The organism is Bacillus sp. ABP14, assembly GCF_001831375.1.
In the GTDB taxonomy this organism is placed as follows: domain Bacteria; phylum Bacillota; class Bacilli; order Bacillales; family Bacillaceae_G; genus Bacillus_A; species Bacillus_A paranthracis.
Map to the genome: position 1 here is coordinate 2579775 of NZ_CP017016.1, position 230686 is coordinate 2810460.

Genomic DNA, 230686 nt, shown 5'->3' on the forward strand with positions numbered 1-230686 from the left:
CCTTTTGATACATGATCGCCTGCTTTAATATTCCAGCTCGTAATAATACCTTCTTTCATCGCCATACCTAACTTCGGCATTACAACTTCTACAGCCATGCTTCTCTCTCCCTTCTCATCGTTTTATTACACATGTAATAAAGATTGGTCTCCGATCATTTCTGATACAGTTTCAATTACTTTTTCCGGCGTTGGCAAATATAACTTTTCAAGTGGTGGCGAGAACGGAACTGGTGTATGTGGTGCTGTAATTCGTTTAATTGGTGCATCTAACAAATCGAATCCTTTATCCGCTACAATTGCCGCAATATCCGTTGCGATACTACATCTTGGATTTGCTTCATCAATAACAATAAGGCGATTTGTTTTTTCAACTGATGCTAAAATCGTATCTTCATCCAGTGGTGATAAAGAACGTGGATCAATTACTTCTACTTCAAGTCCTTTTTTCGATAATTGCTCAGCAGCTACAAGTGCTGTATGAACTTGTTTTCCAATGGCGACGATTGTTACATCAGAACCTTCACGTTTTATATCAGCTTTACCTAATGGAATTGTATAATACCCTTCCGGCACTTCACCTTTCATATTGTAAAGCGTTTTATCTTCAAAGAAGATTACTGGGTCATCATCTTCAATTGCCGCTAATAATAAGCCTTTTGCGTCATATGGAGTAGAAGGAACGACAACTTTTATACCTGGAATGCTCGTAAATAACGCATACAAACTTTGTGAATGTTGTGCAGCTGCGCTAAAACCTGCACCATGCATCGTACGTACTGTAACTGGCACTTTCGCTTTACCACCGAACATATAGCGGAACTTTGCACCTTGGTTTAATACTTGATCAAGACAACTACCGATAAAATCATTAAACATTAATTCAGCAATCGGACGTAGTCCTGTTGCCGCAGCTGCCATTGCTGCTCCCATGTAACCCGCTTCTGAAATTGGTGTATCTAAAATACGATTTCGGCCAAATTCTTGTACAAGGCCTTTCGTAACACCAAGAACACCGCCCCACGCTTCATCATCTTGCAAGTGATCAACTTGTGCACCACCTGCAACGTCTTCTCCTATTAAAATTACGTTTTCATCACGACGCATTGAGATTTTCATCGCTTCATTAATTGCAGTTGACATACTTACTGTTCTAGTCATTATTTTTCACCCTCCTCTTATTTGTAAGAAACGTATACATCTTTTAATAACTCTTCATCCTCTGGATATGGACTATTTTCACTAAATTCAATTGATTTTTGAACCGCTTCATCTACTGCCTTTTCCATATCTACAAGCTCAGATTCAGTTAATAAAGCTTCATGAATTAAATGCTTACGGAAATTCACAATCGCATCTTTTTCATTTAAATGTTCTTCTTTTTCTTCTGAAGTTTTATACGTTTGTGCTTCACCTTCGAAATGACCGTAATTACGATATGTCATACATTCAATTATTGTTGGACCACCGCCATTACGCGCACGTTCTACTGCTTCTTCAGCAACTTTATATACAGCTAGCAGATCTTTTCCATCCACTTGAACACCTGGAATGTTATAAGCTTTTGCACGATCCGCAATAGAATCACAACTTGAAGCATATTCAAATGTCGTTGCTTCACCGTAACCGTTATTTTCAGCGATAAAAATAACTGGTAACTTCCAAATCGCCGCTAAGTTAACCCCTTCATGAAACGTACCTTCATTATTTGCTCCATCACCGAAGAAACAAACACTTACATCTTTTGTTCCTTTATATTTAGCTGTTAATGCCGAGCCGCAAGCAAGCGGGAAACCACCGCCTACAATACCATTTGCACCAAGCATTCCTTTATCTAAATCAGCAATATGCATGGATCCGCCTTTACCTTTACATAATCCTGTCGCTTTCCCGAAAAGTTCAGCCATCATACCGTTTAAATCACAACCTTTTGCGATACAATGCCCATGGCCTCTATGCGTACTTGTAATACTGTCACTATCCGTTAAGTGAGCACATACACCAACTGCTACCGCTTCTTCACCTGCGTATAAATGAACGAAACCTGGCAGAACGCCTTGCGCGAATAATTCATGTACCTTATCTTCAAACTTACGAATCTCTAACATTTTTTCATACATCCAACGAGCTTGTTCTTTCGTAATTCCATTCCCTTTACTTTCAGTTGTTTTTAACATGTTCAGCCCTCCTATTTTCTTGTTCATCTTTTATATAGCAAGTACCGTGCCAATTTCCAATCCTTGATTTAATAGGTTTTCTCTCTATGTTGAAAATAAAAAAGTGGACAAAATGAGACATTAGTCTCGTTTTGTCCACTTTTGTTCACCTAATTTGAAAATTATTATCTTATTCACCATCAAAACTCTTCTGTAATTTTCGGATGTAAATAATTTGACCGATATGATATGCATTATGAGTAGTTACATTGGCTAGCACTTCCCACCACTTTGCAGAAACAGGAAATCCCACTACATCGCTTTCAACCTTTTCTTCATTTATGAGATTTTGCCATAGTAACAGTTTCTCTAGTAGTTTTTCTCGTAATTCATCGAAAGTTTGATTATTTGAAAGCATAAAACTTTTGTTATTATCTCCGATAGCAGGCACAGCATTCACATTTGATTCTTTGTATCTAGTTTGCCACGTTGAGTTCCAATACAGTAAGTGTTGTACAATTTCAGCTATACTGTTACTCTCGTCATTCGGTTTCCAGAAAGCTTCCCTCTCAGATAAACCCTTAACTGCTTCTGAAAACGGAATATACCAACTAGGATCGTTTGCATTCGCTAATAACTGATCTGCTAATACATCTTTCACATGGGCCATCTCTCTTCCCTCATTTCATAAACGTATTCATACTCACTTCTCTATATACGATAAGTCCGTATAATTCCCTCTTTAAAAACCATAGAATATAGAATTAACATGAATAGCTTTCAAAGAAATTGTAAGAATAATAGATTTTCTTATCATAACTCGTTATGATAAAAGAAAAAGAAAGCTGGCAGAAAATGAATAAACAAATCGCGGTTATTACAGGAGCTTCAAGTGGATTCGGACTATTAACTACACTCGAACTCGCAAAAAAAGATTATTTAGTTATCGCAACAATGAGAAACCTTGAAAAACAAGGAAACTTATTATCTCAAGTTACTCAACTCAACTTACAGCAAAACATAAAAGTTCAACAATTAGATGTAACCGATCAAAACTCTTTACATAACTTTCAATTATTTTTAAAAGAAATAAACAAAGTGGACCTCCTCATTAATAATGCAGGATATGCAAATGGTGGCTTTGTAGAAGAAATTCCAGTAGAGGAATACCGTAAACAATTTGAAACGAACTTTTTTGGAGCTATATCAATTACTCAGCTTGTTTTACCTTATATGAGAGAACAACAAAGCGGAAAAATTATTAATATAAGCAGCATTAGTGGTCAAGTTGGATTCCCTGGTCTATCTCCTTACGTTTCTTCCAAATATGCATTAGAAGGATGGAGTGAATCCCTTCGTTTAGAAGTGAAACCTTTTGGAATAGATGTTGCTTTAATAGAACCAGGTTCTTATAACACAAATATTTGGGAAGTTGGTAAACAACTAGCTACAAACCAATCTGATACATCTTCTCCTTACAAAGAATATATGGATAAAATACAAAAACATATTAATAGCGGCAGTGATACATTTGGTAATCCGATAGATGTTGCTAAAAAAATCGTTGATATTGCTGAAGCTAAGCGCACAACATTACGATACCCAATTGGAAAAGGTGTAAAATTTATGATCTTTGCGAAGAAGATCCTTCCTTGGAGATTGTGGGAGTACCTTGTATTGAGAACCTTTAAGAAAATGTAATAGACTTTTTGAAAATCATTTTGAAAGAGGTGCAAATTAAATGTTAGGTTTACCCTATGGTAAAGTGTTTTTAGTTCCGTGGACTGAAGAGTGGGCAATTGAATTTATAAAGGAGAAACAATTCATTGAGGAACAAATTGGCGAACATATTTTAGCGATACACCATATTGGTAGTACTTCTATTCCACATTTAAGTGCAAAGCCAATTATTGATATTGCAATCGAACTAGAAGATTATAAAGACGGTTTAAAATGTATTCAAAAGTTAGAACTATTAAATTATAAATATAGAAAGGATATATTACCCGAAAGATATTATTTTAATAAAGGTGAACCAAGAACTCATCAAATTCATATGTATGAACAAAGGAATAAACATTTAATAGAACAATTACAATTTCGAGATTACTTAATAGACAATAAAACTGCTCGTATACAGTATGAACAATTAAAGATTCAACTTTCACAAGCTAATCCTAATGATAAACATCAATATGCAGAGGATAAAACAAATTTCATTAAATCTGTATTAGCGAAATTAAATGTTTAAATTGAATAAGAAACCATTTAGCAGTAAATGGTTTCTTATTTATTAGTTATCTCATTATTTATAATCAAATTTTTAATTATACAGCAGGTGGAACGAAATAAAATAGTATCGAGAGCATCAATATAAAAGAAACCATTCCCGTTATCGAAAGTATATATTCTTTTGATTTTCTATCATATTTCCATTCCATCCATGCTCTTAAAGTCCATGATATCCCTAAATAAGTGAACATGACATAAGCCATTTTAGCGTTTTCAAATTTAAACATATAATAACAACTACTTATTACATAAATAATAATAAGACCTATTTCTAATTTTACATGTAAACTATTCACATGCTTATAACCAAAGAAGCCTCTTTTCTCCATATTTAATTTTCTTCTTAAAAACTGTTCTAAAAAGTAACCACCTATACCCAGTCCAATAATAATAATTAAAATTGTAGAGGTATCCATTGTTATCCCTCCAATTACTTTATATATTTTTAGAAACAAAGTGGACTATATTATGGTTATTCTCTTCTAAATAACTTACAATTCCTTCAGGATATGTTGGCTTCTCCTTTAATTCCTCTATGCTCTTCCATATTAATATAATATTCTCATGTTCTTTATGCCTTATTTCATTTGTAACCATCTCTTGAACAGTTCCCCAATGTATCAATGTACAATGATGTCCTTTTTCGTTGTTCCACTCGAAAATATGCTCATTTACAACAGCTAGCTCTTGGACATCAATTTTCAAATCGTATTCTTCCATTAATTCTCGTATTATCGCTTCTTTTGCTGGTTCACCAAATTCAATAGAGCCTCCTGGAAAACGATAAAATGTTTCACTTAAATCACATTGTACTAGTACTTTAGAATGATCTTTATTTACAATCATTGCTTCAGCACGTAATCTAGGCATTTTCATTTTGTCTCCCCATTCATTCCATATATAATTAAATCCAATATCTATAAAAGAAAAGATTAAGCATAATTCCTGTTATTATTAATAACGGAACCGTTCCGAAAGAAATGACATATTCCCTCGATTCTTTATCAAATTTCCATTCCATATATGATTGAAAGCAGTATAAGGTTATTAAAAATAAAATGGGTAAATTACTAATATAAATAGGATTTAAAGTAGCACATATCAGCGTAACAATTATATAAGAAACGATAAGAGCCCTAGTGCCCCATTTATGAGCGTTGTTTACATATTTACTATTCCAGTCTGTTTGTTTCGGTATATTTAATTTTTTTCTCACTACTTTTTCCAAAACAACTAAGAATATGATCCATACTATTAATAAAATTCCTTTAACTAAAAACAGTGATGTCTCCTCCTTTACTTTTTATCTGGCTGATCACTCGGATAAGTAGCCTTTCCTTTATTATCAATGTCCCAACTAATAATTGTCGCACTGTCGCGTCCGAATTGATGATGAACGTGCTCTAATACATGATGAACACTTTCTTCAAGTTTTATATTATTTCTATTCATATCACTATACAGATTTACAGGAGTTTCATACCGACGTTCCCCGCATTCTAATACTCCATCTGTCACCATTACAATTCGATTCTTTCCATTACGTAATTCACGAATCCCTGATGAATAGCACGGAACAGGTAAATCAAAAGTATTTACGTTACCAATCCATTCGTAAAAATGACGTTGATTTAGTGCGTATTGTCCTAATTTGTGTAATTCATCATGAAATACATACACTAAACAGTCTCCAATAGATAGCCACCATATATAATTTTCTTTTCTTACACATAGTAAGCAAGCTGTTTCACCTTTAATTCTTTGACACTTTTCCTTAAATGAAGAAGATTGAAAGATAGTAAGAATATGATTTTCAATAGATCGAAATACTATATCAATTGATTCATTCATCATTTCTTTTATATTTTCATATTCTTTTTGAATTGTATTTACTACTAAATCAACACTTTCTGCACTATTATGTCCATCTAATATAGCTGCAAATTCCCAATCACCATTTGACCAAACTAACGCACCATCTTCATTCTTTTTTGCTCCGGCACTTATATTCCCGCCGTATTTACCAATTACGATTTCACCATATTGCTTTATCGAAATTTCGTCTAAGCACATTTCTCTACTTCCAACCCATGAATATTGTCTATTATTTGTTGTATGCATATTCACTCACCATATACTTTCGCATATTTTTTTATTTCTACTGAATCTTCATATCGTACACCAGTCCAATATGCAATTTGGCCGATGATAGCAAGCATTTTGTAACCAATACACTTTTTCTGAATGTTTTTCGCAAACGATTGTTTATTAATATCTGCACCATCAACCTTTATATATATAATATCATAAAAAAAGGAAAAACAGGATTTATATTCCGAAAATTCATTCTTTTAATGCAACAATTTTGAATTGAATTTACACCTCATTTTTTCTTCAAAACCACAACTCCAATTACAATCCCAATCACAATTCCGATTACTAAATTATTTGTAAAATAACCTTGTACTACACCGATTACAACCCCTATACCGACGCCTATTGCCAAGGCATCATTGCTTTTTTTCTTTTTAGACAAAATAGCATCTCCTCTCATAATTTCTTCCAAAATAATATCTATTTACATGAAGTCACTGTCTCCTAATATATTCGCTATTCCACTTAATAATTTCCAAAAAATGTACTTTATTACTTATACTTTTCCACCACATAATCCTCTTCTTAAGAAGAGATTTTCAAGTCGCTATTAAACAAACATATCGTTATTCATCGAAGAATTAAATCAATGAAATAAAAAAACAAGTTTTTGCGTCAGCTGACGGTTCTGTTATCGTTCGAATATAATCTATTCAAACAAAAAACACACTTTGTATAATAAAGTGTGTTTTCTTGTTATCTTCTTTTTTGGTGAAATCCTTGTGTAATACGATCTAATATAATCGCAATGACAACAATGGCTAGTCCCGCTTCAAATCCCATCCCGATATTAACTTGTGTCACAGAGCGGTATACATCAACTCCAAGACCTGGAGCTCCTACAAGCGATGCTGTTACTACCATTGATAAAGAGAGCATAATACTTTGGTTCACACCAGCCATGATCGTTCCAGTTGCGAGTGGTAATTGTACTTTAAATAATTTTTGTGATGCGGTAGAGCCAAACGCATTCGCTGCTTCTATTAAATCTTCTGGAACTTGTCTAATTCCTAAGTCAGTAAAACGAATTGTCGGTGGCATTGCAAAGATTACCGATGCAATAATCCCAGGTACTACTCCTACTCCGAAAAATGTAATCGCGGGAATAAGATATACGAAAGCCGGCATTGTTTGCATAAAATCTAACGTTGGTTTTAAAAATTTTGAAAACCGTTCATTTTGCGAAGCTAAAATGCCAATTGGGATACCTACAATAATTGAAATAATAACAGATGTAAGTACAAGAGCTAATGTCTGCATCGTCTGTGCCCAGTAGTTAATATTCAAAATAAATAATAATCCGATGAGTGTAAAAATAACTAAAGATACTTTTCTCGTTGTGTACCAAATGAGGAAACACAAAATAATAATCATCAATATGGCCGGTATTATTGTTAAAAAATTAGTGAGTAAATCAACGAATCCGCCGATAATATAAGAGAATCCTCGGAATAAGCCTTCAAAGTGCTCATATAAACTTGCAACAAATGAGTCGACCCATTCCCCTAAAGGAATACGTGGTATACTATTCATCGTCTTTCACCTCTTCTTCAATATTACCTGCAAGAGCTTGAATGACACTTTCACGTTTAATAATTCCTCTTAGCCTTTTCTTCTCATCAATTACTGGTAACGGATATTTCATCTCCGCCATTTTCGCATAAGTTTCTTCCAGTAAAGTATCTAAATACACGTGCGGAATATCGGTAAGTAATAAATCAGCAATCGGCCATTGCTTTTGTACTGCTTTACTCGCATCATCTGCCGTTAATATTCCTAAAAACTCATATTTTTTGTTAACAACATACACTGTAGAAACGCCGGCATTTCTCATAATTTGAAGTGCTACACGTGGTCCACGGTCAATTAATAACGTCTCTGGTCGTTTTAATATAGATTCCGCCGTTATTACTTTTCCTAAATTCACATCCGCCACGAATTTCTCTACAAATTCATTCGCAGGACTCATCATAATTTCTTCTGGCGTTCCAATTTGGACAACTTCTCCATCTTTCATTAACGCAATTCGATCACCAATTCGAAGGGCTTCATCTAAATCATGCGTAATAAAAATAATTGTTTTTTCCATTTTATCTTGTAATTCTAACAGTTCATCTTGCATTTCTTTTCGAATCAGTGGATCTAATGCACTAAATGACTCATCCATAAGTAAAACATCCGGATTATTTGTAAGCGCTCTCGCAATGCCGACACGCTGTTGCATACCACCACTCAGTTGACTTGGATAATTATCTTTATGATGGTCTAATCCAACTAACTTCAAGGACTCTAACGCTTTTCTCTCTCGTTCCTCTACTGGAACTCCTTGTATTTCCAACCCATATGCAACATTTTGCAAAACGGTACGATGAGGGAATAGAGCGAATTTCTGAAACACCATGCTCATCTTCGTTCTTCTCACTCTTCGCAACTCTTCTTTTCCCATCGTTGCGATATCCTCTCCATCTATGTATATATGCCCCGCTGTTGGTCTAATCAGTTGGTTTAACATACGAACTAATGTTGATTTCCCGCTACCAGACAATCCCATAATAACGAAAATTTCTCCCGTATATACTTCGAACGTCGCCTTTTTTACGCCAACGTTCATTCCTGTCTCTTTCAAAATTTCCGATTTACTTTTTCCTTCTTTTAATAAGGTAAGCGCTCTTTGCGGGTGTTTCCCAAATACTTTTGTTACGTTTTCAACACGTACCTTTGTATTATCCATGTCACTACTCCTTTTCTACCCATCTATTCACATAGTGTTGCGATTTTGCAAAGAAATATTACATAAAAATAACATTTATAAGATTTCTTTAAAATTCTTTTTTCCGTTCATAATAAGAATGCTTACTTATACATTTATTTAAAAAGCAAACGTTTCTTAGGAGGTTTTTAATGAGAAAGAAAATATGGCTCATATGCCTTGCATTATTTATTACTATGATTTTCTCTTCATGTAATGCAACAAATGCAAATTCGAAAGGAAAAATTAAACTAGGTGTAACAAGTTGGAAAGAAAACATTGCAACTGCAAATATGTGGAAGGTACTACTAGAACAAAAAGGCTACAAAGTTGAACTCATGTATTTAGAAAAAGCGGCAATTTGGACTGGTGTTGCTCGCGGTGATGTTGATGCTAATTTAGAAGTATGGCTACCCGTTACGGATAAACCACTAAATGATCGTTATAAAGATGATATTGTCTTAAAATCAAAATGGTATGAAGGAACCGGACTAGGTTTAGTTGTCCCTTCTTATGTGAAAAACATAAACAGCATTGAAGATCTAAATGCACATAAAGATGAACTAGATAATAAAATTGTCGGAATTGAACCTGGCAGCAGTCTTATGAATTTAACGAATAAAGCGATGAAGGAATATGATATAAAGCTAAAACTTGTCCAGTCTTCTGAAGCTGCTTTGATGAGTGAACTAAAAAAAGCATATACGAAAAAGAAACCAATCGCTGTTACGCTTTGGAATCCACATTGGGGTTTTTCAGAATTTAACTTAAAATATTTAAAAGACCCTAAGAAAGTATATGGTGAAAAAGATGACATTTATTACTCCGTTCGTAAAGGTTTCGAAAAAGATCATCCGGATATCATAAAATACTTTGATAAATGGAAAATGAACGATGAACAGCTTGGTACATTAATGGTCGAGTTAAATAAAACGAAAGATCCCGAAGAAGCGGCGCGAAAATGGATTAAAAAGAATCAAGCGTTAGTCGATGAATGGATAAAAGATTAATAAAACAGGCTAGAGAATATACTTTATTCTCTAGCCTGCTTTCTGCTATTTTTTCGTAACAACATCATCTACAATCCCATATGCCTTCGCTTCTTCTGCAGTCATAAAATAATCTCTTTCTGTATCATGTGCTACTCTTTCAATCGGTTGCCCTGTTTTTTCTGCAATCATTTTATTAATATCATGTTTTAACTTTAAAATTCTTTTTGCTGTGATTTCAATTTCCGTTGCTTGCCCTTGTGCACCACCAAGCGGCTGATGAATCATAATTTCACTATTCGGGAGTGCAAACCGTTTTCCTTTTGCACCTGATAATAATAGCAATGCACCAAATGATGCTGCAAAGCCCATGCATAGCGTTTGCACGTCTGGTTTGATTAAATTCATCGTATCCAATATGGCAAAACCTGCTGTCGTTGATCCGCCTGGGCTATTAATGTATAAAAATATATCTTTCTCTGCATCTTCTGCTTCTAAAAATAATAATTGAGCTACGACACTACTCGCTACTTGATCATTTATTTCTGAACCGATAATAACAATACGGTCTTTTAATAACCTTGAGTATATATCATAGGAACGTTCTCCTAATTTCGTTTGTTCTACAACATATGGAATTGCATTCATTTTAAATCCCTCCAATAATTGTTATGCTGCTAAAAGCATACAACTGTAGGAAGAAGGTTGTTTCACATTAAATAATAAGACTGGCTGTTTAGATGGTAACTTAGTAAAATCTATTGTTGGAAGCAGTTTCGTTAATAATTCCGGTCTCTCTTCTCGAATAGACGTTACTACAACTTCCATATCGTCTGTGAATTCAACTATCTCTACCCCTTCTTCACTTACAGTTTTCAACCTATTTCTACTCCGAAACAAAGAAGCTTTTACTGCCCCTTCCGATACGGAACATACTTTAGCAATATCAGCGATACTATATTGAAAAACATCTTTTAATAATAAAATTGCGGATTGCTGTACAGTTAATGAAGATAATACTTTCCCTACCATTTCATGCAAATCTGCAATTTTTTCATGGGGTTCTTCAAAAGTAATTTGGTCTCTTATTTTTTCATGAACTGATTTTGACTTTATTTGATCTAACCAACGATTTCTAGCTATTTTATATACGAGCGTCATACAAATATCTTTATTACTATATTTTTGAAGTACTTTACAAACTGTTTCTTGGGCAAGATCTTCGCCATCCCATTTATTTTTCGTTAAAAATGTACAGTATCTTTTCAACTCTCCGTATTGCTCAATTAAAAAAGTTATATTTGAATGATTCATATCGATATGATTTTTCAAAATATGAGTTACTTTTGTGCACAAAATAACCACTCCTTTTCAGCGCTTACTTAATTAACGATTCAACAAATAAAAAAGTTACGGGGCATATAAAAAAATTATGTTTATGTTCAATAATTCGCGGTCATAAATATGTTATGTACAATTTTACGTGAGGAGGAACAAATTTGCCAAAATTAACAATTGAAGGTGCGGGAACTTTTGATGTAAAAGAAGGCACAAAATTAGTATTAGCAATTGAAGATAACGGTGTAAACATACTCCATCGTTGCGGCGGAAAAGCACGTTGCACAACTTGTAGAGTAGAAATTATAGCCGGTGATTTTTGTGAAGCGAGTGCGAATGAAAAAAATGCGATGACAGAAAAAGGAATTGAAGATCATTTACGATTATCTTGTCAAATGCGTGTACATAAGGATATAGTAGTTCGTCCAGTACTTACAGCTGAAAGTTCAGGTCTTGATGCTGGACCACGTCCGGCGGAGTAAAGCGATGGATTTAAAACAGATAGCTGGTGAATATGCTGCTAACTTTGTAAAAGATGGCATGAAAGTTGGACTTGGTACAGGATCAACCGCATACTGGACGATACAAAAATTAGGTCAACGTGTAAAAAAGGGATTATCAATTCAAGCTGTCCCGACATCAAAGGAAACGGAAGCGTTGGCACAGCAGCTAAATATTCCGTTGATTTCGTTAAACGACGTACAAAGTCTTGATCTTACAATTGATGGAGCTGATGAAATTGATTCTAATTTACAGCTTATTAAAGGAGGCGGTGGTGCATTACTTCGCGAGAAAATTGTAGCCTCCTCCTCGAAAGAACTTATCATTATCGTTGATGAATCAAAAGTTGTGACACGTTTAGGGACTTTTCCATTACCTATTGAAATCATACCTTTTGCATGGAAACAAACCGAAAGTAAAATTCAATCTTTAGGATGTCAAACAACGTTACGCTTAAAAAATAATGAAACGTTTATAACCGATAATAATAACATGATTATCGATTGTATATTCCCTAATCATATACCTACTCCTTCCGATTTACACAAAAGATTAAAAATGATTACTGGTGTAGTTGAAACCGGATTGTTTGTTAATATGACTAGTAAGGCGATTATTGGAACAAAAAACGGGATACAGGAATTATAATGAACGCTGACTCTTACAGTCAGCTTTTTTATATTTTCTCGTTATTACGTAACATTATGATATACTATGAAAACAAAAGCACATCACACTAGAAAGGATTGAACAATTTGCACTCCAAACTCATAACAGAACTTACAGATTTAGAAACTGCCTTTCATATTCGAAAAGAAGTATTTGTAAAAGAACAAAATGTTCCACTTGAAGATGAATTCGATATGTTTGATGAAATCGGGGAGAAATGTAAACATATTTTAGTTTATTATAACAATCTTCCTGTTGGTACAGGTCGCATACGATTTGTTGATGGAACTGGAAAATTAGAACGTATTTGTATTTTAAAAGACTATCGTAAATACGGTTTAGGAAAAGTAATTATTCAAACGTTAGAAGAAATTGCTCGTGAAAAAGAATCTACAAAAGTAAAACTACACGGTCAAACACAGGCTGAAGGATTTTATAAAAAACTAGGTTATCAAACCTCTTCTGATGTATTTATGGAAGATGGCATTCCGCATATACTTATGACGAAAATGTTATCATAATAAAAAAGGCAGTATATGAAACTACTTTATGTATTCATATACTGCCCTTTTTTATTTATAGAAAAATGAATTCTCAAGATGTCCTTTTGCATCAAAGCCCATTATCTCTTAGTTCATACCAAGGTAAATCTTACACTGTTTTCCATAATGATAAGGCATAAATCCAGTTTGGATCCCCATTTCCTTTATAACTTTGGACTGCTTCATATACTTTTCCCTCGTGTAGAACTTTATCTCCCTTTTCATATGCTTTCTTTGCATCCCATTCTTCATATGAAACGCTTTCAGTTTTTGTAGTAATTATGAATATATCACTCTGTACAGATTCATTTCCAGCTACATCAACAGCTTTCACTACATATTTATAAGTAGTATTAGAGAGTAAATATTTATCCATATAAGAAGTCGTATTGGATGTTGCAATTTTTTCCATTGATCCTTTTGTTTCTCTATAAATATCGTAATGGTCTACACCAATATTATCGTCAGAAGGACTCCACATTAAATCCACACTTGACGCTGTCGTTCCCATACTATGTAATCCTTTTGGTTGTGTTGGTGCTTCTGTATCAGGAGCCTCAACTGTTGTTTTCACTGTAAGCGTTGCACTTTCTTTCGATACATTTCCAGCTGTGTCAATTGCTTTTACAGTATAAGAGTATTCTGTACTTGGTTGTAATTTTTTATCAATAAAATGAGTTCCTGTTGCTGTATCAACCATCTCTCCGTTACGGAAAATTTGATATCCTTTTACCCCTATATTATCCGTAGAAGCGTTCCAAGCTAGTTCTATACTATTCGCTGTTATTTTTTGTGCCTGAATTCCATTTGGAATACTTGGAGCTTCTGTATCTGGTTTCACATCATTGATGAGATTAACATCAATTACATTATAAAATGCATTTGCAGTATCAGCTACATCCCATACTGCTAAAATTACATGATACCCACTTCTATCAGTAGGTACATTGATTTTGTGAGTTAAATGATTTGAGGCTGCAGAACCATCATGTTGCACAGTTCCAATTGGTTCAAAATCTGCTCTTGTGAGCGCTTTATTTGGATTCCATCCTTTTTTTGTAATATAGTAATGCCATTTGCTCGTTAAGTGAGGCGCTGTATATTTCCACGTAAATGTATTTTCCCCGCCTGTAATTGTATTTTTAAACCAACGATCGGCAGTTTGTTGATCTAAAATACCACCAAACTTACCACCTGCAGAAGCGATTTGACCATCAACTGGGCCAGTTTGCGGGAACCCTTTTGGAGCTTCCAAACTTTGTGGTTCATACATAACACTTCCGCAGTTTACATTTAGTGCACCATAAGTTGGACTACATAAAGCAGATCGGCTGCTCGGCTTTTCAACAAAACCGTGCGCGTATGCGTTTTGAGGAATAAGTGTCGTGCCAATAATTCCAGCTGTTAATGCAACAGCTCCTAGACTTTTTTTGTTCATTTTCATGTTTTGTAGTTGTTTTAAAAATTGATTCTTCATGTTCCTGTCCCCTTCTTGTTATAATTCGTAGTGTAATGTGGGCTTCGATGTAAAAGAATAACAAGAGACAATCTTGTAACGATGTATGTGTGTGTTATGCATACACCGCAGTGAAAATATATTTCATTTCTTGTGAAATATTTCACTTGATGAATATATCATGACATAGAAATCATCAAAGTATGTGCAGAAGTTGTGCAGAAATGATGAAAGCATTAGTAACACGTAAAACTATGGTCCGAATTTGCAAAACAGAATATTTAACATTTCAAAACAACGAATTCTCCGCTTCATATAAAAAAAGAGTGTCTATATCATTTCATATAGACACTCTTCTCATGTATAATTTTCTATTTATTATTGACCTATAAATGTAAAAATCTCATCAGCAGCTTCCTGATAGCCACCAGATTTCCGGAAAGATTCCTTCAAATTCCATGCAACTTCTTTATATGATGGACTATTTAATACAAGTTCTACACTTTCACGTAGTTGTTCTACAGTTAATTCTTTCATAGATAACTTAATCCCAGCTCCTAGATTCTCCACTTGCTTTGCGATTACTGGCTGATCTGCACTTTGCGGAATTACAATGAGTGGAATCCCGTTATATAGCCCTTCATGTGTACTGTTCATTCCACCATGTGTAATAAACAACTTTGTATATGCAAGTAGTTTCATTTGTGGTACATAGTTTTTTACAATGAAGTTTTTAGGAATAGCACCTAAATCACTTATGTTCGTTTTATTACCAATAGACATCACAATAGTATGCTCGCTATTCTCGAACGCCTTCATACAAAGTTTATAAAAATCAAGCGCTTCATTAAAAACAGTGCCTAGCGAAATGTAAATTGGGCTTTTTTCTTCAATTGAAGTAAAATCAAAGTCTTCATTTTTTACTTGTGCAGGGATGGATGGACCTACAAATTTAAATGTTTCATTAAACATATCTCCAAAAGGCTGGAACTCTTTTATTGTATATACAATAGTAAGTGACGCTGGATTACAGAAAACTTCATATGGTGAGTTTATTTCAACACTATACTTTTCCGCAACCTCCTTAGTTAATCTTTCAAAATCATTATGTATCCTCTCCTGAACTTTCACTGGGATACTTTTAGACAAGTGATCTAACATTTGTTGAAATGATTTTTCATCTTGTGCAAAAGATGTACAGGAATTTATTGCTGGAAGCTTTAAAATTTGAGCAATTATACGGCCACAGCCAAACATCGAATCATGAATCATATAATCAAAATGTTCTCCTTCAATTTGTTCAAGAACACTTGGTATAATAACATCTGCTGTATGTAGAAGGCCATTTATTCTTTCCTGCAAATAATTTCGGCCACCGGAAAGAAATGCTTTTATAAACCTTTGGTCGTCAATTGTTCTTACAATAGCCCCTGTTTTTTCAATACGTTCTCTGAAAGCTTCTATTGAAAAATAAACTACCTCTTCTCCACGCGAAACTAATTCTTCTACAACTTGCAACGTTGGATTTATATGTCCTTCTGATCCAGCATTAATGAATAAAACACGTGCCACTTAAAACACTCCTTACTTTAAATCTTATCTATATTATTTTGCTCTTATAATTTTTCTAAATGGACTTAGCGAGCCTAAATCCAAGGTCATCTATGTAAATTACAACTGGTTTGTTTTTATCTTTGGATAAATTTGATGTATGATTCGTAATCGCATCATATAATTCCATCGTTACAACATACTTTGCAAGAAGAAACGAATTAACTTGGACTTTCCATTCTTTCTTTATTCGATCATCTCTTAATTCTACTTTTCCTGCTGGAATTTTCACCATATTAGAATCAACTAGCCTAATAAATCTATCCAATTCTATACCCCCAGGTTATTTCTTTTTATAATCTAACCATTTATAGCATTGTACTTCTCTAAAAATAGTCTTACTTCATTTGTAGATTTTAAAATAATAACATCTTTATCCTTACTCAGTTGATTTAACTTCTTTAAAATTGTAGGTCGCTTCGTCTTAGGATATTCCCATATCCATTTGAAAAATTGCAAATCAAATCTTTCCTTACATCCCGCGCCCATATCCGGTCTTGTTTTATTCCGATATTGTATAACTCTTTTAAAAGCACGATAAGCACATATCGTTCTATGAATATCAAGAAAAATAATTGTATCAGCTGCGTTCATTCTTATATCCATTGTCCCACCATAATTCCCATCAATAATCCACTCATCTTCTTTAACTAATTCATTTTGAACCGTTCTTTGCTCCTCTTTCGGTACCCCTTCCCAATTCGGTTTCCAAAATAACGCATCAAGATGATGTACTTTAATATTTAATTTATTTCCTAACTGCCTTGCTAATGTAGATTTTCCTGAACCACCAGAACCTATTAATATAATTTTTTTCATTTTCGTGCGATCCTTTCTATTGACTCTTCAATAGCCTCTTTATTAGCAAAAATCCAGAAAAACATCTCTTCATTTAACTTTAATAAATCTTTTAACTGAACAAAATAAGTAATAAATATAACTTGAATAGAAAGCATAACATACCAAATGGATTGTAGTTCTTCTCTCGTTAAAATGTTTTGTTTATTATATCCTTCAAAGATTGTGCTGATAATATGTTGCCACTTCCCTCTTAATACTTCATCACTATATAACTCACTCAAAATACTCGTACAGCAATAGCATAAATCGAATACTCTTACATTACTTTCTAATAGTTCAAAATCTATAAAACCTTGAAATTCATTATCTTTAAAGATTACATTGGATAAGTGCATATCACGATGAATAATTTGCTCTCGTAATGGGTGAACTATTTCTTTGAAAGCTGTATGTATTTGATTCATTTTTCGAATTACATCCTGATGAACATACTCATTCTTTTCTAAAATAGGTAAAGCCCATCCGTATACTACTTTATACAAATCTCTTTTTACTAACTCATTATTATTCAGCGAATTAAGTGCTTGATGTAAATTAGCTATTTCTTCTCCAATTGTACTTCCTAGCTCCTTCAGATTTTCTGTATCTTTTATTTCAAGTCCACTTCCAGCAATATATTTGTACAAACAATAATACTTCTCTTTATAAAATACATACTTTTTACTATTACTCGTTTTCACTAATTTTTGTACTTTAACCCCTTTTTCCTCAAGCTGTTCTAATACATGTATTTCAACTAATAGTTGTTTTATCGATCCCTTTTCCTTCAAAATATAGGATTTATTATTACAATGAATCTTTGTTACGTTTGCTTTTATTTCAGTAGCTGTGACATCTTTATCTTCAAACCAAAAATTCACAATTTCTAATATATCCTCCATAATAAATACCTCCATTTAAAATCGCTTATTCGTCCTTAATATAAACTCAAAAAGAAATCCTACCCCAACACCAATTGTATAAGCCACCAAATCACTCCGCAAAAATCCATAACCTAATACAAGTCCACCTAAAGTCGTTGCACGAATACTATCTATCCATTCAGCATGATACAATTGGCTCACTTCAATCCCGTAGCAAAACATTAAACTAATAAAAGCCAATTTCTTCGTCGCTATTTTAGGAAATAAAAATCCAAATCCAATGAAAATCATTAACGCCCATAAAGCATCACCTAAATAATCATTTAATAGAGCCGGCAGCGCAAAAGCAAATTTTCTTGAACTAAGCCCTAAAATAATAACAAGGATTGTAAACATTGCGTATAGTAATCTATTTCGTTTCGTATTCATTTCAAAACTCCTAATTCATCATTTATAATTGCAAAATAGCTAGTAAAATATAATCATTTTACTAGCTATTTATTAACTGCTTTAACAATAAGAAAATGTGGATTTGTATTTAAATAGTAATAAGATTTTTCATTTACTTCTTTCATCTTTTCAACTGGCCTCGGTTCAACCATTTTTTCTAACACAAAATAATTTGTTGTTTCATTAATAATATCTTGAAGTGACCTTCTAAAAAATTTAACTTCAATTGTAATGTTTGGTTTAACCCAAGTATCTACTAATAATTGTTTTTCGAAATAATTTTTACAAGTAAACTTTGTAAAGTCCATAAAAGGATGATGAATGGAGTATATAAATTCTCCACCTGGCTTCAGTACTCGACGAAACTCCTTAAATACTTGATTCCAATTTTGTAAATAATGAAGAGTTAACGAACTTACAATTACATCAAAAGTATGATCTTCAAACGGTAATACTTCTTGCAAGTCATGACAAAGAAACGTTGCTTTATCCCCCATACTTTCCTTTGCAGCTTTTACCATTTCATAACTTACGTCAATTGCAGTAACATTTGCTCCTCTTTCTACAAATTGAGAAGTATACCATCCAGCTGCACATCCGGCATCTAGTATACTCTTCCCTTCTAATTTCTTTGGAACCATCTCCATCATCGCTGGTCTTTCATAATAGCTGTTATATGGATTTGCCACATCTAGATTTTCTTTATATGTACTCGCTAATTTATCATATGTATCTTTGATCGTGTCTTTCAATACATCCACCCCTTATACATATTAATCTAATAACTCTTGCTGCTTTTTCTTTGAAAATGACTGCAGAACTAAATCATACGACCAATCAATCATCTTATTAATTTGCACCTGTTCCACATCTTTATGTATATACACCGTATTCCAATGTTTTTTATTCATATGATAACCCGGAATGATTGTTTCTGGATACTCTTCTCTTAATCTTAGCGCAAGTTCTGGATCACATTTTAATGTTATTGCCGCTTTTTCGCCTTCTTCATGGTTCAATATCGCAAATATTTTATTATTAAGCCTCATACATGTTGCATTCCAACCATCAGGAGAATCTTCTGTCGCTTTTCTTTTCGATAAACAATACGCTCTTGTCGCAATCATTCTAATTGTCACCTCTTATTCTTTCACTATTTGATTACGGTGCATCACAATTTGTTGCGTCACTTGAAATTGCTGTTGACCATAAAACTTTATAAGTTTCTCTCCACAAAATAGGCTCACAATATTGATATGAGATATCTCTTCAAGCAACATTGTAAGCATCTTCTCACCAATACTTTTATTTCTTACACTCTCATGGACAACAACATCTTCTAAGTACGCTCGAAAAACACCATCTGAAACAACTCTAGCAAAACCAATTAACTCATTTTCTTTCCATACCCCAATTGCTATACTGTTTTTTAACATTTTTTGAATATCGATTTCTTTTCTTTCTGGCCACCAACCGACAGAATCGTAAAGCCTCTTTAATTTTTCTGAACAGATTGGTTTCTCATCTTGTAATTTATATGTATACATTTTCTTTCTCCCATTTAACATGATATAAATTATTATAAATGATTTTATAAATTTATAATATGGATTTTACAATTGCAATATAAACAATTTTCTAATACCTTTCCTATCTCCTCTATTAAGTTAGATTATTTCAAATTAACGAATTTATGGAAATACAAAACAACTAATAAAATATTTACCTATTAAACTTTGAATTACTTGTAAGAAATGGTAAAGTTAATAAGGTAAAAAATACATTAAGTGAGGCGGTTTTTTGAAAAAGTTTAGTTTATTACTAACAGCATTTGTCATGATTTTAACATTGTTCATTCCAAATCTTACAAGTGCTAAAGCTTTCCCAGATGTCCAATCTAATCATTGGGCAATTAAGGAAATTAACTATTTATCGGATAAAGGTATCATTAATGGTACGCCAGAAGGAACTTTTAAACCGGGTGATGATGTAACTCGTGGACAAATGGCCTTAATGCTAGATTTATCATTAAAATTAGAAAAACCATCTAGCTATAATCATATTTTTTCCGATGTAGCCAAAGGTATCTATTACTATGATTCTGTACATAAGTTAGCACATAATAACATTGTACAACGTGAAACAAACTATTTCCCTGACCGTTCATTAACTCGTGCAGAAATGGCAGTAGTTTTAGTTAAAACTTTTAATTTGCAACCTACAGGTGCAGACGTCAATTTCCCTGATGTTCCATCTACTCATTGGGGTTACAATTTTGTCAAAATTTTAGCTCAAAATAATATTACAGCTGGGTTTCCTGATGGTACATTTGGTCCAGACGTAAAAGTAACTCGTGAACAGTTCGCTGCATTTTTAGCTCGTGTATTAGAACCTAGTTTCCGTCCGGCTCTTCCTAAGCCTAAAGGAGAGTTAGAAGTTCATTATATAAATGTCGGACAAGGTGATGCGACGTTTATTAAATCTCCAAGTGGAGAAACGATTCTTATTGATGGCGGAAATAACGGGAAAGGTAAAGTAGTAGCAAACTATTTAAAAGGATTAGGATTCCAAACTATCGATTATATGATTGCCACTCATCCTGATGCTGATCATGTAGGTGGATTAGATGAAGTACTTTATGCTATGAACGTAAAAAACGTTTACGCACCTAAAGTAAGTCATACGACACAAACGTTTAAAGACTTTTTAACTGCAGTAGCTAACAAAGGGTTAACTATTAAAGAAGCGAAGTCTGGAGTAACTTTACCAATCAATGGTTTAAACTCACAATTTTTAGCTCCTGTTAAAGAATACGGTAACGATCTAAATGAGTGGAGTGCTGTATTAAAAGTAACACATGGCAGCAAATCTTTCTTATTTACTGGTGATGCTGAATCTAAAAGTGAAAAAGATATGGTTGCAACGTATGGTTCCGGCCTAAAATCCGATGTATTAAAACCTGGCCATCACGGAAGTAAGACATCTTCTTCTCAGCCATTTTTAGATGCAGTGAAACCAAGTATCGCTGTAATCAGTGCAGGTGCAGGTAACCGATATGGCCATCCTACTCAAGAAACTTTAGCAAAGTTAAATGCAATGTCTGTTAAGGTATATAGAACTGATTTAAATGGAACTGTAATTATTAATAGTGATGGTTCTAACATTTCTGTAAGAACGGAGAGATAATTATGAAGAGAGGTATTATTGACCGTTTTGAAGGCGAATTAGCAGTTATTGAAGTGAATAACGTAACAATTGATGTACCTAAATCCAAACTCCCTTCCACTGCAAAAGAGGGTGATGTTCTTATAATAGAGGATGATACGTATACAATTGATAAGGATGAAACAGATAAAAGAAGACGTGAAATACAAGATTTAATGAATAAGCTATTTGAATAGTAAAAAAAGAAAATCCTTGTAATACGAATCGAACTATTTCTTCGCATAATTGCATCAGATTGATTAGTTTCTATAAACTAAAAAAAGCATCGCCTTATTGGCGATGCTTTTAAAAAACACTTTTCTCGCAAAACACGAATACTATAACCTCTTCTCTAAAAAATGTTGGCTATGTCCTTTCGGATGATCTTCAACAACACCATATTCTCGGTAGCCATGCTTTTTATAAAACTCTGGCGCTTGAAAACTAAATGAATCTAATAATATTAATCTACAACCTTTTTCCTTCGCAATATCTTCAATTTTATGTAATAGTTGACTACCATAACCATCATGACGAACTGAATCATCAACCCATAAAAAATCTATATGAAGATGATAAAAATACATCGTTCCTGTTACCCCGCCAAAGATTTTCCCAGCCTCATCTTTCAGAACAAAACTTACTTGTTCCATCGGCTGTTTTGCTTCATCTGTTAAAATAGACATGTTATATTGAATGACTTTATTCTTTATATATTCTCCTTCTATGCGAGTACCATTCTCTATGCGTTTCATATATCTCTTCCTTTCAACTTAGTAAGCTACCTCTCATTTTTACTTTTCCTTTTTAACATACTAATAAATACGAAACCACCATAAATAACAAAGCATGAAAAGCCAATTATACCTGGTACAGAAACATAGCCTATTCTTATGTAACTTATAACTGCAAAACAAGCGATAGACAGTAAAATAGATGGCCAAAATAAAAGAGCTGTTTTTCTTCGTCTCTCTTTCTTCTCAGAAACACGTGTACCAAAAAGTAATACAATACAAATGAGGATCGCTGCAAAATAAATAGTATCTAATGACAAATTGTGATCGTATAGTGCGATACCCACTTCAAGAGCAATAATCGTTACAATTAACATAATGATTGTTGATGTCTTTAAGTTTCTTTTCAATTACTCATTCCTAGCATGCTTTCACTATATTCTTTGTATATGTACTTCAAAGCTACTGCAAAAGCTTCATCTACCTCTTTATTTTCACGTCGATTAGGTAAATCTTTTCCCCCAATAACATAAAGAAACGGGAATTTGTTAAATATTCCTATTATACCAATATTTATTGCAGCTGAAGATAGTCCACCTGTCATATGAGCTAAGTGATATGAATGTATTCCTTCATATTCACCTTGCTGTCTTACCATGCCGCTAATAATTGGTTCCCATAATTCTGCTTCTGATTTATAACCTTGAAAAATATGTACTAAAAGTGAAAGAACTTCATTTAATTCTCCAACATTTTTCTCATCTCTAGCGTCCTCTTGTATATGAATTTTTGAAAAATACGTTTGGACATACATTTTCACAGCATCCCATCCACCACAGTACATTACAACTGACTGTGCAACGTAACTATCATGACATGCTATCATCACTTCTACTGCTTTACTAAGTGTTAAAGTCCTTCTTCCTTGTAAATGTGGATACAACTGCGCACTATCTTCATTTGGATTAAATTTAACATGATGAAGTATATCATGCCAATTACGTTTATTTTCCTTCACCATTTGCGCTACTACAAATCCGATTACTACTTTTGCTGCCGATGCTAACGGAATATTTAATTCACTATTATATGAAGCAACTATACGATTACTTTTTGTAGAATAAATAGCTATCCCAACATGATCAGATTGTATCTCTTTCATTTTTTGAATGACAGTTTCCATTTTCATTCCTCATTTCATATCGTTTTATCACCTTTAATCATTCAATATAGAATGTAAAAACCCCTTTTTTGCAGATTAAATAGGCTTTTACAATAAGAAAAAGGTAGTATGAATAACTCCATGCTACCTAAGATACTAAATTTCTATTCTTCTAAAGGATTTTTAGGACCACAAAGCTCCAATTGATAAAAAGCTAAATCTAGCCACTTATTAAACTTATAACCAGCTTTTTTTATTGTCCCTGCATGAACAAATCCATAGTTTTCATGTAAGGCAATACTTTTCTCATTTTCTGCGTCAATTCCAGCAATTAAAGTCATATATTCTCTTTCTTTGGCAATTGTGATTAATGCTCTCATCAAAGAAGTTCCAATCCCACATTTTCTATATTCCTTATCAACATACACAGAATGCTCAATTGAATATTTGTAGGCAGGCCAAGCTCTAAACAGACCGAATGTCGCAAATCCTACTACTTTATTATCTATTTCGTATACAAAAATCGGATAACCATCAGCCTTTTTTTGTTCATACCAATCTATTCTATTTTCAAGGGTTACGGGTTTATACGTATATACAGCAGTTGTATTCAGTATCGCATCATTATAAATATCTAAAATGTATATTACATCTTTTTCCGTTGCTTCCCTTATCATCCTTTTCTTCCTTTCATATACGTTCTCTTTTTAACTACCTATTTGTTACACGAACACTAGCTTTTCGAAAGCCATCATAAATGTTTAATGCAGCAGATAAAACGTAAATGAGAATACCCCCACTAATTAGCCACTTTTTAAGTTCTTCCGGAGAAATAGTGAACACATTTGCCACAAACGTAATAAATCCATCGGTAAATATGTGCGGATTTACTACAATTATAATGAATACTATCGTTCCAGCTATTTGGAGAATAGTATTCCCGATTGCCAATCTTTTCGTCCATTGTCCCTGTACTAACTTATAAAGAGATATCGCTATTTCAAAAACAATTATCATCACAACGATTGGCCAATACTGAAGTAACACATCTTGATTAAACGTTGGCGCGACAAACTTCAATCCACTTCCCGTACCACTGTATACGCCAACGAGATGATTCGCATAAAAATAAAGTGTAGCCCATATTGCCGTCCACATTAAACCTCCAAAAACTTCAAACTTGGAGATTGCTTTTTTCTTCGGAATATGCGAAATGTTTTTCAAATCATCTGGCGTCCACTTTTTTAAACTTGTCGTCAACGGCTCGGTATCTTTGTTTTTATCCGTTCTTTCTAAAATAGCAAATACGAGTGTTAACCAGAAAAATACATGGAGGGCTACTTCAAAAATTTCTCCAATGCCTTTACCTATTACTTGTAAAATAACATTTAATACTGCTTGATCACCAGTATAACTTAAAAAATTTTCTGCAACCATTGCAATGAGGGCGATAACGGCTGCAATTGGAATGATCATTTTTAATAATGTCGTATATACATCAAAATAACGCGGTCCAATTAAATGCATCGGTCTATCCAAATATCCATTAGCTAATGAAACCGGACTCCCCAATTTTTCAAGAACTCTTTTTTCATCATCTTCATTATAATCATCAGGCAACATATCCTCAATTGTTGACCGTAGCTCAAGAATAATATCTTCACGATTTTTTTCAGGTAATCTCTTCGCTACTTCCTCGACATAAATATTAATCAAATTCATTCTTGTCCTCCTCCTTTAATAAGTTATAAAGTTCTTTCGAATCCTTTATCCATTCCTTTCTCAACTGCTGGAATATCTCTAATCCGTATTCAGTTAAAACATAATATTTACGAGGTCTACTCTCTGTTTTATCCCAACTACTCGTCACTAGCTCTTGCTTTTCTAACCGGCGAAGTAGTGGATATAAAGTACTTTGATCGATTACGATTCCTGATTTCTCTAATAATTGGACAAGTGAATATCCATACTGCGGCGTTCTTAATTGGCTTAAAACTGCTAATGTTAATGTACCTCTTCTTAGCTCAGTAATTAACGAATTTAATAAAGCATCCATGTATTCACCTCATTTTCATTACTATATGTCATACAGTATATGTTTTATACTATGTGTCGTACAGTATTAGTGTGACAAAAACAACAATATTTTACCAAAAAACGGATAATAAAAAGCACAAATTTGTAATTTGTGCTTTTCTAGCTTACTTATAACACGCTTAACTTTGTAACTCTGGTAATATAAATTCCCCTTTTTCCTTAAGCAATGGAACAACATCTATAATTGCATCTATATTAATTGCTCCGTAAACATGCGGATATTCTTGGCCGTTAGAAGCAAGTTCATATTTTATTTCTGCTTTTAACAGAGTTAGATCAATTGTTAGTAATAAAACTTCTTCTTCATGACTAAAATGTTTTTCTGCGACTTTTAAAGCTTGTTCAAAAAACGAACAATGAATAAATCCCTCTTCTATTAATGAGGCTTCATTAATTTCTCCATTTATCTTTGCGATTCCCCAATTTCTTTTCGTTATTACTTTTGTAATCATTGTTATTCTCTCCCCGAACCTTTATATGGAAAAACAAGAGGTCCTTCTTTTGGTTACTAGAAAAGCCTCTTGCGTTTCATTTTTATTTTAATCCGTTAATTAAAGGCGATGCTTCCCCACTATGGAAAATCCATAAATCATGAAGTGATCTCGTACATCCGACATATAGTAACTTTGCATCGTGTTTTGTATTTTCGTAATGTTCTTCATCAACATCAATGAGTAGAACAGCGTCAAATTCTAGCCCTTTTGCCAAGTATACAGGTACTACTGAAATACCACCTTCATATTTACTTTGATCTGCTTCAATGACGTTTACAGCTACTCCTGCCTTTTTTAATTTCTCATATATATCGCGACATTCATCGTCTGTTCTTCCTATTACCGCAATTGTTTTCACATCATCATTTTGTAAATGTTTTAACGTCTTCATAATCTCATTAAATTGATCTTCTGCTTGAATTACTTTGACCTCTTCACCACTACGAAAAACTGGTGTCGCAAGCCCTACTGGAATCTCGGCGTTTTTAATTATTTCGTTCGCAAATTCAATAATTTCTTTTGTAGAACGATAGCTCCTCGTCAGTTCATAATAGCCTGTTTCTTGGAATACTTCCTTAAAAGCACTCCAATCTTCAATCCCTTGGTAATCATAAATCGCTTGAGATAAATCACCTAATATAGTGAAAGAATTACCTAATGTAATTTCTTTTAATACATAAACTTGGAATGGTGAGAAATCTTGCGCTTCATCAATAACGACGTGATGAAATTTCTGCCCGATTTCAATACCTGTTATGCGATGATGTATGTAAATTAAAGCGGGTAAATCTTCTACATACACTTCTTTTTTACGACAACTCTTCTCAGTTTCTTTCACAAGTTCCTCGGGTAATACTTCGAGTATTTCTTTGCTTTTCAATATTGAACTATATATTGAAAGCGAGCTCATTTTCGGCCAAAACTTCATATAACTGTTCAATCTCTTTGTCGCTTCTTTTTTTAATAATTTCTTCTCGTTTGTTTCGCCATACTTTTTTAGTTCAATTTCAATCCAGCGCTTCATTCGGCCAACTAAACGTTCTCTTCTTTTCTTTAATGGATAATGTTTATACTCAACTTGCATCCATTTTTTTATATCTTCCACTGGAATAACAGCTTTATCCCATGCCTCAAAATTACTTGTTGGCACTAGTTCTTTTTCAAATTGAACCATTTGCTCTTCAATAAAGGACTTAAATTCTAGCGTACCTTTCAATTTACCAAGCATAACCTTTCTTTCATCACGATTAATAGAAAATGCTTCTTTCAACTTTTCTTCTGTCTGCTTCAGTTTCACCGAATCATCTAACGTACGTAATGCCCAGTCCGGAAATGTTGTTTGACTAATATTCCCGACACCTAATTCAGGAAGCACACTCGAAATATAGTCTAAAAACAAACTATTCGGAGCGAATACAATCATTCTTTCAGCTTCTAGCTGCTCACGATATTCATAAATTAAAAAAGCAAGGCGATGTAAAGCGATCGTTGTTTTACCGCTCCCTGCAACCCCTTGAATTAATAATGGCAAGTTTCTTTCCGCACGAATAATATCATTTTGCTCCGATTGTATCGTCGAAACAATATCCTTTAGTTTATTATCTTTATTCTCACCTAATCGATATAGAAGAAAATCATCGGCATGCGAGACATCTTCATTTCCTTTTACATATGTATCAACAACACGTTCTAATTCTCTTTTTCGAATAGAGATATTTCGCTTTAAATAAACATCACCTTCTACTAATCCATCTGGCGATTGATAAAATGCTAGTTCATCACCGCCGGTAAATGAATAAAACATACTTGCGACAGGTGCCCGCCAATCAATTACAATTGGCTTCATCGTATCTTTATGTGAAACACCAACTTTACCGATGTAAATCGGCATAACTTCTTCCTTGCCATCCTCTTGAAAATCTAATCTACCAAAGTACGGTTCTTGTACCCCAATACGTAAGTTTTGTCTATTAGACTCCCTCATACTTTCAAGAATTTGCTCTTTAAAATCATCGCCGTAATAAACTGGAATTTTTTCAAGCTGTTCTAATTGATCATCCATCGTACGTAATGTATCTTTCATTTTTTGTAACTCTTCTTCAAAAATGTTGTTCATTTGATGATTCCCTCCTGTCCGTTCTAATTTTTCAGTCGAAATATAATTGTATTAAAAATCCAATTATAAAGTCAAGGACTTAATTTGTTTTTTCTGAAAAAACTTACTTTTCACCTTTCTAATATTGAAATTCCAATGAGATTTTTACATGATAAGAATATATAACATCTAAATCATACAACTACACATATAATAAAGTGGTTTATACAAAAGCCGCTATTTTCTATTGATTAAAAGGACTTTATACTATCTAACTAAGTTTCCCTTACATACTCTCCAGCTTCTTTTCTAGTTATCTATTATTTCATTGATAAAACACCCAAGGTCACAAAAGTCAAAAATAAGAGTAAAGGAGTCTATTGAAAATGACTGCTACCAAAAGAAAAACCCTTAAGTTACATTTACTTATTTTTGTGTTCATTGTATTGGCAAGTGGCTGGATTGGCGTAATTCTAGATTCTTTTCTAACAGATCAGCCTGAAGGAAACTCTTTAGGCATGGGACTGTGGCTAATATTACCTTTCCTCTCATGTATTTTCCTTAGAGTTATTAGCCGAGATTGGAATGATTTTAGTATAAAACTAAATTTGAAGGCAAACTTTAAATGGTACTTCGTTGCGATACTAATTTATCCGTTCGTTACAGTAATAACGATAAGTTTAGCACTTATTTTTGGAGTAGCTAACAAAACTAGTTTTGAAATATATTCGTTATTGTCACTCATATTCATGTCTACTATTGGTAACTTTATTAAAAATATTTTTGAAGAGTTTTCATGGCGCGGTTATTTAACTCCTAAGCTCATTGAACTAAAGTTAAACGATTGGTTTATTTATATTATTTCTGGTTTAGTTTGGGCTCTTTGGCATGCCGCTTATTATTTAGTTTTTTTACCAAATGAATATTTCGAATCTATTTCAAGGTTAAATATGCTTTTATCAGGCTGTCTACTTATGGTTTCTTGGTCTATTATGTATGTTGAAATATATAGACTTACAAAGTCAGTATGGCCATGCGTTATCATGCATGCAATTGAAGATGCCGTTCCTACTGTTTTAGTTACAATAACAGGGATCATTACACTTACTAACAGCAGTGATTTTTGGTTAAACCCTATTAGCGGAGTCGTTGCTACTATTATATTTCTTGGAATTGGGATCGTACTAAGATCTATAAGAATTAAAAAAGAACGACAATTATATACGAAAAACAGTCAATGATTCACACTATAAAAGCACAAAAGAGTAAGGAATTAATCCCTACTCTTTTTTTATTTTTATTCGATATGATAAACATTCATTTAAAGACGCTTGCTCTTTATATTTCCTCTCTTCAAAGTCATACGCTCCTCCTGGGAAAATCCCAACTATACTGAAACCAGCCTCTGCACATAAATTACTAATCTCATCTATCGTATAGCAACGTAAAGATTGTGTCACGATATCATTTGAAGAATCCTTTTCCCACCAGTGGTCCAGCATCCTAGCATTTTCACTATCATATTCATATTTTCGCATTGCAGAATAAATCGGCATTTCTTGTCCATTTGCTTTTTCCCAATATAATGGTTGATAAATATCAATAAGTGCACACCCATCATCTTTCAACCAATTATGGATTCGTTTTAATAAAACCAATTGTTCTTCATCTGTCCCTACACCAAATCCATCTAAATAACTAACAACATCAAACTTTTCTTCAAAGTTAATTTTATAAAAATCAGCGCAATGAATCTCAATATCACTAGTAGAATGTTCTTTAGCAAACATAACTAACTCTGGTACAAGCTCAACAGTAGTCATTTTTACATCCAAATTAGACATCGCTCTTGCAAAACCACCATTTCCAGCTCCTAGTTCTAACATCGTTTGAAATGGATATCCAATTTGTTCTTGTACTTCTTTCCCAACTTCCTGCAAGCAATTTTCATTTTTTATATCATAGCTTAGTAATTCAAATTGTTTTTTATAAAATTCTTTTACATTTAATTCGTTCATTATTATTCTCCTCCTGTACGTTATTTTTCTACTACAGGTGAGAAATTAAATTTCTGATACCCATGAAAAATCCTCCTTTTGATTTCCCTATATTTACATTTTATCTAAATAATAAGAATTTTTAAAGTCCCAAAAATAAAAGAGCAGATAATGGACAATTCCAATATCTGCTCTATGGCTGCTATTATTTCCCTTGTTGATACTTCAACCAATCACCAGAAATGATAACTTTCTTTAGCATATTTTTATCTTGAGCGATATACACATATGCCTCTATTTCCCTATCACCATCAAATACTATTTGTGTGATTCGTTCATATAAATCCGTCTCTGCATTACCTGTATATTCTTCTAGTTCGTCTAACTTACGCAATATGTCATCATTTACTTCATAAACTTCTCCATACACCTTTTCTTCATTCGAATAAGTCATCGCCGGATACCCTTCGTTTGTATCAAATAATTCCCCATACGTCCATACTTCGTCTGCAATGCATATTGCACCTTGCATATAATGAGCATTCGTTTGCTCTTTTCTTAGCGTGCCATATACAAAAACGTGATGCATAAATCCCTATCCCCTTTACATGTCACTACTTTCTAATTTGTAAATAAGCACGAATCATAAAGTAACTCACTTCATTCGGAAGTTGTTCCTTGATCGATTTCAGACCACCATCAGCATTCTGCACAGCAGTTTCAATCAGTTGTTCGTATTCTGCAGGAACAAAACTGTTCCAGTCTACTTCCATTCCATCTTCAAAACAACGAATTAAATGATTTTCAATCGTTTGTCTTGATAATCCACGTTCTTTCGCAATTTCATCTAGATTAATACCTTGTTTATACATTTCATACGTTTCCAAATGAGAATTTGCTGAAGCTTTCCCTGATTTCTTCCGTTCTGTCACCACTTCTGTTTTAATAGTTTCAGCATAGTTTGGGTTTTCATCAATAAAGTGCTGAACTGCTTGTAAGAAGTGCGAACCATACTTCACAAGTTTGTGTTCACCAATCCCTTTCACAGTTAAAAGTTCAGAATCGCTTTGCGGCATTTTTGCGCACATATCTTTCAACGTTTGGTCAGAGAAAATAACGAATGGAGGTACCCCTTCTCCTTGCGCAATTTCTTTACGTACTTCGCGAAGTACTTCAAATAAAGGATGATCTTGAACGATTTGTCTTGTCTCTACTCGTTCTTTACGTAAAACATTCTCTTTACCAAGTAACACTTCTTTCCCTTTTTCCGTTACTTTTAGTGTCGGGTAAGTACCATGTTCAACTGCAATTAGCTCGTCTGAAATTAAAAACTCAATAAATTCACTCACTTCTTTTACACTACGATTTGATAAAAGTCCGTAAGTTGGCAAAGTATGAAAATTAAATTCAATGACTTTCTTATTTTTAGATCCAGTTAGTACTTGTGCAATCATTTGTTTACCAAATCGTTGGTTCGTCCTAATCATACAAGATAAAACCATTTGCGATTCTCTCGTCACATCGATACTTTCTCGGTCGTCTGTACAATTACCGCAGCGGCCACAATCTTCTTTTGGTTCTTCTCCAAAGTATTGCAAAATAAATGATTGTAAACATTGTTCTGTATGACAGTAGTCAGTCATATTTTGCAGTTTTTCAAGTTCATTTGAAAAACGAGACTCTCCTGTCGATTGATCAATTAAAAAGCGTTGTACTTGTACATCTTGAGAAGAATAAAGCAATATACATGCACTATCTAATCCGTCACGGCCAGCACGTCCTGCTTCTTGGTAATAACTTTCCATATTTTTTGGAAGTTGATAATGGATAACGTAACGAATATTCGATTTATCAATACCCATCCCAAACGCAGATGTGGCTACCATTACACTCACTTCATCACGTAAAAAGAGTTCTTGTTGCTCATTTCGATCGTTATCACTCATACCGGCATGATATTTTGATACAGAAACTCCCGCTTTCATTAAATCCTCATACAACTGATCAACTACTTTTCTAGTAGCTGCATATATAATCCCAGATTCCTTTTGATTTTGACGAATATAATCCGCTAAATATGCATTACGATCTTGTCCTTTAATAACAGAAAATGATAAGTTCTCGCGCTCAAACGTTGTCATAATCGTGTTTTCTTGATTAATCCCAAGCGTGTTGCAAATATCATCACGAACTTGTGGTGTTGCCGTAGCAGTTAATGCTAATACGAGCGGCTTTTCTGGAAGATAATCTAATATACGGTGTATATGTAAATAGCTCGGACGGAAATCATGTCCCCACTGTGAAATACAGTGCGCCTCATCAATGGCAATCATCGGGATTTTCATATCGATCAGTTGGTCAACAAACTCCATTGAATCAAGTCGCTCTGGCGCTACATAAAGTAACTTATAATGTCCCTGTTTCGCTAATTGAATTCGTTGATTCGCTTCTGTAATCGAAATAGAACTATTAATATATGTAGCTGAAATACCATTTTGTACTAATGTATCTACTTGGTCTTTCATAAGTGATATTAAAGGCGATATAACTAACGTTGTTCCTTCAAATACTAATGCGGGAATTTGATAACAAATTGACTTACCACCACCTGTAGGCATAATACAAACTGTATCTTTCCCATCTAATACATTTTTAATTGTTTCATCTTGTCCTCTTCGGAATGACGAATAACCGAAATAAGACGCTAAAAGTTCTTGTGCTTTTGTAAACAAAAAAGAGTCACCTGCTTTTCTTTATCTTTCATCTACTCCTATTATATCATCTCTTATGCGTCATGAAAGTGATGAATACATGACTAACGTCTTGCTTTTTCATTATTTTATGCTTCTTTACGTTTTAGAGATTGATTAACAACTATAACGAATTTCTAAATAAATACACATTTTATTAATTCTCCTTGAATACTACTAATCTTATACATATGAATTCAGGAGGTTACTATATGAAGCACCATAATATTAGTTTCATCAAACAGAAAGGCGTATCGAACCAACCCCAATTCTCAAATAATGAAGCGTGGAAATATGAATCATACTATAAGTACCAACCATTATTTTCTTATAGAAAGCTTTTTCATTTTCTTTCTCAACTTTTTAAACGTTAATACACGTGCGAAATAGATCGTTCATAATCATTTTCTCAATATGAACCTTATAGACTTAATACAATACAGTTGTTAACATATGAAATATTCTGTTTGATAACCCCCTTAAGTTGACCTGCTTATATAAGCGGGTCTTTTATTATTATTATATATTTCATAACACTATTAGATGTAATTATAAATCTTATCGCCATTTTATAATCTTAATCCACTCACTACAAATGGTGATAATCACAAAAGGTAAAATATAAATGCTTAACATTTAATTATCTAATTCTTTTTTCTCAATACACAAAACGAATTTCACTTGTTACTATAAAGGTACTCCAGATGAGTTTTTGCTCATCGACATTATCTAGTGAAAGGGATCTGCCGCGGGAAGCAGGTCCCTTTCACTTTATTAAAGACTCACTTTCAATTGGACGCATTTACCAGGTTTTTTTAATAGAATTTTATGATAATATTACGTAGTCGAGTCCGACATCTCGGCAATACCCTTTTGAGGCTCTGCAACTTCCCTTGCAGAGCCTCTTTTACTTTATATTCAATTTATTTATATATAACGCAATAAAATTCCTCATCTTTTTCCATATCAATTTCTGAAAATAAACGAGGACACGTAACTAATTATAAATTCCCATCATACTTTGAGTTATACATGTTCAAAGGAGTGTTACCGTTTATGTATTCTTATTGGCAATCGTATTACTCCCCCTATCATAACCATTATCTACACTTTGATACATCTGTACGTAATTACAGAATTAGTAAAAATGAGAACTTTTTAAAAGGTTATATGCGTTCCTTATGGGAACAACATGTCGCTTGGACGAGATTAGCTATTATAAGTATTGTCTTTCATTTACCAGACGTAAACGTTACAGTTAAACGGCTTCTTCAAAATGCAACACATATGGGACTATCTCTTGAACCATTCTATGGTGAAGATGCAGTAAAAAAATATAGTGCATTAATTAAAGACCACTTAGTAATTGCAGCAGATCTTGTTAAAGCCGCAAAAGCTGGTGACCAAAACGCAGCTGTCGCTATAGAGAAAAAATGGTACGCTAACGGTGATGAAATTGTAGCGTTTCTTACTAGCATCAACCCATATATACAAAAAGAAGAATTTACACAAATGTTTTATGAACATCTAGCATTAACAAAAGCAGAAGCACTGGCATTTCTAAATAAAGATTATGAAGCAGGAGTAAAATTGTACGATAAAATTGAAAAAGAAGCTTTAGAAATGTCCGACATGATAACAAACGCAATCGTACAGCAATTCCCGCAAGTATTTCAATAACAATAAGCCGATTTGAAAAACAAATCGGCTTATCGAACTTTCTAGCAATGATATTTCACCTGTCCTCTTTACATTTAACGTATATCGATATATTTTATTAATATCCGTTTTTTATAGGAGGAAATAGTTTGATTAACGCCATTGGTCTCGTATTTATACTTACAAATAAACATGAGAAAAAGAAGAAAGTTTATCTAAATGAAAAATTCGCATTAATAGACATTATTGATTCTAAAGAAGTAATTGATGATGAAGGAAACTCACTAGTAGAACTAACATGTAAATACAGTATATATTTAGATGAAAAATACTACTGTAAATCTCTTGATGATTATACTGGACAAGTCTTTCCTTTCTTAAGTGCTAAAATAGGAAAAGGAATTCTCAGAAACTTAAATTATTATTTTTCTTACGTTGATGTATACGATAAAAAACCACCGGTTAAAGAAATTAGACCACTTATGAAACAAGTAACGAACAGATAGCAAAAAATACAAAAAAGAAAGCATCTAACTCTGGATGTTTTCTTTTTTATTGAAAACTCATCAAATTTCATCCTCTTCTAAAAGTATGTATCCAAGCATATTTTAAATTAAAAACATTGGAGGATTAGACTGAATGAAATACTCAGAAACTATTGTAAGTAAACGACTACGAACGCTTAAAATGACGGGTATATTTTTCATGCTAGTATTAATAGCATGGATTGGATATACAAAATTACTTTATGAAAACGGATTTCTTCAAGAAAAAAAGAATTCAGTAGAAGTAATGAATACTAGCATTACAGGAGAAATAGAGCAGCTTTTTCATATCAACTTACAAGGCTATCGAAAAACGAACCTTGATGCTGTTATAGAAGCAAGTAAAACAGATCCAAGCGAACTATCCCTAATTGAACTAGTCAACAAATCCTGCTCGCGAGATTGCATAGGCGAACCAGTCACATATGTAAACTCAAACAATGGATATATCTTTTATAAGGAATCTAATGGAACTAATGTAGCTATAACGATTAAAAAGAAAGACACATGGTTAATTGTAAAGAAATCTGTTCAACATGGAATATAATCACCCCAAAAAAGAGTACGTATCGTACTCCTTTTTATTATTAATACCCTTCCTCTTCATGCCTACAATGGCATTTCGCTTTTGTTTTACAATGACATTTTTCACACTCACACTTCGGTTTCTCTTTGCAACAACACTCGTGAAAATCATTGCGTTTACATCTATATCTCCCAAACATCAAATCATCCCAAAATTTTTTACAATCTTGAAAATGTCCACAATGACAAGTATTTCTCATAAATATGCTTCCTCCTTGATAGAATGCATCATATTCTATGTTTGAAAGTATACAATGGCTTGTTTGTTAATCTATTTTCTCCATATTATAAGTAGAGTTAAAAGATTACATAAAAATAAAAAACCGTCACATGACGGCTTTTTATTTAGCAAACTATTCTTTTGTATAAAAATATTTAAGTCCTTTAGCATCTAACCACGCTGTCGCTCGATCTAATTCATTCCCTTGGCGATATGCTGTTTCAAATCTAACTAATCCTTGTTTATCTCCATATGAGATAATACGAGATTCATACCCAAGAGCATCCATCATTCCTAACATTTCTACTACTAATGCTGTACCAAATTCATACGTAACAACTTTACTAAATTTATTCACTATAATTCCAACTCCTTCTTGTTTTGTCGATTGTTCAATAGTTTGATTAGTAAACCAAACTAACGGTTTATTTCCCATTAACTTATTTAAATCACATTTTCCTATACCGGCTACATTCCCTGTTTCTGTGTATTGCCAAATATCACATGGGTAGGCTGGTTTGTTACCACCATAACGAGGAATCCATACAAAATCACAATTGACATTTGCCATTCCAAATGGATCATACATATGATGAGCAATATATAAACCAACCTTCTTAGCTCCTAATCTGCGTAATTCATCAATAAAAGCTTGTGCACCCGCTCTCATATCGTTCATTGTTTTTACTTCTACGTCAGCTACCCAAACTGTGGCATTTTTATCACCACGGTTCCAAAAGTCTCTCGCCTCTATCCGTGCATCCTCTACTGAAACGAAACGACAGAACGCATAATTACCAAACGGAATATTTTTTGCTTTCATTGCTTGTACATAATTTTTATATAAAGGATCTATATAATTTGAACCATCTTGCACACGTGCAATTACAAAATCTAATTGTGGTGCTGCAATATCCCAGTTAATGTCGCCATTCCATTTCGAAATATCTACAATATAACCCATTATTTAACATCTCCTTTTTCATTATTATATTCAAAGCTTGTTTTTTTGCTATTATCATCTAATAAATAGTATGAGAAGTATTGTATTATTTAGTAATAATTTAAAATTCGGCTTATGTATTGAGAAAATAAAATATTATTACGGGTTTAATAAGTAAAGACTTACAAAGCTCTAAACTATAATCAGTAGGAGGCCACAAGCAGTACAATTCCCAGCTAATTTCTTAGCTTCATCCGAATTTTGAGGTATGAATTTTACTGCCCATTAAAGCGGGATACACAAAACCACCTTTCTGACAGGTGGTTTTGTGTACTACTTTACATATACATTATCCATATTTATAGTTACATAATTATTAATTACTTAATATACTTGTTAGCTAAAAATAAGACAATTTTTAGTTTTTAATCAAACTAATTTTCGTTTTATCTCAAGTACTCATAGTACCATTTACGTGCATCTAACCAAGCTGTAAATTTATCGATATTTCCAGACGGATAGCCATTCGTTATAGCATAACCAATGCCATCTTTCTGAACGACAATTTGTCCATCAATACCCGCATCAACCATCGCCTGAGCCAAAGCTTGTAAATTGCTAAATGCTACACCACCAGTTTTTACTTTGAGCAAGTCCGTTGCACCTCCTCCAGTTTGTCCTGTAAGAGCAAATACAATAGAATTAGCGATTTTATCAACATTCCATTTTGCCATGTCGGATTCATTATCAATAAATCCTAATTCAATAAGAATAGCCGGTGCCTTCGTTCCATTTAATACCGCTAAATCTGTACGTTGTTTCGCACCTCGATCACGCCATCCAATATCTTTTGCTAGTTGAGCTGATATTTTAGCCGCCAAATCTTTCTGATCATAATACAAAACCTCAACACCCTGTCCATTTCCATCACTTGCATTAAGATGAAAAGAAATAACTAAATCCACAGCATGGGAATTGCTATTCCGAATGATATTATTTAAATTTTGTGATTGAGTTGTCCCTACCTCGTCCGTATCGTCATAAACCGTGTGTCCTAGGGATCTTAACTTAGCCGCCACAGCATCTTTAACTTGCCTATCTAGAACGTGTTCTTTCCGATTCCCAAAATTAGCCCCTTGAACAATACTATTGTGTCCTCCATGCAAACTATATCTGGCCATTATTTATCAACATCTCCTTTCTTAATATCATATTCAAAACTTGTCTTATTGCTATTCCCTCTTACAATCTTAACTGTCCCCATACATCCTACATTTTCTAAAGGTGAAGGCAAATCGTTTTCGATATAAAAAGTGGTGACACGAACAAAAAGCATCACCTTTTTGGCGATGCTTAAAAACTCTATTTTACGTTTTAATTCCCTAAAAACAGTTTAAGCTCATGGTGACCGAAACTATACTTATATTTCCTCCTCTTCCTTCACTGCCTCTTTCAACCTCTGCAACATATATCCAATTCCTTTACATCCTTCTAACGGATATGTAATCATTTCTTCTGGATATAGCTTTGTTACTACTTTTTTATGCTTTTTCCCTGCAAGTAAGACGATTTCGTCAAACTGTAGTAAACTTTTATCTACCATCTGTTTTTGTAATTGCTCTATACTTATTACCTTATCGCTCTTTGAATCAAACGCAAGATCATAGTTTTCTAGTACAATATCATTTGGCCTTAAAAATCCATGCTTCGCCGATAATATAACCCAACTCTCAAAAAACATTGTTGCATATGCCTGACATGCTTTTCCGAACGGGCTAATATATACATCTTTTGCCTCCATCGGTCCGTAATCAGGATACTTATCCCAAATTTTCTTCTTTCCGCATGGAATTATGCATAACCTTCCCATATATTTCTTACCTCTTCTCCTGCATAAGTAAAGTTAATTATTTTATACATTTTGACCTCAACATGCTATATAATGATATTAAATATAAAAATTACATATTTTACCATATGACCATCTTCTTTACTAATAATTCACTTTTTTAAGATTTGAACCCCCATTACCCTATTTAAACATAGTACCTTCTTGTAAATATTATAATACTATAAACAATAGTATATTTACTTTTCAAAGCCCTTAATAATAATTAAAGTATATAAATAATCAAATAGGATATCTTTAGAAGGAGGTGAACAAATGAAAAATATACTCCCTGCACTAGTACTCTATATTATAATTTGCATAATCGCTATGATCCCTCCATCATCCCAAGGCTATAATCATATTGGCTGGAAATTGTTTGTTGGGCAAGCGTATGCCCTACCTATTTTCCTAATTACAGCTATTATTACATTTTATATAAACAAGAAAAAATCTACGAATAAACAGTTATAAGGATAGCGAATGCTATCCTTATTTTAATTCATTGATCACATCCAAAATAACACTTGCAGTACTTTCTATCCTTTCTTCCGAAAAATCAAACGTGACACCTGTTTTTTCATATATTTCTTGTATAGATAAATTCCAATCTGCACTCGCACCTTCTTTAAAGAAAGCAATCGCTTTTTCTGGGTCTTCCCAGTAAATTTGAAACAATTGCATTGCTCCTATTTGTGCAATTGCATATTCAATTTTGTAAAAAGGAAACTGAACATAGTGAAAGGACTCTATCCAACTTGCACCGATTTCATCCTCTAATCCTGCAAGGTCGACTGTTGAATATTGATATCTTTTGCATAGTTCGGCGTATTTCTTATCACGTTCTTCTGGTGTATGGTTTGGATTCGCATAGATCCAGTGCTGGAATACATCTCCTGCAATTGACGACATTAATAAAGACAAAGCACGATATATTTGTACGCGTTGCACTTCTTTATATTCATCCTCTTGCTTATAAAAAACATTCAGCTTATCCATTACTAATAACTCAAGACTGAGGGAATAAAGTTCAGCCACCTCTTCGCGCAGATATCTTTCCTGCATACTACTATCGTTTTTAAATTGTTTATAAAAATGAAATGCATGCCCCACTTCATGTATAAGTGCATTAATTGCATAAAATGAAGGACTAAAATTAGAATACACAAAAACCTCTTTACTATGGGGCAAGGTAAAACAAATAGCTCCTGGTGCTTTATTTTCACGTTCTTCTACGTCAATGCATCCAGCTTTCCTTATATGAATAAATTTCTCATAAAAATATAAATCTGTCTTTCGAAATATTTCTTCCACACCATTTAATAAATCAATCACATTTTGGAATGGGACTTTTGGTAAATTACATGGAGAAAGATCCCAAGGGCGATACGTTTTTACACCGAGATTCTTTTTAGAAATACTTCCTAACTGTTTCCAAATTGGTACAACATACTTTTCTATAGATTCATGGAGCTTATAGCAATCATCAATACTGTAATCTCTGTTTTTTTGTTTAAAAGCATATTCACTATAATTATTAAACCCTGCATTTAAAGCTATCTCATTCCGCAATTGTATAAGTTCATTCATAATACGATCCACTTCTGGTTTCACTGCACTCCTTGCTTCACATAAAGCGTACCAAGCTTTTTCGCGAATAGCTCTATTTGGGTTATCTAGCTTTGCTTTAACGTGTGCATACGTCTTTTGCTCGCCTTCCCAATTAATTGTTATGTTAGACATTATTTCTCTATACTTCTTAATGCACTCTTGCTCTTTAATAGAAAGAGCAATGTTTTTTTCATTAAACATTTTACTCTTTACAAATCTTGCTTTTTTCATAAATCCGTATTTTCGCTCGTCTAATAAGTTAGAAAACGGACACTCTATAAATTTTTGGTCAAACTTTGCATTGTATCTTTTTAAAAGTGGTTGAATTGTATTTTGATTATACATATGTAAATCACGCATATTTCTGTTACCTGTATATCTATACATGGCGATTAAACTACTTGTTATCTTCTCTTCTATTTCAGCGTTTACACGCAATTCATCGAAAAGCCAATTTTCTAATTCTAAAACAGAAGTAATATTTCGCTCTAAAAGTGATTGTAATTTACTCTCCAAATCATTAAACATACACAACTCTCCTTTTAAAATTCTAATTTTCTGTTTTTTAGAGAAAGAAAAAGACAAGTAGCCAATCTGACTACTTGTCTTTTTGTTAAATCATACTCAATAATATTAAGCTTGGAATGCTTCTGTTAATACTGGTACGATTTGTTTTTTACGAGATACTACACCTTTTAATGTAGCAGTATTGTTTTCTAGAGATACATTGTATGCTTTCTCAACAACGTTTGCTGCTTTACCGATCGCAAGACCGACAGAATCGTTAGTTAAGATATCAGTTACAACGAATAAGAATAGGTCTAAACCTTTTTCTTCTACTACTGCAGAGATAACTTTTTCAAGTTCAGCTTGGTGTACAAGAACGTCATTTGTATCAACAGCGTTTACTTGTGCGATTTCAACTTTCGCATTACCCATTTGGAATTCTTTAGCGTCAAGAGAGATTAATTGCTCCATTGTTTTTCCGCTTAAGTCAGCACCAGCTTTTAACATTTCTAAGCCGTATTTGTCAGCATCTACACCAGCGATTTCCGCTAATTCACGAGCTGCTGCTACGTCTTGCTCTGTACAAGTTGGAGATTTGAATAGTAAAGAATCTGAAATGATTGCAGATAACATTAAACCTGCAACTTCTTTACGAATTGTAACGCCGTTTTCTTTGTACATTTTGTTTAAGATTGTAGCTGTACAACCAACTGGCTCACAACGGTAGTAAATAGGATCGCTTGTTTCAAAGTTAGCAATACGGTGATGATCAATAACTTCTAACACACGAACAGATTCGATATCGTTAGCACTTTGTTGACGCTCGTTATGGTCTACTAAAATAACGTTGTCCACTTCGTTTGCAACTGTCTCAACAAAACGCGGTCCTTCTACTTTAAAATAGTCTAACGCAAATTGAGTTTCACCGCTGATTTCGCCTAAACGTACAGGCTCAGCATTCATTCCTAATTCTTTTTTCAATTCTGCATAAGCAATTGCAGAACAAATTGCATCTGTATCTGGGTTTTTATGCCCGAAAACTAGTACTTTTTCCATGTTTTCCACCTCTTCATGAAAAGGATATCTTAAAGAAGCAAATATGACAATATTTAAAGCATAATTTTTTATAAATAATTGCACTTTCTTCTATATTTTTCATCGTTTTTCGTAAAAAAGATCATCTAAAATGAATTAGATGATCGAAATGTATACTTTATTTAAAATAAAGTAGGAACTTGCGCTACATGATTTAGCACGTTATTTGATGCTAAACCGTTATTTACAAGGTTAACATCTATAACTTGATAAAATGCATTTCCAGTATCTGCGATTTCCCACACAGCTAAAATAAGGTGATATCCATTTCTATCAGTTGGCACATTTGCTTCATGTGTTACGGAAGTTCCAGGTCTAGCTCCTCCATCATTTTTCACATAGAAAGGCACTAAATCTAAATCAGACCTCGTTAAAGGCTTGTTTGGATTCCAATCTTTTTTCGTAATATAATATTTCCACTCTTTCGTACTATGAGGTGCGGTTAGTTTCCACTTAAATGTATTCGTCCCGCCGTTTAACGTAACTTTTTTCCACCTATCAACTGTTTGAACGTCTAAAGCAGGGAAATGGCCAGCTCCTGCGATTTGTCCATCAGAAGGTCCTAATTGCGGGAATCCACCTATGCCTTCTACACTTTGCGGCTCATATTGAATCGGACCACAATTTACATTTACCCCTTGCTTACATAAATAAGAACGGCTGGCTGGTGATTCTACGTATCCATGAGCTGAAGCTTTTTCTGAAAAACCGAAAGTTAACAATCCTGTAAGTAATATCCCACCACTTAATATAACTTTCTTCACCTTCTGTAAACCTTTCGTTTTCATCTCGTCATCCCCTTTCCCATAATAAAGCGAAAATAACTATAGTTGCCTAGTCATCTTCTCTACATCCATTATAAGTCGAGGAACATTACGAAAAGAACCCTCTAAAAACTTTCTCAAATTCAATTAGCACATTAATTAAATTCAAATAACACCGCTAGAGAAATATAGACGGTGTTAAAAATCAAACTTTATTATTTTAAGCATGACAGCATTTTAATCATCACTTATAAAAATTTATAATAAATAACTGTGGCATCTAAATTACCATTTGGAGAAATTGCGTATTCTGGTATTTTTCCAGCTTCTTGATAATCTAATGATTTATACAATTTATTCGAAGGATCTCCTTCTCTCGTATCTAGCACTAAAAGATTCCTGTTTTCTTGCTTCGCTCGTTCCTCTGCTTTGCGCATAAGTGAACGTCCAATGCCATTACGTCTAAAGTTTGGATGAGTCATTAACTTACAAATTTCAGCTCTATGAATCCCATTAGGCTTTGTAACTAAATGTAATTGAATACTCCCTGCCACTTCATTATTTATTTTAGCAACATATAAGATCACTTCTGGTGCTAAAACAGTTTCCCAATATTTCGCTGATTCTTTTTGATTCAGTGGAGGTAAAAAACCAATTGACGCCCCATCATTTACAACCGTTTTCAAAAGTTCAGAAAGCTCTTCCATATCATCATTTATTTTCTTAATCTCTTCAATTACTAAATTTTGCATTACTAATCCCCCTTTTGTTTCATTGTACCAATTTTTAAAGCAGGAATAATGATATACTAAGATGAAATTCTTTAAAACATGATTTTTTAGGGAAAGGATAACGATATGAAATATATAGTAGATAGAACATATGCAAAAGAATTACTCGAATGGGCATATGAACAAAACCCCGGTCCTTGGTTTGAACATTCAATAAATGTTGCTCAGGCAACTGAAAACATAATTATAGAACTTATTAAAAATGGGTATAATCTAGATGCTGATATAGCATATAATGCTGCCCTTTTGCATGATATCGGAAGATACAAAGGTTTTACCAAATCGGTCATTCATTCCTATGATGGTTATATGTATATGAATGATTTAGGGTATACAGGAAACGCTGTTATTTGTGTTACACACTCATTCCCATGCAAAAATGAACATATAGATATCGCAGCGGAGTGGAGTCTCGTTCCTGATTATATGAGAATCCAGTTAGTTGAAATATTGATTGAACATTGTAACTACGATTTATACAATAAAGTAATTACTCTTTGTGATGCTCTTGCTGACGCGGATGGTTTTACTACGCTGGAAAGAAGATTGATTTCCGTTGGTTTACGTCACGGTACAACGTCTCATACATCATTACATTGGAAAGGGTTTTATGCAATTAAGAAAGAATTAGAAGCTTTAATCGGTAAAAGCATATACACAGTTCTTCCTGATGTAGAGAATTCGATTTATGAAGATATAAAATATTAAAATGAATACAAATGTAATTTCACATAAAAAACGTTTTAAACATAAAGTTTAAAACGTTTTTTTCTATTCAATGCTTATGATTTTTCAGTTCACTTAAACACTCTTGTACTAAAGTTACCGCTTGACTCATTGCAGCTCCACCAGCAAATGCTGCTGATACACCGCACGCTTCCAGAATTTCTTTATCTGAACACCCTTGATCCAGACAACCTTTTGTATGATAAACGGTACAATATTCATCTTGCGTTGCTAGACTAATTCCTAATGCAATAAGTTGTTTTTCCCTTTTTGTTAAAGAACCCTCTTGAAAACAAGCTTGCGTGAATGCATTATATGTTTCAGCAATTTCAGGAATTTGGTTTGTAAAACTACCGATTCCTTCTTTATAATGATGTAGAACGTCATTTACTGAACTATGATGTTGTTCGTGTTCCATCTTATTATTACCCCCATTCAAATTATCTGTACCTACTGTAGTATGTGATGAAAAGAAGGCAATATACCTCATTTAATAGAATGAATATTCAGTTTATTTAAACTACAGTTTCAGACTATCATCCACTACCGCTTGTTCTTTAGAGTTTTTTCTTGCAACCTCTTTACTTCTTTCTTCCCAAAATGTTAAACCTTCAATTCCTACATTTTTAGGATCAAATACTGGATCTTTCCCTTCTTTTTTCTGCGCTTCATAATCTTTTAACACTTTTAATGCGATTTTACTTAATAGTAGAATCGCAATTAAGTTTAACCATGCCATACTACCAATTCCTAAATCCCCAAGATTCCATAAAAGCGACGCTGATTCTATGCTACCGATGTAAACCATAATTAAAAATCCAATTTTCAAAACTGGTTTTAACCAGCTATATTTAAGCTCACGATCTAAATAAGTAAGTGTCGTTTCAGCGATATAGTAGTATGCGAGTAAAGTTGTAAATGCAAAGAAGAAGATTGCGATTGAAATGAATAATGGACCAAACCCAGTCATAACAGTTTCAACTGCTTGTTGTGTATAGATTGGACCAGCATCGACACTCCCTATATTTTTTACAATAGCGCTTTTCCCTTCCGGTATAACATTATACATACCTGTTATTAAAATCATAAGAGCTGTTGCTGTACAAACAACAATTGTATCGATATATACAGAAAACGCTTGAACTAATCCTTGTTTTGCAGGATGGGATACTTCAGCAGCAGCGGAGCTATACGTCGCTTCTCCAACACCAGCAACATTCGAAAATACAGCACGCTTTACGCCCCATGCGATTGCTGCACCGACAATTCCGCCAAACATTTCATTTACACCAAAAGCACTAGAGAAAATTAATGCAAACATACTTGGAATTTCTGTTACGTTCGCAATTAATACGATACATGTAACAATTACATAACCAATTGCCATAAATGGAACAAGCATTTGCGAAACACCAGCAATTCTCTTTACGCCACCAAAAATGATTGCTGCTAATAATATGACTAACAATATACCAGTTATATATTTGCTAATACCATTAGAGTTTTCGAATCCAACTGCGATACTACTAGATTGAATACCTGGTAATAAAACACCATATGAAAGTGTTACAACGACTGCTACAATGATTGCAAACCATTTCATGTTTAAGCCTTTTTCAATGAAATACGGTGTACCACCGCGATATTCATTTCCAACTTTACTTTTATATATTTGAGATAATGTTGATTCGACAAAGGCACTAGCTGCTCCTAAAAGAGCCATTACCCACATCCAAAATACAGCTCCCGGCCCGCCAAAAGCGATAGCTGTCGCGACCCCTGCAATATTACCTATTCCAACCCTACCTGATAAAGCTAAACAAAATGCTTGAAAGGATGATATTCCCGTTTCTGAGCTCTTCCCTTCAAATAATAGTTTAATCATCTCTTTAAAATAACGAATTTGAAGAAAACGAGTTGCAATTGTAAAATACACACCTGCTCCTAACGCGAAAACAACTAAACCAATACTCCACACTTGCCCTACTAACCACTCTACTAATTGCTCCATCCAAATCCCCCTTATCATTCTTTAGAACACTATTTTATATATAAGAAAACGGACAACTATTATTAAAACTTCCAGTTGTCCGTCTATCTCATTATTTCATCTCTCTATTACTTTATATTTACCCAAACACTTTTCACTTCTGTGTAATTATCAAGCGCATATGAACCTAACTCACGGCCGATACCAGATTGTTTAAATCCACCAAATGGTGCCGCTGCATTTTCTAAGTTATAATCATTAATCCATACCGTTCCTGCCTTTAATTTATTGGCAACTTGATGTCCTGTTTTAATATTTTGTGTCCATACGCCTGCAGCGAGTCCGTAAGAAGAGCGATTTGCTCTTTCGATTACTTCTTCCGTTGAATCAAATGGAAGTACAACGACAACTGGACCGAAGATTTCTTCCTTAACTATCGTCATATCGTCAGTAACATCTATGAATACTGTTGGCTGTACAAAATAACCTTTTTCAAATGCACGTTCACCACCAGCAGCAACAGTAGCGCCTTCAGCTTTTCCTTGTTCAATATAATGTAGCACACGCTCTTGTTGCTTTTTAGATACGAGTGGACCCATTTCCGTGTCCTTCTCCATACCTGCTCCAAGTTTCACGTTATCCGCCATTTTCACAAGTTCATTTACGACTGTTTCGTAATGTTTTCGGTGAACGAACACGCGAGATCCAGCACTACAATTTTGACCGTGATTATACATAATACCTTGGAATGCACCGTTAATCGCTTCTTCTAAATCAGCATCTTCTAAAATGATATTTGGTGATTTACCACCAAGTTCTAACGTTACATGTTTAATTGTTTCTGCAGATTGACGCATAATATATTTTCCTGTAACTGTTGAACCTGTGAAGGCTACCTTATCAATATCATGATGGTTTACAATTGCAGCTCCCGCTTCAGGGCCGAAACCTGGAACAAAGTTTACAACACCATCTGGAAAACCTGCTTCTTTAAAAAGTTTCGCTGCATATAATAAGGATAAAGGAGTTTGCTCTGCTGGTTTTAATACGATCGTACAACCTGTTGCTAGTGCAGCTCCCATTTTCCAAGAAGACATAACGAGCGGAAAATTCCAAGGAATAATTTGACCTACAACGCCAACAGGTTCATGGCGTGTGTAATTTAAGTAATCTTTTGAAATCGGAATGGTTTGCCCGATAATTTTTGTAGCCCATCCTGCATAATAGCGATAATTTTCTACAGTCGCTGCAATATCATCATCAAGTGCTACTTGATATGGTTTTCCATTATCTAAAGCTTCTAGCTGTGCTAATTCTTCTCCATGCTCTTCAATTAAGTCTGCTAATTTATAAATAAGATGTGCTCTTTCAGCAGTAGTCATTTCTACCCAAGGTCCTGATTCAAATGCAGATCGTGCCGCTTTTACTGCCACATCAATATCCTCTTCTTGTGCTTCGCATACGACAGCTAAAACATCTTCAGTTGCTGGATTGTATGTCTCAAATGTCTTTCCACTAATGGAAGGAACAAATTCACCATTAATAAACATTTTAATTTCTTCATTTAAAAACGCTTTCACTTTTGGTTTTAGTTCAATGTTTTTCGTTAACATTTATGCTCTCCTCCTTATTTAAACAGCTGCATGAGCTGCAATTTTTGAAATAATCATTTGAAGCTTTTGATCCTCTTCTTCAGTTAATCTGAGTCTCGGATAGCGAGAAGGCCCCCCAGCTTGCCCGTGTAATTCCATTGAGCGTTTCACGATTTGTACATACTTTCCTGATCCTTCAAGAAACTCGCAAAGAGGTAAAATCGCATCGTTTATTTCCCAAGCTTTTTCTAATTCACCATTTTGAAAATGCTCATACATTTTCGTAACAAGCCCCGGTACGATATTCCCTGCTACTGAAACCCATCCCGTCGCACCAACTAAATAAGATTCCATAACTAAATCTTCAGATCCACAGAATACTTGAAAAGCACCTTCGCCTTGTCTTACTAAATCTCTCGCTTTTCGAATATCTCCGCTAGATTCTTTAATATGTGTAACATTTTCACAGTCTTTCCCGATACGTAGCATGAGTTCTGTACTCATATCAACACCAGATGTAAACGGGTTATTATATAACATAATTGGTATATTTACAGCGTTTGAGATTTCTTTAAAGTGAAAATAAATTTCCTCTTCTTTTGGCTTACAATAGTATGAGTTAATAATTAATGCGCAGTCCGCTCCGTGCGTTTCTGCATGTTTTGTAAATTCAATCGTTTCTTTCGTCGTTTCTGCTGCAGTTCCAACAATAACTGGTATACGGCCATTAACTTCTTTTAATACTGTTTCTACCATTTTAAATCGTTCTTCTTTTGATAAACTCACAAACTCTCCTGTACTTCCATTAATAATAATGCCAGCTACTTTTTGATTAATAAAATAATTTATGTTTTGCTTTACACCGTTCCAATTAACTTCTTGAAACTCATCCATCGGTGTGATTAATACTGGAAATGCCCCTTTAATATTTTTCATATTTACCTCTCCCTTTACTATTTTATTTTAATAAAAATCCTGTCGGAAACGGATCTGTAGGATCTAATAGAAACGTCTGCATCCCTGTAATAAATCCTCTACTTTCAAAACGGAAAATGTAACCCGTTTCCTCCTTCTTCACTTTTTCAACAGTTATAAAGCTATTACATATACTTTCATTTATAAAAGGTTTATCCACTATATAATTATTTTTAAATAACGCGTGAACATAAGACACAATAGTAGAAACAAAACCTGGCGATCGTACGATAAAGTTATCTTCATGAAAGGTAATCGACTTTATATGGTTCTTTTCTTTTTGCGAAGAATCTACTAAAATAAGCCTTTTTATTAACGACTGTTTTTGTATAGCTTGTAGTGTACTTTCTCCCCATTTTTTCAATTCAGAAATGTTTTCAATATGAATTTCTGGTGAATATGCACCTTTTTCTACAACTGCGTATACTTTATCTGCCTGTATGAGAGAGTAACTTATATGTTCAACTTGTAAATTTTTCTCAATCATATAACATACTTTACTTTCAAACGAAACAGATACAACTTCATCATTCTCTACATGCGCATGGACTAAAAATATGCCAGATAACGTTTCGATTTTGTATTGATTCGTCTCTCTCTTTTTTAAATATCCGCTTTCTAGTAACATCGTTATGACTGCGACAATACCTCCGTAATGAAGAGGTATTGACCCTTCATGATTAAAAAATAATACAGCTGCATCGATTTCAGGATGAATAGAAGGAACGACGATACATCCATTTAAACCGATAAAACCACGCGGTTCATTTAATAAAAGCTGCATTTCTTCTGCTAATTCACCTGAAAATTGTTCGTTTAATTGTTCTAAATTGTAGTAGTACTTGCATGGTACATCTTTTATTACACGGAATGCCTCGCCATTTACGTGTACGTCTACTGCTGTATACATTTTTTGAATGTTCATTTTACATCCTCCGTTTCATGTTCCATCGGCGGAATTAGCAAAAAGCCTTCTTTCAGTGGATCCTTTTCATTGTAAAAAAATCTATGCATCCCCATAAGCCAAGCTGAACCTGTAATTTTCGTTACGACCGCTTCAATATTTTCAACATTTGTCGTATTTATGACACACCCTTTAAATAAAGAACCAACGATACTCTCATGAACAAACTCTTCATCAATCTCAATTTTTTGGTTCGCATATAATACCGCTAACTTCGCTGATGTTCCTGTACCACATGGAGAACGATCAATTCCTCCAGGCGGAACGACAACTGTATTTTTCACATGCGCACTTTCATGTGTAGGATCTGTATAAAACTCCACATGGGTTAATCCTCTAATAAACGAATGCTCTGGATGAATGATTTCAAATTTCTCATTAATGATATTTCTTATATGAATTGCCTTATCTATGATTGTAGATGCGTTTTCTGGTACTAACTCTAACCCTACTGATTTCGCATCGATAATGGCATAAAAATTCCCTCCATACGCAATATCAGCCTCTACAGTTCCAATGTCTTCGACGTCTACTGTAATATTTTTCAGTAAAAAAGCTGGAATGTTACAAAAGGAGACTTCTTTCGCTTTTCCATCTTGAACAGAAATATTTACTTCAACTAAGCCGGCGGGCGTATCTAACTTTAGCGAAGTAATCGGTTCAACTACCGGAATTAAACCTGATTCAATTAAAGCTGTACATACTCCAATTGTATCGTGGCCACACATCGGTAAATATCCGCCTGTCTCTATGTATATAACACCAATATCTGCTTCAGGATGACACGGATCTGTTAATAGTGCTCCTGACATTACATCATGACCACGCGGTTCATTCATTAACAATTTGCGAATCCAGTCATACTCCTTTTTCATATGTAACATTTTCTCTGCCATCGTCTCTCCAAGTAACTTAGGTAGTCCGCTAATCAATGTTCTCGTTGGATTCCCACCCGTATGTGTATCAATCGTCGTAAAGACTCTTTGTGACCTCATCCATTTAACACCCTTTCTGTAAAACGACTCAAACGAAGTGGTTCAATAGGAATGATTGTTTCTTTTTCATTTAATAACTCTTCAATCACTTTCCCTGTAACTGCGGCAAGACTAATGCCATCCCCTTCATGCCCTGCTGCAATAAAGTAATTCGGGATATGTTCCACACGTGAAATAATCGGCAAATGATCTTCTGTCCACGGACGTAACCCAGCATAGGAACGAATCACCATCATATCCACCATTTTTGGATAAAAGCGAATTACTCTGTTCGCAATACATTTAATAACCTCGTTATTTACCCTCGTATGAAACCCTACAAATTCTCTACTACTACCAATTAAAAAATTTTGGCTTTCTGTCGGCTCAAATACGAGAGCTACTCCATATTTTTCAGTTAAAGCATCCACTTTTCGTTTTCCACCAAATTTAGAAATTAAATAACCAAATTCCATAACTTTACGACAACCAACGTGCCTTTGCCTTGAAGCTACAATAATATGCCCTTTTCTCGGTTCAATGGGGATATTTACATCCAACATTTGTCCGATTTTCGGAGCCCACACACCCGCTGCGTTCACCACTTGCTTCGCAGTAAACGTCCCATTTGTCGTTTCTACAATAAAGGAACCGTCTTTATCTCTTTTCATTTCTTTTACTTCCGTATGATTAAAAGCCTTCGTACCATATTTCTTCGATTCTGCAAGAAGTGAAAAAGCAAGAAGATATGGATTTACAGTCGAATCTGTTGCGCATTCTAACCCGCCTAATAAATCATCTGCAAAGAATGGCGATTCCGCTCTTATATCTTGCCTATCAAGCATTCGAAACGGTAGACCCGCTTCTTTTTGACGGTTCACCCATTGCTGCGCTGCTTCCATTTCTTCGTCTGACTCACATACGAGAATACTTCCTGGCGCCCTATATTCAAATGAGTGCTCTAACTCTTCACTTAAATCCGTTACTAATTTTTGACTTACTAACGACATTTGACTATCAAACCCCGGGTCTTTATCAATAGCCAAAATATTTCCATCACAGCGTGAAGACGTCCCGCTGACAAATTCTCCTTTTTCAATGATTGTTACGTCTCTTCCGTATTTTGAAGTGTAATAAGCGATCGAGCAGCCAATAATACCACCGCCAATTATTAAAACGTCGCAGTGCCTCACAAAATACTCCTCCTTCCCCTAAAGCTCTCACTTTCTTTTATGCAATTGACGTGCCAACTGTACATATATACAATTTTTACAAACAATATTTTTATTTGTAAAAATATTTTAAATTTATCGTAAATAAGTGTATTATTTTTTTATCACTGTCAAAATTTTTATACATAACAGGAGGACAATATGGCATTCTCATTTCCCACAATAAAAGAATTTCTAAAAACATTATCTATTGATCATACATATAGCACTCAACACATTGAACAAGTTGACGAAAAATTTTATTACCGACCTTCTACTACAGAAGAATATAATTGTGCAGTTATATATGAAGATGATTCGTTCACCACTTTAATTGACGGGGTTTCCAATGAACTAGCCGTTATCATAATGAACCGAAATAAAGAGCTTATATGCTGTATAACGGCACAGCAAATCATTCCGTTTCTTGTTAAGTCTTACAATGAACTCCAATCTTTTTATAACACCGTAATACAAACTACTGATTCTTCCGTTACAGTCATCGATGATAAAGAACGCGTTTGCACCTGGACAGATGGCGCCGAGAAGATCTTTTCAGTCAAGCATAATGAGATTATTGGGCAACCTATCACTCGTTTTTTTGACTATAAAGATTTGGAAATTTTGCAATCATTACATGACGGAAAAAGTATAATCGCTCAGTTCCATCAACCTCGTCCAGATTTGTTCGTATTAATTAACTCAAATCCAGTTTATTGTAACGGTAAAATTATAGGAGCAGTCGTTTCAGAAACTGACGTTACAAATCAAGTCGCATTAAATGAAAAACTATTCAATATGTCACATGAAATGCACCGTTTAGAACAAGAAGTAGCAAAGTATAAAGATGAATCAGATCCTTTTCTTGCGATGAATGGAAAGAGCGCCGTTATACAAAGAACGATACAATTAGCTAGAAAGGTTTGTTCGGTGAAATCAACTGTTTTAATACTCGGCGAAAGTGGTGTTGGAAAAGAAGTATTTGCGAAAGCAATTCATGATGCAAGTGAAGCAGCTAAAGCTCCATTCATTTCAATTAACTGCGGCGCAATTCCAGAAGCATTATTTGAAAGTGAATTATTCGGCTATGAGCGCGGGGCATTTTCTGGTGCAAATAGTAAAGGGAAAAAGGGTAAAATAGAGCTCGCGCAAGGCGGCACATTATTTCTTGATGAAATAGGAGAAATGCCGCTCGATATGCAAGTAAAACTTTTACGTGTACTACAAGAAAGAAAATATTATCGAGTTGGTGGAGAAAAAGAGATTCATATTGATTTCCGTATTATCGCTGCTACAAATCGTGATTTACAAGAAGAAATGAAAAAAGGCACGTTCCGAGAAGATTTGTACTATCGTCTAAATGTCGTTAGCTTGCATATTCCACCGCTGCGGGAAAGACGCGAAGATATCATTGAATTAACCTACTCTTTCTTAAACGATTTTTCAATCAACTATAACAGACCCATTCGCGACTTACCGTCCAGCATTATGCATGAACTGCTTCATTACAATTGGCCAGGTAATATTCGCGAGCTCCGTAACGTTGTTGAAAGACTTGTCGTATTTGCGACTGACGGTATTATAAAACAAGAATATTTACCATTTCATACATCTGAAACTTTAGAGGAACATTCGGCTCATTCCCTATTACTCAGCAACAATAATACAATCCTCTCTTTACAAGAAGAGATGGAGGAACATGAGAAAAAAGTCATTGAGAGGGCTTTACGCATTTTGAATGGAAATAAATTAGAATGTGCGAAACAGCTTGGTGTTACGAGAGCCACTTTATATAACCGTTTAAAAAAACTTGGATTACAATAAACCTTCCCTCCTCTATATTGGCATAGTTTTTGCATTATATAATTTGTGCAAACCGAACTAGAGGAGGAATACATATGACGAATAAAGACCACTTAATTGTTTGTCGATGTGAAGAAGTTACATACGGTCAACTTCAATCGACAATTGCTAATTATAAATGCTCGGCAAGAGAATTAAAACTAAGAACACGTGCCGGCATGGGATTTTGCGGTGGCCGCACATGTAGAATGATGATAGATCGAATGATTGAACATGCAAATCCAGGCGTAACTACAAATGACATTCCATTGAAATATCAACCACCGGTACGAGCAGTTACTTTTGGATCGGTAGGTGAAAGTAAATGAGTAGAATTACACATCACCCTATTTTAGGGAGTTTACATAATAGTAATCGCATCCCTTTTCAATTTAACGGTCAACAATATGAAGCATATGAACATGAAACGATTGCAGCTGCTTTACTTGCGAACGGAATAAGAACATTAAGAGTGCATGAAGATAGCGGGACACCACGAGGTATTTACTGTAATATTGGACATTGTTCTGAATGCCGCGTCACAGTAAACAATCAAGCAAACGTACGAGCATGCTTAACTGTTGTAGAAAACGGTATGGTTGTTGATAGTGGTAAACAGCATCCAAATATCGTTAGAGAGATGGTGAAAAAGCGATGAATGATGTCATAATTATCGGAGCTGGACCAGCGGGTTTATCAGCCTCTATCTCTTGTGCCCGTTTTGGACTAAAAGTACTTGTTATTGATGAATTTATGAAGCCTGGAGGGAGATTGTTAGGACAATTACATCAAGAGCCTTCTGGAGAATGGTGGAACGGAATAGAAGAATCGAAGCGACTTCACGATGAAGCAAAATCTCTTTCAGTTCATATTCGATGTGGCATTTCCGTCTATAATTTAGATAAAGATGAAAGTTGTTGGTTCGTACATACGAATATCGGTACGTTAGAAGCACCGTTCGTTTTACTTGCTACTGGCGCTGCTGAGTACTCTATCCCTCTTCCTGGTTGGACACTCCCTGGGGTGATGTCAATTGGCGCTGCTCAAGTTATGACGAATGTACATCGTGTTCAAGTTGGGAAAAAAGGAATCATTATTGGTGCTAACATATTGTCATTTGCTATTTTGAATGAATTACAATTGGCAGGAATTAAAGTGGAACATATGGTCCTTCCTGAAAAAAATGAATTAAGTCAACAGGCTGGTGAACCAGAAGAAGTTTTAAATTCTCTTTTAAATGCGGCTCATCTCGCTCCTTCTGCTTTTCTACGCATAGGTAGCCATTTTATGAAATATGACTGGATTCGAAAAGCCGGATTAACCTTCTATCCAAACAGCGGAATGAAAATAAACGGTACACCTCTTCACCTTCGAAAAGCAGCTCTTGAAATTATCGGAACAGATCAAGTTGAAGGTGTACGCATTGCTAATATTGATACGAAAGGAAATATCGTAACCGGATCGGAACAAATATATGAAGCAGACTTCGTTTGTATTGCCGGCGGCTTATATCCTCTCGCTGAACTAGCCGCTGTAGCTGGCTGTCCGTTCCGTTACATTCCGGAATTAGGCGGGCATGTTCCTCTCCATTCCGAAACAATGGAAACCCCTCTTGCTGGTTTATTTGTAGCCGGGAATATAACTGGCATTGAAAGCGGGAAAATCGCCATGGCACAAGGAACTGTTGCTGGATATTCAATTGTAAAACAAGCAAATAAAAAATCCCATTTGGTGGAACAACAATTGCAACAAGCAATCCAACATGTACATGCGGTACGTCAACAAGCTGCTATACAATTTAACCCGAACATTGATGTCGGTAGACGAAAAATGAATGAAATTTGGCGTGATTATTCCCTTGCATATGCATATACTAAAAAGAGCTGCTGAGATTACTCTCAACAGCTCTTTTTCCTACTCATCTGAGTTATTAAATTTCGCTAATGCGTAAATGCCTTCTTCATCATCTAATTCAAGTTGTAATCTTGCCGCAAATGAATTGACATTATATTCTCTGTCAAGCAATAAGCGTAGTGCTTCGATTAAGTTCGCTTGAATTAAAATTTGTTGGCGACCATTTACCTCTACTTCAGCAGAGAAACCGTAGTCATCGTCGTACATGAGTTCAACTAAAACTTCTTCTGGACCAACTTGTCTTTTTTCAGCGATATAAACGCAAAGTGCATTGATCAGTTCTTGTTCAGAAATTTTTATCGTTTCCATGCTACTTCATCTTCCTTTTTCTTACGTTGATCTTTGAAGTATTTAAATGCACGAACTGCTAACATTACGATACCAGCCATTACTAACATATTTACCATAAACGCTAATACAGAACCAAGAGCTCCCATATTTGCAAATAAGCTACCCATTAGTAAACCACCAAGACCACCTAGTAATAAACCTTTCATAAAGCTTCCTTTATTACTTTTTGGTGCTGTATTTGTTGCTTTTGTTTTTGAATCAGGAGTCGTTTTTTGAGAATTTACATTTGAGTCTTTTTTGTTTAAATCAACTTTTGACTTTTGACCTGAACTTGGTGTAAATGACTTTTTACCAGATTTGTAACTCTTCGCTGCTGCGTGATCTACAAACATGAAGCTACTAGCTCCAAAGATAACCATGAATGCTGTCATGACTGCTACAAGTTTTTTCAACATATTATATCCATTCTCCTTTTATATAGATATATGTGAAATCTACCTTTCTAGTAAATTCAGAATGATAGATTTATTTTTAAAAACATTTTAAAGGTTCTTATGAACTTATTATATGAACTTTTGTCGAAATATGCAAGTGTTATTTACTTCCGACAGTTTAGTGACAAAGGAAAAATTAAGCAAAACAGAATTGACTTTAAATGAAACAAAACATATTATAGGTTCATAAGAACTTTTTATTATTTATGGAGGTGAAAAGATGGAAACATTTCATCTCACACGAAACGAAATGGCTACCCTTCTTCTATCATTAAGGGGATGGAATACGAAAAAGCCTCTCGGTATTTTACAAGAAGCTTGGGCAAAGTCACATAAAAAAGATATTGAAAGCGGACAAAGCGTAACTGCTTTTATTACTACCGCACTTTCACCTATTTTTGAAAAACTGATAAAAATTGACGATACCGACGTCGGTTTCTCTTTAAATGAAATAGTCGCGCTTGGCAATCAGATCGAAAACACAAGTTTCTCTGTAACTGCCATGCAAAACTGGGTGAAACGAGATATAAAAGAAATGATTGGCTCTCCTCAAAAAGGAAAAAAATATTCAATTGAACAAGCAGCCTTACTATTCATTGTTGAAGATTTAAAAACAGCACTTGATTTTGAATCCATTCGTAAGCTATTACGCCTTATCGTAAATGACCCAGCCGATCGAAGTGATGACTTAATCAATCCTGTTCATTTATATGGAGCATACTCTTCTCTATTTGAAGAACTCAATCAAGGGAATTGCTTACAATTAAATGCAACAGATACAATCCATACAATTGAAAACATCGTAAAAGAAAGAGCTGATAAAATTGCAAGCAAGTTCGATCAGGTTAATAACGAACAACGTGAAGCAATTCGTAACGCCATTATTATCGCCACACTTTCTGTACATACCGCTTATGTACAAATGTTAGCGAAACGTTACGTAACAGCAACGTTATTTTTACAAAATTTAGATGTGAAACCGTAAAAAAAACAAGCATCCCCCTATCTTATATGTAGAACTGGGAGATGCTTGTTTTTTATATCAATATAAGATGCAAAAATCGTTTACATATAAGTTTCATTTTTTATGTTTCATTTATTTTATTCACTCTCCCTAATTCACGCTATATTCAGAATTAAATGCACACGCTTTTTTCTTTCTATACTGTTTCCTCTTTCTTAACTCTACGCATTTCGTACACTTTCACTTCATTCTCCACATACAATTTTACTTTTTCAAATCCAGCTTTCTCATAACAACGAATCGCCCTCTTGTTATCTTCCCTAACTTGCAATAGAACTGCTTCTATATCAGGGTCTAAAAATGATTTATTAATAAAATACTTTGTAATCTCCGTCCCAAGCCCTTTTGAATATAACTTCGAAACGCCAATGAGAATAGAGTATTCCATCACATATGTATCATCATATTTCGTCTTTTTTAATCCGACCCTCCCTATTACTTCATCCTTCACTACTATTACATGATAACTTGCATAAGAACGCGACAATTTTTCAGTCCAGTACTCACGAAGCTCTTCGATTGTATATCGCTTAAATGGTTTTATATCCGCTATGTTATGTAATTCTTCATCGTTATACCATTCTAATATAACTGGTAAATCATCCATTTCTAAAAGACGTTCTTTCCAAACCATATTTCCACCTCATCCATTTTAAATTGAATATGCATATTCTTTTTTAGGTAACCTTACTATCTCTCGAATAAAAAGGGATTTTTCTACAATGTCCTCTAACTGCTCCTCACTATAGACGTAAATACCACCTACATATGAACTGTACGCCTTTTTCTCAGTTATTATCGCTAAATTGTTGTTTTCCTTTTTAAAATCACCCTCTACTCCTTTTTGAAATGATAAACTTTTAGCACCTGAAAAATAAAGTTGAATTAACGCCACTAATTGTTTGTCCTCTGATTTTGCAAAGCACTGAATTTCATGTAAAATCATTTCATCTTGTAATGGAAGAAAGTCTTCTACTAATAAATCTTCTTTATAAAAGAAATTTTGTAATTCAGGAGTATAGAACTTAAGATTTTTTTCCATTACCTTTCGAAAAATGGATTGCAACAATAAATCTTTTCCTATTACAAACGGATGACCAAAGCCATTATTATAAAGTCCTTCTTTCATTTTCATTAGTTGTTCGATCAAAGGGATTCCCGATTCTTCAATGACAAGTTTACCGTTTATAAAACGCATACTAGCTATCAGTTCTTCTATCTGTAATCCACCTATCTCAAGCGATGAATAATATAAATCCCTATTCCAAAAATCTAATTGATCCATTCCTAATGAATTAAACAAGAGCTCATCTATAATTGGAAAAACACCATCTTCTGTTAAAGCTTTCGTTACATCATCTAATAATCCGGCGGTCTGATTTAAAATCGTTCGTATTTCTTCGTCCTCTTGAATGATTCGTATAGTCCACTCACCATGATCTTCACCTGATATTTGTTGAAAACAATGCGAATATGGGCCATGACCGACATCGTGTAGGAGTGCTACAACAGATAATAATTCCCTCTCATATTCTGATAAATGAATATCACCAATATTCGTAAGATGTTCTATTACTTTATTTACAAGTACATATACACCTATTGAATGTTCTTTCCTCGTATGTATTGCGTTTTCGTGTAAAAAATATGTATGTCCCTGCTCTTTAATATAAGCCAACCTTTGAAATGCTTTTGTATCTATCAATCGAAGGATATGTCTATCACAAATAGTAATTGTTCCATAAATCGGATCATTAAATTGCATGTATTCTCCTCCTGTTTTTATAAATAAAAAACCTATATAATTATACTTAATTTTCAGTTTATTTTCATTAATATATGAGAAATTTTTAATAATCTTTTCATTATCTCTTTATAAAAACTGACCCTATATGCTTCACTATAATACTTATAAGAGACATAAATGAATTGAAATAGCAATCCCCTATATAAATAAGGTATAATCTACATATAGTGAACCTTTTACATTGTTAAATAAAGGGGCATATATTCAAAAATACATAAACTAGAAGGTGCAACAATGGTAAGTAGTTTTATTCACTCAGTATTAACATTTTTTGAAGGGCTAGGTTATTGGGGCATTATGCTTGGACTTATGATTGAAATTATTCCAAGTGAGATTGTCCTTGCTTATGCGGGATACTTAGTATTCAATGGTAGTATCTCATTTTTAGGTGCAGTTGTGTTTGGTACAATTGGTGGTGTTATTGCTCAAATCTTTATTTATTGGCTTGGACGATACGGTGGACGACCTATATTAGAACGATACGGAAAATATATTTTCATTCATAAAAAGCATATAGATGCAGCTGAAGATTGGTTTAACCGTTACGGGACTGGTGTAATTTTCACTGCCCGCTTTATTCCAGTAGTGCGTCATGCGATTTCAATTCCTGCTGGCATTACAAAAATGCCATTATTACGTTTCACTACATTAACAGCACTTGCAATCATTCCTTGGTCTATCATTTTCATTTATTTAGGTGAAAAACTAGGTGAGAATTGGGAGAATATTAACGATGTTGCAGGATCGTATGTGAAATCGTTCGCAATAGGTGGCATCATACTTATTCTCTTATACTTCGTCATTAAAAAATGGACAAAAAAACGTAAAAAGCTTGCTTAAAATAATAAAAACCGCTAAAAATTCATTACGAATGTTAGCGGTTTTTATTATAGACTGGATTATGTATTAAAAATTGGATTATTTCTTCTTTGTGTTTTAAGTCATGATGAATGAGTGATGAAAAATAATGATTCAGCCTTACTTTTTTAATACCAATTTGAAAGTCATTATAAAAATTATCGGTAGGAATCCGCTCAATTTCGTCTACTAATTGTTTACGGGTATAGCTAAACTGGTTGATAAGCTCTTCTCTTAAAATTCCAGATCTCGCATATTTTATTGCTCCCTTATTCATTTCCTCAACATCTATTGGAACATTTGGTACAGATTGTCCACTTATAAAGTATGGAATTCTATGCTTTATTAAAAACGTATCCCAAACGATAAAATGTGAAATCACATCTGCAATTCCCCACGAACCATTTTTAAATGATCGAAGCCACATATCATCACTTAATCCCTTCAATGTTTGACACCATTCTATTATATTTAATTTTTCTTCCAAAATATTCTCTTTCTTCATTATTCAATCCTTTCTCGCACTTATAATTCATTCATATTAATATCTTCTAGAAATTGTATAAAAAGCCTTCATACTTATGTGGATAAGCTACAATTCACTCATTCATTTCGTATATTATCTCAAAAAGGAGTGATTCCCCTATGCATTGGCAACAAAAAATACAATACTTAATCGGACGCCCTATCGGCATTTCCTTCATTAATGGCCAAGGAACTTCTGGTGTATTATGTTCAGCACATGATGGTCAATTATATGTGTATGAATACCTTTACCAAGCGCAATTCGCAATGAAGCATTATGATTTTAGACAAATTCAAGATATACATGCCTTCCCGAATTGCCCACATCAAAATACTCTATACTAAAAAAGGAACAGCTTATAGCCGTTCCTTCTTCACGCTTATTTTTCACTATAAAAGTTTTGCACTGCTTCATCAAAGTAAATCCAGCCTTTCCAGCCTAAATGAATTGTATCTTTTAAGAAATACTTATCATATTCATGGCCAGAGAAATCAACTACTGGGTATCCTGCTTTCTCAACTTGTTCTCGAACTTTTTTATAATACACTTCACGGCGTTCTTTCGGGAAGCCAGTATAATCATACCAAGGCCCGTTTACAGGTACAGAAATAAAGAGTGGTTTGACATTTTTCTCTTTAAATAAATCTAAAATAATTTGCAAATCACCATATTCTGGTGATTCATCATATGTTTCATTTGCTCTAAAGTTTTTTAAACCTTTTAGTTTTTTCTTCAGATTATTCTTATGATAATAGGGATTTTCAATTCCGAATGTATTTGTAGTAGACTCAGCCTTCCCTTCTTGTTCTGCGTGTTTACGTGCGTCTTCCCAAGAAATTGAACGAAGTCTGATATTTGTTTTCTCTTTCATCGGCTCAATCTTAAATATGGAGTTAAATAAATCTCTATGATCTAAAATATTTCGATGCATATAAGCAAGTGGTTTAACTAAGCCCGCTTTTACGTTATGTTTCGTATCATTATATACAATACCTTCTAATGAATTTTTTAATATATCATCTTCTTGAACAACTGTATAATCTAATAGTCGTTTCGCAATTTGCTTCTTCATTTCAACATTTATTTTATCATTAAAAATAAAATGATATGCTTGTTGCTTCGAGAAGTTGTTCGTAAAATCCCCTTGTGATACCCCAGTCTTTGTAAACCATTGTGGCGATAAAACAAAGACTACCTTTTTACCTTCTAATCCATCCATAGTAGACGTCATATTTAATATATGAGCTAAACTTTGCGTACCGCCAACCCCCATTAAATATGGCGTAAAACCTGCCGGATTTACTTTAAAGTAATTAGATGGGTGATATGCATCCATTCGTAAAAATTCAGATGAACCATACATCGGTAAATACTGTGAATTCTCTAACATTTTTTGCTGTAAGAAAACACTTTGTAGTTTTTCTTTTTGTAAGGAAGTTGCAGCATCTTCTACCTTCTTATCACTAATAAATGATACGAAACTTTTCGATGGGATTAATATGATAATGAAAAAAAGCAAACATGCTAAAATTATCGGACCAAAAGCATGCTTCATTTTCATCGTCTCTTCCTCTTCCTATTGCTATTAAATTGTAACCCTTGTTTTTGACACGCCATCATTTCTCTCCTTTTTCTCTATACATGTTCCATTCTATTTATCTATTATATACATGTATGTATTTCTTTCCTTGTTCTATTAAGTCCTATACAAATAGCGCAAGAAAATGTTTCCATAGAAACACGTTAATTATACAAGATTCTACATAAATTTCACACTGGAAATTTAGTAATAATTTTATTATTAAGACATGAAAAAACATATAAAATGTCTATAATTCATCAGAAGCTATATTAAATTCAAAATAAGATAAGGTACGTCCACTATAATCAACATTATGAGTATATGTAAAACCTAACTTTCGTAAAAGATTTTTCGAATTGTCATTTGCTATTTTCACCCTAGCAATTACTCTTTTTACCCCCATCGTCTCTTTTGCATATTGAATAGAAGCCCCTGCCGCTTCTGATGCATATCCATTTCCCCAATAGTCTGGATCAAGTAGATACATAATCTCTATTTCATCAGTTTCATCCACTTTCCTTAAACCACAATGTCCTAAAAGCTTTCCTGTTTCACTATTAAATAACAACCATACACCAAAATTATACTGTTCCCAATGTAATATAAGATTCCTGATATAATCATTTGCTTCTTCTTTTGACATTCCTCGTGATTTAGCAAGCCATTTGCCAACAGCTTCTTGCTTTAATATGTTATAAAATTGATCAACATATTCTATACTTGGTTTCCTCATGAACAATCTTTTTGTACATATTACTTCCTTTTCTTCAAACATAAACATCATTCCCATCCAAACGTTTTATACAGACCAGTAAATTATACCACGGACTATTTCTCTAACTTTAAATAAGAAAAACAGACTATCACACAGGTGAAGTCTGTTTCTCCATACTTTTATTTTTGTACATCTGCCCATTTTAAACTAGTTGCCGGGCCGAATTGATGTACATATAAATCTTTCACATATGGCTTTTGTAAGTATGATAACCCGCGCTGGAATACCGGTGCTATTACTGCATCATCTAGCAGCATTTTTTCCGCATCTTGCATTGCTTTCCAACGAGTTTTTTCATCATTACCTAATTCTGTTTTAATCTTCTTAATTAAAGCGTCATATTCCGGATTTGCATATTCTGTATTGTTCACACTGCTTCCAGAAAGGAATACTTCTAAGTAAGTCATTGGATCTGGATAATCCGGTAACCAGCGTGATAGTGACATTTCATATTCTTTCTTCTTCTCTAACGCTAGTTTTTGCGTATGCGGTTGTAATTTTACATTTACCTTTAAGCCTGGTAAGTTTTTCTCTAGCTCTTCTTTAATGTATTCTCCTACTTTTTTGAAGTTTTCTAAGTCATAGTTTAATAACTCAAGCGTCACTTCATTTGTACCTGTTTCTTGCTTCGCCTTTTCCCAATATTCTTTCGCCTGTTTTACATCCGTCTTATTAAACTCACCTGCCGTACTTCTAAAGTCTTTTTTATCAGGGCCTTTTAAGAACCCTTTAGGTACGTAATAGTTCGCTGCTACCGAACCATCATTTAAAAACGAAGTCGCAAGTCCTTTCTTATCAAACACTGTACTTAGCGCAAGACGTGCATTTTTATTTTTAAGAATCGGTACATTTTCATTGAATCGGAAGAAGTACATAACTGGATCTGTATATTGTTTTAGCTCTTTATTATTTTTATATTTATCTACGAATTCTGTAGAAATGACAGCTCTATCAACTTTATCTGTTTCATATAAATTTACCGCAGTTGAAATTTCTTTAACAATTTGATAGTTTACTTCATCTAGCTTCACTTCTTTTTTATCCCAATACTTATCGTTTTTCTTCATCGTAAAACTAGCTTCATGCTTCCAATCAGATAATGTAAATGGCCCATTATATACCGTTTTATTTGCTTCTAATCCATATTTATCGCCTTGCTCTTTCGCATATTTCTCGTTAATTGGATAGAAGGACGGTAAAATAAGTAGTTTCGTAAAATACGGTACAGGATGTTCCAACTCCACAACGAACGTTTTATCATCCTTCGCTTTTACTCCTAATTCCTCTAATCCTAGTTGTTTCTTATTTATTTTCTCCGCATTTTTCACATCGTACGCAATGTATGCATATTGAGAAGCAGTATCCGGATTAATAAGCTGCTTCCAAGCATATACGTAATCTTGCGCTGTTACTGGATCTCCGTTAGACCACTTCGCATCACGCAAGTGGAATGTATATGTTTTCCCATCTTTACTCACTTCATATTTTTGTGCTCCAGCCTCAATCACTTCATCATTTTTCGATAAACGGAATAGTCCTTCCATTACGTTATTTAAAACGTTAAATGATACTGCATCTGTTACTTTCCCTGAATTTAACGATGGAATTTCACCCGTTTCTAGTAACTGTAATACTTTCTTCTCATCTTTCGGCTTTGTCGTTGTTTTTTCTTTTGCGCAGCCAACTAAAATCGAAGAAACGAATAGAGTACTAACTAATGAGTAGCGAACAAATTTTTTCATTTGAAAACCCCCTCTATTTTTTAAGGTAAGTAACGACGAGCACCAGCGTATTCTTCTATATATCCAGGTGTATTTAACGGGATAATCTCTACTGATCTTTCAGCTCTTGGTGAGTGAATCATATTTCCGTCACCAATATACATTCCCACATGATGGACACTACCTTTCCCTTGATCATATGCAAAGAAGATTAAATCTCCTTTTTGTAAATTTTCTTTATCCACTGCAACTCCATTTCTCGATTGCGGACCAGAATCTCGTGGAATTGTAATACCGTGCGATTTATAAATCGTATGTGTAAATCCAGAGCAATCAAATCCGAAACCACTTGTACCAGCCCAAATGTACGGTAATCCTAAAAACATTTTCCCTGTGTTTATTAAATCATCGGCCGTCGGGGTTGGAATATCATTTTGAGAACGGTAAACCGTTCCATCATTTTTTCGTAGCCAAGCTTTCTGCCCATTTGGTAGCAACACGCGGTATGAAATCGTATCTTCACTAAGTAGCGGCAGTCGCGTATTATAGCTCACTTCAAGCGATTTATGTTTTTCAGAAGGATTTATATATAAAATGGCTGTCGGTTTTGTTACTAATACGAAAGGTTCATTTGTTTTATCTGCAAATTCTTGATTATATGTTAACTGTTTTTCAGGCATCCATCCTGGGTAGCCTTCTTCATTTCGAGGTGTTGGCTGGCCATGAACTAACACTTTCACCCAATCCCCTTTTTTATCTACAACTGTTACTTCTTGGCCTAATAACGCTTGCGTTTCTAATTTATTTGCACTTGTTAACCAAAGTTTCTCATCAAGCGTCATCGATTTCGTCCACTTCCACAAATCAACTGGATTTGTAGCACTTGGTGCATCAATTGGCCGTAATGAATCAGGCGTGGTCCAAAGTGTTGCAGCAGATACATCGATAAACGCCTTACTATCTTTCTTTTCTTCAGCATTTGCTGATGTAAACGATGAAAATATAAATAAAGTTGTTAAAAATGCAGTTCCTACTTTTTTCATAAATATCCCCCTTAAAAGATAGTTTTCTAGTTTCTTCTCTTAAGATTTACTATTCACTGTCGATTGAAGGTTTACCTTTGATCCTGAATAAGTCATTCCTTCCGGTTCTTCCATTAACCAAAGAGGTGCATCTAGATCAAAGTAATGAATATTAGGATGTGCAGCTGCTAAATGAGCTACAGCACTAACAGAAAGTGAAGATTCCATCATACTACCGACCATACATTTTACACCAGCTGTTTCGGCGATATCGGCAATACGCCACGCTTCGCGAATGCCACCACATTTCATTAATTTAATATTGATTAAGTCTGCATATCTTCCTTGCACAATTTTTAATGCATCACTCGCTGAAAATATGCTTTCATCTGCCATAATAGGTGTTTGTACATGATCTTTGACGTACTTTAATCCATTCCAATCTTTCGCATGAACAGGTTGTTCAATAAATTCAATATTTAAATTGCGATTTTCCATCTCTTTAATGATAGAAACTGCCTCTTTTGGATTCCACCCTTGATTTGCATCTAATCGTAACGTCGTATTTTTTGGTACGCTATTTCGAATTGCTTCAATACGTTCTAAGTCTAAGTGTGCAGATTTCCCCACTTTAATTTTTAAAGTTTGAAATCCTTTTTCTACATGTTGCTTTGCCTCTTTCGCCATAATGAACGGTTCATCTACACTTACAGTAATATCTGTGTGAATTTCTTTTTTTCCACCTAATAATGCGTAAAGTGGAACGTTATGATACTGACAATACACATCATATAAAGTGATATCTACCGCCGCTTTTGCACTAGGATTTCCAATACAACTCATTTGAATGTGCTGTAGTAACTGCTGAAACTGAATAATATCTTGACCAATTAAACTTGAACGCATCGGCCCTAAAATTGCTTCTTCAATCCCACTAGCGAAATCCCCCGTAATAACTGGTGTTGCAGCTGCAGCACCCTTGCCAACAATTCCTTCATCTGTATGAATATATACGTCTATACTTTCTATTTCGGTTACAGTACGAAGCGCCGTTTTAAACGGTGTATGCAGATTTACACGTCTACGATTTACTTTTACATCAGTAATTTTCATTTTGTTCATCCTTTCGTTTTCTCGCAAAATAGAACCTTAATTCACAATGATTTTGGAGCAATACATCTCCTCTTTTGCCTACTTTTCATGTGGAAGGTTAATGGGAAATAAAAAAATCCAGCCATAAGAAGATTCTTACGGCTGGATTTTGTCTATGAATGTGTAGACAAAGCAGCGATTTGATTATATTTTTTCTGTGCATCTTTTAATGCTACAAGTAGTGCTTTTTGAGACGAACCGAAATAACGATCTTTTATTTCCATTACTAATTCTGGGTCATTAATATTTTTATGTAGAAATAAATATTTAACGAATTGAGATGTTAATGCAATTGTCGCTGAGCAATCTGCATCTACAATTTCCCCAGTCTCCTTAACAAGTACAAACGCTACAAAATAGCTTTTAAACTTTTCGGTAATGGGATTATTTTGAGGTGCTTTCGCATCCCCTACGACATAAATTGTATTTGAAGCGTACACAGCTCTCTTCCTTTCTAATACGGGATAACGGTTTTCTTAATAGTCGTATGAGTGATAAACTCAACATGGATTAAAAAATGTATCCGCTTACCTTGTATTATAATACAATTGACAGAATTTTAACAACATTTATTTTCGTATATATTCCATAAGTACAAAAACAGCTCGAGCTCTTCATTTTTACAATATGTAATTGTTTCTTGTACCATGACATTCATACATGAAAAAACAGCTAGCTATTGCTAACTGTTCTATTACACTACTTCGGCAACACAAATATAGTTTCATTTGATTTAGAAAATTGATATTCTCTTCTCGCAAACTTTAAAATTTCTTCTTCATCGTCTGTTAAATTTTCTATGTTAGTCTTTAAAGAAGCCTTATCTTTCTTTAAAGAAACCAATTGTTTTTTTTGGTTCGTTATTGTATCTTTTTTTTCTACAATTATTTCTTGTTGTTTCGTTAAAATAAATTGAACGTACAAAGTAGCCGCCGCAATAAATATAAACATGAATATAAATCGCCTTAGTTTTTTCTTATTAATTGCTCTATTTTCATTAGACTGTGATAGTTGTTCTTGTATATTAGGAACATTTATTCGCTTGAGTTTCCTCATTATGAAATCCCCCTAACACATATATTTTCACTACCATCGGCATGATTTCTTATTAACTTTAATTCTATTCTTATAAAATAAGCTCCTTCACAAAAATATCTCACTAATTAACCAATTAAAGATAGCATTCGACGACATTTCCATATTTACATTGCATTTTTTTATGTATGCTGGCATAAAATAGTAGTTTCTGTTATTCTTTTTCTACTATTGTAGAAGAGTTTTTTTACATACAAATTTCTCCTTGTTTTAACATGATTACAAGGAGAAAAGAGATGCATTTTCGTACATTCAATAAAACTAGAATGACTGTTTAAGAGCTTAAGTTTAGAGCATAGATCATACCTATATACACTCAAAATAAGAAAAAAGCCCAATTTGGGCTTTTTTAATTTTGTAAATCAATATCATATTCCATACTTTTTGCCGTATCCTCAGCAACCTCCACACCTAACAAATTTTTCACAATATGAAATGACATGTTAATACCAGCTGAAATTCCGGCTGATGTAATGATGTGCCCTTCATCTACAAATTTCACATTCTCCATTACTTCTACATTCGGAAAATCTTTTTTAAAAGTTTGAATACTAGACCAATGCGTTGTGGCTTTTAAGCCATCCAGTAAACCGGCTTTTGCAAGTAATAACGCTCCAGTACAAACTGAAGTTATTAGTTTTACTTCTTTCATTTGCTGACGAATCCAATTGATTATAATATCATTTTTCACTTCATTTTCCCGTGCGCCTTTACCACCTGGAATGATTAATATATCAACTGGTGGTAAATCTTCAATACTATAATCAGGCTTTACCTTTAATCCGTTTCTTGCTGTAATCATTTCTCCATTTTGGCTAACTGTATAAACAGTAAATGGTTTTTCTTCCTCCACTTCGGTTACAGAAAAAACTTCAAATGGTCCTGCAAAATCTAACACTTCTACATCATTAAATAAAAATATGCCTACGCTCCATTTATTTATCATACGTTCACTTCCTGTTTTAAATGATGTAAAAGGTGATCATACCCTTTTTCTAACGCAATATCATAAGCTGTTTTTCCATCATTTTTCTTAATCGCTTTTTTAGCTCCATTTTCAAGAAGTAACATAACTATTTCTTCACTTCCTAATAATGCTGCTTCATGTAACCCTGTCCAACCACCACTTTGTATAGCTTTTACATCTGATCCTTTTTCAATTAAGAAAGCAACAAGCTCACTTTGTTTATTCGCGATTGCCGCTTGCAAAGGTGTATTTTCATTTTCGTTTTTTGCTCTAATATGTATATCTGCACCACTTTCTAAAAGAAAACTTGCTATCTCTTTTTGTCCAAAATAAGCCGATAAATGAACTAGAGTCCAACCATCGTCACTAAATTCGTTAATAGCACTTGGATTCGTCTTTATAAACTCCACCACTTCTTCCTTATTACCACTTATAATAGCTTGTACTATTGATTGTAAAATCGCCATAATAATCTCCCATCTCTCAAAATATTTAAGTATACTCTTCTATATGTTCTATTGATTATTATATTTTCCTGTCAACACAGTAGTTTACATAATAATATTATCTATTTTTCGTTTTAAAATAGTGAGAACTATGATTTAATTTCAATATATCAAATAATATTATTCCAATAAAAAACAATCCATTTTTAAAATGGATTGTTTTTTTTATTTCTTTTTTGTGCGGTTTATTTTATTTTTCTATTTCCAATAATGATTTCATTCCCATTAATAAAAATGAAATGCGAATATTTAAATGCGAATTGCAGTACGTTTTTTCATTTGAAAGCTATTTTTTCACTTATCCTTACATTTGAAAAACATGAATATAAACCCTCTAAAATCAGCAGTCTTATCATACCAATCTATAACAATTCTGTCTTCTTCCCTTACCTGTTTCCTTTAACACATACGATTTTAATACGAGCGACGTTAATGAATCCGTTAATGTTTTATATGATAAATTAGATAATGCTAATAGATCGTTCGTATATAGCATTCTATGCTTCTCCAATAATAATAGTACTAATCGTTCAGACGGTTTTAATGCTTCGTCACTTTCTAGTATAAAGTCTATATTTTTCATTTCTCTAATTATTACTCCTTATATAAAAAAATACTTACGCAACTAATTTAATATAAAAATAATACACAACAAAACTTGAGGTATATTAAAATAACATCGTTCCAAAACACTATTATACTATAACATAGAAAAAGCATTCCCCGAAATAGGAAATGCTTTTTTAAGTTACTTATTGGTTTCTTCTCAATTAATATGTTCTACCTTAAATATTTCTTGCAATATGCGGCTTACTATAATGACTTGTTCCACCACCGCCTACTACTACTTTACCGCCTTTTTCAAAAATTAATAATTTACTTGAACCATCTGCAAGAAGTACTATTACTTCGGCATTGTTACTTGTTGCTACATAAATTACATAGCCACTTTTTGATATACATGTTTCCCAATTTGCATCAAATTCTGATCTTACTACACGATTGGAATACACTTGATTTTCAACTCTATCTTGTGCTTCGTTTTCCAAAATTTATCCCCCCTACTTCTCTAAAATATCATTTACAAAAAATAACGGTTCTTTTTAAAATAGTAACTCCCTTTAATATAAGTAGTATATGTATTTAGTAGAAGGATGCTTGGACAACTGGAACGTAATACCATGTAAGTGATATACAATTGAAATAAGGCAATCGATACTGTATCGATTGCCTTATTTTCATAAATAATTCTTTATTTTTCGTTTCGCACCGCTTCAAAAGTAAACATTTGATTTGCATTTGACGGTTCTTTTTCATAAACATAGTCAGCGGAGCACGTAATGTTAGAGAAACCTATACTTTCTAGCAGAAGTTTAAACTCTTCTATTCCATACCAGCGCACCGCAAAGCGTTGCAATTCCGTTTGTACTAACTGCCCTTTACTCCATTTTTCATATTTTAAATATGATAGAGTAACTTGGTTCAGCCAATCTATTTCAATTGATTTATTTTCTAATGTAATTCCGTCTCCACTCGGCAAAGAAAAAGTCGATGTATGAATTTCCCCAGTTTTCCAGTCATGCGGAAGCATAATATCTACGATTAATCGCCCGCCTAGATTAAGATGTTCATAAAAACATTTCAATGCGTTTATCGAATCCGTACGATTTTCAATTAAACAAAAAGATCCAGTAGGAATGATAATTGCCTCGTATTTATGTGGCAGTGAAAATTGTTGTAAGCTTCCTTCATATAAATTAGGATGTAAGTTTCTCTCTTTACATCGCACGCGGCACGATTCTAGCATTTCAGGTGAATAGTCTATCCCATCTACTTTAAATCCAGCCTCTAGAAGTGGGATAATGACACGCCCTGACCCAACCGCTGCTTCGAGAATTCTTCCGGTGCAATTTTTTAAACGTTCTTTGTAATACTCAATATCACCATTTAAAGAATAACCGACAGGCTTAGTGAAATCATAAAGTTCCGTGCAAAGTGTACTATAAAAACTAAACATTTATTTTCTCCTCCGTTTTTACGTACGGAAGATTTTCTTTCAATTAATCTTCCTGTACCTTTATTTTTAATAAAAATTCGAAAGAGCTGACTGTCATAATATATCACTCGCTTTCCATATAATATAATCATATTATATTCTCATCAAAATGAAAATTCAGGCTTTTTTGAAAAGGAGGATGTGATGAATTCATTAATTATATTTCTTTTACTTCTTTTTGCTTTAAATGCACTAACTTTCTTTATAGCAAAGAAGTATAAACGAATATGGAAAATAGCTAGTGGCATTTTCATACTTTCTTCTCCCGTTGTTTTCTTTGCCACTTTGCACGTTATTGGTGAAAAAGTAGAGGAGATGGATTCGCTGGAGGTTTTGCTGGGCTTATCTTTAGTGGCCTATTGATCATAAATGTCATTTTTTTATTTATTGTAAGCTTTTTTGTATCTACCAATAAACATTCACATTAAACTCCCCCTTTTCAAAATGTAAAGAGCTTACTAGGCGGTAAGCTCTTTATCCATAACTATTTATTTCACAATTGGCAATGTCACTTCACTTAATTTCACTGTAAGCTTCGTGCCCGCTTTCGGCCTAATTGTATAATCATAATCACTAGCAATTAAAACGACCCCAATTTGATGCCCCGCTTTAAATATATAATCATCTGGCTGCATGTCCCATGTAAATGTATAATCTTTACCTGGTTGAATCGCTGTTGAATTTTCTATACTCTTTAAGTTTTGTAGATCCATCCAGCCTCTCGTTACGATTTCCGGCTTCGTTCCTCCGTAATCAACAAGTAAAGCAGTTAAATTTGATACAGATTGATCAATATTTCCTGTAATTGAAATCTTTGGTGTACCGCTTATACGTGTATCTTTTTGCAATACAGGCATTGTATACACTAAACGATTGGCTACTTCGAGTTCTGGGTTTGCTATTAATTGATTTGATTTCATTTTTGCATCATCTGCGAATGAGAAAACTTTATTTGCAGAGCCCATACTTAATGGCAAATTAACTGCTTTGTTACTTAAATACATACGAACTTTGGACGGCACCGCTGATGGATCTGGCCAATTTTTTAATTTTTCCCACGTTTTATTTTCACGTTGTACATCAACCATCGGTTCATTCATGATTCCATTTTCAATTCCATACAACCAATAATCGAGCCATTTATTTTGTGTTCTTTGCCAGTCATTCGTTGATGTTCCACCATGTCCACCTTGATGTAACCACATTTTACGAGGAACATTATTTTCTCCAAGTGCATCCCACCATTGCGCGAACTGCTTCGTCTTTACATTCCAATCATTTAAACCATGAACAACAAATACGCTTGCTTTTACATTTTTAGCATCTTTTACATAATTACGTTTATCCCAAAAATCATTATAATTACCAGTTTTCCGGTCCTGTCCTGCTGTTAGCTCTTTTATTACTTGTCCACAAACTTCTGGATTTTCTCTTGTTAGTACTGCTTCTGCCATATTATCTGTATCTTCTCCTTGATATCCACCTGGCGCAATGACTGCACCATTTGCACGATAATAATCATACCAACTACTAATCGCCGCGATTGGAATAATTGTTTTTAATCCTTCCACACCAGTCGTCGCAACAGCATTCGGTAAGGTACCATTATAAGAAACACCTGTCATACCTACATTTCCTGTAGACCAATCAGCCTTAACTTCCTCACCATTTTCTGTATATGCTTTCGCACGTCCATTCACCCAATCAATGACAGATTTCGTCCCTAATATTTCTTGTTCGTCTCCAGTAGTCGGACATCCATCTGATTTTCCAGTTCCAATACTTTCACCTAAAATGACTGCATAGCCTCTTGGCACATAATAATTGCCGTACGAACCAAGATTAACAGCTCCATACGGTTTGCCTTCATACGCATACAATTCTTCATCTACATTATATACAGGAACATCTTTTAAACCCGCTCGATATGGGCTCATTTCATATATAACGGGCACTTTCACATTAGGATCTGTTTTTGGGCGCATAACTTTTACTGACACTCTGTCTTTTTTTCCATCTCGATCACTATCAACTTCCGTCTCTACAAATAGATTTTCAATGATTGCTTCGTCAAGCGAATAAATCGGTTTTGTCATCCCATTTTCTAATTCGACCTTCGTATTTGATTGTACCCCTTCTGAAACTTTCCCATTTAACTTCACATCATTCTCATTTATGTAGTTTGTTTCTTTATTGTCTGCATACGCAGTCATACTAGAAACTCCCGATGTAACTGATAAAGATAAGATTGTTGATAATGTAATTGCTATTTTCTTTTTCCCCATACTCTTTCCTCCCTATATATTTCTCCTTTTACTATACAGTAAAATTACTGAAAATTCAGTTTATATTTCATACAACCACTTGAGAAATTTGTAGATCACTCTTTCAACAGGCTTTCAAGTTTATATATTTTGAATTACTACTTACATATAATCAATAAAAAACATCGCCTATTAATAGACGATGCTTCTACTAGTATTAAATTAATCGTTCTTCATATTTATATAAAATCGTATCTCTCCCTCTAAAGTAGAAACTCCATAGTCAAAACCATGTCTTTCTAAGATGCTTTTCACAATTGCTAAACCTAGTCCTGTGCCTGAATAGTCTTTACTGCGAGAAGATTCTAAGACGTAAAAGGGTTCCCAAATTTTATCAATATCTTTCATTTGTTCCGCATTCATACCATTTTGAATTTGAAAATATACACTTTCATTTCGTTCTTCTAAAGTAATTTTTATATGTTGATTTGCTGTATATTTTATCGCATTTGAAATTAAATTTTGAAACACCATTCTCATTTTATTTACATCTGCATAAACAACTGCATCGCCAGCATTATAGTTCACATGCAAATCAATTTCTTTCGACTCTAACTCAATCTTATGCTTATGTAATATACTTTGAACTAGTGATTTAATAGAGAATTCTTCTTTTTGTAAAACATCTCTTTCTAGTTTAGAAAATCGTAATAATTCTTCAATTAAGTTCGAAATGTGATCAGTTTGTTTAATAATAGTATCTATGTATGTACCATCATCTAAACCATCTTTTATTCCCATAGAATATGCTTTCACTAATGCGATTGGCGTTTTTAATTCATGTGTCACATCACCCATAAATCGTTTTAAATGTTCATTTCGATCTGTTAAATCTTCATGTGCCTCATTTAGTTTATCACTCATGATATTAATACTAATAGCTAAGTCTCCGATTTCATCATTTGTTTTCACTTTCGCTCGTTCAAATTTCAAATTTGAAATATCTTCTGCAACATCACTTAATTCCTTTAATGGTTTGGTGATTGTTGTTGAAAGTATCCATACAAGTACGATAATAAGAAAAATCGTAATGCCTAACATGTACAAATAAAATGAATTTAACGTTTTTATTACTTCATTAGAATGTGCAATCGAAACTCCTACTAAAATCAACTTATCATCTTTCGCAATGTATTTCACAAAAAAGCTAGATTTCATCTTCTCTTGATCATATATTTTATTCGATTGTCCGACGTTCTTTACTTTCATTATTTCTTCTTTTGTAATCCAGAGTTTATTAAGGGCAACTCTCTTTTTTGTAAGTTGCATACGTAACTCATCATTAATATGATCTTCCGAATGGCTAATTGATGTATACGCAATCGTAACATTCCCCTCATTTTCAATGCTAGTAATTGATTCATCCAGTTGTTTGCTCGATGTGGACTGTATTTGCGCTGTAATACCTTCTAAACTTTCTCGCGTTTTGTAAATATTATATTTCGGTAAAAGATAGTTAATTAATAATAAAGATATCGTAAAAATAAGAATAACAGTTAAGGAAATGCTGAAAAATAGCTTTTTTCCAAGCTTATTCACTCTGTTCCTCCAAACTATATCCTAGCCCGCGGTGCGTTTTTATAATATTTTCTCCAACTTTTTTACGTAATCTTCTTACATGTGTATCAACAGTTCTCTCTTCACCAAAATAATCAAATCCCCATACGATATCTAACAATTTTTTACGAGTTAAAATCATGCCTTTATGATTTAAAAAACACTTTATTAATTCTAGCTCTGTTTTTGTAATATCTAACTCTTTGTCATTTTTATAAACTTTATTTTTAGCGAAATCTATTTTCAAATCTTGAACTTGAATGACATCATCATGCTGTATTAGCTTTTTCGCTCTAGTTATTAATACGCCTGGATGAAATGGTTTTTTTACGTATTCATCTGCCCCGCTTTGAAGCGCTGCTAATTCATCTTCGCTCTCACTTTTCGCCGTAAGCATTAATACTTTAACGCTTGAGTTCTTTTTTATTTCCTGACAAACAGTAATACCACTATGTTTCGGCATCATCCAATCTAAAATAGCTAAATCAATTTTCTCTTCATAAAATATTTGAAGTGCTTCCGCTCCATCTTTCGCTAATAAAACTTCGAAGCCTTCTTTCTCAAAATAAGCCTTTAAAATCCTTAACATATCTTGTTCATCATCTGCGATTAATACTCTCATACATGATCCTCCATTACTTTTAAACAAAAACCAATTGTATTATACAACTTCTTTGTTACATCAATGTGACAGAAAAATATTTGAACCTTTTAAGGGTATAGTAAAGACGAGGTGTTGTACTATGATGAAAAAAATCGGGGTCATTACTCTACTTTGTTTTTTATTATCGACAAATGTGTTCGCAAATAGTAATCAACAAATTGAAGTATTTGATTGTCAAAAAGAAATGGTCGTTCAAAAGCAATCTTTAGATCCAGTTATTCAAAAAGAAGCTATTCAATACGCTAAATCCATTACTGGCCCGTTCAAAAACTTAAACGTCGTTCCAAAAGATGGTCACATGATAAAAATCCCTTTATCTAAACCAGTTTCTATTACAAATCAATGGTTACATACAACAATTGATGAAGTACTTATTCTTCTCCCGCTTAATCAAAAGCCTTATATTATGCTTTACGATGATGAAAATAATCCGCATTTTTATTATGTGAAAGGTGATCCGAAGGGATTATTGAAAGAAATGAATGTGAAACATAATTAAATAGAAACAAGAGACTTTATAAGCTTATAAAGTCTCTTGTTTTACTCATATAATACTTTAAAGTGACTCAATCCTTTATAAAATTCTCCTTTCACAAATCCATTTGCAATATAAAACGCATCACCTTGTTTCGTATCTGTATATAAAACAACCACTTTAAAATACTTTTCCGCATGAGATAATAGCTGGTTTAATAACAAGTTCCCTAGCCCTATACGACGGTAATCCTTTGAAATATAAAATCTCCTCACCCTACCAATCTTATAATTTTCTGTATACGGATCCTCATTTAGCCCTCCTATTCCAATTAACTTTTCTCCTTGAAAAATGCCATATAAACATTCACCAGTTTTATTAAAGGTGTTTATTTTATTTTCGTATTCACTTATAAGTCTAATTAGAAAATTAAATCCTTCTTTTTTGCTTTCTTGAACAAGATAATCGTGCTCGTATTTTATTAACTCTTCAATTTGTTGAATATGTATATCTTTCAAGTAAATCCCCCCTTAATATGGAAACACATAAAAATGCTCTAGAATTATTGATTCTGAGCATTTTTATGATCGTTATCTTATTCAATTCGTAGTATGTGTATTCTTCACTTCAATTTTAAATCGATAATATAGTTGTTTAAGTCTCATTGAACTAAAGTAACTGTTTGCTTAAATGAATAGATTTACATTTATAATGTCTCTCAAATATAATATCAATTTATAAATTCATCATTCTACTCTAACATGTTCAAGTTAAGTTATAATTTGTTAATCTATACGCTTGTGTAACCACAGTTCAAATATCTTTAACTGTTCTTCAGTATGAAAATAATGTTCACCTGTCTCCATGATTTCTAATTCACAACGATGTTTTTTTCTAAAATCATTAATAGTTTCAAATTCGCACAGTTCATCCTTGGCTCCGTACATAATATATGTATCCGTATCCCATGTATTAATAGGATGTTCTTTTACATAACATAAATAATCCCAATATAATTTTTGACCAATCGGTATCTCTATAGTCATTTCTTTTTGCAAAAGTTCTGGTGTTACATTAAACCATCTCATCATATTTTCGATAATTCGTTCCATATTAACTACTGGTGATAAAAATAATGCCTTTTCTATCACATCATTTTGATAGGCTACAAGGCTAAAATAAGCTCCGATACTACATGCAAACACGCTTACTTCTTTCCAATGTTCTTTTGCGTAATTCATAATTATAGATAATTCACTAACACAAACCTGTACTTTGCAAAGTGTATTATCATTTGTTCTTTCTCCATGCTCAGGTAAATCAAAGCTTAATACTTGATAGCCTTTTTGATTAGCTTCTTCAGCTAATATTTGAATAACTGCATCTTCCTTATTTGACATATTTCCATGTACCGCAATAAAAATTTTTTCACTCTTACCTCCCCATAAAACCACTGGAATATTACCAATTTTAAAGTAATCTTTAATCATATTTCCTCCGTAAAACAAGACATATAAGAATTAGCAAAAACTACAGAAACTGTAAAATGCACCACTCGATTTTTAAGAAATTAAACTATTACAAATTCATCGTAAATCAATTAAAATCTTATTCTACCTCTGCATAACAGCATCTATTTTGAATTAGAAAACTTTACTTTTTCCACTTCTTCAGGAGCTATAAACTCTTATTTTAATTCCTTATTCAGCTAATCTACTTCGTTAGTGGAAGAATAATTTTTAACAATTATATTATTTTTTAAATAGCTCTATTATAAATTAAACACCTTTACTATCTCTGCACAGCTGACAACATCCCCTTCAACTCCAATAAATCATCTATTACTATATCCGCCTGAGCAAGCTCATCTTCTTGTGCAAAATCAAAATTACATCCAATCGCAATCAAACCATTTTCTTTCGCTGCGTTTATATCAGATAACCGGTCCCCAACTACCGCTACCTTTTTTATATCATATTTGTTCAAAATACTTTCCACTAAATCGCTTTTATTAAGTGAATTTATTTGTTCAATACTAAACGTTTCAGTAACCCATCGGTCTAAATCATAATAAGATACGATTGCTCGTAAATATTCAATTAAACCATTACTAGCAATATAAATTGAACAATTATTTTCTTTTATATATGCAAACACTTCTTTTACGTTCGGGTATAAAGCGCCTTTTCCACTTTTAATGTTTTCAATTAATCTTTCTAAAAAATATGCATCTGTTTGTTCTCTTACTTCAAGAGAATGGTTCGGTAATAAAGCTTCCCAGACTTTCGGTAATGGAACCCCCATAATTTCACGGTATTTTTCAATAGGTGTTACCGTATCCCATAACTTTAGTGATCTTAAATGATCAAATGTATCATCTAATGATAATTCTAAAATTTTATCTGTTTGAAATAACGTTCCGTCCATATCAAAAATTAGTGCTTCTAACATGTCATTTTCTCCTTTTGCTCTATATGTTTTACTCGGTATATTTTTCAGCATCTCAACGATAATTTCTGAACAATAATTTGCGGCTGTTTTTGCGAAATCATCATAGGAAATTTGAGCGTCATCGTCTGCACTGTCAGAAATACATCTTATAACTAGAAATGGTACGTCATTTATATGAGCAACATGTCCTATTGCTGCACCTTCCATCTCTGTACAATGCGGTGCATATTCAGCTATTAATTTCGCTTTTAGTTTTGAGTCTTCAACAAAACATTCACCGCTTACAATTCTTCCTTCATGAACTCCTATATGTAAATTACTACTGTTGCATGCTGTACGTGCTAACTCTACTAATTTCTTACTTGCGACAAATTCTTCTTGGAACGGGAATAAGTTTTTCATTTGTGTTTGACTTACATCATGGTGGGTAACATTCGTTGAAATAACAATATCACCAACTTTTACATCTCGGTGTAACCCTCCAGCAACACCCGTATTGATGATAGCGTCTACATCAAATTTATGAATTAAAGTTTGCGTACATGCGGCTGCATTTACTTTCCCTACACCACATTTTGTAACAATTACTTCAGTTCCCATGAATTCTCCAACGTAAAATGGCATTCCCGCAATCGTCTGTTCCTCTTGTATAGCTAGTTTTTCTAAAAGTAAGTCTATTTCAATTTGCATTGCTCCGATAATGCCGATTCTGTTCATGTATGTTGTCCCCTTTTTTCTTATAAATCTACTAATATATTATGTAATGCACTGTAATTTTCAGCTATCCAATTCATTTCATCTGCAAAACGTGAAGGTGGTACACTATTCTGATCCATATTGGTATGAATCCACCATGTACTCTCCATATACCAAAGCATTTGAATTGCCCGAACAATACCCCCTACTGGAAAGTCTAATTTATTACGGTATCCCGCTAAAAATGATGCAATAAGACTCTTATTTAATACTCCATCATGTAAGGCACAAGATATAACCGCACGCCCAATGTCCAATTCTACATAATCATAATCCATACGATCAAAATCTAGAATTGCTGAGACTTCATCATTATGGAATAAGAAATTATCTACCCATAGATCACGGTGCACCCATCCTTTTTTACTACTATAAAATTGATCTATATTTACTAATTGTGTTGCTTCTTGCTGTAATTTTATATGGGAGAGAATATGTTCTTTTCCTAACTGTTCTGCTTCTCTCCTTTTATTTTCCCAATGTTTTAACCTTTCCTCTTTAGTTGGCAGAACAAATTTAGGTTTTTCTCCTTTTATTAAAGAGCCATCATTTAACAAATTATGCATTTGACCTATTGTTTTACCAAGAGAGTAGATTTCCTTTTCATTCAATTTTCCAGGTGAAATTAGATTACCTTCTTTATGTTCTAAAACTATAAATCTTTCATTATTTTTTGATAAATGCATTACATTATTTTTATAAGTTAGGAGCTTCGGACAACTTACACCATTATCATGTAATCTTTGTTGTTGATGTAACGCTTGTATTAAAAGTTCTGGGTTATACATTTTGTATCGTTCTTTATTATATTGCTTTAATACAAAAGATCCTGCATCTGTTTCGAGTTTCCACTTCAAATTTAGCCAACCACGATGAATAGGTATTGCATTTCGAATTTCAAACTCAAATAAAGATTCGCACTCCACTTTCAGCTCTTGAAAAATTTTTTTAGCTTTTTCATTAGATAACGGCACTATCATCTTGTTTATCCTTTCTTAACTTGGTGTTCCTTTCATCCTCTCTACCATAACTGAAATTAAAAATTTCGGAAGTACAAGTTGTCTCTTTAATCTTTTCGGCTGTGAAAGTAACCTATACAGCCATTCAGTTCCAGTATCCCTCATAATTTTAGGTGCTCTTTTTACAGTACCAGATATTATATCAATCATGCCTCCGATACCAATAGATAGCGGAACGTTTAATGTTTGCATGTTTTCATAGATGAATTCTTCTTGTTTGGGTGAACCTAGTCCTACTAGTAGTAAGTGCGGCTTAAATTGCTTAATTTTTATTTTTACTTCTTCTATTTCTTCACCATTTATAAAACCATGTTGTCCTTTAAACTGTGCCCCTGGGAACTGCTCACTTAATTTTTTTAGTGCCTTTTTATTACTTTCTGGCGCAGCTCCAAAAAGAAAGACACGATATTCATTGTCATTACAATGCTTTATTAACTCATGAGTAATATCTGCCCCAGTAACACGTTCTTTCAAAGTTCCTTTTAATATTTTCGATCCTATTATGACGCCAATCCCATCCGCTGTTATTAGATCCGCAGATAGTAACATCTTTTTAAATTGTTTAGATTTAGCCGTGCTTTCCTTTGCAGACATCACAATCTCAGGATTTGCAGTTACTACAAATCTTGGTTTCTCTTGTTGTTCATGTAACCAACCTTTTAGCAAACTTATAGCTTTTTCATATTCTAAAGTTGAAAAAGGTATTCCCTTTATAAGTTGGTGATCCACTATACTCTCTCCTTACATAAGCCTCAAGTATTCATCAATATCTTTAGAAATTTGTCTAAAAGCTTTATCCCAAAATGCATAGCTTGTTATATCTATTTCAAAATGTTTTTTCATAAGCTCTTCCACTGGAGCTTTTCCTGTTTCTCGTAAAAACTCTTTATATTTCGAATGAAAAGTACTTTTACTTTCTTGAGCTATTTCTAATAAACTAAAACTAGCTAAATACCCAAATGTGTATGGATAATTATAAAAAGGAACATCTGCTATGTAAAACTGAACATATTTCATCCAAACAAATGGCTGATATTCTAATAATGCATTCCCGTATGCTTGTTCTTGCGATGCAATACATAATTTCTCGATTTCATCAGCACTTAAAGGGCTCTCTTTACATTTTTCATAAAAGTTCTTCTCAAATTCAAATGATGATCGTATTGCCATTACATAATTAAAACAGTTCCTTATTTTCCAACTAAGCACTGACTTTTTCATATCTATACAATCTGTTGTTTGAATTAGATAGTTTAAGAGTACCGTTTCAAAGAAAATAGACGCTGATTCAGCTGTACTCATTGGCAAATAATCATCTAAAAAAGAAGTAGATTGTTCAAAGCTCATATTATAAAAATGCCAAGCATGTCCTAGTTCATGTGCAAGTACTCTTACACTATCAATACTTCCATCATAACGCATTGAAATTCGCGATTCTTTCTCACTGAAGAAAGGAGCGCAAAACCCACCTGGTGCTTTATTATCTCTCAGCTCCGCATCTACCCATCCATTCTCTATTGCATTCCGTGCAAATTCTGCTAATTCTTTATCTATATTTTCAAACGCATCGTATATGTTTTGAACCGCTTCTGAAAAAGAGATATGAACCTCATTATTTTCCTTTACGGTCATAAGTTCATGCCATGTAATCGTAGCTTCTTCTTTCTTATACACGTTTACAATACTTGCTAATTTATTAAGGTTTTCTTCTGCCACATTCCACATTTGTAATAATCCATTTTCAGAAATGCCATTCGCATGTAAAGATTGAGTTAAAATATCTATGTCTTCTAATTCATTACTCTTTGTATTACGTAATCTCCCTATTTGATTCAATACAGTAGCAAAAATTTCTTTTTCCTTATGTAAAGCACATGTTAATGACTCGAATACTTCTACTCTTTCCTTTTCATTATTACTATTCATTGCAATATTATTTGCTTGGCCGAATGATAATTGCTTATTATTGTGCTCTATTTCTAATTTATTTCTTAATTGTATGTACATATTTTCCCATGCTTTAAGTTCATCTTTTATTAAACTATTATTAATATTATTGGAAATTTCACTTTGCTGTATTACTTGCTGCACTTCACTTTTTAATTCCTTTACTTTCGCAGTCAATCTAGTATTATCCGATGCAACACTTTCTTCAGCCGATCGACAGTACAAATAGTATTCTGCTTTTTCAATAGCTTGTATAAGTTTTGAAAGGACCTCTACATCTTTTGTCTCATAATATTGTTCTTTCAATTCCACTATTGGAGTTAGAATATCCTCAACCGGATACAATCGATCTAAATTCCACCTAGCAATTTCATGCATTTTTATAGCCGCCTCCTATTTTTACAAATAGTTACAGATATTTCTCCCTACACAATTATATATGAAATGAGAAAATTTTAACATATTTAAACATTTGGATTTCTATAAGCGTATTCTTATTTATACTCTTTTCTTCTACTACTGAAACGCACATACCATAAACATATGAATGCTACGGCTACTGGAATCAATATTACTCCTCCAATAAAAGGATAAACTACTACGCAACATGTAAAAGCCACTATAGAAAGAATTTTACCTAACTTATTCTTTATTAATTTCATCCCAGCCGCAGTACCGACTATATATGTAACAATTCCTAACGAATTCGGTATTAAAACAATTTTATCTATGCTAATATGGAAAACGAAACTTATTAACAAACCTATTATTGCAATAAAACTTACAACTTTTACTGCATTTGTTGGTGTTTCTCTTTTTTTATTAATATGCGCTAAATAACACGGTGCAACTTCTTCTTTTCCTAGTGAATAACCTAAGCGCCCCATACTTGCGATAAATGCATTTGTCGTCCCTAAACAAATGATAAAAGCTACAAATCCAATTATCCATGTAAATTGGTCGCCTAATGCTTGCTTCATCACAAGCACAAGAGCTGTAGTATTATCAGCGTTGATATGATAGGATTTCGTTCCAATTACTGATAATGCAATACCTATATATAAAACTCCAATAATAACAATCGCAAATCCCGTAGATAAAATAATATTTCTTTTTCTAGGTGATTTAAATTCAGGAGCTAAACTTGCAATAGCTTCCCAGCCGAAAAAAGACCAAAAAATTAATAATGATGCTTTTATGATTGGGTCTATTTCTTGCATAGAAATATGTACGTTTGTATTTTTCATTTCAATATAAGGTAGTGAACTAATAATTGTTACAATTAAAATAAAGAAAGTTAATACACCAATACATACTTGAAACCACCCAGTCATTTTTAACCCATATAAATTGAAACCAATTGAAATACTTAAAATAATAAGTGCTATAACATAAGAAAAATATGATGATAAATCAAACACTCTCACTATATACATTCCACCAGTCATTGAGACAACAATTTGCCCAACACTACCTGCAATAAAAAAACACCATCCTATAATAGCACCTATATTTTTACCGAAAGCTTTTTCTGCAAAAGTAGCTATTCCACCAGCACTTGGATGCTCAATCGATAAAAATGCGAATGTGAATGCAAGTGGAATACTAAGTGATATCATAATAAGCCAAGAAACAATTGCATTCCCCTCTGCTACACTCGCTGTCATACCAGGTAATATAAGAATTCCTGATCCTAGAACCGCTCCGACGTATAAGGCTGTTCCCTTTTTAATAGAAATTGTTTCATCAAAATGATTAGACATTACATGCACCTCCATTTATATTTTAATTATAGAAAGTTATCATTCTATTCAATATACAAAAGTGTATGTAATTTAACATTGGATTTTATATTATGTATTCATTTCAGAAATTTACTTTCAATTTTGCAAAGGAGCATAATTCATGGATGAAATTGACAAGAAAATTACGTTATTACTACAAGAAGATGCCAGAATGACAATTACAGAAATGACTGAGCACTTACACCTCAGCCGCCCTAGTGTTACAGAAAGACTAAAGAGATTACAAGATACTGGAATAATTGAAAAATATACCGCTCGGATATCATTAGATGCAGTTGGAAAATCAATTCAAGCATTTTTAAGAATTGAAAACTTAAAGATTCCTTGTAAAAAATTTGAGGAGAAAATCTACGAAGAATATAGAATACTCGAATGTCATCGAGTAACAGGTGAAAGTAGCTATTATTTAAAGGTAGCAGTTCACTCTATGAAGGAATTAGAGGAGTTAATTGATATCGTGATACCATTTGGAACAGTCAAAACTTCGATGATTTTATCTTCACCAATACCATATCGACCGATTATTACAGATTAATAAGAAAAAAGGATTGATCAAAAGATCAATCCTTTACTCTACTTCATTTAAGAAAAATAACGTTATAACGCCAGGTCCTGTATGTGCTCCGATTGCTGCACCAATTGTATTTACGATAAATACTTCACAGCCAAATCTTTCTGTAATTAATGCTTTTAATGCATCAGCTGTTTCTAAGTCATCACCGTGAGTCATAGCGATTGTTTGACCTTGAAGGTCTTTTCCGCGCTCTTCCATAATATCTACAATACGGCTTAATACTTTCTTTTTTCCTCGTACTTTTTCAAGTGGTACAAGTTTTCCTTCTTCCACGTTTAAGATTGGCTTAATGTTTAGTAAACCACCGATAAAGCCTGCTACTTTACTTAAACGCCCACCCCTCACTAAATACTGTAAGTCAGCTACAGTGAAGATATGTTCCATATGGTTCATTAGCAAATCAACACGTTTTAAAATATCTTCTTTTGATGCACCGTCTTTCGCCATTTTAGCAGCTTCTAAAACAACAAGTCCTTGACCAAGCGAAGCACATTTCGTATCAATAATTTCTAAGTCTAAGTTAGCATATGTTTCTTTTACTTCCTCTTTAATGAGAACTGATGATTGATATGTACCAGACAGTTCAGATGAAAAAGCTAAATATATACAAGGATTACCTTCTTTTGCATAAGAAACAAATTTCTCTTGGAAAGTTTCAAGGGAAGGCAATGACGTTCTATAAACAGCGCCTTCTCTCATGTTTTGCAATAACGTAACTGACTCTAATGTAACTCCATCTAAATACTCTGTTTCTGCTTCATCATAAACACGGAGTGGAATTAAATCAATATCATATGCTTGCAGCAATTCTACTGGTAAATCCGCCGCACTATCCGTAATGATTTTAACACCCATTTTTAAACCTCTATTCTGTTATAAATATAAAATAATAAAATAAAAATAGTACCTTTAAATTATATACGTAAAACTTAAATGAAGAAAGGAAAACACTTTATATTGTATGCACTATTCTTCAAAACTTGAACTGTTAATACAAATGATTCTATTTTAAACACCTTTTTCTTATTATTTTTCTAAAACACGAATAATTTTATAAGTATTTTGTATCATTATATTTTAATTCTTTATCTTAATATAATCTTTTCAAATTCATACTGTTTAAAATTTAAAAGCCAAATCCAATAAAGGAAATGGCTTTTAAATTTTCATAAAATAACCAAACTTCATTTTCCATCACATTGCTCTCATTATTATTTTAGCGATGTTAAATATTAGTCCAGTTATGATTAATATTTATAGCCTGTACTATAATTAAAACAGTAAAAGAATCACTAGATAAAAAACAAATTAAATACTTTATAAAATATTCAATTTAACTAGTAACGCTAATAAAATTTGGAGAAGAATTTGAACATTTACTGCTATGTCTGTATCAGTAGTCGTAACTGTAACATTTCTAGAATTTCTAATAACAGTTTCTTGTTTATTAATTTGTTTAATAGATGATTTTTGAAACAATTCTTGTGCAACACGATCAGCTTTTTCACTATCTGCTATAGAAATACTTATTATAACCACGATAGCTGCTTGTAATGCCGCTTGAATAGATAACGCAGCTTTTGTATCTGTAGTAGTAACTTCTACATCTGCTGAATCGACAATTGTAATTGATTCTTCAGAAATTTGGTAAGTTTTACTTTCTTGCGCAGCTGCTTCTGAAACACTAGCATTTTTAAAAGATGGATGAGGATTTGAGTAATCTAATGCACTCCATTTTTTATTTTCATCTGAATGACATGTTTTGTCCATACGTTCACCCCCTTTCAATCTAAATAATTATTAACTTGTGATTGTATTTCAGAAACAATACTTTTAATTTGCTGCTTTTTTTCTGGCGATAAATTTTTTAGTTTTTCTTCATTTATCCCATGCCTATTAAAAATATCTGAGAGTAAAAGGTCTATAATTATATTCTTTTGATCCTTATCAAACTTAAAGGAAGAAAATTTGTTTAAATCATCCATTTACAATATTCACTCCAATCAATTTTCTATAAAAATTTCAAATAACTAAGAGCATTATATGTAATTTAATAAAAATTGCTTGGACAAGTAACTTAATCTTCTATTTTCCACTTCTTTTTACTAATAACTTCAAAAAGCTGGCTTCTAATAAGAAGTCAGCTTTCTTTCCTTCACTTCACATAAATATAAGTTTCATTTACTGTTAAATAATGTAATTAAACTTTATTTGTAGTTTTCCACACTTGCTTTTTCATTTATCTTGAATATTAATTCAGTCATAATAAGAAGTCCAAGCTTGTACCATATGTTACAACAAAAAACGTTTACTTAGAGTGAAAACTTATAGCTAAATATCAATAGGATAGACACTTTATAAAATGTTTAGTTTAACTAATAAAGCTAATAAAATTTGAAGGAGAATTTGAATATTCACTGCAATATCTGTATCAGTAGTTGTTACGGTTACGTTTCTGGAATTTTTAATAAATGTTTTTTGTCTATTAATTTGTTTAATAGCTGATTTTTGAAATAATTCTTGTGTTATTTTATCTGCCTTTTCACTATCTGCTATAGAAATACTTACTACAACCACAATAGCTGCTTGTAATGCCGCTTGGATAGATAGCGCAGCTTTTGTATCTGTAGTAGTAACTTGTACATCTGCTGAATCAACTATTTCAATATATTCCTCAGAAATTTGATCGATTTTATCTGTTTGTATAGCTTCCTCTAAAAAATTTGTATTTTTACTAAACGAATAATAATTTAATGATTCGCAATCTTCTTTTTTCGGCTCACAATCTTCTTTTTTTGGTTCACAATCCTCTTTTTTTGGTTCACAATCCTCTTTTTTTAGCTTAGGAGCTCGTTTTTTCGGCTCACAATCCCGATTTAATGGATCCCGGTTTTTCTTTCTTCTACAAACTTCACATTCACACATAAAATCACCCCTTTTAGTCTTAAAAATTAGCAATATTAAAATATTGACTAACTATTAGCATTTTATGTATTTTTTTAAAATTTGTTTGGACAAGTAACTTAATCTTTTATTTTACTTCTACTTCTTTTTCTAATAAAAGAAAGCTGCCTTCAAATAAGAAGACAGCTTTCTTTGCGACTACTCTAGAATAGATTTCATACAATATAATTCTTCCTTTCTTATAACCTGAACTCGTCACTTTAGTTATAAAAATGTGAGTATATCCTATAACCTTTTTTAGGGATCATCCATAATTTATTTCATAAAAAGTGCTTTATTTTACTGAAAGGTGGTTGCGGAAACAACCGCCTTTTTATTCGGAACAAAATAAAACTTTTATATAAAAGGCCCATAATTAAATACACTTAACTTCATATGATATATTGCATCCTTTCTTTTTAGAATGAGTAGTCGTTACTGAAGGGCACTTTTCGAAGTGCTCTTATTTTTAAATCCCTTTTCTTTTTCAGGAGGTTTTTTTTTGCTAAATCCTAATACGATTTTTATCACTCAGGCTGGGGATTATTATATTTCCTTACTAGTTCCAATAATATAGTAGCTACACCAATTAAAATAAGCCTATAAACTCTATACGCTTAAATAATAATGCGTTACCAAACACAAGAACTAGTTTTACACTAAATTCACAAGGTTCTTATCCTCTTTTAGTTGAAATTATCATTTCAATACCAGCAAATCTACAACTTCAACTAATAAATTTTGCAAATGTGCTATATCAAGGTTCTTTTGATATAGGCATCTTATGTTTTATATAATAAAAATAGTGCTAGTATTCCGAAGGAGGATGTCTATGAGTATCCAAATGGCTACATCTAATGATTTAGAATGGATTAATAATCAATACGACTCAATAGGATTTGTACGAAGTGATTTAAAAAGAGATAAAGTTGCAATTATTACATACAACAATGAGTATGCAGGTGTTGGACGATTAGTCCAAATAGATGAAGATACTTTAGAAATGGGTGGAATTTATATTCTTCCTCAATTTAGAGGGCTACAATTAGCTGGGGATCTTGTTTCATTTTTAGTAGAAACTGCGAAGAAATTACAAGTTCCAAATGTATATTGTCTTCCTTTTGAGGAATTAGAAAACTTTTATAAGAAATATGGCTATACTGAGGTCGATACTACAAAAGAAGTTGTTCATCCAATTATTCTAGAAAAATATAATTGGTGTTTGGATCATTATGAAAAGCATGTTTTATTATTTAAGTTGTAAAGGTACCTAAAGTGAGTATATATAAATATTAATTATACTTTTCCGCATAGATAATAACCCTAATTTATTTGGTCAACATCAGCTTCTACAAGATATACTATTACTTCTTACGCTGTCTTTTTTCTTAACCTTACTTTTGTATAAAAGATTAGTTTGTTTAAAATTACCTTAAATCGTATTCAAATAAACTAATCGAAAGGCCAATTCCTATATAATACAATTAAGTAATTAAAAGGAGCGTTATTTATGATAGATGTAATAAGACTCGTTATCTTTACTGTAGTTGCAATTGGTGCCATTACTAACATATACATAGAATTAAAAAAACCTAAAAAAAGTATATTCTCAATTGTATTTTTATCAGTACTCTTAATTGGATCCTCAGGGTTAATTAAAAATATTTTATCTCAACTTTTATAGAAGATTGATTAAAAATCAATCTCCCGTCAATAATGTAAATAACATGATTGTATCTCTCCATTCCCCCTTTGGAGAGGAGCAGTTAGCTTTGGCTAACTGCTCTTTTATTTGAACTATTATCCACAAAATAAGTATCATACGCCTTATCAAAAACATATCCTAGTTTTTCAGCTAGTTTTGCAGATGTAGTATTCGCTGCATCCCAGTTTGGATATATCCCTTTTTCTAAACAGTCCAAGATGAGTGCTGCACTAACTATAGTCGCCAATCCTTTTCTTCTATAATTGTGATCAGTCGCAACTTCAATTTCAATGCCATTATCATAAATGCTATATGATGATGCACCGCATACAACTTCTCCTTTATACAAAATACAATACCCTATACCTCGGTTTATATAATCTTCTACAGATTGAAATTGACTTGTAAAATCTTTAGAGACTTTATGTAATGTAGGGTTATTTACGATATTTTCATCTATTCTTCTTAACTCGTATCCTTTTGGAAGCGCTGATATAAGAGATTGTAATTTTGAACGATCAAAAACTTCTGCATTACGTTTAAATTTATATCGTAAAAACTTATCTATTTTTCTTTCGTAAAATGTTTCTAAACGCTTTTTCCATTCTACACTATTTACGATGACTAACATTCTATCAGGAATGTTTCGAAGCAATTCTTCTGTTTCTTTCACCTTTGAATCCCCAGCGTAAAATGTAAAGATCCCTACCGTAATTTGCGCTACTGTCGGATTTTCAAGATCATTTACCCAAGCGGTACCCATATGTCCTTGTAAATAAGAAAGTAAAACAACGTTATTGAAATCTTCGAACATAGTAACTAATTTTTCTCTTGTATGTATATTCGCTTCATATATCATTTACATTCCTGCTTTCTTTAGAATTAATGTACTTCTACTCTTTCCTACATATAAGCAAACGTCTACTACATTCCATATAATTATAAATTATTCATAAATATAAAATTATTATAACATTTAATCAAAAAGTAAATGACTTTCTAGTGTATAGGTTTACAGATAATATACTTAATAAAAATTCACAATCTATAATCTTTTATTATGTAAAAACCCTCAACATTAGTTTAAGGGTTCATTTAAATATATATGTTATAACTCATTCTTATAAACAAATGGTTCTGTTCCTCCGTTTTTATATACTTTAGTTACTTTAACAACTGATGTGTACGTATTATCGTCATTCGATATTATCTTTTTCATCTCTTCTATTTCAGCATTACCAGTTCCACTCTCTATCCTCAAACAACTCGAAATGTTGAGGTATCCACTCGATGCGAAAAGAATAATAAACGTAAGATCAGGGAAATTAATGAACAGTATTCCAAACTTTAAAGGATTCGTAGCCGTATCAGATAATACTAGTCGGAAACTTAATAATTCAGGCACTTGAACAAAATCTTTAGAAACAATTGCTTCACCTATTATAGTAATTTGTTTTACTACATTTCCCATCTCATCTATAAACTCAGTACAACTAGGCGCATCAATTGTTTTTGCTTGAAGTGATAAATTCAATTCTGAATTGTGAAAGTCAAAAAAGAGTGTGCTTCCCTCTGTTAAACATTGCGGACAAACGTTTCCAAGTAGACTGAAATCCTCTTCAATAAATTTGACTTTCGTTTTACAACTACAAACTTTTCCTATTCGAATTGCATCAATCTTAGAGCAATCTACAAAAATAACCTCATCGACCTCTTGTACGAAGGATACGACACCATTCTTCTTATTAAATGAAAGAAAATAAGATACAACAATTTCATTTCCGGCAATTACAATACTCTCAACTTTTGTAAAAGGCTCTAGACTTCGCAAAAATTCACAAATACTATTTTGGCAACATCGATCATTTCGTTTCGGCTCACAACCCACTTACACTCCATCCCTTCTCTATATGTTTTATCTCATACACATAATATGAGCGGGATATGAGAAAAGCTTGGACAATATAACTTTAACGTAGGAATATATTTGCCTACTTATCGCATTAAAAATGAGTACTAACACATAAATTCCCCTATAAATACATATAACAATTTCATCTTTCATGAAAAAAACGTTATAATGAAGTGTAGCCTCTACGATTACGTTATAAAGGAGATTAAAACAATGGCTAAAATTAAAGTATACCAAGCAAAAGAAGAAAATATCGAAGCAGTAAAAAACATCATTGATGTTGAAGAACAAAATCCAACTGCTGAAAACTTACAAAATCTATACGCATGTGTATTAGATACTGAAGATATGGCATTGCCTGAATCATACATTGAAGAAGATATCTTAATTGATTCTATTGAAGTTATGGTTAACGCTTCTCAAAGCAAAATAAGAGACTTAGGTGCTTACGATGTAATCGAAGTTCAAAACAAAGGTAAGAAAACACAAATTTTATTATTAGCAGACGAAGAATACGAAATCATCGAAGGCTAATCTAAATCCGTACATACGAAAAAGCTCCTTTCCAATTGGAAGGGAGCTTTTTCATCACGCTTTTGATGTTTCACTCTTTTTATTCTTTTGTTGTTTTTTAATTACCATGCGCTCATTTCCCATAAAGAAAATAAATATGAATGCTAAACCAGCTGGTACCAATGCCCACATAAATGTTTGGACAATTGAGCTAGAAAGAGCATCAATAATTTTATCTAATATTTGCGGTGGAATTTGAGATCTTGCCGATTCTGATAGAATAGCTCTTGAATCTCCTAAAGCGTTTGTATTCATTCCCCCGTTCATACCTTTAAATGCTTCTTCTAATTGATCTTGGAAACCTGTTCTTTGGATCATTCCGAAGATTGTAATACCAAGCGTCATGCCTAATGAACGAATGAAGTTACTCGTTGAAGTCGCAGACCCTCGCTGTTCCATACCAAAGTTGTGGATAGCCGCCATACTTAGTACAGAGAATGAGAAACCAACTCCAAATCCAATAATAATCATATACACTGTTAATAATACACGACTTGTTTCTGGCGTTAATGTGCTTAATAAGAATAGTCCAATTAGCATAATAACAGCAGAAATAATCATAATGTTTCTGTAGCTAAGCTTCGTCGTTAAAAATCCACCTAATTGCGCTGTTACAACTGATCCTAACATCATCGGTAATAGTAGTAATCCTGAGTTTGTTGCGGTACCTCCGTATACACCTTGAATGAATAACGGAATGTATACAGTTGCTGACATAAACGCAGCACCATAACATAAAGCAATAATGGTACTCATTCCGAATAAGCGCTGCTTAAACATCTCAAATGATATGATTGGCTCTTCTACTTTTCCTTCAATAATAATAAATGCAATAATTAAAATAGCGAATCCACCAAATAAACTTAAAATAAAGCTAGAATCCCAATCATATTTTTGTCCGCCAAGTTCAAGTGCAAACATTAAAGAAACTACTGCACCAACTAAAGTAATTGCGCCGAACCAATCAATTTTTTGTTTTCTATGAACTCGTGATTCTTTATAAAAGAATGTAATAAAAATAAGTGCTAAAATGCCAAGCGGTAAGTTAATGTAAAATACCCAGTGCCAGCTAATGTAATCTGTAATATATGCGCCGAGTAACGGACCAAAAATACTTGATAAACCAAATACCGCTCCGAATAAACCACCCATTTTCCCGCGCTTTTCAGGAGGGAAAATATCAAAAACGATTGTAAACGCGATCGGCACTAATGCCCCGCCGCCAATACCTTGAATGGCACGATAAATACCTAACTGTGTAATATTTTCAGCAGTACCACAAAGTGCCGAACCAATCATAAAGACAATTAAACCGAAAATAAAGAATCTCTTTCTACCATACATATCTGATAGTTTACCGAAAATCGGCATACCTGCCATTTCTGCGACCATATAGGCAGAAACAACCCATACAAAGTTTTCAAGGCCTCCTAAGTCACCAACGATCGTTCCCATCGCCGTTACGACAATGGTATTATCCATTGATGCCATTAGTATACCTAGCAATAAGCCCGCCACAACAAAGCCAAGCTTATTATTCTTCTCAACCATATCTCTTGCTCTCCCTCGTATTACTTATATTTGTTTATGTTCTTTTACGACTGCATTACCTTTTTGATTAAAACTAGTATGATATTCTACAACACTAATTTCACACCCAGGGCCAATTGTAACGTTGTTTCCTCTCACTACGTCAGCAATCGTATGTTCTAAATAAATATCATCTCCTTCAATAATTGTAGTTTGTAGGTTACCAGCATGACTAATAAAAGGAAGAAATCTCGCTTTTTTACGAATCGTAATTTTTTTACCACCAATTTCTCTTACCTTACTTCCTTCATAACGAAGTGAGATTTGAATATTTTCAGCATTAAGTAATCCATCACTTTCAAGACCACCAGTTAATGATAAATCTTCTACTTCAATATTTCCCCTCACATTTAAAGCACCTTTTACATCGACAAAATCACCTGAAAACTTCCCAGCAATATCTATCATACCTCTAACTTTTGTTTTTTCAATATGTGCATCACCATACATTTGTGTATTACCATATACTTTTACATATTCTGCATCTACATTTCCTTGTACTTCACTATCTCCATACACAACATAATTTTTTACTTTCATATTACCCCGTACATCACTCGTGCCGTACGTTTTAAATTCATTACAGCTCATATCATTAGAAATCGTTCCTTCACCGCGAATCTTCACTTTATTATAATCTCCGCCTGCTGAATTACCGGAACCATTTACTGTGAGACTATGTGGATGTTCCATATTACTTTCTCCCTCCCATTAAACCTGCTTAATTTCTTTTACATTTGCGCTTTTATCAACAGTAAGAACACCTGTATATTCAATGAGTTCAATCTCACAGTTCGGTCCTACTGTAATATTATTTCCTCTTACCGTTCTTATGTGAGCATAATCAATATCAATATTGTCACCTTCTAATAGTTCAGCTTCTAACTGCAAGCCAAATACTGTTTTAAATAGCCTACTTAATGTACCTGATCTATGTCTTACTTTAATCGTTTGACCACCAATTTCTTTCGCGCGACATGTACCGTGAATATTAATATTTATTTCATCAGCGCTTAATAATCCGCCAATTGTAAATTGTCCTTCTGAAGAAAAAGTATCCACTTCACAATTACCGTCGATTGTTGCTTGACCATTAACTTTAAATTCTTCACCTGTGACATTTCCACCTATCGTACCTTTTCCTGCAATTTTCAAACTGTTTGCCTTTACATTTTGCGTAATTGTAGCTTTTCCATCAATTCGCATCGTTTCAGCATGAACTGTGCCATCAACTTTACCAGATCCGCTAATTCGTGCTCTGCTACTTTTCAAGTCGCCAGTAACTGCACCGTAACCGTTACATTCAAATTGCTCACATTCAACATTTCCATTCACAGTTCCTTTTCCGTTTAATTGCACTTTATGAAACTCGCCGCCATTCGATGAACCGTAACCATTTATAATCAAATTATCTGTACGCATACTTTCTCCTCCACTACAACAATTTAGTTTTTAATGCTTCGGTATATTTCATAATCGCTTCGCGCAAAACGATTTTGGTGCCTTTTTCAAAAATTAAGTCGTCCACGTTTGAAACTAAGAAACATGTAGAAATCCCTAACTTTCGGATAATGATTAAGTCACACGTTTTATGTTTCATTGCTTCATAATTTTCACTTAAAACTTGCAAGACCATTTTTCCTTCTTCTAAACTAATCTCTCCCGATTGTAGTAATTCTTCTAACATGTACACATAAAGAATATCTACAAATTGTAACTCTGCTGTTTTATTCGTTTGTTCTATAAAAAATTGTAAAACTGGTTCTGATGCAATCCCTTTACGTAGGAGGTCTTCCTTTGTTAAAAGAATTTCTCTCACACTCGGCGAAAACATATTTGCTAGTTCATCAAGTGATAGATCCTCTTTCATCGTTTGAATTTTATCAATTCGCTCTAATATCTTTTCTTTCGGAAAAAATGTTTCCTGACCCGTGAATGTAGACTTTCGTACAAACCAATCTTCCGGTATTAAATTTTTTCTTTTCCACCTATATAATTGTCCGTATGAAATACCAGTAAGTTCTAATAAATCTTTTTTTGAAATTAAATCTGTACTCAACTGTATAACACTCCTTCCTGATAACAATGTAACATAACACTGTTACGCTGTAAATAGACTTTTATCACAAGTAGCATAACAATGTGTAAAACAATCCTATTTTACATACAAAAAGGCCCTTACACATCTCATGAAAAATGCATAAGAACCTTTATCTATCAAGGTTTAAACCATATTCTATAAAAATCAATCCACCCTTGTGAATTAATCATTATATTTTGTACTTTTTCATGAGAAGTTACTTGTTGTTTGTTACGGTATAAAGGAATAACTTGAATTTGACGTAACAATGTCTCCTCAATATCGCGTAACAGTGTAACTCTTTTCTCTACTTGTTCTTGTTTAAAATAAGGGGACAATGATTTATGAAAATCTACGCTGCTTTGCCCATGAATAAAACTGTTTTTTGTAAGAAACATATATAGCAAACTATCTTCTATTCGTTCGCTAATTGTTGCGCTATCATGCATCATATCAGCCTTTTGTATCGTACTAATCTCTAAAAGGTCTTCTATTTCAAGAAAATTAGTTTCTACACGAATACCGTACTTCGCACACTCTTTTTGTATCCATTGCGCATCTTCTACATGATCTTGTCCTGTAAATGTGTAAAGTTGTAGCACTTCATTTTGATACATACTTTCTTTAATTAAACTTTCTATATCTTCCTCAATCTCTACTATACTGTCACTAGCTAATAGTATTTCCTTTGCCACTTCTCCACGTTCTCCGCCGAGTTCTTTAACGATTGCATGGCCATGAATGATTTTATATAACGCTTTTCGGAACATATAATCTTGCATTGGTCCTTCTTTTGCAAGATTGCATGTTATATATGTCACGTTCGACTCAAGCCGAGATAGTTCTTTATTATGTTTTTCTTTATCTTTATACTGCGCCTTTACTAACACGTCATATGTATTTACACTTCGCTTCACATTCAATAGTTCAATTCGGTCAAGGAAAGGTCTTTCGCGATAATATAAATCATGTGCTTCTAGTACAAACAGATTTGCATTCTTCTCTCGTAATGAAAAAGGCCCTGTACCAATGAAGTTTCCCGCTTCATCTTCCTTTACGATAGAACACTGTTCTGCACTTAGCATATGTAAAAACATCCTATTTTCCGTATGCAATTGAATTTCAACAACAAATTCATCCACTGCACGGAAACTTTCAACATGTTGTAACATCCATGCGTGTGGGTTGTTTTCAGTTTTCATAAATCGATTCAATGAATGTATAACATCATGTGCAGTAAGTTGTTTCCTATTATGAAAGTGAACTCCTTTTCGTAAATAAAACGTCCATATCTTTTCTGCATCATTATATTCCCATTGAAAAGAAAGCCTTGGTTCTATACAATTTGTTTCCTCATTTATATATACGAGTGTATCAAAAATATGTTTAACCATATGACATTCTGAGCGCATCGTAGCGTAAACCGGATCTAAAGCGATGTCCAGGTTCATTTGTACTTGCAAACGAAGTACGTCTTTTCTTCCTTCAGGTGTCCGTTCTATTTGATGACCAAATATGGAATCTACCCAAACTTCATACTCTTTCTTTACTGACGGAAATTGTGCGCTGTAGCGCTCTACAAATGAGATTCCACTTTTTACATCCCCTTTTTTCGTTAACTCTTTTCCTCTGTTTAAAATTAATGTCATTGGTTGCTTTTGAAATATTAGTTTAGAACGATTCCCTCTTCCGCGCCCTGGAAACCAAACAATCCAACGTAGTTCTTCTAACTTTTTTATTATTAATTTACTATTACGCTCTGTACAAAATAATGTTTCGGATATATTTTGCACTGTTATTTCTAATTGTTCTCCTTCTTTTTTCCCTTTCCCATAGGCAATCCATAGTTCAATGTATTGATCTAAAATAAACATCATATTCCCCCTAAAAGGTGAAAAATACTCCCTATTCTTTCTACCCTTTTTCCAATTCTCCTTTCATCTTATCATTTCAATATAGAAAGGAGGAAATAACATTGAATCATCTCTTATTACGTTACAATAAACCAATCATCATTCGACTGTGCGGTGAATTATTAACTCGAACAACTGAATCAATGTTAGCTATCATTATGATTATTTACGTTAATAAGGTGCTAAACGGCAATATTATGATGACTATGCTTATTTTCGGGTTACAACCGCTTTCGGACATTATATTTACACTTATTGCTGGAAGAGTGACTGATGAATATGGGCGAAAGAAAATTATGTTACTCGGCTTATTACTACAAGGCGTTGCAATTGGTAGCTTCATCTTTGCTCAATCCGTTTTTATATTTGCTTTGTTATATGTCATAAATGGGGTTGGCCGTTCCTTATATATTCCCGCTCAACGGGCACAAATTGCTGATTTAACAAAACATGGGCAGCAAGCAGAAGTTTTCTCTCTTCTGCAAACGATGGGAGCAATAGGTACCCTAATCGGCCCTTTAATTGGTACTATTTTTTATAAGACTCACCCTGAATATGTATTTATCGTGCAAAGCATTGCACTTATAGCATATGCAGTCGTTGTTTGGATACAGCTTCCAGAAACCGCTCCGGCAATGACAACACCAACGCAAAAGCTTGAAGTATCATCTCCAAAACAATTTGTACAAAAACATTACGCCGTATTTGGACTAATGATCACTACAATTCCTATTAGCTTTTTTTATGCACAAACTGAAACAAATTATCTTATTTTCGTGAAACATACACTTCCGGATTTCGATCGCATACTCGTTTTTATTACAACATGCAAAGCTCTTATGGAAATCACTCTACAAGTTTTCCTTGTGAAATGGTCTGAACAATTTTCTATGGCGAAAATCATACTTATTGCTTACACCTGCTTTACGATAGCTGCAATTGGCTATGGATTTTCAGCAACAATCTTGTCACTATTTTTCACATTACTCTTTTTAGTCATTGGAGAAAGTGTTGCTTTCAACCATTTGCTTCGATTCGTTTCAGAAATCGCTCCTTCAGATAAACGTGGATTGTATTTTTCAATTTACGGCTTACACTGGGATGTATCTCGAACGTGCGGTCCTGTTATCGGTGCGGTTTTATTAAGTAAACTAAACGGTAGTATGCTATTTTATATTTGTGCTTGTTTCTTAACAATTGGAGGCATTATCCAAGCTTTTTTTGTTCGAAATTTAGAGCGTAAGAAAAGAAGTAAAGATATTCAAAAAGATGTTTTAGAGCATCCCCATCATATTTTATAAAAGGAAGTTTCTTATTTACACAAAAAAAGATGTCACCTAGTCATCGATTTCGACTTTTGTGACATCCTTTTTTTATTATCCTATCCTGCCATTTTATTTATACTATCCTCTGGCGAAAATACCGAAATGTGATTTACTTTACCAGTCGATTTTGGAATGATAAATTTCAATTCAAACTGATTATTTACTTTATATACATATATTTTATCATCACCATTTCCTTTAACTGAGTTTGGTTTTCCTAATGCTTTTTCAATTTCTTGTAATGTAATTGATTTTAGTTCTGCATGATAGGAGCGTACATCAAAAACTTGTGATCCTTTATTAAAACCGAAGGAAACATTTTTATTTGTAAAAGTTGCGTACATTCCGTTTCCTGCTTGTTCTGTTTTATCTGCTTTCCCCCACGCTTTTTCTATTTCTTCAATATCTCCTGTATGAGCTGCGAACGGAACATTAGGTACTTTTCCTTCTTTCGCTAGTTCAAATAATTCCTTAACGTGGTTAATTGATTTTTGATTGATTACTGTATCTTTCGTGCTTGGATCTATCTTTGGTTTTGTTGACCCTTCCTTATTTGATTTTTCATCAGGCTCTTTCTTTTCTTCAGAAGTATTATTCTGTTCATTTTTACTATTTTCCGTTGTTGGATCTGTTTCCTTTTTTTCGTCCGTTCCTTTACATGCTACTAATGCAAAAATGCATGTAAAAGCGAGAAATAACATACCTATCTTTACATACACTCTCATACATTTCAGCCCCCTATCATAATCTGATTCATTTTGATAACCAATCCATTACACCTCTTTTCAATTTGTGTTTGTTCCAAAAAGTAAATACTTCACTCTCTCCCAATGCTTGTACAATATATTCTACAAAAGCAGTTCCTAAAAAATAACCGAGTCGGTTGTATCCAAAATACTGTCCACCAGATAACCGAAACCACTCTTTCTCTTTTTCAAACGTCCATCCTTCTATATAATCTTCCAAAAAACGTTTCTTTATATGTTCTTCATTTTCTATATAGCATTGTAACCAACGTTCACCATCATTGTCATATGAGTAATATACTGATTCATTTAAACCTTTTATAATTTGCTTTGATAAGTATGTTGCAACGCCTTCACGATACAAATTAACTGTCGCATCGGCCCACTCGGCTTTCTCCCAGTCCATTCCATCATTTTGTAACATAACATTATGATATATATGTCCTATTTCGTGAGCGACAATAACACGAAGGTGATTTAAATCTGGAGATAATTTTTCTGCGGCAAAAAACATATCTCCAATAATCTCCCTTTCTACAAATGCATTAGAGCCAAAAGCTCCAACAAATAAATGAAATGTTACTTCTAAGTCGAAGCCAAACTGAATGTAATAATCCTTATTAATCTCTTGAATAATTCGTGGTAAATTTTCCGATACACTATGTATATCTCCTAGTTTTTCTGGATACTTTTCAATTGCACTATAAAGACGTTCTTTCGTCTTAGGACAGTGAAATGTAAAATATTCTTTAAATACTTCTGGATGCCTATCATAATATTTATTCAAGTTATGTAGTCTTATATTACTGCTTTCCCAAAGTCTCAAAAAGCTTGGAATTATATTGTTAATCATTGTATTCATCTCCTTATATACACTTTCTCTTCTCAGTGATTATATCCTTTATCTTTAGCTTAAATATGTTGTCACATCAGCTCCTTAAAACAGAAAAAACCAGCAGGAAGTGTTTATTCTACTCCTACTGGTTTAATTGAAATTAAATGATGAATCTTAACTTTTTAAGGGATGTAACAACAATACTTTTTACCGTTTCAAAATTATGAGCAATTGTATTATCTCCACTTAATGATGAAATGCATGTTAAACCTGCAGCTTTAATAAAAGCTTTTACATCTACAAGCATAGAATTAGCCCCCACAAATTTTTTAATTACAGTCATTATAACAGATGTTTTACAAATGAAACATGAGAGTTATAAATAATGCTACTTAGCTATTATTAATTTATTTAGTACACAGATTTATGTCATATAAAAAAGCTGCCCCAAAAAGGACAGCTTTACATATGTATTTTTACACTTCGATTGACTTACCATCTTCAACAATATGATAAAGTAAGTGAGCTAAATGATGAATTGGACCATACTCTTCCTCTTCTTCATCTGTTTCACCTTGGAATTCAAGATCATTTAAGTATAGTGCTAAAAATTGATAGTATAGTTTTAAATCAAATCCGTAGCAAGCAGTTGGCTCTTCATGATCTCCTTCATATTGTAACATTAAGTATTGATCATTTCCTTCTGCATCTTCTGCATCAAAGAATACGAAGAATCCAACATTTGTATCTAAATCAAATAGATGACGAGTGCCTTTTTCTGTCGCTTTATTGAAGTCCTCTTCACTTAATTTATGTACTGTTGTCGCTTTAGCATTATCTTCTTGATGAAAATTTACTGTAAATGTTTTCAATGCTGACACCTCCTGATTGTATAATACTAGCATAACATATAAAAAGGACTGCTTACAAATGTAAACAGTCCTTACATTCATTTTCGCATTGCTCGCAATAAGAAACTTACGATGAAGATTAAAATAATCGCACCAATTAAAGCTGGAATAATTGCATATCCGCCGATTACTGGGCCGAAACTACCAAGTAATTTCCCACCAATCCAAGAACCAATAATACCAGCAATAATATTACCAATTACACCGCCTGGTACATCCCTACCAGTAATTAAGCTAGCAAGCCACCCTAATATACCACCAACGATTAAAGACCAAATCATATGATAACCTCCTTTATATTTCACCAATCAAAATATAATTAGAAACAATTGCTTACCATTAGTTATGTTACATTTTTCATAAGTTATTCATGGAGCACAACTGTATTTTTTTGTAAAAACAATACATGTTAATTAACTTTTTAGACTAACGATTTATGCAGCTTGAGATATTACACTTATTATGGACAATCGGGCTTCAATATTGTCCGCATAAACTCTTCTTTAAATGCAGGATAATTAAAACCAACCGCAATTCTTTGTATCGGCCGATCATCAAACCTCGTCGGCTCAGCTATTTTTCTAAAGTCAGCCACACTTTGTCCTCTTGTTACGTCATTTGTCGTACTAATCCAAACTGCAGATTTTTTATATTCAAAAATATCATCATTTATAAATGAAATGAACGGAAGCAAATCGTGAATCGGACTTCCAGCAATACCCGGGTATTCTTTTTTATAAAAGTTCTCATAATAAAAATCAATCATTGGTTTAATAAGCTTTGCCTGCCCTGTTCCTTCTTTATTAATAATATCCACCATTTCAGGCGTAATTAGGGCCTGTTGCGTTACATTTAATGGATAAATAGTCGCATTCTTTGCGTACTTCATTACAATATTTGCAGCAATTGGATCTCCATAAAAATTTGCCTCCGATACAGGAGTAACGTTACCAGGAAATAAAAACGCACCACCCATAATATAATACGAACATATTTTATCCATTACATTTGGATATAATAAAAATAATGTTGCCAATGTTGTTAATCGTCCTGTCGCTACGATAATAATATCTTCTGGACAAGGCTCAATTAATTTAATTAATTCACAAAAATTTTCCCGTTTACAAATCCTCATTTCAGGTGGAATAATGGGACCTAGGCCGTGCTCTCCATGAATTTCAGGAAAAAACAAAGGTTCTTCAGCTGTCATCGGTCTTGCTGCACCCTCAATGATTTTTACTTCTGTAGCATAGTATCTTTCTAAAAAATACACATTTTCTGTTACGATTTCTCGCGATACATTCCCATATTCAGCAACAATACCTAAAATATCTAATTTACATGTTTTATTTGCATAAATTAACGCCACAGCATCATCAATACCAAAGTCTCCAAAAAAGATGATTTTCTTATTAACTATACTCATCCCTCTTCAGCATTATCTACTATTATTAGTATGTAAAAAAGACAAGGCTGTGAAACGGTGCAAACTAAAAAAGCCGCCTATTTATTGGCGACTTCAATCTTTTTATAAGATAAATATGCTAGCACATTTTTACTTGAATCATACTTTGGATTATTTCCTTTTCTTGGTTCTCTCGTATGTGTTTTTTCAAATCCAGGAATATCCGGCATTTTCTCCATAAATTCAAGCATTTCTTCTTCAGTTCCTTCAATACGTACGCGAATCATTATTACATTTCCTCAATTCTCATTTTCTCTGTTACTAAGTATAACGTACTTTAGAAAGACTGCAAGAAATTTATCTTTTTAATGTTAAACTTTTTTTACATACAAACAATGCCATTTCAGTATAAAACGATATAATTTTATTATTTTCATATTGAATGTTAAAGAATTCTTGCATTTCAACTGATGTTTTCATCATACATTCTGTTAACTTCACCCGCTTCTGCAAAGGTACATTCATCATATCGCACCACCAGTCAAAATCAAATTTCTTGTCAAAAGTAAGACATGACTGCATTTGCAAACCATTTTTCTCTAATAAGGTAATCCATTCTGTTTTTTTCAAAGCCCGTTCATGACTCGGATCCCGCTTTTTTTCTATAAAATTATAAAAGGTATCGTATTCATTATTTTCCGGTGAAACATTATCTATTAAAATAAACAATCCATTATCTTCTAACGTACGATTTACTTCATAAATAAACTGAGCTGGATTCGTAAAGTGATGTGCTGCAATTCGGCACGTAATTGTATCAAAAGAACTATCAGAAAACGGTAAACTCTCAGCGTTTCCAACAACAAAAGACACATTTTCATGGCCGTTACTTATAATAAATTTTTTTGCATTCTCTAACATTTTTTCTGTTAAGTCTAAAGCAACTACTTCGTTAAACAATGGCGCTAATACATTTGCAACATGTCCTCCGCCAGTAGCAATATCAAGAAGACGATTATTATGACGAGACTCAACTTGTTGAACTACATATTGTAAATCCGGTCCTTTAGCATGAATTTTACTTTTTACATACTTCTCCGCATTATTACCAAACTGTTGTTTCACAAGCTCTTCTTTACTCATTTTATCATCTTCTTTCTATTGTTATTTACATATAGAATTCATATAATAATTAAAGTTCTCTTTATGTATTTTCAAATCCTCTTTTCAGCTCACTTCTTATCATGCTGTCCTATCATCAACATAAAATCGATTTTCCGTTTACATATAAAACAAAAAAGGCTACGGGAACTTGTCCCCTAACCTGACCAAATATCAATTACATTTTTACTTTTTCATATACATCTATATAATATAAATCCTCTTTCAACTTCATAATAACGTCTACTTCGTTATAAGTAGCCTCACGAGCATGTAAACCAAATTGATCCATACCAATCCATATCCATCCAGGTGTATGATAGAGAACATCTATGTTAAAATACTCTAATTTAGTAAGCTCCGATTTAATAAATTTATCTTTATTAGCAATTTGTTTATCTATTAAACCATATTCTTTTCCATTTTCCAATAGCGATATAATTTTTCCTACAATCGGGTGTTCACGAACAATAAAGTGATATTCCTTTTCCTCCACATTCGCCACAATTAAACAAGAATCAGATAAATCAGCCTCTAAATTCGACATCTTTATTTATTCACCTCCTTTATGAGTTTCATAAACATAATAACAAATGAATATTCAAATAATATTAATATAATGTAAAAAATAAAAAAGCTGACTTCCCTTTAGAAATCAGCCTTTATAGTTTAATCATCTGTATACTTTTACAAACTATTATAATGTTTCTTTTTCCTCATCCTTTCCAGAAACTAAATTCCCAATAGCATCTGCTGTTACTTCCACCACAAATTCACAAATTCCTGCTACAACTTCTCCAATCACTTCATCCATCATGTTTACCCCCTTATTTTATGTAACTTATTTGTAGTATAGAAGAGATTGGTTATTTTTAACTATCGGAAAACGTGACAACAACATTACAGTTTTGTAAGCTTTTTAATTTGTTTCGCTTCTATACTTTGAAACTTCAAGTATGATTCACAAGCATATAGGTCATCATAATATTAAGTGAATACTAATTTTGCTAGAGGAGGCGTGTAAAATTTACTACGTAAAATTAATTAAAGGTCAATCCTTCTATGCTTTTAATCATCGTTTCTTAATGTCTGAAGAAGAAGAGGTTTCCGAGAAAGTTTATAATTACTTACGTCGTAATGAATTTTTCGAAGTACGCAAAGAAGAATATTCGGCCTAAGTACAAAAGCACCAAGAAAACCATCACTGTATTGTGATATTTTCTTGATGCTTTTTTGTGAATTACTCCTTTTCAACAATTAATGACGACTCTATTATTTGTCCAAGCTATTTCATTGCTATTTTCATATTTTAGTATAAGAGGAGGTGACGAATATGACTCATATCATTGATTACCAAGCTACTCAACCTATAAGTAAAACGGGTGAAACCACTTTTGCAATTCCAGCTTCTCCAAATAAAGCAATTCTAGCAAATTTGAAAGTAAGAATTTCAAGTAGAAATTCACGTAATAATCGTGTAGAGTTAATCGCTACAATTGGTATAGAAGGTATATCTGGGACTTCACAAGTTTTATTCCGAATTTTCCGTGATAACTTTGAAATTTTCAATGCACAAGCAGGTATTGAATCTACAGATTCTGAGCAATTCTACACTCAAACATTTCAAGCTATAGATCAAAATGTTAGCAGTGGAACACACCAATATTCATTAACTGTAGAAAACCTTACTAGTGGTGCAAGCGCAGAAGTTGTTGGTCCTCTATCTTTTAGCGCTTTAGCTATTGGACAAGAGCGTAAATGCTGCTAAGTGAATCTAATGTTTAATTTTGCAATTGAGAAAAGCGAGACATAGTTATATGTTCTTGCTTTTTTATTTTTTTAATATTTATCCCTACTATTCATTATGTTTTAATCATTTAGTATTTACATTTTGATTTGCTTATTTTATCAATTAACGAATCGATTTTTTGACAAATCAAAAAAATTGAAATCCATTCATGAAACACGTAATATAGACTCTGACTCTAAAAAATTCCGTTAAAAATAATACATAAAATAAGGAGGTTTTATATACGAGTTTTTCATTTTAAAAGACGGCGAGGTTTTATATTATGTGGCGTAATAAAAATGTTTGGATTGTTTTAATTGGGGAGTTTATTGCTGGTTTAGGGTTATGGCTTGGAATTCTTGGCAACCTTGAATTTATGCAAAAATATGTCCCTTCTGATTTCATGAAATCAGTTATATTATTTATCGGCCTATTAGCAGGTGTTCTAGTGGGACCTATGGCTGGTCGTATCATCGATCAATATGAAAAGAAAAAAGTTCTTCTTTATGCTGGTTTTGGTCGCGTTATTAGTGTTATTTTTATGTTTTTCGCTATCCAATTTGAAAGTATCGCTTTTATGATTGCATTTATGGTTGCGCTTCAAATTTCAGCAGCATTTTATTTCCCTGCATTACAATCTGTAATTCCACTCATCGTACGTGAGCATGAGTTATTACAAATGAACGGTGTACATATGAATGTAGGTACAATCGCTCGTATTGCAGGTACTTCACTAGGTGGAATTCTTTTAGTTGTAATGAGTTTACAATATATGTACGCCTTCTCAATGGCAGCATATGCTTTATTATTCCTCTCAACTTTCTTCCTACAATTCGAAGATAAGAAGTCAACAACACCAAGTAAACAAGCGGCAAAAGATAATAGCTTTATGGAAGTATTTCGTATTTTAAAAGGAATTCCGATTGCTTTCACAGCACTTATATTAAGTATTATCCCTCTATTATTTATAGCTGGATTTAATTTAATGGTAATTAATATTAGCGAAATGCAACATGATCCAACGATTAAAGGCTTTATATATACGATCGAAGGTATCGCATTTATGTTAGGTGCCTTCGTTATTAAACGTTTATCTGATCATTTCAAACCTGAAAAGTTACTATATTTCTTCGCTGTTTGTACCGCTTTTGCACATCTATCATTGTTCTTTAGCGATATAAAATGGATGTCTCTTACATCATTTGGGTTGTTTGGTTTTAGTGTTGGTTGTTTCTTCCCTATTATGTCAACAATTTTCCAAACGAAAGTGGAAAAGAACTATCACGGCCGACTCTTCTCATTCCGTAATATGTTTGAGAGAGTGATGTTCCAAATTGTCTTACTTGGCACAGGCTTCTTCTTAGATACGATTGGATTGCAATATATGGTTCTTATTTTCGGTGTTATTTCATTATTCATTATCTTCATATCGCTATCTAAACAGAAACAGTATGAAAAACAACCTTCGCAATCTGCGAATTTATAACATAATTAAAGAAGCATGGATTTACTAGTATTAAACTAATCCATGCTTCTTTGTTTTATATAATCTTATTTATTACGTTTATTAAAATTATTAAAAAAAGTAAACACTCTTACCTTCGAATACATTATATAAACTATTATCTACAACAAGGCGGTGTAGGAATGTCTGATGGTATGCAATTATTTATTATCTTTATTTTTGTAATAGTTATGTTTAGCATCCTAAACTTTTTAGCCATTTCCCTTTCTCAGCATAACTTTAAAAGAAGAATTTTCGCAGGTTTTATATTTTCACTACTGACTCCCCTTGTCTTTTTGACTACCACAGCATTCGATTCTATATTTGATAAAGCTGGATTTGGCGCAGGTACATTAGCCTTTATTGTTGCAATTGTATATATTTTAAATGGAATAATGGTCCTACTTTCCTCTTTATTTTTCCTCAAAAGAAACATAACATAAGCTACAGTACTCAGCATGAATCTAACTTTGCACTAGATTCATGCTTTTTCAATTCCCCCTGAATTTTTATATGAAATTAAATAATTCTTTATAAAAATTTAAACTTTTTTTATTACAATATTCCTATCGCATTCGCACGTTTATCGAAAATGAAAAGAAAGGAGTACAAAATGAAAAAGGTTCTATTACTTATTCCATTATTCATTATACTACTCAGTGGATGTAGCAATAATGACATATACGGCACTTGGGAAGTCGCTGACAACAAAAACGGTCTTTGTCCTATATCGTATAAATTTGAAACAGTTGTAAAAGAAGAAAAGAAAGAAAAAATCATTCAATATTTAGTAGAGATGCAAACAACGAAGAAAAAAGAAGATTTATACAAAGGCTCATTTGTTAAGGATTCTAATGTATATCACATTGATTATGGTAACTCATTTACATCAGATCAAACTTTAAAAGTTGTCGATGGCAAATTAAACGTATACTTTTATGCAGTGGAAAAATTATGTACATATAAAAAGAAATAATTACACTTCATATCAAACGCAGAAAATGTTTTCTGCGTTATTTTGTATTCCATCTCTTTAACCTCCCTCTAAATTTGTCAATCATTTTAATTTTCACAAAAAAGTGATAAAATGTAACCATGTGTTTTCAGAATAATTAAAAACGCAGAAAGAAAACACTGTTTTTAGGAGGGGTTTTGATGACTTACACGTTAGCAACTAGAATGAAAGCATTCCAATCTTCTATATTTAGTGAATTAGGGGCCTACAAAAAAGAAAAGATTGCAGCAGGCCACAAAATGATCGATTTAAGTATCGGGAATCCTGATATGCCACCTGCTGATTTCGTAAGAGAAGAAATGGTACATACAGCAAATCAAAAAGAAAGCTATGGATACACATTAAGTGGTATTCAAGAATTTCACGAAGCTGTAACTGAATATTACAACAACACTCATAATGTTATATTAAATGCCGATAAAGAAGTTTTATTATTAATGGGGTCACAAGATGGACTCGTTCATTTACCTATGGTTTATGCGAATCCGGGAGATATTATATTAGTTCCTGACCCAGGATATACAGCTTATGAAACAGGAATTCAAATGGCCGGTGCAACATCTTACTATATGCCTTTAAAAAAAGAAAATGATTTCTTACCTAACTTAGAGCTAATTCCTGAAGAAATTGCGGATCAAGCGAAGATGATGATTTTAAACTTCCCAGGGAATCCCGTTCCAGCAATGGCTCATGAAGATTTCTTTAAAGAGGTAATCGCATTTGCGAAAAAGCATAACATTATTGTTGTCCATGATTTTGCTTATGCTGAATTTTATTTTGATGGTAATAAACCAATTAGCTTCCTCTCTGTGCCTGGTGCTAAAGAAGTTGGCGTAGAAATTAACTCTTTGTCAAAAAGTTATAGTTTAGCAGGTAGCCGTATTGGTTATATGATTGGTAATGAAGAAATTGTCGGGGCACTTACACAATTTAAATCTAATACAGATTACGGAGTATTTTTACCAATTCAAAAAGCGGCATGTGCTGCACTAAAAAATGGTGCTGCTTTTTGTGAGAAAAACCGTAGTATTTATCAAGTACGTAGAGATACTTTAGTCGATGGGTTCCGAACATTTGGCTGGCATGTTGAAAAACCAGCTGGCAGTATGTTCGTCTGGGCCGAAATTCCGAAAGGCTGGACTTCTATAGACTTCGCTTATGCATTAATGGATCGTGCGAATGTCGTTGTCACACCAGGTCATGCATTCGGACCTCACGGAGAAGGGTTTGTACGCATTGCACTCGTTCAAGATAAAGTAGTGTTACAACAAGTTGTTGAAAACATTAGAAATAGTGGTATTTTTTCTCTTGAAAAAGCAGAAGAATTAGTTAAAAATTAATGATAACTCCCCTGCTTAACTGTAGCAGGGGTATTATTCATTGGAGGTACTTTCATATGCATATTAAAGACACGCTTCCCCATCGTTATCCATTTTTAATGATTGATAAAGTAACAAATGTAAAACAAGGTGAATCCGTTACAGGATATAAACTCATTACAAATAAAGAATGGTTTATAAATGATAGTCAAAAACATATGCCTCATATGTTAATTGTAGAAGCACTTGCTCAGCTTAGTGCATTTGTACATACAAGTGATTCTAACGGACTAGGCTTCCTTTCCTCGTTAGATGGGGTTACGTTCCATGAAAAAGCATATCCCGGTGATAAACTTAATTTGTATTATGAGTTAACTCGCAATCGCCGAGGTTTTGTTCTCGGTAAAGGTACCGCAACCGTTAATAATCAGCCGATTGTAACAATAGAAAAGCTATTAATATATCAAGCTGATTAGAGTGTTCCTTACATTAGTTGAGAGTATGATTTAACACGAAAGCATATTACGTAGTTAGGAGCAGGTAAATGGAAAGTACGATTGGTATCGATGCTGGAGGAACATTAACGAAAATTGCTTATTTAAACGAACAAAGGCAACTAGCTTTTGAAAAATTTTATTCAAATGAACAAGATAACATAATAGATTGGCTTAAGAACCAAACTGGTATAAAACAAATATGTATTACAGGTGGTAAAGCAAAACAATTACAGCAACTACTTTCAAACTCATATAAAATAGTAGAACTAAATGAATTTGAAGCTACTCTTATAGGCGTCCGATACATTTTAAAAGAAGAGAAGTATGATATAAACAACTTTATTTTAACAAATATCGGTACAGGTACTTCTATTCATTACGTTTATAATGACCAATATATTCGAGCTGGCGGAACTGGTGTTGGCGGTGGTACTATCATGGGACTTTCAAAATTATTAACAAATCTAGATCATTTTGAAGATGTGATCCCTTTAACAAAAGTAGGAACTAGAAAAAAACTAGATATTACGGTTGGAGATATTTATGGTGGTATTCTCTCCCCTATTGATAATAGTTTAACTGCAAGCAATTTTGGTAAAGCCGCTATGACAGAATCCAATTATAAAAACTCAGATATACTTGCTACTATACAAGGACTTGTCGGTGAAGTCGTTACTGCATTAAGCCTTCAATTCGCCGAAACAAAAAACATTGACCATATTATTTATATTGGTTCGACTCTATGTAATAACATACATCTTCAAAATATTATTAGTAGCTACACAAAATACCAAAATAAAACACCCATCTTTTTACGAGATGGTGGTAATAGCGGTGCGATTGGTGCTTTACTTTATGCTACGAATAAAAAAAGCTGACTTTTGTCAGCTTTTTTGCAACGGTACTTCAAATTCAATAATTGATTCCCCCTTTTCTCCAATTCGCTCTACACTAATTCTATCAATTACACATTGTAACTTTTCAGGGAAACTATGAATATCCTTGGCTACTTCAGCAGCTAACTCCGCACTTTCTTTTCTCCCGACTGTTACATGCGGTATGTACGGAATATCTTCTTTCAAAAATTGTAATAAAGGTCCTGTATACAGGATATCATGTAGTTTAGTTATTTGTTCTTTCCCCCGCTCCACTTCTAAAAACAAATAGTTTCTTACATGAGTGATACAATTTGCAAATTCAATTTCAATTTTGCCTACCCCTCTTGATAAATTCAAAATATGAGATTTTAATTCATCATTTGAAATATCACTCTTAAATGGAAATACAATTGTTATATGCGGTGGAATTAATTCAAATAAAGGATCATGTTTTTGTCTAATGTTCTCTATTTTATCGATGGACATATTATTGAGAAAAACTAAAATTGTACGCATTTTTATCCCCTCTACTTTCCCTTATTTTAATATGTATCATATTCTATAACAATCTTGCACTTCAACAAATTATTTTACTTACCTATAAAAATAAAAAACTTCTCAAATGAGAAGTTTTCATATAGTATGATTACTATTCCCCCGCAAAACTTTCCTAAACCTTATATAACAAGCAATTCTCCAAGGAATAATATACGAGACAGCAACTACGTAAAATAATAAACCAACCGTTTGTTGATCTAAATCTACAATAAATTGTCTTGAACCATACCTTAAAACGACAAGTGCAATAAAAGTAATTAAAAAAGCTGCACTTTTTTTCGTATAAATATTCCCATCGTCCCTTCGTTCATAATTTGTTAATACTATAAGCGGCACAGCAAAAAGTACCCCAATGAATACCGCTATAACTACTTGTAATATAGCTGGATGTACTGGACCAAAAAACCATACAACACCTGGTGTTAAAAATAATAACGGCCATAAAATACCTTTTCCTGATCCCTTTATTGGCTTATGCATGGAGCGATAACGACGCCAGAATATTAATAGTGCAATGCCTAAAAAGACTGTAATGAGTGAAGATGTGTCTCCCATTTGCTATCCTTCTCTCTATAGTAATCTAATAATATTTCAAATCGTTTTTTCGAATGATACTTTACGAATAAATATACTACTAGTTATGATATAAAGGACAGTTAATCCAATTGAAATAACAGTAAAATACGGTATATTTACTAAAGATCCATCACTCGTAAATAATAAACTGGTTACCCCTGCTTCTCCATAAAGTACACTATTTGTTGATAAGAAAAGGGTCCCACCAATCATAAGACCGATCCACTGAAATCGTTGTTTAAAAACTACTACCACTTGAAAGAAACATGCTGTTGTAACATAAAATAAAAAGTGCAAAATAAATTATTGTACCGATTGCTCCCCAAAACTAACATTTACTAAATTATATTTTATATCTTGTAAAAGCATTATTTGAAGAAACGAAAACATTGCGGATTGCAAGATGATATAACAAATTGCTCCGATGAAATATTGAATTCTCGTTACACCAAATGAAACAGCTAAACGAAATAGCTCATCTTGAATGATGAAAACACTCCCTACTATAAACAACATAATTGCTATTGACGGGTTATTTATAATTTCGGGTAAATAACCAATGTTCACTCCATTTAAATGCGCAGCATTTAAAGCCCCTTTTATTAATAAGGCTACAATCCAAAATATTAAAATTGCTTTATAATGAAAATTAATATGTAACTTTAACTGTTTCATTAATATCGTCATTCCACTTCACCACCAGTTATGTGAATAAATAATTTTTGTAATGTAATTCTATCAATTGCTAAACCTTCTTTTTCAAGAGAGTAATAATCTTCATTAGAAAGTTCTTCCCATATAACAGCAATACCCTTATTTCCATAAACTTCTCGATTTAATACTTTTTTATTGATCAAGAACTCGTCCACTTTATCCTTTTTCCCTGAAATAATCTGAACTTGTTGTAATAAATCTTCTACCAATGATTGAACAACTAATCTTCCTTCTTTTATGATTATCACATCTTCAATCACATGGGTTACTTCTTCTACTAAATGTGTTGATAATATAATTGTTCGTGGATACTCACCGTAATCTTCTAGTAGTAGACTATAAAATAATTCACGGTGTGCTGCGTCTAAACCTGTAGTTGGTTCATCAAAAATAGTAATTGGTGCTCTACTTGCTAATCCTTGAATAATTCCTACGACTGTTTGCATACCATGGGATAGTTTATGGTATTTCTCTGTCATATTCAGCTTAAATTTATCTGCCAGTTCTTCAGCATAAGCTCCATCCCAATTTTTATAAAACATGCTACACATCTTAAAAATTTCTTTTACTTTATAGCTTAAATGTGCCTCTTCTTTTACTCTAATAAAACAAATATTTTGCATCGCTTTACTATTCTCAAAAACATGTTCGCCAAATATTGATACGCTTCCACTACTTGAAGTAATTTGACCTGCAAGTAAATTTAATAGTGTCGTTTTTCCTGCTCCATTTCTCCCAAGCAAACCATATATTTTATGCTCTTCCAATGAAATCGTAACTTCATTTACAGCTACTTTCTTTTTATATTTTTTCGTTATCTCTTTCGTTTCAAGTGCAATCATTCCTCTTTCCCCTCCTTCGTAATTTTTTGAATCATATCCATCAATTCATCTTTTGATATTTCTAGCACTTTTGCTTCTTCCCACACTTTCGGTAAATATTCGGTCATAAAAGTGTTTTGTCTTTTTTTTAGTACGACTTCTTTCGCTCCCTTTGCAACAAACATCCCGATCCCTCTCTTTTTATATAAAATCCCTTCATCCACTAATACGTTTACCCCTTTAGCTGCAGTAGCTGGATTTATTTGTAACATCTTCGCAAATTGATTTGTTGATGGAACTTGTTCTTCTTCAAGTAATATGTCTTTTAAAATATCTGATTCAATCGTTTCTGCAATTTGCAAGTATATTAATTTATTTTGCTCCAGAGTAGGTTTCATAATTTCACCACCTTAGGTTCATAGGTTCATTACTTATGTAATTAACCATATCACATAAACATATTTATTTCCATAAATTTCTTTTACAAAAAAAGAGAGTCATTCTTAAACGAATGACTCTCTCTCTAAAATTTCGCAGTTTCAACTCTTGTTCTCAAATTCTTTTCATTTATACCATTTTGACAAAAGTTAAATTGTTTTCCTTTTATCAACTTTGTACGATCTACTATTTGCCCTAAATGATAACTTGTATGCTCCACTAAATGTAATAAACTATGAAGATCAATATGTCTTTTTTCTTCCCATACTTGTATATATTCTGTTCCCCATTCATCAAATACTTCTTCAACGTACTGTAGCAAAAGCTCAGTACGTTGTCGCTTTACTGGAAAATACTCCTCAATTCCCTTTTCAAAGACTATATTTGGATTTTTATAACGACTAGTATTTCTCTGTATATGTTCACAAATATGTAGTATGATTCCACCAATTGAATTCACAGAATCCCCTTGTTTCCATAAATCTTCTTCACTAACGAAGCTAATTACCTGTATTAACTTAGGTAAATAATGATCTTGCATTCGATGATAAGTAATTTTATATACTAACTCCACCTATTTTCCTCCCATCATTTCAACTGCTGTACTGGATACTTTACAAATAAAGCATTCCTAAACTCTTTATCATTCATAAGCATTGTAATTTCTTCGTTATTTTCGTTAAGAAACTTTACCACTTCCTTTTTGTCCCATATATCATTTTCTTTTGGGAAATTATCAAATTTTTCATACAGGATTGATAGTATTTCTTCTCTTTTTATCGTGAAATTTTTATTTTCTACTTGAAACTCGTAGCTTTTCGCATTTGGTACTAAAATCGCTAAATAAATAACGTTAAAGAGAAAATTCTTCTCCATCGTATCCTTACCATCAAACCAATACGTCTCAACCATGTCTTCTGTCAAAGTTCCATTTTCTTTTGCACCATAGTACACCTTTATACTTTCATTCTCTAAACTAATACTTTGAAATGTATCACCACCGGGTAAATGATTAACAATTGCAACTACATCTGAGTTATTCCCAACATATGTCCCCGCATATTTCTTAAAATCACCAGGTTTCACATCAGATATTTCTTTTATTCTTTCTCCGCTAGAACAAGCAGTAATAAATAAAAAAATTGTTAGCATAACAACTACAATACGATGCATATATTTCATTTAGCATCCCCCATTTTTATCGATATTTCGTTAATTACAATACATCTTCTCAAAACCCTTTAAAATATACGCATTTTAATCAAAATTAAAAATTTTCACTTTTCCTATTTACAATTATCCATTAATTGTATATAATTACTAACGTAAGAAAAATATTCTAAAAGGAGGTCGAAGGAAATGATGAAATTACAATTGCATGCTTTAACTTTAGCGTTAACTGCACCTATGTTTTCTGGACAATTAAATATGAATTCGACCAACCTAATGGAGAATTGAAAATCGTACATTATTTCGATTAATTCATAAATTCGCCACAGGAGGTCGTATACTTTCCTGTGGCTTTTTCACGCCCTGCCATAGGAGAACTATATCTTCCTGTGGCTTTTTTGTGCGATTTTTTAGCCTCTTACATCATTTTTTTAAGAAAGGAGCAACATTCGATGACTATTAGCGTATTGTTTTTAAGTATTACGATTCAAAGAAATAAAATTTCTAAAGATGAAATGTTTCATAATGAGCAAATAGAAAAAGCTATGAATGATGTTAAGGAGCGCCAAGCACTTTATTGTGATCACATGTAATTCCTTTTCGAAAGGAGGAATTCATTTATGACTTTTCATATTTTCTTTTTTACGACTGTACTTCAGAAGAATACTTTAACTGAAGCTGAAATCAATCGTAAACAACAAATAAAACAACTGACTGATAAAATGACTGACATTAAAAGTTCATATTATACACATATGTATTAAAAATATATTTTTAAGGAGCACTTTCCTAATGAAATTTAAAGCATTCTTTTTAACGATTACCATTCAAAAACATAAGCTTTCTCAAAGTGAGATTTTACGTGAGCAACACATTCAATATATTATGGACGAAGTAAAAGAGCGTCAAGCTTCTTCTTACACACGTCTTTTCTAAATTAATTATAAAAGAGCAATACCTTCATGAAATTTAAAGCATTCTTTTTAACGATCACTATTCAAAAACGTAAACTTTCACAGAAAGAGATTTTACGTGAGCAACACATTCAAACTATTATGGACGAAGTAAAAGAGCGTCAAGCCTCTTATTACAGCTGTCTTTTCTAAATAACTTTTAAAGGGGTAATACACTTATGAAATTTAAAGTATTCTTTTTAACCATTACGATTCAAAAAACTAAGTTCTCCAACAGTGAAATATTGCATGATCATCAAATTAATAAAGCTATGGAAGATGTAAAAGAACGTCAAAGTCACTACTGTAGCCATCTATAATTCCTTTCGAAAGGAGGAATGTATCATGAAGTTTCATCTTTTCTTCTTAACGATTACAATCCAGAAAGAAATCTTTTCTGAAGATGAATTAAAACAAGAGCAACAATACAAAAAGATTATGGACGAAATCCGAGATCATAGAAGCAAATACTACACTCACCTATAATCCTTTAAAAATATAAAACTTGAAAGGAGTCGATTATGATGTTGATAGCACGTTGTAAGGAAATGATTTGGATAGTTCAGAGGGATTCCACATAGTTTTATTGGAGCTATATCATACAACTTTAACGTTATATTTGATATGTAATAAATATACAATAAAATTGCATTTGTACACTTTTTGACTTTGGTTAATAAACAAAAGATACACCACTTAAAAAGCGGTGTATCTTTCTAAACATATACTATTTTCGATTACTTCGTTTCGTCTTAAACAATCTCACTAAGTTCGATACAACTGTTTTCGTTACTGCATACACTGGCACCGCCAAGATCATTCCGATAATTCCCGCAAAGTTACCTACCCCTAAAATTAAAATAATAATTGTTAACGGATGGATATTTAATTTTGAACTCATAATACGGGGTGAAATGATGTTACTTTCAAATTGTTGTACAATTGTTACGATAATAATTACGTACAACGCTTGCATCGGAGATACGAACAAACCTACAATAACAGCTGGTGCTGCACCGATAAATGGACCTAAGTTAGGAATTATATTTGTAAATGCAGCTATAATTCCTAAAACAAAAGCGTACGGTAAATCGATAATTAAATAACCGATAAAAGTAAAAGCACCTACAAATATACAAACGAGCGCTTGCCCTTGAATATATGCAGATAATGTTTCGTTCGTTTCCTTAATGATACGAAGCCCTTCTTCACGGTATGACTCTGGTAATAAACTTACTGCTTTTCCTGGAAACGCATGTCCATCTTTAAACATATAAAATAAAATGAACGGTACTGTAAAAATAACTAATGCGACGTTCGTTATGATACCAAATAAAGCCGTTGCACTCGACGTAATGGTGTTTGGTATATCCTTTAAGTATTCAATTGCATTTTTTTCAATTGTTTCAATGGAAACATAATTTTGTGTAGATAACCATTCAAACAATCTATGATGGGATAAATCTTGTATGTATAGTTTTCCCTCTTTTATATAGCCTGGCATATTTTTCACTAAATCCATTAGCTGTTGTGAGATCGTTGGAACAACTACCCCAACGCCAACCGCAGTTAATGTTATGATAAAAAGATATAACAGTAAAATCGCTAAATTTCTAGGTACTTTTTTCTCCTCTAAAAAAACTAACACCGGATTAAATATGAAGTATAAAAATAACGCGATTAAGATTGGGAAAAACAGCGTTGATATGAAGATACCAATCGGTTGAAATAGAAACGATATTTTTGTGCAAATAAATATGATCGCTACAACCATTAGCACTTCTAATGTCCAAAAGTGCACTTTCGATTTCAAAAAAACGTCCTCCTTTAAACTAGCACTTCTCTTCATTGTACCAAAATAAGTAACAATTTCACATAATATTTTCCTTTACAATATTCCAAAATACCAATAAATACACTACAATAAGATTACATACAAATTTGCAGGTAAAGGTGATAAAAATGACACAATGCATCATTTGCAGAAAAGATACGAAAGAACTTAGTGAACAATATGTCATCCCAGAAATATTATGTGGATATTATTTCACAAACTCAATTTGTGATACTTGTTATGAACAAATGACAACAAATATTGATCGCCCCTTAATCCGGCATAAATTAAGTCAGTTTAAGATTGAACACATGAAAAAACAGATTGACTCCCCGCTCTATACGAATGAGCATGGTGAGGAACTTGCAGCGGCTGAGACAGATGTTGTTGAAGTAAGTGACGAAATACTTTATTCCAATGCATTAATTATGAAACTATGTAAAAAGCACGATATTTCACTACATAATGAAATTTGGAAAGAAGAACGTGTAACGAAAGTAGCTAGCTCTATTCAACGTGAATTACTTTTAGATAACCGTAAGTATAAAATGAGTGTATTAAAAATGGCTTATACTTTCGCTGTACAAGCAGTCGATGGCTATTTTGAAGATCCAGATGCGATTGATATTTCTAGCATCCTATCAAATGCCGACTTCATGGAATTAAAAGAAAAGAGCATTGTTCGCGATTTAAGCAAAAGTTCTTTATGGAATACATTAAATACAAATAGTGAAAACCACTACTTTATTTTATTAAGTGATAAAGATGGCCTGTTCTGTTTCATTCGTCTATTTGATATTTTTGATGTTGTCGTTCATTTATCAGAAAAGAGATATGAACTTCCATCACCAATTGTCGGCGTAAATGATGTAAATAAGCAAAAATTTTACGTTCAAACTTTAAAACAGTATATGGACGGGCTCTTTAAAGAAAAGTCACCTTCTATTTAATTAAAAACAGAACATACGGTCTCCTTTCTTGATGAAAAGACACTGTGTTATAATAAGTGTGAAAAGAACAATACAATCACATAAACCAATTATAAATTGTATATAAATAAAAAAGACTAGTGTGCGGCTACACACTAGTCTACGTAACTTAGCAGATTGGATTGTTCATTTATCCTATTTGTTTCTTACAAACAAAACAACCCACATTCTATTGGCATAGGTGGGTTGTTATTTTTTGAGCTTGTCTATTAAAACGACGACGAATGTTAACAATGCAACGAGAAACAGTCCACCTTGCAGTAACAACGCTATTTCACTCACTTATTATCACCCCCCTCCTACTTAGAGAAGTGATAATTGAACAACCAACCGTACCTTAAGTTACTATTTAATTTTACCATATTTTCTGATAGTTTACGATGAAAACCCGCAAGTGATTTACTTGCGGGTTTTTTCTCACTATTTTTTTAATGCATATGCATCAGCTATCATTTCACCAACAATTTTATTTTCTTGCTTCTTATCTTCCTTCAATAAAGGAAATAACAGTTCTGCCACTTCATATGCCTCTTCTAAATGAGGATATCCTGATAAAACAAATGTATCAATTCCTAAAGCTTCATATTCTTTTATTCTATTTGCTACTGTATGCGGATCTCCAACAAGCGCAGTACCTGCACCACCTCTTACAAGCCCGATGCCAGCCCATAAATTAGGACTTATCTCTAACGACTCCCGTGTACCTTTATTTAAATGGGTCATTCGCTTTTGACCAACTGAATCATATCTTGCAAATGTCTTTTGAGCAAGCTCAATTGTCTCATTATCTACATATTGAATTAAACGTTCTGCCTCTTCCCACGCTTCTTCTTCTGTTTCTCTTACAATTACGTGTAATCTAATGCCAAATCGCACTGAACGTCCCTTCTCTTCTGCCAGCTTTCTTACTTCCTCTATTTTCTCCTTCACTTGCTCTGGTGGCTCGCCCCACGTTAAATATACATCACTATGTTCTGCTGCAACTTCCTTTCCAGCAGCGGATGATCCTCCAAAATATATAGGAGGGTATGGCGTTTGCACTGGCGGGAACACAACTTTACTTTCCGTAACTTTAATATGTTTTCCTTCTAAAGAAAATGTTTCACCTTGCAATGTCGATTTCCAAACTTTTAAAAACTCATCAGCTGCTTCATATCTTTCATCATGCTCAAGATACAATCCATCTCCTTGTAATTCAACTGGATCTCCTCCAGCGACTACATTAATAAGTAACCTACCGTCTGAAATTCTATCAAATGTAGATGCCATCCTTGCTGCTACTGTCGGTGACATTAGTCCTGGTCTAACTGCTACTAAAAATTTTAATTTCTCTGTTTCAGCAGCAAGTGCCGACGCTAATACCCATGGATCTTCACAACCTTGGCCAGTTGGAAGTAACACACCTGTATATCCTAAATAATCTGCTGCCTGTGCAACTTGTTTATAATAACCATACTCAGCTGCTCTTCCTCGTTTTGTCGTTCCTAAATATCGTCCATCTCCATACGCCGGAATAAACCATAATAATTCCATACCTTTACACACCCCTTATTTATTTTGAAACGTACACTAAACTACTCTATATAAATTACCCCTAATAATTTATATGTTAATTTCCTATCTCACCTTTATAATTATCTCGCCATCTTAAAAACTTCACTTCTAGTAAACGTACGAGTGAATCCGAAAACTTCCCAACGAATGCAAAGATGATAATACCAACAAATACGATATCTGTATTTGAAAATTGCCTTGCATCCATTATCATATAGCCAATACCTTCTGTAGATCCCATAAGTTCTGCGACTACTAAACTCACCCATGCAACTCCTAATGATAATCTTGCTCCTAGTAAAAGGTTAGGTAATGCGGCAGGTAAAATTAATTTTGTAATTAATTTTCTTTTACTAAACTCTAACACTCTCGCAACATCAAATAATTTTGAATCTACACCTCGTATTCCTAAAAATGCGTTTACGTATAAAGGAAAAAATGCACCGTCTGCAATTAATAATACTTTTGATGTTTCTCCAAAACCGAACCATAATACGAAAAGCGGTGCAACAGCTAAGTGAGGCACAGTTCTTAACATTTGTACTGACGGATCTAAATATTGCTCACTTCTCGTTGAAAATCCAACAATTGTTCCTAAAATAATTCCTAAACTCCCGCCAATAAAGAAACCAGCCGCAGCCCTGAATACACTAATACTTAAATGACCGAATAACTCTCCTGTTTTTATAAGTTCTTGAAAAGCTAAAAATATATCCAATGGCGTTGGTAATACTGTTTTAGAAACTAGATCGAATACGCCCGCTAACTGCCAAATAATTAATACGATAATCGGTATCGTAATCGCTCTTACTAACACTTTTACATTCGTCTTTCGTACTTTCTTTACATTGTTTTTGCCAATCGTTATACTCGCCCTTTTCATAAAAGCTTTCGTATTTTCCAATTTACAAAACCTCTTTTCATTTCGCCTTTACTGCTTTTTCTACGAAAGAATTATCTACAACTTTATCTGTCTTAATTTCTTTCTTTATAGAACCGAGTTTATATTGAAAATCCGCTGTCTTTTGCTGTTCCTCTATTATTTCTTTCGTTACTGGAACTAAAATTGGTTTGTCATGATCAAACACTTCTTTTACAATTTCAGCATCTATTTTCTTTGCAGAAGTATATATTTTTATTGCTTCATCTAAGTTTGACTCTTGCCATACTCGTGCTTTTTCATAAACTTTGAGAAACTTCTCAACTAATTCTGGATGTTCTTTTGCAAACTTTGTTCTTGCAATTAAAAACTCTGGTGAAGAAACATTTAATCGTTCACCATCTGTAATAACCTTTGCTCCTTTATTTAACGTATGTAGTGAAATGAATGGATCCCAAATGGCCCATGCATCTACTGATCCTGATTCAAATGCGGGCTGCGCTTCATCTGGTTGCAGTTGAATGACATTTACATCTTTCGCATTGATACCTTCTTTTTCTAACGCTCGATACAATAAATTAAATGCGCTACTTCCTTTTGCTACGGCAATTTTTTTACCTTTTAAATCTTTTACACTCGTAATCTTGCTATCTTTTTGTACAAGAATTCCAGTGCCTTTCCTCGCATAACTTGTATTAGCAATTTCGGTAAATTCAATACCTGCTGCTTGCGCGGAAATAACTGGGGAGTTTCCAACTTCGCCAAAGTCTAATCGGTTTGATGCAATCGCTTCAAAATAGGGAGGTCCGCTTTGAAACTCTGTCCATTTCACTTTAACTCCTTCTTTTTTAAACTCTTCTTCAAACCATCCTTTTTTCTGTGCTAATAGTAGTGGGCTTAACCCTTGCTGTATACCAATTTGTACTGTTACATCTTCTTTCTTACTACTTGCTGTACTTTTTTCGCATCCGAATAAAAATAAAGATATAGCTAAAGTAAAAGAAAGAACTTTAAATTTCTTATACATAAATACTCACCCTTTCCCTATATACTGGGTTGAATCAATCCTCCATGCTCAAACTGCTGTAATACTTTCTTTCGAATTTCTTGGAATGACTCCGAAGTTTTACTACGTGGATAAGGTAGATTATTTTCAATTAGTTTATATATTTTTCCAGGCTTTGCACTCATGATGACAATTCGGTTCGAAAGATATATCGCTTCATCTATATCGTGTGTAACAAATATCATTGTCGTTTTCTTTTGCTCCCAAATATTCAGCAATACTTCTTGCAAATGACTTCGCGTAAACGCATCCAGTGCTCCAAAAGGTTCATCGAGTAATAATACACTTGGGTCTCTTAATAAAGCTCTTGCAATCGCAACGCGTTGTGACATCCCACCTGATATTTCTTTCGGATATGATTTTTCAAAACCATCTAACCGAACAATTTCAACCCATTCCTTTACCTTATCTTTTACATACTTATCTTTTAACGACAAATCTGCAGCAATATTTTCTTCAACTGTTAACCACGGAAATAAGCGATGTTCTTGAAAAATAAAACCTTGTTTCTTACTTGGTTTTACGATTTTCTCCCCATCAATAATAATTTCACCTTCAAATTCGTTATCTAATCCCGCAACAATTTTCAAAAGCGTACTTTTCCCACAACCACTCGGTCCGATTACAGTGACAAAATCGCCTCTCTCTAATTGGAAATTAATATCTTCTAGCACTTGAACCGTACCAGTTTGTTTCGAAAAATATTTTGATACTCCATCGATTGAAACAGTCACTATTTCTCCTCCTTGAAATGATTCATCTAAATGAACAGATTCAGTATTTATATAATAAAAAAACCAAAGGCATTTCATTTTGTAATGAAATGCCTTTGGTTTTTCCAATCAGCTATTATAGAATTAACTACATACTATACAAATATTTCCGATAAGTCAACTAGGTTTTAATGAACGATGTTTATTTTTTATAAATTGTTGCAGTTTCTATAATGATTTTTGGAAGTAATTCTTGAATTGTATGTAACACTGTATGCAGAGCTTTTTGTACATATCCATCTTCAAAGTGTTCTAACGGTTCAGGTAATTCATCCTCATCCAATATGCAAAATTCCCCACTTGGAAGTACCATAATATCAAGGATTAAATCTTCAAAGGATACCACTTCATCCGTTATACATGTATTCTTTACAATATTAAAATAAGAACCTAAATAACTCCCATCCTGATCTCTCCAAACATATAAATTATATGGACGATTCCTCCAGTAATATGCAACTGTATAACTTCCTTTCGGGATCGTTAACTTCGTATCGTTTGCTGTCATAGTAAAAGAGTACTGTACTTCATGATACAAAACAATTTTATCTGGCTGCGTTTCTATTAGTAAACAAGCATGATCTACAGTTGAAGCATCATAGCGAATTTTCCTTTCAATAATTTCAATTCCTGACGTACGTAAGCAACTCATTTTCAAAATTCCCCTTTAGTTGTAGTTCTTTCATTATAACCCTTTTTCCACTAAGAAGCTGTTTAGTGAATTCGTTTCTTGTTTTATTAATATACTCTCATTTTCTTGCCCACAAAAAAAGCTCCTTCTAAGTTAGAAAGAACTCCAGTTGTATCATTATTTTATAACCCATGATTTATACACCTTTACTTCTAAACGAAACTTAGATTCTGTTAACCACTCTACAGCACTACATACAAGAGGAGATGAATTATCTTCAGTAATACTTTCTAGCGGAATCCATCTAGCTCCTATTGAATCTTGCCCTTCAAATTGTTCCGGTACTTTAAATTCACCTTCGCACCTTTCAACAACGTAAAAAACTGCGATATGATGAACATGTGTGTACTCCTTGAATTTTGATGGGAATTGAAAATCAACTGTACCTATTTGGTTTACTACCTTCACTTTCAGCCCAGTCTCTTCTTTCATCTCTCTATGAAGTCCAGCTAGTAATGATTCTCCTTCTTCTAAACTACCACCAGGTAAATCATACCGATTTCTATAGGGACCTTTTATTTTATCAATTACTAATATGTTATTGTTTTCGATACAAATGCCATACACACCAAACACACGATGAAAATTAGAAGCATTATTCATGTTTCAACTTCTCCGTAACCATATCATAAAACTTCCATTCCTCATCAACATTTAAGTGAACACGACTTACTGTTTTAGAAAATCCATATAACAATTGCGCTTCCACTGGTTCTTTTAGTGTAATTTCAAATGCTGGAGGTTCCTTTATAAATTCCATCACTGTTGCGTCAAGAAACTCTTTCTCTTTCTTTAAAAACTCTCCTTTATAAAACGTAATTTTATCAATTTGTGTAAATGGTATAATAATTTTCTTTCCTAATCCAATTTGAATGATTATTTCTTTTTCCGCAACAATAATTGAATTTTTTCGCATTGCTTGTATTTCAGCTAAAAAATAAATCATTGCGTATACGTTTAAAATAAGTAAAATCCATGCTACTACTGGGTTCCATTGATGAAGTAAATAATGAAAACCGATACTTTCTATTAAGGTTGCATGGATGATCATGATATATACACCTATTGCACCAGTCTTTTTATGATATGAATATACGCATTCACCTTCTGGTACTTTTACACGCCACGATAAAAATGCATAATAGATTAACTTACACTCTGTTACAATGATATCTATTAATTTATTTCTTTTCATAGTGTCGTCAAACGCAGCATCAATTGCATAAGAAAATAAAGAATACTCACTTTTATATTCTTTATATTTTTGTATTATGTTAGGAAGCTTTCTAACAATTTTATATAGAAGGAATAACTCTAAACATACAAAAGCAATTTCTCCTACAACTATAATATAAGAAACGTATGAAAAAGCTTGTAAATAGTCGCTTGGAATAATAAATCTTGCAAATATATAACCAGCTATTACAACAGGAAATATATACGTTAACGAGTACCTTTTTCGAATAATAAAGAAATACGTAATGATTGGAATTACAATCATACAATCTAATATTGATCCAAGGACAACTTCTTTCGGAGCAGCTGGTACAATCGGAAGAGCATATAATAAATAATTTGATAACAAGATTAAAGATACGAGTCCAATCCATATGCCTTTTCGCCTTCGCGAAAGTGTGACATTCATACTTTCACTCCTCTATTTAAAAACCTCATTTAAATGGTCTTTATAAAATGAAATAGCACGTTCAAATTCTTTAACTTCTTCTACTTTTACGACTGTTTCAAGTAATAATTTCATTGCGGATTCATGATCACTTACGTTATATTTCGCTAATGACAAAAATACTTTCATCACATCATTATCTGGAAACTGCTGCAAACCTGTTTCTAAAACAGTAATTGCTTTGTCATACTCACCTATACAACGATATGTACTACCAAGACCGATATATGCCCCGCAAAGCGACTCGCCTTCAAGACCGTTTGCAATTGCCTGTTCATAATATGGCATAGCTTCTGTTTCCAGCCCCATTACATCATGTATCCAGGCACATTGATAAAGTACTTCTGCATCCCTCGTAAAGTTCGTTAATCCAATGAGTATCTCTTTAGACTGCGCATATTTCTTTTCTTTCCGGAGTTTAATAGCTTGCTTTAATAAATGTTCCATAGAATTCACTCCTCACCAATTATTCTATGTATCCATATTGAATGGTTAACGTTTGTATCAAAGCAAAAAGTTTCGCTTACCAATATATACTATGCGGATTCACTCTTATCCAAATACTTGAAATTATAAAGCAGTAACGTGATTACATAGTACTTCTAACCTTTTGACAATTTCTTTCGCTGTTTCATCTTTTCCATTACATAACTTCCCTTTACCGTCTTGTCCAATTACATAGTGTGCGGCTCCGCGCGAATATAAAGAATGTGGTGAATTTGCAATCATTACACTCGCCTTCGCTTCTTCCATTCTATTTTTCGCTCTTTCAAACAGTTCTTCTTCATTTACGTCGCTTTCAAGTTTAAAGCCAACGAGTACAGTTTCTGAATCCCACTGTTTTATTTGTTTTAATACTTTCGGTGCCTTTTGAAAATGTATAATGGGCGCTATATCACTTGAGATTTTTCCATTCATATTAAGAACATTGCCCTCTTGATCACAAATTTTGTCCACAATCCAATCAGATCCAGCCGCTGCCATAATAACCGCATCGACTTTTTCATGCGTAATGATACTTTTCATTTTATCTTGCAAATCAACAATTCCTTCAAATGGGTGTAATTCTAATTGATTGTTTATATCATTCGGTTTCTCCGCAAAATAACCATGTAAATATATAACATAGGCCCCTTTACTTATAAGCTCTTCGGCAATTATTCTTCCAATTGTTCCTTTTGCCATATTCGTATGACCACGAACTTGATCCCATTTTTCTAAACAACCACCGCTTGTAATTAATACCTTTTTCCCCTTCATCGTAACCATCCCTTACTAATTTTTCTTACGAAACCATTCTGTTCCAAAGTCAACTATATCACGTTGTTTCATAAGACGGCACTTTGCGTTTCCTATTTTCCCTATTTTCACAGTTCCTTTTTGCTCAAATTCCACACCAATTTCTACAAATTTGTCAGAATCATAATCCATATCAACAAATTCTTTCCACACTCTTTCACCATTTTCTATAATGGGTGCCCCTACTTTTATTAACTCACATGCACCAGAACGTACTTCTGATAAATGTACAGAAGTATTGGAATCATATCCAACACCAATTAATAATATGTATCCGTCTAAATCGTATATTTTTCTTAATGGAGATTCTTCTCCTAAACTCATTGATAGTGACTGATTCATCGTTATTTCTGCTGCATGTCTTCCCCATGCAGCAAAACTTCCTAATGGATGGTTACTACGTACTACATTCGGATATGTACGAAAACATTCAACTACTTTTCCCATTGCCCTTGTTGGTGTTATATGTGGCTCAAATGCTGGAACGTTATCCCGAATAATTTGCCACCATTCTTCAGGTACAGGTGGTCTTGACCAATGTTTCGGATCAGATAAATCCGAAGACTGAGTTGGCATAATAATCGTTCCCTCTTCTGTAATAACCTCCATTAACGCCTCTACTACTGCAACTGCTCCGCCTGATACCCAGCCAATGGAACTTAACGAAGAATGTACAATAACTGTCATTCCTTTTTCTAATCCTAATTTTCTTAAATCATTTGTAATTGTTTTGATTGTATTTGGCAATTGCGTACTTGCCACTATGTCATTCATTTTCACGATTGTTCCCCCATTTATTTTAAACTACTACATACATATATTATCATATTTTTCTTAATTTTTAACTTAATCATTTTATCTATGCAAAAAATGAAGGCGTTACATCAAAAACATAAAAACACTATATACAAACAAAGAGCTCACCAAAAATGATAAGCTCTTTGTTTCATTTATCCTTCAATTGTAACTCCAGTAAACATCGATAAATTTCCTGTTATTTTCTCACCTACACGTAAAAATAAACCAGCAGCTCTCCCGCTAATACAGTGTGAACCAATTAATAGTTTACCAGTATACGGACCGTCCCACGTGTCAATTGTATAGTCTGGCATTTCTATGTATTGCTGATATATTTTCCGCTGTTCAAAGTAATACTCTGTTTTATCTTCAGCTAATAGTTCATTATTTTCGTATATAGATACTCCTCCGCCTTCACGGCCGTATAAAGGTTTAGAAACATAGGATTCATTTCTTTCTATAAATGGTTTATTTGTAAAATATGTCGGTAGGAAGTATTTCTGAATGATTCCTCGCTCCTCTTCCTTAAAGAAAACTTCTTCTTCGTAAAGTTGCCAAATTAATGCGAGTACACTTTTATTTTGCATAAGAAAAGCAGCTGGTGGATTAATGATTTTCACTCTGCCTTGCGCTATATGATCTAAAAACTGGAGTCCAATTCTTTTCCCGCTTTTATCAGCATCTGAAACTAAATATTCAATTGGATATAGTCTATATAAATAATGAATTCTCTCACCATTTGGCGTATATATACCATCATCTGCAACGACGATATCTTGTATACCTATATAATCTGTTGATTGATCTAAACAATAGCTTCTTAAAAATTGAACCGTTTGATGGTCTTCATCATGCCAATCATAACTCGTAAAATAAATCGTTTCTCTAGGATCTATACTATAGTCATGTTTAATTTGTTCCCACGCCTGCACAATATGCTCTTCTATATGATTTGGATGATTTACATCGTGATAACGGCATAATACTTCATTTGCGACAGATGGCTCTAAATAGCCTGTGGGTGTATCACAATTTACTTCTATTAACTTTATATCTTCACCATTTACGATAAAGTCAAACCTTGTAAAATATGAAAACAAACCTGTATGTTTCATTCTCGCAATTTCCCACGTTTCAGCTGGAAATCCTAATTTTTGAAAATCTTTTGTCGTATTGAGAATGTATTGATACGTTCTATATAGCACATACATAATTTCTTCTGTCGCTTTTGAAATAGCAGTATAAGTTTTTATTGGCATACGATACATACCTGTTGCCATATATTGATTCCATTCTTCATTTTCTAATAGACTCGGCCAAGTAAACCCATTCCGACCAGCCTCTTCTGCAAGTGAAAACCATACTTTCATATACTCTTTCTGCTCTTGTTCTGTATACATGATTCTATTATCCTTTCGTGTTATGATCCGGCTGGCGCTTTTGCATTCCCAATTCCACTAGAACCAGAATTCACTTTCGGCGCATTTGTATCTGGTGTTACTTTATTTGATGGATTTGGCTGCTGTTTATTTAAATCTACTTTATTGGAAGATTTATTATTGTTGCTGTTAGTTCCGCCGTAATACCCTCCACCACCGCTGCCTCCAGTTCTACTTTGGTCTTTTTCACGATACGGAATAATATTATTTGCATACGGTTTCTTCATTATATTCGGTTTTACTGTATAATTCATATTTGAAGTTCTGCTTGCTAATAAATATCCTGCAACGAACGGCAGTATCGGTAAATGTGAATTTTCATGATAAGAAGAAAATGACGGATTATTTTCCTTACATAACTCATCTTTTTCTACATTTTCATTAGTTGGAGCTTTATCATCACAATTTAATCTTTCTTGTTCATTTCCTTGTTTTGCACCATCTGTTTTAACAGCAGTACTTTCTTGCTGGGCAGTATCTTCTTCATAATCGCCACAGCCCGTTAATAAAAAAGATGATACACCTATCGAAGTAGCAATTTTTATAAATTTACTTTTATCCATTCTCATGTGTTATACACCTAATTTCTTTTATCTATATTTTTCCAGTTACCCATATTATATAATATAATTATTATTTTTTTCAAACTATACTCAACATGTATATTTACATATTTTCAATGCTATTCTTCCAGATAGCATTGAAACCTTTCGACTCCCGGATATTTTTCTACTAAACTTTTAACCTGAAAACCAATTTTCTTATAAAATTCTACTGCCTCTTTGTCTGTCTCTGCTTCTACATAAGTCAATTGATGTATTCTTAATACTTCCTTTATCATTTGCCACGCAATTCCATTATGACGATATTGTGGAACGACTGCTATGTGGCATATTCTCGCTTTATTTGCTCCTTTTATTTCAATACCTATACAAGCTTTTTCTTCATATTTATAAAAAGTACCTTTATTCTTTTCATAAAATAAAACTGCTTTCTTTAAGCTAGTTTCACTTGGACCAATTGCATACTGTAATACATGTAAAATTGGATTTTTTTCAATTTGTTCAACGCGTTTTAATTTCATTCTTCCATCCCTTTCTATAAAAAAAGACTAGCTCTTTATAAAAAGAGCTAATCTCATTACGCCGTTATCTTTTCTTCTTTCTTCACAACGACCGCTACATAACTATGTAGTATCATTCCGACAATAACAAGACTCATACCAATCCAAGATAAAGATGACGGAATTGGAGCAGATAGTAAGATGAGCTCTCCTACTAGCGCAAATAAAACTTCACCGGATTGTGTTGCTTCTACTGTCGCTAGTTTTTGCGGATCATCTTTTACAAGATCTGTCGCAAAGAAGAATAATACTGTAGCGATTAAACCAGAACTAACTGCTACTATAAAACATTGGAAAACTTGGCTACTTGACGGTAGACCACCTGTTGATACTTCATAACCAGATAGTAAAAACCAAAATGGTAAGCTTGCTAATGTCATACCGAGAACTCGCTGAAATACATCTAATTCCCCTTTACAAACTTGCATCATTTTTCGATTTCCAAGAGGGTATGCAAACGCTGCAATAAGTACAGGAACTACACATAAAACGGTTTCACGAGTTCCTAATGAAGAAGCATGTTCTACTTGCATAAGTACAACACCGCATAAAATAATACCCGACATAACTAATTCCTTCATTGGGAGTTTTTTATGTAACGGATCTACCGCAAAAAATGGTGTTAACAAAATCCCTGCGACGATTGTAATTTGCCATGTTGATGCAACGAGCCAACCAGGTCCGAAAGCTCCAGCAAAACTAAGTGGTGTATAGAAGAGACCAAATCCAACGATACTCCAAACTAACCATTCTTTCGGATTGTTTTTCATATATTGAAAGAGTTGCTTTAAATTTCCTCTATACATGACAATAAGTAAAAGCATTGGAACCATAAAGTAGTACCGTAATGATGCACTCCAAATCCAGCTTCCACCTTCTAGGTCCATTGCCCGATTTAAAACGAAAGTAAAGGCAAAGAAAAATGATGCCAATATCCCTACTGCAATAGCTTTCATTATAAAACCCCTTGTTTAGTTTCTTCTTATACTATACAACAAATTAAATATAATTAAAATTCGAAATCTTTATCTCGTATGCATTCTAGCTCTATATAGTTTTCTTAACTGACTAATATGAGCTTGATGGTACCGACTATGATCAGCTATATGCCATATTCCCCACCTTATAGTCGCATTTTCTCCCTTTTCATAAAAAACCTCTCGTGTTAAATCATTTTCTGTTAGTTTCACACATTCCTCATAAAACATATGTTGCACTGCTTCATAATCTTGCATTAATTGTTGCAACGTCTGTTTTCTTAAACTTGGCAGCTCTCCTGCTTCATTTAACATAGGTCCATATATATTTTCAAGTGCGAGCGGAATTGCTTGTTCTTTTAATCGGTACACCCAATGTAAATCGACAACTGCTAAATGTTGAAGAAGTTGTCCAATACTATTTTCATTATTTTCTGTCCCTTTAAATGACAGTTCTTTTTCATCAGTTCCTTCTACTAACTTTTGCAGTCGTTTAAATGTATCCGTAACCGTCGCATACAAAATCGCTACTTGCGGGTTCATATTTCTTTCCAAACGTAGATCTTTCATATGAAACTCCCCCCTTACAAGAAAAACACCATATGTTCATCATCACTATACACACCATTCATCTTTATAGCTCTCTTTTCAATCCCATACGTTTTAAAGCCCATTGATTCATACAACCTTTTTGCTGGCTCGTTAGTGGATACAACACCTAATGTCAATTGTTCCAAGTTCATTTCTCTTGCTCTTTCAATTGCCTTACGTATTAACTCACGTGCAAGGCCACTTCTTCGATTGCTTGCATCTACATACATCGCAACGATATGACCTTTATGTTTATACGCCTCTTTCTCTTCTGTTAGTAAAGTAACAACTCCAACTAATTGATGATCTTCATTAAAAGCACCAAATGTATAACTAGTAGCAGCTGTTAAATTACTTTCCACTCGCTTAATCGGATTTTCTTGGTGAATCGCCTCTTCATAAGTTGTTACAAATGCCTCAGGGTTTACTTGTAATGCTTGTAAACGTAAGTCCCAATATTTTTTTGCATCTTCTTTCGTAAGTAATCGAATCATATTTCTCTATCTCCCTTTAGTTAACATAACATTTTTATAAACTACTAATTAAAGATTGATATTCTTCTCTTAACATACTATAACGATAGCGATGAATGAACTGCCCTCTACGTAATCGATCATTTCTCATTAACCCTTCGCATACAAAACCAGCCTTTTCATAGCTCTTTCTAGCTTGAAAATTATCTTCATCTACACGTAGCCATACTTTTTCTAATTCAAATTCAAAGAATGCTACATGTAACATACTATATAGGGCAGCTATTCCATACCCTTTACCCCAGTATTCTTTATTACCAATCGCGATTCCCAATTCTGCATTTTTATTTGTTTTATCAAAGTTTTTAAGATCTACCCATCCAATATGTATGCCGTTCTCCGCAGTGATAGCTCTTTGTTCGTAACCATTTTTTCGATTTATACATGCTTCAATCCATTTTTTTGTATCTTCACGAGTGAACGGTGGATATTGATCTGGTACAACTAAATGTTTTGTTACTTTTGTATCTAATGACCATTGATATCGGTCTTCTACATCATCTAGTGTCAGTTCTCTTAATTGAACGAATGGTATATTCATTGTATTATCCCCTTTTTACTTTCCTATACAAAAACCTTCGAACATTCTTCCTCCATACTGTTCTAGCGTTTTTTCTACAAAAGTAATTAATTTTATTTTCTCTCCCGTTGTATAAAAATGATCGAACGCCACTACAAATTGATCTGCGTATTGTTCATCATATTTTCTAAGTACCCTTATAAACCATTTTGAACTTCCAAGCCATTTCCCATTTACTCTTAATACATATTCATGTAATAAATCAGCTAATAAATTCGCGATAAACAACTCTTCTTCTCTTTTTGATGCACCAATAAAATCATCCAAAGTATCTGTAATAAAATAACGCTTCTGCTTCATCATTTCTTCAGTCCATTTAGCTGGTCCTTTATTTAGTAACTCATTCGCTTCGCTTTTTAATTTCTCAACAATTTCATCTTCCCCTTTTAATACAACACCTTCTGCAACTAATTGTGGTAACGAAGGTCTTCCGCGATCACAATCCATTTTAAAAAAGGTTTTTAACGTTTCAAAATTATGTACAAATACCTCAACTGGCCATCCATTACTATAGAAAGATTCTCTATAACAAGATGACAAACTAGGATCTATTATTACAATGTCCAGATCAGATGTTTTTGTCGCTTCCCCTCTTGCAACGCTTCCTCCAAGTAAAGCTACATCACAATCCGGAAAGTGTGATGTAATTATGCTTTTTGCCGCTTCCATTGCTTTCATAACCGTTCCCCTTTTCTTATTTCACTTTCTTTTTTGCAGCTCTTTCTCTCGCTTTTTTTATATACGACTCTGCGTCTGGTGTTTTGCATGACGTTGCCCCGTGATCAACCTGTACTTTTCCAATTTCACGTGCAATTTCAATCGCTTTTCGCTCTAAGTCTTCATTACGAATTCCTATCGCAATTAAAGCACTATTCATTGCTTCTCTTTTTCTATTTTTTTCATTATGTATATTTTCTTTAATCTCATCTAGATAAGGAGAGAAGACATCATCCTGTAACGTTTTATTTTTAATCGCTATATTTGCTAATAAAGACCAGCCTGCTCTTCCAATCCATTCATCATCAGACTTTGTCCAGTCTTCCATTCTTTCTATCGCGATTGGCGACGTACAAATAGCCGTCATTAAAACATCCATTAAACAATAATAATCAACTTCCTGTACCCATTTATTTAGTAGTTCTGTCGTAACTTTTTTTGGATCTAATATCATTGTTGCTAATGTCATTGCATCCATATTTTTTGTTTCCCATAATAAAATTGCTAAATCATGATCTTTTTTTATCTTCTTTTTTAACAATTTTAAATTGGCAAAACTAACTCCGAATAGTGGCTCTTTCGCCCCATGATTTTTATACGTTTTACGATTCTGTTCTGTTCCGTATTCCTCTAGTTGCTGCATTACTTCTTCAAGTAACATATACCCACCTCTTTATTTTTTATGTTGACTTCATATATGTATGTACGATATATTCCACATTACTTTTTGGTTTTCCTATATTTACTTTTTAAATGCGGTATGTGAAATTTTAAAGACACGTTTTCATACAACAGGCACCCTCTTCGCTAGCATATTATGTATACCCCCCACTAACTCACTCATTGAATTTACTATATATGAACAAATCACATGCATTTTCATTCAATTTTTGTTTCATTTTAATAAACCTGCAAAATATTGAAATCTTGCATACTTTTGGACAAACTTTTTTGCACTTGTAAAAAAGTTTTTTTGCAATTACCTCCCTATAATTGCTAATATAGTAGAGTAGAACTTTTATAGAGAGAAGGAAAATTATGCACAATGGAATTCGAATGACAACTTTAGTGAAAAGGGCTATTTTGATTTGCGCGGGGGTATTATTTACATACGAAGCGGCTTTAGGATCAACACATACTGCTCTAGCAAGTACAGAGGATGAAGCAAAATCTGTTCAACTTGTAAGTGAAATTCAATCGTCTCTTGCACCGAAAGAAGCTCCAAAACAATACAATGGGCAAGTTAGAAAAGTAGCTTATTTAACATTTGATGATGGTCCTGGAAAATACACAGCTGAGCTTTTAGATATGTTAAAGAAAGAAAATGCAAAAGCAACATTCTTCCTTATTGGTTCAAATGTAAAAGCTTTTCCTGATCTTGTAAAGCGTGAAGATGCTGAAGGCCACTACGTTGGGATGCACAGTATGACTCATAACTACAAGAAACTTTACACAGAAGGTCATTACGTAGATGAGATGAAAGAAGATCAAGGATTAATCGCTGGCGTTCTAGGTAAATCACCAGTATTAACTCGTCCTTCTTACGGCTCAATGCCAGGATTAAACGAAGCGCTTCGCAACAAAGTTGTTGAGAATGGGCTAAAAGTTTGGGATTGGACAATTGATTCATTAGACTGGAGATATAACAAAATGCCGGTTGACGCTGCATCAGCTAAAATTGTAGAAAACGTTATTAATGGTGCAAACAAGCCAACAGAAGTTATCCTTATGCACGACATTCATCCACAGTCCGTAAAAGCAGTACCTGGTATTATTAAAGGGCTGAAAGAAAAAGGATATGAATTAGAAGCCTATAGTGAAAACGAACACTTCCCATTAAACTTCTGGCACGATAATCGTATGTAATAAAAAGACTTGATTTCCTTTAACTAGGAATCAAGTCTTTTTATCGTTTTTGGAATTACTCCTCTCATATTCGACTCAAACTCCACTTTCTCTAATATCAATAAAAATTACAAATCACATGAATTTAACTTGAAAACATCACATGTTATACTATAATCTAGTTTAAATAAGTAGGTGTCATATGATCGTATATACAGTACAAACTGAAGAAGCTTGGAAACAATTTACGAAACTTGGTTATTTAGAAGGTAATAAAGAATTCATCGATCTAGACAATTTATATTCATATAACTGGATGGTGCGCGCTGCTAAAACAAGGTTGCCTCATTACGATGGTAACTACCCTATTTGGGTCTGGGAAGCAAATAATTACCCAAATCGAAATCATAAAGCTTGGGGTAGAGAAAATTCAAAAATGGTAATTTTAACACTAGATGTACCGAAAGAATGGGTACTATGGAGCTACTTTGACTATTGGTGCTGCGCTATGACTGATGGATCAATATATTTACATACAAAAAACAAGTGTACTTTAGATGAATGGTATACCTATATGGATAAAGAATACGGGATAATATTTGATTTCGACTATTTATTATCTCATCCTGATTGGTGTCTAGGTAAAGAGGATTCGTTAGAAAAACAAGGTGTTATCGGCAAAATACCCCTTTCCTTCGTGAAAAAAGTAAGACGTTTTCGTGCTAAGACAGATAAGTCTATTAGTAAAATCAGAAGTGATAACTGGGATAATAGAAAAGAAAACCGCATTAAAAAGATGAATCGAAAATTAAGAAAGCGAAACGATAAACAAAAAAGAGTACAAAAGCGACTTATACGAAATTAAAACATATATCAAAATACAGTAAGAAATTATGGATTGAATATACAAATTCAATCCTATTTTTTATATTATCAATACTTTAGCACATATTACTCTTAAGGAGTGATGTGTATATGGATTTTCTTTCAGCCGAATATTTGTCCGCCCTACTTGCCATCATTGTAATTGATTTAGTGTTAGCCGGTGATAATGCCATTGTAATTGGATTAGCAGCAAGGCGATTACCGAAAGATCAGCAAAAGAAAGTTATTATATGGGGCACTATCGGGGCAATCGCGATTAGAGCCCTTGCTACCTTAGTTGTCGTTTGGTTGTTAAAAATACCAGGGCTACTTCTAATTGGTGGTGCACTCCTTATATGGATCGCTTACAAATTAATTGCTGAAGGCAAAGATCACGATATTAAGGCAGAAGAAGGTTTCTGGTCTGCTATTAAAACCATTATCATTGCTGATGCATTAATGGGCATTGATAATGTCCTCGCTGTTGCTGGAGCTGCGCATGGCAATTTTTCTTTAGTAATCATCGGGCTATTAGTTTCAATTCCAGTAGTAGTTTGGGGCAGTACATTAATTTTAAAATGGGTCGACCGTTATCCTATCATTATTACAATTGGAGCAGCTGTTTTAGCTTATACTGCCGCGAAAATGATTGTAGACGAGAAATGGTTCGCTGCATTTTTCGAAAGTAATCCTTTCATAAAATGGGCATTCATCATTATCATCATTGCCGGTGTAGTTTTCTTCGGAAAGGCAAAACAGAAAGCAATAGATGGTTCTATCTCATGATGATGTTTTATTTACAAACAAAAGGCACTATTCATAGGAATAGTGCCTTTTGTTATTTATTTAGCTTCCCCTTCCGGAGTCGTCTTTACCTTCGTTTTATTTTTATCACGATGGTTATAGTTGTACTTCGAACGATCAACCGGTGTAAATCCTTCCGGTGTGTAGAATCGTAATAAGTCACCATTCACGACTTGGTCAGAGTATTTTAACGAGTTTTGAACCATTTGTTCATTTTGTTTTATTTCATCTGTAAATTCTACTGGTTTTCCAGTCGTTGTATCATAGTATTTGCCGTTTAATGCAGTAACTGTTGGGCTTACGAAGTTGCCGTTACGGAACGCAACAACTTGTTTATGATCTGGTGATAATAAATCTGAACCAAATTGAACATAATTTTTTGTATCTGTTCCTAGTAAGTGTAAAAGAGTTGGAAGAACATCAATTTCACCACCATATTGATGTTGTACGCCACCTTTCACACCTGGTACACGAACGATAAATGGTACACGTTGTAACTGTGCATTTTCAAATGAGTTAATTTCTTTACCCATTACTTTTGACATTGCTGCATTATGATTATCTGAAATACCGTAATGGTCTCCGTACATGACGATAATAGAATTATCGTATAAACCAGATTGTTTCAAGTAATCGATGAAACCTTTTACAGATTCGTCTAAATAACGTGCTGTTTGGAAATACGTGTCTACAGACGAGTCACCTGTGTTTGCTGGTTCAATTGTCGCTTCCTCTTTATCAATCGGATACGGGAAGTGATTCGATAACGTAATAAACTTCGTATAGAACGGTTGTTTCAATGTTTCTAATAACGGAATGGATTCATTGAAGAATGGTTTATCTTTTAATCCATAGTTTACTACATCTTTTTCGTTCATATCATAGTATGAAGCATCAAAGAATTTATTAAAACCAAATGATTTATAAATATCGTCACGGTTCCAAAATGTTTTATAGTTACCATGGAATACAGCTGATGTGTATCCTTGTTGTCCTAAAATTGCTGGTGCTGATTGATACGTATTATGAGATTTCGTTGTAAATACAGACCCTTGTGGTAAACCAAACATAGAATTCTCTAACATAAACTCCGCATCAGATGTTTTCCCTTGTCCTGTTTGATGGAAGAAGTTATCAAAATAAAGCGTATTCGCATCTTTTGTAAATGAGTTTAAGAACGGCGTAACTTCTTGACCGTTTAATTTATAATCAATTAAGAAGTTTTGGAATGACTCTAAATGAATATAAATTACGTTCATTCCCTTACCTTTACCGAAATACTCAGGATTCGGACTAGCATAAGTTGATGTTAAATAATTTCTTACTTCTGTCATATTATCTCCATCAGCTAACGCTCTTTCCGTTGATGCTTTCGCACTTTGAATTCCATCATAAATTGTGTAGTTATACGCCCCTAAATATTTCACAATATAATTCCGGTCAAACGTTCTTGTTAATAATTCAGGACGGTCAGATTCTGCAAGTCCTAAGTTAACACTGAATAATAAAATACCTGCTACAAATACTAGTGATACTTTATGCTTCGCAACACGAATTGGTTTTGGATTTGCAAATTTCGTTGCAACTAATACAATTAAAATAATTGTATCTAAGAAGTATAGCGGATCATAAAGATGTAGCAACGCAACAATACTACCACCTAAATCTCCAAAGTTATTCGTTTGTGTCAACGTCGGGAACGTAATAAAGTCACTGAAAAAGCGATAGTATACGACGTTTGCATATAAAAGAATCGACAATAACAAGTTGATAACAATTAACCAAATATAAGATCGTTTCCCTTTTGCAAATAATGCAAGTCCTAAAAATAGCACTGCTGAACTAAGCGGGTTGAAAAACAGCAAGAATTTTTGGATTGTATTTGAAATACCTAAATTAAATTCTGTTACATAAGCCGCATATGTTTTGAGCCAAAATAAAATAACGGCAAACAGAAAGAATCCAAAATGATTGCTTAGCACGCTTTTGCTCTTTAATAAGAATTGTTTCATTTCTCCACCTCTTTTGATCATCCAAGGCTTATTTTTTATAAGTCTGTCTCTCTATTCAATTTTTTATCTTCAAATAGATTCTATTTATTTAACTATATGAAGAATACTAGTAATTATAATTTGAAGCTAGTATTTATTCAACTATTTCTTTCTATACATTTTGACCTTGGTTTCTATTTAACAAAATAAATTTGTAACATTTTCTGTTTTCTCCCAAGATTCATCCACTAATTATGACATCACATACTATATACCTTTATTCCCTACTTCGCAAATAAATATGTCTCCAGTTCTGGAACATTAATGTAATATAATTAAATTCACAATAGATAACATTTATTTTTTAATGTATATTATATTTCTTCAGTTATTTATGCTTCAGCCATTCTTCTATGTACAACATTCAAATCTCTTTCCTTCAATAAATTTATTTTTAAATAATTATTCACAATCCATAAAATACAATTCATAAAAAAAACCTCGTTCTCAAAACGAGAGCGAGGTTTTCATCATTTATTATTGACCTTTGTACATTGCATCTACTTGTTTTTGAAGTTCTTCATTTTCTAAGAACTCATCGTAAGTAGCCTCTTTATCGATTACACCGTTTGGCGTTACTTCAATAATGCGGTTTGCAATTGTTTGTACGAACTGATGGTCATGTGATGTGAATAAAATTGTACCTTTAAATGCAATTAAACCATTGTTTAATGCAGTGATAGACTCAAGGTCTAAGTGGTTCGTTGGGTCGTCAAGTGTAATAACGTTTGCACCACTTAACATCATTTTAGATAACATACAACGAACTTTTTCGCCTCCAGATAGTACAGAAACGTTCTTCTTAACTTCTTCGCCTGAGAATAACATACGGCCTAAGAAACCACGTAAGAAGCTTTCTGACTCATCTTGTGGAGAGAATTGACGTAACCATTCAACTAAATTGTAGTCACTGTTCTCAAAGTATTTAGAGTTATCTCTTGGGAAGTACGATTGAGATGTTGTAACGCCCCATTTAAATGAACCACTATCTGGCTCCATTTCACCCATAAGGATTTTAAATAATGTCGTCATTGCAATATCATTACGACCGATAAATGCAACTTTATCACCTTTATTTAAAGTGAAGTACACATTATCTAACACTTTTTCACCATCAATTGTTTTAGAAAGACCTTCAACAGTTAATAAGTCATTTCCTACTTCACGTTCTGGTGTGAAGCCAACGAACGGGTAACGACGAGATGATGGCTTAATATCATCTAATGTAATTTTATCTAATAATTTTTTACGAGAAGTTGCTTGTTTCGCTTTAGATGCGTTTGAGCTAAAGCGCGCAATGAAGTTCTGTAACTCTTTTACTTTCTCTTCTTTTTTCTTATTAGCATCTTGTGTTAATTTTAAAGCTAATTGGCTTGACTCATACCAGAAGTCATAGTTACCAACATAAAGTTGAATTTTACCGAAATCAAGATCAGCCATGTGCGTACATACTTTATTTAAGAAGTGACGGTCATGGGATACAACGATAACTGTATTTTCAAAGTTCATTAAGAAGTTTTCTAACCATTGAATCGCTTTTAAGTCCAAGTGGTTGGTAGGCTCATCTAGTAATAGAATATCAGGTTGACCGAATAAAGCTTGAGCAAGTAATACTTTTACTTTCTCTGCACCAGTTAACTCAGACATTTTCTTATCATGAAGGTCTTCACCAATACCTAAACCTTTAAGAAGGATTGCAGCTTCTGACTCAGCTTCCCAACCGTTCAGCTCAGCAAACTCACCTTCAAGTTCTGCAGCACGCATACCATCTTCATCACTAAAGTCTTCTTTCATGTAAATGGCATTTTTCTCTTGCATTACTTTGTAAAGACGAGTATGACCCATAATTACAGTTTCTAATACCGGAAACTCTTCATATTCAAAGTGGTTCTGTTTTAATACTGCTAGACGCTCGCCTGGCGTAATATGTATGTCACCTGTTGATGGTTCGATTTCTCCAGATAAAATCTTTAGAAACGTTGATTTACCAGCACCGTTTGCTCCGATTAAACCGTAGCAGTTACCTGGCGTGAATTTTATGTTAACATCTTCAAACAATTTGCGATCCGCGAAACGCAAACTAACGTTACTTACTGTAATCATTTGTGTCCTCCTACTAATACCGCTTATTTCAGCGTTTTCTCACCGATTGTCTTAAAAAATCGCATATTACGACTCAATTATTGTAGACTATAGCTATTATATAGTAGAAGCTGGATGAATAGCAACGGTTGATTGCTATTCCTTTCTTTCCAAACTCGAATAAAACCTTTGTTTTTAATTATATTAAAGTTACATACACGTTTTAAAGAGGATTCATTTTGAAAAAACATTTATAATTGGAGCATTATGTTTATCAATTTAAATAACACAATAATTTGTATGCATTTCGCATTATAAATAGCAAACTAAAACGCTCAGAAAATATTCTGAGCGTTTTTATTTCTTTCTCCAACTAAAGCACCAGTTAGTGTAAAAAGCTATTTCACCATTTGTATTGTTAATTTATCTTTTAACATTGATCTATATGAGTCAATTTCATATTTTGTATTATTGATTTTTTCTTTTTTCATTTTTAACATATCGAATATTTCTAACTCTAAATTCCTTCTAGCTTCAAGAACTTTTATCGCTCCTTCTACCCCTGAATGGTTATGTTCTTTCCCATAGCCCTGATTCGTGTAATAGTCGACAATTCCTGTGGACCATTCTGGATTTCTTTCTTTTAATGCCTTCCTAAATGAAAATTCAAGATCATCTTGTTCTACATAGAATAACATTGGATTTAGATTCTCTATGATTTTTGCAACTTTCATTACATAATTTATTATTTTTTCTTTTTGTTCACCGTATTTAATCATCCCAATCGTTAATGGATTTTGTATGAAACAACATTCAAAAATATAAACCTTATCATCTTCTAGAGCAATTTCAGCAAAATCATGCCATTTGTCAGTAATTAATTCAACATTTTTATCAAATGGCAATTCATATATATCGTTTCTTGAAATATCGTTACATAATTCGTCCGAAAGCTGGTCACCAAACTCATTTTTTATCTTTCTGTATGGTAATAAATAATTGCTTCCTTTTTTTAAAACTCTTTTAAGAAGAACTTCTTTAAAATCTCCACTGTTAGATACTAATCTATCGAATTCAAATTTATTAAAACAAGATACACCATCATAGTCGGCGGGGTGGTTCAAATTCCCCTCTAAAAATAGTTCAACTTCAATTTTATTTTGGTTTAGAATTTCATTTATTAGCTTTGCAGTGGTCGATTTTCCGAATCCAGGTAAACCTTCTACTATTATTAGTTTTGTATTCATAGCTATAAATCCCTTCCCTCAAAGTATTTAACCAAGATTAAAAAAATTACTTACTCCACTGCAATCACTCCTTCAAAACACGATATTCAACATTTCCTTTAAAAAATCCTTCTTAAATTAGCCTGATCGTTAACTTAAGAACATTTTTTCACAATCTCTATCATTATTTTAACATAAACTTTCCATTTACCTTTTAAAAAAGATAGTCCACCAGAGTGAACTATCTAAAGTAAATTATATCTTTTAAATCAAATACTTTGTCAGGAATCCCCAATCGTTGCGCTGGTGTTTTTTACTGTTTTCTTTTTCTCTTCCCGTGCAATTTAACTATATATACGTGCTTAAACACTATAATAACAGTAAAAAAGGATGCAAAATCATATGTGACTTTGCATCCCTAATTTGTGTGTTATTTTATATTTTCTATCCTATAACGGAACCAGTTACTTTTAAAAGTGGATTCTTTTATTTCCTTTCACTTAATTTCTTTGCATAATCCTTCATTTTACTCGTTACCCCTATTAAAGCAGGTAACAATATTGGCATTACAATAATAGCTAATAGTAACAGTGCAGCACCAACAACGGATGCTACTTGTATAAGCGTTAATACACCTGAAGGGATCAATGCAGCAAATGTACCACCTAAAATTAGTGCTGCTGATAATACGACTCCTCCAATATGACGAGAAGCAGTTACAATTTTCGTCGCTGGGTCCCCTTCTAACTCATTGTATCTCATCATTACAAAAATACTATAATCCACTCCTAAAGCGACTATCATTATGAAACTAAAGAACGGAACATTCCAGCTTAATGAATCTACATGTAAAACATGCGTACTAATTTGTTCACTTATCCCTAATGATGCAAAGTACGCTAATAGTAACGATCCAATAATAAAGATGGTGTTTAATATTGAACGTGTAATGACGATTAGTACGATCGCAATTCCAATTAACATAATTGTAGCTGTACGTAAGAAGTCTTGCCCTGTTACTTCTTTTAAATCAACGTTTCTAGCTGTCGTTCCTCCAATTGCTGTTTTCGCATGATTTAATTCCGTCCCCTTCAAAGTACCAGCTATAGTTTTATTGATTTCTTGAATAACTGGCATCGCTTCTTTTGAATACGGATTTACGTCTAAAATGATTGTCATTTTAGCAGTCTTTCTATCATGTGACATGTACGTATTCAAAGCTTTTTGGAAATCTTCTCCCTCCAAAACTTCTTTTGGAGTATAGAATTTCTCAGAGCTTTTTGATTCATTTAGTTCTCCTAAATATTTCTGAGCATCCCCTAGGCCGTTACTTACCTTTTCAAGGCCTTCTGTACTTTTAGATAGTCCTGATTGTAATTGCCCCATCTGTTCTTGCAAGTCTTTCAGTCCGGTTAATAGCTGACCTTGCCCATCGTTTATTTTCGTTAATCCGGTTTGTAACTCAGATGACTTGTTTGCAATTTGTTTTGAACCTGTTGCTCCTTCATTTAATCCATTTTTAAGATCAGCTGCTCCTTTTTGTAACTTAGTAACTCCATTGCTCATTTCTTTTAAGCCGTTATCCACTTTCAATAACGACTGATTCGCTTCTTTAAATGAGCCCATTGCAGCTTTATGCTGCGTTGCTAATTGATTTAATTCATTTGAAAGCCCACCTAATTGCTTTTGAGCCTCTTTAGCAATTCCTATCGTCTGCAGAATGTTAGGATCATTTGCTAATTCTGGTTTCGTTTGAATAAAATTGGTCATTAACATTTCAATTTGTTCATAACCTTTCTTCGCACCGTCAATCGCTTGAGAAATACTTCCGAAGTATTGATCGTAAGAACTTAAACCTTTTTCTAACTGCGTATAGCCAGCATGAAGTTGTGAAGTTGCATGAGATAATACACTTATATTTTCATTTACTGAAGTTAACCCACTCTCAATTTGCTGCGCACCTTTTGCTCCGTCATTTATGCCATTTGATAGTTGATTTAAAGCTGTTCCTAATGCCGATACACCATTTTTCGCTTCATTTGTTCCATCAATTAACTTTTGAACGTTTGCAAGACTATTTGAGTCCTTATTACCCATCTTATCTTTCGCAGTAGTTAATCCATCATTAATTTCCTTTATACCACCATTGGCATCTCCTAAACCTGTATTTAGTTCACCCGCTTGTTTATTTATATATAGTTCTTTAATCCTATCACCAGTTGGACGTGTCGGTGAATATACTTCTGAAACACCTTTCACTTTCAAAATCTTATCAGTTAGTTCATCTAAAGTTTGAAGCGAACTCGCCTCATCTAACTTGTTATTCGATTGAATGACTAACGTACTTGGTGAAGAAAAACCAGGTGGAAAATGTTCTTCTATTACGTTAATCCCCATTTTCGACTCATATTTATTGTCTACTTCAAATAAATCGTTGTAATTAAGTGTATTAGAATACTTTAATATGAAAGGAATCGATATCACGAATACAATAATTAAAGCTACAAATGGTCTCACTACTGAGTTTTTCGCAAAGAATCCCCATAGACGACTGTCTTCATGACCTTTAAATGTTTTAACGGGATAAAACATCCCTTTTCCTAAAAGCACCATGAAAAACGGATTTAACGTAGTTAATACTAGTAATAAAACTGCGACACCAATTGCTACCGCTGAAGTAGATTGATATAATTTAAAACTCGCTAAAGCAAGAGATGCAAAACCAATTAGTACTGCTATCCCGCTATATAAAACGGTTTTCCCTGCCGATTTAAATGTTTCTTTCGTAGCCAAAAATGCGTTTTCTTGTTTACTTAATTCTTCTTTAAATCTCGTAAATAATAAAATGTTATAGTCCGTTCCTACCCCAAACAGGACAACAACGACAAACACTTGTGTAAAGTTAGAAAACGGAAAATTAAATTGATCTACAAGATGAGCAATAATCCCCATTGAAACTAAATATGATACCCCAACAGTAAGAAGAGAAACAATGGGAACAATAGGTGAACGGAATATAATGATTAATATTACAAGAATGAAAATAATTGAAATAACTTCAGTCTTTTTCACTCCCTCTTGAGAAGATGTAAGAAAATCACCCGCGATTAAGTCACTTCCTGTTAAGTACGTTTTTACCCCTTTCGTTTTCACTTTATTATGAAGATTATTTGAAACTTTCGATATTTCACCATGTTTTTTATCTATCGATATTTGCGTTAAAATAGTCGTATTATCTTTAGAAACTAATTGTTTCTCTAATTCTTTATTATCTAAATGTGAAACAACTTCTTTAATTCCTAATTGTTCTTTTTCATTTTGCAAAGCATTGATTGTTTTTGTTATTTCCTCTTTTTGTTCAGTCGTTAAAGCTGTTTTACTACCACTATTAAAAACTGCTATAATCTCATACTTTTCTGTCCCGTCTTTATTCATTTCTTTTATCATTTTGTCAGCAATACTACTTTGTTCTGTATTAGGAATCGTAATGTGCCCTTTTTCTTTCACTAATTTATCCATATTAGGCATCGTAACGATCATTGTAATGGTAATAACTATCCACAATAGAAAAGATAAACTTCTCCAATTTCTCAGCTTGCTCATTTGCATCATCTCCCGCGATTAAAATTTCATGTTAGTTTCGGAATGAATATTCATTCCCACCTTTTTAAAATACCATTTCGGAATGAACATTCATTCCTATTGCTCTATTACATTGTTTTATAAACTCTATTAAACTACTTTTTCGGAATGAATGTTCATTCCTTTAGTTACACAAATACCCTCTCCTACTCTCATTTTTTAACTATATTTAGGAATGAATATTCATTCCTGTCCTTATAAAGCTATAGAATCAAATGATTCTAATAGCGTTCCAAGAGCTTTCTTCCAATTCTTTTACTAATTCTTTTGAGTACTCTAATTGCCCTGTTGCAATTACTTTCGTTAATTTTTCAAGTGGTTGATATACAATAATAATTAAAGCAACTGGAGGCAATGGACGAAGAAAACCTTTTGCGATTCCATCTTCAATAATATTCATAAAGAAACCTATAAAATCGTCAAATATTTGCTTACTCTGTTCGTCAAGAAAATAACTATCGCAGTGAGAATTTGTAAATAAAAAAGCATCTACATTATTTCTCGCAAATTCAAATAAACGGTTGTACGTATGACTAAACTGTTCACGAATATTTGCTTCAACAGGAAAATCCGTTTTTATCATTTCAGAAAGCTCTAACATACTTTTTGAAAATAATGAGTTAACAAGCGCCTCTTTATTTTCAAAATAGCGATAAATAGTACCCGCACCGACTTTTGCCTTTTCAGCGATCATTGGAATTGTCGTACCATCATAACCACGCTCTGCAAAAAGTTGCATCGCAGCATCAAAAATATCCTCTTGTTTGTTTTTAGCCATTTTTTCCACCTCTATTTTCAGGAATGAAAATTCATTCCGTTTTTAATTATAAATTACATGGAGTAAAAGTCAAGTGTTTGGCAAGTATCATTGCGTTCTTAATCCCTTGTTTGTGAATAAATTTATATCAGCGATTATTAGAATATATCAGCGCAAGTCTAATTTTATCAGCGATTTTCAGAATATATCGGCGCATCTCCAATTATATCAGCGATTTTCAAAATATATCGACTTACCGACAAAAACTGACAATCAAAGAGAAAGCTGTCCCAAAATTTGATTTTGGGCAGCCGGATTTCCTATTGAAAACTTAAAAGAAATCATAAATAAATGCTTCTCGTACCGGAACTATTTTCTCAAACGCTTGTATTTCCTCTTCGCTTCCGCTAATTAATTCTAATTCATTTAGTTCTAATGGGCGTTTGTATCCAAGCAATATTGTAGATAGTGCATTTATATCTAGCTTGATCCCTTTATCCATCGGTTCTTCTATAATTGTTATTTCATAATTTGCAAGTCTCACTGATACATTATTCCACGGTGCAAATGAATCTGTAATATGTAAGATTACTTCTTGCTGTACGTTGTTCCAGTTCAACTCATATTGTTTTAAGAACTGCTCTACATCTACAATTCTTCCCATAAAATATGGTTTTATTTCTGTTTTCACACGTGGTTCTTGCAATGTATATAACAACTGTTCGTTTTCACTTACTGTCATTTCAAGTTCTTTAATCATAGAATCATGTTGGCAAATAAAGTTCCATAACCCGTTTCTCGCTTCATTATGTAATGGAACGAATTCTTCTATTGTCATTTTATAGTTTTCTATTTTATATAATATATAGCCAGCTGCAGTTTTATTTTCATCATAGTAAATTGCTAATGTTAAATCATCATAAACTGCTTGTAACCACCATTTTTCATTTCGAACTAGCATACCAGAAAAACGTTCTGCAAATGTTTCATAAAGCTTCTCGACTTCTTCTGAGTGATTTTCTTTATTGAAACGTTTCACAGTACCAATCACTTGTTTTTTCATAACTAAATCACTCTTTGTCATATGACATACGAGAAGATTCGCACAAAGTTCCCAGCCATATTTACGGTAAAATGCAACAGCAAATGGATGTAACATCGATACTGTATATCCGTCTTTTTTCATCGTTTGAAGTGAATGTTGAAGTAATTCTTTCACATATCCGCTTCTTCTGTATTCTGGATACGTTGCTACCCCTGCAACGCCACCCATTTTAAATTTTTCTTTTCCTATGTATATATGGAATGGAATAAGGTGTAGTTTTGCTGCTAAGTTCTCCCCTTCCATAATACCGTATACTTCATGACTTTCTTTCATTTTTATAATTTGTTGCTGCATTCGTTCCTCTTCTACTTTATATTGAAAAGCGTATTCTGATAAGCGTAATGCTTCTTTAAATTTATCTTCCTTTAATCGTATAACGTTCATATATTTCTCCTCCATTCCTTATTCGAATTGTACCATAATTCGAAATATTAAAGTGTGGCGAATGAAATTATATGGACTTAACGACACAAATTCAATATAAAAAAGCAGATACATCCTGTATCTGCTTCTCCAGAGTGTTGGGAAACCCTTTAGGGTTCCCAACACTCTGGAATCTTTTTTGATTTTAGCTAATAAAAACAACATAAAATAATAGAATTTAGAAAAATAGCCCTCCACCTGACCCTTTTTGGTCAGATGGAGGGCTATTTTTTTCATGTTTTGACAAGCTGCGGTGAGATAAGCTTGTATTTGGACAGACTTCAGCCCTCGAAACCGGGCATAGCGGTAGCCATGTAGTTCTTTGGCGTCCGCAAAGCTTCGCTCTATAGTTGAACAACGTACTTTATACAGTTTTTTCCCTGTAGATGTGAGCTTGTTTTTTCTAGCGATATCTTTATATTTCTCCCATATATGATGAGTGATAACTTTTTGTTTTTGTTTCTTCGAAAAGCAGACTTCACGTAGTGGACAAACAGCACAGTCTTCTGGATTTGATTTGTATTGACGATACCCTTCACGATCCGTTGTTACATATTCTAAAATACATCCCATTGGGCAAGCGAATACGTTCATTTCTTCTACATATTTAAATTGGTTTTTCGGTACTTCTTTATTTCGTTTTCCAAATCGGCGATACCCCATCACCATAAATATATTCCGTTCTGATAATTTCTTACAGATATAGCCTGTAAAATAGCCTGCATCAAGAGCGACGGCTTCTACTTTGAATCCGAACTTATCAATCTGAGCTTGGAGGCGTGCTAAATACGGCTCGGAATCTGCCATATTTCCAGCCGTTACATAGGTATCTGTAATAATGTTGTATTTCGCATCAGTCGTACGATGATCCAAGAAATGAAAACCATTTGGTTTTCCATCTCTCATTAAAAACCCACTATCTGGATCAGTTGTACTTATACGAGTTTTTTTGGTTGGGGTATCACTTTCCTTTCTAGGTTTTAATTCTTTTTTCCATGTACCTCGCGATCTTCGATTACCGCAGCTTCTAGTTCATCTATATAAAACTTTGCCTTTTCTTTTTTATATTTATGTACAAATTTATTTTTATTGGCATTGGCCTTAATATGGGTAGAATCTGTCATCAGTGCACGTCCTCCTACCATTCGGTGCTCCGTCGCTTGTCTCACAATCTCATCAAAAATTTCTTCGAAAATATTTGTATGAATAAAACGAGTACGACGATTCCAACTGATTGTAGAATGATCAGGAATAGTATCCGATAGAGAAAATCCTAAAAACCAACGGTAGGCAATATTCGTTTTAATCTCCTTTTCCAATTGACGCTCAGAACGAATACCGTAAAAATATCCAATAAACATCATCTTAAATAAAACAATAGGATGAATGGACGGGCGTCCATTGTTTTCACAGTAATAAGGGCGTAACTTCTCTTCAATAAAATCAAAACTAATTGTCGCTTCAATTGCACGAAGGAAATGATCTTGTGGAACCAACTCTTCTACAGAAACAGATACACGCTCGTCACGATGATTTTTTAAAGCACCCATCATAAGAAATCTCTCCTTTTCCTCTTTTTTATCAGTGTTGACACATAAAAAGAGGTTCAGACACAAAAACAGGCTGTGGCACAAAAACAGGCTGTGGAAAAGACTTTCTCCACAGCCTGAAAAAGCAGATACATCCTGTATCTGCTTCTCATTACTTTATTTAGCCAACTTTTGAAGTTCTTCGAAGAATGTAGGGTATGATACACCTACTGCTTCTGCGTCTTCAATTGTTGTTTTACCTTCTGCGATACATCCAGCAATCGCAAGCATCATTCCGATGCGGTGATCACCATAACTATTAACTGTATTTCCTTTTAAAACTGATTTCCCGTAAATAATCATCCCGTCTTCAGTTGCTTCTATACGAGCACCAAGTTTCGTTAATTCCGCTACGACTGTATCAATACGGTTCGTTTCTTTTACTTTTAATTCGTGTGCATCTTTAATAACTGTAATTCCTTCTGCTTGCGTTGCCGCTAATGCAATTACAGGAATTTCATCGATTAATCTTGGGATAATATCTCCGCCGATTTCGATTCCTTTTAATGAAGATGTTTCAATTGTAATGTTTGCAGCTGGTTCTGATGCTCCTTCGTTAATTGGCTCTACAGTGAACGTAGCACCCATTTTCTCTAAAACATCAATAATACCTGTACGTGTTGGATTCATGCCTACATTTTGTAATACTAGTTTACTATTTGGAATAATTGCACCTGCTACTAAGAAAAAGGCAGCTGATGATACGTCACCTGGTACTTGAACATCTGTCGCTGTTAACTTTTGTCCACCTGCTAGTTTCACTGTCTTTCCTTCGCGAGTCACTTTAACGCCAAATGCTTCAAGCATTCTTTCCGTATGATCACGTGAAATATGTGGTTCTGTAACAGCTGTTACACCTTCTGCACGAAGCCCTGCAAGTAAAATAGCTGACTTTACTTGTGCGCTTGCTACCGGCGAAGTGTATTCAATTGCTTTTAAATCTCCACCACGTATTGTTAGCGGTGTAAACGTTCCTTCTTCGCGCCCATCAATGTTCGCACCCATTTGTTTTAATGGATTTGTTACACGTTTCATCGGTCTTTTTGCAATAGACGCATCACCTTGTACGCAAGAGAAAAATGGTGTATTTGCCAAAATTCCTGACATTAAACGTATAGTTGTACCAGAATTACCAACATCTAATACAGCTTTCGGTTCTTGCAGGCCTTCTAATCCTTTACCAACTACAGTGACTTCATCACCGTTTTGCACAATGTCTACTCCCATTTCTTTAAAACAAGAAATCGTACTTAAACAGTCTGCACCAGGCAGGAAACCTTTAATTGTTGTTTTTCCTTCTGCAATCGCACCGAACATGACAGCGCGGTGAGAAATCGATTTATCTCCTGGAATTGTAATGTTGCCATTTAATCCGTTATTAACAGGTTGTATTGTTCTTTCCTTCACGTTTTCACCTTCTCATTTAAATTGTTTCATAAGTTTGGTATTTTTCTTCTCCAAGCGCGAGTTTCGCTTGCATACGATCTTCTTCTCTTTGGAAGCTAATACGTAATACCCCAAGCAACCCTTCACGTGCTTCTAATATTTGCAAGTTCGTAATACTAATTTCTTCGCGCGCTAAAATACTTGTAATGTGAGCCAATGCCCCTACTTTATCTAAAACATCGACGTATAAGTCGTGATAGGCAGGAATCGCTCCTCTCTTTCTTACCGGTAAAGAGTCACGGTATTCTTTCGCATCCGCAAAATAGTTTTGAATCTCGCCTGCATCTCCGGCAGAAACTGTATCATATAAATCTTCCATTTCAGAGATCCACTCTTTTAATAATACCATTAAATGCTCTCGATTTTGCTTAACAATATCACTCCACATTTTCGGACTACTAGATGCGATACGTGTAATGTCTTTGAAACCTCCAGCAGCTAGCTGATGAATAAGTGGATTATCTCCTGCATGTTTCTCTACTTGCTTCACTAAACCTGCTGCGATAAGGTGCGGGAAATGACTAACGATTCCTGTTACATAATCATGTTCTTCTGTATTTAAAACAAGAAAATGTGACCCTGTTCCTTTTAACCAATCTTTTAATTCTTCCACATGTTCATTTGGCACATGATGCATCGGTGTTAAAATGTAAAATGCATTTTCAAATAAATGCGCTTTTGCACTTTCAACTCCCGTTTTATGAGAACCCGCCATCGGATGTCCACCAATGAAAGAAACTTCCTTTGAAAATAAAGCTTCCGCTTCATTCATAATCGTCCCTTTCGTACTACCAACATCGGTTACAATAACATCTTCTCGTAAACGAAATGACGCTAATTTGTGTAATAACTTCTTCGTTTCTTCAACTGGAGAAGCAAAAACAATTAAATGTGCCTCTTCACATGCATGCTGTAAATCAACTGCTATTTCATCTACTACGTGTAATTCTTTTGCACGTTCTACTTGTTCTTGAAATATATCATAACCTGTTATCGTTACATCGTGCTCTTTCTTAATTGCTAATGCGAGAGAGCCTCCGATTAAACCAGTTCCAATTAATACTACCTTCTTACGCATTTGCCTCATCTCGAGACTTTCTTTTTTTATTTTCAAAGTGTTGTTGTAACACTGAAATCACTCCTTCATTTTGCTCCCTTGTTCCGACTGTAATACGGACGCCATTTGGGAACGGACGAATAATAAATCCTGCGTGTGCACAAGCTTCATAAATCTCTCCAGCATTCTCAACTGGCAAGAAGATGAAATTTGTTTGCGATGGATAAAATGGAATATCATGTTCCTTACAAAAGCTCTCGTATTGTTGTAATCCCTCTGTATTTACACGAACTATTTCCTCAATAAACTCCTCATCACCAAAAGCAATCGTAGCTGCTTTTTGTGCTAATGAAGATACGTTAAATGGCAAACGTACGACATTTAATTTTTCGATTAACTCTTCCTGTCCAATTGCATATCCTACGCGGAAAGAAGCTAATCCGTACGCTTTAGAAAACGTTCTAAGTACAAGAATGTTTTTATGTTTTTGTAAAAGCGGTAATGTCTCTGGGAAATCTTTTGCTGTTACGTATTCATAGTACGCTTCATCAATGACAATTAACGTATTTTCACTAATCCCTTCAATGAATTGAGTCAATTTTCGGTCATCCACATATGTGCCTGTCGGATTATTCGGATTACAAATCCATACGATTTTTGTATTGTTATCTACTACTGAAGAAATTTCGTCTAAGTCGTATACACCGTTATTTAACGCAACTTCCTTCACTTCGCAACCTTCTATAATTGCATGATGACGGTACTGCGGGAATGTTGCCCCAGCCGTTACGATGTTATCTCCTGCTTTAAGTACTGCACGGCTTATGATTTGAATGACTTCATCTAAACCACTACCGCAAAGTACTTGTTCCATTTGCACATGTAACTTATTTGCAATTGTTTGACGGAGTGTTGTAGCACCTCCGTCAGGATATAAAGCATGATCCAACCACGATTTTTGCAACTCATCTAAAACACGTGGTGAACAGCCGAATGGATTTTCATTCGATGCTAATTTCACAAATGAATGATCTCCGTACACTTCTTTCATTTGTTCCGGTGATTTACCTGGTTTATATGGTTGTAATGATGATAGTTGATCTTTTACTTGCATGTTAAAACCACCTTTTTATTAAAATTCTTTTGCGTATTTATTATGTTGCGTAATATTTTGCTGAATTAACTCCATACGATCTTTTCCGAATTGTTCGACTAGTGCATGTGCAAGTTCCCATGCTACAACAGATTCAGCTACTACACCTGCTGCTGGTACTGCACAGCTATCAGATCTTTCAATACTCGCTTGGAATGCTTCTTTCGTATCAATATCAACACTTTCTAACGGTTTGTATAATGTAGGTATTGGCTTCATTACACCTCTTACGACAATTGGCATTCCCGTTGTCATACCGCCTTCTAAACCGCCGGCATTATTCGTTTTTCTCGTGTATCCTTGTTCTTCATCCCATAAAATTTCATCGTGCACTTTACTTCCTGGCTGTCTTGCCGCTTCAAAACCAATGCCAATTTCAGCACCTTTAAATGCATTAATACTCATAATCGCACCAGCAAGTTTTGCATCTAATTTACGATCGTAATGAACGTAACTACCAACGCCAATCGGCATTCCTTCTGCAATGACTTCTACAATGCCTCCGATTGAATCTCCGCTACTTTTTGCATTATCAATTGCATTCATCATCTCTTGCTCTACTGTTTTATCTAAACATCGAACTGGTGAGTTTTCAGTAATTGTTTGAATTTCTTCAATAGACAAGTTAGAAATATGTTTTGATTTTACTCCGCCAATTTCAAGTACATGCCCTGCAATTTCTACGCCTAATTCTTTTAAAATTTGTTTCGCAACCGCACCAGCAGCTACACGAACTGTCGTTTCTCTTGCAGATGAGCGCTCTAGTACGTTTCTTATATCACGGTGACCGTATTTAATTGCCCCGTTTAAATCCGCATGTCCTGGACGTGGTTTCGTAATTGTACGTTTCATTTCTTTACTTTCTTTTTCCGAAATTGGATCTGCACCCATTACTTTCGTCCAATGTTTGAAATCATCATTTTTTACGATTAACGTAATGGGTGAGCCAAGTGTCATCCCATGACGAACACCACTTACAATTTCAACTGTATCCGTTTCAATTTGCATACGTCTTCCGCGTCCGTGCCCTTTTTGTCTTCTTAATAATTCTTTATTAATATGTTCCGCCGCCAGCGTTAAACCTGCTGGTACACCTTCTAAAATAACTGTTAACTGCGGTCCATGTGATTCTCCAGCTGTAATGTATCTCATTTCTCTTGCCCCTTTACTATTTTTTTGTACAAAAAAGTCCCTACTGAGCGCTCAGTAGGGACGATGTTCATCGCGGTACCACCCTAGTTGTAGACTTCTTTCGTCTACCTCTCTTCTTCTTTAACGATCATTAGACCGTCTTTCCCATCAAAACTTGACGAAAAAGATGCTCCAAGGCTGTAATTCATGCTTATCTTTGTACTGATTCACACCGACCATCAGCTCTCTTTAACAGTGAGATAAGCACTACTGTTTCCTCTTCAGCGCATATATAATATGGAATTAAGATAATTTATTTTTGAAACCTTTTAACTCTTCCATGAATCTATGGAATTCCGGAATATCCATTTGTTGTGCAGAATCTGATAATGCAACTGCAGGGTCTGGATGTACTTCAGCCATTACTGCATCTGCGCCAATTGCAAGTGCTGCTTTTGCTGTTGGTAATAATAAATCTCTACGTCCAGTTGAATGCGTTACGTCAACAACAACTGGTAAATGTGTTTCTTTCTTTAAAATCGGTACTGCTGAAATGTCTAATGTGTTACGTGTCGCTCTTTCGTATGTGCGGATACCGCGCTCACAAAGAATAATTTGGTCGTTACCTTGTGCAATGATGTATTCCGCTGCATTAATGAACTCATCAATTGTTGCTGCTAATCCACGTTTTAATAATACTGGCTTGTTAACTTTACCTACAGCTCGTAGTAAATCGAAGTTTTGCATGTTTCGTGCACCAACTTGAATTACATCAACGTAGTCTAATGCCATTTCAACATCGTTCGGATTTAAAATTTCACTAATGATCGCTAAGTCGAACTCATCTGCTACTTGACGTAAAATTTGTAATCCTTCTACTCCTAAACCTTGGAAATCGTATGGAGATGTTCTCGGTTTGAAAGCACCACCGCGCATTAATTTTAAGCCTTGGTCTTTCATTGCTTGCCCTACTTGGCGAACTTGCTCTAAGCTTTCTACCGCACAAGGTCCCATAATGAACGTTTGTGTTCCGTTACCAATCAATTCACCTTTTACATCAACAATTGTGTTTTCTTGTTTCTTTTTACGTGATACTAGTAATGCTTTACGGTTATCATCTTCTTGTAATTCTAAGCTAGCTTTGAAGATTGTTTTGAAAATATGTTGAACCGTTGACGTTTCGAATGGTCCTTCGTTATTCTCTGCAATCATATCAAGCACTTCACGCTCACGTACTGGATCAAAACGTTTCGTACCTTGTACTTGCTTTTGTTCCCCAATTTTTTGAACGATTTCACCGCGTTTGTTTAAAAGGTGTAATAGTTGTAAGTTAATTTCATCTACCTGTTTACGTAATTGATCTAATTCATGATTTGCCATTTGGAAATCCTCCTCTAATGTTTTAAAAGTATAGTAAGAGAATGAAAAATTCTCTATTTTCTGAACTGGTCAATTATACAAATTTAAAGTGGAATCGATACCTCTTCTTATTTTAAACTAATAATTCGTACAAAGACACTATCTACTAGTTAAAAACCCACTTTTTTTGTACAAAAAATCCCTACTGATGCAATCAGTAGGGACGATATTTATCGCGGTACCACCCTAGTTGTAGACTTCTTTCGTCTACCTCTCTTCATTGTTAACGATCATCTGACCGTCTTTCCCTTCATAAAGATAAATACTATCTTTACTACGAAAAAGATGCTCTAGGACTGTAATTCGCTCTTGTTTTTGTACTGGTTCACACCGACCACCAGCTCTCTGTTACAGGGAAACAACAACTACTGCTTTTCCTTTCAACGCATGCATATTTAATTTTCAAGTTGGGCCACTAAAATACAAAAAGTCCCTACTGAATAAATCAGTAGGGACGATATTTATCGCGGTACCACCCTAGTTGTAGACTACACTTCTGTCTACCTCTCTTCACTGTTAACGATCAATTGACCGCTTTTTCTTCATAAAGACAATACTATCTTTACTACGAAAAAGATGCTCCAAGACTGTAATTCATGATTATCCCTGTACTGGTTCACACCAACCACCAGCTCTCTGTTACAGTAAGACTAACCACTACTGTGATCTCTTCATTGCACTTTGTTTATTCAAATGTTTTTTGAAATTGAATAAGTATGATTCGTATTATAGAACGCTTTTCAAAACACTGTCAACAACTTTTTATATATTTTTTCAAATTACATTTTTGCTCTACATTTCTTCTTGTAAATTCTCCAGAACAATTCCGATGCGAATTATCTCATTATCTATTGCATTTATTACACATTTTTCTACTCTATATCCAATTAATAATTCTTTTATTTGAATGATTTCAGTTTCAAGTAAATTAGCTTCCTGAAGCGTTTGCAGTGAAGTGAAAAATACGTTTGCATACAACTCTTTATACATCTTTATACTCTCTGTCTTCTCAAGTATTTCATGAAATAACTGTTTTAACTCCGTTTGATTCCCTTTTCCACCCACGTCCGAAAATGATTTACAAATTATCAATAAGCCTCTTTCTACTATTTCATCCATAAATAATATAATACGTAAAAGCATTACATATTCTCTAGCTGTGATTCCCCCCATTTTCGGTCGCTCTCGCAAAAATATACTGAGCCAAGCTGCCCAAAATTTTTGTTGTTCTTTTGCACTTAACGTTTTGACGTAATAGCATAAGAACTGCATAAATTTAATTTTATTTTCTTCATTTTCTCGTATAAGTAAAGGGTATAACCAATCTGTTTTTTGCTCCCAATACAGTACACATTTAATAAATACAAAACTGAGCCATTTTAAGAAAGCTTCCCTCGTATGCGGATGTAATATTTCCAAATGTTCTACCGCGTACTTAATAAATCGCTTCATTTCTGTAAATAAAGGTAAATTGATTTGTGTGTAACATAAGCCGGCCCATGCATATTTCGTAATCTCATTTTCCTTCTTTAACTCTAAGTACGGTAACAAATATTTTCGGCACCATTGCTTCTCAATATGATAAAGAAATGTAATGTCTGCTACTAAACGAGCTATCATAAAATTTGTCCGTTCTGTACTAATTCTTACTTGTTCTTCAAACAAAAATAAATATTCATACACATTACGATCGTATAAATGATCATATGATAACAGTTTTAATAATACTGCTGTCATTTTCCCAACAGGATGCTGAATCGATTCATTGTAAAAATCTTGTTTTGCCAGCTTAAAATCCGTGTCACTTTTCATGACCTGAGGGAATACCGAAAAAGCAAATCGCTTTACATTGCGTATACTATTTTCCTCTAACTCTTCTAATCGATTACTAATTTCATATAGAAAGCTACTAATTAACCAATGAAAAGCTGTATTTCTAACAAATTTCTGTAATAGAGGAATAACTTTTTGTATTTGTTCATTTGTCAGTCCTCGGTTATTTCGCCACTCTCTAATACAAACAAACCATACTTCATTACTTATTTCGTGCATTCCAACTAATTGATATGCAAATGAAATACTCCATTCTGTATTCAATTTACATGCTTTCGATAACATCTCTAAAAAATGACGTTGTTCAAAAACACCATCTTGAGAAAATTGCTGAACTTGTTTCATAATTTCCTCATCTTTTAGCTGCAATAATCCATCGGCAGTTACATTACAAGTAATACTTTGTTCTGCGACCTCTTTCTTTTGTACACTGTATCGATCAGAATGAAAGTGAGGATGTTTTTGCTTCATTAACTCATAACCTTTTGCTGTAGATGGACTATTTGTATCACAATTGAATAATAAATCTAAAACGAAACAAACATCAAATGCCCTCTCCTCTGCAAGATCCTTCAGTACAATTTGAATGACTTCTTCTTTTGTTTTTTCTAAAGAGAGTGCGTAATGATTTTTTATAAGTTGAAAAACTTCTTGTTTATACGTGACATCTAAAAGAATCCCTTCCTGTAACAACCATTTTATTTTCTCATCGGCGCTAACAAATATATTTTTATTCATCGCATCAATTGCAATTCGGTTTTGAAGTATGCTGTTTGCTTCTATCATTTCTGTAATATAATAATTTGCTTTTTTCTCATCGTTTTCACATAGATAGGCTAAACATTCTTTTACAATTTGAATTAAAAATGCAAGATCATTTTGCTGAAACTCTTTTTCCACATTTTCCTTATCCCTTTTTTTCAATGCCGTTTGCCTTAGTGATAACATCCGCAACTTCTCTATTCCCATCATCATAATTGGAACGGCGTAATAAGAAATATGCGGTTTCATCTTTTCATTCCAAATTTGCTCCACAAAAGAAAATGTAGACACGGGTAAACGACTCGATTCCTCAAGTTCTATTGATTCCCCGGTATCATTTCCCCACTTTCTTTCACGCTTCAACTTAAGTTTGCCGTCCAAAATAAACGTTAGTAACAATAAAGCAATTTCTTTATGCTCAGGAAAAGAACATTTTTGCAGTAAGTAAGAAATTGTTTCGATCGATTTACTATCTTTTTCAGCTGTTTCTAATAAAAGGAGTGTCCACCTTGCAAACAACAAAGGGTCCATTTTCATTTTCGTTTCGTTTAAGTAGCTACAAATTGTTCTCCATAATAATGGAGATAGTTTAGAATGATTTTTAAAAATTAATTGAAATAATTCTTTTTGATGACTAAAAAGAAATTGTTCCACTAACCATTTTGCCAGTAATTCATCTACCTCGTTATAGTTTGATGTAATTAAAAATAAATTTTGTAATTTCCCTTCCGCTTCAAGCCATTCCACCCATTCATAATCGTGAGCAAATTCAACAAAGTAGCGGACTGTTTCAATTTTTTTTATGGATTGTTTTATGTATGATAATTGTTCCTGCTCTACTGACGGCGGTACTGTTACTATGTCACGAATTCGCATTCGTTTCGTAATATAATTATCACCCATTAACTCAGCCCATCGTTTCACTGCTTTAACGAGAGACTGATGATTATTCCCTTTATTCGGATACACAATCGGTCTTATCCCTAAATGCTCCCAATGGTACGTGTTTTCCCCTTGTGCGACAAATGCATAACGCCTTGTACTTGGTGGTAAACCAGTTGCTAAATATTTCATTACTGGGTCATTATGGCTATATCCAACGAATAAAACGGTATAATTCGAGAATAAATCAACTAAAAATCTTCTTGCCCATCCTTCTGTCAAGTAAGCCCTTCCAAAATCACCATCTGTTAAAATTAACGCTTCTTTTTCTTGTTCTATATTGCCATGTATGTAAGCGAGTCCTTTAAACGCTCTACCTGTAGGTAACGCAGGTGCGTAATATACGTTTAATTCTCTATTCATTTCTTTCATTGCAGTTGTAAAATGTCGATCAAAATTTGTTGTTACAATACGGACTTCTGTATCTAAAGGAAACAACCTCGGAATCGCATAATGAAGCGGATTCGGCTTTGACTTTTCAATATGAACTAAATCTCTTGCAACTTGATGTACATCTTTTGTTTTCGCAATTTTACCAAGATAATAATCATGCGGTTCTGTTATTTCACGTTTTTCGACATATAACGTCTTTGCAATTTCATCAACTAAATCATCAAAATTCGGTAAGTTTGATTTCCCTTTCATAGAAACTCCCGCTCCAACAAATAGTACTAACTTTCCTTTTTCAAGATGATCAATTAACTCGTCTGGAATTTCTACTTCTGAAGTAATCCACACCGAGGATTCCCCCTTACCTAAAAATGTCATATACTCTCATTTTACTATAACATTTTTTCTTTGTTTTTTTAATATTTAGACAAAACATGAGCATGAAAAAGTTTTATGTAAATATATCCGTTACAATGTATGAACTCTTATATTTATTGCAAAACTATGGATAAAACGGAGGTGTAAATTTTGAATGATTTCACAGTAGTGCTTATCAAGTTTATATCGTGCATTATCGCATTTAGTATCGGACTCGCTTTATTTTTCCCAGCAACGTTCGTCCAAATTATTTCGTTCAGTCTCTTCGTTACAATCGTATCTTATATGTTCGTTGATAAAATTATTTTAAATCGAATTGGCAATACTGGTGCCATTATGTCGGATTTCTTACTAACGTATTTAAGCGTATGGATTTTCGGTAATATTTTATTAGACAACTATATGCAAATTGCATGGGGAAGCATCCTTTCCGCAATTGTCTTCACATTATCAGAAGTAATCGTTCATCGCTTCTCTAACTCTCACACAAGGCACCATAACGATAATATTCATATTAATCGACGTTTCGCATATGGTACGGAGTTTGCGGAAGAACAGAATATATTGGATAAGGATAAGAAGAAGTAATATTTTGATGCAGGGGCGCCCTTTTTAATTATGTGGTGCTCCTTTTTTGTGTTTTCATTATGATACGTGAAATTATATCGACGATTTTTCAAATATATCAACGATTATTGCAATATATCGACGTTTCGACAAAGGATATCGACTTACCGACATTATTTGACACGATTTCCTCTAATAAAAAACTGCCTCTTATTTAGAGACAGTTTCTTTCAAATCTTTTAACGTAACAACATTAGCAAACGCTCCAAACACTACGTTATGATGCTTCACAATGTCTTCAGCACGTAACACCTCTGTATCAAACGTACTATGTGCATCGCTCACTAACGTTACTTTATACCCTTCACTAAACGCTCTTCGCGTCGTCGTATCCACACAGTACTCCGTTTGCATTCCTGAAATGATAACATGATCGATTCCCTTGTCTTGCAATACTTCTTTTAGGTTCGTCTTGTGGAATGAATCTGGAGTCGTTTTTTCAACCACACACTCCCCTTCTAGTGGAGCAATTGCCGCATGGATTTTCCACCCATCTGTACCTTTTTCTAACGGATGGTCTTTCGGTCCATTGTGTTGCACATAAATTACCGGAATATCATTTGAACGGCATTTCTCAATAAGCTCTTGTAATGTCTCTAAAAACTTTTCCCCATTATGTACTGGCATTCCTGCTGTATACATACCTGCTTGCACATCAATTACTAATAATGCTTTTTTCATATCGCGCAGCTCCCTTTTATTTATATTCCATCATCCAACAATCTTCTAATACCCCTTCATGCAGTTCATGTTCCTTTAAAATCTTCACCTTTTTAAATCCGCATTTTTCATAACACTTTATTGCACGTTCATTATTTACTTTCGGGTCCATTGCAATTGCTTTTGCTCCCGTGTTCTCCATAATATATGTAATTGCTGCCTGAACGAGTTTCGTTCCAATTCCTTTTTCCCAATAAGTTGGTTCACCGATAAATTGATCCATTCCCCATACATTTTGAGATTCTTCATAGCCATATAATGCTTTCCACTCAGAATCAACTGGATACATTTGAATATAACCAATCGGCATATCATTAAACTCTATTACACATCTTTTTTCATGACTATTGGGATTATGTATGAAATGATTCAGTACCATCTCTACAGATTGCGGATTATCTCGTCCTTCATAATACTGCAAGACTTCTGGGTCTGTTAACCATTTTGAAATGACCTGTGCATCCTCTTCTTTTACGTACCGTACCGATACATGATCTTTTTGAAATAGCATATAATACCTCTTTTTAATTATTTATATTTTTCCTTGTTGTGAAATCTTTCATTGCACCTATTAATGCGTATGGTAACAATGTAATCGCAAAAAATGCTGTAAATACATTAAAATGAGGAATTTCATATGGAGTGAACCATTCCGTGAAAAATTCAGAATATAAAATCCTATTTAAAAACTCTCCACTTGGCTTAAAATTTGGTGCCCATCCTGTAATCTCACAAATAATAAATAGTAATTGAACAATTATAAATGCTCCTAGATAGCGAAACCATGTCCGTTTCCAAATCGGCTGCGCCTTATATAATTCATGTTCCATTTAACTCCCACCTTTTTATTTCCATCCTATTAATTATACACTTTTCACAGTCTTTTTGTTAAAATTTTCTATATATTCATTCATGCTGGAGGAATTCAATATGTCTAATCCTATACTTAAATCAACATTAATCATCCTTAGAGGAAACTCCGCAAGTGGTAAAACAACAATCGCAAAGCAACTACAAGAACATTTCGGACAAGGCACACTTTTAGTATCACAGGATGTTGTACGTAGAGATATGCTTAGAGTACACGACACGATAGGGAATTTATCGCATGATTTACTATTTGAAATTACAAAGTACGGAAAAGGGAAATGTGAGTTTGTTATTTTAGAAGGTATTTTAAACAGTCGTAGATACGGTGATATGCTGAAAGAATTAATACATTTTTTTGAAGGAAACGCGTATACATATTACTTTGATTTATCGTTAAAAGAAACGATTCGACGACATAAAACAAGGGAAAAGCGGCATGAATTTGGTGAGGATTCCCTACAAAAATGGTATAATCCGCACGATACAATTGAAGTTACTAGAGAAACTATTTTTACAGATAACTTAACGCAAAAAGATATATTTGATGCAATTCTTAATGATGTGATGGTACGAAAATAAGACCGACAGAATATGTCAGTCTTATTTTCATTATGTTATATTCTAGATTTATTATAAAATCTTCACTTTAACTGTTTGTCTTCCCCAATTTATCGCTTTACTTTTTGAACCCATTAATACATCAATGCGATTACCTTTAATTGCACTTCCGGTATCTCCAGCTATTGCTTCTCCATAACCTTCTACCCATACTTTAGATCCTAATGGGATTACTTTCGGATCTACTGCGATAATTCTCATATTCGGATTAGCCGTTAAATCATGCCCCATCGCAGTTAAAACGCGTCCACCATATGTACCATTCTCACTCGGATCAGCAGTATATGCTGTCGCCACGACCGTTAATTCACGTTTAGCAGACTGCGCGTTATTTTTAGACTCTTCTTTTGCCTTTAGTGCTTCTCGTACTTTCGCCTCTTCCTTAGCTTTAGCTATTTCTTGCGCTTTTGCTTCTTCCTTAGCCTTTGCTATTTCTCGTGCTTTCTCCTCTTCCTTAGCCTTTGCTATTTCTCGTGCTTTCGCTTCTTCCTTAGCTTTGGCTATCTCCTGCGCTTTTGCTTCTTCCTTAGCTTTGGCTATTTCCTGCGCTTTTGCTTCTTCCTTAGCTTTGGCTATTTCTTGCGCTTTCGCTTCTTCCTTAGGTTTCGCTACTTCTTGCACTTTCACTTCTTCCTTAGGTTTTATTGTTTCTTTTGCCTTTGTTATCTTCTGTGTTTTAGCTTCTTCCTTAGCTTTAACCGATTTTTGTACTTTCGCTACTTGCTTCGTTTTCTCGTCAGCCTTTTTTTCAATTGGTGCTTCACTTGATAAGAAAGAAACATTTACATAAGCTGTTTTTCCCTTATACTCAAATTGTAGCCATCCGTCTTTTACTTGCTTCGTTGATTCAATTACATCATCTTTTTTCAGTCTGCCAAGAATTTTTGATTCTGTGTTTGATTCAGAACGTACATTTAACAAATCTGCTGTTACATGGTAAATATCTTTTGTAAACTCCGAGCTTACAAATACTTCTTTACCATTTAACTCAATTTTTGACCAGCCATCTTCAGTATTTATGACTTTTAATTCTTCCCCGTTTTTTACTTTTTCGATAACTTTTGATTCCGTAGTCGGTTTTTCACGTACGTTGAGTACATCTGCTGTTACGATTGTTTCTGCAGTAGCAGTTGTAGTAAATGCTCCCAATCCGAAAACAGTTGCTGTTGCTGCGCCAATTACTTTTTTCATATTAACCTCCATTATATTTTTTGAATTCTATCAAATACTCCCATTAAAATAAGAGATTTAATGAAAGCATTCGCAACAGATATATTAATACGACTTAATATACTGTTATTAAAACTCCTTACTCCAATACTATCAAATTCTTATTTCTAATTCTATATATTATAAGTCTCCTTATCTTCTATAAACGTTTCATGTCCGTCTTCACACTAAATAGTTGTCGCAATTCCCACCAAAATAAACTTACGATTGCTAAAAATTGAGTAGCGACTATAGCCCCTTCATGATCTTTCACACTACATTCGCTCGTTTTTTGCAAAAAGTTCATTTTACATAAAATTTTATTTATTACAATAAGAATATAAGATATATTTTTTTAAAAGGAGGATTTCAAGAATGAATAAAGAGGATAAAATTCACGCTGAGAAAGTGTTGAAAAATCTATTCATCGGATCACAAGTTGATGGATTACAATTTGGTATTTCTCCAGGCGCTATAAAGATTCATTTCACAAACTTTCACGACTCCGTTGATTATGACGGACAATTATATATCAATATCGAATCAAAATGGTTTTTATTTAATAAATCTACAAAAAAATACCCATTAAATGAAGATGACTTTGAAGATTATTCTGAGGAAGAAGAATATGGGAGAATATTTGAGATAAGAAGACAAAAAGTTACCGATATACAACTCGGCTTAGAAAGCCCTTATTTAATTGTTACATTAGAGAGTGGACAAATTATTTTTGTAAATGGTTTTCATGATTATTATGAATGTTGGCAAGCTGGTGTCCAATATGAGCAATGGCTTGTAGTTGCTGCACCTGGGAATGAAATCGCCACTTGGACTCCCGATAAGTTTATCGATAAATAAACTGTCTTCCCGAAGAAGAACCGACGATATTTTATGAACTACATAACTATTTCTATTACACTTAAACGAATGACCATTTTACTTTAATAGAAATCATTTTATTAAATTTGAAAGGACGATAATGATGGCATGTGTCCATGATTTTGGAATAATTGAAGAATTTGATTCTCAAAAAAGTTACAACGATTATACACCAGAGAAATATGATTGTGTTTCTGTTGATGATGATATTATCAGTAATTTAAGTCAAAATTTATCAATTATGAAAACCTACTTTCATACAGTAAAAAATCAGGAATATGGTTTAGCTTATTGGGGTATTACAATTATCCCTCCTGAATCATTAGCAATTTTCTATGAAACAGTTACATCTTCAAAGTTCTTCAAAAAATCTGATGAGCTGAATGAATTAGCTTCAAAAATTGTACAAGCTGTAGCAGAAAACAAGTACATGATTCATTATGGAATTTGAATGTAATTCAAAAAATGTGAGAGTGCCCATATTAATCTAAATAAGCGTCTCATTTCCAATCTTCCAGCTAAACCATCTCCCATGCCCTTCCGTTTCTCCAACCGTTTCACGATATTCGTTTCCGTTAATATAATAATCAATATGAAGGTCCCGGTCCCACATGTTGTTATAAAGGTGGAATACATCACGTTTTGCGCCAATTTCTTGTATTTGTTTTTCTAACTTATGTTTTACTTGTTCTGGTATTTGATTTGCGACGTGTGTATGGAAAATACAGATAACAGCATCTCTACTTATTCGTTCAATAATAGATGGTAATAGCTCCACGCCGTCTCCTTCTACTAATTGAACAGATTCATTTTTCACTAAAGATGCAGCTTGGTCAAATAGTTCAAGCCTTTCTTTATGTTCTGGCCAAATGAGTGCACGTAGCCATAAATAATCTTCGTCACTATGTAAATCATTTACATGTAAATCTAGTCCGATTCTTTCTAAGACAGGTGGACTTTCTTTTAAAAGCTGAGGCACATTCTCCCCTCTTATTTCAGAAGTTACATGTACATTCGAATTTATATTTCCGTAACTTTCACCTGTACCGTACGAATAGCTATATTGGTCCCAAAATAGTTGTAATCCAGAACTTGTCCCAATCTCTATTAAAGCTAACGGTTTATTCACTTTGTTAAATATGTAATTGAAACTTGGATATAAGTACGCACATCGTCTTACTTCATTCGTTTGAACGAGTTTCGTTTGTAATAAATTAATCATTTCTTCTCTGTACATTTTACAGAAATCTTTAAAATGATCAAAAGCTTGATCTAAATCCGTATTAGCATGTTCAACTAAGCTACTATAATACGTTTTTACATGATGTTCTTTCCCTGCTAACAATAAATAATGTACTGCACCTAATAATAAGTTTGGGACTGGTTGACCTACCTGAGCATAGGACGATAGTGTAAGTACTTCCTCATCTTCAGCAATTTTCATTGATAAATATTCATATAAGTCACTTGACCCTTTACATTCCTTTATTGAAAAATTTCGAAATAAGTTTGCGATTTGTTCTTGTGTACGCATGTGTATCCCCCTTTTTAATATTCAGAATAATCATACAATAAATTTTTAAAAAAGTCCCATAAAAAGGTATCCTTTCTACCGACTTTTGGATACGTAAGCTTTTTCGAGATAATTTCAAACTGTAATTTTTTTCTATTCATTAACTGAAAAGTGCTTGTTAAATAAGAATTTTGGCAAATAAAGCGTTAAATATTTTAAAATTATCAGATAACACTAGATATTTTAGTCTATTAATTATTATAATAGAGTATGAGATGGTTATACAATTGAGACAAAAAAGGTAAATACCTAGGTGGGGCCTAGGCGGTGTTTTCTTTTTACGGCTTAGACACAGTAAACACCTACTCTTTTTTGCCAATATAGGGGATGGAGAGATTATCATGAGCAACATGCAGCAAAAAACAGACGTTATCTTAATTGGTGCAGGAATTATGAGTGCAACGTTAGGCTCATTACTAAAAGAATTAGCACCAGAATGGGAAATTAAAGTTTTTGAAAAACTCGCAAGTGCCGGGGAAGAAAGCTCTAATGAATGGAATAATGCAGGTACAGGGCATTCTGCGCTATGCGAACTGAACTATACTTCCGAAAAATCTGACGGATCTATAGATATTAGTAAGGCTGTAAAAGTGAATGAGCAATTCCAGCTTTCAAGACAATTTTGGGCATATCTTGTAAAAAGCAAATTAATTCGTAATCCACAAGATTTTATTATGCCTCTACCTCATATGAGTTTAGTACAAGGTGAAAAAAATGTGCAGTTTCTAAAAAACCGTTTTGAAGCGCTTTCAAAAAATCCACTGTTTCAAGGAATGGAGTTTTCCGATTCTCCTGAAACATTAAAAAAATGGCTTCCACTCATTATGGAAGGTCGTACATCTAATGAGCCTATGGCGGCAACGAAAATTGACTCTGGAACAGATGTTAACTTTGGTGCATTAACACGAATGTTGTTTGATTACTTAAAAACGAAAAATGTCGAGCTAAACTACAAACATAGTGTCGAAAACATTAAACGCACGAAAAATGGTTTGTGGGAAGTGAAAGTACACGATATGAATAGTGGTAAAATTGAGCATCACACTGCTAAATTCGTCTTTATCGGCGGCGGTGGCGGTAGCCTACCCCTACTTCAAAAGACTGGTATCCCTGAATCAAAACATATTGGTGGATTCCCGGTAAGTGGACTATTTATGGTATGTAAAAACCAAAAAGTTGTAGAGCAACATCATGCGAAAGTATACGGTAAAGCTAAAGTTGGCGCTCCGCCAATGTCTGTACCTCACCTTGATACGAGATATATAGACAATAAAAAAGCTTTATTATTCGGACCATTCGCAGGGTTCTCTCCTAAGTTCTTAAAAACTGGTTCAAACCTTGACTTAATTGGTTCTGTAAAACCAAATAACGTCTTAACGATGTTAGCTGCTGGTGTAAAAGAAATGGGACTAACAAAATACTTAATTCAGCAAGTTATGTTATCACATGAAAAACGTATGGAAGAATTACGCGAATTCATTCCGAACGCAAAAAGTGAAGATTGGGATATTGTAGTTGCTGGTCAGCGTGTACAAGTAATTAAAGATACTGATGCTGGCGGTAAAGGAACACTTCAATTCGGTACAGAAGTTGTTAGTGCGGCTGATGGATCAATCGCAGCATTACTAGGTGCTTCACCGGGTGCTTCTACTGCCGTTCATGTTATGCTTGAAGTATTAGAAAAATGTTTCCCAAGCCGAATGGTAGAATGGGAAGGAAAAATAAAAGAAATGATTCCTTCTTACGGCATTTCATTAACAGAAAATCCAAGATTATTCCAAGACCTTCACACTTCTACAGGTCGTACCCTTGGATTAAATGAAAAAGAAACAGTTCATAATTAATGAAGAAATAAAAACGTCCGATACATTCGGACGTTTTTTCGTTACTAGAAATTATATTTTTCAATATTATCCTTTGTAAATACAACTCGCTCTGGCAATACGATAATTCCGTTTCCTTCTGCCTCATAATCATATCCTTGAATGGAGTTTGGCTCTACTTTCACTTTTCCAATCCCTTTTACTTCGAAGCTATCCCCTACTTTTAACTTCTTCCCTTTTACAACAATTTCATTTGCTACATACGTTGCGAGTGCACCTTGTTGTTTTACGTCCCATAATCCGAATTGTTGTACTGTTCCTCGTTTTACGTAATCACGCATAACGTTTGGTGTAGAGAAGCCAGTTACGACAACCTTTTTATCCATTTTTAAGTTTTCAGCTGCTTGCGCCATGGCTGGGAGTGCTGTTGCATCTGGACAAATAACTGCGTTAATATCCGGATACGTTTTTAAAATATTCTCCCCTACTGACAAAGACTTTTGCGCATTATTTTCACCGTACTGCGTCGTTACAATTTCCCAGTTCGGATATTTCTCTTTAATAATTTCTTTCGCTTTCGTTACCCATTGGTTTTGATCTGTTACTGTTGGGCTAGAATAAAAAAATGCTACTTTCCCTTTATCTCCAATTTGCTTGGAAGTCATTTCAATTAATAAGTTAGCAAGTTGGTCTGGTGTTCCTTGGCTTATATAAAAGGAACGATCTTTCGGATTCACATCGGAATCCCAAGTTAAAACAGTCATCCCTTTTTTCTTAGCACGTTGCAGTGATTGCGATAAACCATCAACTGACGTTGAAGAAACCATAAGTGCATCATAGTTTTGGTTAATGAAATTGTTTATATATTTTACTTGCCCAGAAACACTTGCTTCAGAGGGGCCATCATATTTCACTTGTACGCCTAGTTTATCTCCCATCTCTTTTGCTCCTTCACCACCTGATGTAAAGAATCCAACTCCTGTTAATTTCGGGATAAATGCAAATTTCACATCATCCGCTTTTTTCTTATCTGCGGTTTGACTAGAACAGGCGATTAAACCGATTAAACAAATACATACAATGAATACAATCCCTAGTTTTCTCTTCATGACATTTCCCCCTTATGCAAATTCTTTCTTTTCCCCAGTGTGAATTGATGTAATTTGAAATGTCTCATAATAACTGAAAGAATAAGGATAATACCAATTACTACGTTGGATTGTTCATTTGTTAAACCCGTCATTTGCAAGCCATACTGCATGAGTCCAATGAAAATACTCGCCAGTACAGTACCGATAATGCTTCCTTTTCCCCCTGTAATAAGTGTCCCGCCTAATACGACTGCCGTAATGATTGGTAAAATTGTTTCACTTCCCATATCAGCACGTGCCGAACCGAAATAGGCAGTTAAGAAAGCCCCCCCTAATCCACCTCCTAACCCGGAAAGCATGTAAGCAATGATGACTACTTTCTTCGTCTTAATCCCGGTGTATTTTGCTGCATTTTCGTTCGCACCTGTTAATTTTATATGGCGTCCGTATATAGTTCGGTGAAATAATACAGCACATAAAACTGTTAATACGATCAGTAGCCATAATAAATTCGGTATTCCTATAAAATTACCGCTTGCCAGTTGTACAAATGCGTCAGGTAAACCACTTATCCCTTCATACCCAGAAGCACCTGCTCCTCCTGAAATGACGAGTGCAATTCCTCCGTATAAAAACATCGTGCCGAGTGTAACGACGAGTGGTTCTACATCTGTCATTTTTATAATGAGTCCATTTATAGCGCCTGCTAAACAACTAATTATTAGGGCGATTATGACAGCAAACAAAATAGATATTCCGTTCATCCAAAGTACACCGATTAAGATCGAAGTGAGACCCATTATTGAGCCGACTGATACATCAATTCCTCCTGTTACTATAACGAAAGTCATTGGTATCGCCGCAATTGCGATAAATAGGAAATCATTTGTACTAAAAAGGAGATTACTAATATTAAAGAAATCACTATTTATAAAACTAAAGAGAATAAATTCTAAAAGAAGTAATACGATTAGAACACCTTCCCATCTGTATACATACTTCATAGATTCATCCTCCTTTCTGCCTTCCACTTTTTCATAACGCTATCTAATATGACGATTAGCAATAATAAGAAACCTGAAATAGCATTATTCCAAAATGCTGGTATTTTTAAAAAGACGAGTGAACTGCTTATCGCCTCTAAAAATATCGCTCCTAATGCAGCTCCAACTATAGAACCTGTTCCTCCTTTTAAATGAACTCCCCCTAGTACAGCAGCTGCGATAACCTGTAGTTCTATCCCAGTTCCTGTTTGATTAGGAACGAATCCGATATTCATAACAAATATGCAACCAGCGAGCGCAGCGCTTATGCCTGAAATTATAAACGCACATATCTTCACTTTATTAACAGGTATACCAATAAGTCTCGCGCCATCTTCATTATCACCAACCGCATAGAAGTACCTTCCGTATGGCACTTTCCTTAAAAAGAAGTATAGTAGTAGTAAAATAATAAGAACAATCCATACAATTATCGGCAAACCAAGTATGACGCTCGATGACAGTTGCTTAAAATCGTTTGGTATATCTTCAATCCACTTTCCACCTGTAAAGATTAACATCGTACCTCTAATGACTCCTAACATACCTAATGTCATAATAATGGCCGGTACCCGAAACTTTGCAACACCAATTCCATTTATAAAACCGAGAATAGCGCCAAGTATAATAGCAGCAAGTATGGACAGAGATGCATGATATCCATCAGTTAACAACATTCCGCAAACTGCTGCGCTTAATCCCATAATTGAACCAACTGATACATCTATATTTTTCGTAAATAAGACGAACGATTGGCCAATTGCTAGCACGACTAAAATAACGCTTGATTTCATCAGTAAAGATAACGAGTTAAATTGAATAAAACTAGGGTTTATTATTCCTACAATAGCTATATACATTAGTAGTAACAGTATCATAGACGTTTCATGCATTTTTAACATGCGTTTCATTCCGCTACACCTCCGTATGCAAGGCGTGTAACTTCATTCACACTTAGTTGTTCTTTTTCCATATGAGAAACAAATCGTCCATTTCTCATTACATATACACGGTTTACTAATTGAACAATTTCTTCAACATCTGAAGAGATTAATAAAATTGCGAGTCCTTCCCTTTTCATTTTTTCGATCGTCTCATACACTTCAATCCTTGCTTTCGCATCAATTCCACGAGTCGGCTCATCAAGAATAATAACTTTAGGATTACATGCGAGATACTTTGCAAGCACGACCTTCTGCTGATTACCTCCTGATAAAGATGCCAGTTCTTTATTCATATTCTGTACAACAATTCGGAACTGTTCTATAAACGAATTAACTAAAGCGCTTTCTTTTTCTTGATTTATAAAAAAGCGATTATATTGCTGTAAACTTGCTGCTGCAATATTTTCTTTAACAGAAGCCATTGAGAAAATTCCATTCCTCGCCCTATCCTCTGGGACATAAACCAGTCCCTTTTCTAGCCTTTTATGCAAAGAACACGCATCAATTGATTTCCCCTCTAATAAGATAGATCCTGATTTTATAGTTTTCAATCCAAATATCGCTTCTGCTAATTCAGTCCTGCCAGATCCTATAATGCCAGCAACACCTACAATCTCACCTGCATGTACAGTGAATGATATATTTTTGAATGTGTGGCTCATTATATCGATCACTTCTAATATTTTTTTCGTCCTTGCTGTCTCTTGAACTACTTCTATTTTCTCTTTCTGTTTATACCCTTTTGGCAATAGCCCCTCCATCAGCATGTCATATGTATAGTCACATACGTCACCTTGGCTTACAATCATTCCATCACGTAGTATTGCTACTTTGTTGGCAATTTCAAAGATTTCTGGAAAGCGATGCGTAATATAAATCATCCCAATTCCTTTTTCTTGTAAACTTTTCATCAACATAAAAAGACTCTTAATTTCGTGAGTTGTTAATGTCGATGTTGGCTCATCTAGAATAAGAATCTCAGCTTCTCGTATTAATCCTCTCACAATTTCTACTAACTGTTGTTGCGCAATCGATAATGATCCTCCTAGTTCATTAAGGTCAATATCCCATCCTAGGCTGCTAATCAATTGCTGAATCTGTACTCTTAATTTCTTTTTCTTTTCTTTTAACCCGATACATATATTTTCTTCAATAGTCATATGCGGAAAAATGAGTGGTTCTTGCGGTATTAAATAAATACCTTTTCGATGTGCTTCTGACGGATTTGAAAACTGTTGCTTCGTTCCTTTTACATACATTTCTCCATCATCATACGAATATAACCCCGTTAATATTTTCATTAATGTTGATTTCCCGGCACCATTCCCTCCAACTAAAGCGTATATATCTCCGCGCTCTACTTGAATGTTCACTTCTTTTAATACAAGTTGATTTAAAAATGCCTTACTCATTTTTTTTACTTGTAATAAAGGTGCGTTCTCCACATGATGTCACCTGCCTTTATACAGAACATTTTTTGAGAAAATGATTATTTGTTCTACTTGTTTTGTAGCATTGTATATTCCTTTTTTTATATCTAGAACACTTTTTTCTACGTACTATTAATCGCTTCAACTGGAATAAACAAAATATATGGTACATATGTTTAAGCTGTGGTCAATTGTTGAAAGGGATGAAGAGTATGACACAGCTGAACTTTGAAGAAAATTTATTAACGAAAGTAGCTTGGTACTATTACAAAGACCAATTAACACAACAAGAGATTGCTTCACTTCTTCACATTTCAAGAAATAAAGTTGTTCGGTTATTAGAGAAGGCGCGGAGTGAAGGTATCGTTACATTTCACGTAAAAGGGACTGGTTTGCACTGTTTAAGTATTGAGCGTGACTTAATGAAAAAATTCCACTTAAAAGATGCTTTTATTATCCCGACCCCAGTAAACAATTATCACGATTCTCTCGGAAAAGCTGCTGCACAATATTTAGAAACTCAGCTCCAGCAAGGAGATTTACTCGGTATTGGCTGGGGAGAAACAATTAGCAAAATGCTAGAAAACATTCATTTCGAAAGTTCTATTAATCTCTCAATCGTAACGTTAACAGGCGGAGTAAATCACTATCTCCCGAGAAAACAAAACTATTTACATTACATGCAAGGTGATCTTCACATTATCCCTACGCCGTTTCTAGCGTCTACAACCGAAATGGCACAAAGTATCCTATCAGAACCGAGTGTAAAAGATATGCTTCATGTCGCTTCACTTGCTCATACGGCTGTTGTCGGTATTGGAGGACTATCTCAAGACGCTACGATTGTAAAAAAAGAAAAATTAACTTTACGTGAGATGACATATATTCGTAGTCAAAACGGTGCTGGCGATATTTTAGGACAGTTTTATGATACAAATGGCGATTTATTAGAGCTCTCGCATCACAATCGTCTAATTGGCACGTCCCTCTCTGTTTTGCGCAATATGAAGCATGTCGTCGGTGTTGCTGGAGGTACTGAAAAGATAGATGCAATTTATGGTGCCTTAAAAGGAAAGTTTATTCATACATTAATTACCGATGAGGAAACTGCCCTCTCCTTATTACGAAAGGATGGTGATTGTTAATGTCCAATTTATTAGCTTTCGATGCTGGTACAGGAAGCATACGAGCAGTTCTTTTTGATTTACAGGGTAATCAAATTGCAGTAAGTCAAAAAGAATGGATTCATAAATCTGACCCTCGTTATTCAGGCTCTATGAACTTTGATGTAATAGAAAATTGGAAGCTTGTACAACAATGCACGAAAGAAGTTTTACAAAGAAGTAATATCTCGCCCTCTTCCATTCAAGCTATTAGCGCTACTAGTATGCGAGAAGGTTTTGTTTTATATGATAAAAATGGGCAAGAAATATGGGCGTGTGCAAATGTTGATGGGCGTGCATCCGCGGAGGTTAGTGAACTAAAAGAAATTCGGTCACATCTTGAAAAAGATTTATATACAAAGTCTGGTCAAACTTTTTCATTAGGTGCTTTACCTCGCCTACTTTGGATAAAAAAACATGAACCCGACGTCTATAATTCTATTCACTCTTTTACAATGTTAAACGATTGGATTTTATATAAACTAAGCGGCGTGCTGCAAATTGATCCTTCAAACGGTTGTACGTCTGGAATCTTTGATTTACAAAATAGAAATTGGGATAACGATGTAGCTAAAGAGTGTGGTATAACTTTACTATTTTCACCAAAAGTAAATGAAGCTGGCACTGTGATTGGTAATGTTACAAAAGAATGTGCAGCATTAACTGGATTACGTGAAGGAATTCCTGTCGTAGCCGGGGGCGGAGATGCTCAAATGGCATCACTCGGAACTGGAGTCGTGAAACCGAATCAAACATTAATATGCGGAGGTAGTTTTTGGCAACAAGAAGTGAATGTTACTGAGCCAATACCAGATCCACAAGCTGCGATTCGTATAAATTGTCACGTCGTACGTAACCTATGGCAATACGAAACGATTGCCTTTTTCCCAGGCCTCGTTATGCGCTGGTTTCGAGACGCTTTTTGCCAAGAGGAAAAGAAACTTGCTGACAAACTCGGTGTAGATGCTTATGAATTATTAGAAGAACAAGCGAAAGACGTACCTGTCGGCTCACATGGCATTATCCCTACTTTTTCAAACGTTATGAACTACATTTCTTGGCGTCATGCCGCACCTTCTTTTTTAAATTTAAGTTTAGACGCTGACAAATGTGGAAAAAAAGAGCTATTCCGTGCTATTGAAGAAAATGCCGCCTTCGTAACACTTGGAAACTTACAATTAATAGAAAATCTAACTGGTATATTCCCTTCTGAAGTTATTTTTGCTGGTGGTGCCGCTAAAGGAAAACTATGGCCACAAATTCTATCAGACGTCCTTGGTATTCCTGTAAAAGTACCTGTTGTGAAAGAAGCAGCTGCTTTAGGAACTGCGATTGCTGCAGGAGTTGGTGCTGGCATATATGCATCTATGGAAGAGACTGCCGAAGAGTTTGTACAGTGGGAGCAAACATTCGAACCAGTTACTGAAAATCACGAACTATATAAAGAGTTCTATGAAACATGGAAAACTGTATATGACAGTCAGCTCGCTTTAGCTGATAAAGGGCTCACTTCACATATGTGGATTGCGCCTGGTGCACTGTAACACATTACATAAAGGAGTGGAATGTATGTTAAAAGCGAATGAAAATGACTTCTCCTATCGCTTCGGTGATAACGGGCCGAAATATTTAATACAAGGTCCGAATATTGATCTTGGCCTTGTTGTCATTCAGCCTGGGCAGGAGTTTCAAAACCATTATCATACGACGTGCGAAGAGGTCTTTTATGCATTAGAAGGTGAAATAGATTTCTATGTAAATAACGAAAGAGTTCCAATGAAACAAGGTGATGTCCTGCAAGTTCGTCCTCATGAATCTCACTATCTTATTAACCATTCTGACAAACCTTTTAAAGCGGTTTTTATAAAGTCACCACATTTACCAAATAAAGATACTGTTCAAACGGAAAATCCAACATTAACGAAGGAGTGATTTTGAATGACTTGGGGATTTAAAAATCGATTAAATACAATTTTACCTGATGGCAGAGCGGTTATGTTAGCGATAGATCACGGCTACTTTTTAGGGCCAATTCATGGGCTTGAACAGCCACTTGAAACTGTTAAAAACTTACTTCCTTATACGGATTCTCTCTTTTTAACGCGAGGTGTACTTAGCTCATGCATTCCTGAAAATTGCAGTACACCGATGGTTATGCGTGTATCAGGCGGAGCTACTGTCGTCGGTAAAGACTTAGCGAATGAAACAATTGTTACCCCTGTAAAAGAAGCAGTAAAACAAAATGCAATTGGCGTCGGTGTATCTGTTTTCGTCGGATCAGACTATGAAACACAAACAGTTACAAATCTCGCAAATGTAGTTTCAGAAGCTCACGATTATGGTCTGCCAGTACTCGGCATTACCGCAGTTGCAAAAGAACTGCAAAAACGTGAAGCTCGCTTTTTAGCACTTGCTTCCCGTGTATGCGTTGAAATGGGTGCTGACATTATTAAAACGTATTACTGCGAAGGATTCGAAAAAATCACAAGCACTTGCCCTGCCCCAGTCGTCATCGCGGGCGGCCCAAAACTAGATTCAATTGAAGACGCATTAAACATTACGTATAACGCACTGCAAGAAGGTGCAATCGGCGTAGATATGGGCCGCAACATATGGCAATCCGAACATCCAGCTGCGATGATTCAAGCGATACATGGTATTGTGAAAAATGGATTGAATGTGAAAGAGGCACTCCAATTATATGAGGATGTAAAAAATTAAAACAAACTATTGCATTTAAAGGAAAAGCCCATATGCTAGATTACTGAGTAATCTAGCATATGGGCTTTCTTTTACGTTTTTCATTGTTTTGAATTTAATCTATAGATCGCGCACATTCCAAACAATCTCACCGCGTTCGCCAAACGTACTATGATGCCGCTTAAATCCTAACTTCTCTAACACCCGAAAAGACGCAGTATTCCAAGCGCCTACAGTAGACCATAGTCTTTTGCGCCCCGTAGCAATCGCAGCCTCCAATACCGCTGATGCTGCCTCTGTCGCATAACCCATGCGATGAGCACTGCGGAACAACTCGTATGCAATCTCCGGCTCTTCAAGCGTGGAACGACCGATAATTAAGCCACAGTAACCGATGAAATCGCCTTCGTCTCGTCTACGAATCGTGAGAAGAGAAATACCATTTTCAACTGCTATCTTGCGCTTCTCAATAAGATCGTTACGAACAGATTCAACGGTTGGCATTTCCACTCCACGTTCACCAATTAGTTCTCTAAGCCAGACTGCATCGGATTCCTCCCACATATTCAGGTCGAGTCGTTCCGTTCTTAGCTGGAACGCCATATCTTTAAATACAGATGTCATAGCGATAACCTCCTATTTATATCACTGTACTACTTATAATCGTTTCGTACAGTACCATATGGGAAACCTGCTTGATTCTCTAGATTTTCTTGCATTAAGATATATTATTGTTATTTTATACATAATTAATTTCTCTGCAAAATAGACCTTGTTATGAAACTTCATTTTAAATCTACAATATTTAATTTATAAATGATTTTAGGTTTTCACTTAATTTTCACATTAAAAAATATATCGTCCTTTCTTATTTGTTAAAATAAAGAAAAGGAGGAATGATTATGAAACGAATGGGTTTTGAACGCCCTACTGATTATTACGATGAAAGATTATATACTATCGATGAAAAAATTTGTGCCCTATTAAAAGAACGAAAAGAACTTTCAGATGGTAACCCAGGTTTTCCTCATGATGAAGCGATTTATAAATGGGCAAAGCAATACGAATTTTATCCAGACTATCTAAATTCACTATTCTCTTCCATGATGGACGAAGGTGAATTTAAACCTCGCGTCGAACCAACTAAATTCCAAAAACATATACCTGTTTGTAAAACGTATGAATATAAAGGTATCATGTATACCGTAACTTTTATTCGGCAATATGCAAACGCTAGTGTAATTTATTTATATAGCGATTGGGATTCCACGAATGAAGTTAAGCCTCATAGTTTCTTCCAATTATCAATAGATGATACATACGACTGTTGGTCAGAAGGTGGTGGCGGCACTGATGGACATATGAGTCATCATTTCGTTGTATCTCCTGCCCTTCCTAATAATTTGTTTGGAATAAGCTTACGATTTAAAGAACTCGATATGCCGTTTAGGAAAGATCAAGCTATGCTTGAATTTGAAATACAGTTGGGCTAAAAAGAGCGTAATCTAGTTAAAAAATTGACTAGATTACACTCTTTTAGTTGCTACTTATACAGTATATGAAATTTATATCAACGATTTTCTCAATATATCGACGATTCGAAACAACATATCGATTTACCGACACAGTATTATTTATGAAGCACCCACTCAATTAACTCCATTGCTGCTTTAATACGGTCCTTCGTATCACCTAAAAACAATCTATTTATATAATCCTCAAAATTAACTGGTACTATAGATAAAGTTTTAATATACTTCAAAACAGATCCCGCTGGCGGTACTGGCTTATTATTAATAGCCCATATTCCTTCTACCAATGTCCAAGTTGACGTATGAACTATGTATGAAGCTTTTAACTCATCATTTGCTTTTAAAGCAGATTGAATTTTAATGAACGAACTCTGTAACCAATGAAAAATGCCTTTCACTTTGTCGCTAGAAACACGATAGTTTTCAAATTCAGATATAGCTATTTCCTTTAGTTTTTTTAAGTCACCACTTTTATCAAATAAAATTTCACCTTCTAAAAATGAATATAGTTCCATCGGATTGTTTTTAAAGTTTACTAATATTTGATTAACATCTGCATACTTATATTCAACAAAAATACCTTCTCTCGTTTCAGAATGAAATTTCTTCTTTTGTCCGTTTTCTAAAAGAATATAAAAATCTAAATCCGAGTCAGGATATGCGTCACCTCTCGCGACAGATCCGATGAGCATGAATCCATTTACCTTTTCCGTACACAAGGTTTCCGCTACTATTGTTTGCACTAATTTTTTATGTTGTTCATGTTTAAATATTTGTGCTTCTAACATTTGTAACCTCCACACACATTATTAAGGAGTTATTCGTTACCTATATATTTTACTTCTCTTATATCTTTCATCTTCTACATACTTATTCAACAATTGTCAGTTCATATATAATTACATCTTCACTGCTTTTTGTTTTATCTTGAATCGTTACAATGTCTCCAGCTTTTATTTTCGAAGCGTTCACTACTTTTACCATCTCTGGCGGAACATATCCTCCATTGTTCTCTTTATTTAGCGGAAACCACTTTACCGATTTACTAGTTGCTTCTAAAATTTTATATTTAATTGTACCATCATATTTTATTTCACCAACAAGATCTTTTACTAATGTAGGTGTATATTTACCCTCTTCTTTTTCCAAAGAGATATGATCACCTATATCTAGGATACCGTTTCTTTTAGGCGCCTTCCATTTTGTTGAGTTTAAATCATTTAAACTTACTTTCACACTGTCTTCTTTATTTGAGCTAGCATCTTTTAGAAATATATCATTATGTTTCTTATCAATAATGATATACTCCTTCTGCTCTACTATGTTTGCACTGCTTTCACGTTTTTCTTCCTCATTCTTAAATACTTCTTTTTTCACATTATTATTACTACACGCTGATAATAATATCGTTGCCAAAGATGTCATTAGTAATATTCTTTTCACTTCATTTACCTCCATTTACAAATAAACATTTATCACATCCATATTTTACTATAAATCAAAAAAAAGAGGATATTTGTTTCTTAATAAACAAATATCCTCTACCGTTATATATATTACGACTGCTGATAAGCCGATTTCGATGATTTTACATAATAAACTGCATGATCCACATTAATAATATGATCTGGTTTTGGTTTACCACGGCTCGCTCTATGACCTGCTAAATGCTCTTCACTTGTTTCCCAGTTTTTCCATGCTTCTTCAGATTCCCAGCGAATCATAACGACTACTTCTTCGTCGCCGCGTCTTACTTTTTTCACAAGAACACTTAAATCAATAAAACCTTCAAACTTTTCAATAATACCTTCTCCAGTAAAACGTTCTACAACTATATTTGATGTACCTTCTTTTACTGTAAATGTTTTCGTTTCGATAAACATATATCCCACTCCTTCATTGTAATACGAATACTACTATTATAGTTGATTATGATAATTATTTTCAATTATAAAGTTTAAATTTTTCGAATTATGCTGTTTTCTTTTCAACTGCCCCATCTAAAAATTTGAAATATGGGAGTAAGATTCCGATTAAAGAAGTGACACATATAATTGAACCGATAATAAAGTATAGTGCTCTTACTCCCCACATTTCACTCAATATTCCCCCTACTAACACACCTAATGGCATAGCGGATCGTATGAAAAATAATCGCACCGAAAATACTTGTCCTATCATATTGTTCGGAACTGATTGTTGGCATATCGTCGTATTATAAACATTGAAAAAGGCAATACAAACACCTGCAACTATTTCAATTATTACCGCTATTACAATACTGTGGTTAAAACCTAGTGAAATGTATGTGAGTCCCCCTATAAACAATCCTCCAAGCATAAGTATGCGCCGGCTTTTATATGTTAGTTTTCCGACTAGTATAGATCCAACTACATAGCCAAGTGGAAATCCGGCCATAAAATAACCAAATTCCGCATATCCCGCTGATAGCTCATCTTTGATATAAGGAAGGTTTGTGACCATTGTTACTCCTACTCCAAATTGAACAAAAGTTAGAAATATACCGAGCCAAACGATGATTGGTTTTGTGAAAAAATATGTAAAACCGTGAAGAAATTGTTCTAGCCACGTTTTCCGAATGGATTGTGACGTTCTATTTTCTTTTATATAAAGTAAGACAGTACCACTAACAAATAAACATATGCATACGAAAGATAATGTAAGTTCTATTCCAATGAAATGAATGACTACTCCGCCTAATACTGGCGCAAGAAACATCATAAGGCGAGTCATTCCATCAATGTACGCATTTGCATCTTGAAGTTGTTCTTTCCCTACAATGCTCGGTGTAATTGCTTGACTTGCAGGTGTATAAAGTGGTGTAATAAGTCCCACTACAATTTGAACAACATAAATGTGCCAAGCTTCTATACTACCTAAAACTAGCATCACCAAAGGTAATAAGAATACAGACGCTCGTATCCATTGTGAAAATATCATAATCCACTTCCGGCTCCATTTATCAATAAATGGGCCACTTATTAAGTGCAATATGAGTGATGGGATGAAATATAATAACCACATACTACTTAAAGCCATTTCTGACCCTGTTAACTCATATACTAGAATTGAATTACACAACGTTCCGAAAGCCCCTCCTAATTCAGAGATTGCACTACCAATCCACATAAAAAAGAAGGAACGATTTTTCAATATATTTTTCAATTTCACACACCAACTTTTCTTTTATATTCCTCCCTTTATGTACATTCTCGTTGTTAATTATCTATTCAAAAACATATCTAATTCTTGCGCTAAAGACTGTACTGCTTTCTTTCTTAATACATATTTTCCGTCATGTATATCCACTAACTTCGCCGCACGTAACAATTTCAAATGATGGTGTACAGTGGATTTACCAAGTTGCAGTCTTTCTGTAATTTCCTGCAATGTTCGTTCTTTTTCGAACAACATTTTTACAATGCGTAATCTCGCTTCATCCCCAAGTGCTTTATGTTTTTGAACTAAAAAATAATTCGGTTCATATGGATCTTCAGGATGGATACTTTCGTTTGCAACTGGGTAATGAAATACTTTCGTATCTTCAATATCCGCTTCAATATTCCAAGGCCTGTACGTCATTTGTGGGATAAGAAGTACGTAATGAACACTTGGTTCTGGCATATAATGAACGCCACCTGTAGCCCACTCGACAAACTCTTCTGGTTTCATCTTTTTATTCATTTCAACCTTTGCTTCATAATCTCGTTTTAATATAGAAAGTATTTCTTCTTCCTTTTTCTGAATAACGCTCTCATACCAACCTGTCATAACAGCAATTAAATGGGCTTTCAGCACTTGTACATCAACATCACATATAAAACGAATATAAGTAGAGAAAAACTGATGTTCTTGTGTCAGTTCCATTAGTTCATGTATTGCAGTTACGTTTCCACTCGCCGCTAAAGTTCTTTTTTCTTGGTACTTCTCTCCTAAAAACGGTAAACATATATACTTCAAATCTTCTTCTGAAAGTGAATCAATTGTAGCATGAAACTGCGATAAATCCTGAAGGTCCTCTTCATACAACAACTGAAGCAACGCTTTCCACGTATTATGTTCTTCTACAAACTGTAATTGCTCTCTCATCTCTTTTGTTAATGATTGTCTAATCTCTTCCCATTCATTTTGACTCTTTTCAAGTGTATCAATTAACCTCTTATGAGTAATTGCTGCAATGCCAAGCGCACATTCGAAAAGTATCGAATATTTCACTTGAACGTTATAAGTTTCCCTCTTTCTACTCGTTATGTGATAAACCTCCATTTTATCCCCTCCTTGTTTGCTATATATTAAATTCTATTTTTATCGAATTTAACCTTCTATATTTTTAGAATTATTTTGCGACTTCAAAAAAACTCTAATCAATGAGCAAATAGAGAAAGGTTTATACTCTTTTTCATTCTGACTCAATGAAAATCTTGATTATTAACGGCCCTGTTATACGTTGCATTTCCTTCTCTTGCTCAGCTATAGAGAAGGTATATTGAAACGAAAAGAGAATGTATTTTATGAAGAAAATGAACAGGAGGCTATACGGATGGGAAGAAAAGAAATGTTGCAAAATGGAGTCCAACAAGTTTTTTACGAAGAAGAATGGTACCCACCAATATCAGAAGCGTTAAAGAATCTTACGGCTGAACAAGCATGTTGGCAACCAGAAGGTGCTGCCAGTAATACAATTTGGGAAAATGTGAACCATTTATTACTCTTTAAAGAACGCCTACTTTCCCGCTTACATGAAGACGACACATTTGTTGCTCCACAAAATAATGATGATACGTTTAGCCAAGGTGGACCTAATGATGATGATGCTTGGCAGCAAACAGTGAAACGAACGCTTCAAGTACATGATGCCTTACAATCTTCATTAACATCCTTTCAAGAAGCAGAACTAGACCAACCAAAGCCTTCTCTACCAATTTGGCAACAATATATGAATATCCTTTTGCACGATGCTTATCATACAGGACAAATTATACAACTTCGAAAACTCCAAGGTTCATGGCCAACTCACCGTTCTTATTTATAAGCGATGTTTACATTTGCTTATGTTTAACATGCAACAAAACAATTGAAAATAGCTACTTGTTTTGTCATTACTACGATGGCTCAAATTAAAATACATGAATCCTAAACATCATTCACATGCTCCATAACTTCTGATCATAATCCAAATTTGGAAGAATAGAGGCTTTTTTATATACAAATAATAAGCCTCAAGGAGTTGTTGACATGTATTTCATATTGAATATGTTAGGGATTTTCGTTGTCATATTAATTGTTTACTTATGTTCGCCTAATAAAAAACATATAAAATGGAGACCAATTGTAATTCTCATCATATTGGAGCTTTTTATTACGTGGTTTATGTTAGGCACAAAGCTAGGCAGTATTATCATTAATAAAATTGCTTCATTTTTCAGTTGGCTACTGGCATGTGCGAATGAAGGAATTCGATTTGCATTTCCTTCTGCTATGGAAAATCAAACAATTGATTTCTTCTTTAGCGCATTACTTCCTATCATTTTTGTTATCACGTTCTTTGATATTCTTTCTTACTTTGGAATCTTAACTTGGATTATTGATAAAGTAGGTGCAATTATTTCAAAGATTTCTCGTTTACCAAAGTTAGAAAGTTTCTTTTCAATTCAAATGATGTTTTTAGGAAACACTGAAGCACTTGCTGTTGTTCGTGATCAATTATCTGTTTTAAAAGAAAATCGTCTGCTGACTTTTGGAATTATGAGTATGAGTAGCGTCAGCGGATCCATTCTTGGTGCTTATTTATCAATGGTTCCAGCAACATATATTTTCAGCGCAATCCCATTAAATTGTATTAACGCATTAATCTTAGCCAATGTATTAAATCCTGTGGAAGTTTCGAAAGAAGAAGATGTTGTTTACACACCTTCTAAACATGAAAAAAAGGATTTCTTTTCTACTATTTCAAACAGTATGTTAGTCGGGATGAATATGGTTATCGTTATTTTAGCTATGGTAATTGGTTATGTAGCTTTAACTGCATGTTTAAATGGGATTTTAGGATTTTTTGTAACGGGGTTAACAATTCAAAAAATCTTCTCCATTATCTTTAGTCCTTTCGCTTTTTTACTCGGTTTATCGGGCAGTGATGCTATGTATGTAGCTGAATTAATGGGGATCAAAATAACGACGAATGAATTTGTTGCAATGATGGATTTAAAATCAAACTTAAAGTCTTTACAACCGCATACGGTTGCGGTTGCCACAACATTTCTAGCTTCTTTTGCTAACTTTAGTACAGTAGGTATGATTTATGGAACTTACAATTCATTATTTGGCGGCGAAAAATCATCAGTCATCGGGAAAAATGTTTGGAAGCTTCTTGTGAGCGGAATGGCTGTTTCCTTATTAAGCGCTATGCTTGTTGGGCTTTTTGTATGGTAAATAATTTTTAAAATAAAAGACACCCAAACAAATGGAGTGTCTTTTATTTTTATTTTCGAATTTGTCCATTTCCACGAATGACGTATTTTGTAGAAGTTAATGCAGGAAGCCCCATTGGTCCCCTTACGTGTAGCTTTTGTGTACTGATGCCAATCTCAGCTCCGAATCCGAATTCAGATCCATCAGTAAAACGGGTTGATGCATTGTGATACAGCGCAGCAGCATCAACAGATACGAAAAATTTGCTAACGTTTTCCTCGTTTTCTGATATAATCGCTTCAGAATGCATAGATCCATACGTATTTATGTGATGAATCGCTTCTTCTATAGAAGAAACTACTTTAACTGCTAGCGTGAGAGATAAAAATTCTGTCCCCCAGTCTTCTTCTGAAGCAAGTACAATTAAAGAATCCAATGCTAATGCTTTTTGATCACCACGTAGCTCCACGCCTCTTTCCTTCAAAGAAGAAAACAACTCGCTACCATATTGCTGTGCCCACTTCTCATGAAGTACAATCGTTTCAATCGCATTACATACAGATGGTCTCTGCGTTTTTGCATTTATAATAATATCAAATGCCATTTGTTTATCCGCTGTTTCATCAATGAAAATATGACAATTTCCCGCACCTGTTTCAAGTACTGGAACAGACGCTTCCCTCACAACAGTATCGATTAATTGTTTGCCACCTCTTGGAATAAGAACGTCTAAATAATCATTCATTGTAAACAACTGCTTCGCACTATCTCGCGTTGTATCTTCTATAAGCTGTACACTTTCTTCTGGTAAGCTTGTTTGTTTGAGCGCTCTGTGAATAACGGCAACAATGGCTTTATTAGAATGAATAGCAGAAGAACTACCACGTAATATGACTGCGTTTCCTGTCTTCAAACAAATAGTAGCAGCATCCACTGTTACATTCGGTCTTGCCTCGTAAATCATGCCAACAACACCAAGTGGTACACGCATTTCCTGAATAGATAGTCCATTTGGCCTTTCCCATGCACTTACACATTCTCCTACAGGATCACGTAATTCAATTAGCTGCTTAATCCCTTCTGTCATATCAACAATACGCTGTTCATTCAGCATAAGGCGATCAAGGAGAGAATCAGAAAACCCTTTTGCCTTACCTTCTTCTATATCTCGATTGTTTTCCTCTAAAATATAAGCTGTTTCACTTATTAATTGATTTGCAATTGCATCAAGTGCTTCGTTTTTTTGATGTGTAGATTTTAGTACCAGTTCCCTAGCAACCTCTTTTGCTCTTTTCCCCTTTGTCAACACTTCATTCATTTTTATTTCCTCCTTTTTAACATCACTATTCTTAAAGTGAAACCCAATGATCCCTATGGATGACTTCATAATTATGCCTTTCGCCTCTTGCTTGAATATGTTGGCTTTGCATACCTTTTATCTCTCTTAATTCCTCTGCGCTATATGTGCATTGTCCTTTTCCAATGACGCGCCCTTGTTGCGTCATGACTTCTACAACATCGCCAACTTTGAAAAATCCTGACACATTTGTAACACCCGCAGGAAGAAGACTCTTGCCATGCTGAATGATAGCTGTAGCTGCTCCAGCGTCTATTTCAATTTGTCCGCTAACAACCGAATGCAAAGCGATCCATTGCTTATTCATCTTCATTTCTTTTTGAGGGGCATTTCCGACATACGTTCCGTCACCTTTCCCCTTCAAAACATCTACAAATTTCTCTTGTCCACGTCCTGTTCCGATAAATACACTCACACCAAGAGAGAGTGCTGTCTTTGCAGCATCGATTTTTGATTTCATTCCGCCAGTCCCAAGTTTTGAGCTAGCATCTCCTGCAAGAGAAGCGATTTCTTCTGTAACTTCAGGAAGGAAATAATATTTTTTCGCATCCTCATTTTTCTGAGGATTTTTATCATATAAACCGTTCACATCTGTAAAAATCATCAGCATATCCGCCGACACAAGTCCGCTTACTAAAGCTGACAGCATATCATTATCACCGAACGTTAACTCCTCTAAAGAGATGGAATCATTTTCATTAATAATTGGAAGAGCAGAACGGTTTAGTAACTCTCCTAACGTCGCGTAAGCGTTACTATATTGTTCTTTTCTAGAAAAATCACTTCTCGTCAGCAATAGTTGCGCAGTAACGATACCGTATTTACGAAATTCCTCCGTGTACGCCTGCATTAATAAACTTTGTCCGACAGCTGCTGCAGCCTGTTTCCCTTTAATTGTTACAGGTCTGCTAGGGTATCCTAGAGCAGAAAAACCTGCAGCAACGGCCCCAGATGTAATTAACAACACTTCATGCCCTTCCTCTTTCAATCGAGCTAATGCGGCAACATGATCTGAAAGTTGTTCTTTAGAAATGCCTCCATGACTATCCGCCAAAGAACTGCTCCCAATCTTTACAACTATTCGCTGTTTCTTCACTTTTTTATCCCCCAAGTCTAAAATCAAAGTTTTTTATACATTACATTTCTATTCATACAGCTTGCAGCGATTTCTATTCTTATGAGTGCTGCACGTAGCCTATTTAAGAGCAAAATAAAAATGACCGCTTCGCCCTTAATAAAATAAAAAGGACGAAACGGTCATTGTTCCGCGGTACCACCTTAATTGATATACATAGATATCCACTTGGTGCCTATAACGCAGGCGAACGCCTAAACTTTCATTTAAGACTCAGGGATAGGTTCGATATATTCTATACGAGGAATCTTTCAGCCGGTGAATTCCACTCTCTTTCGCAAGAAGACATATGTACTATTTCCCTTCAACGATTTTCGGTTTAATTTTTTTATATTATGCGATATAGTTCGATTTAGTGTCAAGAGGTATTTTTAAAAATACATAGAGCTGCGAGTTACTTGTATGAAGTTATTGCCCTACTGAATGAAAATACAAATCAATATAAGTTCAACTCATATTTATAAACATAAACCTTACATTATAGTGTATACATTTACAAAATGTCGAATATAATTAATTTTTATCCTTTCATGTTGCAAAAAGGAATATATTCTCTTAGAATGTTTCTTTATATTGCACAGAGATGTTATTGTTATATTAAGATAATACTTTCGAAATGATATAATTTATTAAAAAGGAGCAAGATTGAATTATTATGGATAAACAAATTGGATTCATCGGATGCGGAAATATGGGGATGGCTATAATTGGCGGGATGCTAAACAAAAAGATAGTGTCTTCAAATAAAATCATGTGTTCAGATTTAAACACGACGAATTTAGAAAATGCTAGTGAAAAGTACGGAATATCTATAACTACTGACAACAATGAAGTCGCTAAAAATGCTGATATTTTAATTTTATCAATTAAACCAGACTTATACCCGTTAGTAATTAACGAAATTAAAGAAGTGATAAAAAACGATGCTATCATCGTTACGATCGCTGCTGGTAAAAGTATTGAAAGTACTGAAAATGCCTTTAATAAAAAGTTAAAAGTTGTACGAGTAATGCCTAATACTCCTGCTCTTGTTGGAGAAGGAATGTCAGCATTATGTCCGAATGAAATGGTGACAGAAAAAGATTTAGAAGATGTGCTAAACATTTTCAATAGTTTTGGTCAATCAGAGATTGTAAGTGAAAAGTTAATGGATGTTGTAACATCTGTAAGTGGCTCTTCACCAGCATACGTATATATGATAATAGAAGCGATGGCAGATGCTGCTGTACTAGATGGTATGCCAAGAAATCAAGCATATAAATTCGCAGCTCAAGCTGTATTAGGATCTGCAAAGATGGTACTAGAAACAGGAATACATCCAGGTGAATTGAAAGATATGGTTTGTTCCCCTGGCGGAACAACGATAGAAGCTGTAGCAACTTTAGAGGAAAAAGGCTTACGAACAGCCATCATTTCAGCTATGCAACGTTGTACACAAAAGTCTGTCGAACTATCTGGTCAAACGAAAAAGTAAAACTATAAATTCACATGAATGTAATTAGAAATGCACTACATGATAAACGGCCAAACTCGAATTTACTTGAGTTTGGCCGTTTTAGTTATTAATTATATTGAAATAATTTCGTTTTCCCCTTCCCTACTATACTTGTGTAATTTTATTAGAAACAAGTAATTTTTCAATGCAAATCGGTAACATATCTAATAGCGTTTCAAATGCGTAATTTACATCTAGACGTTCTGTCCATTGATGTGCATCTTTTCCTACCGGCCCCATATTTAATACTGGAACGTCAAATTCTTCTAGTTCCTGAAGTGGAATTGAGTAACCTTTATCCCATAATGGCATATTGTCTACAAGTGAACTCATTGAATGTAATGGATTTTGTAAGCCCACATAGCTTAAATCTGAAATTCCTCCAAAATAGTTTTGGTTTTCAAATGTAATATTATGATTGAAGTGTGCATACCTTTCCATTTCTCCAACTACTTCTTTAATTAACTGGTTGTTACGTGAACTTACAGCTGGATAATATGGCGGAGCGAAGAAAAGTACAATCATCGGCGCCTTTTCTTTACATAAAATAGCTAGTTTATCTACTAAATCAATCGTTACCGCACGATCATCTTTATCTTCTCTATCTTTTATAATGCTAAATTGAATTTCATTTATTTTCTCATGCCCATGTTGTTCAATTGCATATGTGATAAGCTCTTCATACGTTAATACATTTACTTTGAGGTTAGGTGGTATAAATGGATTATATTTAGAAAAACGATAAGCTTGCTTCTCATATGATTCTTCTATTTTTCCTGCTACTTTCGTTACTTTTTGACGCAGCAATGAAACGATATCTGTCATTGATTTTTCTAGTAAAAACAAATTAAATAATGTGACTGCACGATGCGGAATTTGTACAGAGTAATCCTCCTTTAAGTCCCTTTGAAGTAAATTAGTTGGCGGAGGACTCGCTTCCCCTTCTACAATATCACAAAGGTCTGTATTCAACTCTAATTCTGCTGTTATTAATGAAGACATATAACTCCCATTTAGGCCCGCAAAAGGTTCACCTACATGTGTCTCTTTTCCGTAGCAAAGAAAACCAGGTAACACTTTACCAATAGAACCAGTGTAAATATATTTCTTTTGGTCACCAGGATGCCTTGAAAACATAGGCTCTGAATTTAGTACCGTTTTATACTCTAAATCATGTTCTCTTGCTAACTCTAGTAATCTTGGAACAGCAGCTCTCATCCCTACAGAGTTTACTTCTTCATCTGGTACAGCCAATAAAAGAACATTCCCATCAAACCTTCCTTCGCAAGCTTGCTCAATCATTGCCATTTGTAATGCGAGGCCGCATTTCATATCCATTGTTCCTCTACCAAACAGCCAATCTCCATGTTCTATATCTTCACGTACATGGTCTGGTAATTCATCTTTATGAGAATAAAACATAGACGTTAACTTTTTAGGATTGAATGCATCTTCTTTCCACACTCCATAATCTTGTACATCTACAACATCAAAGTGACTTACTAAAATTACGGTATTTTTTGTACGATCGCTTTTCTTTACTAGTGCTGTAACAAAATGTCGTCCATCGCCCGTCGGATTTTTTTGCAAATGGTGCGGATTTTCTTTGAAGTACTGTAAATCAGATAATTGTTCCACAACGAAGTCTGGCAATATCACTTCAGCTTCTGTACCTGTAATACTAGGAATTTCAACAAGACTGCTTAATAATTGAATCAATTGTTCTTTTGATTGCCACTTTGACATATAAATCCCCCTATTTTTCCGCATTATGAAAATGAATTCCATTATATGAATAAAAAATGACGACAGTTATCAAAATTATAGTTCTGATGTACTGCCGATTTTTATTGATATTTCATGTGCTGCTTGTTTTACCTTACTAATAAGAAAAGAAAGTCGATCATCATTAATGCGATGACTAATTAACCCAACACTTAATGCTCCTACTACTTTATGATTAAATCCGATAATAGGTGCAGCTACTGAAGCTGTCCCTTCTGTTTTTTCTCCATAACTGACAGCATATCCTTCGTCTCTTATTTGCTTTATTTGATCAAGAAGAATTTGCTTTTGTTCTGGTAAAGCAGAAAGTAGTTGCTCAACAATATATTCCATTTCATTCTGTTTCATATTGGCAAGCATTGTTTTATTTGCAGCACCAATTGAAAGAGGAATCTGTTCCCCTAAGTTATCAATAACTCGAATTTTTAAAGGGCTATCCATTCTTTCAATAATAATAGAATGTGTTCCATTTGGAATGTTCAAATACACACTTTCTTCCACTTCAGAGGCTAATCGCTTCATTACTTCTCTTGCCACAGATCTGTAGTCTACTTTCTCCAATTGTCGTAATCCTATTTCCATCCACATTGGTCCAATTTTGTACTGTTTCGTCTCTGAAATTTGTGTAACTAGCCCATGCTCGATTAGAGAGTTAAGTAATCTATGTACTGTACTAACTGGGAGATGTGTTCTGTCCGCTATATCAGAAATGGCCCAATACTCTTTTTCATTAGTAGAATTTAATAACTTTATAATACTTATCGCTCGATCAATGGACTGTACCATAACTCACCTCTACTTGACTTGTAATATGTTAGTACGCTCAATTACCTATCAATTTAACAAAAATTCGAAATGAAATCAATCTATTTATTCAATTTTCTAAAAATAAAAACATGTCGCGAACAATAATTTGAAAGCGTAAACAAAAAAATATTGACTTTTCTTTTTAATTATCTGAAAATTATAACAAGATTTCACATCACGGAATACATTCCATAATACGGAAAAACATCAAACTTTATGCTATCAACTACGAAAGTGAGGAAAACAATGGTGCAAGTAAATAATACAAACAATGAATTAAAACGTACGATGAAAAGTAGACACTTATTCATGATTGCACTCGGTGGTGTGATTGGAACTGGATTATTTAACGGATCTGGTTTTATTATAAGTCAGGCTGGACCTGGTGGATCCGTACTTGCCTTTATGGCCGGTGGATTATTAATGTATTTCGTTATGCTATGTCTTGGTGAACTCGCTGTAGCCATGCCTGTTTCGGGGTCTTTCCAGGAATATGCCACTAAGTTTATTAATCCTGCAACTGGCTTTACAATCGGATGGTTGTATTGGTTAAGCTGGGCAAATACAACCGGCCTTGAATTTACAACTGCCGGCATTACAATGCAGCGCTGGTTTCCTGATATTCCTGTTTGGGTTTGGTGTTTAATATTTGGCGTTACAATCTTCACGATTAACGCACTATCTGCTCGTAGTTATGCAGAAACAGAATTTTGGTTTTCAAGTATAAAAGTATCTGCCATTATCGCTTTTATTATTCTTGGCGGCGCCGCTATGTTCGGTTTTATTGATTTAAAAGGCGACGAACCAGCTCCGCTATTTTCAAATTTCGTAAATCATGGTGGTTTATTCCCAAATGGACTTGCCGCTATTCTTTTAACAATGGTTACAGTCAATTACTCCTTCCAAGGTACAGAACTTGTCGGAATCGCAGCAGGTGAAAGTGAAGATCCAGCAAAAACTTTACCTCGTTCTATTAGAAATATTATATGGCGTACGATGTTTTTCTTCGTCTTAGCAATCTTTGTTCTCGTTGCTTTAATTCCTTGGGAAGAAGCAGGATTAACAAAAAGCCCGTTCGTTGCTGTTTTTGATAATATCGGTATTCCATATGCCGCTGATATTATGAACTTTGTTATTCTTACTGCTGTTCTTTCTGTCGCAAACTCAGGACTATACGCGGCAACTCGCATGCTTTGGTCATTATCCAAAAATGAAATGGCTCCAGCCTTTTTAAAGAAATTATCATCACGAGGAATACCTCTAAACGCTTTAATTATGACAATTGCTATTTCTGCTTTTTCTCTTTTGACAAGCGTAGTAGCTGCTGAAACTGTTTACTTATGGCTCATTTCCATTTCTGGAGTTATCACAATCATTGTTTGGATGTCAATTTGTGTTTCTCAATTCTTTTTCCGTAAACATTATGTAGCAGACGGCGGAAAATTAGAAGACTTAAAGTTCAAAACGCCACTTTATCCACTTGTACCAATTCTTGGCTTTGGATTGTATGGCATTATATTAATTAGTCTTATCTTTATCCCTGAACAACGACTTGGAATCTATTGCACTGTACCATTTATTATCTTTTGCTACACTTATTATCACTTAAAAGTTAAGAAAAGAATTTCTACTAACACTAATAGTGAAACTAAAATTAGCGAGACGATGTAATACCCTGCTTATATAAAAGACCGCACATGGCTTTCACTTCATGTGCGGTCTTTTATCATTTTAATTCGCTTTAAAATTATATAATGGCTTAATAATATGCTTTATATCTATTGTCTCTTTCGTATTTTCGATAATTTCATTCATTGGCTTGTATACCATTGGTGCCTCATCAATTGTGCTCTCTGCTACCGATGTAGTCCAAACTTCTGTCATCGTATTTTGGAAGTCCTCTAGACTCAATAATTCTTTAGCCTTCTTACGACTCATGATACGTCCTGCCCCATGCGGACCAGAAAAATTCCAGTCTGGATTACCTTTACCAAATGCAATAATTGAACCATCTCTCATGTTAATTGGAATAATGACTCGTTCATCTTTCTGAGCTGAAATAGCACCTTTTCGTAGAATCATATTTTCTATGTCTATATAGTTATGTATTGTAGTAAATTGGTCGGTTACTTTCCAGTCCATTTTCGTAACAATTTCATCAATCATTGCTTTACGATTTAACCCAGCATACTTTTGAGCAATATTCATGTCATTCATATAATCTTTGAATCCCTGTCCTTCTAAATAAGCTAATTCTTTTCGAATGTTAGGCTTCTTTATTCCACGTAAAGTTTCTTGTATTTCTTTTTCTCTCCCCTCTTTCATTAATCTCTTAATAATCTCATCTTTCATTGATGTAACATCAATGAGTTGTTCATATGCGAAGTACTGATAATACTCTGCTATTTGCTTTCCTAAATTACGAGAACCACTATGAATGACAATATATACATTCCCTTTATCGTCTTCATTTAGTTCGATGAAGTGATTCCCTCCTCCAAGAGTACCTATACTTTTTTGAGCGCGTTGTAATGTAAATGGTGCTCTCACACCATCAAAATCAATCATTTTTGAGAATCGATGTTCTTTATCTCGGATACGAAAACCACTTGGAACGAATTTACGAATTGTTTCGTCTAAATAATCGAAATTAATTTCTTCTTTTTTCTTATCAATTACAACAACTTCCATACCACAACCAATGTCTACCCCTACAAGATTAGGAACGATTTTATCTTGTATTGTCATTGTTGTCCCAATGGTACACCCTGCTCCCGCATGTGTATCTGGCATAATACGAATTTGACTATCCTTTACAAATTCTTGGTTACAAAGATCAATAATCTGCCCTGTCGCAGTCTCATCAACGTTATTCGTAAATACTTTCGCTTCATTGTATTTTCCTTGTAATTTCAACATCTTTCATTTCCCCTTCCTTTTGAAAGAATTATTTTATTACGTTGTTTCTGTTCTCATCATTACTCTCATCCACCTTTTGCTTTCCATTATATATGTATGATATCCTTCACAATAATAAAAAATAATGATGTTTTACCTTATTTACATAATATGATTATCGTATCCTTGAATTTATACCTACATATGAGTATTCCACGTCCTCAATATCCGTTATATATATAACAAAAACTCCCCTTAAATCGAAAATGATTAAGGGGAGTTTAATAGCCGATGAAATTATAATTCCGATTTCACCCGAACAGAAACATTATTTTTAATTATATTTTTTACATCTTTAAAGCTAACAAAATTGTTACTTTTCTCATCCAAAAGACGGAAACGTAGTGATTGTAAGCTTGTAGCAAGTGTAATTGTTGGTACATTTTTTAACGGAAGCGTATTATTGTGTGCCTCTTCTAGCTTATAATTAGGTACTCTTGGGCTTAAATGGTGAACATGATGGAATCCAATATTACCAGTTAAGAATTGCAAGATTTTTGGAAGTTTATAAAATGAACTTCCTTCTACTGCCGCTTTTACATATTCCCAATCTTTATCCTCTTCAAAATAAGAATCCTCAAAAGTGTGCTGTACATAAAACAGCCAAATCCCTACTGAACCTGCTATTAAGAATATCGTACCGTGTACGAACAGAAACGATTGCCACCCTATTGCCCAGCAAAGGATAGCTACTACAGCAACGATAATAATATTCGTCAAATACGTATTCATACGTTCTTTCTGTCTTGCACCTTTTCGGTTAAATCTATTTTTAAGCAAGAAAACATAAATCGGACCTAATCCAAACATAACGAATGGATTGCGATATAAACGATATGCTAAACGAAGTCTAAATGGTGCAGCTACATATTCATCGACTGTAAGCGTCCAAATATCTCCTGTACCTCGCTTATCTAAATTACCACTTGTAGCGTGATGAATCGCATGCTCATGCCCCCATTGATCAAATGGGAATAACGTTAACACACCCATACATGTACCTACTATTCTATTTGCACGTCGACTTTTAAAGAATGAATAATGGGTACAATCATGAAAAATTATGAAAATTCGCGTCATAAAACCAGCAGCTAACAAAGATGGAACTAATGCTAACAGATAAGAAACAGACAAACTTTTATAAGCGAGATACCATAAAACAACAAATGGCACGACTGTGTTAATAAGTTGCCACACACTTTTTTTAATTGTTGATTTTTCATATGGAGCAACTTGTTTTTTTAAATTTTTAGTATTTTCTAATGTCATTTTACTAATTCCTTTCCTTTTTGTTGCTAATTCATATTATAGCATACTATTAGTATCAGGTGTTAAAAGTAGATGTAATAAATATTATATACTATAAAAATCTCTTTTTTCTTACTCAATACTTACAAATTACTTACTCCCCAAATAGCGCTATAATTGGACAAATGGAGCGTTTTATTTATAAAATGAACTTCTACAAACTTTTTCACAAGCAGAAAAGAGCTGCCATAAGTCAGTTTCACCGGCTTATGGCAGCTCCTCTTCATTTTATTTTATCGATGGATCCAAACTGCACCTGCAGACTTGTCTTCAGCTTGACCTACTACTTCAAACTTCAATCCTAGTTTAGGTAACTTACGTCCCGCATCTGGAATAACGCTGTTGATGTATTGCTTAGAATCATCAAATTTTGCAACTCCTGGTAATCCTTTATAGTCAAAGATACCGCGAGTTGGTGAATTTACTTTCCATGCTGGCGTTTGATCAAATGAGAATGCCGCATCGGCAATTTGATAACGTGTACTGCTCTTCACAGTAGGTTGTCCGTTTAATGTTCCTACGATTGCCTCTGGATGAGAATCTACTACTCCAAGGAACCCTTCACCTGGATGAACGCCTACCCAGTTATCTGTAAAGCTTTGATCCGCATACCATACAACCATTCCTGTATTAAATACTGGACCACGTGCATATTGTAATGCAGTATCAGACCCAGCGTAATTACGCCACTCGATATAGTAGTTATGTTTCTTCTGTTCAAATCCGTTAGACACAGTAAATCCTTTTAATGTCATTGCTGGCTGGCCTTCTGCGTCATCAGAGAAAACAACTTTTCCATCTACAGTTAATGCTACATTGTCTAACGCAAATCCTTTATATGCTACTGCAATATCTGTTACATACTCAAATTGCAGTTTTATTTTCTTTCCTTTGAATTGATTTAAATCATATGATTTATCAATCCACTTACCATCCGTTGTATCTATACCGCCTTTTACATCTTTTTCGCCCATTCGATCAATGCGTGTCTTCGTTCCATCTTCTGCAATCGCATATACGTCAAGGAAATCATACTTCGCTTCCAGTTCGTAAAATGCCTTATAATCGAACTTAGCATCCGTTGCAGTCGTTAAGTCAAATACTGATGTCTCAAGTGTTGTATGAATGTCATTTCCTTTCGTGCTGTAATAAAACTTCTTACCAAATGCTGACTCAATATTTTTTATATCTTTGTCTGGCAAGTTAACACGAATGATTCCTGGTCGTTTTGATTTTGTCACACTTTGATCTAAATACGTTGCAGTACCGATTCCCGTGCGAAGTTTATCATAATCTACCTCAACAATATTCGCCCAGTTCCCCTTCATATTTTTTTGGAAAAACTCTTTATTTTGCGGTGAGAAACTTGTTGGCTCTGTACCTGCAATTTTTCCAGCCCAGCTACCGCCACTCATTAGAGACCATGATTCAACTGGTTCACCTTGTCCTGAATACTTTGTATCGTATTCATCTGGCAAGCCTAAATCATGACCATACTCATGTGCAAATACACCAACTGCTCCGTCTTCAGGCTCGATTGTATAATCGTATGCAGCCATCTTTCCGCCCCAGTTCGAAACAGAAGATTTTGTACCATCAATCGCATATGGCTTCGATCCTAGTTTTGAGCGATGAGACCAAATCGCATCGTCTTTCAATTTACCACCGCCAGCTTCTTGACCCACGCCTGCATGTACTACCATTAAATGATCGATGATTCCATCTGGCTCATTTTTATTTCCATCACCATCTTGATCGTATTGATCAAATTGGTCATAATCTGCTAAATTGATACCTTTTGCTACTGCTGCTTTCAATGCTTCTTTCACAAAATCTTTTGGGCCTAAAGGACCTTTGTTGTCATGACCAGTTCCCGCATCAGCACCATAATCTGACGCTTTTCCTGGAACAGTAAGCCATTCTGTTACAGTTCCATCAACTGTGTAGCTTCCGCCAGATTGTTCTTCATAATATTGTTTAAATGTATTAATCTTCGATCCATCAAATAACGTAAATGGCTCATCACCAAATAACATTTTTTGATAATGTTCACGATTAAAGTCCTTAGAATACATATACCCCGGTTCTTGATCGATATTATTATGCTTAAAATCGCTAAATTCTACGAGTAATACAAGTACTTTATCTTTTCGAACAGCCCCATTGTACTCAGCTTGCTTCGCTGGTGTAGTCGGTACTTTTCCATTTAATTTTCCTGGGTTCAATCCTGCACTTTGCCCAGCTACTGGTCCTACTTCGGATTGCTGCGCCTGTTCATTTTCCTTCATTTTTGCATCTTTTACTTTTTTCATAAAATCTGAAGCTTCTTGCGTAAGATTATCTCCTGTCAAGATTTCTTTTCCAGGGTTTTCCCCTTTCTTTTTCTCAACATATTTTTCGACAGCCTTTGATGTCTCAGCTTGTGATGCAGATTGATCGATTACTCCCCGTTGCTTCAACGCTTCTGCCAAGCGTTCCTCTGGTATTAAATGCTCATCAATTGGTAGAGATGGTGGCGTATCAGCATACGCTGCATGACTTCCAAAAGCAAACGTACTACTTAGCACTGCTGCTGTTGTTAATACCGCTAAAGATTTTAATTTCTTTTTCTTTCTCAATGCATTTCCTCCCCAGTGTCTGCAAATTATCGATTTTTGCCGATAGCAATATAATATTCGTTATAATACGAATATTCAATCTTTTTAAAGTGCTAAAATGTTGAGAAATATTGTTTCTAAGATGAAAAACATAAAATAGGTAAATTTACAGGAAGTTCACTCTAGAATTTGTGGTTCTCTTTCCTCGTTTTTTCGAATGAAATCTCATCTATACAAAAAATGCCAATTCCTAAGTAGTAGCTAAGGAATTGGCATTTTTTTAACGAGAATGCTTTATGAATAAACGCCTTGCTTCTTCTGGTACATAGAACTTACCATTGCTTTCTACAACAACACTTCCTAGTTCATAATCTTTATTCTTAATACGAATTATATTTTTGTTAACAAATAATTGAGCTGTTACATTATTATGTTTTACTATGAGTACAGGATTCGCTACATCAGTTTTATCTATTGTTACAGTTGCACCATTCTGCTTAAAGGCTAATTCACTCTCTACAAATAATTTGTTTGTTACTTCTTCTAAATTAAAGCCCATCGCTTTCGCTATTGTCTTTGCAACGTCCGTGTTTTGAATCAAACCAACTAGCTTTTGAGGACCGTATGAATATAAAAATACATCCTCACCAGTATGACCTCCTGTTGTAAAGCCTATGTTCGCACGGTTAGCCAATAATGTAGTGAAAATTGGACCTACATCTATTTTCTTTTTAGCCGCTTGTAACCTCTCTTTTTCACCATAAGTTAAATGATCCAAGCCGTATAACTTAGCTACATCTTCTACATTTGATAAATCAGATTTCAAATTATTTATAGTCCCTTCAAGTGTCATTTTCGCTTTTTTCAATGGATCAATATATGCAGAGACCGGCGTAGTATTATAACCTTTTGTCGTATTCATATTGCCAATAGAAATACCGCTGTTACCATGGTCCGCTACGGCTATTAGCGTCGTATTACCATCTTTTTTTGCAAATCTTAATGCTTCTGCAACTGCATTATCAAATGCTAACACATCACTAATCATCCCAATTGGATCATTCACATGGGCTGCCCAGTCTGGTTTACTTCCTTCCACAAATAAAAAGAAGCCATCTTTATCTTTTGATAACGTTTGAATTGCTTTTTCTGTCATTTGAGAGAGTGTTGGTTGCTCTGGAGTTGTTGCTTCACGATCCATATCGAACGCTAAAGCATTATGTGAGAAAGAGCCCCAAATTTTATTAGCTTTGGATTTCAATAATGCATCTTTCGTTTCAACAAAGTCATATCCTTTGTTTTGAATCACTTTTACTAAATCTTCACCATCTTTTCGAATCCCACTATCTGTCTCAGGTAGAAGTGCTGCTTTTCCCCCACCTAATACGACATCTATATTTTGATATACTTGTTGCTCCGCGAGCACTTCAAAATTGTTACGATTCACATGATGAGCGGAGAATCCAGCAGGAGTAGCATGCTGAATTTCAGCTGTAGCAACAATTCCAGTTGCGCGACCAGTACGTTTCGCACCTTCTAAAACGTTGGCAACTGGACGTAACTTGTCCTCTTCTTTTATTGATTTTAAGCCAGGTGAACTCACAATAGTAGGTAATACCCCTACATATCCTGAATTCGATTTATTCCCCGTCGCTAAAGCTGTAGCTGCTGGAGCTGAGTCTGTTATAGCTGATTCCGCCGAATATGTACGAACTCCTCCTGTTACAATTTCATCTAATGCAAGTGGTTTCCCTTTATACAAGCGAGCTAATGTAGTTGCTGAAGAACTCGTTCCGTCCATAACCATTATGATTACATTTTTCGGTTGATGTTCTACTTTTTTCACTTTCGCTTCCACCGTATAATCATTCATCATACTTTCAGTACATAACATACTTAGTGTGATCGTTCCTACTAACAGTAACTTCTTCATCTTTAAACCCAATACAAACATGATTGCGCCTCCATTAGTTTCACATTCATTTACATACAAAATTCTGACTGCCTACATATGTTTTATTAGTTCCCAGTTTTTCTAAAGCTAACAATAGTAACTTTCTTATTCATTACATCTCGGTATAGTTCATCTATCTTATAAAGAAGATTTTTCATTATTAACTTGTTAAACAATAAATCCCCAATTGAATTAAATAAAAATTTATTGTTTAACAATAAATTTCGTGGTAAATTAATAAGATATTAAATAAATGAGGTGCTTTTTATGAAACAAGGATCAACACTCTTCCTAAAGACAGCTGTGATTCTAATGGGTATCCCTGTTCTTGCTATGTGCATTTTTTTAGTTCCTAAAATAGGAAACTTCGCCGCAGAACTTTATCCTGATATTGCATATATTAAATATCTTGTATTTATCAACTTATACGCAACAGCAATACCTTATTATTTTGCGCTGTATCAAACATTCAAACTTTTAAACTATATTGATAAAAACAACGCATTCTCTGAGCTGTCTGTTAAAGCTTTAAAAAATATTAAGTACAGCGCACTAGCCATTAGTGTATTATATGTATTAGGTATGCCACTTTTCTATCTTGTGGCAGAGAGAGATGACGCCCCTGGCATTATTATTATTGGAATGATTATGATTTTTGCTTCAATGGTAATCGCGGTCTTTGCTGCCGTTCTCCAAAGACTATTAAAAGATGCGATAGATATAAAATCAGAAAATGATTTAACGGTCTGAGGTGAATAATATGGCAATTATTATTAATATTGATGTAATGTTAGCGAAAAGAAAAATGAGTGTAACAGAGCTTTCGGAGAAGGTTGGAATTACAATGGCTAACCTTTCTATTTTGAAAAACGGAAAAGCAAAAGCAGTTCGGTTTTCAACTTTAGAAGCCATTTGTAAAGCATTAGAATGCCAACCTGGGGATATTTTAGAATATCAACCTGAAGATACCGAATAAAAAGAGTCCTTCACACGAGAAGGGCTCTTTTTATTTGGTATTACGGAGCAAAACTAACTCGACCAGTCAAAACTAAAATAATCGCGATGATCCAAAATATAAAGAATGATGAGGACAGTATGAATGAAAGAATAGCAATCCCCTTCTTCTCTGTTTTTTTCGTCATTGTAATGATAGAAAGTATGATACCTGCAACTGTCAGGGCAACTGTAATATAATCTCCCACTATATTACCTGCATTCGCTATCCTTGTTGGCGTTATAAAAACGAACAGAAAACATAAAATACCGATGAGTAAACATATGTAGCTTATTATACTGTACTTCTTTTTAGGAACTAGTTCAGTTTTCATACTAACTCACCCCTTCTATATAGCTATAAGTTCATATTAGCACAAATAACCATAATTTGGTTAAATCAAAAAACAGATACAGCGGAAACTTCCACTGTATCTGTTTTTTATTTAATAACTAAACCTGCTATTTCTTCTTTATCATTATAAGTTATAATGAATGTCCGTTGTTCTTTACTATATTTTGCTACAAGAATAACAGTATATAAGCCATCTTTTTCTTCAATCGATTGTTTTTCAATTTTTTCAAATGTACCAGCTTTCTCAATTATAGGTGTAAGATCTTTCATCTTTTCTTCTGACAATGCAGCTTTCATTTTACTATCAAATTTTTCACGCACGTCTTTATACTTTGCCTCATTTAATAATGATACAATTTCTTCCGCTTTTGAAATAAATTTTTTAGACGTACTTTCATCTACTTTATTACCGGTACATGCTGCGAGCGCGAACGCCGCGATAGCACTTATAATAATAAGTAACATTCTTCTCATTTTAATACACCCTTTCTTTTTAAAATAAAACTATAACTAAAAGTGAGTAACGCAAAAATTGCTATTGAAACTTCTGACATAATAATCCCGCTTTTCCCTGGCACATATAGCGATATAATGCCAGCTAATGCATTTACAGTCCCATGGATGAGAATTGCATATACAACATAACGAAATTTCTTTTGGACAACAGCTTGCAATACAATGAAAGAAAGCCCAACATGTAATACCATCGCAAAGATGCGCTCAATACCACCGAGATAATAACTGTCACCATTTTGAATGACTGTTTGTGATAATAATAGGGATATTACTGGGATACCGACTATCAACACCGCCTCAATACCACCATGCCCTGCTCCAAATAAAAAACCAGACTGCCAATCTCGTTGCTTCATAAAATAACGCATTGCGATAAAACGAGCTATCTCTTCAAAAATCCCAGCTGATATACTAAGCAAAACTGCAAATAGTATAGGCTGCATAACAGAAAACATTTGAAAATCTGTGCTAGTTCCATTTAAATAATTTAGCATTGGTATGCGAATCAATATTTGTGATACAACAAAAGCCAATATACCTAACATATATGGAATATAGCGTTTCTTCCAAAAAGCATATAAAAGTGCTATAAGCGGTAAACCAAAGCTAATCATTGTTGTAAAAATAAGACCATTCATCTCGCTTCACCTCTTACTTGAAGTGTATAAAATTGAGTGAAGAAAGTATGTAGTTATTTCTTATTCGGTTTCCTTTTCATCATAGATGGTCATTTCATCTCATTTAATATAAATGTTTGTGTGAAATAAGGACTTACATAAGTTGTTTCTAACGTCGCATTATTTGTTTTATTTATGATTCGTTTTAACGAAAATAGCCCGTACCCTCTAGCACCTTCTTTACTTGAATGGTTTTTCTCATAAATTTTTTGTAAATCAATCGCTTCACCCTTTGAACTATTACGCACGATAAAATATTGTCGTGAATCCATTTCAAAGAATGCGATTTGTAATATCTTTTCCTCACTACATACTGCTTCCTCAATTGCATTATCTACTAAAACTGAAATGATACGAATAAATGAAATAATCGTCATCGAAACACTTTCAATGTTCTCTGGTATATCAAGCATTACTTTTATTTGTTGCTGCTGAGCAGTGCTAACTTTTGCTCTTAATACGCTTCTTACTTCAGGAATTTGTATGCGAGATAATTTTGCGATATCAAGTTCATGATCATTTATTGTTTTTAATGTGGGAGCAATAACATCGTAGTACACTTGCTCAATTTCTTTCACATTTTTTGTACGTATTCCCTCTTCTAACGATAGTAATACATTCATATAATCATGACGGAAACTAGCAAGCTCATCATGCATATTCTCTAATTTCTCCACATAATCTAATAACTCTTTATCTAAACGTTTTTCATGCTCTTCTCGTAACTTTTCTTTCGATAAATGTGAGCTTATTAGTACTATGATTAGTAATAATAAAAAAATAATAATTGCTGAATTATAACTTACTTCACTGTATTGTTGATTTATTTTTGCTAAAAACTCAGTTGACGGCTGAGTTAAAATTAGTTCAATAATAAACCCGATCATTAATAATATATAAGTTACATAGTATAACGGACTACTTACTATATATTGAGCGATTTTTTGAATTCTTTTACGCGCTACTAAAATACCGATAAAAGTAAGGATTGATACGATAAGATGAATAATACTACCTGTCCATAAATATAAATTGAATGGCGTTAACATAAAGATTTTCATCCCTAAATCTAATAGCAACATTTTCACTAACGTTATAATCACCATACTCACCAGTGCAAAATATAAATTATGCTTAAATTTCAATTCATTTTGCATTAATCCTAAACTTATTAAAAATAACACAATCGTACTATTCAATTCTGGATATCTCGTTACTGTTACAACAATAGCAAGTAAAATAATGAATACCGTACTTAAAGCTATTAACATTCTAACTGACAATCTGTTGTATCGGATTAATTGTATGTATAAAAACGTGTGACACATACTAGTAAGCAGTATTGCAAATAAATCATAAATATACATTACATCTCACCCTTTAACATGTTACGTACTTTACTCACTAAACGCCGTGACACTGGAATGCGTTTCCCGCTTTTTAAAACTATCATTTTTTGTTTCGCATCGTAAGAAGACATTTGCTTCGTATTCACGATATATGATTGATGACACCGAAATAAACGTTCATCGATTATTTCTATCTCCTTTAATGCTCCATAAAAATAAACGATTCGATCTAATGTCACTAATGCTAAACGGTGCGGTTCATCAGTCATAACATATTCAACTTCATAAAAAGGAACCCGTACAGTGGCATTACTATTTTCAACGATAAAGTCATCGGACGGAATAATATGCTTATTTCTTGCTTCATATTGAAGTAAACATTGTTCAAAAACTTTATATCTCTCCTCATATGGCAACCCTTTATCAATAAAAGTTAATGCTGATACCATATATTGATATGAAATAGGTGCAAATTCAGAATGTGTCGTTACAAACACAATAATTCCTTGCGTATCATACTTTCGTATCTCTTGTGCTACTTGTAACCCTTTACGCTCTTCCCTTTTAATCTCTATATCTAAAAAATAGATTGGAACATACTTCGCCTTCGGAATATTAGTAATAATATTTTCACTTTTACTAGTCACCTCAATAAAATCAAAAGGCAACATATATTTCTCACAAATCTCTTCAACTAACCGCTTCATTTGCTGCGCCTGTATGACATCATCTTCTAAAATAAAAATACTCATGTGATCACTCGCTTTATTGAAATCTTTTCATCTATAGATTTATCTATAAATATATAATTCAAATTATAATAATATTCTCCTTCTCATTAATTGAAATAATTAATCTGCTATTACATAGAGAAACCTCAACTTTTCAAACAAAAAGTTGAGGTTTTCTTCAAATCAATTTATAACTAAATCCGCCCGATCCTTCGGCAATTCCGTTTCTAAGTAATAATCCTCTGCTTTCCAATACCTATTCTCAAACTTTGAAAGGTTTTTCTGTGTTTTCTTACTCTCGCGTAGAAATCTTGTCTCTCTTGGACAATCCAAGTACACCATATAATGAAAGAAATCTCTCCATTCTTTTCGCTGTAGAAAAACGCCTTCAATTACAATTACACCTACTATGGGGATCTGTACTTTTTTCATTTCGCATGAGTCTGTCTTATCATTATAGAACGGTAATTTTAGTTTTGTTTCATTTTGTAACTTTCGAAAAAATTTCTGCCGAAGCCACTCAATATCCCATTGCAAATAATAATACTCATACCATTCTTCAAATCCGGTATCATAGCGTTTATTACGCTCCACTATATGATCATCAATATGAAAAATATGAAACGGAATGCTTTCCTGTTTCATATTTTCCTTTAAATTTGCAACGAATGTTGTTTTTCCCGAACGACTTAAACCATCTATACCTAAAATAAATTTATTTTCCCTATGCTTCTTCATAATAGTTATAAGTTCGTTTGTACTCATTACTTCTTCCACTCTTCTTTTAATAAAGAATATAAAATGGTATCATGCGCAACTCCATTTTGAATCATATGTTTTCGAAGTAATCCTTCTTCTTGAAATCCTGCTTTACTTAATAATTTTTGAGAAGCTTTATTCTCTACATATACAACAGCAGCAATTCTTATAAGTTGCAGCATTTCAAATCCGTAAGTTAAAATCGCCTGTAATGCTTCCGAGGCGTATCCTTGTCCCCAATATGTATCATCTAATTCATAACCAATTTCAGCTCGCTTATGATGATGGTTAATTAAATGAAAACCGCACGTTCCGATTAATTGGCCCGTCCCCTTTTTCTCTATTCCCCAGCGAAATACATTTCCCTCTTCATAACGATTTTTAAACGTTTGAATCGTTGTTTTCGCTTGCTCAATATTTTCGAAAGAATCCATTCCGAAATAACGTATAACAGACTCTTTTGAAAAATAACGGAACATCGTTTCTGCATCTAACAGCGTTAATTCTCTTAATTGTAAACGTTCTGTTTCTAGTTTCGGAAACCCCATCTCTTTTTCTCCTTCTATTCTAATGAACTGCAAATTTCGATATAATTCCCATCTGGATCAGCAATATATGCAATTGTTTGTCCCCACGGCTTTACAATTGGTTCAACTAAAATTGTAATACCTTGTTCTCTAAATTGCTCAATTGTTTTTTCTACATTTTCAACAACGAATCCTAATTCAAAATGAGAAGATTGTAACTCGCCTTCTGTAAGTGGTAATCCTGTTAATTCTTTCACGTCTTGCCGCGTATTCATTGCTAATATTGTAGATCCCGTATTAAATTCAATATATGTACCGTGCTCTGCTTTTATAGGCAACTGTAAAATATCTTTATAGAATTTTAAACATTCCTCAAACTTTTCTACATATAAAATGATGTACTTCATCTTCAAATCCATTATTAATCCCCCTTTATATCCATCCCTAAAATTTCGACAAAAGCCTCATAAAAACCTTGTTTCCTATAATAACGAGCACAAAAAAATGAGGCCGATTTCTCGGCCTCCCAGCTTATTGGCATAAAACAGGAGATTTGGTTTGGACATAACCAGTTCGTACTCTTATTATATTTTATTTTTTCTGAATTTTAAATACATTAAACACCTATTTATATTGAGAAAGTTTTTTTACTTGCATAAAATTAATGAGTTTAAGAAATGCTACAAATGGAGGTGTATACATATGGAACCAATGCTATGTCCAAGTTGTAAAACGAACCGCACTCGCTTTAATATTCTTGAGCAACAAGTAAAACCAGTCAAATTAAATCCACAAACTGGTCAAGTAGAAGAAGAATACACAAATGAAACGATGAACGCTTTTCATATGGCTTATCAAGGACCTACATACAGAGTCCAATGTGCTGTATGTGGACTTGTTGAAAATCCTGAACAATTTATTAAACCTGCTCAAAATCAGTCTTTCTAATAATTTCATTACTATCCCTTGTAGAAATAGATTTTTCTATAGGGGATTTTTTCGTTTTATACTTTAATAAAAAACGTGTTTCTTCCTTATTATAAGTTACACCCCACATCTTTTTAGTCATCTTTTATTTTTTGATCCTCAATATGAATCTTTTTTCTTCATTTATTATTTTCAGGGTAATTATTAGGCTTTGATATTGTTAATTTTGTGCCTTCATATAGATTTTTATTATATAAAAAAGAGTGAGCAAAAATACGATTATATAGAAACAAAAGAAGTTGATGCCCATATTAATTACCTCTTTACAAAATCAACTTCTTTTAAACTCCACTTTTTATTATAATATTTCACTTTTTAATTTCTTAATTTTCCAAGTGAGTCTTATAAAGAAGTATATCCACATACAACCTGTAAGACCCGTCATAGCTTTCGCCCACATTGGCACTCTTGATTCCATCGGGCTTATAAATAGATTGTACATTGATGGTAATATAGTTGCTAACATAATAACAAAGAATACTAATAACTCATTTAATTTTTGTATTCTCGTCTCCTTTTCTGAGTAAATATCAGGCAATTCATTTACCTCTTCTACTTCTTTACAAAAATAATTCCATCTTGTGAAACTTGTTACGCGTTTCCAACCTGACATTTCGTATATTTCGAAATACTCTTGTTGTTGTTCTTTCGAATCTCTATAAACCAATCTAAAATCAGCTTTGTATATTACATCTTTTGGCTCCGTTTTCTGAAACGTATACATTAAATTATATTTTTGTAATGCCCAACCTTGCTGATGCATCTTTCGTAAAAAAGCTTCTTCTTTTTCTAAATTCCATGCCGTAAAAAACTTGAATACCCTTTTTGTCTCCATCTTCCATTCACTCCCCTAATATACTATTCCCATTCCTTACAGATCTCTGCAACCTGTTATACTCTAGCTCTAATACTTCTTTACCAAGTGACGTTAACTCATAGCACTTCTTTCTATCTGTTGAGGCAACTTCAATAATTAATTTCTCTTTTAATAACTTCGTTGTATTCCCGTATAAAGTTCCAGGACCGAGTTTTACTTCTCCATTTGTCATCTCTTCTACCATTTGCATAATTCCATATCCGTGCATTGGTTTCACTAGGGATAACAATATGTAATATGTCGCCTCAGTTAACGGAATATATTTTCTCGCTTTCGTATTCATTATAACCACCTCCGATACATCGCTTCATGATATATCGACTTACGATACATCGTATACCGATATTATATATTCACACTCCAAAATATGCAAGAGTATAATTTAATAATTGAATATTTATTTCTTTGAATTGAAAAATCATATAAATTTTCTGAATAATTTGTTAAAATATAGAAATATCCGTTTATATTTTGAAAGGAATGATATATGTGATAAATAAATTGAAGGAAAATATAGGATCAGTTTTTATAGGTAAAGAAAATGTTATAGATCTATTAATTGTTTCCTTGCTTGCTGACGGTCATGTACTTCTTGAGGATGTACCTGGTACTGGGAAAACGTTACTTGCGAAAACACTTTCAAAAAGTATTGGTGGTAATTTTTCTCGCGTTCAATTTACACCGGATGTACTTCCGAGTGATGTGACAGGTATTGAATATTTCAATCCGAAAACGAGCGAATTCGAGTTAAGACTCGGACCAGTCGTGGCAAACATTCTACTGGCAGATGAAATTAACCGTGCAATGCCGAGAACACAGTCTAGTTTATTAGAAGCGATGGAAGAACGACAAGTGACGCTTGAAAAGCAGTCAACTCCTCTTCCAAAACCGTTCTTTGTTATTGCGACGCAAAATCCAATTGAATCACAAGGAACGTTCCCTCTTCCAGATGCACAGCTTGATCGCTTTTTAATGACAATTTCTATAGGTTATCCAAATCCTGAAGATGAACTACAAATGATGCGACGTTTTCGTAACGATGCACCACTAGAAAGTGTCACATCTGTTATTACTTTAGATGATATTTTAGATGCACAGAAACAAGTAAAAGAAATTTTCGTATCAGAACTGTTAGAACATTACATTATTAAACTTGCTCATGCTACAAGAAATCATGATTATATCGCTAACGGTGTAAGTCCACGTGCCACACTAGCTTTAGTACGTGCTGTTCAAGCTTTAGCCTTTTTACGCGGGAGAGAATATTGCACACCAGAAGATATACAATTTTTAGTTCCTTCTGTTTGGAATCACCGTATCATCTTATCAATGGAAGGCGCATTACGTACGACAAAAAATGAAATGATGCAAAAGATTTTAAAAGAGGTTGACGTACCAGTGGAGATTGAGCAAACATGAATGGACAGCGCGTTGTAACTGTACCTTTATTTTTTCAACTTCATATTATTCAATTATCTGTTCCAGGCGCGATACTATTTACATTTTTTATGCCGCAACGAATCATTATGTTTTTCTTTTTCTTCTACTATTTATTTGCGATTTTCATTTATAAATATGTCGCATATATAGAGAAAAAATTTCAAGTGATAAACGAGAAACAAACAACTCGTTTATTTCCTAATGAATCTGGACAATTTTTTATTCATTTAAAAAACGGAGCAAACATACCACTCGTTAATGGTTTTTGTTATTTTCATTTAGACCCGTCTCTACTACCGCATAAAGATCAAGGAATTGAACAAATATCAAAAACACTATTCTCTTTCCCTTTTTCACAACCTGCCCATTCAGCGCAAAAATGGGATTTAACATTAACCGCAACGAAGCGTGGTGTGTTTCAAATTGAACAGTTCGAATGTGTTTTGAAAGATCCTTTTCATTTATTATCTGTACATTTACCTGTATTTGATAAATTAAGAACTGAAATTATTGTGTATCCATCACCTAAAGAAGTAGCAGGTTTGCAAGAACTTCAGCAACTTTTAAATGGATCTTATCGAACGAATTTTTCTTTTTACAATGATGAAACATCTATTATCGGTGTGAAACGGTACGAACGTGAGTCTTTCCGTTCTATTCATTGGAAAGCATCTGCTAAAATGCAGGAATTACAGGCGAAGCAATATGAACCTGTAAAAAATTATAGTTGGACGATCTGTCTTTCTTTAGCTGCTGATCGCGGGTTTGGTTGGAAAGATAATATAGAAGATCTTATTTCATTTGCAACATACATTTGTCAATACGCTACGAAGCATCAAATACCGTTTGAATTATTTATTAGTATATTAGCTGAAGGTGGTCCTCTGCACTTACCATTAAATGAAGGGCAAACACATTACGCAAGAGCTTTAGAGGAATTGGCACGTATTTCAGACGATAGCACATTAATTCCGAAACAAGGATTTCTCCATTATACAAATAGAAAAGGAGAACGATCGTCTACAATGATTTACATTGGCTTGCAGAAGAATGACCTCTCTCTTCTATCGCAACCTACGTTTCTCATAAATAACGAAGGGATGGTGGAAAAGCTTGAAAACTTGGCTCTATCACGTTAATGACTTTATTCTGCTGCTCCTCCTTTCGTTATTAACAGAAAGGGACGAACTTGTTGCTATTGCTATATTTTTAACAACTGGCTATATTGGAGTATTTCTTATTCATAAGTTCATGGAAAAAAGAACGCCAGGATTTGTCATACTGTTAATAACTCAAATAATTGGTTGTTCTATCTTTCTCCCTTTCTCTCTATTTGGCACAATTATGTTACCGCTTTTCTTCTTTATCGTACATGTAGTTGGACCTGGCTACCAAGTTCAAAAATCGTTAGGCGGTATTGTTTGGTTTGGTGTTTCGGCTATATTTTATGCTCCCTTTCCAACGCTCGGGAAACTGTTACTATTAGTTATACACATTATGATTACATTTTGGTTAACCGGGGCAAATCGGAATCAACAGGTATTACGTTTCACTTCTATCATTACGATCGGTGTAATGAGTATATTAATTGTTCAAGTGTTTCCTTTTATTCGAGTCATTTTTAGTTTTATCACAGAAGTAGTCGCATTAGGAGTCGGTTATATTATAAATCCATTTCTCGTAGCAGCTGAATTGAAAGATACGGAAGGTGTTTGGGCAAGTAAAGGGCATCTCTTAAAGCCTCAAATTGAAGAAAATAGAGGGAAACTTCCTGATTTTGATCCAACTCTCATAAATAGCATGACCATAATAGCCTGTGCTGCCATTGCTATTTACGTCGTATGGAAAATATTAAAAAAACGAAAACAATTCAGTTTACCAAATATGCCTGTCTTCGAATCTACTATTATTACCGATAAAGAAGGTATAACCCAAAACCGATTTAAACGAAACAAGCCGCCACATAATGAAATTCGAAAAGAAATTTTTAAGCTTGAGAGTAAGTTAATTCCTCCTTTAAATAGAAATCGCGGAGAAACTGTTGAAGCATGGTTAGGAAGAATAAATAGTGAAGAAGATGTAAATATTGAGAGTCATATTATTATAAATGCTTATAATACAGTGCGTTATTCTAATGAGGAAAACACCGTACTTTTGTATGAATTTAAGGAAGAGATTCATAAGCTTTATATGTATCAGAAGAGTTTAAAGAAAAGGAAGAAGTAACACAATAAAAAGACTCCTATTTTCATAGGAGTCTTTTTATACTTCTACGTTACTTTTTAAATTGAGGCGTTTTTTCCTGCTTCAATCTCTAATGACTCTTCATGCCACCAAAGTGTTTCTTCAGGGTCTTCTTTAGCGATTTGGTGTGCTTCTTTCTTCGTTTCTACTGTAGGATATGAACCTTTTAGCGCACGTCCTGATGTTGTAACGAATAGTACACTAAATACAACTAATCCAATAATACTTACACCTGTTAAATAAAATGCCGGTGCAAGCGGGTTACCGGTTGCATGAACTAAGTATGAACATACAAGTGGTGTTGTACCACCAAATATCGATACAGAAATATTAAATGAGATCGAAAGTGCTCGATAACGTACATCAGTGAAAAAGAGTGATGGTAATAATGAAGGTAATGTTCCTTCATATACACTTAGGAAGAAACCTAATACGAAAATACCTGCAAATATAGCTGCAATATGCCCGTTACCTATTAGTAAAAATGCTGGAATTGCAAATACAGTTAAACCAAGTAAACCAATTTGCACGACGCGTTTATTACCAATTTTATCACTTAATTTACCGAAATATAGTGCTAGTGGAATCATAAGTGCCATCGTAATAGAAATAATTAGTAAGCCTGTTGTTTCTTCGACTTTAAGTACTTGAGTTAGATAAGAAGGAATATACGAAAGAATCATATAATTTGTAATATTAAAGAAGGCGACAATTACTGTGCTTAATAAGAAGTCTTTTTTGTGATATTTCATAATATCCATAAATGAAAATTGTTCATTGTCTTCAGATTCCTCTTGTGCTTTTTCCATCTCTTCAAAGATGGGAGATTCATCTAAATGACGGCGTAAGTATAAACCGACCAAACCAATTGGTGCAGCTATTAAGAAAGGAATACGCCAGCCCCAGCTGAGCATTTGTTCATCTGTTAACAATAACGTCAAAATGGTAACAATTACCGATGCAGCAATGTAACCTGAGAGTGTTCCAATTTCAAGACCACTACCGAGTATACCACGCTTTTTATCTGGAGAAGATTCTGCGATATAAACCATTGCACCTGAATATTCGCCGCCTGTAGAAAAGCCTTGAATCATTCGGGCAACTAAAAGTAGTATTGGTGCCCATACACCAATTTGTTCATAGGTTGGTAGTAATGCGATGAATAATGTAGAAAGTGCCATTAAAATAATAGTAGTACTTAACACAATTTTTCGGCCGTACTTATCTCCTATTCTACCAAAGAATACACCTCCGATTGGTCGAACGAGGAAGGCCGCTGCAAATGTACCAAATGTAAGTACAAGTTGCAAGCCACTATTATCAACACCTGAGAAGAATAATTGACTTAAAATTACCGCTAAATACGCGTATAATCCGAAGTCAAACCACTCCATTGCGTTCCCAATACCAGTAGCAACTACTGCTTTCCTGGCTTGTTTAGGATTAACAATATTAACGTCTTGAGGTTCAAAATTTAAATCATTATTTTGTTGCATATAATAAAACAGCTCCTTATTTAATTTAACTTCTTTAAGCACACCTTCTCTTATTGAATAAAATTAATTCGAAGCACTTAAGGAAAAGCAACGTCTCCTTTTCTGTTATTATTATTTCACATAATTAATTATTTGTCCAATTAAATGCTCTTTTTATATAAATTTACACCCTATTTAACTTGTTATAAAATGACGTTTAGCTTATATAATACATACCTTTACACTACAAATAAAACTTTAATTTATTTATATTTATAACGTTTCTATAATTGCTTCCTTTAACCTAGAAATCAGTAACTTTTACTAAAGATTTGCATATATTTAAAAAGTGAACTCATTAGCTCGAATTTTGTCTTATGACATTCAACTATAATATTATTATAGATTTAAAGGAGGCTATTTTATGTTGGAAATAATACTTTTATTTGCTACTGTTTCTTTTCTCTTAATTATGTCTGGATTTTTCATTATCTTAAAACAATATAAAGAAATTAAAAATATAAAGACTATATTAACTACAAAAAAAGAAAATGAGAAAACTTCCCCCGAAAACTCCATCCCTTTGCAATTAGACCTTAGTGTTCTCAATAATTTACTCGCTTCTGGAATCAATAAAAACTCTAATTCAAGTAATGAAAATTGTGAGTCTGATAAAAACAAATGATTGTTATGCTTATACCAAAAAGAAAATATATCTCCTATTTTATCTAATCTTATTAACAACTACCTCTGATTAAAAAGGAGGCTGCTTATGTGTAAAAATTCAATTTCTATTATTATCCCCATACAACATAAAATAAAAAATTTACCTAGAATTTTGGAAGCATGTAAACAACTACAGCCTTTAGAAATTATCCTTACTATTAACGGATATACTCAGGATTCAATTGAGAGTGCAGATTCCTACAATTGTGAAATTATTACACTAGAAGAACCGATAGAATCTACTAATCTTTATGTAATTGGCGCAAAAAAAGCAAAGGGGCAGTACCTCTTATTTTTAGATGAAAATTACATGATTGACTCCTTCTCACTTATACAATTTCTTCAACCATTACGAAATGGATTGGCTGACGTCGTATTAAATAATTTAGATGAATTTTTTTATCAAAAACAACAGCCCCATTTAGCAATGATTTGGCAACAAGTTACAAATCATTTTTTTCATCACCCGGATTTAAATATTAACTCCTTATTATTCCCTCCCTATGCAATGACAAAAGAAGTACTTGAGGTAATTAATCCAGATAATTTATCAAATCCAATATTGGCCCAAATGAAAATTATTAAACATAAATTTCGAATTTGCGATCAATTCAACATTTCTATCCCTCAAGTTCCCTCTTTTCCTTCAACTCAACTCATTCATTATCATCTTGAAGCCATTGCAAATTGGCTCAATATAGAGCAAAATCCAAGAGGAAACTATACCGATAATAATCGAAAGCGTGATATTATTTTAGGGCTTCAAAACGGGGAACAAAAATCCATTCCAAAAATAATTACAGGTAAAGAGTTTTATTCGAATACTTATGGAGAGCAACAATTATCAGTTATCATCCCTGTTCAAAATGAAGAAAAAACGATAGAATCTGTCATTTTTGAGGTACAGAAATTAAAACCTTTTGAAATTATCGTTATTGTTAATGGATCAACAGATAAAACAGAGGAATTGGCTAAGGGTTGCGGTGCAACAGTTATTAGTTACGAAGAAGCACTTGGAAATGATACAGGACGTGCTGTTGGTGCCTTTTTTGCCAAAGGTGACATATTATTATTTATAGATGGAGATTTCTTAATTTCTAGTTATGAATTATTACCATTTGTACAATCTATTCAAAATGGCACGGACTTAGCTTTAAATAAACTAGAGTACTACTATAAGTATCGTCTCCCCTATTCTATCGTCACCGCATGTAAATATGCTGTCAACTTAGCATGTAATCGAAAAGATTTAGGTATGGGATCCACAATTGCTGTCCCTCATGCTTTTAGTCGAAAATGCATTCATACAATTGGATTTGATTCACTTCTTTCACCAACCTTAAGTCAAGTGAAAACAATTTTAGCAGGCTTTCATGTACAAAATGTCCATTCTGTCGACGTTGATAAATTGAATCGTGTTCGACCAGAAAAACACTTCACTGAGAAAGGTTCCCTTTCATTAGCAACACAACAAATCATTGGTGATCATATAGAAGCAATTTCTTATCTCATCGAACAAAAAAGAGGTAAAGAGTGCTTTTAATTATACATCCTGTCTACTAAATAATATATTATCTCATTTTTAATATATGACAGAATAAAAAAGATGGGGTGTAACCATCTTTTTTATTTTTACATTAGATCAAAAGAAAAGTAGCAAGTAGGCTTTTCATTTCTGTATCTTTCTTAAGAAGTTTGAAAAGAGAGGCTTGTTAATGAAGATTCAACACTTAAATCATCATTTAGTGCAATTGAGAAACATGCAACTAATGGTAAAGTAATAACAATGGATCCACTAGGATTAATTACAATTGTAGGACTTGTCCCACATGTGTCCCCACAATCTACTTCTGCATCAATTCCACTACCAGGGGTAATTGTAATTTTAAGACACACATCTAAACAAACATTATTCGTAATACATGCCATAACTCTCCCTCCTTTCCTTTAACAATATATGCAATTAATTAAATTCGGACACGACTCTCGTACTAAATTTTATAAATTAAATGTTATTTTACTATTCCTTTAATAGGAAATTAACGTTTGATTAAACTACCTAAAGCAACTAAGAAACTCAAGTCATCTTTTACTGAAATATAAAAAAAGTAAAAACCTCTTCATGTATTTGAAGAAGTTTTCACTTATACCTGAACTAAAAGAGTAACTTTTTTAAAATTTTGTTTCATTCCAATACTCAACTTATACTCTATCCGTTGCTATTTCACGCTTATTAGTAAAGTATCTTCCAAATTAAAATAAATTGTTAAAATTCCTATTTTTTAGTAAGTAAGAAAGCCCTTCTACATGATCACCGGTAATTCTCAATACAGCTGGTGGATGTCCTACTGTTGCAAAGTGCTCATTTGGACGAATACGATTTGGTTTCATTACATCTACAAAATGGACACATTCGACTTTATATCCTTCTAATATTGCCTTTACTTGCGCAACACATGCTGTGTGAAGAGTGTCCCACCCGATTCCCTCTAAACATTTTCTACTAATAGCGTGGGGAACAGCAATTGTGGATCCCACACCTAAATCTTTACGGTTACAAGCAATATTCAACATATATTTATATAAACTTACAATATATAGAGGAAATCTAAGATTTAAATTTAAATCATTTAAAACCATATCAACACCATCCGCAACAGCCTGCGTTAACGGATGAAGGTCTTTTGCTGGAATAGCAAAATCAGCATCAATAAAGAGAAGTATATCCCCTGTGGCTTCTTGTGCACCAATTGCCCGTCCTACATCATGCCCTAATCTTTCTTGATAAACAATTACTGTTGCCCCTAATTGCTTAGCGATTACTTCTGTCTGATCTGTTGACCCATTAATGACAACAATTATTTCTTTCGGTTCAACTTTTCTTGCCTCAAGAATAACTTCTTTAATCGTTGATTCTTCATTTTGTGCTGGTATAATAATTGATAACTGCTTTCCATTATAAATTGATGAGTTCATCCCCCAACCTTTATAGAAACGCGAATAATTTTTTTGTTTTTTTAATTGCTCTATAATTTCTCTTTTTCTTCCTCCATCTGTATAGTTACCTCTGTCATCTTTTCGGTGTAACCAACGTTCCAAAGCTTTTATATTCTCTTTAATTTCACATACTTCTAATTTAGTTAATTCATTTTTATAGAAAGAGGTTTTGTTTGCGGGTATATCATTTAAAGAGGTTTTAGTTATAGCTGATGAGGAATGTAGTCGCCACCCTTTCTCAATAAGAGTTATTTGAGATAGAACGGGATTTTGCAAAGTGTCATATCCAATGTCTTCAATTGCTTTTTTAGTAATAGCATATGGCATAGATAACATCGAATCATATTTTAAATCCATACGCCCCAATACATCGTTTACTATTTTTCTATACACCATAGCAATACTTGGCCATTCTACACTCATCTTTTCAAAACAGACAGAGTCTATGTTATTCAAAATTACATCCTGTTCCTTTTTTAGTAGTGGTTCTATAAATCGTTCTAATTCTACCGAAAAGATAATATCTTCTCCATCTAAAAATAAAACTATATCTCCACTGGCAATTTTCGCCCCATGAACCGGTGCTTTCCATTTATTTTTCTCTTCAATAACAACAACATTACTCTCAACAAATGTAGGTATAGCTTGTATTGCACTCATTCTATCATCAGCTACAATTATAATTTCTAGTGGTTTTATATGCTGCACTTTGCTTAAAATTTGATTCAATTTCGATTTTTCTTCTCCTAAAACTATAACGACTGACAAATCCACTTCTTCTTGTTCTTCTTTCATAGTCGGATTAGGCCTTACTTTTTTTATATATTCAATTGTTTCATACTTTCCTACAGCTGCATGCCCTGCTTTTTTATCGAAATATAAATCTATTACAATTTGATTTATTTCCGTATCTTTATCCAGTTGTTCTAACTCAGAAATGAATGGTAGTAAATGATTTTGCACATCAAATTCACATGCGAAATTTTGCAAAAAATAAATATTCGGTACATATTTAATGTGATTAAAAAATTTCACAACATTAATTCTTTCCCCAAATTTCTCCTCAACTTCTTCTCTTGATAAACCTGGATAAGACAAATCGAAAACTAGATTTATTGGTACAGGTATCCATTTTAATAAATTTGTTTGAGGATTATTAATGAAAGCTGTGGAGCCCTTAACGAATCCAGCTAAAATTAAAGACATAAACCCTCCCCCGGAACTGCCATAAAACAACACATTTTTCGAATCAATTTTTAACTTTGTAAATACTATTTCTAAAATATTTGCTATATCTTGCAAGTAAAATCTATCTAACTCCCCCTGTCCCCAACCTAAAGATAATTTTCCGAGATATAATGTAGGATCATTATAATATATAACAGTATCTTCAAATTCATCCATCCATGAATGTCGATGAAAAATAGGCGGACCAATTGGCTGTTCTTGAAATCCACCTGCTCCAGATCCAAAAACAATAGTGTTGGAAGCATTAGGCTTAATACGAATTAAAAATTCATACGTTACTTTATCCCAATCAACCTTGAGTATAAATGGTTCCGTAGTTTGAAAATCTAATTGCCATAATTCTTCATATGAAATGTTAATTTTTTTGTACTGGTCTAACAGTTTAATCACCCTTTCCATCCATTTTAAGATGTTTTATTAAGTAAGAGAGAGCTTCAACGTGATCACCAATTATTCTTAATACTGCCGGAGGATGTCCATTGTGACTTACATTCTCCATTAAACGAATTCTATTCGGTTTTACAACATCAACGTAATGCACACATTCTACTCTATACCCTTGTAATATAGCTTTTACTTGTGCAAGACTAGGGCATAGTAAACTTTCCCAGCCTATTGCATCTAAGCATGATCTACTCATAGCATGTGGAATGGCTACTAATGAGCCATTACTTAATTCTGGACGAGCATATGCTAAATTAAGCATATACTTTACGACGTCTACAACATAAAACGGAGGATGTAACATCGGATTCAAATCATTTAATGCTATGTCTACACCAGCTGAAACTGCTTTTGTAAAATGATGCAAATTACTTCCTGAAACACTAAAATCACCATCAATAAATAAAAGAATATCTCCTGTAGCTTCAAGCGCTCCAATAGCACGTCCAACATTATGACCAAGTCGTTCGTTATATTCAATAATAGTAGCACCAAGTCTTTTAGCGATACTGGCCGTTTGATCTGTCGAACCATTTACAACGACAATTATTTCTAGCGGTTCTATTTTTCTTGTCTCAAGTATTACTTGTTCTATAGTTTCTTCTTCATTTTGCACTGGTATAATGACAGAAAGTTGCTTCCCGTCATAAATTGAAGAATGCATTCCCCAGCCTCGATGATAAAAAGGATATTGCTTGCTTTCACCTAATCTTTGAATAATATCTCTTCTTTTTCCTGCATCAGTAAACCCTACTCTTCTTCCCTTTTTCTCTATCCATTTAGAAATACCGATTAAATATTTTTCCACTTTCTCTTTTTCATTTTCTAACAATTCTTTTTTAACTAAATACCCTTCTTCTTGTAATGTCTCATCTCTAGATAACGTTTTTATTGCATATCGATCGTTAATCCGCCAGCCTTGATTCACTATATTCATATGAGCTAGAACGATATTTTTCATATAATCAAAGCCGATATTTACTACTACTTCCTTCGTAAGTGCATATGGTAATGAAAGTATTGAATTACTTTTTAAATCTGGTCGACTTAAAATTTCATTTAACATTTTTCTCCATACAATATCCATATTTGGACATTTACCAACTTCTACAAATTTATCTATTTTGTTTAATACTACATCAGCCTGATTTGTAACAACTGGTTCAATAAATTTCTTCATCTCATTTGTAGATATTGAAAAATTACTATCTACAAATAACAAAACATCTCCTTTTGCTTCCTTTACAGAAGCTTCATACCCCTCATAATACGTACTATATTTATCTATCAAAACAATCTGGCATTTATTTTTTTTTGCTATTTCATACAAATTACTTCTATCGTTAGGAACTAAAATTATAATTTCAAGAGGATTTAGCTTCCATATAGATTGAATTGACTCTTCTAATATCTGCTCTCTTTCACTATACAAAATAATAACCGTTAACGATTTCATTACACGCCCCCTTTACACATCATGTGACATAAAGTGAAACTTTAATCAGTGGGGTTTTCTTCGTCCCCCACTGATTATTAACCCTCGCCAATCGGACTTTAATGGGCAGCCCGCTCCCCCTAAATTCTTTGCTTTCGCTGAATTTTGAGGTAGGGGTCTTACTGCCCATTAAAGCGGGATAAAATATTAAGTATTACCATTTCCTATGAATTTGCTACTTTATTAACATATTCAAAAGTGAATTATACTGTGTAAAAACAATCGTCTATTTTTGAAAATATAAGTTCTGAACTTACCTCCTTCCTCTTATCATTGTTTCTTACAAATCTCACCATAAAAAGTACAAAAAAGAGGCTGTCTCATAAGTCTCTTTAGAAGTAAAATCACATGAAATCAAAAAGGAAGAAACGTTATGAAATCAACGTTTCTTCCTTTTACTTTCTATTTATTTTTGGATAACAAGCACCTTTTGGGACAGCCCTCTTTTAAATAAATTTATTAATATTATTAATTTTATATACTACCTTTTTCCATGTTATACCGCGATCTTTTGTAGTAAATATTTCTTTTTTATTACACGCCCAACCTTTACGCCGATTAAAAAAATGTAAACAAAATACATTTTTTAATAATGGATTACTTGATACTTTAATCCATTTTGCTCCTTTTTTTATTATTTGATACACACTTCCATTTTCACTATTTATCACCCAGCCATAATAGGAACTAAAAAACGAAACAGCCACTTTACTCGTATTTATTGTTTTATTTGAAATATGCCATGAATTCCCTTTATCAAATGAGTAATTCATTAAAAATTTATCATCATTCGTTTTTGTTGGTATTACTAATAGGTTATTTTTATAGATTGCTTTATAAGCCATAGCAATCCCATTATTAATTCCTTCAAGACTTGGAATATCTTTTATAGGATGCCAACTTTCCCCACCATTTATTGTTTTAAATACCACCGATGTTTCATATTGTTTTTGTAATGAAATAAACCCAATTAGATCATTTATAAATGTTATCCCTGAAATACTATCACGAATACTTATATTTTTTATTACTTTCCATACTTTCCCTTTCGTTTTCAAATAGTATAAATTATGTTCAAATTTATTTGATGCAAGCTTTCTAGATAGTACAATCCATATACGATCCATATTCGTGGCATGCAATTGTACTTGAACATCAGTCGATTTCTCCCATTCTTCTTCAACCGGTAAAATAAACTCACTCCATCTTTCCCCTCTATTAACTGTATAAAATATAGCTGGCAATAAATCGTCATTCGTTTTTGTTAAACCATATACCCAAGAGCTTCGAGCGTTTATTGGATATGCAAATAACACAATTGAATTTAGAGGATTAACAACATCCCATTCTACTCCTCCGTTTCGAGTATATAAGATGGCTTGCTTTTTATTTGTATATTGAATACTAGCCCAACCATATTTATCCGTTCTCATTTGTAAAGAAGTAAATTGAATATCATTATTTTCCAATATATCACCTCATTCTTATTATTTATATATTCGTATGCTATTATTTTTAAAACGTTCTATCATTAGTTGTTAGTACCACTCGTTTTATCTACTATCTTTACACATTTACTTTCTCGTTTCCTCACCAACTAAATATCAATATATAATGTATCAAATCTAATAAAATTTTTTCTATTTTTTCATTATCATTTAATAACGACTGTATTTCACAAAATTCTACTATAAAAAATGCACCCTAATTGTAAAACTATTTCTAACAATTAGAGTGCACTTTATATAAAATATAACTTTTAAGCACTTACTACAGCAGCAACTTTATCCATACAAAAAATAAATTGAGTAATAAATATATCAATTTCTTCTTTTGTAATTATATACGGCGGAAGTAATCGAATAATATTCCCTTGTGTTACATCGACTAACATTCCTTTATTCATTAACTCAATCTGTAATTTCTTCACATTTTCATTCGTGTCATTCACACTTATCCCAAACATCATCCCCGCATGACGCACTTCCTGAATATAATACGAATTTTCTTTCTGAATGTCTTGCAGTTTCTCATTCAAATATAGTGACGTTTCATAAGCTTCTTGCATTAACCCATCATCAAGTAATGTATTTAATACAGTTAATCCTAAAGCCGTCCCCATTGATGAATGAGCAAATGTTGTGCCGTGATCTCCTGGCGCAAATACATCACATAACCTTTCACCTACAATAATTCCGCCAAGTGGTATCCCGCCTCCTGCTCCTTTACCAATTTGAATAATATCTGGTGTAATATTGAAATTTTGATAAGCGAATAGTTTTCCTGTTCTCCCCATACCACTTTGCACTTCATCAACGATAAGTAGTACATTATATTTCTCACATAAGTTTTGAACACCATGTAAATATTCACCCGATAATGGATAAATTCCCCCGCTTCCTAATACAGGTTCTAACAGAATTGCAATTGGATTTTCATGAATTATTGTCTCTTCTAATTGCTCTATATTCTCGCGCTCAACTTCATATACTGGGATCGATGTTTTCGGGAAATTTTGATATACACTTTCTTGTCTTGTAAAATGAAGTGCCCCCAACGTACGCCCGTGGAAACTATTCTTCAACACTACAATTCCTTCACGTTCTTCATGCATAATAGCTCTATATTTATCAATTAATTTCAACGTTGTTTCTGTCGCTTCTGTACCTGAGTTTGTAAAAAAGACCTTTCCATTTTTTAAAGAGCAATCAACTAATTTCTTTGCATATTCAATCGCAACTGGATTTAAAAAATGAAACGGTAGATGCAACGATTTCGTAACTTGATCCATTGTTGTTTGTACGATTTTCGGGTGATTGTATCCTAATACATTTACTCCGACACCAGAAAATAAATCTATATACTCTTTACCATCCACATCATACAGCTTACACCCTTCTCCTCTTTCTATCGCAAGCTTTGTACGACAGTACGTTGACATCATATACTCTTTATCTAATTGAAACCAATCTGACATGTTACATTCCTCCTAGTTATTTTCCCTGTTTTATTTATGTTCATTTTCTATAAAGTCATGTATAAATTCATTTTTAAGATTGAAATTTTAATAGTAATGTTCTTCCCGATATTCATTTTTCCATAATTTCTTCTATTTCAACAGGTCCACTACATACGCGTTTTTCTCATCTAGCGGTCTGTTACTATTTTGAGCTTTGCGTGTTATACATAATCAAGGCAATAAAATCATATTTAGTAACAATGGACGAAAAAGATTTGGAGGCTATATTGATGAATGAACACTATGATAAACAGAGACAATCTTTACTAAGGAAAGACTTTAATGATAATGGAGAATGTAATGAACAAGCTATACTTCACTCTCAAACAGTTGGTTCACGTGGACCTGTTCTAGAGCAAGATAGTGTGCTTCACGAGGCGTTACAAGAATTTATTCACGAAAAAATTTTAGAAAGACCTGTTCATGTAAAAGGATTTGGTGCGTTCGGTTATTTTCAAACAATCTATCCAATGCCCGAACATACGAAACTAAATTTCCTACAAAATGCTAATGAGAAAGTTCCCGTTATGGTGCGATTTTCATTAGCTGTTAGCACGAAAGGAACACCTGATACTTCTAGAAATGTACGCGGTTTTTCTACAAAATTTTATACTAAAGAAGGTATTTTCGATCTATTATGTAATCACATTCCTGTCTTTTCTGTACGCGATCCGATGCGTTTCCCTGAAACCATTCAAGCGTTGTCACCTTCACCTAAAAATAACTTAATAGACCCTAATAGATTTTGGAGCTTTGTCGCTAGAGCACCTGAATCCATACATTTCGTTGTCCGTTTGTACTCTGATAATGGTACTGCCAAAAGCCTTCGCCACATCCCAGGACATAGTGTAAATACATATGTTTGGAGAAATGCAGAAGGCAATCGAAAGTTTGTAAAGTATCATTGGTACCCATTTGAAGGTGTACAATTCATTACTAGCGAGGAAGCAAATAAACTGGCTGCTGAAAACCCAGATTATAGCGGCAAAGATTTATATGATGCAATTGCAAATGGTAAACCAGTGGAATATGGTTTATATGTCCAGCTCATGGACCCGAAAGATGAAGCGCATCTTTCTTATGACCCTCTAGATGATACAAAAGTATGGGATGAAAAGGTGTATCCTCTTATACCAGTAGGCAAAATGGTATTAAATAAAAACCCTGAAAATTATATGGAACAAGTAGAAAAAGCCGCCTTCTCCCCTTCTAATTTACTAGACGGTGCTGAATTATCAGATGATAAAATGTTGCAAGGGCGAGCTAACATTTATAGTGATTCTCAAAGAAGAAGAATTGGTCCCGAATTTCGGAAATTAACGATTAACAAGCAACAAAATTGGACACCTGCTAATCAAATAACGAGCGGTGACGGAAGATACGTTGAAGGTAAAATTGAAAGAACTTCAATAACGAAACAAGATGACTTTACGCAGGCTGGTGAATTTTATACGAAGTTAAAACCGATAGAAAAAGAACATCTTGCAGAAAACTTAGCTAGTGACTTGAAAGTTATATCCGATGATATTAGAAAAGTCGTTTTAGGATATTTTCATAACGTGTCTGCTGATTTGGTGAAGAAGATTGAAACAGAAATAGAAAAATAATAAGAAGTAAGCACGCATCGACTTTTATTCATAGAAAAGAGCCATTTATCTAACCTTGTTAGTCAGCTAAATGGCTCTTTTCTATTTTTTTACCACATTATATCTTTTCAGAACTACACTTCCGAATTTATTAAATATCCGATCCATCAAGAAGCCCATCAATCCAAGAATAACAAGACCGACAAAAATCCAATCTGTTTTGAAATATAACCTTGCATTCCAAATCATATAGCCAATTCCTTCATTTGCTGCAACCATTTCAGCTCCAACAATGGCCATAAATGAGGATCCCATCGCAAGCTTTGCCCCCGTATAAATATAAGGAAGTGCAGCAGGTATGATGACATGGAACATAATTTGCCATTCTGATGCTCCCATACTTCTCGCTGAACGAATTTTATCTTCTTCAACAGCTTGCACACCGGTAATTGTGTTAATCGTCACGATAAAGAAAGTTGCATACGTAATGAGGAAAACTTTAGATTGCTCTCCAATTCCAAACCAAAGCATAAATAATGTTATAAAGGCAAGAGGTGGAATAAAGCGAATAAAATTGATAACTGGATCAAATAACGCTCTTAACCATGGGATTCGACCAATTAATAACCCTACTGGAATAGCTACAAGATTTCCTAAAATCCATCCAGCTATTACTCTTAAAAAACTAACTCCTATATATATAAATAAGGAACCATTTTGACTCAGTTCAATTGCTCCATACAAAACTGCTATCGGACTTGGCAAAAATTGCGGATCAGAAAAGCTCGCCACAACATTCCATATCGCAAGGATAAGTATCCAAGCAATAATCCCACTTTGTAATAGCTTCTTTTGTAAACCAATCTTGAAATTCTTTGTTTCATAAATAGTCCCTTTTCTTACAATCTCATCTTTCAACGCGCTCATATTTGGACCTCCTTTCAATCAAAGTGTGATTGGATCATTTGATAATAGTAATTAAATTCTTTATCTGTAAATGTTCTCGGATACGTTAGTGGAATATCGTAAATCTTTTCAATTTTTGAAGAAGGTCCTTTAGACATTACACCTATTCTTTGCCCAAGTAATAGAGCTTCCTGAATATCATGAGTGACAAAAATAATCGTTTTGTTTGTTTCTTTCCAAATTCGAATTAACTCTATTTGCATCGTTCTTCGAGTCATTGCATCGAGTGCTCCAAATGGTTCATCCATTAATAAAAATTCCGAATCATTGGCTAAAACACGTGCTAATTGAACTCTTTGTTTCATTCCTCCAGAAAGTTCTCTTGGATATTTTCCTTCATGCCCATCTAGCCCAACTAGTTTTATATAATGAGAGGATATATCATTTCGGGTCTGCTTTATCATTTTTTTCATTTTTAAACCAAATTCAACATTTTCTTTAATTGTTAGCCACGGAAAAAGCGCTGCGTCTGCTTGTTGAAATACGACGCCACGATTTCTATCAGGCTTAATTACCTCTTCATTATTGACTATTAGTTTCCCTGATGTCTTTTCAACAAATCCAGCAACCATACTTAATAACGTAGATTTTCCGCATCCGCTTGGGCCAAGTAATATAAAAAATTCACCATTCCCAATTGTTAAATTTACATCTTCTAAAATAAATTGTTCGTTATTAAATGATTTAGATAACCCAGAAATAGAAATGGCTACAGGAGATTTCAATACTTCTTTTTCACTTACTGTACTCAACATACTTCACTCCTATTCTATTTATAAGTAACAGATTCAGGGAAAGCTTTCTGAAGTGATTCAAGATTAATTTTATCTTTCAATTCATATTTATCTTTCAGCTTCCCTTTTTCTTCTAACCATTTCTTCATATCTTCTAGATGCTTAGCATCTTCTTTTGTAAATCCAAGAACATAGTTCTGTCTTTCAATATCTTTTAATGCGTCTTTCTCTGGTAGTTTCAATTGTTCAAAAGCAAGTTTTGCTGTTTCTTTTTTATTGTTTTCTACGTATTTTATGCCTTCAGAAAGAGCCTTAAGTGCATTTTCAACTGCTTTTGGATTCTTCTCGACAAATGATCTTTTTGCTAGTAAATAGCTGTCAATTGTAACGCCCGCACTTTCTAAATCACCTAATTTTGTTACACCTTTTATATTTTTAAATTTATCCTTTAACGCACCAGAACTCCAAACAGCATCTATATCACCATTTTTCATCCCTACAATAGCTTCGTCTGGTGTACTATATGGAACGAAGATAATATCCTTTTCATTAATATGTTTCGCTACCAAATATTTCGCCCAAACATACTCCGTTACAGTCCCTTTAGGTACGCCTAACTTTTTACCTTTTAAATCATTTTCTGTTTTAATCCCCTCTCTAACTAGAAGCTCATTGTCTTTTGATGATTTTTCATTTCCTCGCGTAAGTGTTGAAATTACGACCATATCCCCTTTTCCTAACGAATTTAAAAGCGCATAATCAGCAGCAAGACCTGTATCAGCTTGTTCGGTTAATACCGCATTTACTGTATCAATTCCATAAGCAAAATTTGATAGTTGTGCTTTAATACTATTTTTCTCAAAATAACCTTGTTTCTCGGCAGCTCTAAACTGAAAAGAACCACCCGCCGCTGTATCTATAGCCATTTTCACCGTGGCCGTTTCTTTCCCATTACTTTTCGTCGTTCCCGCACTTTCTTTTGAAAAGCTTGAGCACCCTGCGACAGCTAAACTAGTAATCATTGATAAACTTAAAAATAAAGGCTTTAATTTCACCATTTATCACTCCTCCATAACAATTTGTTCAAACTTGAAGCGGGATTTTATTTCACCACAATATTACGTTAAATTATTACAAATAAAGAAATGGCAACATTTTGTCATATAACGAACCTATCAAGTTCATTTTAATAAGTGGGGGGGAAATTACTCTCCCCACACTTTAATTTACTAGCGTTAATCTCGTTTTTTATTTATTTCTTCCAATGTCGCTACACAAAAATCTCCGGTGCCGTAAGATATTGTCCCTTCGACTGTCACAACGGATTCCGTACCAGCTTCTGCAGCATTTGGTACTCTAAATGCTGCTATATCAAGGGGAATAATTTCTTTCTCCTCTGGTTTTTCTAGTTGTGGTACCCACTCATACGGTACACGATACGCACGGTAAACCATATTTGAGTTTCTGTTATTTTTATATGGTGAAATATATTCCCATACAAGCTCATGCTCACGAGTAACTTCAAAAATCCGACCATCTGCTCCTTCAGTAATCAATGTGTTTCCGTTTGGCAGCCTTTGAGCAGAACTAATATATGGACTGTAAAATCGATATGAATCTAAAGGAGCTTGATACCCAGCTTCAGTTGGCGTATATTGCCATTTAATTTCTAAAGTTACTGGATTAATTTCTAAAATCCTCGAGTGATCACGAACAGCATTTTTGGAACCGTATGGAGATGCAGGATTTGGAAGACCGTATCCTGCCCAACCACCATTATCAAATACGAGTAAATTCCCTTCTCCAGGCAATCCTTTCGGAATGATATGTGCATGATGTTGTCCAATGATCCATCCTAAATGCTTAACATCTGGGCTAGAATAATCAGGACCGAGTTTCCAAACTATATTTCCTGTCTTTTTATCAATAATGGCAATTATATTTGACTCCCTAGCATCCCAAATAATATTTTCAGGATGAAAACGTTCATCTCCTTGATCATAAAACTTATTCGGACCAATTGTAGACATAGAATTGATATGCATCCAATCTCCATCAGAATTACCACCAAAGGATCTAATATTAGGATTACGGAATAGTACATTTTTAGCACTTTCATCAAATCCAAGTTCTTCAAAATGATCACTGACAGCCCATTCCCAAATAATATTCCCTTTCCAATCTACTTCAATAATTACATCATCTAATAACGGCTTATCGGAGATATTCAGATTATGTACATTTTTATGCGCTAAAATTAGCGTATTTCCACTTTCTGTTTTCGGCTCTAATCCTGGCGCATAGTACCCGACAGGATTTCCTTCACGTTGGTAATCATGATGAGCTCTAGCCATCCACTGCGAGGCATGTCCTGGGTCTTCAATATGTTCCAGACGGTTAAATTTCCAGACGATGTTTCCTTCCCAGTCAACTTGAACTAAATCGACTTCATCCTGAAAACCAAACTCAGGATCTCTTTGTGCTGTATGACCAAAAACATATCCGCCTGGTAACACCTTGTTTGGAAATCCCCGTAACCCTTTCCATAAGTGTACTTCTTTCCCATTCATATCAATTAATAAAGCACCATGATCTGCAGCTTGATAAATTGTATAACCACTCCAAGCTTTCCCGGGATTATATACTGTTGCCCCTGTTGGATAAATTGTTGGATGTCCCATTCTTTCCACTCCTATTCATATTATCAATTATTTTTTGAATTTTCAGTCCTAAATAACTAGACTAATTGTATTCTTCGTTACTCCTCCCTATTCTCATTACTTAGTTTCATAATCGTATGAGAAAGTTGTTCTAAATTATGGGCTAAGCGTTTAAAAACTTCGGCCTGCACTTGTAATTCTTCTGTTGAAAATCCATCGAATAAAACAGACATAAAACTTGTTCTTATATTATGATTTCGCTTTATAAATTTCAGGCCATCTTCAGTAATATCAAGTAAAGTGATTCGTCTATCTTCCTGATGACGTTTCCGAATAGCCAGGCCTCTTTCTTCTAACTTATCGCATAATGCCGTAATCGCTCCTGATGTCAAATCCAATTCTTCTGCCAAATCAGTTAGACGTTGCTCTCCATCTTGAATAATTTTGTTTAATATTAAGAAGCCCGGCAACATAATACCTTCAATCTTAATTTTGTCGCGTTCCTTCACAAATTTACGGACCATTTTACGAAACAACCAATCTGTTTCTTCAATTAATGTTGGCATCGTTTTGTTCATATCTCCTCCGCTCCTTGCTCAATGAATAATACAAAAAGGCACGAACACATTTCAAAATTTCGAAATGTATACGTGCCTTTGGTTATCCAAT

General features: G+C 33.9%; 244 protein-coding genes, 4 pseudogenes and 4 other annotated features (1 of these 252 running past the window's edge). Of the genes and pseudogenes, 68 read left to right on the forward strand and 180 right to left on the reverse strand.

The window, feature by feature from the left end; all coding sequences use genetic code 11:
• The 4 genes from BGI23_RS13355 to BGI23_RS13370 form a co-directional block, all read right to left on the reverse strand.
• Nucleotides 1-98, reverse strand: partial view of a dihydrolipoamide acetyltransferase family protein gene (locus BGI23_RS13355; protein WP_070806206.1) — the start only. It extends 1102 nt beyond the left edge of the window; the window shows 98 of its 1200 coding nt (coding positions 1-98); the start codon lies at nucleotides 96-98; its stop codon lies beyond the left edge, outside the window.
• Nucleotides 99-125: 27 nt separating this feature from the next.
• Entirely contained in the window at nucleotides 126-1160 is a 1035-nt protein-coding gene (gene acoB, locus BGI23_RS13360; RefSeq protein ID WP_070806207.1) for an acetoin:2,6-dichlorophenolindophenol oxidoreductase subunit beta, read from the reverse strand.
• Nucleotides 1161-1177: 17 nt separating this feature from the next.
• On the reverse strand, nucleotides 1178-2176 hold the full coding sequence (acoA, locus tag BGI23_RS13365; RefSeq protein WP_070806208.1) for an acetoin:2,6-dichlorophenolindophenol oxidoreductase subunit alpha: 999 nt from the start codon (nucleotides 2174-2176) through the stop codon (nucleotides 1178-1180).
• A gap of 169 nt (nucleotides 2177-2345) precedes the next feature.
• Nucleotides 2346-2825 carry a DinB family protein gene (locus tag BGI23_RS13370; protein WP_070806209.1) on the reverse strand — a complete coding sequence of 160 codons (480 nt, stop codon included), beginning with the start codon at nucleotides 2823-2825 and terminating at the stop codon, nucleotides 2346-2348.
• A 185-nt stretch (nucleotides 2826-3010) separates the two neighbouring features.
• On the opposite strand from BGI23_RS13370, the gene BGI23_RS13375 reads away from it, so the two are divergent.
• Both BGI23_RS13375 and BGI23_RS13380 read left to right on the forward strand, forming a co-directional pair.
• On the forward strand, nucleotides 3011-3856 hold the full coding sequence (locus BGI23_RS13375; protein WP_070806210.1) for an oxidoreductase: 846 nt from the start codon (nucleotides 3011-3013) through the stop codon (nucleotides 3854-3856).
• A gap of 40 nt (nucleotides 3857-3896) precedes the next feature.
• Nucleotides 3897-4406, forward strand: a complete 510-nt coding sequence (locus BGI23_RS13380) for a GrpB family protein (RefSeq protein WP_070806211.1) — start codon at nucleotides 3897-3899, stop codon at nucleotides 4404-4406.
• A gap of 76 nt (nucleotides 4407-4482) precedes the next feature.
• On the opposite strand, the gene BGI23_RS13385 is transcribed toward BGI23_RS13380, so the two are convergent.
• The 7 genes from BGI23_RS13385 to BGI23_RS13415 form a co-directional block, all read right to left on the reverse strand.
• Nucleotides 4483-4863, reverse strand: coding sequence for a DUF4181 domain-containing protein (locus BGI23_RS13385; protein WP_000381562.1), 381 nt, complete (start codon nucleotides 4861-4863; stop codon nucleotides 4483-4485).
• Between the two features lie 19 nt (nucleotides 4864-4882).
• Nucleotides 4883-5323 carry an NUDIX domain-containing protein gene (locus BGI23_RS13390; protein WP_070806212.1) on the reverse strand — a complete coding sequence of 147 codons (441 nt, stop codon included), beginning with the start codon at nucleotides 5321-5323 and terminating at the stop codon, nucleotides 4883-4885.
• A gap of 28 nt (nucleotides 5324-5351) precedes the next feature.
• Entirely contained in the window at nucleotides 5352-5675 is a 324-nt protein-coding gene (locus tag BGI23_RS13395) for a DUF4181 domain-containing protein (RefSeq protein ID WP_083322723.1), read from the reverse strand.
• A gap of 68 nt (nucleotides 5676-5743) precedes the next feature.
• Entirely contained in the window at nucleotides 5744-6568 is an 825-nt protein-coding gene (locus BGI23_RS13400) for a PP2C family serine/threonine-protein phosphatase (RefSeq protein ID WP_070806213.1), read from the reverse strand.
• A gap of 262 nt (nucleotides 6569-6830) precedes the next feature.
• Complete coding sequence (locus tag BGI23_RS13405) at nucleotides 6831-7001, reverse strand: glycine zipper domain-containing protein (protein WP_001992228.1); 171 nt, start codon at nucleotides 6999-7001, stop codon at nucleotides 6831-6833.
• Nucleotides 7002-7297: 296 nt separating this feature from the next.
• Complete coding sequence (locus BGI23_RS13410; RefSeq protein WP_001084762.1) at nucleotides 7298-8134, reverse strand: ABC transporter permease; 837 nt, start codon at nucleotides 8132-8134, stop codon at nucleotides 7298-7300.
• A complete protein-coding gene (locus BGI23_RS13415; protein WP_000370624.1) occupies nucleotides 8127-9332 on the reverse strand; it encodes a quaternary amine ABC transporter ATP-binding protein in 1206 nt (401 codons plus the stop codon). Before BGI23_RS13415 ends, BGI23_RS13410 begins: the two co-directional genes overlap by 8 nt.
• 170 nt (nucleotides 9333-9502) lie before the next feature.
• Between BGI23_RS13415 and BGI23_RS13420 the strand changes: the two genes are divergently transcribed.
• On the forward strand, nucleotides 9503-10360 hold the full coding sequence (locus BGI23_RS13420; RefSeq protein ID WP_070806214.1) for a glycine betaine ABC transporter substrate-binding protein: 858 nt from the start codon (nucleotides 9503-9505) through the stop codon (nucleotides 10358-10360).
• Between the two features lie 45 nt (nucleotides 10361-10405).
• On the opposite strand, the gene clpP is transcribed toward BGI23_RS13420, so the two are convergent.
• Nucleotides 10406-10987: an ATP-dependent Clp endopeptidase proteolytic subunit ClpP gene (gene clpP / locus BGI23_RS13425; protein WP_000991625.1), complete on the reverse strand. Its 582-nt coding sequence runs from the start codon at nucleotides 10985-10987 to the stop codon at nucleotides 10406-10408.
• 21 nt (nucleotides 10988-11008) lie between these two features.
• Nucleotides 11009-11695, reverse strand: coding sequence for an RNA polymerase subunit sigma-70 (locus tag BGI23_RS13430; protein ID WP_070806215.1), 687 nt, complete (start codon nucleotides 11693-11695; stop codon nucleotides 11009-11011).
• A 143-nt stretch (nucleotides 11696-11838) separates the two neighbouring features.
• Between BGI23_RS13430 and BGI23_RS13435 the strand changes: the two genes are divergently transcribed.
• The 3 genes from BGI23_RS13435 to BGI23_RS13445 all read left to right on the forward strand — a co-directional run bounded on the left by BGI23_RS13435 (nucleotide 11839) and on the right by BGI23_RS13445 (nucleotide 13368).
• Nucleotides 11839-12159 (forward strand): 2Fe-2S iron-sulfur cluster-binding protein, encoded by a 321-nt coding sequence (locus BGI23_RS13435; RefSeq protein WP_001125377.1) that lies wholly within the window; start codon nucleotides 11839-11841, stop codon nucleotides 12157-12159.
• Between the two features lie 4 nt (nucleotides 12160-12163).
• On the forward strand, nucleotides 12164-12826 hold the full coding sequence (gene rpiA / locus BGI23_RS13440) for a ribose 5-phosphate isomerase A (RefSeq protein ID WP_070806216.1): 663 nt from the start codon (nucleotides 12164-12166) through the stop codon (nucleotides 12824-12826).
• Nucleotides 12827-12933: 107 nt separating this feature from the next.
• Nucleotides 12934-13368 (forward strand): GNAT family N-acetyltransferase, encoded by a 435-nt coding sequence (locus tag BGI23_RS13445; RefSeq protein WP_000555718.1) that lies wholly within the window; start codon nucleotides 12934-12936, stop codon nucleotides 13366-13368.
• A gap of 130 nt (nucleotides 13369-13498) precedes the next feature.
• Here the strand turns inward: BGI23_RS13445 and BGI23_RS13450 are convergent, their stop codons facing one another.
• The 9 genes and pseudogenes from BGI23_RS13450 to BGI23_RS13490 form a co-directional block, all read right to left on the reverse strand.
• Nucleotides 13499-14866, reverse strand: a complete 1368-nt coding sequence (locus BGI23_RS13450; protein ID WP_070806217.1) for a lytic polysaccharide monooxygenase — start codon at nucleotides 14864-14866, stop codon at nucleotides 13499-13501.
• Between the two features lie 357 nt (nucleotides 14867-15223).
• A complete protein-coding gene (locus tag BGI23_RS13455) occupies nucleotides 15224-16417 on the reverse strand; it encodes a macrolide family glycosyltransferase (RefSeq protein ID WP_070806218.1) in 1194 nt (397 codons plus the stop codon).
• A 100-nt stretch (nucleotides 16418-16517) separates the two neighbouring features.
• Nucleotides 16518-16724 (reverse strand): annotated as a pseudogene (locus tag BGI23_RS13460) (formylglycine-generating enzyme family protein); the annotation flags it as partial.
• A gap of 32 nt (nucleotides 16725-16756) precedes the next feature.
• Nucleotides 16757-17275, reverse strand: a complete 519-nt coding sequence (locus tag BGI23_RS13465; protein ID WP_000720549.1) for a DNA topology modulation protein — start codon at nucleotides 17273-17275, stop codon at nucleotides 16757-16759.
• Nucleotides 17272-18198 carry a phosphotransferase enzyme family protein gene (locus tag BGI23_RS13470; RefSeq protein WP_070806219.1) on the reverse strand — a complete coding sequence of 309 codons (927 nt, stop codon included), beginning with the start codon at nucleotides 18196-18198 and terminating at the stop codon, nucleotides 17272-17274. Before BGI23_RS13470 ends, BGI23_RS13465 begins: the two co-directional genes overlap by 4 nt.
• Before the next feature lie 15 nt (nucleotides 18199-18213).
• Nucleotides 18214-18609: a ribosomal maturation YjgA family protein gene (locus BGI23_RS13475; RefSeq protein WP_070806220.1), complete on the reverse strand. Its 396-nt coding sequence runs from the start codon at nucleotides 18607-18609 to the stop codon at nucleotides 18214-18216.
• A gap of 65 nt (nucleotides 18610-18674) precedes the next feature.
• Entirely contained in the window at nucleotides 18675-19382 is a 708-nt protein-coding gene (locus BGI23_RS13480) for a class I SAM-dependent methyltransferase (RefSeq protein WP_070806221.1), read from the reverse strand.
• Between the two features lie 21 nt (nucleotides 19383-19403).
• Nucleotides 19404-19757 (reverse strand): MmcQ/YjbR family DNA-binding protein, encoded by a 354-nt coding sequence (locus BGI23_RS13485; RefSeq protein WP_000562184.1) that lies wholly within the window; start codon nucleotides 19755-19757, stop codon nucleotides 19404-19406.
• Nucleotides 19758-19772: 15 nt separating this feature from the next.
• The gene (locus BGI23_RS13490) at nucleotides 19773-20177 is read right to left on the reverse strand and encodes a GNAT family N-acetyltransferase (RefSeq protein ID WP_044792171.1); all 405 of its coding nucleotides are present in this window, start codon (nucleotides 20175-20177) and stop codon (nucleotides 19773-19775) included.
• A 253-nt stretch (nucleotides 20178-20430) separates the two neighbouring features.
• Between BGI23_RS13490 and BGI23_RS13495 the strand changes: the two genes are divergently transcribed.
• Nucleotides 20431-21816 (forward strand): S-layer homology domain-containing protein, encoded by a 1386-nt coding sequence (locus BGI23_RS13495; protein WP_070806222.1) that lies wholly within the window; start codon nucleotides 20431-20433, stop codon nucleotides 21814-21816.
• A 2-nt stretch (nucleotides 21817-21818) separates the two neighbouring features.
• Complete coding sequence (locus BGI23_RS13500; protein WP_000820164.1) at nucleotides 21819-22031, forward strand: DUF3006 domain-containing protein; 213 nt, start codon at nucleotides 21819-21821, stop codon at nucleotides 22029-22031.
• A 141-nt stretch (nucleotides 22032-22172) separates the two neighbouring features.
• Here the strand turns inward: BGI23_RS13500 and BGI23_RS13505 are convergent, their stop codons facing one another.
• The 8 genes from BGI23_RS13505 to BGI23_RS13540 all read right to left on the reverse strand — a co-directional run bounded on the left by BGI23_RS13505 (nucleotide 22173) and on the right by BGI23_RS13540 (nucleotide 28437).
• Nucleotides 22173-22589 (reverse strand): GNAT family N-acetyltransferase, encoded by a 417-nt coding sequence (locus BGI23_RS13505; RefSeq protein WP_044792169.1) that lies wholly within the window; start codon nucleotides 22587-22589, stop codon nucleotides 22173-22175.
• Nucleotides 22590-22615: 26 nt separating this feature from the next.
• Nucleotides 22616-22978 (reverse strand): hypothetical protein, encoded by a 363-nt coding sequence (locus BGI23_RS13510; RefSeq protein WP_070806223.1) that lies wholly within the window; start codon nucleotides 22976-22978, stop codon nucleotides 22616-22618.
• Nucleotides 22975-23751: a serine hydrolase gene (locus BGI23_RS13515; RefSeq protein ID WP_070806224.1), complete on the reverse strand. Its 777-nt coding sequence runs from the start codon at nucleotides 23749-23751 to the stop codon at nucleotides 22975-22977. Before BGI23_RS13515 ends, BGI23_RS13510 begins: the two co-directional genes overlap by 4 nt.
• Nucleotides 23752-23894: 143 nt before the next feature.
• Nucleotides 23895-24407, reverse strand: a complete 513-nt coding sequence (locus BGI23_RS13520; protein ID WP_070806225.1) for a GNAT family N-acetyltransferase — start codon at nucleotides 24405-24407, stop codon at nucleotides 23895-23897.
• 34 nt (nucleotides 24408-24441) lie between these two features.
• Nucleotides 24442-25452, reverse strand: a complete 1011-nt coding sequence (locus BGI23_RS13525) for an HAAS signaling domain-containing protein (RefSeq protein WP_048554803.1) — start codon at nucleotides 25450-25452, stop codon at nucleotides 24442-24444.
• Nucleotides 25439-25786, reverse strand: a complete 348-nt coding sequence (locus BGI23_RS13530) for a PadR family transcriptional regulator (protein ID WP_000339349.1) — start codon at nucleotides 25784-25786, stop codon at nucleotides 25439-25441. The genes BGI23_RS13525 and BGI23_RS13530 overlap by 14 nt, the downstream gene beginning before the upstream one ends.
• A gap of 160 nt (nucleotides 25787-25946) precedes the next feature.
• Nucleotides 25947-26279, reverse strand: coding sequence for a DUF952 domain-containing protein (locus BGI23_RS13535; RefSeq protein WP_070806226.1), 333 nt, complete (start codon nucleotides 26277-26279; stop codon nucleotides 25947-25949).
• Between the two features lie 82 nt (nucleotides 26280-26361).
• Entirely contained in the window at nucleotides 26362-28437 is a 2076-nt protein-coding gene (locus BGI23_RS13540; protein WP_070806227.1) for a HelD family protein, read from the reverse strand.
• Between the two features lie 365 nt (nucleotides 28438-28802).
• Here BGI23_RS13540 and BGI23_RS13545 point away from each other — a divergent pair, with 365 nt between their 5' ends.
• Entirely contained in the window at nucleotides 28803-29657 is an 855-nt protein-coding gene (locus BGI23_RS13545) for a CPBP family glutamic-type intramembrane protease (RefSeq protein ID WP_070806228.1), read from the forward strand.
• A 39-nt stretch (nucleotides 29658-29696) separates the two neighbouring features.
• On the opposite strand, the gene BGI23_RS13550 is transcribed toward BGI23_RS13545, so the two are convergent.
• The 3 genes from BGI23_RS13550 to recQ all read right to left on the reverse strand — a co-directional run bounded on the left by BGI23_RS13550 (nucleotide 29697) and on the right by recQ (nucleotide 33145).
• The gene (locus BGI23_RS13550; protein ID WP_070806229.1) at nucleotides 29697-30434 is read right to left on the reverse strand and encodes an SAM-dependent methyltransferase; all 738 of its coding nucleotides are present in this window, start codon (nucleotides 30432-30434) and stop codon (nucleotides 29697-29699) included.
• Nucleotides 30435-30618: 184 nt separating this feature from the next.
• Entirely contained in the window at nucleotides 30619-31002 is a 384-nt protein-coding gene (locus BGI23_RS13555) for a gamma-glutamylcyclotransferase family protein (RefSeq protein WP_044792156.1), read from the reverse strand.
• A gap of 25 nt (nucleotides 31003-31027) precedes the next feature.
• Nucleotides 31028-33145 carry a DNA helicase RecQ gene (gene recQ / locus BGI23_RS13560; protein WP_070806230.1) on the reverse strand — a complete coding sequence of 706 codons (2118 nt, stop codon included), beginning with the start codon at nucleotides 33143-33145 and terminating at the stop codon, nucleotides 31028-31030.
• A gap of 1074 nt (nucleotides 33146-34219) precedes the next feature.
• On the opposite strand from recQ, the gene BGI23_RS13570 reads away from it, so the two are divergent.
• The 3 genes from BGI23_RS13570 to BGI23_RS13580 all read left to right on the forward strand — a co-directional run bounded on the left by BGI23_RS13570 (nucleotide 34220) and on the right by BGI23_RS13580 (nucleotide 35914).
• The gene (locus BGI23_RS13570) at nucleotides 34220-34843 is read left to right on the forward strand and encodes an acetylglutamate kinase (protein ID WP_070806231.1); all 624 of its coding nucleotides are present in this window, start codon (nucleotides 34220-34222) and stop codon (nucleotides 34841-34843) included.
• A gap of 128 nt (nucleotides 34844-34971) precedes the next feature.
• The gene (locus tag BGI23_RS13575; protein WP_000606237.1) at nucleotides 34972-35328 is read left to right on the forward strand and encodes a hypothetical protein; all 357 of its coding nucleotides are present in this window, start codon (nucleotides 34972-34974) and stop codon (nucleotides 35326-35328) included.
• Nucleotides 35329-35461: 133 nt separating this feature from the next.
• Entirely contained in the window at nucleotides 35462-35914 is a 453-nt protein-coding gene (locus BGI23_RS13580; protein WP_000877599.1) for a hypothetical protein, read from the forward strand.
• On the opposite strand, the gene BGI23_RS28445 is transcribed toward BGI23_RS13580, so the two are convergent.
• From BGI23_RS28445 to BGI23_RS13595, 4 genes are all read right to left on the reverse strand, one after another.
• A complete protein-coding gene (locus BGI23_RS28445; protein WP_172801688.1) occupies nucleotides 35915-36088 on the reverse strand; it encodes a hypothetical protein in 174 nt (57 codons plus the stop codon).
• Between the two features lie 217 nt (nucleotides 36089-36305).
• Nucleotides 36306-37136 carry a GH25 family lysozyme gene (locus BGI23_RS13585; protein WP_070806232.1) on the reverse strand — a complete coding sequence of 277 codons (831 nt, stop codon included), beginning with the start codon at nucleotides 37134-37136 and terminating at the stop codon, nucleotides 36306-36308.
• A gap of 425 nt (nucleotides 37137-37561) precedes the next feature.
• Entirely contained in the window at nucleotides 37562-38296 is a 735-nt protein-coding gene (locus BGI23_RS13590; protein WP_000135293.1) for an N-acetylmuramoyl-L-alanine amidase, read from the reverse strand.
• A gap of 239 nt (nucleotides 38297-38535) precedes the next feature.
• Nucleotides 38536-38985, reverse strand: coding sequence for a DUF6884 domain-containing protein (locus tag BGI23_RS13595; protein ID WP_000532994.1), 450 nt, complete (start codon nucleotides 38983-38985; stop codon nucleotides 38536-38538).
• A 294-nt stretch (nucleotides 38986-39279) separates the two neighbouring features.
• On the opposite strand from BGI23_RS13595, the gene BGI23_RS13600 reads away from it, so the two are divergent.
• On the forward strand, nucleotides 39280-39477 hold the full coding sequence (locus BGI23_RS13600; RefSeq protein WP_070806233.1) for a DUF4017 family protein: 198 nt from the start codon (nucleotides 39280-39282) through the stop codon (nucleotides 39475-39477).
• An 18-nt stretch (nucleotides 39478-39495) separates the two neighbouring features.
• Here BGI23_RS13600 and BGI23_RS13605 read toward each other — a convergent pair whose 3' ends face one another.
• From BGI23_RS13605 to BGI23_RS13620, 4 genes are all read right to left on the reverse strand, one after another.
• A complete protein-coding gene (locus BGI23_RS13605; RefSeq protein WP_070806234.1) occupies nucleotides 39496-41142 on the reverse strand; it encodes a M3 family oligoendopeptidase in 1647 nt (548 codons plus the stop codon).
• Between the two features lie 105 nt (nucleotides 41143-41247).
• Nucleotides 41248-42177, reverse strand: a complete 930-nt coding sequence (gene ppaC, locus BGI23_RS13610; protein ID WP_000416850.1) for a manganese-dependent inorganic pyrophosphatase — start codon at nucleotides 42175-42177, stop codon at nucleotides 41248-41250.
• 161 nt (nucleotides 42178-42338) lie between these two features.
• Nucleotides 42339-43004, reverse strand: coding sequence for a lytic polysaccharide monooxygenase (locus BGI23_RS13615; protein WP_000850063.1), 666 nt, complete (start codon nucleotides 43002-43004; stop codon nucleotides 42339-42341).
• Between the two features lie 224 nt (nucleotides 43005-43228).
• Nucleotides 43229-43732 carry a GNAT family N-acetyltransferase gene (locus tag BGI23_RS13620; protein WP_070806235.1) on the reverse strand — a complete coding sequence of 168 codons (504 nt, stop codon included), beginning with the start codon at nucleotides 43730-43732 and terminating at the stop codon, nucleotides 43229-43231.
• Between the two features lie 105 nt (nucleotides 43733-43837).
• Here BGI23_RS13620 and BGI23_RS13625 point away from each other — a divergent pair, with 105 nt between their 5' ends.
• Nucleotides 43838-44479 (forward strand): HD domain-containing protein, encoded by a 642-nt coding sequence (locus BGI23_RS13625; protein WP_070806236.1) that lies wholly within the window; start codon nucleotides 43838-43840, stop codon nucleotides 44477-44479.
• Nucleotides 44480-44546: 67 nt separating this feature from the next.
• On the opposite strand, the gene BGI23_RS13630 is transcribed toward BGI23_RS13625, so the two are convergent.
• The 7 genes from BGI23_RS13630 to BGI23_RS13660 all read right to left on the reverse strand — a co-directional run bounded on the left by BGI23_RS13630 (nucleotide 44547) and on the right by BGI23_RS13660 (nucleotide 52185).
• Nucleotides 44547-44987 carry a carboxymuconolactone decarboxylase gene (locus BGI23_RS13630; RefSeq protein ID WP_172801689.1) on the reverse strand — a complete coding sequence of 147 codons (441 nt, stop codon included), beginning with the start codon at nucleotides 44985-44987 and terminating at the stop codon, nucleotides 44547-44549.
• Between the two features lie 30 nt (nucleotides 44988-45017).
• Nucleotides 45018-46508, reverse strand: coding sequence for an alanine/glycine:cation symporter family protein (locus BGI23_RS13635; protein WP_070806238.1), 1491 nt, complete (start codon nucleotides 46506-46508; stop codon nucleotides 45018-45020).
• Nucleotides 46509-46615: 107 nt separating this feature from the next.
• Nucleotides 46616-48100, reverse strand: coding sequence for an aldehyde dehydrogenase family protein (locus tag BGI23_RS13640; RefSeq protein WP_070806239.1), 1485 nt, complete (start codon nucleotides 48098-48100; stop codon nucleotides 46616-46618).
• A gap of 18 nt (nucleotides 48101-48118) precedes the next feature.
• Nucleotides 48119-49015: a 4-hydroxy-tetrahydrodipicolinate synthase gene (gene dapA / locus BGI23_RS13645; RefSeq protein WP_070806240.1), complete on the reverse strand. Its 897-nt coding sequence runs from the start codon at nucleotides 49013-49015 to the stop codon at nucleotides 48119-48121.
• A gap of 22 nt (nucleotides 49016-49037) precedes the next feature.
• A complete protein-coding gene (locus BGI23_RS13650) occupies nucleotides 49038-49979 on the reverse strand; it encodes a proline racemase family protein (RefSeq protein ID WP_070806241.1) in 942 nt (313 codons plus the stop codon).
• Nucleotides 49976-51013 (reverse strand): proline racemase family protein, encoded by a 1038-nt coding sequence (locus BGI23_RS13655; RefSeq protein WP_070806242.1) that lies wholly within the window; start codon nucleotides 51011-51013, stop codon nucleotides 49976-49978. Before BGI23_RS13655 ends, BGI23_RS13650 begins: the two co-directional genes overlap by 4 nt.
• Nucleotides 51010-52185 (reverse strand): NAD(P)/FAD-dependent oxidoreductase, encoded by a 1176-nt coding sequence (locus tag BGI23_RS13660; RefSeq protein WP_070806243.1) that lies wholly within the window; start codon nucleotides 52183-52185, stop codon nucleotides 51010-51012. The genes BGI23_RS13655 and BGI23_RS13660 overlap by 4 nt, the downstream gene beginning before the upstream one ends.
• 180 nt (nucleotides 52186-52365) lie before the next feature.
• Between BGI23_RS13660 and BGI23_RS13665 the strand changes: the two genes are divergently transcribed.
• The 4 genes from BGI23_RS13665 (at nucleotide 52366) to BGI23_RS13680 (ending at nucleotide 55935) form a co-directional block, all read left to right on the forward strand.
• Nucleotides 52366-54027, forward strand: coding sequence for a sigma-54 interaction domain-containing protein (locus BGI23_RS13665; RefSeq protein WP_070806244.1), 1662 nt, complete (start codon nucleotides 52366-52368; stop codon nucleotides 54025-54027).
• A gap of 74 nt (nucleotides 54028-54101) precedes the next feature.
• Nucleotides 54102-54374 carry a (2Fe-2S)-binding protein gene (locus BGI23_RS13670; RefSeq protein ID WP_070806245.1) on the forward strand — a complete coding sequence of 91 codons (273 nt, stop codon included), beginning with the start codon at nucleotides 54102-54104 and terminating at the stop codon, nucleotides 54372-54374.
• Complete coding sequence (locus tag BGI23_RS13675; RefSeq protein WP_070806246.1) at nucleotides 54371-54703, forward strand: (2Fe-2S)-binding protein; 333 nt, start codon at nucleotides 54371-54373, stop codon at nucleotides 54701-54703. The genes BGI23_RS13670 and BGI23_RS13675 overlap by 4 nt, the downstream gene beginning before the upstream one ends.
• Entirely contained in the window at nucleotides 54700-55935 is a 1236-nt protein-coding gene (locus tag BGI23_RS13680; protein WP_070806247.1) for an NAD(P)/FAD-dependent oxidoreductase, read from the forward strand. The genes BGI23_RS13675 and BGI23_RS13680 overlap by 4 nt, the downstream gene beginning before the upstream one ends.
• A 24-nt stretch (nucleotides 55936-55959) precedes the next feature.
• Here the strand turns inward: BGI23_RS13680 and BGI23_RS13685 are convergent, their stop codons facing one another.
• Both BGI23_RS13685 and BGI23_RS13690 read right to left on the reverse strand, forming a co-directional pair.
• The gene (locus BGI23_RS13685) at nucleotides 55960-56268 is read right to left on the reverse strand and encodes a YxcD family protein (protein WP_000447759.1); all 309 of its coding nucleotides are present in this window, start codon (nucleotides 56266-56268) and stop codon (nucleotides 55960-55962) included.
• On the reverse strand, nucleotides 56256-56705 hold the full coding sequence (locus BGI23_RS13690) for a hypothetical protein (RefSeq protein ID WP_000914479.1): 450 nt from the start codon (nucleotides 56703-56705) through the stop codon (nucleotides 56256-56258). The genes BGI23_RS13685 and BGI23_RS13690 overlap by 13 nt, the downstream gene beginning before the upstream one ends.
• Nucleotides 56706-56964: 259 nt before the next feature.
• Between BGI23_RS13690 and BGI23_RS13695 the strand changes: the two genes are divergently transcribed.
• Nucleotides 56965-57729: a DUF1836 domain-containing protein gene (locus tag BGI23_RS13695; RefSeq protein ID WP_000447224.1), complete on the forward strand. Its 765-nt coding sequence runs from the start codon at nucleotides 56965-56967 to the stop codon at nucleotides 57727-57729.
• Nucleotides 57730-57904: 175 nt separating this feature from the next.
• Here BGI23_RS13695 and BGI23_RS13700 read toward each other — a convergent pair whose 3' ends face one another.
• On the reverse strand, nucleotides 57905-58402 hold the full coding sequence (locus BGI23_RS13700) for a GNAT family N-acetyltransferase (protein WP_000262121.1): 498 nt from the start codon (nucleotides 58400-58402) through the stop codon (nucleotides 57905-57907).
• An 18-nt stretch (nucleotides 58403-58420) separates the two neighbouring features.
• Nucleotides 58421-59533: an HD domain-containing protein gene (locus tag BGI23_RS13705; RefSeq protein ID WP_070806248.1), complete on the reverse strand. Its 1113-nt coding sequence runs from the start codon at nucleotides 59531-59533 to the stop codon at nucleotides 58421-58423.
• A 276-nt stretch (nucleotides 59534-59809) separates the two neighbouring features.
• On the opposite strand from BGI23_RS13705, the gene uptA reads away from it, so the two are divergent.
• Nucleotides 59810-60415, forward strand: coding sequence for an undecaprenyl phosphate transporter UptA (gene uptA / locus BGI23_RS13710; RefSeq protein ID WP_070806249.1), 606 nt, complete (start codon nucleotides 59810-59812; stop codon nucleotides 60413-60415).
• A 34-nt stretch (nucleotides 60416-60449) separates the two neighbouring features.
• Here the strand turns inward: uptA and BGI23_RS13715 are convergent, their stop codons facing one another.
• Nucleotides 60450-60938, reverse strand: a complete 489-nt coding sequence (locus tag BGI23_RS13715) for a DinB family protein (RefSeq protein WP_070806250.1) — start codon at nucleotides 60936-60938, stop codon at nucleotides 60450-60452.
• A 140-nt stretch (nucleotides 60939-61078) separates the two neighbouring features.
• On the opposite strand from BGI23_RS13715, the gene BGI23_RS13720 reads away from it, so the two are divergent.
• The gene (locus BGI23_RS13720) at nucleotides 61079-61303 is read left to right on the forward strand and encodes a hypothetical protein (RefSeq protein ID WP_000558704.1); all 225 of its coding nucleotides are present in this window, start codon (nucleotides 61079-61081) and stop codon (nucleotides 61301-61303) included.
• Between the two features lie 35 nt (nucleotides 61304-61338).
• On the opposite strand, the gene dltD is transcribed toward BGI23_RS13720, so the two are convergent.
• The 12 genes from dltD to BGI23_RS13780 form a co-directional block, all read right to left on the reverse strand.
• Nucleotides 61339-62520, reverse strand: a complete 1182-nt coding sequence (gene dltD, locus BGI23_RS13725) for a D-alanyl-lipoteichoic acid biosynthesis protein DltD (RefSeq protein ID WP_070806251.1) — start codon at nucleotides 62518-62520, stop codon at nucleotides 61339-61341.
• Nucleotides 62521-62788: 268 nt separating this feature from the next.
• Nucleotides 62789-63316 carry a GNAT family N-acetyltransferase gene (locus BGI23_RS13730; RefSeq protein ID WP_070807308.1) on the reverse strand — a complete coding sequence of 176 codons (528 nt, stop codon included), beginning with the start codon at nucleotides 63314-63316 and terminating at the stop codon, nucleotides 62789-62791.
• Between the two features lie 119 nt (nucleotides 63317-63435).
• Entirely contained in the window at nucleotides 63436-65058 is a 1623-nt protein-coding gene (locus BGI23_RS13735; protein WP_070806252.1) for a peptide ABC transporter substrate-binding protein, read from the reverse strand.
• A gap of 20 nt (nucleotides 65059-65078) precedes the next feature.
• Nucleotides 65079-66080, reverse strand: a complete 1002-nt coding sequence (locus BGI23_RS13740) for a C40 family peptidase (RefSeq protein ID WP_000755453.1) — start codon at nucleotides 66078-66080, stop codon at nucleotides 65079-65081.
• Between the two features lie 39 nt (nucleotides 66081-66119).
• Complete coding sequence (locus tag BGI23_RS13745) at nucleotides 66120-67181, reverse strand: dipeptide epimerase (protein WP_070806253.1); 1062 nt, start codon at nucleotides 67179-67181, stop codon at nucleotides 66120-66122.
• Nucleotides 67182-67324: 143 nt separating this feature from the next.
• Nucleotides 67325-67651: a DUF3870 domain-containing protein gene (locus BGI23_RS13750; protein WP_000271328.1), complete on the reverse strand. Its 327-nt coding sequence runs from the start codon at nucleotides 67649-67651 to the stop codon at nucleotides 67325-67327.
• Nucleotides 67652-67910: 259 nt separating this feature from the next.
• Nucleotides 67911-68267 (reverse strand): FtsB family cell division protein, encoded by a 357-nt coding sequence (locus BGI23_RS13755; protein WP_070806254.1) that lies wholly within the window; start codon nucleotides 68265-68267, stop codon nucleotides 67911-67913.
• A gap of 388 nt (nucleotides 68268-68655) precedes the next feature.
• Nucleotides 68656-69252, reverse strand: coding sequence for a DJ-1/PfpI family protein (locus BGI23_RS13760; RefSeq protein WP_070806255.1), 597 nt, complete (start codon nucleotides 69250-69252; stop codon nucleotides 68656-68658).
• Entirely contained in the window at nucleotides 69249-69740 is a 492-nt protein-coding gene (locus BGI23_RS13765; RefSeq protein WP_000996345.1) for an ankyrin repeat domain-containing protein, read from the reverse strand. Before BGI23_RS13765 ends, BGI23_RS13760 begins: the two co-directional genes overlap by 4 nt.
• Before the next feature lie 391 nt (nucleotides 69741-70131).
• Nucleotides 70132-70362, reverse strand: a complete 231-nt coding sequence (locus tag BGI23_RS13770) for a hypothetical protein (protein WP_000789033.1) — start codon at nucleotides 70360-70362, stop codon at nucleotides 70132-70134.
• A gap of 202 nt (nucleotides 70363-70564) precedes the next feature.
• Nucleotides 70565-70828, reverse strand: a complete 264-nt coding sequence (locus BGI23_RS13775; protein ID WP_000426643.1) for a hypothetical protein — start codon at nucleotides 70826-70828, stop codon at nucleotides 70565-70567.
• 203 nt (nucleotides 70829-71031) lie between these two features.
• Nucleotides 71032-71796, reverse strand: coding sequence for a class I SAM-dependent methyltransferase (locus tag BGI23_RS13780; protein WP_070806256.1), 765 nt, complete (start codon nucleotides 71794-71796; stop codon nucleotides 71032-71034).
• Between the two features lie 183 nt (nucleotides 71797-71979).
• On the opposite strand from BGI23_RS13780, the pseudogene BGI23_RS13785 reads away from it, so the two are divergent.
• A pseudogene (locus tag BGI23_RS13785) lies at nucleotides 71980-72263 on the forward strand (hypothetical protein).
• A gap of 60 nt (nucleotides 72264-72323) precedes the next feature.
• Here BGI23_RS13785 and BGI23_RS13790 read toward each other — a convergent pair.
• From BGI23_RS13790 to BGI23_RS13800, 3 genes are all read right to left on the reverse strand, one after another.
• On the reverse strand, nucleotides 72324-74120 hold the full coding sequence (locus BGI23_RS13790; protein WP_070806257.1) for a Xaa-Pro dipeptidyl-peptidase: 1797 nt from the start codon (nucleotides 74118-74120) through the stop codon (nucleotides 72324-72326).
• Between the two features lie 201 nt (nucleotides 74121-74321).
• Entirely contained in the window at nucleotides 74322-75698 is a 1377-nt protein-coding gene (locus BGI23_RS13795) for a sensor histidine kinase (protein ID WP_070806258.1), read from the reverse strand.
• Nucleotides 75691-76338 carry a response regulator transcription factor gene (locus BGI23_RS13800; RefSeq protein WP_070806259.1) on the reverse strand — a complete coding sequence of 216 codons (648 nt, stop codon included), beginning with the start codon at nucleotides 76336-76338 and terminating at the stop codon, nucleotides 75691-75693. Before BGI23_RS13800 ends, BGI23_RS13795 begins: the two co-directional genes overlap by 8 nt.
• 121 nt (nucleotides 76339-76459) lie before the next feature.
• Here BGI23_RS13800 and BGI23_RS13805 point away from each other — a divergent pair, with 121 nt between their 5' ends.
• On the forward strand, nucleotides 76460-76879 hold the full coding sequence (locus BGI23_RS13805; RefSeq protein WP_070806260.1) for a hypothetical protein: 420 nt from the start codon (nucleotides 76460-76462) through the stop codon (nucleotides 76877-76879).
• A 41-nt stretch (nucleotides 76880-76920) separates the two neighbouring features.
• Here the strand turns inward: BGI23_RS13805 and BGI23_RS13810 are convergent, their stop codons facing one another.
• From BGI23_RS13810 to BGI23_RS13840, 7 genes are all read right to left on the reverse strand, one after another.
• A complete protein-coding gene (locus BGI23_RS13810) occupies nucleotides 76921-77373 on the reverse strand; it encodes a GNAT family N-acetyltransferase (RefSeq protein WP_070806261.1) in 453 nt (150 codons plus the stop codon).
• Nucleotides 77374-77640: 267 nt separating this feature from the next.
• Entirely contained in the window at nucleotides 77641-78345 is a 705-nt protein-coding gene (locus BGI23_RS13815; RefSeq protein WP_070806262.1) for an alpha/beta hydrolase, read from the reverse strand.
• 301 nt (nucleotides 78346-78646) lie between these two features.
• Nucleotides 78647-80023: a 5'-methylthioadenosine/adenosylhomocysteine nucleosidase gene (locus BGI23_RS13820; protein ID WP_070806263.1), complete on the reverse strand. Its 1377-nt coding sequence runs from the start codon at nucleotides 80021-80023 to the stop codon at nucleotides 78647-78649.
• Between the two features lie 20 nt (nucleotides 80024-80043).
• A complete protein-coding gene (locus BGI23_RS13825) occupies nucleotides 80044-81042 on the reverse strand; it encodes a phosphotransferase (protein WP_070806264.1) in 999 nt (332 codons plus the stop codon).
• Nucleotides 81043-81057: 15 nt separating this feature from the next.
• Complete coding sequence (locus tag BGI23_RS13830; protein WP_070806265.1) at nucleotides 81058-81810, reverse strand: WecB/TagA/CpsF family glycosyltransferase; 753 nt, start codon at nucleotides 81808-81810, stop codon at nucleotides 81058-81060.
• A 12-nt stretch (nucleotides 81811-81822) separates the two neighbouring features.
• Nucleotides 81823-83406 carry a M3 family metallopeptidase gene (locus tag BGI23_RS13835; RefSeq protein WP_070806266.1) on the reverse strand — a complete coding sequence of 528 codons (1584 nt, stop codon included), beginning with the start codon at nucleotides 83404-83406 and terminating at the stop codon, nucleotides 81823-81825.
• Between the two features lie 116 nt (nucleotides 83407-83522).
• Nucleotides 83523-84791, reverse strand: coding sequence for an APC family permease (locus BGI23_RS13840; protein ID WP_070806267.1), 1269 nt, complete (start codon nucleotides 84789-84791; stop codon nucleotides 83523-83525).
• 142 nt (nucleotides 84792-84933) lie between these two features.
• Between BGI23_RS13840 and BGI23_RS13845 the strand changes: the two genes are divergently transcribed.
• Complete coding sequence (locus BGI23_RS13845) at nucleotides 84934-85368, forward strand: Lrp/AsnC family transcriptional regulator (RefSeq protein ID WP_000343327.1); 435 nt, start codon at nucleotides 84934-84936, stop codon at nucleotides 85366-85368.
• A gap of 33 nt (nucleotides 85369-85401) precedes the next feature.
• Here BGI23_RS13845 and BGI23_RS13850 read toward each other — a convergent pair whose 3' ends face one another.
• The 4 genes from BGI23_RS13850 to BGI23_RS13865 form a co-directional block, all read right to left on the reverse strand.
• Nucleotides 85402-86262, reverse strand: coding sequence for a DegV family protein (locus BGI23_RS13850; RefSeq protein ID WP_070806268.1), 861 nt, complete (start codon nucleotides 86260-86262; stop codon nucleotides 85402-85404).
• Nucleotides 86263-86724: 462 nt separating this feature from the next.
• A complete protein-coding gene (locus tag BGI23_RS13855; protein WP_000361679.1) occupies nucleotides 86725-87177 on the reverse strand; it encodes a spore coat protein in 453 nt (150 codons plus the stop codon).
• A gap of 14 nt (nucleotides 87178-87191) precedes the next feature.
• Complete coding sequence (locus BGI23_RS13860) at nucleotides 87192-87392, reverse strand: spore coat protein W (protein WP_000342253.1); 201 nt, start codon at nucleotides 87390-87392, stop codon at nucleotides 87192-87194.
• Between the two features lie 370 nt (nucleotides 87393-87762).
• Nucleotides 87763-88332: a spore coat protein gene (locus BGI23_RS13865; RefSeq protein WP_000333023.1), complete on the reverse strand. Its 570-nt coding sequence runs from the start codon at nucleotides 88330-88332 to the stop codon at nucleotides 87763-87765.
• A gap of 850 nt (nucleotides 88333-89182) precedes the next feature.
• On the opposite strand from BGI23_RS13865, the gene BGI23_RS13870 reads away from it, so the two are divergent.
• A complete protein-coding gene (locus tag BGI23_RS13870) occupies nucleotides 89183-89614 on the forward strand; it encodes a GNAT family N-acetyltransferase (protein WP_000027224.1) in 432 nt (143 codons plus the stop codon).
• Nucleotides 89615-90116: 502 nt separating this feature from the next.
• Here BGI23_RS13870 and BGI23_RS13880 read toward each other — a convergent pair.
• On the reverse strand, nucleotides 90117-90914 hold the full coding sequence (locus tag BGI23_RS13880) for a GNAT family N-acetyltransferase (RefSeq protein ID WP_000638721.1): 798 nt from the start codon (nucleotides 90912-90914) through the stop codon (nucleotides 90117-90119).
• A gap of 249 nt (nucleotides 90915-91163) precedes the next feature.
• A complete protein-coding gene (locus BGI23_RS13885; RefSeq protein ID WP_070806270.1) occupies nucleotides 91164-91943 on the reverse strand; it encodes a BC_2878 family exosporium-associated protein in 780 nt (259 codons plus the stop codon).
• Nucleotides 91944-92180: 237 nt separating this feature from the next.
• On the opposite strand from BGI23_RS13885, the gene BGI23_RS13890 reads away from it, so the two are divergent.
• Nucleotides 92181-92501, forward strand: a complete 321-nt coding sequence (locus BGI23_RS13890) for a hypothetical protein (protein WP_070806271.1) — start codon at nucleotides 92181-92183, stop codon at nucleotides 92499-92501.
• A gap of 54 nt (nucleotides 92502-92555) precedes the next feature.
• Here the strand turns inward: BGI23_RS13890 and BGI23_RS13895 are convergent, their stop codons facing one another.
• The 5 genes from BGI23_RS13895 to BGI23_RS13915 form a co-directional block, all read right to left on the reverse strand.
• Nucleotides 92556-94091 carry an MDR family MFS transporter gene (locus tag BGI23_RS13895; protein ID WP_070806272.1) on the reverse strand — a complete coding sequence of 512 codons (1536 nt, stop codon included), beginning with the start codon at nucleotides 94089-94091 and terminating at the stop codon, nucleotides 92556-92558.
• A gap of 24 nt (nucleotides 94092-94115) precedes the next feature.
• Nucleotides 94116-94823 (reverse strand): cytoplasmic protein, encoded by a 708-nt coding sequence (locus tag BGI23_RS13900; RefSeq protein WP_070806273.1) that lies wholly within the window; start codon nucleotides 94821-94823, stop codon nucleotides 94116-94118.
• An 18-nt stretch (nucleotides 94824-94841) separates the two neighbouring features.
• On the reverse strand, nucleotides 94842-95552 hold the full coding sequence (locus BGI23_RS13905) for a bactofilin family protein (RefSeq protein ID WP_001258379.1): 711 nt from the start codon (nucleotides 95550-95552) through the stop codon (nucleotides 94842-94844).
• Between the two features lie 13 nt (nucleotides 95553-95565).
• Nucleotides 95566-96189, reverse strand: coding sequence for a YhbD family protein (locus BGI23_RS13910; protein ID WP_070806274.1), 624 nt, complete (start codon nucleotides 96187-96189; stop codon nucleotides 95566-95568).
• A 158-nt stretch (nucleotides 96190-96347) separates the two neighbouring features.
• Nucleotides 96348-98084, reverse strand: coding sequence for an ABC transporter substrate-binding protein (locus BGI23_RS13915; RefSeq protein WP_070806275.1), 1737 nt, complete (start codon nucleotides 98082-98084; stop codon nucleotides 96348-96350).
• Between the two features lie 101 nt (nucleotides 98085-98185).
• Here BGI23_RS13915 and BGI23_RS13920 point away from each other — a divergent pair, with 101 nt between their 5' ends.
• Complete coding sequence (locus BGI23_RS13920; RefSeq protein ID WP_044792088.1) at nucleotides 98186-99424, forward strand: MDR family MFS transporter; 1239 nt, start codon at nucleotides 98186-98188, stop codon at nucleotides 99422-99424.
• 80 nt (nucleotides 99425-99504) lie between these two features.
• Here BGI23_RS13920 and BGI23_RS13925 read toward each other — a convergent pair whose 3' ends face one another.
• The 9 genes from BGI23_RS13925 to BGI23_RS13965 all read right to left on the reverse strand — a co-directional run bounded on the left by BGI23_RS13925 (nucleotide 99505) and on the right by BGI23_RS13965 (nucleotide 105053).
• Nucleotides 99505-100173: a YjgB family protein gene (locus BGI23_RS13925; RefSeq protein WP_070806276.1), complete on the reverse strand. Its 669-nt coding sequence runs from the start codon at nucleotides 100171-100173 to the stop codon at nucleotides 99505-99507.
• A 28-nt stretch (nucleotides 100174-100201) separates the two neighbouring features.
• The gene (locus BGI23_RS13930; protein ID WP_070806277.1) at nucleotides 100202-101047 is read right to left on the reverse strand and encodes a gluzincin family metallopeptidase; all 846 of its coding nucleotides are present in this window, start codon (nucleotides 101045-101047) and stop codon (nucleotides 100202-100204) included.
• A 142-nt stretch (nucleotides 101048-101189) separates the two neighbouring features.
• Nucleotides 101190-101336, reverse strand: a complete 147-nt coding sequence (locus tag BGI23_RS13935) for a chorismate mutase (RefSeq protein WP_070806278.1) — start codon at nucleotides 101334-101336, stop codon at nucleotides 101190-101192.
• 169 nt (nucleotides 101337-101505) lie between these two features.
• A complete protein-coding gene (locus BGI23_RS13940) occupies nucleotides 101506-101901 on the reverse strand; it encodes a hypothetical protein (RefSeq protein ID WP_000847587.1) in 396 nt (131 codons plus the stop codon).
• Between the two features lie 77 nt (nucleotides 101902-101978).
• The gene (locus BGI23_RS13945; RefSeq protein WP_000638307.1) at nucleotides 101979-102221 is read right to left on the reverse strand and encodes a GlsB/YeaQ/YmgE family stress response membrane protein; all 243 of its coding nucleotides are present in this window, start codon (nucleotides 102219-102221) and stop codon (nucleotides 101979-101981) included.
• Nucleotides 102222-102400: 179 nt separating this feature from the next.
• Nucleotides 102401-103366: a nucleoside hydrolase gene (locus BGI23_RS13950; RefSeq protein WP_000029504.1), complete on the reverse strand. Its 966-nt coding sequence runs from the start codon at nucleotides 103364-103366 to the stop codon at nucleotides 102401-102403.
• Between the two features lie 77 nt (nucleotides 103367-103443).
• Nucleotides 103444-103632 carry a YvzF family protein gene (locus BGI23_RS13955; RefSeq protein WP_000621882.1) on the reverse strand — a complete coding sequence of 63 codons (189 nt, stop codon included), beginning with the start codon at nucleotides 103630-103632 and terminating at the stop codon, nucleotides 103444-103446.
• Nucleotides 103633-103702: 70 nt separating this feature from the next.
• The gene (locus BGI23_RS13960) at nucleotides 103703-104488 is read right to left on the reverse strand and encodes a class I SAM-dependent methyltransferase (RefSeq protein ID WP_070806279.1); all 786 of its coding nucleotides are present in this window, start codon (nucleotides 104486-104488) and stop codon (nucleotides 103703-103705) included.
• Between the two features lie 196 nt (nucleotides 104489-104684).
• Nucleotides 104685-105053 (reverse strand): hypothetical protein, encoded by a 369-nt coding sequence (locus BGI23_RS13965; protein ID WP_046199222.1) that lies wholly within the window; start codon nucleotides 105051-105053, stop codon nucleotides 104685-104687.
• 478 nt (nucleotides 105054-105531) lie between these two features.
• Here BGI23_RS13965 and BGI23_RS27465 point away from each other — a divergent pair, with 478 nt between their 5' ends.
• From BGI23_RS27465 to coaW, 8 genes are all read left to right on the forward strand, one after another.
• Nucleotides 105532-105684, forward strand: coding sequence for a YqbF domain-containing protein (locus tag BGI23_RS27465; RefSeq protein WP_073541767.1), 153 nt, complete (start codon nucleotides 105532-105534; stop codon nucleotides 105682-105684).
• Nucleotides 105685-105839: 155 nt separating this feature from the next.
• Nucleotides 105840-106274: an exosporium protein ExsC gene (gene exsC, locus BGI23_RS13975; protein WP_000148803.1), complete on the forward strand. Its 435-nt coding sequence runs from the start codon at nucleotides 105840-105842 to the stop codon at nucleotides 106272-106274.
• A 304-nt stretch (nucleotides 106275-106578) separates the two neighbouring features.
• Nucleotides 106579-107781: an MFS transporter gene (locus tag BGI23_RS13980; protein WP_070806280.1), complete on the forward strand. Its 1203-nt coding sequence runs from the start codon at nucleotides 106579-106581 to the stop codon at nucleotides 107779-107781.
• Between the two features lie 161 nt (nucleotides 107782-107942).
• A complete protein-coding gene (locus BGI23_RS13985) occupies nucleotides 107943-108242 on the forward strand; it encodes a hypothetical protein (protein ID WP_070806281.1) in 300 nt (99 codons plus the stop codon).
• A gap of 170 nt (nucleotides 108243-108412) precedes the next feature.
• Nucleotides 108413-108775 carry a hypothetical protein gene (locus BGI23_RS13990; RefSeq protein WP_070806282.1) on the forward strand — a complete coding sequence of 121 codons (363 nt, stop codon included), beginning with the start codon at nucleotides 108413-108415 and terminating at the stop codon, nucleotides 108773-108775.
• 179 nt (nucleotides 108776-108954) lie between these two features.
• Entirely contained in the window at nucleotides 108955-110154 is a 1200-nt protein-coding gene (locus BGI23_RS13995) for an LL-diaminopimelate aminotransferase (protein WP_070806283.1), read from the forward strand.
• 56 nt (nucleotides 110155-110210) lie between these two features.
• Nucleotides 110211-110609: a 3-hydroxyacyl-ACP dehydratase FabZ family protein gene (locus BGI23_RS14000; RefSeq protein ID WP_070806284.1), complete on the forward strand. Its 399-nt coding sequence runs from the start codon at nucleotides 110211-110213 to the stop codon at nucleotides 110607-110609.
• Nucleotides 110610-110677: 68 nt separating this feature from the next.
• A complete protein-coding gene (gene coaW / locus BGI23_RS14005; protein ID WP_070806285.1) occupies nucleotides 110678-111508 on the forward strand; it encodes a type II pantothenate kinase in 831 nt (276 codons plus the stop codon).
• Between the two features lie 6 nt (nucleotides 111509-111514).
• Here the strand turns inward: coaW and BGI23_RS14010 are convergent, their stop codons facing one another.
• The 7 genes and pseudogenes from BGI23_RS14010 to BGI23_RS14040 all read right to left on the reverse strand — a co-directional run bounded on the left by BGI23_RS14010 (nucleotide 111515) and on the right by BGI23_RS14040 (nucleotide 115797).
• Nucleotides 111515-112024: a 2'-5' RNA ligase family protein gene (locus BGI23_RS14010; protein ID WP_001259226.1), complete on the reverse strand. Its 510-nt coding sequence runs from the start codon at nucleotides 112022-112024 to the stop codon at nucleotides 111515-111517.
• A 117-nt stretch (nucleotides 112025-112141) separates the two neighbouring features.
• Entirely contained in the window at nucleotides 112142-112621 is a 480-nt protein-coding gene (locus BGI23_RS14015) for a CcdC family protein (protein ID WP_070806286.1), read from the reverse strand.
• A gap of 36 nt (nucleotides 112622-112657) precedes the next feature.
• Nucleotides 112658-113329: pseudogene (locus tag BGI23_RS14020) on the reverse strand (DUF4052 family protein).
• A complete protein-coding gene (locus BGI23_RS14025; protein WP_000560929.1) occupies nucleotides 113326-114198 on the reverse strand; it encodes an ABC transporter ATP-binding protein in 873 nt (290 codons plus the stop codon). The pseudogene BGI23_RS14020 and the gene BGI23_RS14025 overlap by 4 nt, the downstream one beginning before the upstream one ends.
• Complete coding sequence (locus BGI23_RS14030; RefSeq protein ID WP_000805193.1) at nucleotides 114195-114575, reverse strand: GntR family transcriptional regulator; 381 nt, start codon at nucleotides 114573-114575, stop codon at nucleotides 114195-114197. Before BGI23_RS14030 ends, BGI23_RS14025 begins: the two co-directional genes overlap by 4 nt.
• Nucleotides 114576-114700: 125 nt before the next feature.
• Nucleotides 114701-115189, reverse strand: a complete 489-nt coding sequence (locus BGI23_RS14035; protein ID WP_070806287.1) for a DinB family protein — start codon at nucleotides 115187-115189, stop codon at nucleotides 114701-114703.
• A gap of 14 nt (nucleotides 115190-115203) precedes the next feature.
• Nucleotides 115204-115797: a DUF4825 domain-containing protein gene (locus BGI23_RS14040; RefSeq protein ID WP_070806288.1), complete on the reverse strand. Its 594-nt coding sequence runs from the start codon at nucleotides 115795-115797 to the stop codon at nucleotides 115204-115206.
• 440 nt (nucleotides 115798-116237) lie between these two features.
• On the opposite strand from BGI23_RS14040, the gene BGI23_RS14050 reads away from it, so the two are divergent.
• Genes BGI23_RS14050 through BGI23_RS14075 form a run of 6 tightly spaced genes read left to right on the forward strand, consistent with a single transcriptional unit; the run spans nucleotide 116238 to nucleotide 117224 of the window.
• Nucleotides 116238-116378, forward strand: a complete 141-nt coding sequence (locus tag BGI23_RS14050) for a YrzI family small protein (protein WP_000156179.1) — start codon at nucleotides 116238-116240, stop codon at nucleotides 116376-116378.
• Nucleotides 116379-116405: 27 nt separating this feature from the next.
• Nucleotides 116406-116549, forward strand: coding sequence for a YrzI family small protein (locus BGI23_RS14055; RefSeq protein WP_048525995.1), 144 nt, complete (start codon nucleotides 116406-116408; stop codon nucleotides 116547-116549).
• 28 nt (nucleotides 116550-116577) lie between these two features.
• Entirely contained in the window at nucleotides 116578-116721 is a 144-nt protein-coding gene (locus BGI23_RS14060; protein WP_070806289.1) for a YrzI family small protein, read from the forward strand.
• Between the two features lie 26 nt (nucleotides 116722-116747).
• Nucleotides 116748-116891: a YrzI family small protein gene (locus BGI23_RS14065; RefSeq protein WP_070806290.1), complete on the forward strand. Its 144-nt coding sequence runs from the start codon at nucleotides 116748-116750 to the stop codon at nucleotides 116889-116891.
• Between the two features lie 26 nt (nucleotides 116892-116917).
• On the forward strand, nucleotides 116918-117058 hold the full coding sequence (locus tag BGI23_RS14070; RefSeq protein WP_070806291.1) for a YrzI family small protein: 141 nt from the start codon (nucleotides 116918-116920) through the stop codon (nucleotides 117056-117058).
• Nucleotides 117059-117083: 25 nt separating this feature from the next.
• Nucleotides 117084-117224 carry a YrzI family small protein gene (locus BGI23_RS14075; protein WP_000668486.1) on the forward strand — a complete coding sequence of 47 codons (141 nt, stop codon included), beginning with the start codon at nucleotides 117084-117086 and terminating at the stop codon, nucleotides 117222-117224.
• Nucleotides 117225-117465: 241 nt separating this feature from the next.
• Here BGI23_RS14075 and BGI23_RS14080 read toward each other — a convergent pair whose 3' ends face one another.
• Nucleotides 117466-118551 carry an AI-2E family transporter gene (locus BGI23_RS14080; protein ID WP_000837888.1) on the reverse strand — a complete coding sequence of 362 codons (1086 nt, stop codon included), beginning with the start codon at nucleotides 118549-118551 and terminating at the stop codon, nucleotides 117466-117468.
• 149 nt (nucleotides 118552-118700) lie between these two features.
• Here BGI23_RS14080 and BGI23_RS14085 point away from each other — a divergent pair, with 149 nt between their 5' ends.
• On the forward strand, nucleotides 118701-119522 hold the full coding sequence (locus BGI23_RS14085) for an HNH endonuclease (RefSeq protein WP_000189721.1): 822 nt from the start codon (nucleotides 118701-118703) through the stop codon (nucleotides 119520-119522).
• Between the two features lie 228 nt (nucleotides 119523-119750).
• On the opposite strand, the gene BGI23_RS28705 is transcribed toward BGI23_RS14085, so the two are convergent.
• From BGI23_RS28705 to BGI23_RS14185, 20 genes are all read right to left on the reverse strand, one after another.
• Nucleotides 119751-119843 (reverse strand): putative holin-like toxin, encoded by a 93-nt coding sequence (locus BGI23_RS28705; protein ID WP_001289320.1) that lies wholly within the window; start codon nucleotides 119841-119843, stop codon nucleotides 119751-119753.
• A 138-nt stretch (nucleotides 119844-119981) separates the two neighbouring features.
• Nucleotides 119982-121094: an FMNH2-dependent alkanesulfonate monooxygenase gene (gene ssuD, locus BGI23_RS14095; protein WP_000422272.1), complete on the reverse strand. Its 1113-nt coding sequence runs from the start codon at nucleotides 121092-121094 to the stop codon at nucleotides 119982-119984.
• A 76-nt stretch (nucleotides 121095-121170) separates the two neighbouring features.
• The gene (locus BGI23_RS14100) at nucleotides 121171-122019 is read right to left on the reverse strand and encodes an ABC transporter permease (RefSeq protein ID WP_044793544.1); all 849 of its coding nucleotides are present in this window, start codon (nucleotides 122017-122019) and stop codon (nucleotides 121171-121173) included.
• A gap of 16 nt (nucleotides 122020-122035) precedes the next feature.
• The gene (locus BGI23_RS14105) at nucleotides 122036-123022 is read right to left on the reverse strand and encodes an aliphatic sulfonate ABC transporter substrate-binding protein (protein WP_070806292.1); all 987 of its coding nucleotides are present in this window, start codon (nucleotides 123020-123022) and stop codon (nucleotides 122036-122038) included.
• Between the two features lie 17 nt (nucleotides 123023-123039).
• A complete protein-coding gene (locus tag BGI23_RS14110; protein WP_070806293.1) occupies nucleotides 123040-123795 on the reverse strand; it encodes an ABC transporter ATP-binding protein in 756 nt (251 codons plus the stop codon).
• Nucleotides 123796-123976: 181 nt separating this feature from the next.
• On the reverse strand, nucleotides 123977-124486 hold the full coding sequence (locus BGI23_RS14115; RefSeq protein ID WP_001277681.1) for a ribonuclease FAU-1 family protein: 510 nt from the start codon (nucleotides 124484-124486) through the stop codon (nucleotides 123977-123979).
• Nucleotides 124487-124642: 156 nt separating this feature from the next.
• On the reverse strand, nucleotides 124643-125128 hold the full coding sequence (locus BGI23_RS14120; protein WP_070806294.1) for an NUDIX hydrolase: 486 nt from the start codon (nucleotides 125126-125128) through the stop codon (nucleotides 124643-124645).
• Nucleotides 125121-126170, reverse strand: coding sequence for a hypothetical protein (locus BGI23_RS14125; protein WP_070806295.1), 1050 nt, complete (start codon nucleotides 126168-126170; stop codon nucleotides 125121-125123). Before BGI23_RS14125 ends, BGI23_RS14120 begins: the two co-directional genes overlap by 8 nt.
• Nucleotides 126171-126182: 12 nt before the next feature.
• A complete protein-coding gene (locus BGI23_RS14130; protein WP_070806296.1) occupies nucleotides 126183-126656 on the reverse strand; it encodes a tetratricopeptide repeat protein in 474 nt (157 codons plus the stop codon).
• A 123-nt stretch (nucleotides 126657-126779) separates the two neighbouring features.
• Nucleotides 126780-127469, reverse strand: coding sequence for a phosphopantothenoylcysteine decarboxylase domain-containing protein (locus BGI23_RS14135; RefSeq protein WP_000676718.1), 690 nt, complete (start codon nucleotides 127467-127469; stop codon nucleotides 126780-126782).
• A 15-nt stretch (nucleotides 127470-127484) separates the two neighbouring features.
• Nucleotides 127485-128282: a BA2930 family N-acetyltransferase gene (aacC, locus tag BGI23_RS14140; protein WP_130983628.1), complete on the reverse strand. Its 798-nt coding sequence runs from the start codon at nucleotides 128280-128282 to the stop codon at nucleotides 127485-127487.
• 176 nt (nucleotides 128283-128458) lie between these two features.
• Nucleotides 128459-129706, reverse strand: coding sequence for a glutathionylspermidine synthase family protein (locus BGI23_RS14145; RefSeq protein WP_000287869.1), 1248 nt, complete (start codon nucleotides 129704-129706; stop codon nucleotides 128459-128461).
• A gap of 20 nt (nucleotides 129707-129726) precedes the next feature.
• The gene (locus tag BGI23_RS14150) at nucleotides 129727-130314 is read right to left on the reverse strand and encodes a hypothetical protein (protein ID WP_070806297.1); all 588 of its coding nucleotides are present in this window, start codon (nucleotides 130312-130314) and stop codon (nucleotides 129727-129729) included.
• A 113-nt stretch (nucleotides 130315-130427) separates the two neighbouring features.
• Complete coding sequence (locus tag BGI23_RS14155; protein WP_070806298.1) at nucleotides 130428-130829, reverse strand: GNAT family N-acetyltransferase; 402 nt, start codon at nucleotides 130827-130829, stop codon at nucleotides 130428-130430.
• Between the two features lie 56 nt (nucleotides 130830-130885).
• Nucleotides 130886-131824 (reverse strand): DMT family transporter, encoded by a 939-nt coding sequence (locus tag BGI23_RS14160; RefSeq protein ID WP_070806299.1) that lies wholly within the window; start codon nucleotides 131822-131824, stop codon nucleotides 130886-130888.
• Between the two features lie 69 nt (nucleotides 131825-131893).
• A complete protein-coding gene (locus BGI23_RS14165) occupies nucleotides 131894-132415 on the reverse strand; it encodes a DinB family protein (RefSeq protein WP_070806300.1) in 522 nt (173 codons plus the stop codon).
• Between the two features lie 14 nt (nucleotides 132416-132429).
• A complete protein-coding gene (locus BGI23_RS14170) occupies nucleotides 132430-132930 on the reverse strand; it encodes a GNAT family N-acetyltransferase (protein WP_070806301.1) in 501 nt (166 codons plus the stop codon).
• A 34-nt stretch (nucleotides 132931-132964) separates the two neighbouring features.
• Nucleotides 132965-133510, reverse strand: a complete 546-nt coding sequence (locus BGI23_RS14175; protein WP_001024999.1) for a GNAT family N-acetyltransferase — start codon at nucleotides 133508-133510, stop codon at nucleotides 132965-132967.
• A gap of 15 nt (nucleotides 133511-133525) precedes the next feature.
• Nucleotides 133526-134227, reverse strand: coding sequence for a nucleotidyltransferase domain-containing protein (locus BGI23_RS14180; protein ID WP_000646299.1), 702 nt, complete (start codon nucleotides 134225-134227; stop codon nucleotides 133526-133528).
• A gap of 16 nt (nucleotides 134228-134243) precedes the next feature.
• Nucleotides 134244-134927 carry a DNA alkylation repair protein gene (locus BGI23_RS14185; RefSeq protein ID WP_000923430.1) on the reverse strand — a complete coding sequence of 228 codons (684 nt, stop codon included), beginning with the start codon at nucleotides 134925-134927 and terminating at the stop codon, nucleotides 134244-134246.
• A 377-nt stretch (nucleotides 134928-135304) separates the two neighbouring features.
• Here BGI23_RS14185 and BGI23_RS14190 point away from each other — a divergent pair, with 377 nt between their 5' ends.
• The 3 genes from BGI23_RS14190 to BGI23_RS14200 all read left to right on the forward strand — a co-directional run bounded on the left by BGI23_RS14190 (nucleotide 135305) and on the right by BGI23_RS14200 (nucleotide 137761).
• Nucleotides 135305-136132, forward strand: a complete 828-nt coding sequence (locus tag BGI23_RS14190; protein WP_000551424.1) for a peptidoglycan-N-acetylglucosamine deacetylase — start codon at nucleotides 135305-135307, stop codon at nucleotides 136130-136132.
• A gap of 181 nt (nucleotides 136133-136313) precedes the next feature.
• On the forward strand, nucleotides 136314-136976 hold the full coding sequence (locus BGI23_RS14195) for a DUF3841 domain-containing protein (protein WP_070806302.1): 663 nt from the start codon (nucleotides 136314-136316) through the stop codon (nucleotides 136974-136976).
• A gap of 110 nt (nucleotides 136977-137086) precedes the next feature.
• Nucleotides 137087-137761, forward strand: coding sequence for a TerC family protein (locus tag BGI23_RS14200; protein WP_070806303.1), 675 nt, complete (start codon nucleotides 137087-137089; stop codon nucleotides 137759-137761).
• Between the two features lie 56 nt (nucleotides 137762-137817).
• Here the strand turns inward: BGI23_RS14200 and ltaS are convergent, their stop codons facing one another.
• From ltaS to BGI23_RS14270, 13 genes and pseudogenes are all read right to left on the reverse strand, one after another.
• Nucleotides 137818-139791 carry a lipoteichoic acid synthase gene (gene ltaS / locus BGI23_RS14205; protein WP_070806304.1) on the reverse strand — a complete coding sequence of 658 codons (1974 nt, stop codon included), beginning with the start codon at nucleotides 139789-139791 and terminating at the stop codon, nucleotides 137818-137820.
• Between the two features lie 516 nt (nucleotides 139792-140307).
• A complete protein-coding gene (locus tag BGI23_RS14210; RefSeq protein ID WP_000633868.1) occupies nucleotides 140308-141933 on the reverse strand; it encodes an ABC-F family ATP-binding cassette domain-containing protein in 1626 nt (541 codons plus the stop codon).
• A 377-nt stretch (nucleotides 141934-142310) separates the two neighbouring features.
• A complete protein-coding gene (locus BGI23_RS14215; protein ID WP_070806305.1) occupies nucleotides 142311-143159 on the reverse strand; it encodes a P-loop NTPase family protein in 849 nt (282 codons plus the stop codon).
• Nucleotides 143160-143624: 465 nt separating this feature from the next.
• Nucleotides 143625-146741: an MMPL family transporter gene (locus BGI23_RS14220; RefSeq protein ID WP_070806306.1), complete on the reverse strand. Its 3117-nt coding sequence runs from the start codon at nucleotides 146739-146741 to the stop codon at nucleotides 143625-143627.
• 250 nt (nucleotides 146742-146991) lie between these two features.
• Nucleotides 146992-147558, reverse strand: a complete 567-nt coding sequence (locus BGI23_RS14225) for a TetR/AcrR family transcriptional regulator (protein ID WP_001107302.1) — start codon at nucleotides 147556-147558, stop codon at nucleotides 146992-146994.
• Between the two features lie 310 nt (nucleotides 147559-147868).
• The gene (locus BGI23_RS14230) at nucleotides 147869-149026 is read right to left on the reverse strand and encodes a GNAT family N-acetyltransferase (RefSeq protein WP_070806307.1); all 1158 of its coding nucleotides are present in this window, start codon (nucleotides 149024-149026) and stop codon (nucleotides 147869-147871) included.
• A 222-nt stretch (nucleotides 149027-149248) separates the two neighbouring features.
• Nucleotides 149249-150618: pseudogene (locus BGI23_RS27480) on the reverse strand (IS1182-like element ISBth7 family transposase); the annotation flags it as partial.
• Nucleotides 150619-150771: 153 nt separating this feature from the next.
• Nucleotides 150772-152061 carry a 3-phosphoshikimate 1-carboxyvinyltransferase gene (gene aroA, locus BGI23_RS14245; RefSeq protein WP_070806308.1) on the reverse strand — a complete coding sequence of 430 codons (1290 nt, stop codon included), beginning with the start codon at nucleotides 152059-152061 and terminating at the stop codon, nucleotides 150772-150774.
• Between the two features lie 16 nt (nucleotides 152062-152077).
• Nucleotides 152078-153178 (reverse strand): prephenate dehydrogenase, encoded by a 1101-nt coding sequence (gene tyrA, locus BGI23_RS14250; protein ID WP_070806309.1) that lies wholly within the window; start codon nucleotides 153176-153178, stop codon nucleotides 152078-152080.
• Nucleotides 153171-154271 carry a histidinol-phosphate transaminase gene (hisC, locus tag BGI23_RS14255; protein WP_070806310.1) on the reverse strand — a complete coding sequence of 367 codons (1101 nt, stop codon included), beginning with the start codon at nucleotides 154269-154271 and terminating at the stop codon, nucleotides 153171-153173. The genes tyrA and hisC overlap by 8 nt, the downstream gene beginning before the upstream one ends.
• A gap of 18 nt (nucleotides 154272-154289) precedes the next feature.
• Nucleotides 154290-155462, reverse strand: coding sequence for a chorismate synthase (aroC, locus tag BGI23_RS14260; RefSeq protein WP_070806311.1), 1173 nt, complete (start codon nucleotides 155460-155462; stop codon nucleotides 154290-154292).
• A 53-nt stretch (nucleotides 155463-155515) separates the two neighbouring features.
• Nucleotides 155516-155735, reverse strand: a binding site (T-box leader).
• Between the two features lie 9 nt (nucleotides 155736-155744).
• The gene (locus BGI23_RS14265; protein ID WP_001273582.1) at nucleotides 155745-156821 is read right to left on the reverse strand and encodes a bifunctional 3-deoxy-7-phosphoheptulonate synthase/chorismate mutase; all 1077 of its coding nucleotides are present in this window, start codon (nucleotides 156819-156821) and stop codon (nucleotides 155745-155747) included.
• Between the two features lie 195 nt (nucleotides 156822-157016).
• Nucleotides 157017-157253: a binding site (T-box leader), on the reverse strand.
• Between the two features lie 54 nt (nucleotides 157254-157307).
• Nucleotides 157308-157544, reverse strand: a binding site (T-box leader).
• A gap of 108 nt (nucleotides 157545-157652) precedes the next feature.
• A complete protein-coding gene (locus tag BGI23_RS14270; protein ID WP_083322732.1) occupies nucleotides 157653-161165 on the reverse strand; it encodes a DUF4020 domain-containing protein in 3513 nt (1170 codons plus the stop codon).
• A 150-nt stretch (nucleotides 161166-161315) separates the two neighbouring features.
• Here BGI23_RS14270 and BGI23_RS14275 point away from each other — a divergent pair, with 150 nt between their 5' ends.
• Nucleotides 161316-161753, forward strand: a complete 438-nt coding sequence (locus BGI23_RS14275; protein ID WP_061182369.1) for a YndM family protein — start codon at nucleotides 161316-161318, stop codon at nucleotides 161751-161753.
• A gap of 189 nt (nucleotides 161754-161942) precedes the next feature.
• Here the strand turns inward: BGI23_RS14275 and BGI23_RS14280 are convergent, their stop codons facing one another.
• From BGI23_RS14280 to BGI23_RS14290, 3 genes are read right to left on the reverse strand one after another with little or no spacing between them, the layout of a single operon-like run.
• On the reverse strand, nucleotides 161943-162473 hold the full coding sequence (locus BGI23_RS14280) for a cysteine hydrolase family protein (RefSeq protein WP_070806313.1): 531 nt from the start codon (nucleotides 162471-162473) through the stop codon (nucleotides 161943-161945).
• A gap of 16 nt (nucleotides 162474-162489) precedes the next feature.
• Nucleotides 162490-163023 (reverse strand): GNAT family N-acetyltransferase, encoded by a 534-nt coding sequence (locus tag BGI23_RS14285; protein ID WP_070806314.1) that lies wholly within the window; start codon nucleotides 163021-163023, stop codon nucleotides 162490-162492.
• A 13-nt stretch (nucleotides 163024-163036) separates the two neighbouring features.
• Nucleotides 163037-163342: a YfzA family protein gene (locus BGI23_RS14290; RefSeq protein ID WP_070806315.1), complete on the reverse strand. Its 306-nt coding sequence runs from the start codon at nucleotides 163340-163342 to the stop codon at nucleotides 163037-163039.
• Between the two features lie 100 nt (nucleotides 163343-163442).
• Between BGI23_RS14290 and BGI23_RS14295 the strand changes: the two genes are divergently transcribed.
• Nucleotides 163443-163961: a kinase gene (locus BGI23_RS14295; protein ID WP_070806316.1), complete on the forward strand. Its 519-nt coding sequence runs from the start codon at nucleotides 163443-163445 to the stop codon at nucleotides 163959-163961.
• Between the two features lie 51 nt (nucleotides 163962-164012).
• On the opposite strand, the gene entB is transcribed toward BGI23_RS14295, so the two are convergent.
• Nucleotides 164013-165191 (reverse strand): cell wall-binding protein EntB, encoded by a 1179-nt coding sequence (entB, locus tag BGI23_RS14300; RefSeq protein ID WP_070806317.1) that lies wholly within the window; start codon nucleotides 165189-165191, stop codon nucleotides 164013-164015.
• 393 nt (nucleotides 165192-165584) lie between these two features.
• On the opposite strand from entB, the gene BGI23_RS14305 reads away from it, so the two are divergent.
• Nucleotides 165585-166067, forward strand: a complete 483-nt coding sequence (locus BGI23_RS14305) for a hypothetical protein (protein ID WP_070806318.1) — start codon at nucleotides 165585-165587, stop codon at nucleotides 166065-166067.
• A gap of 124 nt (nucleotides 166068-166191) precedes the next feature.
• Nucleotides 166192-166539, forward strand: a complete 348-nt coding sequence (locus BGI23_RS14310; RefSeq protein ID WP_070806319.1) for a short-chain dehydrogenase — start codon at nucleotides 166192-166194, stop codon at nucleotides 166537-166539.
• Nucleotides 166540-166575: 36 nt separating this feature from the next.
• Here BGI23_RS14310 and BGI23_RS14315 read toward each other — a convergent pair whose 3' ends face one another.
• The gene (locus BGI23_RS14315) at nucleotides 166576-167622 is read right to left on the reverse strand and encodes a DUF2332 domain-containing protein (protein WP_070806320.1); all 1047 of its coding nucleotides are present in this window, start codon (nucleotides 167620-167622) and stop codon (nucleotides 166576-166578) included.
• A gap of 380 nt (nucleotides 167623-168002) precedes the next feature.
• On the opposite strand from BGI23_RS14315, the gene BGI23_RS14320 reads away from it, so the two are divergent.
• Nucleotides 168003-169505, forward strand: coding sequence for a malate:quinone oxidoreductase (locus BGI23_RS14320; protein ID WP_000069168.1), 1503 nt, complete (start codon nucleotides 168003-168005; stop codon nucleotides 169503-169505).
• A 44-nt stretch (nucleotides 169506-169549) separates the two neighbouring features.
• On the opposite strand, the gene lsrB is transcribed toward BGI23_RS14320, so the two are convergent.
• From lsrB to BGI23_RS14340, 4 genes are read right to left on the reverse strand one after another with little or no spacing between them, the layout of a single operon-like run.
• A complete protein-coding gene (gene lsrB, locus BGI23_RS14325) occupies nucleotides 169550-170593 on the reverse strand; it encodes an autoinducer 2 ABC transporter substrate-binding protein LsrB (protein WP_048557976.1) in 1044 nt (347 codons plus the stop codon).
• The gene (locus BGI23_RS14330) at nucleotides 170590-171579 is read right to left on the reverse strand and encodes an ABC transporter permease (protein ID WP_070806321.1); all 990 of its coding nucleotides are present in this window, start codon (nucleotides 171577-171579) and stop codon (nucleotides 170590-170592) included. Before BGI23_RS14330 ends, lsrB begins: the two co-directional genes overlap by 4 nt.
• A complete protein-coding gene (locus tag BGI23_RS14335; RefSeq protein ID WP_070806322.1) occupies nucleotides 171576-172529 on the reverse strand; it encodes an ABC transporter permease subunit in 954 nt (317 codons plus the stop codon). Before BGI23_RS14335 ends, BGI23_RS14330 begins: the two co-directional genes overlap by 4 nt.
• Nucleotides 172526-174007, reverse strand: coding sequence for a sugar ABC transporter ATP-binding protein (locus BGI23_RS14340; protein WP_070806323.1), 1482 nt, complete (start codon nucleotides 174005-174007; stop codon nucleotides 172526-172528). Before BGI23_RS14340 ends, BGI23_RS14335 begins: the two co-directional genes overlap by 4 nt.
• Nucleotides 174008-174204: 197 nt before the next feature.
• Between BGI23_RS14340 and BGI23_RS14345 the strand changes: the two genes are divergently transcribed.
• Genes BGI23_RS14345 through lsrF form a run of 4 tightly spaced genes read left to right on the forward strand, consistent with a single transcriptional unit; the run spans nucleotide 174205 to nucleotide 177876 of the window.
• On the forward strand, nucleotides 174205-175137 hold the full coding sequence (locus BGI23_RS14345; protein WP_000192724.1) for a sugar-binding transcriptional regulator: 933 nt from the start codon (nucleotides 174205-174207) through the stop codon (nucleotides 175135-175137).
• Nucleotides 175137-176699, forward strand: a complete 1563-nt coding sequence (lsrK, locus tag BGI23_RS14350) for an autoinducer-2 kinase (protein WP_070806324.1) — start codon at nucleotides 175137-175139, stop codon at nucleotides 176697-176699. Before BGI23_RS14345 ends, lsrK begins: the two co-directional genes overlap by 1 nt.
• 25 nt (nucleotides 176700-176724) lie before the next feature.
• Nucleotides 176725-177087 (forward strand): cupin domain-containing protein, encoded by a 363-nt coding sequence (locus tag BGI23_RS14355; RefSeq protein ID WP_000909989.1) that lies wholly within the window; start codon nucleotides 176725-176727, stop codon nucleotides 177085-177087.
• Between the two features lie 6 nt (nucleotides 177088-177093).
• Nucleotides 177094-177876 carry a 3-hydroxy-5-phosphonooxypentane-2,4-dione thiolase gene (lsrF, locus tag BGI23_RS14360; RefSeq protein WP_070806325.1) on the forward strand — a complete coding sequence of 261 codons (783 nt, stop codon included), beginning with the start codon at nucleotides 177094-177096 and terminating at the stop codon, nucleotides 177874-177876.
• Nucleotides 177877-177975: 99 nt separating this feature from the next.
• Here lsrF and BGI23_RS14365 read toward each other — a convergent pair whose 3' ends face one another.
• Nucleotides 177976-178479 (reverse strand): GNAT family N-acetyltransferase, encoded by a 504-nt coding sequence (locus BGI23_RS14365; protein WP_000204934.1) that lies wholly within the window; start codon nucleotides 178477-178479, stop codon nucleotides 177976-177978.
• 272 nt (nucleotides 178480-178751) lie between these two features.
• On the opposite strand from BGI23_RS14365, the gene BGI23_RS14370 reads away from it, so the two are divergent.
• Nucleotides 178752-179348, forward strand: a complete 597-nt coding sequence (locus BGI23_RS14370; RefSeq protein ID WP_070806326.1) for a hypothetical protein — start codon at nucleotides 178752-178754, stop codon at nucleotides 179346-179348.
• Between the two features lie 137 nt (nucleotides 179349-179485).
• On the opposite strand, the gene BGI23_RS14375 is transcribed toward BGI23_RS14370, so the two are convergent.
• The 5 genes from BGI23_RS14375 to BGI23_RS14395 all read right to left on the reverse strand — a co-directional run bounded on the left by BGI23_RS14375 (nucleotide 179486) and on the right by BGI23_RS14395 (nucleotide 183674).
• Nucleotides 179486-180175, reverse strand: coding sequence for a nucleotidyltransferase domain-containing protein (locus BGI23_RS14375; RefSeq protein ID WP_070806327.1), 690 nt, complete (start codon nucleotides 180173-180175; stop codon nucleotides 179486-179488).
• Nucleotides 180176-180257: 82 nt separating this feature from the next.
• Nucleotides 180258-180845 carry a hypothetical protein gene (locus BGI23_RS14380; protein ID WP_014893627.1) on the reverse strand — a complete coding sequence of 196 codons (588 nt, stop codon included), beginning with the start codon at nucleotides 180843-180845 and terminating at the stop codon, nucleotides 180258-180260.
• 98 nt (nucleotides 180846-180943) lie between these two features.
• The gene (hmoA, locus tag BGI23_RS14385; RefSeq protein ID WP_070806328.1) at nucleotides 180944-181270 is read right to left on the reverse strand and encodes a heme-degrading monooxygenase HmoA; all 327 of its coding nucleotides are present in this window, start codon (nucleotides 181268-181270) and stop codon (nucleotides 180944-180946) included.
• A gap of 88 nt (nucleotides 181271-181358) precedes the next feature.
• Nucleotides 181359-182579, reverse strand: coding sequence for an MFS transporter (locus tag BGI23_RS14390; RefSeq protein ID WP_083322735.1), 1221 nt, complete (start codon nucleotides 182577-182579; stop codon nucleotides 181359-181361).
• Nucleotides 182580-182630: 51 nt separating this feature from the next.
• The gene (locus BGI23_RS14395; RefSeq protein ID WP_070806329.1) at nucleotides 182631-183674 is read right to left on the reverse strand and encodes an ArsR/SmtB family transcription factor; all 1044 of its coding nucleotides are present in this window, start codon (nucleotides 183672-183674) and stop codon (nucleotides 182631-182633) included.
• A 274-nt stretch (nucleotides 183675-183948) separates the two neighbouring features.
• Here BGI23_RS14395 and BGI23_RS14400 point away from each other — a divergent pair, with 274 nt between their 5' ends.
• Entirely contained in the window at nucleotides 183949-184440 is a 492-nt protein-coding gene (locus tag BGI23_RS14400) for a DinB family protein (RefSeq protein ID WP_070806330.1), read from the forward strand.
• Between the two features lie 203 nt (nucleotides 184441-184643).
• Nucleotides 184644-185837, forward strand: a complete 1194-nt coding sequence (locus tag BGI23_RS14405; protein WP_000273611.1) for a NupC/NupG family nucleoside CNT transporter — start codon at nucleotides 184644-184646, stop codon at nucleotides 185835-185837.
• A 49-nt stretch (nucleotides 185838-185886) separates the two neighbouring features.
• On the opposite strand, the gene proA is transcribed toward BGI23_RS14405, so the two are convergent.
• Together proA and proB are read right to left on the reverse strand one after the other, a co-directional pair.
• Nucleotides 185887-187134 carry a gamma-glutamyl phosphate reductase gene (gene proA, locus BGI23_RS14410; protein WP_070806331.1) on the reverse strand — a complete coding sequence of 416 codons (1248 nt, stop codon included), beginning with the start codon at nucleotides 187132-187134 and terminating at the stop codon, nucleotides 185887-185889.
• Between the two features lie 31 nt (nucleotides 187135-187165).
• On the reverse strand, nucleotides 187166-188269 hold the full coding sequence (proB, locus tag BGI23_RS14415) for a glutamate 5-kinase (RefSeq protein ID WP_070806332.1): 1104 nt from the start codon (nucleotides 188267-188269) through the stop codon (nucleotides 187166-187168).
• A 145-nt stretch (nucleotides 188270-188414) separates the two neighbouring features.
• Nucleotides 188415-188625 (reverse strand) — a binding site (T-box leader).
• A gap of 338 nt (nucleotides 188626-188963) precedes the next feature.
• On the opposite strand from proB, the gene proC reads away from it, so the two are divergent.
• Nucleotides 188964-189782, forward strand: coding sequence for a pyrroline-5-carboxylate reductase (gene proC, locus BGI23_RS14420; protein ID WP_070806333.1), 819 nt, complete (start codon nucleotides 188964-188966; stop codon nucleotides 189780-189782).
• Nucleotides 189783-189908: 126 nt separating this feature from the next.
• Here the strand turns inward: proC and BGI23_RS14425 are convergent, their stop codons facing one another.
• Together BGI23_RS14425 and BGI23_RS14430 are read right to left on the reverse strand one after the other, a co-directional pair.
• Entirely contained in the window at nucleotides 189909-191549 is a 1641-nt protein-coding gene (locus tag BGI23_RS14425) for a M20/M25/M40 family metallo-hydrolase (protein WP_070806334.1), read from the reverse strand.
• 75 nt (nucleotides 191550-191624) lie between these two features.
• Complete coding sequence (locus BGI23_RS14430) at nucleotides 191625-192374, reverse strand: IclR family transcriptional regulator (protein WP_070806335.1); 750 nt, start codon at nucleotides 192372-192374, stop codon at nucleotides 191625-191627.
• A 267-nt stretch (nucleotides 192375-192641) separates the two neighbouring features.
• Between BGI23_RS14430 and BGI23_RS14435 the strand changes: the two genes are divergently transcribed.
• Complete coding sequence (locus tag BGI23_RS14435) at nucleotides 192642-194066, forward strand: amino acid permease (protein ID WP_070806336.1); 1425 nt, start codon at nucleotides 192642-192644, stop codon at nucleotides 194064-194066.
• Between the two features lie 60 nt (nucleotides 194067-194126).
• On the opposite strand, the gene BGI23_RS14440 is transcribed toward BGI23_RS14435, so the two are convergent.
• The 4 genes from BGI23_RS14440 to BGI23_RS14455 form a co-directional block, all read right to left on the reverse strand.
• The gene (locus tag BGI23_RS14440) at nucleotides 194127-195314 is read right to left on the reverse strand and encodes an RtcB family protein (protein WP_070806337.1); all 1188 of its coding nucleotides are present in this window, start codon (nucleotides 195312-195314) and stop codon (nucleotides 194127-194129) included.
• 276 nt (nucleotides 195315-195590) lie between these two features.
• Nucleotides 195591-196622 carry a Delta(5) desaturase DesA gene (desA, locus tag BGI23_RS14445; RefSeq protein WP_070806338.1) on the reverse strand — a complete coding sequence of 344 codons (1032 nt, stop codon included), beginning with the start codon at nucleotides 196620-196622 and terminating at the stop codon, nucleotides 195591-195593.
• 272 nt (nucleotides 196623-196894) lie between these two features.
• Nucleotides 196895-199279, reverse strand: a complete 2385-nt coding sequence (locus BGI23_RS14450; RefSeq protein WP_070806339.1) for an immune inhibitor A domain-containing protein — start codon at nucleotides 199277-199279, stop codon at nucleotides 196895-196897.
• A 259-nt stretch (nucleotides 199280-199538) separates the two neighbouring features.
• The gene (locus tag BGI23_RS14455) at nucleotides 199539-201212 is read right to left on the reverse strand and encodes an alkaline phosphatase (RefSeq protein WP_070806340.1); all 1674 of its coding nucleotides are present in this window, start codon (nucleotides 201210-201212) and stop codon (nucleotides 199539-199541) included.
• A 267-nt stretch (nucleotides 201213-201479) separates the two neighbouring features.
• On the opposite strand from BGI23_RS14455, the gene BGI23_RS14460 reads away from it, so the two are divergent.
• Together BGI23_RS14460 and BGI23_RS14465 are read left to right on the forward strand one after the other, a co-directional pair.
• Nucleotides 201480-201962: a DUF2975 domain-containing protein gene (locus BGI23_RS14460; RefSeq protein ID WP_000809097.1), complete on the forward strand. Its 483-nt coding sequence runs from the start codon at nucleotides 201480-201482 to the stop codon at nucleotides 201960-201962.
• Nucleotides 201963-201972: 10 nt separating this feature from the next.
• Nucleotides 201973-202188 carry a helix-turn-helix domain-containing protein gene (locus BGI23_RS14465; protein WP_000974619.1) on the forward strand — a complete coding sequence of 72 codons (216 nt, stop codon included), beginning with the start codon at nucleotides 201973-201975 and terminating at the stop codon, nucleotides 202186-202188.
• Nucleotides 202189-202228: 40 nt separating this feature from the next.
• Here the strand turns inward: BGI23_RS14465 and BGI23_RS14470 are convergent, their stop codons facing one another.
• The 8 genes from BGI23_RS14470 to BGI23_RS14505 form a co-directional block, all read right to left on the reverse strand.
• A complete protein-coding gene (locus tag BGI23_RS14470; RefSeq protein ID WP_000845972.1) occupies nucleotides 202229-202540 on the reverse strand; it encodes a hypothetical protein in 312 nt (103 codons plus the stop codon).
• 107 nt (nucleotides 202541-202647) lie between these two features.
• Nucleotides 202648-203034, reverse strand: a complete 387-nt coding sequence (locus BGI23_RS14475; RefSeq protein ID WP_070806341.1) for a DUF3887 domain-containing protein — start codon at nucleotides 203032-203034, stop codon at nucleotides 202648-202650.
• Complete coding sequence (locus BGI23_RS14480) at nucleotides 203031-203714, reverse strand: YhfC family intramembrane metalloprotease (RefSeq protein ID WP_001013700.1); 684 nt, start codon at nucleotides 203712-203714, stop codon at nucleotides 203031-203033. The genes BGI23_RS14475 and BGI23_RS14480 overlap by 4 nt, the downstream gene beginning before the upstream one ends.
• Before the next feature lie 89 nt (nucleotides 203715-203803).
• Complete coding sequence (locus tag BGI23_RS14485) at nucleotides 203804-205120, reverse strand: GHKL domain-containing protein (protein WP_070806342.1); 1317 nt, start codon at nucleotides 205118-205120, stop codon at nucleotides 203804-203806.
• Nucleotides 205120-205854, reverse strand: a complete 735-nt coding sequence (locus tag BGI23_RS14490; protein ID WP_070806343.1) for a response regulator transcription factor — start codon at nucleotides 205852-205854, stop codon at nucleotides 205120-205122. Before BGI23_RS14490 ends, BGI23_RS14485 begins: the two co-directional genes overlap by 1 nt.
• Nucleotides 205855-206016: 162 nt before the next feature.
• Nucleotides 206017-206598 carry a kinase gene (locus BGI23_RS14495; protein ID WP_070806344.1) on the reverse strand — a complete coding sequence of 194 codons (582 nt, stop codon included), beginning with the start codon at nucleotides 206596-206598 and terminating at the stop codon, nucleotides 206017-206019.
• Complete coding sequence (locus BGI23_RS14500) at nucleotides 206598-207140, reverse strand: GNAT family N-acetyltransferase (RefSeq protein ID WP_070806345.1); 543 nt, start codon at nucleotides 207138-207140, stop codon at nucleotides 206598-206600. The genes BGI23_RS14495 and BGI23_RS14500 overlap by 1 nt, the downstream gene beginning before the upstream one ends.
• 14 nt (nucleotides 207141-207154) lie before the next feature.
• Nucleotides 207155-207538 (reverse strand): VOC family protein, encoded by a 384-nt coding sequence (locus BGI23_RS14505; protein WP_070806346.1) that lies wholly within the window; start codon nucleotides 207536-207538, stop codon nucleotides 207155-207157.
• Nucleotides 207539-207821: 283 nt separating this feature from the next.
• Here BGI23_RS14505 and BGI23_RS14510 point away from each other — a divergent pair, with 283 nt between their 5' ends.
• Nucleotides 207822-208067 carry a hypothetical protein gene (locus BGI23_RS14510; RefSeq protein ID WP_000433609.1) on the forward strand — a complete coding sequence of 82 codons (246 nt, stop codon included), beginning with the start codon at nucleotides 207822-207824 and terminating at the stop codon, nucleotides 208065-208067.
• A gap of 337 nt (nucleotides 208068-208404) precedes the next feature.
• On the opposite strand, the gene BGI23_RS14515 is transcribed toward BGI23_RS14510, so the two are convergent.
• Nucleotides 208405-208941 carry a DUF2812 domain-containing protein gene (locus tag BGI23_RS14515; protein WP_070806347.1) on the reverse strand — a complete coding sequence of 179 codons (537 nt, stop codon included), beginning with the start codon at nucleotides 208939-208941 and terminating at the stop codon, nucleotides 208405-208407.
• A 7-nt stretch (nucleotides 208942-208948) separates the two neighbouring features.
• A complete protein-coding gene (locus tag BGI23_RS14520) occupies nucleotides 208949-209266 on the reverse strand; it encodes a PadR family transcriptional regulator (RefSeq protein ID WP_070806348.1) in 318 nt (105 codons plus the stop codon).
• A 206-nt stretch (nucleotides 209267-209472) separates the two neighbouring features.
• Here BGI23_RS14520 and BGI23_RS14525 point away from each other — a divergent pair, with 206 nt between their 5' ends.
• Genes BGI23_RS14525 through BGI23_RS14535 form a run of 3 tightly spaced genes read left to right on the forward strand, consistent with a single transcriptional unit; the run spans nucleotide 209473 to nucleotide 212649 of the window.
• Nucleotides 209473-210402: an AAA family ATPase gene (locus tag BGI23_RS14525; protein ID WP_070806349.1), complete on the forward strand. Its 930-nt coding sequence runs from the start codon at nucleotides 209473-209475 to the stop codon at nucleotides 210400-210402.
• Nucleotides 210399-211562, forward strand: a complete 1164-nt coding sequence (locus tag BGI23_RS14530) for a DUF58 domain-containing protein (RefSeq protein WP_070806350.1) — start codon at nucleotides 210399-210401, stop codon at nucleotides 211560-211562. The genes BGI23_RS14525 and BGI23_RS14530 overlap by 4 nt, the downstream gene beginning before the upstream one ends.
• Complete coding sequence (locus BGI23_RS14535; RefSeq protein WP_070806351.1) at nucleotides 211537-212649, forward strand: DUF4018 domain-containing protein; 1113 nt, start codon at nucleotides 211537-211539, stop codon at nucleotides 212647-212649. Before BGI23_RS14530 ends, BGI23_RS14535 begins: the two co-directional genes overlap by 26 nt.
• A gap of 56 nt (nucleotides 212650-212705) precedes the next feature.
• On the opposite strand, the gene BGI23_RS14540 is transcribed toward BGI23_RS14535, so the two are convergent.
• The gene (locus BGI23_RS14540; protein ID WP_001186943.1) at nucleotides 212706-214163 is read right to left on the reverse strand and encodes an MFS transporter; all 1458 of its coding nucleotides are present in this window, start codon (nucleotides 214161-214163) and stop codon (nucleotides 212706-212708) included.
• 403 nt (nucleotides 214164-214566) lie between these two features.
• Between BGI23_RS14540 and BGI23_RS14545 the strand changes: the two genes are divergently transcribed.
• Entirely contained in the window at nucleotides 214567-214827 is a 261-nt protein-coding gene (locus BGI23_RS14545) for a hypothetical protein (RefSeq protein ID WP_070806352.1), read from the forward strand.
• 87 nt (nucleotides 214828-214914) lie between these two features.
• Nucleotides 214915-216411 (forward strand): glycosyltransferase, encoded by a 1497-nt coding sequence (locus tag BGI23_RS14550; protein ID WP_070806353.1) that lies wholly within the window; start codon nucleotides 214915-214917, stop codon nucleotides 216409-216411.
• A 143-nt stretch (nucleotides 216412-216554) separates the two neighbouring features.
• Here BGI23_RS14550 and BGI23_RS14555 read toward each other — a convergent pair whose 3' ends face one another.
• The 5 genes from BGI23_RS14555 to BGI23_RS14580 all read right to left on the reverse strand — a co-directional run bounded on the left by BGI23_RS14555 (nucleotide 216555) and on the right by BGI23_RS14580 (nucleotide 224029).
• The gene (locus BGI23_RS14555; RefSeq protein WP_000752185.1) at nucleotides 216555-216797 is read right to left on the reverse strand and encodes a hypothetical protein; all 243 of its coding nucleotides are present in this window, start codon (nucleotides 216795-216797) and stop codon (nucleotides 216555-216557) included.
• 324 nt (nucleotides 216798-217121) lie between these two features.
• On the reverse strand, nucleotides 217122-219512 hold the full coding sequence (locus BGI23_RS27510) for a glycosyltransferase (protein WP_083322737.1): 2391 nt from the start codon (nucleotides 219510-219512) through the stop codon (nucleotides 217122-217124).
• Entirely contained in the window at nucleotides 219496-221013 is a 1518-nt protein-coding gene (locus BGI23_RS14570) for a glycosyltransferase family 2 protein (protein WP_070806354.1), read from the reverse strand. The genes BGI23_RS27510 and BGI23_RS14570 overlap by 17 nt, the downstream gene beginning before the upstream one ends.
• Nucleotides 221014-221498: 485 nt before the next feature.
• Nucleotides 221499-222521, reverse strand: a complete 1023-nt coding sequence (locus tag BGI23_RS14575) for a hypothetical protein (RefSeq protein WP_070806355.1) — start codon at nucleotides 222519-222521, stop codon at nucleotides 221499-221501.
• 290 nt (nucleotides 222522-222811) lie between these two features.
• Nucleotides 222812-224029 (reverse strand): aspartate aminotransferase family protein, encoded by a 1218-nt coding sequence (locus BGI23_RS14580; RefSeq protein ID WP_070806356.1) that lies wholly within the window; start codon nucleotides 224027-224029, stop codon nucleotides 222812-222814.
• 272 nt (nucleotides 224030-224301) lie between these two features.
• Between BGI23_RS14580 and BGI23_RS14585 the strand changes: the two genes are divergently transcribed.
• Complete coding sequence (locus tag BGI23_RS14585; protein ID WP_070806357.1) at nucleotides 224302-225678, forward strand: catalase; 1377 nt, start codon at nucleotides 224302-224304, stop codon at nucleotides 225676-225678.
• An 81-nt stretch (nucleotides 225679-225759) separates the two neighbouring features.
• Here BGI23_RS14585 and BGI23_RS14590 read toward each other — a convergent pair whose 3' ends face one another.
• The 5 genes from BGI23_RS14590 to BGI23_RS14610 all read right to left on the reverse strand — a co-directional run bounded on the left by BGI23_RS14590 (nucleotide 225760) and on the right by BGI23_RS14610 (nucleotide 230595).
• Nucleotides 225760-226584, reverse strand: coding sequence for an ABC transporter permease (locus tag BGI23_RS14590; RefSeq protein WP_083322738.1), 825 nt, complete (start codon nucleotides 226582-226584; stop codon nucleotides 225760-225762).
• 14 nt (nucleotides 226585-226598) lie between these two features.
• Nucleotides 226599-227378: an ABC transporter ATP-binding protein gene (locus BGI23_RS14595; protein ID WP_083322739.1), complete on the reverse strand. Its 780-nt coding sequence runs from the start codon at nucleotides 227376-227378 to the stop codon at nucleotides 226599-226601.
• 14 nt (nucleotides 227379-227392) lie between these two features.
• Complete coding sequence (locus BGI23_RS14600; protein WP_070806358.1) at nucleotides 227393-228415, reverse strand: ABC transporter substrate-binding protein; 1023 nt, start codon at nucleotides 228413-228415, stop codon at nucleotides 227393-227395.
• 177 nt (nucleotides 228416-228592) lie between these two features.
• Nucleotides 228593-230038 (reverse strand): aryl-sulfate sulfotransferase, encoded by a 1446-nt coding sequence (locus BGI23_RS14605; protein WP_070806359.1) that lies wholly within the window; start codon nucleotides 230036-230038, stop codon nucleotides 228593-228595.
• Between the two features lie 77 nt (nucleotides 230039-230115).
• The gene (locus BGI23_RS14610; protein WP_070806360.1) at nucleotides 230116-230595 is read right to left on the reverse strand and encodes a MarR family winged helix-turn-helix transcriptional regulator; all 480 of its coding nucleotides are present in this window, start codon (nucleotides 230593-230595) and stop codon (nucleotides 230116-230118) included.
• Nucleotides 230596-230686: the final 91 nt, after the last annotated feature.

Bases quoted from the DNA above. Each gene is read 5' to 3' on its own strand.
- acoB (WP_070806207.1), bottom strand. From the start codon at position 1,160: ATGACTAGAACAGTAAGTATGTCAACTGCAATTAATGAAGCGATGAAA.
- acoA (WP_070806208.1), bottom strand. From the start codon at position 2,176: ATGTTAAAAACAACTGAAAGTAAAGGGAATGGAATTACGAAAGAACAA.
- BGI23_RS13370 (WP_070806209.1), bottom strand. From the start codon at position 2,825: ATGGCCCATGTGAAAGATGTATTAGCAGATCAGTTATTAGCGAATGCA.
- BGI23_RS13375 (WP_070806210.1), top strand. From the start codon at position 3,011: ATGAATAAACAAATCGCGGTTATTACAGGAGCTTCAAGTGGATTCGGA.
- BGI23_RS13380 (WP_070806211.1), top strand. From the start codon at position 3,897: ATGTTAGGTTTACCCTATGGTAAAGTGTTTTTAGTTCCGTGGACTGAA.
- BGI23_RS13385 (WP_000381562.1), bottom strand. From the start codon at position 4,863: ATGGATACCTCTACAATTTTAATTATTATTATTGGACTGGGTATAGGT.
- BGI23_RS13390 (WP_070806212.1), bottom strand. From the start codon at position 5,323: ATGAAAATGCCTAGATTACGTGCTGAAGCAATGATTGTAAATAAAGAT.
- BGI23_RS13400 (WP_070806213.1), bottom strand. From the start codon at position 6,568: ATGCATACAACAAATAATAGACAATATTCATGGGTTGGAAGTAGAGAA.
- BGI23_RS13405 (WP_001992228.1), bottom strand. From the start codon at position 7,001: ATGAGAGGAGATGCTATTTTGTCTAAAAAGAAAAAAAGCAATGATGCC.
- BGI23_RS13410 (WP_001084762.1), bottom strand. From the start codon at position 8,134: ATGAATAGTATACCACGTATTCCTTTAGGGGAATGGGTCGACTCATTT.
- BGI23_RS13415 (WP_000370624.1), bottom strand. From the start codon at position 9,332: ATGGATAATACAAAGGTACGTGTTGAAAACGTAACAAAAGTATTTGGG.
- BGI23_RS13420 (WP_070806214.1), top strand. From the start codon at position 9,503: ATGAGAAAGAAAATATGGCTCATATGCCTTGCATTATTTATTACTATG.
- clpP (WP_000991625.1), bottom strand. From the start codon at position 10,987: ATGAATGCAATTCCATATGTTGTAGAACAAACGAAATTAGGAGAACGT.
- rpiA (WP_070806216.1), top strand. From the start codon at position 12,164: ATGGATTTAAAACAGATAGCTGGTGAATATGCTGCTAACTTTGTAAAA.
- BGI23_RS13450 (WP_070806217.1), bottom strand. From the start codon at position 14,866: ATGAAGAATCAATTTTTAAAACAACTACAAAACATGAAAATGAACAAA.
- BGI23_RS13465 (WP_000720549.1), bottom strand. From the start codon at position 17,275: ATGAAAAAAATTATATTAATAGGTTCTGGTGGTTCAGGAAAATCTACA.
- BGI23_RS13470 (WP_070806219.1), bottom strand. From the start codon at position 18,198: ATGGAGGATATATTAGAAATTGTGAATTTTTGGTTTGAAGATAAAGAT.
- BGI23_RS13475 (WP_070806220.1), bottom strand. From the start codon at position 18,609: ATGAATACGAAACGAAATAGATTACTATACGCAATGTTTACAATCCTT.
- BGI23_RS13485 (WP_000562184.1), bottom strand. From the start codon at position 19,757: ATGATTGCGACAAGAGCGTATTGTTTATCGAAAAGAAAAGCGACAGAA.
- BGI23_RS13490 (WP_044792171.1), bottom strand. From the start codon at position 20,177: ATGTATACATATAAATTACAAGATGAGAAACCAATCTGTTCAGAAAAA.
- BGI23_RS13500 (WP_000820164.1), top strand. From the start codon at position 21,819: ATGAAGAGAGGTATTATTGACCGTTTTGAAGGCGAATTAGCAGTTATT.
- BGI23_RS13505 (WP_044792169.1), bottom strand. From the start codon at position 22,589: ATGAAACGCATAGAGAATGGTACTCGCATAGAAGGAGAATATATAAAG.
- BGI23_RS13515 (WP_070806224.1), bottom strand. From the start codon at position 23,751: ATGGAAACTGTCATTCAAAAAATGAAAGAGATACAATCTGATCATGTT.
- BGI23_RS13520 (WP_070806225.1), bottom strand. From the start codon at position 24,407: ATGATAAGGGAAGCAACGGAAAAAGATGTAATATACATTTTAGATATT.
- BGI23_RS13525 (WP_048554803.1), bottom strand. From the start codon at position 25,452: ATGAATTTGATTAATATTTATGTCGAGGAAGTAGCGAAGAGATTACCT.
- BGI23_RS13530 (WP_000339349.1), bottom strand. From the start codon at position 25,786: ATGGATGCTTTATTAAATTCGTTAATTACTGAGCTAAGAAGAGGTACA.
- BGI23_RS13535 (WP_070806226.1), bottom strand. From the start codon at position 26,279: ATGATTACAAAAGTAATAACGAAAAGAAATTGGGGAATCGCAAAGATA.
- BGI23_RS13540 (WP_070806227.1), bottom strand. From the start codon at position 28,437: ATGAACAACATTTTTGAAGAAGAGTTACAAAAAATGAAAGATACATTA.
- BGI23_RS13545 (WP_070806228.1), top strand. From the start codon at position 28,803: ATGACTGCTACCAAAAGAAAAACCCTTAAGTTACATTTACTTATTTTT.
- BGI23_RS13550 (WP_070806229.1), bottom strand. From the start codon at position 30,434: ATGAACGAATTAAATGTAAAAGAATTTTATAAAAAACAATTTGAATTA.
- BGI23_RS13555 (WP_044792156.1), bottom strand. From the start codon at position 31,002: ATGCATCACGTTTTTGTATATGGCACGCTAAGAAAAGAGCAAACGAAT.
- BGI23_RS13570 (WP_070806231.1), top strand. From the start codon at position 34,220: ATGTATTCTTATTGGCAATCGTATTACTCCCCCTATCATAACCATTAT.
- BGI23_RS13580 (WP_000877599.1), top strand. From the start codon at position 35,462: ATGAAATACTCAGAAACTATTGTAAGTAAACGACTACGAACGCTTAAA.
- BGI23_RS13585 (WP_070806232.1), bottom strand. From the start codon at position 37,136: ATGGGTTATATTGTAGATATTTCGAAATGGAATGGCGACATTAACTGG.
- BGI23_RS13590 (WP_000135293.1), bottom strand. From the start codon at position 38,296: ATGGCCAGATATAGTTTGCATGGAGGACACAATAGTATTGTTCAAGGG.
- BGI23_RS13595 (WP_000532994.1), bottom strand. From the start codon at position 38,985: ATGGGAAGGTTATGCATAATTCCATGCGGAAAGAAGAAAATTTGGGAT.
- BGI23_RS13600 (WP_070806233.1), top strand. From the start codon at position 39,280: ATGAAAAATATACTCCCTGCACTAGTACTCTATATTATAATTTGCATA.
- BGI23_RS13605 (WP_070806234.1), bottom strand. From the start codon at position 41,142: ATGTTTAATGATTTGGAGAGTAAATTACAATCACTTTTAGAGCGAAAT.
- ppaC (WP_000416850.1), bottom strand. From the start codon at position 42,177: ATGGAAAAAGTACTAGTTTTCGGGCATAAAAACCCAGATACAGATGCA.
- BGI23_RS13615 (WP_000850063.1), bottom strand. From the start codon at position 43,004: ATGAAAACGAAAGGTTTACAGAAGGTGAAGAAAGTTATATTAAGTGGT.
- BGI23_RS13620 (WP_070806235.1), bottom strand. From the start codon at position 43,732: ATGCAAAATTTAGTAATTGAAGAGATTAAGAAAATAAATGATGATATG.
- BGI23_RS13625 (WP_070806236.1), top strand. From the start codon at position 43,838: ATGAAATATATAGTAGATAGAACATATGCAAAAGAATTACTCGAATGG.
- BGI23_RS13630 (WP_172801689.1), bottom strand. From the start codon at position 44,987: ATGAGGTATATTGCCTTCTTTTCATCACATACTACAGTAGGTACAGAT.
- BGI23_RS13635 (WP_070806238.1), bottom strand. From the start codon at position 46,508: ATGGAGCAATTAGTAGAGTGGTTAGTAGGGCAAGTGTGGAGTATTGGT.
- BGI23_RS13640 (WP_070806239.1), bottom strand. From the start codon at position 48,100: ATGTTAACGAAAAACATTGAACTAAAACCAAAAGTGAAAGCGTTTTTA.
- dapA (WP_070806240.1), bottom strand. From the start codon at position 49,015: ATGAAAAATATTAAAGGGGCATTTCCAGTATTAATCACACCGATGGAT.
- BGI23_RS13650 (WP_070806241.1), bottom strand. From the start codon at position 49,979: ATGAACATTCAAAAAATGTATACAGCAGTAGACGTACACGTAAATGGC.
- BGI23_RS13655 (WP_070806242.1), bottom strand. From the start codon at position 51,013: ATGAGGTCACAAAGAGTCTTTACGACGATTGATACACATACGGGTGGG.
- BGI23_RS13665 (WP_070806244.1), top strand. From the start codon at position 52,366: ATGGCATTCTCATTTCCCACAATAAAAGAATTTCTAAAAACATTATCT.
- BGI23_RS13670 (WP_070806245.1), top strand. From the start codon at position 54,102: ATGACGAATAAAGACCACTTAATTGTTTGTCGATGTGAAGAAGTTACA.
- BGI23_RS13675 (WP_070806246.1), top strand. From the start codon at position 54,371: ATGAGTAGAATTACACATCACCCTATTTTAGGGAGTTTACATAATAGT.
- BGI23_RS13680 (WP_070806247.1), top strand. From the start codon at position 54,700: ATGAATGATGTCATAATTATCGGAGCTGGACCAGCGGGTTTATCAGCC.
- BGI23_RS13685 (WP_000447759.1), bottom strand. From the start codon at position 56,268: ATGGAAACGATAAAAATTTCTGAACAAGAACTGATCAATGCACTTTGC.
- BGI23_RS13690 (WP_000914479.1), bottom strand. From the start codon at position 56,705: ATGTTGAAAAAACTTGTAGCAGTCATGACAGCATTCATGGTTATCTTT.
- BGI23_RS13695 (WP_000447224.1), top strand. From the start codon at position 56,965: ATGGAAACATTTCATCTCACACGAAACGAAATGGCTACCCTTCTTCTA.
- BGI23_RS13700 (WP_000262121.1), bottom strand. From the start codon at position 58,402: ATGGTTTGGAAAGAACGTCTTTTAGAAATGGATGATTTACCAGTTATA.
- BGI23_RS13705 (WP_070806248.1), bottom strand. From the start codon at position 59,533: ATGCAATTTAATGATCCGATTTATGGAACAATTACTATTTGTGATAGA.
- uptA (WP_070806249.1), top strand. From the start codon at position 59,810: ATGGTAAGTAGTTTTATTCACTCAGTATTAACATTTTTTGAAGGGCTA.
- BGI23_RS13715 (WP_070806250.1), bottom strand. From the start codon at position 60,938: ATGAAGAAAGAGAATATTTTGGAAGAAAAATTAAATATAATAGAATGG.
- BGI23_RS13720 (WP_000558704.1), top strand. From the start codon at position 61,079: ATGCATTGGCAACAAAAAATACAATACTTAATCGGACGCCCTATCGGC.
- dltD (WP_070806251.1), bottom strand. From the start codon at position 62,520: ATGAAAATGAAGCATGCTTTTGGTCCGATAATTTTAGCATGTTTGCTT.
- BGI23_RS13730 (WP_070807308.1), bottom strand. From the start codon at position 63,316: ATGTTTGAAGAAAAGGAAGTAATATGTACAAAAAGATTGTTCATGAGG.
- BGI23_RS13735 (WP_070806252.1), bottom strand. From the start codon at position 65,058: ATGAAAAAATTTGTTCGCTACTCATTAGTTAGTACTCTATTCGTTTCT.
- BGI23_RS13740 (WP_000755453.1), bottom strand. From the start codon at position 66,080: ATGAAAAAAGTAGGAACTGCATTTTTAACAACTTTATTTATATTTTCA.
- BGI23_RS13745 (WP_070806253.1), bottom strand. From the start codon at position 67,181: ATGAACAAAATGAAAATTACTGATGTAAAAGTAAATCGTAGACGTGTA.
- BGI23_RS13755 (WP_070806254.1), bottom strand. From the start codon at position 68,267: ATGAGGAAACTCAAGCGAATAAATGTTCCTAATATACAAGAACAACTA.
- BGI23_RS13760 (WP_070806255.1), bottom strand. From the start codon at position 69,252: ATGATAAATAAATGGAGCGTAGGCATATTTTTATTTAATGATGTAGAA.
- BGI23_RS13765 (WP_000996345.1), bottom strand. From the start codon at position 69,740: ATGGCGATTTTACAATCAATAGTACAAGCTATTATAAGTGGTAATAAG.
- BGI23_RS13770 (WP_000789033.1), bottom strand. From the start codon at position 70,362: ATGAAAAATATAGACTTTATACTAGAAAGTGACGAAGCATTAAAACCG.
- BGI23_RS13780 (WP_070806256.1), bottom strand. From the start codon at position 71,796: ATGTTTAGTTTTTATAGTACACTTTGCACGGAACTTTATGATTTCACT.
- BGI23_RS13790 (WP_070806257.1), bottom strand. From the start codon at position 74,120: ATGGGGAAAAAGAAAATAGCAATTACATTATCAACAATCTTATCTTTA.
- BGI23_RS13800 (WP_070806259.1), bottom strand. From the start codon at position 76,338: ATGAGAGTATTAATCGCAGATGATGAACAAGATATGTTAAGGATTTTA.
- BGI23_RS13805 (WP_070806260.1), top strand. From the start codon at position 76,460: ATGATGAAAAAAATCGGGGTCATTACTCTACTTTGTTTTTTATTATCG.
- BGI23_RS13815 (WP_070806262.1), bottom strand. From the start codon at position 78,345: ATGATTAAAGATTACTTTAAAATTGGTAATATTCCAGTGGTTTTATGG.
- BGI23_RS13820 (WP_070806263.1), bottom strand. From the start codon at position 80,023: ATGAACAGAATCGGCATTATCGGAGCAATGCAAATTGAAATAGACTTA.
- BGI23_RS13825 (WP_070806264.1), bottom strand. From the start codon at position 81,042: ATGATAGTGCCGTTATCTAATGAAAAAGCTAAAAAAATTTTTCAAGAG.
- BGI23_RS13835 (WP_070806266.1), bottom strand. From the start codon at position 83,406: ATGCATGAAATTGCTAGGTGGAATTTAGATCGATTGTATCCGGTTGAG.
- BGI23_RS13840 (WP_070806267.1), bottom strand. From the start codon at position 84,791: ATGTCTAATCATTTTGATGAAACAATTTCTATTAAAAAGGGAACAGCC.
- BGI23_RS13845 (WP_000343327.1), top strand. From the start codon at position 84,934: ATGGATGAAATTGACAAGAAAATTACGTTATTACTACAAGAAGATGCC.
- BGI23_RS13850 (WP_070806268.1), bottom strand. From the start codon at position 86,262: ATGGGTGTTAAAATCATTACGGATAGTGCGGCGGATTTACCAGTAGAA.
- BGI23_RS13855 (WP_000361679.1), bottom strand. From the start codon at position 87,177: ATGGACAAAACATGTCATTCAGATGAAAATAAAAAATGGAGTGCATTA.
- BGI23_RS13860 (WP_000342253.1), bottom strand. From the start codon at position 87,392: ATGGATGATTTAAACAAATTTTCTTCCTTTAAGTTTGATAAGGATCAA.
- BGI23_RS13865 (WP_000333023.1), bottom strand. From the start codon at position 88,332: ATGTGTGAATGTGAAGTTTGTAGAAGAAAGAAAAACCGGGATCCATTA.
- BGI23_RS13870 (WP_000027224.1), top strand. From the start codon at position 89,183: ATGAGTATCCAAATGGCTACATCTAATGATTTAGAATGGATTAATAAT.
- BGI23_RS13880 (WP_000638721.1), bottom strand. From the start codon at position 90,914: ATGATATATGAAGCGAATATACATACAAGAGAAAAATTAGTTACTATG.
- BGI23_RS13890 (WP_070806271.1), top strand. From the start codon at position 92,181: ATGGCTAAAATTAAAGTATACCAAGCAAAAGAAGAAAATATCGAAGCA.
- BGI23_RS13895 (WP_070806272.1), bottom strand. From the start codon at position 94,091: ATGGTTGAGAAGAATAATAAGCTTGGCTTTGTTGTGGCGGGCTTATTG.
- BGI23_RS13900 (WP_070806273.1), bottom strand. From the start codon at position 94,823: ATGGAACATCCACATAGTCTCACAGTAAATGGTTCCGGTAATTCAGCA.
- BGI23_RS13905 (WP_001258379.1), bottom strand. From the start codon at position 95,552: ATGCGTACAGATAATTTGATTATAAATGGTTACGGTTCATCGAATGGC.
- BGI23_RS13915 (WP_070806275.1), bottom strand. From the start codon at position 98,084: ATGTTTATTTTAGATCAATACATTGAACTATGGATTGCCTATGGGAAA.
- BGI23_RS13925 (WP_070806276.1), bottom strand. From the start codon at position 100,173: ATGAGAGTGTATGTAAAGATAGGTATGTTATTTCTCGCTTTTACATGC.
- BGI23_RS13930 (WP_070806277.1), bottom strand. From the start codon at position 101,047: ATGATTAACAATATAATTCCAAGCTTTTTGAGACTTTGGGAAAGCAGT.
- BGI23_RS13935 (WP_070806278.1), bottom strand. From the start codon at position 101,336: ATGCTTGTAGATGTAAAAGCTTTTATTAAAGCTGCAGGTTTAACATGC.
- BGI23_RS13945 (WP_000638307.1), bottom strand. From the start codon at position 102,221: ATGATTTGGTCTTTAATCGTTGGTGGTATATTAGGGTGGCTTGCTAGC.
- BGI23_RS13950 (WP_000029504.1), bottom strand. From the start codon at position 103,366: ATGAGTATAGTTAATAAGAAAATCATCTTTTTTGGAGACTTTGGTATT.
- BGI23_RS13955 (WP_000621882.1), bottom strand. From the start codon at position 103,632: ATGATTCGCGTACGTATTGAAGGAACTGAAGAAGAAATGCTTGAATTT.
- BGI23_RS13960 (WP_070806279.1), bottom strand. From the start codon at position 104,488: ATGAGTAAAGAAGAGCTTGTGAAACAACAGTTTGGTAATAATGCGGAG.
- BGI23_RS13965 (WP_046199222.1), bottom strand. From the start codon at position 105,053: ATGTCGAATTTAGAGGCTGATTTATCTGATTCTTGTTTAATTGTGGCG.
- exsC (WP_000148803.1), top strand. From the start codon at position 105,840: ATGACTCATATCATTGATTACCAAGCTACTCAACCTATAAGTAAAACG.
- BGI23_RS13980 (WP_070806280.1), top strand. From the start codon at position 106,579: ATGTGGCGTAATAAAAATGTTTGGATTGTTTTAATTGGGGAGTTTATT.
- BGI23_RS13985 (WP_070806281.1), top strand. From the start codon at position 107,943: ATGTCTGATGGTATGCAATTATTTATTATCTTTATTTTTGTAATAGTT.
- BGI23_RS13990 (WP_070806282.1), top strand. From the start codon at position 108,413: ATGAAAAAGGTTCTATTACTTATTCCATTATTCATTATACTACTCAGT.
- BGI23_RS13995 (WP_070806283.1), top strand. From the start codon at position 108,955: ATGACTTACACGTTAGCAACTAGAATGAAAGCATTCCAATCTTCTATA.
- BGI23_RS14000 (WP_070806284.1), top strand. From the start codon at position 110,211: ATGCATATTAAAGACACGCTTCCCCATCGTTATCCATTTTTAATGATT.
- coaW (WP_070806285.1), top strand. From the start codon at position 110,678: ATGGAAAGTACGATTGGTATCGATGCTGGAGGAACATTAACGAAAATT.
- BGI23_RS14010 (WP_001259226.1), bottom strand. From the start codon at position 112,024: ATGCGTACAATTTTAGTTTTTCTCAATAATATGTCCATCGATAAAATA.
- BGI23_RS14015 (WP_070806286.1), bottom strand. From the start codon at position 112,621: ATGGGAGACACATCTTCACTCATTACAGTCTTTTTAGGCATTGCACTA.
- BGI23_RS14025 (WP_000560929.1), bottom strand. From the start codon at position 114,198: ATGATTGCACTTGAAACGAAAGAGATAACGAAAAAATATAAAAAGAAA.
- BGI23_RS14030 (WP_000805193.1), bottom strand. From the start codon at position 114,575: ATGAAACCTACTCTGGAGCAAAATAAATTAATATACTTGCAAATTGCA.
- BGI23_RS14040 (WP_070806288.1), bottom strand. From the start codon at position 115,797: ATGAAATATATGCATCGTATTGTAGTTGTTATGCTAACAATTTTTTTA.
- BGI23_RS14050 (WP_000156179.1), top strand. From the start codon at position 116,238: ATGACTATTAGCGTATTGTTTTTAAGTATTACGATTCAAAGAAATAAA.
- BGI23_RS14055 (WP_048525995.1), top strand. From the start codon at position 116,406: ATGACTTTTCATATTTTCTTTTTTACGACTGTACTTCAGAAGAATACT.
- BGI23_RS14060 (WP_070806289.1), top strand. From the start codon at position 116,578: ATGAAATTTAAAGCATTCTTTTTAACGATTACCATTCAAAAACATAAG.
- BGI23_RS14065 (WP_070806290.1), top strand. From the start codon at position 116,748: ATGAAATTTAAAGCATTCTTTTTAACGATCACTATTCAAAAACGTAAA.
- BGI23_RS14070 (WP_070806291.1), top strand. From the start codon at position 116,918: ATGAAATTTAAAGTATTCTTTTTAACCATTACGATTCAAAAAACTAAG.
- BGI23_RS14075 (WP_000668486.1), top strand. From the start codon at position 117,084: ATGAAGTTTCATCTTTTCTTCTTAACGATTACAATCCAGAAAGAAATC.
- BGI23_RS14085 (WP_000189721.1), top strand. From the start codon at position 118,701: ATGACACAATGCATCATTTGCAGAAAAGATACGAAAGAACTTAGTGAA.
- ssuD (WP_000422272.1), bottom strand. From the start codon at position 121,094: ATGGAATTATTATGGTTTATTCCGGCGTATGGAGATGGACGATATTTA.
- BGI23_RS14105 (WP_070806292.1), bottom strand. From the start codon at position 123,022: ATGTATAAGAAATTTAAAGTTCTTTCTTTTACTTTAGCTATATCTTTA.
- BGI23_RS14115 (WP_001277681.1), bottom strand. From the start codon at position 124,486: ATGAGTTGCTTACGTACGTCAGGAATTGAAATTATTGAAAGGAAAATT.
- BGI23_RS14120 (WP_070806294.1), bottom strand. From the start codon at position 125,128: ATGAATAATGCTTCTAATTTTCATCGTGTGTTTGGTGTGTATGGCATT.
- BGI23_RS14125 (WP_070806295.1), bottom strand. From the start codon at position 126,170: ATGAATGTCACACTTTCGCGAAGGCGAAAAGGCATATGGATTGGACTC.
- BGI23_RS14130 (WP_070806296.1), bottom strand. From the start codon at position 126,656: ATGGAACATTTATTAAAGCAAGCTATTAAACTCCGGAAAGAAAAGAAA.
- BGI23_RS14135 (WP_000676718.1), bottom strand. From the start codon at position 127,469: ATGAAGGGGAAAAAGGTATTAATTACAAGCGGTGGTTGTTTAGAAAAA.
- aacC (WP_130983628.1), bottom strand. From the start codon at position 128,282: ATGAATGACATAGTGGCAAGTACGCAATTGCCAAATACAATCAAAACA.
- BGI23_RS14145 (WP_000287869.1), bottom strand. From the start codon at position 129,706: ATGTATACAGAACAAGAGCAGAAAGAGTATATGAAAGTATGGTTTTCA.
- BGI23_RS14150 (WP_070806297.1), bottom strand. From the start codon at position 130,314: ATGAGAATGGATAAAAGTAAATTTATAAAAATTGCTACTTCGATAGGT.
- BGI23_RS14155 (WP_070806298.1), bottom strand. From the start codon at position 130,829: ATGAAATTAAAACGCGTTGAACAAATTGAAAAAAATCCAATTTTACAT.
- BGI23_RS14160 (WP_070806299.1), bottom strand. From the start codon at position 131,824: ATGAAAGCTATTGCAGTAGGGATATTGGCATCATTTTTCTTTGCCTTT.
- BGI23_RS14165 (WP_070806300.1), bottom strand. From the start codon at position 132,415: ATGAAAGATCTACGTTTGGAAAGAAATATGAACCCGCAAGTAGCGATT.
- BGI23_RS14170 (WP_070806301.1), bottom strand. From the start codon at position 132,930: ATGATTCGATTACTTACGAAAGAAGATGCAAAAAAATATTGGGACTTA.
- BGI23_RS14175 (WP_001024999.1), bottom strand. From the start codon at position 133,510: ATGAATATACCATTCGTTCAATTAAGAGAACTGACACTAGATGATGTA.
- BGI23_RS14180 (WP_000646299.1), bottom strand. From the start codon at position 134,227: ATGAAAGCAATGGAAGCGGCAAAAAGCATAATTACATCACACTTTCCG.
- BGI23_RS14185 (WP_000923430.1), bottom strand. From the start codon at position 134,927: ATGTTACTTGAAGAAGTAATGCAGCAACTAGAGGAATACGGAACAGAA.
- BGI23_RS14190 (WP_000551424.1), top strand. From the start codon at position 135,305: ATGCACAATGGAATTCGAATGACAACTTTAGTGAAAAGGGCTATTTTG.
- BGI23_RS14195 (WP_070806302.1), top strand. From the start codon at position 136,314: ATGATCGTATATACAGTACAAACTGAAGAAGCTTGGAAACAATTTACG.
- BGI23_RS14200 (WP_070806303.1), top strand. From the start codon at position 137,087: ATGGATTTTCTTTCAGCCGAATATTTGTCCGCCCTACTTGCCATCATT.
- ltaS (WP_070806304.1), bottom strand. From the start codon at position 139,791: ATGAAACAATTCTTATTAAAGAGCAAAAGCGTGCTAAGCAATCATTTT.
- BGI23_RS14210 (WP_000633868.1), bottom strand. From the start codon at position 141,933: ATGATTACAGTAAGTAACGTTAGTTTGCGTTTCGCGGATCGCAAATTG.
- BGI23_RS14215 (WP_070806305.1), bottom strand. From the start codon at position 143,159: ATGAATACAAAACTAATAATAGTAGAAGGTTTACCTGGATTCGGAAAA.
- BGI23_RS14220 (WP_070806306.1), bottom strand. From the start codon at position 146,741: ATGAGCAAGCTGAGAAATTGGAGAAGTTTATCTTTTCTATTGTGGATA.
- BGI23_RS14225 (WP_001107302.1), bottom strand. From the start codon at position 147,558: ATGGCTAAAAACAAACAAGAGGATATTTTTGATGCTGCGATGCAACTT.
- BGI23_RS14230 (WP_070806307.1), bottom strand. From the start codon at position 149,026: ATGAACGTTATACGATTAAAGGAAGATAAATTTAAAGAAGCATTACGC.
- tyrA (WP_070806309.1), bottom strand. From the start codon at position 153,178: ATGCGTAAGAAGGTAGTATTAATTGGAACTGGTTTAATCGGAGGCTCT.
- hisC (WP_070806310.1), bottom strand. From the start codon at position 154,271: ATGCAAGTAAAAGATCAACTATCATCATTACAACCATATAAACCAGGT.
- aroC (WP_070806311.1), bottom strand. From the start codon at position 155,462: ATGAGATACATTACAGCTGGAGAATCACATGGACCGCAGTTAACAGTT.
- BGI23_RS14265 (WP_001273582.1), bottom strand. From the start codon at position 156,821: ATGGCAAATCATGAATTAGATCAATTACGTAAACAGGTAGATGAAATT.
- BGI23_RS14270 (WP_083322732.1), bottom strand. From the start codon at position 161,165: ATGACATTTTTAGGTAAGGGGGAATCCTCGGTGTGGATTACTTCAGAA.
- BGI23_RS14280 (WP_070806313.1), bottom strand. From the start codon at position 162,473: ATGAAAAAAGCATTATTAGTAATTGATGTGCAAGCAGGTATGTATACA.
- BGI23_RS14285 (WP_070806314.1), bottom strand. From the start codon at position 163,023: ATGCTATTTCAAAAAGATCATGTATCGGTACGGTACGTAAAAGAAGAG.
- BGI23_RS14290 (WP_070806315.1), bottom strand. From the start codon at position 163,342: ATGGAACATGAATTATATAAGGCGCAGCCGATTTGGAAACGGACATGG.
- BGI23_RS14295 (WP_070806316.1), top strand. From the start codon at position 163,443: ATGTCTAATCCTATACTTAAATCAACATTAATCATCCTTAGAGGAAAC.
- entB (WP_070806317.1), bottom strand. From the start codon at position 165,191: ATGAAAAAAGTAATTGGCGCAGCAACAGCAACTGTTTTCGGATTGGGA.
- BGI23_RS14305 (WP_070806318.1), top strand. From the start codon at position 165,585: ATGAATAAAGAGGATAAAATTCACGCTGAGAAAGTGTTGAAAAATCTA.
- BGI23_RS14310 (WP_070806319.1), top strand. From the start codon at position 166,192: ATGGCATGTGTCCATGATTTTGGAATAATTGAAGAATTTGATTCTCAA.
- BGI23_RS14315 (WP_070806320.1), bottom strand. From the start codon at position 167,622: ATGCGTACACAAGAACAAATCGCAAACTTATTTCGAAATTTTTCAATA.
- BGI23_RS14320 (WP_000069168.1), top strand. From the start codon at position 168,003: ATGAGCAACATGCAGCAAAAAACAGACGTTATCTTAATTGGTGCAGGA.
- lsrB (WP_048557976.1), bottom strand. From the start codon at position 170,593: ATGAAGAGAAAACTAGGGATTGTATTCATTGTATGTATTTGTTTAATC.
- BGI23_RS14330 (WP_070806321.1), bottom strand. From the start codon at position 171,579: ATGAAGTATGTATACAGATGGGAAGGTGTTCTAATCGTATTACTTCTT.
- BGI23_RS14335 (WP_070806322.1), bottom strand. From the start codon at position 172,529: ATGAAACGCATGTTAAAAATGCATGAAACGTCTATGATACTGTTACTA.
- BGI23_RS14345 (WP_000192724.1), top strand. From the start codon at position 174,205: ATGACACAGCTGAACTTTGAAGAAAATTTATTAACGAAAGTAGCTTGG.
- lsrK (WP_070806324.1), top strand. From the start codon at position 175,137: ATGTCCAATTTATTAGCTTTCGATGCTGGTACAGGAAGCATACGAGCA.
- BGI23_RS14355 (WP_000909989.1), top strand. From the start codon at position 176,725: ATGTTAAAAGCGAATGAAAATGACTTCTCCTATCGCTTCGGTGATAAC.
- lsrF (WP_070806325.1), top strand. From the start codon at position 177,094: ATGACTTGGGGATTTAAAAATCGATTAAATACAATTTTACCTGATGGC.
- BGI23_RS14365 (WP_000204934.1), bottom strand. From the start codon at position 178,479: ATGACATCTGTATTTAAAGATATGGCGTTCCAGCTAAGAACGGAACGA.
- BGI23_RS14370 (WP_070806326.1), top strand. From the start codon at position 178,752: ATGATTATGAAACGAATGGGTTTTGAACGCCCTACTGATTATTACGAT.
- BGI23_RS14375 (WP_070806327.1), bottom strand. From the start codon at position 180,175: ATGTTAGAAGCACAAATATTTAAACATGAACAACATAAAAAATTAGTG.
- BGI23_RS14380 (WP_014893627.1), bottom strand. From the start codon at position 180,845: ATGGAGGTAAATGAAGTGAAAAGAATATTACTAATGACATCTTTGGCA.
- hmoA (WP_070806328.1), bottom strand. From the start codon at position 181,270: ATGTTTATCGAAACGAAAACATTTACAGTAAAAGAAGGTACATCAAAT.
- BGI23_RS14395 (WP_070806329.1), bottom strand. From the start codon at position 183,674: ATGGAGGTTTATCACATAACGAGTAGAAAGAGGGAAACTTATAACGTT.
- BGI23_RS14400 (WP_070806330.1), top strand. From the start codon at position 183,949: ATGGGAAGAAAAGAAATGTTGCAAAATGGAGTCCAACAAGTTTTTTAC.
- BGI23_RS14405 (WP_000273611.1), top strand. From the start codon at position 184,644: ATGTATTTCATATTGAATATGTTAGGGATTTTCGTTGTCATATTAATT.
- proA (WP_070806331.1), bottom strand. From the start codon at position 187,134: ATGAATGAAGTGTTGACAAAGGGGAAAAGAGCAAAAGAGGTTGCTAGG.
- proC (WP_070806333.1), top strand. From the start codon at position 188,964: ATGGATAAACAAATTGGATTCATCGGATGCGGAAATATGGGGATGGCT.
- BGI23_RS14425 (WP_070806334.1), bottom strand. From the start codon at position 191,549: ATGTCAAAGTGGCAATCAAAAGAACAATTGATTCAATTATTAAGCAGT.
- BGI23_RS14430 (WP_070806335.1), bottom strand. From the start codon at position 192,374: ATGGTACAGTCCATTGATCGAGCGATAAGTATTATAAAGTTATTAAAT.
- BGI23_RS14435 (WP_070806336.1), top strand. From the start codon at position 192,642: ATGGTGCAAGTAAATAATACAAACAATGAATTAAAACGTACGATGAAA.
- BGI23_RS14440 (WP_070806337.1), bottom strand. From the start codon at position 195,314: ATGTTGAAATTACAAGGAAAATACAATGAAGCGAAAGTATTTACGAAT.
- desA (WP_070806338.1), bottom strand. From the start codon at position 196,622: ATGACATTAGAAAATACTAAAAATTTAAAAAAACAAGTTGCTCCATAT.
- BGI23_RS14455 (WP_070806340.1), bottom strand. From the start codon at position 201,212: ATGTTTGTATTGGGTTTAAAGATGAAGAAGTTACTGTTAGTAGGAACG.
- BGI23_RS14460 (WP_000809097.1), top strand. From the start codon at position 201,480: ATGAAACAAGGATCAACACTCTTCCTAAAGACAGCTGTGATTCTAATG.
- BGI23_RS14465 (WP_000974619.1), top strand. From the start codon at position 201,973: ATGGCAATTATTATTAATATTGATGTAATGTTAGCGAAAAGAAAAATG.
- BGI23_RS14470 (WP_000845972.1), bottom strand. From the start codon at position 202,540: ATGAAAACTGAACTAGTTCCTAAAAAGAAGTACAGTATAATAAGCTAC.
- BGI23_RS14475 (WP_070806341.1), bottom strand. From the start codon at position 203,034: ATGAGAAGAATGTTACTTATTATTATAAGTGCTATCGCGGCGTTCGCG.
- BGI23_RS14480 (WP_001013700.1), bottom strand. From the start codon at position 203,714: ATGAATGGTCTTATTTTTACAACAATGATTAGCTTTGGTTTACCGCTT.
- BGI23_RS14485 (WP_070806342.1), bottom strand. From the start codon at position 205,120: ATGTATATTTATGATTTATTTGCAATACTGCTTACTAGTATGTGTCAC.
- BGI23_RS14490 (WP_070806343.1), bottom strand. From the start codon at position 205,854: ATGAGTATTTTTATTTTAGAAGATGATGTCATACAGGCGCAGCAAATG.
- BGI23_RS14495 (WP_070806344.1), bottom strand. From the start codon at position 206,598: ATGAGTACAAACGAACTTATAACTATTATGAAGAAGCATAGGGAAAAT.
- BGI23_RS14500 (WP_070806345.1), bottom strand. From the start codon at position 207,140: ATGGGGTTTCCGAAACTAGAAACAGAACGTTTACAATTAAGAGAATTA.
- BGI23_RS14505 (WP_070806346.1), bottom strand. From the start codon at position 207,538: ATGGATTTGAAGATGAAGTACATCATTTTATATGTAGAAAAGTTTGAG.
- BGI23_RS14510 (WP_000433609.1), top strand. From the start codon at position 207,822: ATGGAACCAATGCTATGTCCAAGTTGTAAAACGAACCGCACTCGCTTT.
- BGI23_RS14515 (WP_070806347.1), bottom strand. From the start codon at position 208,941: ATGGAGACAAAAAGGGTATTCAAGTTTTTTACGGCATGGAATTTAGAA.
- BGI23_RS14520 (WP_070806348.1), bottom strand. From the start codon at position 209,266: ATGAATACGAAAGCGAGAAAATATATTCCGTTAACTGAGGCGACATAT.
- BGI23_RS14530 (WP_070806350.1), top strand. From the start codon at position 210,399: ATGAATGGACAGCGCGTTGTAACTGTACCTTTATTTTTTCAACTTCAT.
- BGI23_RS14540 (WP_001186943.1), bottom strand. From the start codon at position 214,163: ATGCAACAAAATAATGATTTAAATTTTGAACCTCAAGACGTTAATATT.
- BGI23_RS14545 (WP_070806352.1), top strand. From the start codon at position 214,567: ATGTTGGAAATAATACTTTTATTTGCTACTGTTTCTTTTCTCTTAATT.
- BGI23_RS14550 (WP_070806353.1), top strand. From the start codon at position 214,915: ATGTGTAAAAATTCAATTTCTATTATTATCCCCATACAACATAAAATA.
- BGI23_RS14555 (WP_000752185.1), bottom strand. From the start codon at position 216,797: ATGGCATGTATTACGAATAATGTTTGTTTAGATGTGTGTCTTAAAATT.
- BGI23_RS27510 (WP_083322737.1), bottom strand. From the start codon at position 219,512: ATGGAAAGGGTGATTAAACTGTTAGACCAGTACAAAAAAATTAACATT.
- BGI23_RS14570 (WP_070806354.1), bottom strand. From the start codon at position 221,013: ATGAAATCGTTAACGGTTATTATTTTGTATAGTGAAAGAGAGCAGATA.
- BGI23_RS14580 (WP_070806356.1), bottom strand. From the start codon at position 224,029: ATGTCAGATTGGTTTCAATTAGATAAAGAGTATATGATGTCAACGTAC.
- BGI23_RS14585 (WP_070806357.1), top strand. From the start codon at position 224,302: ATGAATGAACACTATGATAAACAGAGACAATCTTTACTAAGGAAAGAC.
- BGI23_RS14590 (WP_083322738.1), bottom strand. From the start codon at position 226,584: ATGAGCGCGTTGAAAGATGAGATTGTAAGAAAAGGGACTATTTATGAA.
- BGI23_RS14595 (WP_083322739.1), bottom strand. From the start codon at position 227,378: ATGTTGAGTACAGTAAGTGAAAAAGAAGTATTGAAATCTCCTGTAGCC.
- BGI23_RS14600 (WP_070806358.1), bottom strand. From the start codon at position 228,415: ATGGTGAAATTAAAGCCTTTATTTTTAAGTTTATCAATGATTACTAGT.
- BGI23_RS14605 (WP_070806359.1), bottom strand. From the start codon at position 230,038: ATGGGACATCCAACAATTTATCCAACAGGGGCAACAGTATATAATCCC.
- BGI23_RS14610 (WP_070806360.1), bottom strand. From the start codon at position 230,595: ATGAACAAAACGATGCCAACATTAATTGAAGAAACAGATTGGTTGTTT.